Here is a 225,620-nt window from a genome sequence, read left to right on the forward strand (position 1 = left end):
CCGAACCCGAACCCGAACCCGAACCCGAACCCGAACCCGAACCCGAACCCGAACCCGAACCCGAACCCGAACCCGAAGCCCGTCCGAGGATCTATGCCGATCCCTCTTATGAAGAGGATCACGAGCCTTATACGCGCTCGGTCTATCAGCCGGATGTTGATCTATCCTTCGGTGAAACCATCGGGCAAAGTTCCAATGTTCTCGAGCGATACCGGCTAGATAAATTCGGTTTCTGGTGGCTGCTGGGCCTGCTGTTTCTGATCGCCATGTGCACCGGTGACGACGACGAGCCACCGCGCTCCGAGACGGCCGTTTCGCAAACCTCCTATCCCACCGATTTCATGGAGGGTCCGCCGACGGCCAACGGTAGGGTGGTCGACACCCGCCGTCTGGACCCAATTGTCGCAGATCTGTTTGGCGATGATGTAGACTATGCCGAAATTGTCGAAAGCGATGCCGAATTCGCGGAGGTCTTTGCTTTCCATGTGGCCGATGAGGGCTATGACCCGGCCAAAGCGCGCGCCTATCTGCGCGACGAAATGATGCGGGTGCGCTCGGTGGTGTCGACCAGCGATCTGCTAGCGGCAAGCAGGGTCTATCTCGCCTGGCTCAAGGCTGCGCAAGCCGAAGGCGGCGACTATTGCCGCGACATCTACACCAAGGCTTTCCTGAAAGAGGGTTTCTCTCCTGGGCCCGAAATCCTCGCAAGCGAACGTGAACTTGCGAAACTTTATCTGGACCGGCGGAACTACCTCAAACCGGTGGAAGTGGTGGCAAGTGTCGAGCTTCAGGAAAGCGTCATCGGGCGGACCCAGGCATTGACTGGCCTGACCCGCGAAGAAATCGGCGCCGCGCTCGCCGATGACCGCTCTCCTGAGCGCTGTGCAGTTACGATCGGTCTTGTCGAAGCCCTGATGGAGGATGGCGGCGAGAATGCGTACCGGGGATTGGCAGCCCTTTGACGAGCACGATAGTTCGAGTGGAACCCGCGAGAACGCGAAGCGCTGAGGACATGTGAGCGCAGCAAGCATCCCTCCCGAAATCTTAGACTGGTTCGCAGGTCGTAGCTGGCGCATCCGAACTCACCAGGAGGCGATGCTGGCCGCGAGCGATGCAGGGCGTCATGCCCTGCTGGTGGCCGATACCGGCGCCGGCAAGACGCTCGCGGGCTTCCTGACGACGCTGGCGGCCTTCACGCCTTCGCGCAGCGGGTGCGAACCGCCGGAAGGACTCCACACGCTCTATGTCTCGCCCCTCAAGGCGCTGGCTCATGACGTGCAGCGCAACCTCCTTACGCCGGTCGAGGAGATGGGCCTGCCGATCACGGTGGAGACCCGGAGCGGCGATACTCCCTCGGACCGCAAGAAGCGCCAGCGGACGCGTCCTCCAAATGTCCTGCTGACCACGCCCGAGAGCCTGTCGCTGCTGCTGTCCTATCCGGACAGTTTCGAGATGTTCAGGGGCCTCAAGCGCACTGTTATTGATGAGGTACACGCCTTCGCCACGGGCAAACGAGGCGACCTGCTGGCGCTCGCGCTCACCCGTCTGCAGGCCATTTCTCCGGACATGCAGCGCGCTGCCCTTTCGGCGACGGTTGCCGGGCCGGAGGTCTTTCGCGAGTGGCTCGCGCCGTGGGGCGACATCGACAGCGTTGAGCTGGTCGAAGGCGAGCAGGGGGCGCCCGCCGAGGTCGAAATCCTGCTCCCCGACGAAGAGCGCGTGCCCTGGGGCGGACATGCGGCGACATGGGCGATCCCGCAGCTCTACCAAGAGATCCGGCGCAACAAGACGACGCTTGTGTTCACCAACACGCGCTTCCTTGCCGAGTACATCTTCCAGCACCTTTGGGATGTGAACGAGGAGAACCTGCCGATCGGCATCCACCACGGCTCGCTCTCGAAGGAGGCGCGGCGCAAGGTGGAGGGCGCGATGGCGCGGGGGGAGTTACGCGCGCTCGTTGCCACGGCCAGTCTCGATCTTGGCGTCGACTGGGGCGATATCGACCTCGTGGTGCAGATGGGCGCCCCCAAGGGGTCTTCGCGGCTCTTGCAGCGCATAGGGCGCGCCAATCACCGGCTCGACCAGCCTTCGCGTGCCTTGCTTGTCCCCGGCAACCGCTTCGAATTTCTCGAGGCGACAGCGGCGAAGGAAGCCGTCGACGAGGGCAAGCGCGACGGTGAGGATTTCCGTGCCGGCGGGCTCGACGTCCTGGCGCAACACGTCATGGCCTGTGCCTGCGCCTCGCCGTTTCAGGAAGAGGAGCTGATTCGCGAAGTGCGCTCCAGCCTAGCCTATGCCTGGGTCGACGAGCAGGTCTGGGAGCGCGTGCTCACTTTCGTCGCGACGGGTGGCTACGCGCTCCAGGCCTATGACAAGTTCAAGCGCATCGTGCGCGACAGGCAGGGCGTCTGGCGGCTGACCCATCCCGAGCAGGCAGCGCGCCACCGCCTGAACGCAGGTATCATAATCGACAGCGAGATGCTTGAGGTGCGGTTCAATTCCGGGCGCGGACGCGGCGGACGCAGCCTCGGAAAGATCGAGGAGCGTTTCGCCGCGCAGCTCAGCCCGGGGGACACATTCGCCTTCGCGGGGATGAGCCTCGAGGTGGTCAAGCTCCAAGACATGGAAGTGCTGGTGAAGGCCGCGACTTCCAATGCCATGATCCCGAGCTATGGCGGCGCGCGCATGCCGCTCACCACCCATCTGGCCGAGCGGGTGCGGACCATGTTGGTCGACCGGGCGGGCTGGGCGCGTTTTCCCGACGATGTGCGCGAATGGCTGGAAGTGCAGGACTGGCGCAGCCAGATGCCCGGGCCGGGGCAGCTGCTGGTCGAAAGCTTCCCGCACGCCAAGCGTCATTACTCGGTCTACTATACTTTCGAGGGCTGGAACGCGAACCAGAGCCTGGGGATGCTGATCACGCGGCGGATGGAGGATCGCGGGCTGATGCCGGGCGGTTTCGTCGCCAACGACTACAGCCTTGCCGTGTGGGGTCTGAAACCGGTGAAAGATCCTGCGCCGCTGCTCTCACCCGACATCCTGCAGGACGAGTTCATCGAGTGGGTGCAGAACTCGCACTTGCTTCGCAGGGCGTTTCGCGAGGTTGCCGTGATCGGGGGACTGGTCGAGCGCCAGCATCCAGGCAAGCGCAAGACCGGCAAGCAAGTCACCTTTTCGACCGACCTGATCTACGACGTGCTGCGGAAGTACGAGCCCGACCACGTCCTTCTGGAGGCGGCCTGGGCCGATGCGCGGGCGCGGATGACCGATGTCGGTAGGCTCGGCGACCTGCTCGATCGATCGGCCGAACAGCTGGTGCATGTGGAGCTCGACCGGGTCAGCCCGCTTGCCGTCCCGGTGATGGTCATGATCGGCCGCGAGGCGACGCCGCAAGGGTCGGTGGACGACGAGCTGCTACTGGAAGCGGAAAGCCTCGCTGGCGCTGCCATGCGAGTCGATGACTTGCCACTTACGGACGAGTAGAGGGCATGGAATGCGGTGAGGGGAGCGGGGCGCAATCTTCCCGCGACGGAGGGGCAAGCTCTGCGAAGCTATCGGGATCTTCGTAGCGCCGGTATCGCTCGATCTCCGAGAAGCGGAAGCAGCGATCGATAGCCCCATGCTTTCGAACAAGGTCGAGAACCTGAATGGCTCGGGCATAGGATGCGTCGGCTTCTGGCGCGAACAGCAGGGGGGCGTTCTCGCCACCAAGCTTGGGCCGTTCGAGTATCCGGCCCAGCTCCTCATCACTGACCTGCGCGCCGTTCCACAGTATTGCGCCATCGGCGGTCACGATCAGGCGATTGACGGGAGGGCTGAGCGGACCGGGGCCGTCATCTGGATAAGGTGCGGGCAGGTCGACCGTCAGCGCGTTCGGCGCAATGCCATAGCTCGACGCGACAAGTGCCCCGGCTATGGCAAAGACCCCGGCGAGCGGCACGAAGCTGATCCAGCGTAGCGGCTCACCGTGATCGTATGGCTCTATCCGGCGACGCCAGCGCCGGGAACGCGACTCAATCGGCACCGAATTCGCGGTATTTGTGATTGCCGACGAAGGCAAAGTTCTCGATCCCCGCATCCTTGATGAGGGCGATGGTCCTTGCGGATGTCTGGTACGATGCCAATGCGTCGGGCTCGAAGCGCACCACTGGTTGGGTTTCGAGCTTGGCGGTCGAGGCGAGTTGGTTGAGCAATTCCTGGCGGTCCATCTCCGCACCGTTCCAGTAGAGTCGATCGCTGCGGTCGATATGGACCACATTGATATCGAGGATATCCTCTTCGCCCTCGCCATTGGGGAGCGGGATGAGCAGGGCGTGAGTGGCGATCGGGATGACCATGATGAACATGATCAGGAGGACAAGCAGGACATCGATGAACGGTGTAACGTTCATATCGCTGAAATAGCTTTGCGGGGACGGCGAACGGCGCGCGGCAATGGGCATGGCACTCTCCTCTCGATTAATGTAATAACATCACAAATAGAGGAAGAAGGCAAGGGCCTCGTCCTGGCCCATAGATGGCCAGTGCCTTCGCGACCGCAGTGGTTCCGGCAACAAAAAAGGGGCGGATCGCTCCGCCCCTTCCTCGGTGTTTCTCTTTCGAAACGCTTACTGCATGCCGGCCTTGCCGAAGGTGCGGTAGCGTTCGTTGCCGACGAAGCCGAACTTCGTCACGCCGCTGGCCTTGATGACCTGAAGCACGCGGGCCGAAAGGTCGTAGCTGGCGAGCGCTTCGGGCTCGAACTGCAGTTCGGGCTCGGGATCGATCGTCATCGATTGCTGCAGCAGGTTAACGAGATCGCCCATCTGGATCTCCTCGCCGTTCCAAAGCATCCGATCGTCCTGGGTGAGGATGAGCTTGTTCTTGTCGGGCTCGACCGTCACCGGGGGCGGATTGGGGTTGGGTTGCGGCAGGTCGATGTCGACCGAGTGCGTCGCGACCGGAATGGTGATGATGAACATGATGAGGAGAACGAGCAGGACGTCGATCAACGGCGTCATGTTCATTTCCATCATCGGAGAGCCATCGTCGCTACCGCCTGACATTGCCATGGTGGGTTACTCCTGAAAAACTTGCCTGAACCGAAGGTCTTCCGACCTATCAGCCGTTCGGATCGACCGGGTTCGAAATGAAGCCGACGGTGGGATAGCCTGCCGCCTGCACGTTGTAGATCGCGCCTGCGACACACGACCACGGCGCATTCACGTCGCCGCGAATGTGGACCTGCGGGATCTTGTCCGGGTCTTCCATGATCGCTTCGGGACCACCGGCACGCTGCACGATGTTGTCGAGGCGTTCGAAAGCCTGGTCGTAGAGCTCTTCCGAGGTCACTGCAGTGATGTTGTTGAAGTAGACGCGGCAGTCACCGTTGCGCGAGGCGCCTTCGAAGCCAGCCTGGCCAGCGCTGCGCCCTGCATCGTCGGTAGTGCTGACGGTCAGCAGCAGGTTCTCGACCTTGTCTTTCGACTCGACCGATTCGAGCACCGGGATTTCCAGTTTCTCGATGGTCTGGATCGCGACCGGGACCGCGATGAGGAAGATGATCAGGAGCACCAGCATCACGTCCACGAGCGGCGTGGTGTTGATGTCCGACATCGGCGTCTCTGCGCCGCCTCCCATCTGGATCGCCATATCTTACATCCTATCCGTACAAATATTCACACGATTGCGCTTGGAGCGTGCAGGCGCGGGAAGCCGGGGGCGTCCCGCGCCTTGCAGATCAGCGCTTGGTCGTGGTGGTGGTGGTCGCACCGGCTGCCGGAGTTGCCGGACGTGCCGATGCTGCCTTGCCGGCGGTCTGCGTCGACGTTGCCGTCATCACGGCCGGCTTGATGGCGCCGTTCGAGTTGATGTTGGCGAGCAGATCGGTCGAGAAGCCGGTCATCATGTCGGCGATGCGACGGTTGCGGCTCTGCAGCCAGTTGTAGGCGAACACGGCCGGAACGGCGACGAGCAGACCGATAGCGGTCATGATCAGTGCCTCACCAACCGGGCCTGCGACCTTGTCGATCGAAGCCGAGCCGGCCATGCCGATATTGATCAGGGCGCGGTAGATACCGATCACGGTGCCGAGCAGGCCGACGAAGGGAGCGGTTGCACCCACGGTCGCGAGGAACGGCAGGCCGCCTGCGAGCTTGGCGTTGATGGCATGCTCAGAGCGAGCCAGCGTGCCGTGCAGCCAGTCATGCGCTTCGAGATTGTTCTGCATCTTCTCGTGCTTCGATTCGGCTTCGACCGCATCGTCGACGAGCTGACGCCATGCGCTGTTCTTTTCCAGCTTGGTCGCCCCTTCCTTGAGCGTGTTGGCCTTCCAGAAGCTGGTGCGGACAGCCTTGTACTGGTTCATCACCTTCTGCTGTTCGAACAGCTTGGTGAACAGGATGTAGAACGAGCCCACCGACATGATGACCATAACGCCGAGGATGAACCAGGCGACGAAGCCGCCCTGTTCCATGGCTTCCATGAAGCCGAACGATGCCTGCGGAGCAGCGGAAAGAAGTGAGAAAGTCATAGCGAGTTATCCTCTTGAAAATTTGATCTTTTTGCCTGCCGATGTCCCTAGTCGGGCAGGACGTACCGGATCGATTGGCTGAGTGTGTCAGGAATCGGGTCGCCGGCCGCATTGAGCGCGGGATTGTAGCGAGCATACCGCTGCATACCCCGGCAGGCGGCCTGATCGAGGGCCGACGAGCCTGAGCTTCCGGTAACAGCACACCCTTCGACGCGTCCGTTGGCGCCAACGGTGATGCGCATGGTAACCGTGCCCTGCTCCTCGCGACGAAGTGCGCTTGAGGGGTAGTCGCCCTGGATACGAGCGGCCCAGCGGTTGAGGTTATCTGCGGACGCCGAACGAGCGCGCGACGGCGGCGGCGGCGGTGCCGGAGGTGCGGGCGGCGGGATCGTCAACGCGGGCGGAGCCGGCGGCGGGATCGTTGGCGTCGTCCTCAGCGGCGGCGGCGCAGGCGCGATATTGATCGGCGGTGCGGGCGCGACCGGCGGCGGCGGGGCCGTGTCCGGCACGTCTTCGGGCGGCGGCGGGGGTTCGTCTTCCGGCTCCGGCGGGGGCGGCTCTTCCACGTCGATCGTCGTTACGCGCTCAACCACCTTCTGCACCGCATTGTATGCGAGACCGGTGATCAGAGCGTAACCGAGGGCAATGTGGATGAGGGCAACGATGATGATCGCAATAATGCGATTCCCACTCATCTGTTGGTCAGCATAAGCCATTCGGTTGCATCACTCCATCGTGTCTGCCCGATTCGCACCGGGCCATTTTCGACGCCGCTTGGGGGATGGGGCCATTGTCCTCGTCCCCGGCGCCGTATTCCATTTCACACCTTCGCGAACCCGATCAGGAACATCGGCGTAAACCCCGGCTTGTTCCTGAAAATATCGCCAAAGGCAACACTCAGGCAATATTGTATCATTAACCGAGTTCTGGTGCACCCCTTAGCGGTGCTGGCCTTGGGGGGCAAACGCTTTATCGGTTAAGCACCGATTCACCGATACGTGGACAGGGAACGTATCAAGCCGTCCTGTGGTTTCCACGTGGATGCCAAGCGACGGAAATTGTGAGAGGTTTAACCCGCATAAATGCCGAAACGACCGATACTTGCCGGCTTCGCCGCAATCCTCCTCACCACTCCGCTTGCCGCGCAGGACGCGCCGGCGAATGCGCTCACCTATGCGGATATCGTCGGGCTTGCGGATGCGGCGCCGCTCGTCGTTCGGGCCGAGGTGCGCAAGCAGGTAGCGGTCGCGCCCGAACGCGCCCCGGGCCTCGCGCCCGGCCACGTCCGGCTCTTCATCGAAGCTCGTACAAAGGCACTGATCGCGGGCAACGTCCCCCTGGGTGAGAACCTGAGATATCTTGTCGACGTACCGCTCGGCGCGAACGGCAAGGCGCCGAAGCTGAAGAAGCGCGAGTTCGTCCTTTTCGCCCGCAGCGTCCCGGGCCGCCCGGGCGAGATCCAGCTGGTCGGAGAAGGCGCACAGCAACCGTGGAGTGCGGACTTCGAGTCGCGCTTGCGCCCGGTGTTGTCCTCGCTGGTCGCCGCCGATGCTCCGCCGCGCGTGACTCGGGTGGCCGATGCGCTGGCAGTGGAGGGCACGCTGGCCGGAGAATCGGAGACGCAGCTCTTCCTAGATACAGAAAACGATGGCCCGGTCTCGATTACCGTCGTCCGCCGACCCAACCAGACACCGCGCTGGGGCGTTTCCTGGACTGAGATCGTCGACCAGTCGGCACGCCCTCCGCAAGCAGGGACACTTGGTTGGTATCGCCTCGCCTGCTCGCTTCCCGCCGACCTTCCGGGATCCGCCAATCTCTCGCGCGATTCGCGCAGCAGGGCCCTGGCGTCCCGCGACTATGCCTATGTGATCGAGCAGCTTGGGCCGTGCGAGCGAACGCTCTGACCGGTCCACGCTCAGCTTGAGCAGCGACAAGACAAACTGGTTCACGCCCGCACCTGCCTTGCGCTAGGCGATGGCCCATGGAGCCATTTCGCCACACATTTCGCGTGCGCTACGCAGAGGTCGACCCGCAGAGCGTGGTCTTCAACTCGCGCTATCTGGAATATGCCGACATCCTCGTAACCGAGCATTTTCGCGAGGCGCGTACCCGGGGGATGCCCGACGACGTGGAATTCCATGTGCGCAAGGCGGAGGTCGATTACCTCGCACCCATCAGGCTCGACGAACTCATCGAGGGGCGCCTCACGGTCGAGTCGATCGGCTCCTCCAGCATGAAAACGCTCATCACCCTCCATGGCGCTTGCGATGGCGAGCTGCGGGCGGAGATCCGCCTGCTGACGGTGCATGTGGACCTGCCCGAAGGGCGCCCCACACCGGTGCCGGATGACGTCCGTCAGGCTTTCGGTTTCCCCGCGCGGGAGGCGATCGATGGCTGAACCGCTGCGCATCGCACTTGCCGGCCTTGGGACTGTTGGCGTCGGCGTGATCCGACTCGTCGAAACCAATCGCGACATGATTGCAGCGCGTGCCGGGCGGCCGATCGAGATCGTCGCGGTCACTGCGCGCGAGAGGGGCCGGGATCGCGGCGTCGACCTTTCCTCTTACGCCTGGGTGGACGACATGCAGGCCATGGCGGGTCGCGCCGATGTCGATGTCGTGGTCGAATTGGTGGGCGGCTCTGATGGGCCCGCCCTCACGCTGGCCCGCAGCGCGCTCGATGCCGGAAAGGGGCTGGTCACTGCCAACAAGGCCATGGTCGCCCATCATGGGCTCGAGCTGGCCGAGATTGCGGCCATGCGGAACGCGCCCTTCGCCTTCGAGGCAGCGGTTGCGGGCGGCATCCCTGTCCTGAAGGGCTTGCGCGAAGGGACCGCAGCCAACGCGCTCGACAGAATCTACGGCATCCTCAACGGCACCTGCAATTACGTGCTGTCGGAAATGGAACAGACCGGCGCCGATTTCGAGGAGATGCTTCGTGCAGCGCAGGAGAAGGGCTATGCCGAAGCCGACCCGGCGTTCGATATCGAGGGTGTGGATGCGGCGCACAAGCTCGCCATCCTGGCCGCAATCGGTTTCGGAACGCGAATCGATTTCGATGCGGTCCGCACCGAAGGCATCACCCAGGTCCGGGCAAGCGACATCGCCCAAGCCGATGCGCTGGGCTATGTCATTCGCCTCGTCGGCATCGCTTCCCTTGCGGGCGAGGGCGAGGAGCGGCGCCTGCTCCAGCGCGTGAGGCCTTGCCTCGTCCCCTTCCGCCATCCGCTGGCCGCCGTAACGGGCCCGACCAACGCGGTGGTTGCCGAAGGTGATTTCTCCGGCCGCCTCCTGTTCCAGGGTGCGGGAGCAGGCGACAAACCGACTGCCAGCGCTGTCGTCGCCGACCTCATCGACATTGCCCGCGGCCAGAGCGGTGCGCCGTTCTCGGTGCCGACCACCTCTCTAGTGCCATGCGAACCAGCCGATCCGGGCGATCGCATCGGGCGCGACTATATCCGCTTTACAGTTGCTGACCGGCCCGGCGTGCTTGCCGAGATCACCGCTGCCATGCGCGATGCGGGTGTCTCGATCGAAAGCCTGATCCAGCGCGGCCGGAATGCCGAAGGCGGCGATGTGCAAGTGGCAATGGTGACTCACGAGGGGCCCGAACGCTGCGTGACCAAGGCGCTCGAACTGCTTGATGGCTCGCCTAGCCTGACGGCTCCTCCGCTGGTGATGCCGATACTGAAGGACTGACTTCGCTCTCCGCCAATGGCGGCGGAAGGCCGAGGTCTTCTTCGCTGATTTCGAGCGGGTCGGTTTCTCCAAGCGGAGCGAGTCCTCGGGCGATCCGATCCGCGTCCGAGCCTTTTGGCGCCTCGGGCAGCGCCTCGACGTCGATGATCAGGGCGGGCGGTGGCGGGCAGGGCGGGATGAAGCAGCCCTTGATCGACATGGTCACGCCAACGGCGGGGATCGTGTTCGGGAGGTTCACTTCCAGCGGCATGGGCCCCTTCGTGCGCTTGGCATGCCGGTTCTTCGCCGTATCGTCATCGTAGAGACGGTGCTCGTCGCCAGACGACCGGCGGCAAACCACAATCTCTCCGGTGATCGTGGCGGCGTCCTGATCCTGCGAGCAATTCTCCAGTTCCGGCTCGCTTTCCGGCACCTCCACCAGCAAGTCGATCCTCTCCGGCGGCTCACCGGTCTGCGCCCCGAGTGAATCTTGCGCGTGGATGGGCATGGCAATGAACAGTGCGGCCAGACTTGGGACGATTGTCAGTCCGCGTCTCGACAATGACATGCTCCCTGTCTATCCGCCCGCCGCATAGGTATTCACGGCTCGCCTTGCGGCGGCCCAACTCTGGCTTCAGGGACTGAACTGCGCATGAACTCGCCCACCGACAATCCGCTCGATCGTGTCCTCGTCCTCGAAATGGTCCGCGTGACCGAGGCGGCCGCCGTTGCCGCCTCCAAGCTGATCGGTCGCGGCGACGAGAAGGCGGCCGACGCGGCTGCGGTGGAGGCCATGCGCAAGGCCTTCGACACGCTGGACATCGACGGAACGGTAGTAATCGGCGAGGGAGAACGCGACGAGGCGCCAATGCTCTTCATCGGCGAGAAAGTCGGCGGTGCGATCGGCAAGGGCCCGAAGATCGACATCGCGCTCGACCCGCTCGAAGGCACCACCATCACCGCCAAGGCTGGCCCCAACTCGCTGGCCGTCCTCGCCGCAAGCGCCGAAGGCTGCCTGCTCAACGCCCCCGATGTCTATATGGACAAGCTCGCGGTTGGTCCGGGTTATCCGGAAGGCATTATCGATCTCGCCAGGACCCCGACAGAAAACGTCACTGCCGTTGCCGAGGCCAAGGGGGTGAAGCCTTCGGATATCATCGTCTGTGTGCTCGACCGTCCGCGCCATGCCGAGCTGATTGCGGAACTGCGCAGCATCGGCTGCGGAGTGGTCCTGATCGGCGATGGCGATGTGGCAGGTGTGATCGCGGTTACCGACGAGGACACGACCATCGACATGTACATGGGCCAGGGCGGTGCACCCGAAGGCGTGCTGGCAGCCGCCGCGCTCCGCTGTGTAGGGGGGCAATTCAACGGTCGCCTCGTGTTCCGCAACGATGACGAGAAGGCCCGCGCGCGAAAGTGGGGTATTGAGGACCTCGACCGGATATACACGCGCGACGACCTGGTGAAGGGCGATTGCATCTTCGCTGCGACCGGCGTGACCAGCGGCTCGCTTCTCGAAGGCGTCAAATATCGCCGTGGGGGCAAGATGACGACCGAGAGTGTGGTCATGCGCGCATCGAGCGGAACCGTCCGCTGGATCAGGGGCGAGCATAAAATCTGACCAAAGGCGCGCAAAAGGGCCGAAAACGGCCTCACGCCATGTTGCAATCCGATGACGCTCGGCTAGGCGGTTTGCACAGCCGTTCACGGGGATTCGTTACATGAAAATCATGGCCGCCAACTCGAACCTGCCGCTCGCCCGAGCGATTGCAGGCTATCTCGAAATGCCGCTGGTAGATGCGCAGGTGCGCCGCTTTGCCGACGAGGAAATTTTCGTCGAGATCCACGAGAATGTGCGCGGCGAGGATGTCTTCGTGGTCCAGTCGACCAGCTATCCGGCGAACGACAACCTCATGGAACTGCTGATCTGCATCGATGCGCTGCGACGTGCATCGGCTCGCCGTATTACCGCGGTGGTTCCCTATTTCGGCTATGCCCGACAGGACCGGAAACCGGGCCCGCGCACGCCGATCTCGGCAAAACTCGTCGCCAACCTCATCACCGAGGCAGGCGCTGACCGCGTGCTCGCGGTCGACCTCCATGCTGGCCAGATCCAGGGTTTCTTCGACATCCCGACCGACAACCTCTTTGCCGCACCGGTGATGGCTGCCGACATCCAGGCGCGTTACGGTGATGAAGACCTCATGGTCGTCTCGCCCGACGTCGGCGGCGTGGTCCGCGCCCGCGCGCTTGCGAAGCGGCTCGACAATGCTCCGCTGGCAATCGTCGACAAGCGGCGCGACCGCCCAGGCGAGAGCGAGGTCATGAACATCATCGGCGATGTAAAGGGCCGCCACTGCATCATGATCGACGATATCATCGATTCGGGTGGCACGCTTTGCAATGCGGCCCAGTCGCTGCTCGATGAAGGTGCTGCCTCGGTGGCTGCCTATATCACGCACGGCGTACTATCGGGCGGAGCCGTGGCCCGGGTCGACGGATCGGCGCTCAAGGAGCTGGTGATCACCGATTCGATCAAGCCGACCGATGCGGCTAAGGATTCGGGCAAGATCCGCATTCTCACGATCGCCCCGCTCATCGGCGAGGCAGTGCGGCGGATCGCCGATGAGAGCAGCGTCTCGAGCCTATTCGACTAGGCCTGGTCCGGCTCCGCGTCCGGATCCCGCCACGGCCTTGGATCGTCGCCGGAAAGGTGCTCGATCGCTTCCAGACGGCGTGACTGGCGTATCTCCATCGTAATCCGCAGGAGCGGGTGCTCACCGGTCTTCAGCCGGCCCGGTGTCGTATCGAACAATTGCCGCATCTCGCGGGTGACATGCGACTGGTCGAAATAGCGCAGGCGGATTTCCGGCTCTTCATCCTCGCTCGCCACGCCAAGCAGGGCGGCGGCCATATCGAGCGCCCGCGCGCGGCGCATTGCAAAGCGTGGCGATACGCCTAGGTCGCGCCCGATGATCCGCTCGAGCGTGCGCCGGGTGGTGTCCTGCGCTTTGGCGAACTGGTCCAGAGAGGCGCCGGGGTCGGTCAGGTAGAGTCGTTCGAATTCACATAGAAGTTCATCGGGCGGGGACAGGTCGGCATTCTTCACCTCTCGGAGAAGCTGCTGTTCGACCGCCTCCAGCCAAGCCGTGATATCGTCCTGTGGAGCAAATGCCTCAGCTGGAACGGGCTTCTTGGTGAAGCAATCGAACGGCAGGATCCGATCGTTCGTCGCTTCAACTTCCGGCAGGCCGAGTTCCAGTGTCGCACCCGGGGTGAAGTTGATCGATACCACCCGGAAGGAGCCATGCACCTTGAGCCGCATGAGCCGGGTGCAGGGTCCGAAATAGAGCGCCAGCCCTTCTTCGCCGGGCGCGAACTCCTGCTCGCCATCAGCAGTTTGTGCAGTCCAGTTGGCGCCGTAGATGATGCGCATGGTGGGCTGTTCACAAAAGGAACCACACGAAATCGAAGCGCCTTCGGGAAGGTTCACGGAGGTGACCCCTATCCTGCCGATCCACGGCTTGAGGTCGTCGCAAGGTGCGCGGTTGAAAGCGAGCGGCAATCCGTCTGCGGTCTGGCCGGTATTGGAGACGAGCGGGAGCGAAGGCGTGCGCGCGCCCTTCTTCTGAGACTTGTTGTCCAGAGCCCTGTCTATATCCTTTCCCCTTCAGAGCGACCCGAAGGGCGAGGGACTTCAATAATTGCCGCGGCGTCTTGACCCGCGTCGCTCGAATGTCAAATGCGCAGTATGGCTTCCCGTTCCGATCTCGACCTCGCCCACCGTCTCGCCGATGCCGCCGGTGAGGTGATCCGCCCCTTGTTCCGCGGCAGCTGGAGCGAGGAACAAAAGGCAGATCGAACCTTCGTCACCGAAGCCGACCGCGCGGCCGAAGCTGCGATGCGCGCGATCATCGAATCCGAACGACCCGATGACGGGATCGTCGGCGAGGAATATGGCGTGCGCAATGAATCAGCGGGCCGCCAATGGGTGCTCGATCCGATCGACGGAACGACCAGCTTCATCGCCGGGCGCCCGATCTTCGGTACCTTGATCGCACTCGTCCAGGACGGCTTCCCAGTGCTCGGCATCATCGACCAGCCCATTGCGCGCGAACGCTGGGCGGGACGCATGGGAGAGGGGACCACATTCAACGGCAAGCCGGTGACTACTGCTCGGTGCCGCGAATTGTCGGGCGCCGTCCTGGCCACTACCACCCCGCACCAGTTTTCCGATCACGAGGCCGATCACTTCATGGGCCTCGCCAAGAGCGTGGCGGAGCGCAAGATCATCTATGGCGGCGATTGCTACAATTACGGGCTGGTAGCCAGCGGGCATGTCGATCTCGTTTGCGAGGCGGGCCTCAAGCTCCATGACTTCGCGGCACTCGCTCCCATCGTAGAAGGTGCCGGCGGGATGATGTGCGACTGGCGCGGCGAACCACTGCATGCGGAAAGCGATGGGACCGCCCTTGCCATTGGTGATCCCGCAAGGCTCGAGGACGTGCTCGAAGCAATGGGACTGGCCTGACAGGGAAATTTCCCGCGCGCGCAGGGTCCGCAAAAGTGCGATTCATTTACCAGTTGCGAAGAGTTGCGCGGCTAAGGCCGCATCGACGGCTTCGCAGGCCGTAAAATTTTGCAAAGGGCTAAACCAGGACATGAAGAAGACCGCAATCGCACTCGCCATGGCGAGCATTTCCCTGCCTTCGATGGCAGCGGCACAGGACGACTACGTCAACTATGAGGAAGCGCCGGAGAAATCGGCAGCGCACAAGGCAGGATTCCGCGTCGAGGGTCGCGCGTTCTACGAGAACATCACCGATCCGGAAGAAGACATCGGTATCATCTACGAATTCGGCAATGGCGTGGGCGCTGGGGTGGAATTCGGTGCCGATTTCGCGGTCAGCGACACTGTCGTGCTCGGACCCTACGTGACCTATGATTTCTCCTCGATGGAAAATTGTGAGGACGGCGCCTGCCTGTCGACCCCGACCTATTGGGCCGTCGGCCTGCATGCCGGCATCGTCACCGGCAGCAAGGGCATGGTCTTCGCCAAGCTCGGCTACGGCGAACAGGAAGTGACCCTTGAGGGCACCTTCGATGATCCGGTCGATGGACCGATCCTTCTCGACGAGAGCGAGTCGGGCGGCGGATACAACTTCGCCCTCGGCTACGAGCACGGCTTCGGCGGCCCGCTCTACGGCCGTGTCGAGGTGGGCGTTAGCGAAAGCTACGACATCTACGGTTTCGACCTGCAGCGCGGTTTCTTCGGCCTCGGGCTGGGCGCACGCTTCTAAGTCGGAACGGCACTGATTACATGCAGGGGGCGGGGTCATTGTATTCCCGCCCCTTTTTTCATGGCAAAGCGCGAGCGATCCTTTACCAGCACGGCCATGGTCAAAGACAAACCGCTTGCTGGAAAGATTGCGCTCGTCACCGGGGCTGCGCGCGGGCTGGGTTTCGAAATCGCCTATCGCCTCGCGGAGCATGGCGCCCGCGTCTGGCTCAATGGGAGAGACCAGAGGGCGCTGGATGAAGCGGCGGAGCAGATCGGCGAGCGTGGGCGCACTCTCTCATTCGATATCGCTGATGACGAAGCGACCTCCGAAGCCTTCGAGGCGATCGGTGAGGATGGCCTCGATATTCTGGTCAATAATGTGGGCCAGCGAGACCGGCGCAGCTTCGATAAGCTGGCGCGCGAAGACATGGCTCGCCTGCTCGACATCAATCTCGTCGCTCCCTTCGACTTGGCACGAAGGGCCGCTCCCCTGATGCGTGCGCGCGGATACGGTCGCATCATCAACATTACCTCGATCGCATCGGAGATCGCTCGCGGGGACGCGGCATACACGGCAAGCAAGGCGGCGCTCGATGGAGTGACGCGGTCGCTCGCGGCGGAATTGGGGCCTTACGGTATCACGGTGAATGCAGTCGCTCCCGGGTTCGTCCTGACCGAGGCGAACGAGGAGTGGTTCACGAAAGGCGATGACATCCCCACGCACCTTGCCCGACGGACATCGCTTGGCCGCTGGGCCGAGCCGCACGAGATCGCCGGACCGGCTGCCTTCCTCGCATCGGAGGCGGCATCCTATGTCACCGGGCACACGCTGATCGTCGACGGTGGCTACGTGACCCATTTCTGAGCGGCCCCTTTGGGCTTGCATTGCGCCGGGAAATCGCTATCTGCGCGGCCTTCACCGACACGTGATTCATCTGCCGGTCTGGCCGAAAGGGCTGCCAGGGCTGGTTGGACGTGTCTCTGACCCGATATCCGAGTAGGAGATGAAAATGCCCAAGCTGAAGACCAAGAGTGGTGTGAAGAAACGCTTCAAGATCACCGCCACCGGCAAGGTCAAGCATGGTGTCGCCGGCAAGCGCCACCGCCTGATCAGCCACAATGCGAAGTACATCCGCCAGAACCGCGGTACCACTGTCCTGTCGGAAGCCGACACCAAGACGGTGAAGAAGTGGGCGCCTTACGGCCTCGACTGATCGCGAACTAAGGAGATACTGATATGCCTCGCATCAAACGCGGCGTTACCACGCGCCAGAAGCACAAGCGGCTCCTAGACCAGGCCAAGGGCTATCGCGGTCGCCGCAAGAACACTATCCGCGTCGCGCGCCAGGCCGTCGAAAAGGCCGGCCAGTACGCATACCGCGACCGCAAGGTTAAGAAGCGTAACTTCCGCGCCCTGTGGATCCAGCGCATCAACGCTGCGGTTCGCGCGGAAGGCCTGACCTACTCGCAGTTCATGCACGGCACCAAGCTTGCCGGCATCGAGCTCGACCGCAAGGTGATGGCCGATCTCGCCATGAACGAAGGCGCTGCCTTCAAGGCGATCATCGACCAGGCGAAGAAGGCACTTCCCGCCTAATCCGGTTCTAACGGATCGAAATTCCAACGGGCGCTTTCCTGACGGAGAGCGCCCGTTTCTCGTTGGGCGACGTGGAGCGCCGGTCCAAAATGCGCTAAAAGGGCGGGCATGACCGGGGGAGTGGTTCAAGAAGGCTCGGAGCATGTGAATGTGCGCTTTTTCGCGCCACCCGATGACCTCGCGCCCTGCTTTACGACATTCTACAAGATGGAAGTGACCTTGCCGGAGGGCGAAACGGTCACCGATTACCTACAGCCCGAATGGGCCAATCTCCGCTTCTTTCCGACCAATCCGCCGCGTGTCGAGATGCACGACGGACAGGAACTGGTCGGTGCGCGCTTCCAAGCTACCGGACCAAGCTCGCACCCGCTCAAGTTCGAGCTCGGCGCATGCCGGATGTGGGGTATAGGCTTGCTGCCACTGGGCTGGGCGCGTTTCGTCGGAGTGCCTGCCGACCAGCACGTCAACATGATCTACAATGGGGAGACGACCGATGTCTTCGCGCGCTTCGCACCGCTTTGCGAGCATCTGTGTGTCTCGCGCGCGTCCGACGAGGACGAGTTCGCGCACATCGTCGAATTCTTCCAGACGCTCACCCCGCCGCCACGCGATCAGGCGCGCATTCTCGAGGTCCATGAAGCCATGGTCGACCCCTATCTCGTCGAGGTCTCGGCCCTCGCAGACCGCGTCGGCCTGACCAAGCGCACGCTCGAACGGGTCTGCAGCCGTCATTTCGGATTCCCGCCCCGCCTCCTGCTGCGCCGCCAGCGCATGATGCGTAGCCTTGCGGCTTTCATGCTTTCCGACGGGGGAAGCTGGACCGAGGTGATCGACCGCCATTATCACGACCAGGCGCATTTCGTGCACGAGTTCCATACCTTCATGGGCATGAGCCCCACGCAATATGCGCAAATGCCGCATCCGATCCTTTCAGCATTCATGGCGGAACGCCAGCGGGTGTGGGGTTCGCCGGTCCAGACGCTCGACACGCCGCGCCAGAACGGCGAAAGCGGGGTTTAGCATTGCCGCCTTTGCCGCTAGAGGCTGCGCGCAAGGACGAATCCCGGAAAGACACATGACCGACCTGCAGACATTGCAATCAGGTGCGCTCGCGCGCATCGAAGAAGCCAGCGACGCCGACGCGCTCGAGGCGCTGCGTATCGAATTCCTTGGCAAGCAGGGCTCGATCTCCGCGCTGATGAAGACGCTGGGCAAGATGAGCCCGGAAGAGCGGCAGGAACAGGCCCCGAAGATCCAGGGCGCTCGCACGGCGGTTGCTGATGCGCTTGCTGCCCGCAAGGAAGCCTTCGAGGCGGAAGAGCTGGAGCGCAAGCTCGCCACCGAACGGCTCGACCTCACCCTGCCTGCGCCCGAAGCGCCCAAGGGCAGCGTCCACCCTGTCAGCCAGGTGATGGACGAGCTGGCGGAAATCTTTGCCGACCTCGGCTTCTCGGTCGCAACCGGTCCCGAAATCGAGGACGACTGGCACAATTTCACCGCGCTCAACATGGCCGAAACGCATCCTGCGCGCGCCATGCATGACACCTTCTATTTCCCCGACGTGGATGCCGAGGGTCGCCGCATGCTGCTGCGCACGCATACCTCGCCAGTGCAGATCCGGAGCATGGTCGAACAGGGCGCGCCGATCCGCATTATCGCGCCGGGCCGCGTTTACCGCTCCGATAGCGACGCGACGCACACGCCGATGTTCCACCAGGTGGAAGGCCTCGTCATCGACAAGGACATCAACCTCGGCCACCTCAAGTGGACCCTGGAGACCTTCCTCAAGGCATTCTTCGAGCGCGACGACATCGTGCTGCGCCTGCGCCCCTCCTACTTCCCCTTCACCGAGCCTTCGGTAGAAGTCGATGTGGGCTGGCAAGACGTGAATGGCCGCCGCGTGCTCGGCGGTGATGGAGATGCGCCGGGCCATGGCTGGATGGAATTGCTTGGGTCAGGCATGGTCAACGCCCGCGTAATTGAATTCGCCGGGCTCGACCCCGAGGAATGGCAGGGTTTCGCATTCGGCGTGGGCGTCGACCGCCTCGCCATGCTCAAATACGGGATGGATGATTTGCGCGCCTTCTTCGACGGCGACCAGCGCTGGCTGGATCACTACGGCTTCTCGCCCTTCGACCAGCCGACACTCTCCGCAGGTGTGGGAGCAGGCGCATGAAGTTCTCGCTCGAATGGCTGAAGTACTTCCTCGAAACCGACGCGAGCGTTTCGAACATCGCGGCTGCGCTCAATCGCATCGGCCATGAGGTCGAGGGTATTGAGGATCCGGCCGACAGACTCGAAGGCTTCCGCGTCGCCAAGGTGCTGACCGCGGCCAAGCACCCCGACGCCGACAAGCTGCAGGTGCTCACCGTCGACACGGGTGAAGGCGATCCGCTGCAGGTGGTCTGCGGCGCGCCCAATGCGCGTGCGGGCATGAAGGGCGTGCTGGGCCTGCCAGGTGCAGTGGTCCCGGCGAACGGCATGGAACTGCGAAGGAGCGCGATCCGCGGCGTCGAATCGAACGGCATGATGTGCTCGGTGCGCGAGCTCGAATTGGGCGAGGAGCACGATGGCATCATCGAGCTGCCCGAGGATGCGCCGGTTGGCCAGACCTTTGCGGAGTATCACGATGCCTCGCCCGTCTTTGACGTAGCGATCACGCCGAACCGCCCCGATTGCATGGGCGTACAGGGCATCGCGCGCGATCTCGCGGCGGCGGGCCTTGGCACTTTCAAGCCGGTCGAAGCCTCGGCCGTCGCGGCTTCGGGTGATTGCCCGGTCGAAATCCGCACCGATGATCCGGAAGGCTGTCCGGCCTTCTACGGCCGCGTCATTCGCGGTGTCGACAACACCAAGCCGTCGCCCGGATGGATGCAGCGCCGCCTTATCGCGGCTGGCCAGCGCCCGATCTCGGCACTGGTCGATGCGACCAACTACCTCATGCTCGCCTTCGGGCGTCCGGCGCATGTCTACGACCTCGCGAAGCTGTCGGGCGCGGTGGTCGCTCGCCGTGCACAGAATGGCGAAACGGTCGAAGCGCTCAACGAGAAGACCTACACGCTCGACGACACCATGACCGTGATCGCCGACGATAATGGCGTCCACGACATTGCCGGCATCATGGGTGGCGAACATTCGGGCGCGACCGAGACCACGACCGACGTCCTGCTCGAGATCGCCTATTTCGATCCCGAGCGCATCGGCGTGACAGGCCGCAAGCTGGGCCTCGCCTCGGATGCGCGCACACGGTTCGAGCGCGGGGTCGACCCGGCCTACCTCGACGATGGCCTCGCGATCCTCACCAGCCTGATCACCAAGACTTGTGGCGGTGAGCCGACCGAAGTGGTGCGCGCTGGCATGCCGCCGGCCGAAGCGAAGACGGTCAAGTTCGACCCCGACCTGACCGAGCGCCTTGGCGGCATTGCCGTCTCGCATGACGAACAGCGCGCCATCCTGACCTCGCTCGATTTCACTGTCGGCGATGACTGGACGGTCACCTGCCCGCCGCGCCGTCACGACATCGAAGGCCCGGCCGACCTCGTCGAGGAAGTGGTCCGCATCCACGGCATCGACAAGGTGACCAGCACCCCGTTGCCGCGCCGCCCCGGCGTCGCGCTGCCGACGGCAACCCCGCTCCAGCAGGCCGAGCGCAAGCTGCGCCGTGCTGCTGCCGCGCGCGGCCTCAACGAGGCGATTACCTGGTCCTTCCTTCCCACTGGCGAGGCCGAGCACTTTGCCGATGGTGCGCAGCTCTGGGTGCTCGACAACCCGATCAGCGAAGACATGAAGGCGATGCGCCCGTCGCTCATCCCCGGCCTGCTTTCGGCTGCCAAGCGCAACGCCGATCGCGGTGCGAACGGTGCGCGCCTGTTCGAGATCGGCCGCCGCTATTTCCGCGGCAAAGATGGCGCGAGCGACGAGAAACCGACGCTCGGCGTGGTGCTCTCGGGCGAGAAGGCCTCGCGCGGCTGGGCCAGCGGCAAGGCGGCAAAGTTCGACGCCTATGAAGCCAAGGCTGAGGCCGTGGCGCTGCTCGAAGCGGCTGGTGCTCCGGTTGGAAACCTGATGGTCATGGGTGAGGCTGGCGACCAGTTCCACCCCGGCCAGTCCGCCACGCTGCGCCTCGGCCCCAAGAACGTGCTCGCCCGCTTTGGCGCGATCCACCCGAACACGCTGAAGGCTTTCGACATCGACGGGCCGGTGATGGCTGTCGAGATCTTCCTCGATGCGATCCCTGAGAAGAAGGGTGGCAGCGGTTTCGCGCGCTCGACGTACTCTCCGCCCGCATTGCAGGCGATCACCCGCGACTTCGCCTTCCTCGTCCCTGCAGGCCTTGCGGCAGGCGACCTCGTGAGGGCCGTGCGTAGCGCGGACAAGAAGGCCATTGTCGATGCGCGCGTCTTTGACGTCTTCGCCGGACAGGGCGTGCCCGAAGGCAAAAAATCGGTCGCGGTCGAAGTGGTGCTTCAGCCGGGCGACAAGAGCTTCACCGATGACGAGATTAAGGCGATTTCCGACAACATCGTGAAGAATGCAGCCAAGCAAGGTGCGGAGCTGCGCGGATGAAGACCGCTTTCGTCACCGGAGCCACCGCAGGGATCGGCGAAGCCACCGTCCGCACGTTTGTCGCAAGCGGATGGCGCTGCGTGGCGACCGGTCGGCGCCAGGAACGGCTCGACGCGCTGGTAGATGAGCTCGGGGCAGACAAGGTCCATTCCGCCTGTTTCGACGTGCGCGATACCGTTGCAATGCATGCCGCGATTGCTGCCTTGCCCGAGGACTTCGCAGGGATAGACCTGCTGGTGAACAATGCCGGTCTCGCGCAGGGTCTCTCGCCCGCGCAGGAGGCCAATCTCGACGACTGGCAGACCATGATCGACACCAATGTGACGGCCATGGTGGTGCTGACCCGAAAACTCCTGCCCGTTCTGATCGAGCGCAAGGGCGCGATCATCGCGATCGGCTCCGTTGCGGGCAGCTACGTCTATCCGGGCGGCAACGTCTACGCAGGTTCGAAGGCCTTCGCGAACCACTTCACGCTCGCCCTGCGCGCCGACCTCCACGGCACCGGCGTGCGCGTGACCAGCATCGAGCCGGGCATGGTGGAAACCGAATTCACTGTTGTGCGCACGGGCAGCCAGCAGGCTTCGGACGACCTCTATCGCGGCGCCGATCCGATGACCGGGCGGGACATTGCTGATACGATTCTGTGGATCGCCGAACTGCCGCCGCATCTCAACATCAACCGCATAGAGCTGATGCCGGTGAGCCAGGACTTCGCTGGCTTCCGCGTCGCGCGCTCCTAAGAGAACCATGACTTCAGACCGCCGTACCTTCGCGATTATCTCGCATCCCGACGCGGGTAAGACCACGCTGACCGAAAAGCTGCTGCTGACCGGTGGCGCCATCCATCTTGCGGGCGAGGTCAAGGCGCGCGGGGCAGCACGGCGTGCGCGATCGGACTGGATGAAGATCGAGCAGCAGCGCGGGATCTCGGTGACCAGCTCGGTCATGACCTTCGAGCGCGACGGCATCACCTTCAACCTGCTCGACACGCCGGGGCACGAGGACTTCTCCGAAGATACCTATCGCACGCTCACTGCGGTCGATTCCGCCATCATGGTGATCGACGCGGCCAAGGGCATCGAGCCGCAGACGCGCAAGCTGTTCGAGGTCTGCCGCCTGCGCAGCGTGCCGATCATCACCTTCGTCAACAAGGTCGACCGTGAGGGTCGCCCGGTGTTCGAACTGCTCGACGAGATTGCCGACATGCTGGCGCTCGACGTCAGCCCGCAGATGTACCCCGTGGGCATGGGTGGCGAATTTCAGGGCATCCTCAATTTCGAGAGCGGCGATGTGGTCGTGCCCGAAGGTCCGTCGAAGGAATTCAAGGGCAAGCGCATCGCAGATTTCGACTTGCCCGATGACATCGCCGAGAATGTCGAGCTGGCGCAGATCGGCTATCCGGAGTTCGATCTCGAGGCCTATCGCAATGGCGATCTGACACCGGTCTATTTCGGTTCGGCGCTCAAGAACTTCGGCGTGGTCGAGCTGATCGAGGCGATCGCGAAATACGCGCCGCCGCCACGACCGCAGCCTGCCGGTGAAGACCAGATCAGCCCGGATCGCGACGAGGTCACCGGCTTCATCTTCAAGGTGCAGGCGAATATGGACCCGAACCACCGCGACCGCATCGCCTTCATGCGGCAGGTCTCGGGTACCTTCAAACGCGGCATGAAGCTGACGCCCAGCGGCCTCGGCAAGCCGGTCGCGATCCATTCGCCGATCCTGTTCTTTGCGCAGGACCGAGAAGTGGCCGACACCGCCGAACCGGGCGATATCATCGGTATCCCCAACCACGGCACATTGCGGGTCGGCGATACGCTGAGCGAGAAGAACCAGGTCCGCTTCACCGGCCTGCCGAACTTCGCGCCCGAAATCCTGCGCCGCGTCGCGCTGGTCGATCCGACCAAGACCAAGCAGCTCAGGAAAGCACTCGACGATCTTTCCGAGGAAGGCGTGATCCAGGTCTTCTATCCCGAGATCGGCGGCCAGTGGATCATCGGCGTGGTCGGCCAGCTGCAGCTCGACGTCCTGATTTCGCGTCTCTCGGCCGAATACAAGGTCGAAGCGAAACTTGAAGCCTCGCCTTTCGCCACCGCCCGCTGGATCAAAGGCGACGACAAGGCGCTGGCCGAATTCGAGAAGTTCAACCTCTCAAACCTCGCCAAGGACCGCGACGGCGATCTCGTGTTCATGGCCAAGAGCCCCTGGGACGTGAACTACCAGGAAGAGAAGAACCCCGACCTCACCTTCTCGGCGACGAAAGAAAGGTGAGGTTGAAACTCGTGCGGTGGCGATGCAAAGGCTGACCGCATGACGCTTACCGGCCCGAACTCCCAGACCTTCATCTCGCAGCGCCTCAGGCTCAATTATCTCGACTGGGGCAATCGTGGAAAGCCGCCGCTTGTGCTGGTCCACGGCGGCCGCGACCATGCGCGCAGCTGGGACTGGGTAGCAGAAGAACTGCGCGAGGATTGGCACGTGGTGGCAATGGACCATCGCGGCCATGGCGATTCCGACTGGGTTTCGGACGGCAACTACCAAGTCAACGACATGGTCTATGATCTCGCCCAGCTGGTCCATCAGTTGGGTGTAGGTCCCGTCACGATTGTGAGCCATTCGATGGGTGGCAACGTCTCGCTTCGCTACGCTGGGACCTTCCCCGAGATGGTCAAGAAGATCGTCGCCATCGAAGGCCTCGGCCCCAGCCCCAAGCGGCAGGCCGAGATGCGCGAGAAGAGCTATCCCGAGCGGCTCAACGAATGGATCGGCAAGAAGCGCGCTGCCTCTGGTCGAACCCCGCGTAAATATGAAAGCATCGAAGCTGCCTTCGCCCGCATGATCGAGGAGAACAGCTATCTCACCGAGGAACAGGCACGTCATCTTACGATCCACGGTGTGAACCGCAACGAGGATGGCACCTACAGCTGGAAGTTCGATCCGCATCTCAACGTCTGGGCGGTCGAGGATATCGCCGACGAATTCCTCCACCAGACCTGGGCCGCGATTACGGCACCCACGCTGCTGCTCTATGGCGCCGACAGCTGGGCATCGAACCCGGAAGGCGATGGAAGGCTCGATCATTTCTCCAACGCGAAAGTGATCGAGTTCGAAAACGCGGGCCACTGGCTGCACCACGACCAGTTCGACCGCTTCATGAAGACAATCAGGGACTTTCTCTAGATGGCTGAATTCTTCGACGCGCTGAATGACAAGCATATCGCCATGATCGGCAAACAGCCGGTCTTCTTTGTCGCAACAGCCGCCGAAGATGCGCGCATCAACTTGAGCCCGAAAGGCTACGATGCATTCCGGGTGTTGGGCCCAAGGCGGGTCGCCTATCTCGATCTCGCCGGATCGGGCAACGAGACACACGCCCACTTGTCGCGAGATGGGCGGATTACGGTCATGTTCTGCAATTTCGACCGGCCGGCGCTAATCCTTCGCATCTATGGTACGGGCCGTGCAGTCCTGCCGCAGGATCAGGAATGGGAGGGCCTGTCCGCCCATTTCGAACTGCTGCCGGGCACGCGCCAGATCTTCGTCATTGACGTCGAAAGCGTGCAGACCAGCTGCGGCTGGGGCGTTCCCTTCATGGACTATCGTGACGAACGCGCGACACTGCAAAAAGCGCATGCGCAAAGCGAGCCCGACGAATGGCTGGCAAAGCAGCAAGGGCGGGACAGCAGCATCGACGGCATCCCGGTGCGCACGACGGACCGGTATATCGCCGGCAAGTGACAATGCGTGCAACGACCTTGCCTCGAGCTCGTTGAGCGAACGTGCAGCTCACTTTTGCCAGCTACAACATCCACAAGGCTGTCGGGCTCGACCGCAAGCGCGACCACGACCGCATCCTTACCGTGCTGCATGAGATCGATGCGGATGTCATAGCCCTGCAGGAAGCGGATCGCCGGATCGGTGTACGCGAAACCTGCATCCCACGCGCGGAGATCGACGACACCCACTGGCGCTTGGTGGAGGTGGCGCGGCGCCCGCGCAGCATTGGCTGGCACGGAAATGCCCTGCTCGTAAGGCGCGGTTTCGAAGTTCACGAGGGCGAGGCTCTCGACCTGCCGACGCTGGAGCCGCGCGGTGCTGCATGCGGCGAGATTTCAGTCGAGGGGCAGCGTATCCGTATCATCGGGACGCATCTCGACCTGTCGGGGCTGAGGCGCCGTGACCAGATCCGCTCGCTAGTCGACTTCGTGGAAGATTGCTCTCGCAACCTGCCCACCGTCATCATGGGCGATTTCAACCAGTGGGGCCGCGCAACCGGGGCTATGCGCGAGTTTTCCGACCGCTGGACAGTGGTGACGCCCGGCAAGAGCTATCCCTCGCGCCAGCCGGTCGCCACCCTCGATCGGATCGTCGCGAGCAGACACTGGAGCTGCGTCGAGGCCGAAGTTCACCACACGGGGCTTTCGGCAGTAGCATCCGATCACTTGCCGGTAGTAGCGAAGCTCGCGCTGCACAAATAGTGGGCATATGCCCAATCTGTAAGCAATCGTGAGCGCGAGCATTATCGAGAATCCCTGAATCTCCGGCGTTCCCCCGTTTGGCACGCCCCTTGCTGCATGTGCGAAGGCCGGTGCTTGGACCGGTTTGTCAAACGAAGGGGTGAAAGCGTGAAATTCATCATCGCCGTCATCAAGCCATTCAAGCTCGACGAGGTCCGCGAAGCCCTCGGCGGTATCGGAGTGGCCGGGATGACCGTTACCGAAGTCAAGGGCTTCGGCCGCCAGAAGGGCCAGACCGAGATTTATCGCGGGGCCGAGTATTCGACCAACATGCTGCCGAAGGTGAAGCTGGAGATCGCGGTCGGCGACGATCTCGCCCCTCAAGTGGTCGAGACGATCCAGCAAACTGCGAGCACCGAAGCGATCGGCGACGGCAAGATCTTCGTATTCGACCTCGCCAGCGCCACCCGCATCCGCACCGGCGAAACCGGCGATACCGCGCTGTGACGCGGCAAGGAGTGACACAGATGACCATGCGTAACCTCATGCGCGTCGCCGCCACCGGTGCCGCTGCATTCTTCACCGCTACCGGCGCGCTTGCGCAGGAAGCTGCGGAAGCGGCCGCGGCCCTTCCCAACCCCGGCAACAACGCCTGGATGATGACCGCGACGATCCTCGTCCTGCTCATGATCATCCCGGGCCTGACGCTGTTCTATGGCGGCCTGACCCGTTCGAAGAACATGCTCTCCACCATGACCCAGATCGGCGCGACAGCAGCGCTGGCCATGATCATCTGGGTGATGTGGGGCTACAGTCTCGCATTCGGCGACACGACTTATGACGGCCTGCTGGGCAAGTTCATCAGTGGTGGCAGCTACTTTCTCTCCGGCACCGATGCGAGCAGCACGGCGGCGACCTTCACCGATGAAGTCATCAGCAAGTATGTTTTCATCAGCTTCCAGATGACATTCGCCGCGATCACCGCCGCACTCATCCTGGGTGCGACGGCAGAGCGGATGAAGTTCAGCGCGGTCATGGCCTTCGTGCCGATCTGGCTGACCATCGTCTATTTTCCGATCGCACACATGGTCTGGGCCGGCGGCGGCCTTCTGTTCGAAGACGGCGCGCTCGACTTTGCCGGCGGCACCGTTGTGCACATCAACGCCGGTGTCTCGGGCCTGGTCCTTGCATATCTCCTCGGCAAGCGTCGTGGCTGGCCGCAGGAACCGATGATGCCGCACTCGATGACGCTAACGATGGTCGGCACGGGCCTGCTGTGGGTTGGCTGGTTCGGCTTCAACGCCGGTTCGGCTCTCGAAGCCGACGGTTCGGCTGGTCTTGCCATGATCAACACCTTCGTTGCCACTGCAGCCGGTGCGTTGACCTGGATGGTCATCGAGAAGCTTGCAGGTCACAAGGGTTCGGCGCTTGGCTTCTGTTCGGGCGTCATCGCCGGCCTCGTCGCTGTCACCCCGGCGGCTGGCAACTCGGGGCCGTTCGGCGCGATCCTGCTCGGCATCCTCTCGGCGGCCGTCTGCTACTTCTTCGTCGCCAAGGTGAAGGCCAAGTTCGGCTATGACGACAGCCTCGATGCTTTCGGCATTCACGGCATCGGCGGCATCGTCGGCGCAATCGGGACGGCCGTTGTCTACCAGCCGTGGATCGGCGGCCCGGGCGACGGTTCGACCGCGTTAGGCACCCAGCTCGGCATCCAGGTCTTCAGCGTCGTCGTGACGATCCTGTGGGCGGCCATCGGTACGCTGGTTGCAGGCTATCTCGTCAAACTGACCATCGGTCTGCGCGTCAGCGAAGAAGCCGAAGTCGACGGGCTCGACATCTCCGAACACGGGGAGCGCGCCTACAACTAGACATCAAGCTCGGCGGGGCCGCCCTCTCTCCTCTCTCTCCTCGGGCGGCCCCGCCCACCCATGTTCCTCCTGCGAACATAGCCTCATGATGGGCCGGGACTCGGAAGAGTTCCGGCCCCTTTTTCGATGAGGTGAGCCATAAACGAGTCACAATTCGCGCACCGACATTGCAAATATTACATTTCGGTAATATCGAATCCTATCGCGCGCGCCCAAGATCGCGCGACACAGGGAGGACATCATGAGAAATTGGAAGCCAGCGAAAGCGCTTGTTCGGGCTAGTTATTTGTCGGGCGCCGCCGCAGTGGCAATCGCCGCGCCCGTTCACGCCCAGGACCAGGAAACGCGGATCGAGACCGATGCCGAGGCCGTGGCCGAGGCTGATGCGCCCTCCGATACGATCATCGTTACCGGTACTCGCCAGACTGACCGCTCAGCCGCGGATACCGTCGCACCGGTCGACGTCGTTTCCACGGCCGAACTGAACAACACGGCAGATAATGATATCGGCAACGTGCTGCGCGTGTCGGTTCCGTCGTTCAACGTCAGCACCCAGCCGATTTCCGATGCGGCAACCCTCGTTCGCCCGGTCAACTTGCGCGGCCTTTCGCCGGACAACACGCTTGTCCTGGTAAACGGCAAGCGTATGCACCGCGCCGCTGTCATCGCCTTCCTGGGCGGCGGCATCAACGATGGCTCGCAGGGTCCCGATATTTCGGTCATCCCTTCGATCGCGATCAAGCAGCTCGAAGTGCTCCGCGACGGTGCATCGTCGCAATATGGTTCGGACGCCATTGCCGGCGTGCTCAACTTCATCCTCAAGGATGCGCCCGATGGCGGAACGGTTTCCGCGCAATGGGGTGAAACCTACGAGGGCGACGGCGATCAATACTCGATTGCCGGCAACATCGGCATCCCGCTGGGCAATGCCGGCTTCGTCAATTTGTCGGCCGAATATGGCGAGACCGATGCAACCTCACGCTCGGTCCAGCGTGACGATGCCGCTGCACTGATCGCCGCGGGCAATACCGCCGTTGCCGACCCGGCCCAGATCTGGGGCCAGCCCAATGTGAATGACGACATCAAGTTCTTCGCCAACATGGGTGTCGACTTCACGGATGCGATCGAATGGTACGCTTTCGGCAACTATGCAGAACGCAATGTCGATGGCGGGTTCTTCTTCCGTAATCCGACCAACCGCGGCGGCGTCTATGCCGGTCCCTTCGTAGACCCGGCAACCGGCCAGCCGCTCGATGAGGACATGGGCGGCGTGCCCTCGGTCCTCGTCGGCGACCTTTCGCTCGGCGATACGGGCGATTGCCCGGCGGGTATCCCGCTCACCGCAGGCGGCGGGCTGATCCCCGATCCGACAATCCTCGCCCAGGTGGCGGGCGATTCGAACTGCTTCAGCTTCGTGGAGCTGTTCCCGGGCGGCTTCACCCCGCGCTTTGGCGGCGATGTCGAAGACTATTCGATCGCAACGGGTATTCGCGGCCAGTTGTTCGGCGGACTCGATTTCGACCTCAGCTATCGCCATGGCCGGAACAAGACCTCGTTCACGATCCGCAACACGGTCAACGCATCGCTCGGCCCCAATACGCCGACCCAATTCAGCCCAGGCGGCTATGCGCAAACCGAGAACGTCGTGAACTTCGACGTCGGCTATGAGCTGCCTATCGGCGGCGGCAGCGTCTATGTTGCGGCGGGTGCCGAATACCGTGATGAGGAGTTCACGATCACGGCCGGAGATCCCGCCTCGTTCGAGCTCGGGCCGCTTGCCCAGCCGAGCGTTGCCTATCCCACCGGCCAAGGCTTCTCGACCAGCTCGAATGGCTTCCCGGGCTTTGCCACCAATTCGGCAGGATCGAGCAAGGAAGACAACAAGGCGGTCTACCTCGATATCGAGGCTGACCTGATCGATGCGCTGACCCTGCAGGGCGCGGTTCGTTACGAAGACACCAAGAGCTTCGGCGATGTCGTCACCTGGAAACTCGGCGGCCTCTATAAGCTGTCGGATGCATGGCGCCTGCGCGGCACCTATTCGACCGGCTTCCGTGTCCCGACCGCAGGTCAGGCAAACGTGATCAACGTCACCACGCAGTTCTCCAACGGCGAACTGCAGGACGAAGGCACCTTCCCGCTCAACAGTGCGGCCGGTGTGATCGCGGCGGACTATGTCGAGAACAGCCTCGGCCTCGACCGACCGCAGCTCGGCCCCGAGGAATCGGACAGCTTCACGCTCGGTGTTGCTGGCGATTTCGGAGATGTCACCGTCACGCTCGATTACTTCAACATCAAGTTGAACGATCGTATCTCGCGCTCGTCGGCCATCAATTTCCCGGCAGCGCTGTGTTACCTCGCCAGTGTCGATGGTGTAGCCACTTCCTGTCCGGTGGACTTCAACGCGGATGATGCGGTTCTGCCTTCACCGGCAGAGCTGCTCACCCAGCTGGATGCAGCGGGATCGCTCGATCGCGGTGAATTCACCGGTTTCGAAGATCTCACGGCATTCAGCTATTTCAACAATGACTTCGATACCCGTACGCAGGGTCTCGACTTCGTTGTGAACGCGCGGATCTATCCGATCGAAGGCGGCAACACGCGCGCGACCCTGGCGATCAACTACACCGATACCGAAGTGACCGATGTGGGCGCGACGATCTCGGCAGTGCGCCAGCGCCAGCTGGAGGAAGGGCTGCCCAAATGGAAGGGCTTCTTCAACCTGACGCACGAACAGGACCGCTTCCGCGGCATGTTCCGCGCCAACTACTTCGGTAGCTACTACGAGGCGCACCTCGAGGATGAGACCCTCCCGATCGATGCGGGTGCGGAGCTGACCTTCGATGTCGAACTCGGCTACGAAGTAATCGACGGTCTCGAGATTGCGGTCGGCGCGCAGAACGTGTTCGACAACTATCCCGAGGAGAACCCCTATTCGGGTATCGTCGGCGCTCAGTATGGCGAACGTTCACCCTTCGGTTTCAACGGCGGCAGCTACTACCTGCGTGCCCGCTTCCAGTGGTAAGCTGGCGAAACCTTGGGTAAGTGAAAGGGGCGGCCTGCGGGTCGCCCCTTTTGCTTCGGGAGGCCGAGTTGCTGTCGATACGCTTGGCGAGGAAAGAGGACGAGGCGGCGATCTCCGAATTGATGGCGCTGGCCATCGAACGGCTGCAGCGCGGCTATCTCACTTCGGAACAGATCGAGGCTTCCAAGGCAGGGATGGGGCTCGATGCACTTCTGATCGAGGACGGCACCTATTTCTGCGTCGAGGATGGCGGGGAATTGGCCGGATGCGGCGGCTGGTCGCGGCGCGCAACGCTTTATGGCGGCAATCACTCGGCGGGCCGTGATCCACGATTGCTCGATCCGGCGACCGAGAGGGCCCGCATCCGCGCGATGTACACGCACCCGGATCACGTCCGCAAAGGCGTGGGTCGCCTGATCCTCGACAGCGCCGAAGATGCCGCGCGCCAAGAGGGCTTTCGCGAGCTGGAAATGGCCGCCACCATGGCGGGCAAGGCATTCTACGAGCGGTGCGGCTACGCGGTCGAAAGCGAGTGGGAAGACACGAACGGCGCCGTCCCCGTGCCGCTCGCGACCATGACGAAGACGCTCTAGCCCGCGAGCGCGGCCTTCACGAAATCGGCGCAGCGTTCCCCAATCATGATGCTCGGCGCATTGGTATTGCCCGACACGAGCCGCGGCATGATGCTGGCGTCCGCAATCCAGAGCCCTTCGATCCCGCGCGCCTTGAGTGTCGGATCGACCACGTCGCTCTCGTCCGGCCCCATGCGGCACGTGCCGACCGGATGGTAGACGGTGTCCGCGCGGTTGCGGATCAGTTCGTCGAGCTGGTCGTCGTCCTCGATGTCGATCGGGTAACGGTCCTTCGGCTCATAGGCCTGCAGGGCAGGCGAGGCGGCGATACGGTGCGAGAGGCGCACGCCTTCGCGCAGCGTCGCGAGATCGCGTTCATCAGCGAGGAAGTTCGGATCGATCACCGGCGCATCGCCAGCATTCTTGCTGCCGAGCCGGACGGTCCCGCGGCTTTCCGGCCGGAGCACGCAGGCATGCAGCGAGAATCCGTGGCCCTTCACCTTGGTGCGGCCATGGTCCTCGAGCATGGCGGGCACGAAATGCCATTGCACGTCGGGCGCGGGAGCATCGGGCATGACGGTCCAGAAACCGCCTGCCTCGGCATAGGGCGAGGTCCACGGCCCGGTCCGGTGACGGCGGTGTTCGACGAGCCCCTTGGCCATGCGGATCGTGCCCTTGATACTGTCGCCGAGCAGATCCTTGTTCGGGCTCTCCCAGCTCGACACATAGTCGAGATGGTCCTGAAGGTCGGATCCGACTGCTTCCTTGTCGAGCACCACGTCGATGCCGTGCTCGCTGAGATGTCCGCCCGGACCGATGCCGGAGAGCATGAGGATCTGCGGCGAGTTGAACGCACCTGCACTCAGCACCACGCCCCCACGGGCCTTCACCGTGCGCGATCGCTTGCCGACAGTGTAGGTCACGCCGGTGACACGGCCATCCTCGATCTCGAGCTTCTGCACCGTAACCCCGATCCGGACATCGAGGTTCTTCGAACTGCGGAGCGGTTCGACGTAGGCTCGCGCGGCCGACCATCGCTCACCATTCTTCTGGGTCACCTGGTAAAGGCCGAAACCTTCCTGCTTCTCACCGTTGAAATCGGTATTGCGCGGAAGCTGCAACTGGCTGGCCGCCTCGACGAAGGCGAGGCTGCCCGGATTGGCGAACTTCTGATCGGAGACGAACAGCGGCCCATCCTGCCCGTGATAGGCATTCTCCCCGCGCTCATTGCTTTCGGCCCGTTTGAAATAGGGAAGGACATCGTCATAGGCCCAGCCAGTACAGCCGAGCGCAGCCCAATTGTCATAGTCCCAGCGGTGCCCACGGATATAGACCATGGCGTTGATTGCCGAAGAACCGCCGAGGCCTTTGCCCCGCGGCTGGTAGCCGATGCGCCCGTTGAGGCCCTCTTGCGGCACGGTCTCGAAGCGGTAGTTGATCTTGTCGGTGCTGAAAGCGAGCATCCCCGGGATGGTCACACGGAAGCCGTCGTTCCGTCCGCCTGCCTCGAGCAGGCACACGCTCTTGCCCGCCTCGGCCAGCCGACCGGCAACCGCACTGCCGCCACTGCCGCCGCCGACAACTACTACATCGAATTCGTCCATGGGTTCTCCTCTCGATTCGAGAGGTTAGGCAGCCTCGGCCTCGCCCGCAATCGGGTTTTCCGATGAAACCTGTTTTCCTTCCCGCGCGAGCCACGCCTCGCGGATCTGGTCGCTGGTCTGGCGGCTGCCGTCATGCGTCCAGCCGGGTTCACGCAAGAGGTAGGATAGCTTGTGCTTCCACGGCGCGCGCCACATGTCCTGCGCGATGCCGATCCATTCGTGGAACACCGCCCAGAGCAGGTTGAAGCTCCCGAGTTGCTTTACAATGCCGTAGCGGATTTTCTCGTCCCTGGTTTCCGGCTCAAAAGTGCCGAACATCTTGTCCCAGACGATGAAAACCCCGGCATAGTTGCGGTCGAGATAGCGCGGGTTCGTGGCGTGATGGACGCGGTGGTGGCTCGGCGTGTTCATCACGGCCTCGAACCATCGCGGCATCTTGTCGATCGCCTCGGTATGGATCCAGAACTGGTAGATCAGGTTGAAGCCGCCGCAAATCGCGATCATCACCGGGTGAAAGCCAAGGAGCACCAGAGGGAGCGCAAAGGCAAAGCCAAGCGTGAGGTAACCGGTCCATGTCTGGCGGAGGGCGGTGGACAGGTTGTAGTGCTGGCTGGAATGGTGGTTCACATGACTCGCCCAGAACCAGCGCACCCGGTGGCCGAAGCGGTGGACCCAGTAATATTTGAGATCGTCCAGCACGAAACAAAGCGCCCAGGCCCACCAGGCCCAGCCGATTTCGAACAGCCGGTACTCCCACAGGAACAGGTAAAGCGCGAAGAACAGTCCGCCGAACAAGAGGCCCGACACCGTACTGCCTAGCCCGAAGGCGAGGCTGGTGAGCGTGTCCTTCGGCTCATAGGCGCTCGGGTTGCGACGCCAGGCCCAGATCATCTCAATCAGGACGAGCGCGACGAAACCCGGGACGGCATACTCTGTGGGTGAGAAATCGGGCATGGCTAGGTCCTATCCTATAGCCTCGATCCGCTGAACCCAAGCTTGCGGGTCGGGGATGCGCAAGCTTGCGGAGCCGTAACGCCGTTCTGCCGTGTCGACCACGATGGCACCGTCCACAATCCTTGCCTTGGCTTCGGGCGACAGGATTCGTCCAGCAAAGTGGGTCCCGTGGGGCCGCAAGAGAAGCACCCTGTTCGCAGCATCACAAAGGAGCGCTCCCCGACCATCTCCATCGAGCGCGATCGCCGAAGCGACAAAGCCATCGACCGCCTCCTGTGCAGCTTCGCGCGCTTGCTGCTCGCTCGACAGGCTGGGAGTTGGGCCCAGCTTCAAGCCACGTGCCAGTGCCGCCAGCAGCAGAATGGCGACCAGCGAACCTAGGAACTGGAGAAGTTCGGGAGAGACTTGCATGACAATTCCCGATTGGCACGACCCGCGCTTTGCGGCAAGCAAGGGGCAGTCCGGGGAGAGAATACGTGAAGCCAACCATCCTGCTCGCCAGCGCCGCCGCGCTCATCTGTGCGCCTGTCTCTGCCCAGAGTGCCGATCCATTGGAAGAGGTTGCCGCCCAGGAAGAGCGAACCGGGCGCGTTGCGCAGCAATTGTGGGACTGGGCCGAACTCGGCTACCTCGAAACCCGATCGAGCGCCCTGCTGCAGGAAGAGCTGGAGGGTGAGGGTTTCACGATCGAGGCAGGCATCGCCGATATCCCGACCGCTTTCATGGCCGAGTGGGGCGAAGGCGGTCCGATCATCGCGATTCTTGCAGAGTATGACGCGCTGCCTGGCATCAGCCAGACCTCTGCGCCGGTGCGGGAACATTCGGAAGTTGGCGCCGGGCATGCTTGCGGGCACAACCTCTTCGGGGCCGGGTCGCTGACAGCGGCGATTGCGGTCAAGCGCTGGCTTGAAAAGACCGGCACACCCGGGCGCATCCGCCTCTATGGCACGCCGGCCGAGGAAGGCGGCTCAGGGAAGGTCTACATGACCCGCGCCGGGCTCTTCGACGAGGTCGATATCGCCATCCACTGGCATGCGGATGATGAGAACAGTGCGGCGGCCCGGACCAGCCTCGCCAACCGATCGGCCAAGTTCCGTTTTCGCGGCGTGTCAGCACATGCCGCCGGAGCTCCCGATCGCGGGCGCAGCGCGCTCGACGGGGTCGAGGCGATGAACATGATGGTCAACATGATGCGCGAACACACGACCATGGACACGCGCATCCACTACGTCATCACCGAGGGTGGCGCGGCGCCGAATGTGATCCCCGATTTTGCCGAAGTCTTCTATTACGTGCGGCATTCGGATGCCGACGAAGTGCGCGCCCTGTGGACCCGGCTGGAGGCGACCGCGAAGGGGGCAGCCATGGGGACCGGCACCGAGGTCGATTGGGAGATCATCCACGGCAACAACCCGCTTCTCGTCAACGAAACCCTGGCGCGGGTGATGGACCGGAAGCTGCGCAGCCTTGGCGGGATCAGCTACACCGACGAGGAACGCGCATGGGCCGAACGGATTTCGGAGAGCTTTGGAGAGAACGCCGTCCCGCTTTCCGGAGCAGGTGAAGTCCAGCCCTATGAGAAATCACTCGGCTATGGCTCGACCGACGTCGGCGATGTGTCCTGGGCCACGCCGACAGTTGGCGTGCGAACCGCGACCTGGGTGCCCGGAACCAGCGCGCATAGCTGGCAGGCCGTTGCGGCCAGCGGTCATTCGATCGGGCACAAGGGTGCTCAGCATGCAGCCAAGGCGATGACGCTCGTGGCCGTGGAGCTGTTCACCAATCCCGGCCTTCGCGAAGCGGCGAGGGCGGAATTCGATGCTGCCCGTGGCGACGACTATGAATACGTCTCGCTGCTGGGCGATCGCGATCCGCCGCTCGACTATCGCAAGTAATCAGCCGCGCGATTGGGCGGCAAGTGCTTCCAACGTCGGCATGATAGGGCTGATGTCGTAGCCAGCGCCGAGAGCGCAGGCGGCGATATCCCGCGGATCCTTGCCCGCACTTGCGCTGGCCAGTGACCACAGGAATGTCGAGCGCGTACCCGAGCGGCAATAGGCCAGCACCTTGCCTTTCGCCTGCTCCAGCGCTTCGGCCATGGCCGCTACCTGCGGCTGGCTGAAGCCGGCCGAGGTCACGGGGATCGCGACGTAATCCATCCCTGCAGCGCGCGCCGCGGCCTCGATCTCCGCCCCCTGCGGCTGAGCGGAGTCCTCGCCGTCGGGACGATTGTTGATGATGAGCGTGACGCCCTCCGCCCGCGCAGCTTCGATATCGTCAGCCGTCAGCTGAGGACTGGCGAGCATGTCGTCGGACAGTTTGCGAAAGTCGCTCACGAAATTTCTCCTTTGGCTGCCACAGCAAAGTGCCGGGCTGTTGTTCGCCACGCGTTGCCCAAGCGCATAGCGCCTTGCAAGCGAAACCCCGTCTCCAGCCATGCGAAAATGTCACATTTGTGCGCGAGAAGAATAGCCAAGGTTAAATCATTCGCATGATGCGATCTTTCGCGCTATGCACCCGAGTGATGCGGGAGGTTTTCATTCGGAAATCGTATTGGCCCGCTCGCGCCGGCACGCCTTGCGGCCCTCGTGTCGGCATCATGACTACTGGGCCGGACGACAAGGTATTTTACGACTTATGGGTTACGACAAAGGGCGGCGCCGCGGACGGGACAAGCGGGATAATATCGGCGAAGATTTCGATCCTTTCGGTGGATCCCCGGGTGGTTTCGATCAGGGCGGTGGCTTTGGTGGCGGAGATCGCGGCGGATTCGGCGGTGGCGACCGTGGCGGCTTTGGCGGCGGTGGCAACCGCGGCGGCGGCTTCGGTGGCGGCGGGAATCGCGGTGGCGGTTTCGGCGGTGGACCGCGCGGTGGCGGCGGCGGCGGTGGCAACCGCATGCCCGCACAGGTCGTCGGTACCGGCAAGGGTACGGTGAAGTTCTTCAATTCGCAGAAGGGCTTCGGCTTCATCCAGCAGGAAACCGGTGGCGAAGACATTTTCGTCCACATCAGCGCGGTTGAGCGCGCCGGTCTCGAAGGTCTTGCCGAGGGGCAGGAACTCGAATTCAACCTCGTCGATCGTGGCGGCAAGGTATCCGCCCAGGATCTGCAGATCGTCGGCGATGTGATCGAAGTCGAAGCGAAGAGCGCGGCTCCGCGCCGCGAACTCACTGGCGAGAAGGCGACCGGAACGGTCAAGTTCTTCAATTCGATGAAGGGCTTCGGGTTCCTGACGCGCGACGACGGCCAGCCGGATGCATTCGTGCACATCAGTGCGGTCGAACGTTCGGGCCTGTCGCAGATCAACGAAGGCGAACGTTACGAGTTCGACCTCGAGGTTGACCGACGCGGCAAGTATTCCGCGGTCAACCTGGTGCCCGCCGAATAAGGCACCGACCCCATCCACGCTTCCGGTTTGACGCCGGGGGCGGGAAGGAATAGATCGCTGGCAAACACGCAGATGGCGGCTCCCGTTCCGGGGCCGCCATTTGTCTTTCGAATCCCCGAGGAGAGAGTTCCAAGATGTCGATCAGCCCGCTGATGCCCGTATACCCCCGCTGCGGCGTGCGCCCCGTGAAGGGCGAACATTGCCACCTGATCGACGAGGACGGCACACGCTATCTCGACTTCGCCAGCGGCATTGCGGTGAACCTGCTGGGGCATAGCCACAAGGGCCTGATCGGTGCGATCCAGAAGCAGGCCGAAACGCTGATGCATGTCTCCAATCTCTACGGCAGCCCGCAGGGAGAGGAACTGGCGCAGCGCCTCGTCGACAAGACCTTTGCCGATACCGTGTTCTTCACCAATTCGGGAGCCGAGGCGGTCGAATGCGCGATCAAGACCGCACGCGCCTATCACCAGCACGAGGACGGCGATTCGAACCGGACCGAGCTGATCACTTTCACCAACGCCTTCCACGGCCGGACGATGGCGACGATCAGCGCCTCGAATCAGGAGAAGATGCACAAGGGTTTCTACCCGATGCTCGCCGGGTTCCAGTATGCGGAGTTCGACAATCTCGACAGCGCCAAGGCGCTGCTCAGCGACAAGACCGCCGGCTTCCTCGTCGAGCCGATCCAGGGTGAAGGCGGCATCCGTCCGGCCTCGGACGCGTTCATCCAGGGCCTCAAGGCGCTTTGCGAAGAACACGACCTCATGCTGGTGTTCGATGAAGTCCAGTGCGGCGTCGCGCGTACCGGCAAACTCTACGCCTACGAGCACTATGGTGTGGAGCCGGATATCATGGCCAGCGCCAAAGGCCTTGGTGGCGGCTTCCCGGTCGGTGCCTGCCTGGCTACAGAGAAGGCCGCGCGCGGCATGGGTTTCGGTACGCATGGATCGACCTATGGCGGCAACCCGCTGGCCATGGCCGCTGGCGTTGCGGTGATGGACGCCGTTGCGAACGACGAATTCCTTGCCGAAGTTACCGAGAAGGGCGAGCGCCTGCGCAGTCGCCTCGAACAGTTCATCGGCAACTATCCCGACCTGTTCGATTTCGTCCGCGGAAAAGGTCTGATGCTAGGCCTGCGTATGAAGGTCGAAAGCCGACCCTTCTTCGTTCACCTGCGTGACAACCACCAGTTGCTGACTGTGGCAGCGGGCGACCAGACACTGCGTGTCCTCCCTCCGCTTGTGGCGGACGATGCGGAGTTCGACGAATTCATGGAGAAGCTTTCCGCCGGCGCGGCAAGCTTCGATCCCGGCGCCTGAGGAGTAGGGCGGTGAAGCATTTCCTCGACCTCTCGGATGCGGGCGGGGATGCGATCGCCGCCATGCTGGCCGACGCGCAGGACCGCAAGGCCGCGCGTGCAGGCTGGCCCAAGGGCAAGCCCGATGCCGACGAACCGCTCGCGGGGCACGTGCTCGGGATGATCTTCGAGAAGAATTCGACCCGCACCAGGGTCAGTTTCGATGTTGGCATGCGCCAGCTTGGCGGCACGACGCTCATCCTCGATTCCGGAACGAGCCAGCTCGGCCGCGGGGAGAGCATCGCCGATACCGCGCGTGTGCTCAGCCGCATGGTCGATGCGATCATGATCCGCACTGACGATCATGCCAAAGCCGAGGAGCTTGCCCGTCATGCCAGCGTGCCGGTCATCAACGGCCTGACCGATCGTTCGCATCCGTGCCAGATCGTCGCCGACTTGCTGACGATGGTGGAGCACGGAAAGGCGTTGCCAGGGCTTGAGGTCGCCTGGTTGGGCGACGGCAACAACGTGCTGCACTCGATCCTCGAAGCGGCAGGCATATTCAAGTTCAACGTCCGCGTGGGCGTACCGAAGGGATATGAACCGGATAGCGAATTCGTCGAAATGGCGCGCCGCGGTGGGGCAAGTGTGACCGTCACTGACGACGCGAGGGAGGCAGCGAACGGTGCCGATATCGTCGTGACCGACACCTGGGTTTCAATGGGCCAGAACCATGCGCACAACAAGATCGCGGCCATGGCTCCATATCAGGTAAGCAAGAAGGTCATGGAACTTGCCAAGCCCGATGCGAGATTCCTCCATTGCCTGCCCGCCCATGTCGGCGATGAAGTGACCGAGGAAGTCTTCGAAGGTCCGCAATCGGTCGTGTTCGACGAGGCGGAAAACCGGATCCACGCGCAGAAGTCGATCCTGCTGTGGTGCTTCGGGAAACTGGGCGGCTGACGCGCATCCCTGTTCAAACCGGTCGCGCCATCCCATATGCGCCGGCATGACGAAGACCACCGAAACATATTCCGGCCGAACGCTCGGCTTCACGATCCCGTCGCGAAGCGCCCGCGGGCGCATTGTGCGGCTCGATTCCTCGCTCGACGAGATTCTCGCGGCGCATGATTACCCCGCGCCGATTACGCATCTCCTGGCGGAAGCGCTCGTACTCGTCACCCTCATGGGATCCCTGCTCAAGAACGATGGCTCGCAAGTCACCATGCAGGCGCAGACCGAGGCAGGGGCAGTGAACCTGCTTGTCTGCGACTACAAGGACGGAGAGCTTCGCGGCTATGTCGACTTCGACGAGGCGCGGCTGGCGGAACTTGGCGCCAATCCCTCGCTCTTCGCCTTGTTCGGAAAGGGCTATCTCGCGATCACTTTCGATGTCGCGAAGGGCAGGGGGCGTTACCAAGGGATCGTCCCGCTTGAGGGAGAGACGCTGGCCCAGGCCTGCGAGACCTATTTCTTCCAGTCCGAGCAGGTCCCGACGCTGATCCGGACCGCGGTGCGTGCCGATGGTGGGAAGTGTCTCGCCGCGGGCATGCTGATCCAGCACCTCCCCGATGGTGAAGAGGGGCGAGAGCGTCTGCACGCGCGCCTGGATCATCCGGAGTGGGAGCATGTCGCCATCCTGGCCGGCACGGTGAAACACGAGGAGTTGCTCGCGGAAGACCTCTCACTCGAAGCGATCGTCTGGCGCCTGTTCCACGAAGAGGATGAGGTGCGCGTCGAAGGCGGCGCTCCCGTTTCGCGAGGCTGTCGCTGCACCGTGGAGCATTATCACGAAGTGCTGTCGAAATTTCCCGAAGCGGATCGTGTCGAAATGAGAAATGACGACGGGATCATCGTCGTCGATTGCGCATTCTGTTCGCGCAAGTTCATGGTGGATGCGTAGGGCATTTCTGCGAAGGTCGGGCGCTAATTGCAATTCGTCTCTGTTTCAGAACGGTTCATCGCCGATTCTTTACCATGCTCGGAAAGCGGGTGTGGCCCGTTTTGTGATAAAGGTTGAATGATGAAACGCATGTCGAATCGAAAAGCCCTGGGCATCGCCGCGCTTGCCGCGATTGTTCCTGCTGCCGTTTTCGGCGGCCCAGCCCTTGCGCAATCGTCGCTTGCCATGCTCGATACGCTCGAGCGGGGAGGCTGGGAGATCCGTTTCCGCGATGGCGCGGCCCCGCGGAAAATCTGCGTGCGGAGCGGTCGCGAACTCATTCAGCTGCGGCATAGCGAGTCCGGCTGCAATCGCTTTGTCGTAGAAGACGGCAATAGCGAGGTGACGGTCCAGTACACGTGCCGCGGCAATGGCTATGGCCGGACGAATATCCGCAAGGAAGGCTCCAACCTCGTCCAGATCGACAGCCAGGGTATCGTGGATGGTCGTCCCTTCCAGTTCTCCGCGGAAGCCCGCCACACTGGTAGCTGCCGATAGCCTTGCCGATTGCCCCCGCAGCGCCTAGCTGCGCGGCATGAATGCGAATTCCCCCGACAAACCCGGCCCCGCCGTTGTCCTGCTTTCCGGCGGGCTCGATTCGATGGTCACTGCAGCGCTGGCGAAAGAGCGCGGGCACGAGGTCCATGCGCTCACTATCGATTACGGCCAGCGACATGTGCGCGAATTGCAGTCTGCGCGAGCCATCGCCGAGAAGCTGGGTGCGGTACGCCATGTCGAACTGCCACTCGACCTGAGGCGTTTCGGAGGTTCGGCCCTCACTGCGGATATCGACGTGCCGAAAAGCGGGGTCGGAAACGACATCCCGGTCACCTATGTGCCAGCGCGCAATCTCGTCTTCCTCGCATTGACAACAGCCTTTGCCGAGACCTCGGGTTCCCGCGATATCTTTATCGGAGTGAATGCGCTCGACTACTCCGGCTATCCCGACTGCCGGCCCGAATTTATCGCAAGTTTCGCCGAAACGGCGCGGTTGGGCACAAAGCAGGGCGTGGAGGGCGTCCCCTTTGCGATCCATGCTCCCCTCCAGCACATGAGCAAGGCGGACATTGCGCGCGAAGCGCATCGGCTCGGCCTTGATCCCGCGTGGAGCTGGTCGTGCTACGACCCGACGCCCGAAGGTCTTGCATGCGGCGCCTGCGATTCTTGCCGCCTTCGCCGAAAAGGGTTTGAAGAAGCGGGTCTTGTCGATACCACGGCCTACGCGAAGGACGCACCAGCCCTGACGGAGTAGAGATTTGACCCAGCCAACGCCCGCAGAAACCAGTGAAGCAGTCGCGGGACAGGTTGACGGGAAGGTCCCGGCCTACAGCTGGTATGCCTTAGGCGTCCTGGTCATCGTCTACGTCCTGAACTTCGTCGATCGCAACATCATCTCGATCCTCGCGGAAGACATCAAGGCCGACCTCGGGCTGCGCGACGACCAGATCGGCTTCCTGTACGGGACGGCTTTTGGCGTTTTCTACGCGCTGTTCGGCATCCCGCTCGGCAAGCTTGCTGACAGCTGGCACCGCGTCCGGCTGATGACGATCGGTCTTGCGGTCTGGTCTGCCTTCACCGCCCTCTCTGGATTTGCGAAGAACTTCGCCGCTCTCAGCGTCGCGAGAATCGGCGTCGGGGTCGGCGAGGCCACCGCAAGCCCGAGTGCCTATTCGCTGATCTCCGACTGGTTTCCCAAGAAGATGCGGGCCACCGCGCTCGCGATTTACTCGTCGGGATTGTATATCGGCGGCGGTATCTCGCTCCTCATCGGCGGTGCGATCGTCGAGAACTGGAACGAGGCATTCCCGACCGATGCCCCGCTCGGCCTCGCTGGCTGGCAGGCAGCCTTCATCATAGTGGGCCTTCCCGGCCTGCTTCTCGCACTGCTGGTCTTCACTCTGCGCGAGCCGGTCCGCGGGCAAAGCGAAGGGATCGTCACGCCGCCGTCGAAGGACCCCTTTCGCGGCTTCTTCAAGGAATTGGTGGCGGTAATTCCGCCTTTCACCCTGTTTGGCGCAGCACAGGCCGGACCAAGAGGGATCCTTGTCAATCTTGCAGGTGCGGTGGTGATCGGGGGCATCGCCTATTTCATGGCTACGGTAACCGGGAATGCGCAACAATGGGGTGCGGTGGGGATCGGCTACTATGCGATCTTCTCCTGGGCATCGACACTCAAGCGGCGAGACGAGCCGACCTTCAGCCTGATCTGGGGCACGCCGGCATTCCTCACGACTATCCTGGGATATGGCATGGTCGCCTTCATGTCTTACGCTGCCTCCTTCTGGGCGGCGCCCTATGCGATCCGAATTCTCGAGGAGGCGCCCTCGACGGCCGGGTGGTGGATCGGAGGCCCCGGAGCTGTTGCCGGCTTCCTCGGCGTGATCCTGGGGGGCAGAATGGCGGACTATCTGCGTGAGCGCATGCCGACCGGCAGGCTCATCGTGGTGGCTTTCGGCCTGACGGCGGCCGCGCCTTTCCTCTATGTCATGTTCACGACGCTCAATCCGACCGTCTTCTACTTCGCGGCATTCATGCAATCGCTGTTCGGAAGTTCGGCGCTTGGGGCGGCCGCGGCGACGACGCAGGATCTGGTCCTTCCGCGAATGCGCGGCACCGCGACGGCGACCTTCTTCCTCGCCACGACACTCGTTGGCCTCGCCCTCGGACCGTATATGGCAGGACAGGTGTCGACCATGACGGGCAGCCTGTCGACCGGCGGGCTGAGCTTGCTGATCGCGGTTCCGATCGGCCTGGTCATGCTCTTCATCGCCTATCGGACCGTCCCGCAGGCAGAGCAAACCTTGCTGGAGCGCGCACGGGCTGCAGGTGAGGACGTCTAGGGCAGAGACCTAGCGAAGCGGGCGGAGTACACCGCAGGCGATACGCGCTCCGGCGTCACCTGCTGGGTCGCTCCGATAGTCGTCGGCCTCGGCATGGATCACGACGGCTGTGCCGTCCTCGTCGAACAGGTTCGACCGCAATTCGGGTGTATCGTGCCCAAGATCGATTTCCGTACTGGCTGAGCGTGACGCCCCGACAATCAGATTGGGCAGGTCGCCAAGATGCTTGCCATCCGGATTCAGCGAACCGTGTTCCTTGCCGCCCGGATTGAGATGGCCACCCGCGCTCTTGAAGTCCGGTGCCGAACAGCGCCCGGTGGTATGCAGGTGGAACCCGTGCTCACCCGGTCCGAGACCGGTCACGGCAACGGCGAGGGAAATTTCCTGGCCATTGGTGAGGATCTGGGCCGTTCCGGCAGGCAGGCCGTTGGCATAGTCGAGCCGGGCCTCGGCCAGTCGATCGGTGGGTAGGCTGCCTATCGAGGCGCACCCCGCGAGTGCCAATGCCATGGTCGAAACGAGTAGAGGTGCGTGCATCAACTGAGTCCCTGTTGCGACGTTCTTTGAGGACCAACGAAAAAGGGGCCGGATTGCTCCGGCCCCTTCTCGTGTTTCAGCTCTTGCGAGCGATTACATGCCCGAACCCGGACCGTAGGTGACTTCCACACGACGGTTCTGCAGTTCGCGAACGCCGTCGGCGGTCGGCACGCGGAGCTGGCTTTCGCCGAAGGCTTCGCTGCTGATACGACCATCAGGAATACCGCGAGCGGTAAGATAGTCGCGGACCGATCCGTTACGACGCTGGGCGAGGCCCATGTTGTACTGCGTCGAACCCGAGGTGTCGGTGTGGCCAGCGAGCATGACCGAAGCCGTGCCGCAGTTGGCGTATGCCGAGACCGCGTTGTCCAGGATGGTAGCCGCTTCCGGAGTGATCTCCGACTCGTCCCAGTTGAAGAAGACGATGTACGGACCCTGCTGGCACACCGGTGCCGGCGGCGGAGGCGGCGGCGGGGGCGGCGGAGGCGGGGGCGGCGGCGGCGGGGGAGGCGGCGGCGGCGGGGGCGGCGGAGGCGGCGGAGCTGCACCGAAGTTCAGGCTCAGCGTGCCCATCAGCGAGTGGCTGCGAAGCTCGCCATCCCAACCCGTGCCATTGCCGTCGACGATGCTGACGTTCTCAGCATTGAACAGACGATAGCGCAGGCCGACGTCGATCGTGTCGGTCAGCGGCGCACGCACACCAGCAAGCAGCTGCCATGCGAAGTCGCTCGAGGAATCGTCGATCGTGACGTTGGGCGAACCGTTGATGAAGAGCTCACCGTCGATTGCCGTACGCGCAACGCCGACACCACCACCGACATAGCCCTGCAGGCCATCGTCCGGACCGAAGTCGAGGAGGCCGTTGAGCATGAACGAAAGCGAGTTGGTCGAGCCGTCGGCCGGAACTGCGATCAGGCCAGGCAGAACGACTTCGTCGTGGTTCGCTTCGCGATAGGCGACTTCAGCTTCGAGGCGGAAGCCACCGAAATCGTAACCGACAAAGCCACCGCCATCGAATCCTTCGTTGAATCCGATATCGACGATCGAGCCATCTGCAGCTTCGAGTTCAACGTCTTCGACCAGCATGGGGCCGAATTCGCCACCGATGTACCAAGAATCGTCCTTGGCCAAGGCTGGCGATGCAAGGGCCGTCGAGGCCATCGCCATTCCTATGACTAGATTTCGCATTATTTGTTTCCCCTTTTTGCGAATTGGAGCCACCGAGTGAAACATACCTATAACTGCCTCACCACGCTGGCAAGCGGGCAATCACCGGGAACTGTTGCAAGAATGTCGCTAATCCCGATGTAATTACGAGTTTTTCCGGATCCCATATCCGTCCTTCGATGTCCGCCCAACGCCAAAGCCGGGTGCCGGTTCCGCTAGTTCATGAAAAGATACCGAAATTCTTCAGTGCTGTGATGATTTCGCCGATCGCGGCGCGGGCCTCCGTGTCGACATTGGCACCCGCGTCGGGAGCCTGTGGAGCGAGGGTTCGCTGCCAGCTTCCATCGAAATACAGCAGGTTCCCGTCCGAGTTGACGCGCAGGATCATACCGATCGAGGGTGTAGCGAAGCTCCATTGCTCGCCGTCCCAACAAGCCAATTGGCCATCATGCCCGGAGAATGCACCGCTGCCTGCTGGTGCGACGAGGTAGCAATCTCCGGGATTTGCAGAGGCAGGTTCTGCGCTCCGTTCCTCGATAACAGCCGGGTGGAGCATCATGTCGATGCGCGCCAGTGCCTCGTTTACGGTGAATTCCTTTTGCGCTTGGCCGGTAAATAAATACGGCAGCCCGTGGCGCGGAGTATTACTCGTAAGAGTAGCAGGATCGCTCATCTCGATATCCTTTGGAGTCGCAAGAGGTAGGGTGATCAGGCAAGGGTGCCGACAACGCATGGTGCCGACTTTGCGAAGCTTCCCACCTGCCGGACCCAGATCGTCTCGCCGGGATGGTTTGCCTGAAGATCGGAAAGCTGCGCAGCATCCAGCACGAACCGGGGCTCGCCAACCGTCGCCATGAGGAACGGGGAATGCGTATCGCCGATACCGATTTCGTATGTTTCGGTTTCCTCGACCAAGGGCTGTTCGACCTCGTCCAGCCAGCCCCACTGGCCGCGCGCGCGTCGCCTCCAGCTGAGGCAGGCCGAGCCGTCCGGGTCCGGTAGCATGCGGCCATGTACGGGGGAGGGCGGGCGCAGGCTTGCTCCGGCGTTTGCAAGTTGCGCGATGACGGGGGCTTCGTCCCATAGTCCCAGCGCGGCGAAGGGGTTGCCCGACGCGGCGCGTGCGCTGTCGCCGAAAGGCACGAGACGGTGATCAAGCAGGGCTATCGGCGTCCCGGAAGCGTGACCGGCGAGGGCCTCGATTTCGGTCGCGGCACGTCCGCGCAGCAAACCGCCGAGCGTCCACACACCATCACCTTGAGGTTCGGCGCGGCAGAACTGGACCACCTCTCCGCCAACCAGCAACTTGTTCTCACCCTGCGCTATGCCCACGAGGTCGGTCGGTTGAAGGTCGGCACTTTGATCGACCAGTGTCACCGTCATGCTCGCCGCGTCCTCGAAACGGATTGCGCTCGATGGGGCGAGGGGTGCCGAGAGAGTGCCGATGACAGCGCGCTCCTGCGCCGACTGGCCGAGCGCCTCCATAGAGGTACCCCGCACGCTGTGGAATGCGCATCCGGGCCAAAGGCCTTCAGCAGCACCTGCAGCGAAATATGCGCGCCGTTCCGAGGCGCTGCCGATGCCGTCCCAAGGCGCTTCAAAAACCTGAAACACGGTCGATTGCGCGGGCCGGTCGCGAGGTGTCCATGCCGTACCTGGATCGGCCGCCGCTCCGGCGCTTGCTGGCGCACGATATCGCTGGAGTTCGAGTTCGACGCCGCGTTCCCGCCACTCCCACGCCGCGACGAGCCAGAGGCCCGTGACATCGGGCACGGTTACCAGCGAGCCGGCTCCGGGTCGCGGAGATAGCCGAGCACCTCCATCTCCAGATTGGCGTATCCTTCGAACAGCGCCGCGCGCCAATCCGCCGCGAAGGCCTCGCAGCTGCGGCGGGTGCGATAGGCATCGCGCGGGGCAATGCCGGCCTGCTTCGCCGAGCCGGTGACATTCGATGTCTCCGCCAGCGCATCGAGGAAGACGCGCTTCCACTGCCGGGGCGCGGGTTTGGCTTCGCTGTTGCGCACCCGCTCGTCCTGTGCCGCTTCGAAACTGGCCAATGCCTCCTTCCAGGCGGTGTCGAACGACGGGCTGTTCCTGCGCCGATTATAGGGTGCGCCGGCGGCTACCCCGGCGGCACGGGCGGCGGCCTGGACCTTGCCGTTCTCGCGCAGCTCGCGGAGGAAAGTGGGTTCCCATGCGTGGCGGGTCGCAGAACGTGATCGTGCCATGGCTGCCTCCCAATTGGCGAAGCATGGAACGACAAGGGGCGACCCGGACCATGATGGCCGGGCCGCCCCGCTCGCTGTCGAATCACACTATCGCGATGTTCCCTTTATGTACCCAAACAGTGTCACGATGTCAAGAAAAAAGAACCAAATAGGTTAGTCCTGGGGAGAAGCCTACGCGATTGCCAAGCTTCTCGCGCTCGCCTAACCCTTGGCGGCCTTTTCGGGACGCGAGGGACCTTCCCAAATGCTGATGAAACCGCTGCGCGGGCTCTACGACTGGACGATGGACAAGGCCGCGCATCCGCATGCGGTGTGGTGGCTGGCGTTCTTCTGCTTCGTGGAATCGTCCTTCTTCCCGATCCCCCCGCACCCGCTGCTCGGGCTGATGTGCCTGGCGGAACCGAAGAAGGCGGTGAAGTTTGCGACTGTCGCAACGCTGGCTTCGGTCGCAGGCGCGCTGCTCGGCTATGCGATCGGCTGGGGGCTCTACGACACGGTGGGCGTCTGGCTCATCTCCGCACTCGGCCTGACCGAGGCATTTCCGGTCGCCGCATGTCACCTGCGCGAATACGACTTCGAGGCGATCCTGATCGCGGGCGCGACGCCGGTGCCGTTCAAGCTGCTCACGATCACCGCCGGTTTCGTCGGCATGAACCTCGTCACCTTCGTGCTCTCCAGCCTGTTCGCCCGCGCACTGATTTTCATGACGGTGGGCATTCTCTTCCGCGTCTTCGGCGCGCCGATCAAGCGGGTGATCGACGAGTACCTCGGCACAGTGACGACGCTGTTCGTCGTGCTGGTGGTCGGCGGCGTGGTGGTGCTGACCCAGCTGGGCGGGAGCGAGGACGAGGATGGCGGACCTTGCTCGGCAGCCACGGTCGTGAACCCGGCCGCCGGCTGACCTAGCCCAGCGCGAACCGCGCGAGCCTGTCGCGGTCGGGGATCGCGATAGAGCCGTAGCCGCGCTTCACCAGTCGCCGCTTGTCGAGCTCGCGCAGGGCCGCGTTGGCGGTGGCGCGGGTGACGCCGAGGAGGTCGGCGAGCTCCTGCTGGGTGATGGTGACGCTCGCCGGGCCGCTGTCCTCCCCCGCCATGGTCGCGAGCAGGCCCGCCAGCCGCGCGGGATTGGTGCCGTGGCGCAGTCCGGCGAGGATCGAGAGCGTGTCCTGCAATTGCTCCGACAGCGCGCCGAGCAGCGCCCGGGTCGAAGCGGGGTAGTTGCCGAGCGCTTCGACGAAGGGCTTCGCGGCGATGAGCTTCAACCGGCTTTCGCCCCGCGAGACGGCATCGACGATGCGCGGCTTGCCCGAGAAGACTGCCAGCTCGCCATAGGAATCGCCGGGGCCCAGCAGCGCGACCGCGCGGAACTCGCCATCGGGCAGGAACTGGCCGACGCGGACCGCGCCTTCCTCGATCAGCCAGAACCCATCGGCTGCATCGCCGCGCTGCTGGATGATTTGTCCGTCGGCGAATGTCCGCTCGCGCGAGATCCGCAGCAGGTGCGCCTTCAGCCCGCTGTCCAGTGCCGAATACAGCATCGGGGTGACCAGCGAACGCCGAGTCGCGCTCAATTGTAAAGTTCTGGACATTCTTTCGCTTCGGTAAAGGCTAGGTGGGGATTCGACAAGTCAGTCAGGGAGACAGACCATGCCTTCGTCGACCATAGCCATCATCGCCATCTACCTCGGCTTTGCCGTGCTGGAGCTGTGGCGCTCGAACCTGTTCTCCAAGCAGGAACAGACCCGCGACGACGGAATCGTCGAGGCGGTCAGCATGGTCGTCCTGCTCGCCTTCACCCAGCCGATGGTGCTGTTCTCCGCCGCTGCGTTCGCCGGTCTCGTCGCGCCGCAATACGAAGGCGCGCTGTCGGGCCTCAACATTTTCGCCGCGATCGGCCTGTTCCTGATCCTCGACGACATGATGCAATATTGGTGGCACCGCGCGAGCCACACATTCCCCTGGCTCTACAATTTGCACCGGGCGCATCACAACGCGAAATACATGTCCGTGCGGCTCGTCTACCGCAACAACCTCTTCTACTATGCGATGATGCCGGGGATCTGGCTGTCTGGCGTGCTGATCTATCTCGGCCTCGGCTGGGTTTATGCAGGCTATATCGTCGTCAAGCTGCTGGTGATTACCGGCGCCCATTCGGACGTCGCCTGGGACAAGCCGCTCTATGCGATTAGGTGGCTCTCGCCAGTCATGTGGGTGGTCGAGCGCACCATTTCGACGCCTGCCACGCATCACGCACATCACGGTCGCCATGCCGATGACCCCGCGGTTCACTACAAGGGAAATTACGGAAACCTGCTGTTCTTCTGGGACGTGCTGTTCGGCACCGCGAAGATCACGCGTAGCTTCCCGACAAGTTACGGCGTCGAGAATCTCGCACCTGCGACCCTCGGCCAGCAACTGATGTGGCCCCTGTTCCCCGAGCAGCGCGATCTGGACCAACCGGTTGGAGAGGAGGCGGCCAACAGCGCCGCCTGACACGAAGCCGGCCGGGACTGGGAGAGGGCCCGGTCGGCTTCAAACCGGCCAAGACACTCGCGAGCAACGCCTTTACTTGGCTTTCACTTCGCCACCTCTATAAATGCGTCAGGGATTCGCATCAGGGGTCGAAATCATGAAATCCATCCTTTGTGGAGTGGGCCTTGCCGCCCTCTCGCTGTCACTCGCCACGCCCGCCTACGCTGGAGTGAGCGCCGATTTTGCCGGCTGCGACGGGCTCAAGAAGCCGAAGCGCTCCGACGACGGTATGCGCGGCGAAGCGACGATCTCCTCTTTCCGCCTTCGCAACCAGGATGTGCCGACGATGGTGATCGCGTCGTGCGACCGCGCTCTAGAGAGCGGCAAGCTGCGACCCGAGCAAACATTGCGCTTGGCCCACATCATGCGCGCCCGCGCTGCCGCGAAGCTCCAAACTGGCGACCTTGAAGGTTCGCTTGCCGATCTCGATGCGGCTGAAACGGCAGCCAGGGAGTATGAGGGCGACTTCTTCTACGAACGCTCGATGGGCGTCTCGATCGACCTGCTTCGAGCGATAGCTCTGAACGATCAGGGCAAGGGCACCGAAGCGGTCGCCATCGCCGAAGCCGCCGCCGCCCAGCGCCCTTTCGCGCTCGAAGTGCAGCGCATCGCATCCATGCTTCGTGCAGCAAACTCCCAGCAGCCCGGCGATACGACGATCTGGCGTCACCTCGGGCAGATCGATCCGGCAACGCGCAGCCTGTCCGCCCAACTGGGCAGCGGACCTGCGGACCTTTCAGCGCTGGCGGCTTCGGCTGGCGAACCCGCAGTCCATCTACCAGGTCCTCCGTCTATCGAGGCGATCATGAATAGCGGGGGCAATGCAACGCCGCTGCTCACCGAGTGGAACTCCGCCGTAAGCACGCCGATGACTACGGCCTATGCGCTGGCGGCGAACGGCGATAGCGATCGGGCAAGGGCCTGGATCGAGGCTACGCGGGTTGCCCTGACGCCTACCAAGACGGAAAAGGGCGACGACAAGAAGCAGTCGGACAGCCTGGTCAATCTCTTCACGACCATGACTCGCTCTACCATTTTCTTGCCGATGGAAAAGGTCGTTGAAGCGCGTATCGCGATCTCGGAAGGCCGCTTGGAAGACGCCCGGACGGTCGTATCCGACAAGGCATTCCGCGCCTCTCCGTTGACGGAGGAATTTTACAGCGCCTACGCGGCGGCGAATGAGGATGGAGCGGCCCCGGAACTGCCTCCGCTCGGCCCTGCCATCGAACGCAAGGGGCCCAAGCTCTCGGCGTTGGCCGACAATCTGCTCATCCGCCCGGAATCGGAGCGCAAGCTGATCGACTACAAGGAAGCGCGGCCCAATGTGCTCGGCGCACTGGTCGGCGGGGCGCTCAGTCTCGGGACCAGCCTGCTGGGCGGGATTCCCCGAACTTCCGGCTTCGACGAGGTCGAGAACGATGATGGCAGCATCAAGGTCGAATACAACGGCAACACCACTTCGGGGCCGGTCGTCCAGGAAATGACCCTGCTGCGCGCAGCCGAAGTGGCCCAGGCGGCAGGCAAGCCCTATTTCCACATCGAACGCCGCAACGACTACCAGCGTTACCTCACGCAGTTGATGTACGGCGTAGAACAGTCGCGCACGCTCACCGGTTACAAGACCGAGCTGACCATCCGCCTGCTCGACGATGCAGCCGATCAGCCCCAGGCACTCGAGGCGATCGCAGTCATCGACGCGCTGGGGCCGATCTATTACGGCGACTAGTTTTCCGGCGAGGCCTGTCGTTCGCGCGCGCGTTCGAAGGCCTCGCGGAACTCGCTTTCGCTGAGTGCGCCGACGATGCGGTAGGGGCCGATCAGGTAAGTCGGCGTACCCTGCACCGCGAGCCGCATAGCGAACCCGCGCGTCCGCGCGAGCTGGAAATCGGTGATGTCGTCGTCCCGAGCCTCCTCGATCCGCTGCCAGTCGCCGCCGGCCTCTTCGACGATCCGTCGCAATCCCGAGTCGCCGAGGGGAAACAGCGCGCGCATTAGACCGTCATGGACCTCGGCATATATTCCCTGCCGATCCGAAGCGATGGCCACGCGGGCCGCGCGTTCGGAGGCGTCGCCGAACACGGGCAGGTCCTGGTAGATGATGCGCACATCGCCATCCGCCCTTGCGGCAGCGTGAAGTTCCGGATGGGCCGCGCGGCAAGCAGGACACTGGTAGTCGCTGAACTCGACCACCACCACGCTGGCGTCGGCTGGGCCGAGGCTGGGGGAGGCCGTGTCGCCCAGGATGTCGTCGAGCTGCACCCGCCCGGTCAGATCGGTCCCTATCGGCGCACGCTGGGACAGCCACAAGCTGGCGGCGATACCGATCGCCACCATCACTGCGAGGCTGCGCCATCGTCGCACGACGCTTGCCCTAGATAATCCCGATTTCCTTGCCCGACTTCTCGAAGATCTCGAGAATCTGGCTGACCTCGCCTTCCGAATGCTCGGCGCAAAGCGAACAGCGCAGCAGCGTCATGTTGGCAGGCGTTGCCGGGGGCCGCGCAAGGTTCACGTAAAGGCCGTTGCGGATGAGGGCTTCCCACATGGCGGCACCGCGTTCGAGATCGGGCATGATCACTGCGATGATCGCGCTCTGAGGTTCCTCGGTACCAAGCTGGAAACCGAGATCGCGGAGGCCCTTGTGGAGGTTCTTCGAATTCTCCCACAAATGGGCGCGCTTGTTCGAACCGTGCATCAGCTTGCGGATGCTGGTCGCCGCGGTCGCCACCACGCTAGGCGGCAGCGAGGCGGTGAAGACATAGGGGCGGCACACGAGGCGCATGATCTCGAACTTGGGATGGTTCGAGACGCAGAACCCCCCGACCGTGCCGACGCTCTTGGAGAAAGTGCCGATGATGAAATCGACATCGTCGATGACGCCCGCATCCTCGACCACGCCGCGGCCGTGTTCGCCGATAAAGCCCATGGAGTGGGCTTCATCGACCAGCACCATCGCACCGTACTTCTTGGCGACGGCGACCATCTCCTTGAGCGGTGCGATGTCGCCCAGCATCGAATAGACGCCTTCGAGCACGACCAGCTTGCCGGCGCCTTCGGGAATACGCTTGAGGCGCTTTTCCATCGCCTCGATATCGTTGTGCTTGAACGGCACGACCTCGGCCTGGCCCATCGCGCAGCCGTCCCAGATGCTGGCGTGGCTGTCGATGTCGAGGACGATGTAGTCACCCTTGCCCGCGATGGTGGAGATGATCCCGAGATTGGCCTGGTAGCCGGTCGAGAAGACCATCGCGTGGTCCATGTCGTAGAATTCGCGCAGGGCCTCTTCGCATTCCTTATGGCCCTGGTAGGTGCCATTGAGAACGCGGCTGCCGGTGGTGCCCGAACCGAAATCGGCCAGCGCCTGCTTGCCCGCCTCGACCACGTCGGGGTCGAAGGTCATGCCCATGTAATTATACGTGCCGAGCAGGATGGTCTCGCGCCCGTTGCAGATCGCGCGGGTCGGCGAGAGGACCTTTTCCATCACCAGGTTGAACGGGTCTTCCTGCCCGCTCGCAAGCAGGCCTTCGCGCAATGCGATGATGTCGTCGAACTTGGAGAAGAGATCCTTGCCGTCGCCCTCGAGCGTTTCCGGCTGGTCCGGCTGGATGATGCCTTCGCTCATGCGTCGGCCTGCAGCTTGTGCACCGCGTCGACGAGCTGGCCGTAATTCTCGATCTCGGCCTGCTGGTTCATCGAAATGATGATGTCGAACTCGTCCTCGATCTCGGCGACGAAGTCCATCACCGTCAGGCTGTCGAATTCGAGATCGTTCTGGAAGGTGGTCTCTTCCTTGATGTCCACGCCCTTCTTGTTGAAGGGTTCTGCGAGTTCGCGGATCTTCGCGTCTACCTCGGCACGGTCCATGAATGGGTCCAATTCTTCAAAGCGGTGCGACCCGCGGGTTTGCGTGTCGTAACGAATGGGGCGGCAAAGCGGTTTCCGCGCGGCTTTGTCAAGGTTTCGCTGGTGTCGGCCTAGTCGGAAAGCAGCTTGCGCACGGCGGCCATGAAGGGTCCGATCGAGACCGGCTTGGCGAGATAATCCTCGGCCCCGGCTTCACGGATACGCTCTTCATCGCCCTTGCCGGCATAAGCGGTCACGGCGAGTACGGGCACGCTTTCCATCGCATTGTCGGCCTTCAGTTCGGCGATCAGGTCCACGCCGCTGACATTGGGCAACTGGATGTCCATGATCACGAGTTGCGGGTCCGACCGCTTGGCGGAGGCCAGAAAATTGTTACCATCGGAAACCGGGACGACCTCGTAACCGTTCGCCTTCAGCACGTCACAAAACAGCTTACGGTTAAGGTCGTTGTCCTCGACAACGAGGATTCTCTTTGCCACGGGGCCAGTCACTCCTGCGAATAGGACAGCAGGCCTAGAGCCAAGCGAAAGGGCTGACAATTCTTAGTCACGATAAATCGGCAGATGGAGAGGATCGCGCGCCCGAAGTGCTGGCGCTGGAAGCGCTCGGCTGGGCACTGACCGACGAGCGCCGTGCCGATCGTCTGCTGTCGCTGACCGGCCTGACGCCCGAGCGCCTGCGTCACGGTCTCGACGATCGTTCGGTCCAGGCCGCTGTGCTCGAGTTTCTCGCCGCGCATGAACCCGACCTCATTGCCGCCGCCGACGCACTCAATACCAGGCCCGAGGTGCTTGTCGCCGCCGCACAGGATTTGAACGCATGAGCCGTCCGTTGATAATCTCCGATTGCGACGAGGTGCTACTCTACATGGTCACGCCGTTCAAGGAATGGCTGGCCGAATCGCAGGGTGTCGAATTCCGCATGGTCGGTAACGACTTTTCCCAGGCCCTGCGGTGGCAGGAGAGCGGGGAGATTCTCGCACCGGAGGACATCTGGAAGAAGCTGGGCCTGTTCTTCGACACCGAGATGTACCGCCAGAACCCCATCCCCGGCGCGATCGAAGGGATCAACACGCTGGCCGAAGAGGCCGACGTGGTGATCCTCACCAACCTGGTCGACAAGCGCCAGCAGATGCGGACCGAGCAGCTTGCCGGACATGGTCTCAATGCGAGGGTCTTTACCAACCAGGGTCCCAAGGGGCCCGCGCTGCAGAATATCCTCGCCGAATACAATCCGTCGAAGGCCATCTTTATCGACGATCTCGCGCAGCATCACCGTTCGGCGCGTGAGACCATTGAAGAAATCACGACTCTCCACCTGTGCGGCGAACCCATGCTCGCTCCGCATATCGATTGCGCCCATACGTCGGGCCATGCCGATGCGCGGATCGACGACTGGAGCGAGGCGCTGCCATGGTTGAGGAATCAACTGGAAAAGGAAAAAGCATGAGCGTTCACGACCGACTTCGCGAGATGGGAGTCCAGCTCCCGCACGCCGCGGCACCCGTCGCCAGCTACCAGCCCGTGATCGTCGACGGCCATACGGCCTATGTTTCGGGCCAGCTCCCGTTTGTCGACGGCGAGCTCGTTACCGGCAAGCTTGGCAAGGACGTGTCGCTCGAGCGCGGACAGGAAGCTGCGCGCGCCTGCGGCCTGATGATCCTTGCGCAGCTGGAAGCGGCGGGGCTGCTCGAACGCGTCGCGCACTTTGTGAAGCTGGGCGGCTTCGTTGCCTCGACACCCGATTTCACCGACCAGCCCAAGGTCGTCAACGGAGCCTCCGACCTGATGTTCGAAGTGTTCGGAGAGCCCGGCAAACATGCCCGCAGCGCGGTCGGCGTGCCGGTTCTCCCGCTCGACGCGGCGGTCGAGGTCGACGCGATTGTTGCTCTCAAGGCTTGATCGCATCTTCGTGCCGGCGCCCGACCCCGCGCGGGTCGGCTGGCTGCGCGATTGGGAATACGCCCATCGCGGGCTGCATTCCGAAGGTGTCCCGGAAAACTCGCTGGCCGGTTTCGCGCTTGCCGTCGAACGGGGCATGGGCATCGAATGCGACATCCAGCGCAGCCGCGATGGCTGCGCCATGCTCATGCACGATTGGGAGCTCGACCGGCTGACTTCGGTCAGCGGCCCCACAGATGCGCATTCGGCAGAAGAGCTCGCGCAGATCGCCTTCCTCGACAGCGAGCACAAGCTCGCACGGCTCGACGACCTGCTGCCCCTGGTGGAAGGCAAGGTGCCGCTCCTGATCGAGATCAAGTCGCGGCGTGGCTATGACGTCGCGCGAAGTTGCCGGGCCGTGGCAAACGCCCTGGAAGGCTATTCGGGCCGATTTGCCGTCATGAGTTTCGATCCGCGCGTCTCGGCATGGTTCGCGAAGCATGCCCCGAAAATCGTGCACGGGCTGGTGATGCGCGAGGACGAGCACGGCACGACCCAAAAACCGTGGCAGCGGCACGTCGCGTTTTGGGCGGCGCGGCCCGAATTCATCGCATATCACGTGGCTGCCTTGCCAAGCGCCATGGTATCCGCCCTGCGTGAGCGGGGCATGCCGGTCCTCACCTGGACCGTGAACTCGCCCGAGACCCGGAAGCACGCGGCGAGCCATGCCGACGCCCTCATCGCCGAAGGAGCAGGGCTGGCGTGAGCGAGACGGGGATTGCCGCGCGCATTGCCGGGTCGGTCGCAGCGATCGACGCGGCGGCATGGAACGCGCTTGCCGGCGAAAATCCCTTCATGCGCCACGAATTCCTGACGGCGCTCGAGGATTCTGGCAGCGTGGGCCCCGGAACCGGATGGCAAAGCGTTCCGATAATCATCTCCAGCGACAGCGGCCCGCCGCTGGCCGCCATGCCCGCCTATGCGAAGGGTCATAGCCAGGGCGAATATGTCTTCGACCATGCCTGGGCCGATGCGTATGAGCGCGCCGGAGGGCAGTATTACCCGAAGCTCCAAATCGCTGCGCCGTTTACACCGGCGACCGGGCCGCGCCTGTTGCTATCCGACGCATCGCTCGCCGCTCCACTTCTCGCAGCGGCGGAGCAGTTGTGCCTGCAGAACGGTTTTTCCTCGGCCCACGCGACGTTCATCGAGCCGGAGCAAGTGCCGCTGTTCGAGGATGCGGGCTGGTTGCCGCGCAAGGACATCCAGTTCCACTGGCTCAACCATGGGTTCGCGCGATTCGAGGACTTTCTTGCGACCCTTACCTCTCGCAAGCGCAAGGACCTGCGCAAGGAGCGGGCGATAGCGCAGGAGGGGCTGGAGATCGTCCGCCTCTCAGGCAACGATATCAAACCTCGTCACTGGGATGCTTTCTGGCATTTCTACCAGGACACGGGGCTAAGGAAGTGGGGCCATCCCTACCTCACGCGCGAAGCCTTCGATCTCTTCGGCGAACGGATGGGCGACAGGATTGTCCTGGTCCTGGCGCTGGAGGAGGACGAGGCGATTGCGGGCGCTCTCAATTTCATCGGGGGAGATGCGCTCTATGGCCGCTACTGGGGGTGCACCAAGCAGGTGCGCTTCCTGCATTTCGAGCTGTGCTACTACCAGGCGATCGATATCGCCATCGAGCGCGGCCTAGCTCGGGTGGAGGCGGGTGCGCAGGGCGGGCACAAGCTGGCCCGCGGCTATGAACCGGTCGAGACCACCTCGGCACACTGGTTCGCCGATCCGGGTTTCCGAACGGCGGTGGCGGAGTTCCTCGAGCGAGAGCGCGAAGGCGTGGCCGCCGATCGCAATTATCTCGAGCGACGAACGCCCTTCAGGAGACCGGGTTAGGTCAGGCAACCTTGCGCTGACCATCAAGCAGCCATTCGCGGGCGCGGCGCTGTGCTTCAGCGATTTCGCGAGCGGTCATCTCTTCAGACACGTCGGCGCGGCACCAAGCGGCTTCTTCATGACCCTTCGAGGCAGCAATGTTGAACCATTTGTGCGCCTCGATCATGTCGACGCTGCAGCCGTGGCTACCGGTAGAGAATGCAACCCCGAGATCGTAGAGTGCGTCAAGACTGCCCTTGGCATAGGCAGCGAGATATTCTGCGACCGTCGCCTGGCCTTCTTCGCTCTGTTCGATGCGGCCTGCGCCGCCTTCGATGGACGTGAGTACCATGTCCCAAACTCCCCCAATTTTCGGCCGGCCCCCTGCCGGACAAACCAAGGTTTCGAGGCTTATGGTCAATAAATGGTTAACGCCTGCCTCAACTATTTGCGCGGGTGGGGCGTGCGGTAGGCTGAGCTTAATCAGTCACAGGCTATGGGCAAATCGGGAAAGCCGCTTGTGTGCACCCCATGGCGTGCCTATAGGCCGCGCCATCGGAGCGTCGCAGGTACCGGAAAAATCCGGACTGGCGGGAATGGCGGCGTTCTCGCGGAAGAGAGTTGCGAAGAAGGGTACCAGGCTCAAATGGCCACGGCTTCTAATGTTTCGGAAAAGCTCGCCAAGGCGAAAGCCGCTGTCGATCCGGACTATGTCCCCACAGATGACGAAGAATACATGGGCGAGCGGCAGCAGGATTATTTCCGCATGTTGCTGCTCGATTGGAAGAAATCGATCCATGATGCGGCCGGCCAGACGCTGCAATCCTTGCAGGACGGTCCGATACGCGAACCCGACCTGAACGATCGGGCCTCTTCGGAAACCGATTGGGGCATCGAACTTCGTACACGCGATCGTCAGCGCAAGCTCATCTCCAAGATCGATGCCGCGCTCAGGCGACTCGACCAAGGCGAGTATGGCTGGTGCGAGAAAACCGGCGATCCCATCGGTCTCAGGCGCCTGATTGCCCGGCCGGTCGCCACCATGACCGTCGAGGCGCAGGAAGCGCACGAGCGGCGCGAGAAAATCTCGCGCGACGATTGATCTGGTCGGCAAACCTTAGCGAATTAAGGTTTTCGATAAACCAATTGTTATGAATGTCGGTCTAGGCCGATCCGACGGGTTCACGCGCCACCGGGATGGCACAGGCTACAGGGCAAAGGTCGAGTTTATGGTCGATACGCGCAGCATCAAGCGCGACAGTCTTTTCCTCATGGCCCAGGTGCGTCTGTACGGAAGGGCGGCGAGCGACAAGGTCAAGGTCCGCAATCTTTCCAACACCGGCATCATGGTCGAGGGCGAGCTGCTTGCCGAAGTTGGCCAGCGTGTGATCGTCACCCTGCGCAATGTGGGCGAGGTCGGTGGCACCGTTGCCTGGACCCAGAGCGCACGTGTCGGGATTGCATTCGACGAACCGATCGAAGCAGCTCACGCCCGCAAGCACATGCTCGAATCGCAATCGGAAGCACCGCGATATGCTCGCCCGGCGGTGCATGCGCCTTACGCCGACAACTATCGCAAGCGTTCGATCTGACCTGACATAGGCACTTGTGCTTGCCTGAGGACGCGGCGCTGCTACGTCCTCACAACATGCGCCACGCCCTTTCCCTGGTCCTTGCTGGCACCATCCTGACCGGATGCGGCGCGTCTGCAGACGATGGCGTGGTGGATATTGCCTATATCGGTACCGCCGCCTCGCTGTTTTCCTCCGATGCAGAATTGACGCCCGGCGCCCAGATGATGCGCTCGGCGCAACGCCAGGGGCTGGTCCGGTTCAATGCGCGTGGTGAAGTCGTTCCGGGCATCGCCGAACGCTGGATCGTGACCGATGATGGCAAGAGTTACATATTCCGGATTACCGAGTTCGACCTGCCCGATGGCGAGCGGCTGACCGCGCGCGCGGTTCGCGATGCGCTCGTCGACGCCGTCGAGAGGCTCGAGGGAACCAGCCTCGGTCTCGACTTGCAGAAGATACAGGACATCCGCGCGATGACCGGCCGCGTCATCGAGATACGCTTGCGCAGCCCCATGCCGGGATTTCTCCAGCTTGTCGCCCAGCCCGAGCTCGGCATCGCTCTTCGCGAAGCCGATCCCGGCCCGATGGTGGCCGTGCTGGAGGAGGGCACGGCAATCCTCCGGGCGATCCCGCCCGAAAGCCGCGGCCTCGCCCAGCAGGAAGACTGGGAGGATTTGACCAGCGAGATCCGGGTCAGCGCTCTGGCCCCGCGTGATGCAGCCCGTGCTTTTGCGCAAGGGGAAGTCGATCTGGTGCTCGGCGGCCGGATGGAGACCCTGCCGTTGGCCATCACCGGTGCGCTTTCGCGTGGCACCGTGCGGCTCGATGCGCCGCTTGGGCTGTTCGGCCTCGACGTGGTGAGACCACGCGATTTCCTTGCCCTTCCGGCCAATCGCGAGGCACTGGCCATGGCGATCGACAGGCCCGCGCTCGTCCAGCAGCTCAATCTGGCTGGCTGGAGCGGTTCGACCCGGATCGTGGCCGACGGCCTGCCGGGTGACGACGACACGGTGGGCGAGCGTTGGGAGAACAGCACGATCGAACAGCGCCAGGCACGGGCGGCCCAGCGCGTGCGCCAGTGGCAACAGCTTAGCGGCGAGCCGGTCTCGATCAGCATATCGCTACCACAGGGCCCTGGCGCGGACATCATCTTCGACGCTCTGTCGGGCGATTTTGCCGCCATCGGGATCACCGCCCGGCGGGCGACTAGCCGTGAGGAAGCCGATCTTGTGCTGCGCGACAAGGTGGCGCGGTTTGCAGGGGCGCGCTGGTTCCTGAACCAGTTCAACTGCGAGATTTCCGCTCCGGTGTGCAGCGAGGACGCCGATTATCTCGTGCAGCTTTCGCTTGATGCAGCCAATCCTGTCGAAGAGGCATCCTATCTATCGGAGGCCGAGCAGGCACTTACGGCGACCAATCTCTATATTCCGCTCGGCTCGCCGATCCGCTGGTCGCAGGTGCGCGCGGGGGTCGATGGTTTCTCGGAAAACGGCTGGGCATTCCATCCCTTGTTCCCGCTCACACGCGCCCCCATCTAGCTGTCATGGAAGACAATCGTCTCACTCCGATCGAACCCGACGGTCCGCGAGCCGAGGGGTTTGGTGCACAACCGGGCGCAGGCCCGCTGCGCTTCGATTTCCCCACCGGCAATGATCCCCAGTCGATCCGCCGCCGGGTCGAAGCGATGGAGATGATCCTCGAGCGCAGCATGGTGGTCCCCGGAACGAACTACCGCATCGGCCTCGACACGATCGTAGGTCTGGTGCCGGTTCTCGGCGATATCATCACGGCGGCGATGGGCAGCTACATCGTGTGGGAAGCGCGCAATCTCGGCCTGCCGAAGTGGAAGCTGTGGCACATGATGGGCCGGGTCGGGTTCGATACTGCGGTCGGCGCTGTTCCCCTCGTCGGCGATGCTTTCGACCTGCTCTATCGCTCGAACTCCAAGAACCTGCGCACGATCAAAAAGCATCTCGACAAGCACCATCCCGCGACCCGGGTGATCGACCAGTAGTTTCAAACGTCACCAAGGCGCGCTAGGGCTCTCGCCCATGGCATCCGACGTAACCTATTCGAGCTATCTCGACCTCGAACGTATCCTCGCCGCGCAGCACCCTGCCAGCGATGCGCATGACGAGATGCTCTTCATCATCGTCCACCAGGCAAGTGAGCTGTGGCTCAAGCTATGCCTCCATGAACTGACCGAAGCGCGCGAGTGCATCCGTGCCGACCGGCTGCGCCCCTCGTTCAAGATGCTCGCCCGCGTGGCGCGCGCCCAGGGCCAGCTGATCCAGAGCTGGGATGTTCTGAGCACGATGACGCCGCACGACTACTCGACCATCCGCCCGCATCTGGGCGGATCGAGCGGGTTCCAGAGCGCGCAATACCGGATGATGGAATTCCTCCTCGGCGGACGCAATCCGGACATGATCACCATGCATGAGGCGACGCCCGAGGTAGCGGCGGGCCTGCGCGCAGAACTGACGCGCAAGAGCATCTATGCCGAGGCGGTGGCGCTGCTGGCGCGGCGCGGGTTCGACATACCGGCCGAGGTGCTCGATCGCGACGAGGCGAGCGCGTGGGAGCATTCGCCCGCTGTCGAGGCGGCTTGGGCGCAGATCTATCGCGACCCGAAGGAATATTGGGATCTCTACGAGCTGGCGGAGAAGCTGGTCGATCTCGAGTACCATTTCCAGCGCTGGCGTTTCGGCCATCTAAAAACGGTCGAGCGGATCATCGGCTTCAAGAAGGGAACCGGCGGTACGCCGGGCGTCCCCTATCTTGCGGGCGTGCTCAAAGCGGCCTTCTTCCCCGAACTCCTCAGCGTGAGGACCGCGCTGTGAGCTCGTGGAAGAGCAGTCGCCGTATCTGGGACATCAGCCAGGTGCTTCGTCCCGGCTTGCCGGTGTGGCCCGGCGATACCGCGTTCGCTTTCGAGCGGACCTGGCGGATGGACGAAGGTTCGCCGGTCAATGTGGGCAAGATGACCATGAGCACGCACTCGGGCACACATGCCGATGCGCCGCTGCACTATGCCGAGGATGGGCTCGATGCGGCGAGCATGGAGCTCGATCCCTATATCGGGACCTGTCTCGTGGTGGATGCGCGCGGTGTTACGGGCGAGGTGGACGTCGCCGACCTGCCGCATATCGAAAGCGTCGACCGCGTGCTCTTCCGCACCTGGGATGCCTTCCCGCATGACGCGTGGCGGAGCGACTGGCTGCCGATTGCTGCCGAGACCGTCGAATGGCTGGCGCTGCACGGTGTGAAGCTGATCGGCACCGACGCGCCCAGCGTAGATCCGCAGGAATCGAAGACGATGGACGCGCATCACGCGGTGCTGAAGCACGACATGCGCATTCTCGAAGGTCTGGTGCTCGATGACGTGGAAGAGGGTCGCTACGAACTGATCGCCCTCCCGCTCAAGGTCGGCGGGGGCGATGCAGGGCTGTGCCGCGCCATCCTGCGCGAGCTGCCCGATGCTTGACCGGGCAAGAGTGCTCGATGCGGGCGATCCGCTGGCGGAATACCGCGAGCGCTTTCTCGTGCCCGAGGGGGTGATCTATCTCGACGGCAATTCGCTCGGGTGCCTGCCCAGCGCCACGCCTGCGCGGCTGGAGGAGGTCGTGCGCGGCGAATGGGGTCAGGACCTGATCCGCAGCTGGAACACCGCCGGCTGGATCGACCTGCCCGCCAGGATCGGCGCCAAGATCGCCCCGCTGATCGGCGCGCAGCCGCACGAGGTGATTGCCTGCGACAGCGTCTCGGTGAACCTCTTCAAGCTGATCTCGGCGGGGCTGGCGATGCGTCCCGGCCGGAAGGTGGTGCTGAGCGAACCGGGTAACTTCCCGACAGACATCTACATGATCGAGGGGCTGGAGACCCAGGGCCTTGCCGAGCGGCGACTGGCCCCGCGCGACCGGCTCATGGAAGCGCTGGGCGACGATGTTGCGCTGCTGCTCCTCACCCATGCGCATTACAAGACAGGCGAACTCTTCGACATGGCAGAGCTGACCCGCGCGGCGCATGATGCGGGCGCGCTGGTATTGTGGGACTTGTCGCATTCGGGCGGCGCGCTACCCGTCGATCTCGGCGCTTGCGAGGCGGATTTCGCGGTCGGCTGCGGCTACAAATACCTCAACGGTGGCCCCGGCGCGCCGGCCTATGCCTTCGTGGCCGAGCGGCGCATCGCGGCCACGCAGCAACCCCTGTCCGGCTGGATGGGCCACGCCAGACCCTTCGCCTTCAGCGACGATTACGCGCCCGCACCGGGCATCGAACGCCTGCTCTGCGGTACGCCCGGCATCCTGGGCCTTGCTGCGCTGGAGGTGGGCGTAGACCTCATCGCCGAAATCGGCGTCGAGCGGCTCTATGCCAAGTCGCAGAAGCTGTCCGAATTCTTCCGCCAGTGCCTTGCCGAGCGCGGCATCGACCTCGAGCTCGTTAGTCCGACCGGTCCGGCACAACGCGGCAGCCAGCTCTCCTTCCGCCATCCCGAAGCCTACGCAATCTGCCAGGCCCTGATCGCCCGCGGCGTCATCGGCGACTTCCGCGACCCCGACATCCTCCGCTTCGGCTTCGCGCCGGCCTATTTGTGCTTCGAAGACATGGCTGAGGCTACGCGGCACATGGCCGAAGTGCTGACGAGCGGCGAATGGCGGCGCGAGGAATTCCGCAAGCGAGCCGCGGTTACCTAGGTCTGCTGATGGGTGGAATGCAGACTTTCGACTACTTAGGCTGATGCGATGAAGACTCACAAGAGTACTGAGCGCGGGGATGCGCTTCTTGCTCGCCTTCGGCGGCTAGCACCGGACTTGCGCGAAGAAGAAGCACGCGGAGAGTTTTTAGCAGTGGCTTCTTATCTCTCCGACGATGGTAGTCGTATACTCAGCTTTTGTGTCGATGGACTGCTGATCGACCCAGACCGTGAAGCCCGGTTCATTCCCTTCTCAGAAATCGAAGCCACAAGCTATCATGGGACCGAAGAGCTCAAGCAGGAAAAGTCCGGTCAAATGTCGAAAGAAGTAACTCTGACACTTAAGGATGGATCGTTGCTCCCAATACCACTCGCGACGCGTTCCGACCGTTTCTCTGAACGCCTTAGGATCGGCAACTTGATTGAACAACGGGTTCGATTGGCTGACGCTGATGAAAAGTAAGCGGCGATTGTCCGCAATCGGGTCGGAAGCCGCCATTCGGAAACTTCTGTCCTACACCGCTCCATTAATGCCAGCACCGCGCCATGCCGACTGGACAATCCTTCGCGACCCCGCTCCGAGACACGGGAGTTTGCTATTGTGTCGGTTTCTTGTTTCAGGACTGTGTTCCAAGCGTTCCAAAATTCAGCTTTGGATGCGCCAAACTGAACGGATCACTCCTCCAGCTCGATGTCCCAATAGAGCCAGTCCCGCCATGTCTCGTGGAGGTAGTTCGGCGGGAACATCTTGCCGTGCTGTTGCAGCTGCCAGTGCGTCGGGCGGATCGGCTCGGAATAAAGCTGCATGCCCGCCTGCTTGGGCGTGCGGCCGCCCTTCTTCATGTTGCAGGGCGCGCAGGCTGTGGCGATGTTCTCCCAGGTCGTTTTGCCGCCCAACCGGCGCGGGACGACGTGGTCGAAAGTGAGGTTATCCATGCTGCCGCAGAACTGGCAGGCGAAGCGGTCGCGCAGGAACAGGTTGAAGCGGGTGAAGGCGGGGAACTCGCTCGGCTTCACATACTGCTTCAGCGCGATCACGCTGGGGATCTTCATGTCGAGATTGGGCGAATGGACCTCGCGGTCATAGGTCGCGATCACGTCCACCCGGTCGAGGAAGATCGCCTTGATCGCGGTCTGCCAGGGCCACAGGCTCAGCGGGTAATAGGACAGCGGCGTGTAATCCGCATTGAGAACCAGCGAGGGGCAGGACTGGAGATTGCGGGTCGGATCCTCCGCCGCGGAGCGGAACCTTGCGGCTCTTTCAAGCAGTTCGGCCCTGAACACGTTGCGTCCCTCCCGATCTCTGTGCCGATACATCCATTTGCAGGATTCCGCGTCAAGACTGTTACACACTGCCTTTCCACAGGCTTATGCCGTGCATATCCACAAGCTGCGCGTTAGGAGGCTGTCATGGTGGTTACCCGCTTCGCCCCAAGCCCCAACGGCTCGCTGCACCTCGGCCATGCCTATTCGGCGATTGTCGCGCATGATATCGCGAAGGAGCGGGGAGGGCGGTTCCTGTTGCGCGTCGAGGACATCGACGGCAGCCGGTCGCTGCCCGAAAAGGCCGAGGAATTTCGAGAGGACCTCGCCTGGCTCGGACTGGAGTGGGAGGAGGTCCCGCAGCAATCGACCCGCCTTGAGGCCTATGAAGAGGTCGCGCGCGACCTGCTGCACCGGGGGCTGCTCTATCCCTGCAGCTGTACGCGCAGTGAGATCCAGGCGCTCAAGCCGCGGATTGGGCCCGATGGGGCGATCTATCCGGGGACATGCAAGGGGCGCTCGCTCGTGATGGACAAGCCGATCGCCCTGCGGCTCGACGCCGACCGGGCCATGGCCGAAGTTGGCGAGCTGTTCTGGGAAGACGAGACGAACGGTACCCAGATCGCCGATCCGCGTGTCTTCGGCGATGTCGTGCTGGTGAGGAAGGATGCGCCCGCCAGCTATCATCTCGCTGCAACGCTCGACGATGCCGCGGACGGCGTAACCCTGGTCACGCGCGGACAGGACCTCTTCGCGATGACGCATGTCCACCGCGTGTTGCAGGAGCTGCTGCACCTGCCGGTGCCAACCTGGCACCACCATCCGATCCTCATCGGGGACGATGGCGAGAAGCTCGCCAAGCGGCGCAATTCGCCCAGTCTCGCCAATCGTCGCAAGGCCGGGGAAGACGGGCGCGAACTTGCCGGGCAATTGCGGGCCGGTCGATTCCCGGCTGGAATTACGCTCGCAAGTGCCTAGATAGACGCCATGAACACATTCTTCGTCATTATCCTGCTCGCTGCCATGGTCATGGTGGTCGTCTCGCTCGTTCGCGGAGTGGTAGCTTTCCTGAAAAGCACCAAGGTCGATCTCGAGAGCGGCCAACAGGTCGACGCGACCGAGATGCAGCTCAAGCAGAACCGCGCCATGATGGCGCGCGTCAAATGGCAGGCGCTGGCGATTGTCGTGATTGCCGTCCTGCTGGCCGTCGCCAACTGACGGCGCGACCTTGGTCAAGCTCACCAAGATCTACACCCGCACCGGCGATGACGGGACGACGGGTCTCGTAGACAAATCACGCCTGCCCAAGCACGCTGCGCGGATGGAAGCGATCGGCGCGGTCGACGAGGCCAATTCCGCGCTCGGCCATGCTGCCGTTGCGCTGGCGGGAAGCGATCACGCCCAGGCGCTATTCCGCATCCAGAACGATCTGTTCGATCTTGGGGCTGATCTGGCCACGCCCGCTGCCGAGGGCGAGGATTTTACGCCCTCGGAAATGGTCTTGCGGATCGTGTCCGCGCAGGTCGAATGGCTCGAGCAGGCCATCGACGCGCTCAACGCCGATCTCGAACCACTCACCAGCTTCATTCTGCCCGGCGGGGGCGAAGAAGCAGCGCGGCTGCATATCGCCCGTGCCGCTGCCCGACGTGCCGAACGCGCCATGACCGCCATGGCAGGAGCCGAGCCGACCAATCCCCAGGCGCTGGCCTATATCAACCGCCTCTCCGACTACCTTTTCGTGCTGGCGCGCGTGGCCAATGATGGCGGGGCGGGCGACGTGAAGTGGATTCCGGGCCAAAACCGCTAACTGGCCGCTAGCCAAGCCCTCTCGCGCTCGCTAAGCCCTCGCGCTTTGCTGCAGGTGCGAAGGAATTTTCGATGAGCAAGACGATCGCCATTATCGGTGCGGGCCAGATGGGCTCCGGCATCGCCCAGACGATCGCACAGCACGGCATGGATGTGCTGCTGGCCGATGTGAGCCTCGAAGTGGCCGAGAAATCGGTCGCCGGTATCGACAAGGCCTTCGGCAAGCTCGTCGGACGCGGCAAGATCGAGATCGCCGAGGCCGAGGCCGCAATGAAGCGCATCACGCCGGTCGGCGACTACGATCGCATGGACGAGGCAGGCTTCATCATCGAGGCTGCGACCGAGCGGGAGGAGATCAAGAAGGCGATCTTCGAGAAGGCCGGTCAGAAGCTGGCCGCCGATGCGATCATGGCGTCGAACACCAGCTCGATCCCGATCACGCGCATGGCGAATTACTCGCCCGACCCGGCGCGCTTCATCGGCCTGCACTTCTTCAATCCGGTACCCGTGATGGGCCTGATCGAGGTCATCCCCGGTCTCGCCACTGCCGCGGAGACGACCGAGCGGACCAAAGCCTTCGCCGAGGCGCTGGGCAAGGAAGTGGTGCTGAGCCAGGACGAGCCGGGCTTCGTCGTCAACCGCATCCTGCTTCCGATGATCAACGAGGCGATCTTCGTGCTGGGCCAGTCGACCGCCGGGATCGAGGATATCGACAAGGGCTGCCGTCTCGGCCTCAACCACCCGATGGGCCCGCTGCAGCTGGCTGATTTCGTAGGTCTGGACACCTGTCTCGACATCCTGATGGTGCTCTACAAGACCACGCGTGACACCAAGTACCGGCCCGCGCCGCTGCTCGTTAAATATGTTGAGGCTGGCTGGATGGGTCGCAAGACCGGGCGCGGCTTCTACGACTATTCGGGCGAGGCGCCTGTTCCCACCCGCTAGGAACCCTGCGGGGCCGCCGCCCGTTGGTTATGCAAAGGAGAATTTGCATGACCGACCGCAAGCCAGAGAGCCAGGAAATGCGCCAGTCGGGCCTCGCGCCCGAAACGCATAATGACGAGCAGGACGACCATCGCAGCCAGGCGCAGGAAGTGGCGCAGCAGGCGGAGCAGCTGACCTCGGAGACCCGCTCGCCAACCGAAAGCGGGAAGGGACCTAACCAGTCCGGATTGATGGGCGATTCCACCCAGGATACCATCGACCACATGCGCGACATGGAAAGCTCGGGCCGGATCGACATGGACGCCTATCGCGGCGAGCCCAACCACGACGACAATGTCGACAAGTATGGCAAGGGCCACAACCCAGACGGGCTACGCGGCGACGGCAGCTGATTGCCAGCTTGCAGAGCTATGATCCGGTGGTGACTGCACCGGTCCTTGCTTTGCAGTGACTAGAAAATTTCCGGATCGTCCTCGTCGTCGAGGTCGATTGTGGGCTCCGCGTCGCTGATGAAGAAGTCGTCCTCCTCGGGGGAGGGATCGAAAGGTTCGTCCGCGGTTCCGACGGCAGAAGAGTACCATTCATCCAGCGACGGGGCCTCATCCATGGCGGCGATCGCTTCTTCCTCAGTCTGCGGCTCGGCATCGGAGGGCTGCGAAGTGCGCGTTTGCGTGAACTCTGCCTGATGTTCGGCGGCGAAATCCAGCGATGCGTCGCGCATCTGGGCATCGCGGCTGAACAGCGTCGACATGGCGAAAAGCATTCCGCCGGACATGACAAAGAGCCCGGCAAGGATCAGCAGGGTGGTGCGCATCTTCATGCGCCCTGGCCTACGCACTATTGGTTAAGATTGGCTTTTTTCGCTTTCCGCCCTCAGTGCGTAGAGCTGATCCAGCGCCTCGCGGGGTGACAGCGAGTCGAGGTCGAGCGCCATGAGCGCCTCGCGCAGGCTGTCGGTCCTTTCATCGGCTGCCTGAGCACTGACGGCGAAGAGCGGCAAATCGCCCAGGCCCGCTGCCAAACCACCTGTCTCTGCGCGGCCCTTCTCCAGCTTGTCGAGCACAGCCTTAGCGCGCTTGATGACCGGCGAGGGCACACCGGCGAGCTTTGCGACCGATAGGCCATAACTACGGTCCGCGGCTCCTTTCGCCAGTTCGTGCAACAACACGAGATCGCCCTTCCATTCGCGTGCGCGGACATGGTGGAGGCTGAGCGCATCGCAGGTCTCCGCCAGGCGCGAGAGCTCGTGATAATGCGTTGCGAACAGGCAGCGGCACTTGAGTTGCTCGTGCACCGCCTCGACAACGGCCCAGGCCAGCGCCATGCCGTCATAGGTCGAGGTGCCGCGTCCGACTTCGTCGAGGATGACAAAGCTGCGATCAGTTGCCTGGCTCAGGATGGCAGCGGTTTCGACCATTTCGACCATGAAGGTCGAGCGCCCTCGAGCGAGGTTATCCGAGGCGCCGACACGACTGAAGAGGCGGTCTGCAATGCCGATGCGCGCAGACGTCGCAGGCACGAAGCTGCCCGCCTGCGCCAGCAACATGATCAGCGCGTTCTGCCGCAGGAAGGTCGATTTACCGCCCATGTTCGGTCCACCGATCAGCCACAGGCGGTCATCGCGGCCGAGCGCGCAGTCGTTGGCCACGAAGCGTTCGCCAGTCTTCGCGAGTGCCTGTTCGACAACCGGGTGGCGGCCCCCTGTCACCTCAAGGCACGGCTCGTCGAGTATTTCAGGGCGGACCCAGTCGGCTTCGGCGGCGCGTTCCGCCAGTGCCGCGCTGACATCGATCCGGGCGAGGGCGGCGGCAGTCGCAGCGATTGCCTCGCGCGTCGCCACGACCTCGCCCACCAGCTCTTCGAAATGCGCTTCCTCGGCCGCGAGCGCATGCGCGCCCGCCTCGGCGATGCGGCTGGCCTCCTCGTGCAGCCCGACCGAGTTGAACCGCACGGCGCCCGCCATGGTCTGGCGATGGGTGAAGCCGCTGTCGGCTGCCATCAGCTTGTCGCCGTGCTTTGCGGGCACCTCGATGAAGTAACCCAGCACCTTGTTGTGCTTGATCTTGAGCGAGGCGGTGTCCGTTTCCTCGCGATATCTCGCCTCGAGCGCGGCGATGGCCTTGCGGGCATTCCCGCTCGTTTCGCGCAGTGCGTCGAGCGCGTGGTCATAGCCGCTGGCAATGAATCCGCCCTGGCTGCGTTCGGTCGGCGGGGAGGGGACGAGCGCGCGGGCGAGGTGATCGACCAGAGCGGCATGACCGCCCAGCGCATCGGTGGTGCGGGTGAGCAGCGGCGGCAAATCCGCGCTGGCAGAGAGCATGTCGCGCACTCGGCGTGCCTCGGAAAGGCCGTCACGGATCTGGCCGAGGTCGCGCGGGCTGCCGCGTCCGGCGACAATCCGCCCGAGCGCGCGACCGATATCGGGAGCCTGGCGCATCACCGCGCGGATATCTGCTCGCAGCAGCGGGTCGGCGTGGAAATGCTGCACGCTCGCAAGCCGCATCTCGATAGCGGCGATGTCGGCCAGCGGCGCGGCAAGGTCCTCAGCTAGCTGACGGGCACCGGCGCCGGTCGCGCAGCGATCGACACAGGCGACGAGGCTTCCCTCGCGCCCACCATTCTGCGCGGCAAGTATCTCGAGGCTGCTACGCGTCGCGGCATCCATCGCGAGGTGCTCGCCGCTACCGCGCCCCACCGGGGGGAGCAGGAAAGGCAGCTGCCCGCGCCCGGCATGGTCGAGATAGGCGATCAAGCCCGCCGCCGCCGCCAGCATGGGGCGCGAGAAATCGCCAAGCCCGTCGAGGGTCGCAAGGCCGTGCAGCTGTTTCAGCCTTGCTTCGCCATCATCGCTGCGGAAATCGTGGCGGGGGCGAGGGATGATTTCGCCTGCCGGATCGTCCCAATCGTCGGGAGCGACCACTTCGCTCGCACCGAGCCGGGCCAGCACCGCGTCGAGGCGGTCGGAGGCGCAGTCCTCGAGTTCCATCCGTCCGGTCGAGATATCGCAGGCCGCGATGCCCACCCGGTCGCGCACAGGAGCGATCGCTACCAGCAGGTTCGCACGGCGCGGTTCGAGCAGCGCTTCCTCGGTAAGCGTACCGGCGGTGACGAAGCGCACGATATCGCGCGCGACAAGCGCCTTCGAAACGGGCGAGCCCTCGCGCTTCGCGCGTTCTTTTGCCTCATCGGGCGTTTCGGTCTGCTCGGCAATTGCGACCCGGCAGCCGCCCTTGATCAGCCGGGCTAGGTAGCCTTCCGCAGAGTGCACCGGCACGCCGCACATCGGCACGGGCTCGCCGTCATGCTCGCCGCGCGTCGTCAGCGCGATGTCCAGAACGCCCGAGGCGACCTTTGCATCGTCGAAGAAGAGTTCGAAGAAATCCCCCATCCGGTAGAACAGCAGCGCATCACCTGCCTCTCGCTTCAGGGCGAGATATTGCTGCATCATCGGAGTGGGTTGACCGGCCATCACTTTGCCGTAGCGGCCAGCCTGCCGATTCGGGAGTCGGGCCACGTGGCCTTTCCCCTATGACTTCTCGCAAAATCCTCTTAGGGGCATCCCCAAGGAGCTATGAGGACCCAGATGGCCGAAGAAAAGCAGAGCGGTTTCAACGCGCGCGAGGCGCTGTTCTACCACGAAACGATCCGCCCCGGTAAGATCGAGATCATTGCCTCCAAGCCCATGGCGACGCAGCGCGACCTTGCGCTGGCCTATTCACCCGGTGTCGCCGCTCCGGTGGAAGCGATTGCCCAAAATCCGCAGGATGCCGCGCGCTACACCGCTCGATCGAACCTTGTCGCGGTGATCTCCAACGGCACCGCCATCCTTGGACTCGGCAATCTGGGTGCGCTGGCTTCCAAGCCGGTGATGGAAGGCAAGGCGGTGCTGTTCAAGCGTTTCGCCGATGTCGATTCGATCGACCTCGAACTCGATACGGAAGATCCCGAAGCCTTCATCAATGCGGTCGCGCTGATGGAGCCAAGCTTCGGAGGCATCAACCTGGAAGACATCGCCGCGCCCGAGTGCTTCATCATCGAGCAGGCGCTGCGCGAGAAGATGAATATCCCGGTCATGCATGACGACCAGCATGGCACGGCGATCATATCGGCGGCGGGCTTGATCAACGCTTGTCATCTAACGGGCCGCAAGCTCGAAGATGTGAGGATGGTGGTGAATGGTGCCGGTGCCTCGGCACTCGCCTGTACCGCACTGATCAAGGCGATGGGCGTGCGGCACGAGAACGTCATCGTCTGCGACCGTGCCGGCCCCATCTATCCAGGCCGCGAAAATGTCGACCAGTGGAAGAGCGCCCATGCAGTGGAAACGCCGCATCGCAGCCTCGAGGAAGCGCTTGAGGGCGCCGATGTCTTCCTCGGCCTGTCGGCGGCAGGTGCGCTCAAGCCGGAATGGGTCGAGAAGATGGCTGACAGGCCGATCATCTTCGCCATGGCCAACCCAACGCCCGAGATCATGCCGGACGAGGCGAAGGCCGTGCGCCCCGATGCGATCATCGCGACCGGGCGCAGCGATTTCCCGAACCAGGTCAACAACGTCCTCGGCTTTCCATTCATCTTCCGGGGCGCGCTCGACGTGCAGGCCACCGCGATCAACGAGGAAATGAAGATCGCCGCGGCCAAGGCCATCGCCGAACTCGCGCGCGAACGCGTGCCCGAGGAAGTGGCGGCGGCCTATGGCGTCACCCACCAGTTCGGCGAGGAATATATCATCCCCGCACCCTTCGATCCGCGCCTGATGGAAGTCGTATCATCCGCGGTCGCCAAGGCTGCCATGGATACGGGCGTAGCTCAGGCACAGATCGAGGATTTCGACGCCTATCGCCACGAACTGAAAGCCCGGCTCAACCCGACCACCGGTGCGCTCACCAACATCTACGAAATGGCGCGCAACAATCCGAAGCGGATGGTTTTTGCAGAGGCCGAGGAAGACGTGGCATTGCGCGCTGCGATCCAGTTCCGCGACTATGGCTATGGCGAGCCGATCCTTGTCGGCCGCACCGAGAAAGTGCGTGAAAAGCTGGTCGAACTGGCGGTGGACGATCCGGACGACTGGATCATCGAGAATTCGGCCGTGTCGGACAAGGTCCCCGCGATGGTCGACTATCTCTACAAACGCCTCCAGCGCCGCGGCTATACCGAGCGAGACGTGGGCCGCATGGTGAACCAGGAGCGCAACGTCTTCGCCGCCCTGCTGGTGGCGCTCGGCCATGGCGACGGCATGGTTTCGGGGCTGACCCGCACTTTCGCGCAGACAGCGCGCGAAGTGGCGCGGGTCATCGATCCCAAGCCGGGCGCAACGCAGTTCGGCATCCACATGATGATCGGCAAGAACCAGACGACATTCCTCGCCGACACCACGATCAACGAACGCCCGAGCGCAGCGCAACTGGCGCATATTGCCAAGGAAACCGCCACGGTGGCGCGCCGCATGGGGCACGAGCCGCGGGTCGCCTTCATGTCTTATTCGACCTTCGGCAACCCTTCCGGCCAATGGCTGGCGAACATCCGCGATGCAGTGGCGCTGCTCGATGCCGACGACACGGTCGATTTCGAGTATGAAGGCGAGATGGCGCCCGATGCCGCGCTTAACCGAAAGGTGATGGACCTCTATCCCTTCAGCCGCCTGTCGGGGCCCGCCAACGTGCTTGTCATGCCCGGGCTGCAATCGGCCAATCTCTCGGCCAAGCTGCTGCGCGAGCTGGGCGGGGAGACCACCATCGGCCCGATGATGATCGGCAGCGAGAAGCCGGTGCAGATCGCACCAATGACTTCGATCGCCCCCGATGTGCTGACGCTTGCGGTGCTGGCGAGTGCCGGGGTGCTGGGCTGAGGAAGGCTGCTTTATGGCGATAGACTGCCAGCGGCATCGCTTCGCGATCCCCGATGAAGTGCACTATCTGAACTGCGCCTACATGTCGCCGCTCGCCACCAGCGTGAGCGATGCGATGGTCGCGGGGGCAATGCTCAAGGCGCAGCCCTGGACCTACAAGCCTGCGGATTTCTTCTCGGTGGTCGAGGAGTTCCGCGAGAAAGCGGCGCGGCTTGCCGGGGTTTCCTCCGATACCATCGCTGTCGTTTCCTCGGCGAGCTATGGCCTTGCTGTTGCCGCCGCAAACCTGCCGATGGAGCGGGGCCAGACGGTCGTCACGCTGGGCGACCAGTTTCCATCCAATGTCTATGTCTGGCAGGAGAAGGCCGCGCGCTGCGGAGGCAGGGTTATCGCGGTCGAGCGTCCTTCGCAGAGCTGCTGGACCGACGCGGTCCTCGAGGCCATCGGACCGGAGACTGCGGTAGTGGCCGTACCCCACAACCACTGGGCGGACGGGCGCATGGTTGATCTCGTCGCGGTGGGCAAAAATGCGCGTGCCAACGGCGCAGCGCTGGTGCTTGACCTCACTCAATCGCTCGGCGCCATGCCGCTCGACTTCGCCACGGTGCGGCCCGATTTCGCGGTTGCCGCCTGCTACAAATGGCTGATGGGTCCGTACGGGATCGGAATGCTCTACGTTGATCCGGCACACCATGGCGGCGTTCCGATAGAGCATAACTGGATCAACCGTGCAGGTTCGGAAGATTTTGCACGGCTTGTCGATTATCGCAGCGATTTCCAACCCGGCGGGCGCCGGTTCGACATGGGCGAGAAGTCGAATGCTCCCCTGCTCATGGGTGCAGGTGCGGGTCTCGATTTCCTGATGGAGTTCGGTGTCGAGGCCATTGCCGAAGAACTCGGCGCGAGGACCGGGCATCTTGCAGCACAGGCGCACGAACTGGGGCTCACTTCCGCACCGATCGGCACGCGCGCGCCGCATTTCCTGGCGCTCGGCTTCCCTGATGGCGTTCCGGCTGGCCTGACCGAGACACTGGCCGAACGGCAGGTGCATGTCTCGCTCAGGGGGACATCGCTGCGCGTGACGCCGCATCTCTATAACACTCCCGCGGATAGCGAGGCCCTGATCGCGACCCTGCGCGATTGCCTCGCCTGAACGGCGCGGGCGCACGGGTCGTCGCGACCGGTCCGCCCATTCACGATTTGGCAAGCGGCCCCGACCGTAGCCCTCTTTCCACGTGCATGGGATCGCACTGGAAAGGACAGAAAATGAAGAAGTTTCTCGTTACAGCTGCGCTTGGCGCAGGCATGCTCGCAACCCCGGCCCTGGCACAGGACGCGCCCGGCGGCTTTCATGTCGGCGCGATTGCCGGCTTTGAAGGGGTCGATGTGGAAACGGCAGGGCCCGGTGTGACGCTCGATAGCGATGCGGCGGTCTACGGCGTTACGGCCGGCTATGACCTTTCGCTGGGGAGCGCCTTTGTCGGGATCGAGGGTGAGATCTCGACCAGCGACAATTCGGCCCAGTTCCCGAGCGGTGCGGGAGCTGCCTACGACGGGCTGGACACCAGCGGCCAGTACTACATCGGCGCGCGTGCCGGTTTCGCGCTGACGCCCGGCATCGCGGCCTACGGCAAGGTCGGCTACACTTCGCTCGATACCAGCGCCTTCACTTCTGCCGGTTCGCTCGACGAACTCGAAGAGAACAGTGGCGGTTTTCGTTTCGGCGGAGGCTTGCAGATCGGCCTTCCCGGTCCGCTAGAGGCGCGTCTCGAATACCGCCGCTCGCGCTACGACGATTCCGCCTCGGGCGACTTCGGTGAAGTGACGACCGACCAGTTCGTTGCAGGTCTGGGCCTGCGCTTCTAGCCGGGCCTGAACTTCAGAACGGCAGGGCCTTGCCGGTATAATCGACATAGGCGTAGCCCGGCTGCGCTTTCTCGACCACATCGGCGAGGCCCCTTGCGCTTTCAGCGACCGTGATGTGCGCATTGGGTCCGCCCATGTCGGTCTGCACCCAGCCAGGGTGGAGCGAGAGGACCGCGAGATCGCGCCCTGCTGCATCCTGCTCGGCGATGCCCTTGGCGAGCATGTTCTGCGCGGTCTTGCTGGTGCGGTAGAGTTCGTATCCGCCCGAACTGTCCTCGATCGAACCCATCAGCGAGCTCATGAAGGACAGCGATCCGCCGTCCTTGATCTGCGGGAGTAGCTTCTTTCCGAGATGCACCGGGCCGAAGGCATTGGTCATCATGACCTCGGCGACCTCTTCGGCTGTCGCCTGCTCGCTCGACTGGTGCTTCGCGCCGGTAATTCCTGCGTTGACGATGACCGCGTCGAATTCGCCCTCGACATCGAAGGTGGATGGATCGGTGACGTCGAGCGTCTGCACGCTCACGCCTTCGAGCGCGTGAAGCTCGTCGCTCTTGGAGCGCTCGGTGCCTGTCACCTCCCAGCCGCGCTCCTTGAATTCCTTCGCAAGACCGAGACCGATGCCGCGCGATGCGCCGACGATAAGGACGTGATTGCTCATTTTCCTGTCTCCTAGGCCGGGTGGACCAGCGTCTTGAGGTTCATGAATTCATGGAGGCCGAACTCGGCGAGTTCGCGGCCATGGCCCGATCGCTTGATGCCCCCGAAAGGCGCTTCGATCTTGGAGCCATTGACCGCGTTGAATGTGGTCATCCCCGCTTCGATAGCATTGGCGAAGTGTTCCTTCTCGTCTTCGTCATTGGTCCAGACCGCCGAACCGAGACCATAAGGGATTGCGTTGGCGATGGTGGTCGCTTCTTCGATATCCTTCGCCTTGTAGAGCTGGCCGACGGGACCGAAGATTTCGTCCGTTCCGGTCTCGCTGGCGAGGGGGACATCGGTGAGGAGGCCGGCGGTCATCCAGGCCCCGGGCCGGTCGAGTTTCTCCGCGCCGAACAGCAAGGTGCAGCCCTCGTCCTTCGCCTTGTCGACCTGCTCCAGCACCGTGTCGCGCTGCCCCTCGCTCGAAAGCGGGCCGAGCTCGGTGTCGTCATCCATCGGGTCGCCCAGCTTCACACCCTTCAGCGCAGCAATGAAACGCTCGGCGAAATCGTCGTAGATGTCGGCATGGACGATGGTGCGTTTGCCGCAGATGCAGGACTGACCGTTGTTCTGGATTCGGGCAGTCACGGCGTCCTTCACCGCCTGATCCATGTCGGCCGAGGGCATGATTATGAAAGGGTCTGTCCCGCCCAGCTCGAGCACGACCTTCTTCAAGTTCTTGCCCGCGCGTTCGGCCACTGCGCTCCCCGCACCCTCGCTCCCGGTAAGCGTGGCTGCGACGATGCGCGGGTCGTCGATCACCTTGCCGATCGGATCGGAGGAGACGCACAGGTTCTGGAAGAGCCCTTCGGGTCCGCCCGCCTCAAGCACCAGCTCTTCCATCCGCGCGGCGACGCCCTGTACGATGCTCGCGTGCTTCAGCACACCGACATTGCCGGCAAGTATCGTCGGCGCGAGGAAGCGGATCACCTGCCAATAGGGGAAGTTCCACGGCATGACCGCGAGCACCGGGCCTTGTGGCAGCCATCGCGCCTCTGCGCGCCCGCCGTCAGACAGGTCCCAGAATTTCGATTCGAGCATCGGCGGCCCGTGCTCGGCATAATAGTGCAGCAGGCTGGCACATTTCTCGACCTCGGCACGCGCCTGCGTGATCGGCTTACCCATTTCGGTGACGGCGAGGCGGGCGAGCTCCTCGTTGTTGCTTTCATAGAGATCGCCGAGCTTCGTGAGGAGCTGCGTGCGCCGGTCGAGTGGGGTCTGCCGCCAGTCGCGATAGGCGCGCGTCGCGGTCTCCAGCTTGCGATCGATGCCGTTTGCATCGAGCGTTTCATAGGTGGCGATGGTCTCGCCGGTCGCGGGGTTGGTCGTGGTGATCAAGAGGTGCTCCGTCAGGGTTCACCCCATCAATGGCCACATCTTGCCAGCGTTCCGCGTTTCACTTCCGCCGGAAGCGGAAATACCAGACTTCGTGGCCGTAGGTGTTGCGCGCCTTATGTTCGTAGCGCGTCTCGCACCAGCCCGAGGGGCGCTCTTCCCAGCTGTGCCGGTCCTCGACCACCCATTCGAACACGTCGGTGAAGCGGCGCATGACCATGAGCGCATGGCGCAGGTAGACGGGGTGGTCGGTGCCAAAGCGGAATTCGCCGCCGGGCTTCAGCTTGTCGGCGAACATGCGTACCGGCCCGTCGTTCATCATGCGGCGCTTGGCATGCTTGTTCTTGGGCCAGGGGTCGGGGTGCAGCAGGTAGAGCATGGTCAACGCGCCATCGGGTACGCGGGCGAGGGCATCGAGCGCGTCGCCATGATGGATACGGACATTGGCGAGACTGCCGTCGCGCACATGCATGAGCGCCTGCGCCACGCCATTGAGGAAAGGCTCTGCGCCGATGAAGCCATGATCGGGCAGCAGGTCGGCACGATAGGCCATGTGCTCGCCGCCGCCGAAACCGATTTCGAAATGGAGCGGACGGTCGAAGCCAAACAGCGCCTCCGACGTCACCGGCCCTTCCGTGGGTACGGCAATTTGCGGCAGGAGCTTGTCGACGAGCTCTTGCTGCCCGCTGCGCAGGGGTTTGCCCTGGCTGCGACCGTAGAGCCGGTTGAGCGTGGTCGGATCGCCTTCCTTGAATGCTGACATGGCGCGCCCGCTAGGCGAAAAAGGGCGCTGCTGTCCAGCGTCCAGCCGCCGCGCCCAATCAGGCTGCGCGGGCGAGGGCCGGATTTGCGAGGTAGAGGGCGATGGTGTCGAGGAGATCGGATAGGTCGCGCGGCGCGATCGGCTTCTGCAGCAGGTGATTGGGTCGAACGTAATCGATCCGCGCGGCGAGGCGCGAGCTATCCCAGCCGGTGATGAGGATGGTCCTGACATCGGGGCATTGCTTCTGCGTGGCGGCGAGCAATTCGATGCCGTCGCGTTTCCCGTCCAGTGCATAGTCGAGCAGCAACACCTCGGGCGGATCCTCCCCCAGGCGGAGCAGCGCGTCGGCGACGTTCAGCGACTGCCAGATCACGTCATATCCCGCTGCTTGGGAAATCTCCCTCAGCAGGAAGGTGAGTATCTCGTCATCCTCGACGATGGCGATACGTGGCTGTCCACGGTCAGATGACATGGTATTCGGCATGGGCGACCCCCCGGAAGCTATGCCAACTGCTTAAGTGATCGAAGCTGCGGGCGCGCCTCCGGATGAATACCTAGGCGGGAACCAATATCGTCTTGGCACTCAACGATTTGGCTGCAACCCCAATTTGTCAGTGTGGCCGCCCAACGGACGGTTCCGAAGGTGCGGAGGCTGCCGCTTCGGCAATCGAGTGTTCGGGCTGGGCAAAGGCGTGCTCAATGACTTCCTGCAGGACATGCGGGGCGACCGGCTTGCGCAGGATACGATCGGGCTGGGCTTCTCCCATCCGCGATGCGATATCGTTGATATCCCAGGCGGTGACCATGACGATGAAGACCGGGATGTCGCGGTCCCTGATCTCGGTGATCAGCTCCAGACCGTCGTGATCGCCCTCGAGCGCGAAGTCGAGCAGGAGGAAGTCAGGCTTCTCGCGCTCGACCAGTGCGAGCGCGCCATCGGCATCGCTTTCGCAGCCGACCACTTCGAAACCGCAGGATTTGCAGGATTCGTCGAGCATGAAGGCAAGGACGCTATCGTCCTCGACTATGGCAATGCGAGGTGTCCGCTCTTCATTCATGAACCTTTCCTTCCGCCCTGATGGAAAAAACGGTCCCCTGCTTCGCCCGTTGGCGATCGCAAGCGATGCGACAGCTACTAGACGAAACCCTGAATAACAGAGTGGTTCCCGGCGATCCATTGGCCCGGAAATGTTTTCCACTTATGATTCAAAAGGATGGTTGATTGTCTGCCAAGAAAAACGCCCGGAAGCCGAAGCTACCGGGCGTCTCGCTGTCCGTCCAAGAGGAAACTTGTACTTAGGCGGCTTCCGCCTCTTCGCCCGGATCGCGCAGCACGTAACCACGGCCCCAGACGGTTTCGATGTAGTTTTCGCCGCCGCAAGCATGGCTCAATTTCTTGCGCAGCTTGCAGATGAAGACGTCGATAATCTTGAGTTCGGGTTCGTCCATGCCGCCATAGAGGTGGTTGAGGAACATTTCCTTGGTCAGCGTGGTGCCCTTGCGGAGACTGAGCAGTTCCAGCATCGCATATTCCTTGCCGGTGAGGTGGACGCGGGCGCCGTCGACTTCGACGGTTTTCGCATCGAGGTTCACGGCCAGCTTGCCGGTGCGGATGATCGACTGGCTGTGGCCCTTCGAGCGGCGCACCACGGCGTGGATGCGGGCGATCAGTTCTTCGCGGTGGAACGGCTTGGTGACGTAATCGTCTGCGCCGAAGCCGAAGCTGCGGATCTTGCTGTCCATCTCGGCAACACCCGAGAGGATAAGAACCGGCGTCTGCACCTTGGCGACGCGCAGTTTCTTGAGCACGTCATAGCCGTGCATGTCAGGCAGGTTCAGGTCGAGCAGGATGATGTCGTAATCATACAGCTTGCCCAGATCCAAGCCCTCCTCGCCGAGGTCGGTCGAGTAGACGTTGAAGCCTTCGGTGGTGAGCATGAGCTCGATCGCTTTCGCGGTTGTCGGCTCGTCTTCGATCAGCAGTACACGCATTGGGTCGTCCCCCTAGCCCTGGTATCCGAAATGCCTTTCCCCCCTGAGGAAAGGTGTTGTCCCTTGTTAACCACTAGGGGTGTGAACGGAAAAGGTTAATTTCCTGTAAACCCGAGGACTAAAGAGATGCGGAGCGCGCAGTGAGTCTTCGCTGCAACAGTTACGAGGCGGGGACAGGATTGGCGGGCGGGGCGTCAGTCGATCAGTGCAGCGAGTGGTCCTGCAGGGTGTGGCTGCGACGGCTGTTTCCGATCGTGTCATCGGTCAATCCATACTGCTGCGACCAGCTGTCGAGAGGCCATGCCTCGTTCTGCGGGAGAACGGTTACGCTGCGCTCCCGGTTCAGCATGTCCATAAACTGGGAGGTGGTCATGCTGCTGCCATGCACGGCGAGGTAGTGATCGATCTCGCCAACGATACCCCGCGATCGCTGTTCGCTAAGCCAGCGATGAAAATGCCGGACCGGATATCCGCCTCCCTGCCGAGGTCCGTCGCCGCCGTATCCGATCCAGATGTCGGCCTGGAAAATAGCGCGAGCCGAAGGGACATAAGCGACGATCATGTTCTCCGTATGGGGCGCGGCGGCGTAGACGAGCGCCCGATAGGCCGTACCTCCGCTGTCGAGTGTCACGACCGGGCTGTCGAGGAATTCGAAACGTGCTTCGGATTGAGGCCCGATCCCGTCGACCGATCTCTGAAGCAACTGGCGGAGCTCGCCTTCCTTGTCGCGGGTGGTGAGAATGGTGGCGCCGACCTGCGTGTAATATTTGATCGCAATCGCGTGGTCGTCGTGATGATGCGTCGGAACGATGTAGCGAAGCGGCTCGCCATTCATATGCGGCTTCATGGCCTCATGGGTCTCGCGCGCATAGCTGGGCATCCCCCCGGCTTCGGTCGCGACCCAGTATGCACCCGTGTCGACATAGAGAATGCGAGTGTCGCCATTGCCGGCTAGCCAGACGCCGTCTGCGATCCTGCGCGTCTGGATATCCCATCCCGATCCATCATAGCCGCTCGTGTCGGAGGCGAGGGCGAAACCTGCGGGCACAGCCAAGTACTCGGGCCGCTCCGGCCCGCCAAAGGTGAGGGCTGCAAGCTGGTAGTCCCCGCTCGCAAGGCCGCTGCGAAAGTAGCGCGCCCTGCGATTGACCGGAATTCCGTCGCGCTCGAAATACTGGTCGTATATGCGCAGCGTGTCGTCCTCGACGCCCATCATGCTTGAGACGCCATTCCGCGCAACGGCATGAATGAGGCGCGTTTCCTTGTCGATGTAGATCGTCGCCGAAGCTGCGGGCATGACAAGAGTGTCGTACTCGACACCGTGAAGGACTGCGGCTTGCCCGCGCGAAATTTCGCTGTCGGGGTTCTCGACCAGATGGAGAACCCAGGCCCAGGCCTGACGCATGCGCAGGGCGTTGAAAGCACTTGCGTAGCCATGCATCTCGGCCATACCGCCGGGCGTGTAGGTCCGCTCGATAGTATTGAGGGTGACCGCACCATCGCGACCATAGATGAGCCGGCTACCCATAGTCAGCCCGCCGGCCCAGGCGCTTATCCGGTCCTCGACGCCGATTTCCTGCGCTAGGTCCAGGTAAAGAAAAGTCCGTGTCGGAATGCGATCGTATGGCGGCTCGGTGTGCCGGCTCTGGAAGCGGGCATGAAAATATCCCACCCAGTCGATCTCGACCCGCTCGATATCGCGAAGCCTCTGTTCGCCCCCATAAGCTGTCGCCAATTCGGCAATGATCGCGACGCTCTGGTTTTCTTGGGCGCAGGCTTGCCCCGGGGAAACAAAGGCGACGAACAGGGCGACGATCATCGGAATTTTCATGGGCAATGCTCCGGCACAAGGTGTTGCCCGCCCGCTGTCGTTTGCCTCCGGTCGAAAATCTTGAACGATCTGAACATTAGCGTTTGACCGGTTGGCGACCGCAGATCAGCCTTGCCGACATGGCCGAGGATATATGCCCGAACTGCCAGTCCGACCGGTTCTTCGGCGAGGTGGCGCTCGCGCGCGAAATCGATGGCTATCGCATGGCGGAGGTCCATCACGCGCAGGCGCGCAAGATCCCGCGGCATGCCCATGGATCAGCCTTTGTCAGCATTCTTCTGACAGGCCGGTACCAGTCACGATTTGGTACCACTGAAATGGAATTTGATCCGGGATGCCCGGTCTTTCACGAAGAGGGCTTCGACCATGAGGACGCCATTGGCGCGGGCGGCGCGCGCTTTTTCTGTCTCGAGATCGATGCGGCGGAACTCGCCTCGCTCGAGGACGAGTGCTCCGGGCGGCCAGCTTCGACCACGCTCGACAAGCAGGCGGCCACAAACCTGCTCAGGCTCTTCCTATCGGCTCGGAAACAGGCCGATGACCTTACGATCGCAAGTCTCGCCGGAGAATTCCTGTCATCCTTGGGTGATGATGGGTCGTCCCCACCTGACAACTCCCCATGGGTTGCGCGTGTGCGCGAGAGGCTGTGCGACCAGCCCGGTGCCAGGGCCAGCCTGACGGAGCTCGCCGCGATCGCCGGAGTCCACCCGTGCCACCTCACCCGCAGTTTCCGGCAGCAATTCGGATGTAGCGTCGGGGACTATGCCAAGGCGCACAGGTTGGGAGTGGCGTGGTCATCGCTGGCGCGAGGGAAGATGGGTATCGCGGAGCTTGCCTATCATCTCGGATATGCCGACCAGTCCCATTTGACCCGCGAGTTTCGCGCGTATTTCGGCGAACCGCCAGGGCGCGTACGGCGGATACTAGAGTCAGCCAGCGCCGCAGCGCACTAGACGGACAAAGCTTCAGCCAAGCGATTGCAGCTTCTTTGCCCTGCGTCTCTGGGCGCTCGAGCCGATGCCGATCGCCTCGCGGTATTTCGCCACCGTGCGGCGGGCGAGATCGAAGCCTTCCTCGTTGAGCATGTCGGCGAGCTTCTGGTCGGAAAGGACCTTCTTGGGATCCTCCGCATCGCACAGTGCCTTGATCCGCGCCTTGATCGCTTCGCTGCTTGCACCCTCGCCATCAGCGGCGGCAACGCCGCTCGAGAAGAAGTACTTCATCTCGAAGGTGCCGCGCGGGCAGGAGAGATACTTGTTGCTGGTCACGCGGCTGACGGTGGATTCGTGCATCTCGATCCGCTCGGCCACCTCGCGGAGCGTCAGCGGGCGCATGGCCGAAACACCCTCTCGGAAAAATCCTTCCTGCAGGGTCACGATCTCGCTCGCGGTCTTGAGGATTGTCTTCTGCCGCTGGTCGAGCGCACGGATCAGCCAGTCGGCCTCGCCCAACTGCTCGTTGAGCCAGGCGCGCGAAGCCTTGTCGCGCGCGCCCGCTTCCAGTTCGACGTAATATTCGCGGTTCACCACGAGGCGCGGCAGGCTGGACTCGTTGATCCGGATCGACCATCCGCCATCGCCTGACGGAGTGACGATAACGTCGGGCACGACGGCCGCCTCGCTTTCACCGCCATAACGGCAACCGGGCTTGGGATCGTAGCTGCGCAGTTCGGCGAGCATGTCGGCAAAGTCTTCGTCATCGACGTCGCAGAGCCGCTTGAGGCGCGCGATGTCGCCACTCGCCAGCAGGTCGAGATTGTCGATCAGCCTGGCCATGCAGGGGTCGTAGCGATCGGCCTCCTTCGCTTGCAGCGCGAGACATTCCGACAGGCTGCGCGCGCCCACGCCGGTGGGTTCGAGCGACTGCACCAGGTCAAGCGCCCGTTCGACCTCCGCCAGCGGGGCGCCAAGCTCGCCTGCCAGGATGCGCAGCTCGGTATGCAGATAACCTGCTTCGTCGAGCTCATGCACGATGCGGCCGGCGATCAGCGCCTCGCGCGGATCGTGGGCGAGGGCGCCGATCTGCCCGGACAGGTGTTCGCCCAGGGCAGGTTCGTCGGAGGACCGGTTCTCAAGGTCAGGCAGGTCTTCCGAACCGAGGCCGCCGCTTCCCGCCTGCGCCCAGTCTCCCCGGTCGCCGGGCGAGGCTTCGGGATCGCGAGCATATTCGGCGATATCCAGCGCCGCATCGCCATCGAAATCGGGCGTGGCTTCATGCTCGGCTGGGGCGACTTCCGGAGCGTCCTCGCCTGCCTCGCGCCGCATCTCTCCCACTTCCAGGAGCGGGTTGCTCTCCAGTGCCTCGGCGACGAAGCTCTCGATCTCGAGATTGGACAGCGCCAGCAGCTTGATCGCCTGCTGGAGCTGCGGCGTCATCACCAGCGATTGTGTTTGCCGTAGGTCTAGCCTCGGACCGAGCGCCATTGATCTAACTCCGGGCGCGCGCCGTCATCACAGCGTGAAATTCTCGCCGAGGTAGAGCCGCTTCACGTTCTCGTCGGCCACCAGCGCTTCGGGAGTGCCGGCGAAGAGCACCTGTCCGCCGTAGATGATGCAGGCGCGGTCGACGATCTCGAGCGTTTCACGCACGTTGTGATCGGTGATCAGCACGCCGATCCCGCGGGTCTTCAAATCCTTCACGAGGTCGCGAATGTCGCTGATCGAGAGCGGGTCGATGCCGGCGAAGGGTTCGTCGAGCAGCATTATGGAGGGTTTTGCCGCGAGAGCGCGGGCGATCTCGGCACGGCGTCGCTCACCACCCGACAGCGCCATGGCCGGGCTCTCACGCAGCCGGGTGAGTCCGAATTCGTCGAGCAGTCTGTCCAGTTCAGCGGCACGCGTGTCGTCGTCGGGCTCGACCATTTCGAGCACGCAATTGATGTTCTGTTCGACGGTCATCCCGCGAAAGATGCTGGTTTCCTGGGGCAGGTAGCCCAGGCCCAGGATCGCACGGCGATACATGGGCAGCTTGGTCACGTCCTCGCCGTCCATCAAGATGCGGCCGGCATCGGGGCGCACAAGACCCATGATCGAATAGAAACAGGTCGTCTTGCCCGCACCATTGGGGCCGAGCAGCCCGAGCACCTCGCCCTTGCCGACAGTGAGCGAAATATCGGTCAGAACCTGCCGCTTGTCGTAGCTCTTGGCGATCGAAATAACTTCGAGCCCGCCCTGCGGGATCGGCGGGGCGGCATCATGAACCGCCTGGTTGTCGGCGCTGAGGAGGTCGTCGGCCATGGGCTGCGCCATAGCATGCGATGCCGCGAGGAAAACCCCCGAGGGGTGTCATATTCGTCGAATTGGCAAGATTCGTGCATGAACGGGACGGGCCATGCGTTTCGCCGAGTGCGTCTTGCTATTGCGGGACAATTTTGAAACTATGCGTTCTGGAGAGTGTGTCTGGGGAGACATCTGATGGGCAAGGCAATCGAAGAGAGCCGCGAAGCAAGCGCAACCGGGAGCGCGCACGCGCGTGACTGGCGCAAGGCGATGAGCGACAATGTGGCGCTGGCGCTGATCGTCTATACCGGCCTGCAGATCTTCGTGACTGTCCATGCCCTCAAGGAGGGCACTTCTTCGACGCTTCCCTATTTTGCCCTGGTCGTGCTTGTCGCAGCGATCATTCCCGCCTGCCGCTGGTTCGAGAAGCGGTGGAAAGACCTCTCCGATGGCGAAGCGGCCGATGAAAGCCTGAAGACTGCGTTTCGTCGGGACCAGATGTTGCTGTGGCTCATCGCGATCGGGTTGCCCTTCCTGTTGACGGGTGTGTTCAAGGCGATGCTCGCAACCAGCGCCTGACCCTTGCGCCGGGCGCGCGCACTCCCTAGCCGGACCCATCACCGGCCCTGCGGAGTATCTCTAAGAGAATGATCGATAGTAAAACCGCGCTGGCGCGTTGCCAGGACCTTGTTGCGCTCGCCCAGTCGATGGGGGCCGATGCGGCGGATGCCGTGGCGCGCGCCAACTCTTCCGAAGCGGTCAGCATGCGCCTGGGGCAACTCGAGGAAGTCGAGCGGTCCGAAAGCGAGGAGATCGGCCTGCGGGTGTTCGTGGGCAAGCGTTCCGCATCGATCCACACCAGCGATTTCGGCGAAGATGGCTTGCGCGCACTTGCGCAGCGTGCGGTCGAGATGGCGGGCCATGCGCCCGAGGACAAGCACGCCGGCCTCGCGCCTGCCGAAGAGCAGTTTGCAGGCGAGCTGCCCGACCTCGAACTGGACGATAGCACGCATCCCGATCCGGCCGCGCTACGAGAAGCCGCGCTGGCTACCGAAGAGGCTGCCCGGGCTGTCGAGGGCGTCACGAACAGCAATGGCGGTACTGCCAGCGCAAGCCGTGCAGTCATGGCACTGGCGACATCGACCGGCTTCGCGCGCGGCTACTCGGGCAGCGGATTCTCGCTTTCGGCGAGCGTCCTTGCTGGCGAGGGCAGCTCGATGCAGACCGACTATGCCTCGCGCAGCGCGCGGTTTCGGGCCGATTTGCCGACGCCCGAGGAAGTGGGGGCAGAGGCCGGGCGCCGCGCCGTCGCGAAGGTCGATCCCGGCAGCTTGCCGAGCTCCAAGATGCCAATCGTCTTCGAACCGCGCGTCGGCAACGGGCTGGTCGGCCACCTGCTGGGCGCGATGTCGGGCCCGGCGATCGCACGCAAGGCCAGCTTCTTGCTGGGCCGTGAGGAAGAAGATCTGTTCGACCCGGCAATCCGGATCGTCGAGCAACCACTCCGCAAACGCGGCCAGCGCTCGCGCCCATTCGATGGCGAAGGCGTGGCCTGCACCGACCGAATGCTGGTCGAGAACGGCCGGATCACCGGCTGGCTCACCAATGTCTCTTCCGCCGACCAGCTCGGGCTGGGACTTACCGGCCACGCATCGCGCGGCAGCGGCGGCTCTCCCGGCGTAAGCGCAAGCAATGTCCATCTCGAACCCGGCGAGATCACGCCCGAGCAGCTGATGGCTGACATTACCGACGGGCTCTACGTAACCGGGCTGTTCGGGCAGGGGGTCAATTCGGTCACAGGCGATTACAGCCGCGGGGCGACCGGCTTCCGCATCCGCAACGGCGAAATTGCCGAGCCGGTTGCCGAGATTACGATTGCAGGTAATCTCCTCGAGATGTTCCGCGCGCTGACCCCTGCCAACGATCTGGAGATGTACCGGGCCATCAACGTCCCGACCTTGCGCATCGACGGCATGACGGTGGCGGGCGAATGAAGCGCTTGCTCGCCGCGCTCGCCCTGTGTGCGGCGGTTCCGGCGGTTGCGTTTCTGCCCAATGTTCCCGAGGCAGAGGCTCCGGCCGAGCCGGAGGCCCCCGTCCAGACCATCGATGATACGCAGGATGCAGGGGCGGACGAGAGGATCGCCGAGCGCATATCGGGAATCTTCGCGGAATTGCCTGCCTTCGAAAGTGTCGGTGTCGAGGTCAGCGAAGGTGTCGTCACGCTGTCGGGCCAGGTTCCCCGTCAGGAAGACATCGCCCGGGCAGAAGCCATTGCCACGCGTGTCTCGGGCGTGGTCACCGTCGAGAACGGTCTCGAGCGCGATGTATCGATCTCAGCAGAGGGGACAGGGCTAGCCTCGCTTGCCGAACGCTGGGACGGGCTCGTGGAGATGCTCCCGCTCATCGGCCTTGCGCTGCTGGTCTGGGGCGGGATCACCTTGGTCGGATACCTGATCGCGGGGCTGGGCGCGCTGTGGCATCGCCTTGCACCGAACAGCTTCCTCGCCGAATTGATCGCCAGCGCGATCCGCTTCATCTTCATCATCGGCGGGCTGGTGGTTGCGCTCGACCTCCTGGGGGCGGGTGCGTTGCTCGGTGCCGTCCTGGGCGGTGCGGGTGTTATCGGCCTCGCCCTTGGTTTCGCCCTGCGCGAGACGATCGAAAACTATCTCGCCTCGCTCATGCTGTCGCTGCGTCAGCCCTTTCGCGCCAACGACTGGGTGAAGATCGACGATCTCGAAGGCCGGGTAATCAGGCTGACCAGCAGGGCGACGGTCCTCATGACGCTCGATGGCAACCACTTGCGCATCCCCAACGGGCAGGTGTTCCGCGCCGTTATCACGAACTTCACCCGCAACCCGCAGCGCCGCTTCCAGTTCGATCTCGGGGTCGATGCCGATGACGATGCCCGCGCCGCGCGGCAGCTGGGGCGCGATACGCTCGCCGGCCTCGAATTCGTGCTCGATGATCCAGCGCCCGAAGCGCGGGTCATGGAAGTGGGCGATTCCAATGTCGTCATCCGCTTCCTCGCCTGGATCGACCAGCGCGAGACCGACTGGTGGAAGGCGCAGAGCCAGGCGATACCGGCGGTGAAGGAAGCGCTCGAGGAAGCGGGCTTCGGCCTGCCCGAACCGATCTATCGCCTGCGTTTCGACCCGCGCAGCGCCAGCATCCCGTTCCAGCAGGCTACAGACGCCGGCAAGGGCTCCGAAGCCGGCACACCCGCAAGGAAGATGGTACAGCAGATCACGGTCACTGAAACCGAGGAGGATGTCCGCCCGGTCAACGAGATTGCGGACATGGTCGACAAGGAGCGCCGGGAAAGCGGCGCCGAACAGGACAAGGATCTGCTCGACAGCTCGCGCCCGGTCGAGTGAGCGCGCTCCTGCCAAAAAGGGGGCGCCGCGTAGCGCCCCTTCGTCCTTACTTGTCCTTGTTTGTCTCGTAGCGCTCGATGCATTCGAGCACGATGCGCTTGGCATCCTCGGCATCGCCCCAGTTGCCGATGCGCACCCACTTCTCGGCTTCGAGGTCCTTGTAGTGGGTGAAGAAGTGCTCAATCTGCTGGAAAATGATCGAGGGCAGGTCCTTCGTCTGACCGACGTCGGAGTAATAGGGAAAGGTCGTGTCGACCGGTACGCAGATCAGCTTCTCGTCGCCGCCATGCTCGTCTTCGAGGTTGAGCACGCCGATCGGGCGCGCACGCACCACGCAGCCCGGGATGAAGGGCGAGCGCGAGATAACCAGTGCGTCGAGCGGGTCGCCATCGTCCGACAGCGTGTGCGGCACGAAGCCATAGTTCGCGGGATAACGCATCGGCGTGTGCAGGATGCGGTCGACGAAAAGCGCGCCGCTTTCCTTGTCGAACTCGTATTTCACCGGTTCGCCGCCGGTAGGAACTTCGATGATGACATTGAGGCTTTCGGGCGGATTGTCGCCCACGGGGATCATGTCGATACGCATTGCGGCTCTCTAGCTAGCTAAAAACTGTGTTGCCCCTCTCCCCAGAAAGACTTCGCGGCGCGCCCTAGCGCCTTGCGAAGGATTGCGGAAGGGGGACTATAGTCCTAATCGCGCACGCCATGTCGAAAACGCCCCAAGCCATCCGCGGCACCCAAGATATCTTCGGACCCGACGCCGAGGCTTTTGCCTTCGTGGTCGAAACCTTCGAGCGCGTGCGCAAGCTCTACCGCTTCCGCCGGGTCGAAATGCCGGTCTTCGAGAAGACCGAGGTCTTCGCCCGTTCGATCGGCGAGACGACCGATATCGTCTCGAAGGAAATGTATAGCTTCGAGGATCGCGGCGGCGAATCGCTGACGCTGCGACCCGAGTTCACGGCCGGGATCGCGCGTGCCTATCTCTCCAATGGCTGGCAGCAGCACGCACCGGTCAAGCTGGCGACGCATGGCCCGCTGTTCCGCTACGAGCGCCCGCAGAAGGGCCGCTATCGCCAGTTCCACCAGATCGACGCCGAGATTATCGGCGCAGGCGAACCGCAGGCCGATGTCGAACTGCTCGCGATGGCCGACCAGATCATCCGCGAACTCGGCATCGATGGCGTGACACTGCACCTCAATACGCTGGGCGATGGCGACAGCCGCGAAGCCTGGCGCGCAGCACTGGTCGAGCACTTCCGCGCGGTGAAGGACGAACTCTCCGAGGATTCGCAGGAGCGGCTCGAAAAGAACCCGCTGCGCATCCTCGATAGCAAGGATCGCCGCGACCAGCGCTTCGTCGCCGATGCGCCAAAGATCGACCAGTTCCTTTCCGACGATGCGCGTGCATTCTTCGATGCCGTTACTAGCGGCCTCGATGCCGCAGGCGTGAAGTGGACTCGCGCCGAAAGCCTCGTACGCGGTCTCGACTATTATCGCCACACGGCCTTCGAATTCATCCCTGACGAGGGCAGCGAGGCGGCAGGCAAGCTCGGCAGCCAGAGCACGATCCTCGGCGGCGGTCGCTACGACGGCTTGATGGAAAGCCTCGGCGGCGCGCCGACACCGGCGGTCGGCTGGGCTGCCGGGATCGAGCGGCTGGCGATGTTGGTGGGGGAGAAACGCTGGCCGAGCATCGATGATTTCCCGATTGCAGTAGTGCCGATCGGAGCAAGCGCCGAAGAGACAGCACAATACATTTCGTCGAGACTTCGGCGTGGAGGCTTCTCGGTTGAAATGGCCTTCAGGGGCAACGTCAAGAAGCGCATGCAAAAGGCGAACTCCGCCAATGCAATGATCGCACTGATCTTTGGTGACTCAGAACTCGATCAGGGCATCGTCAAGATGAAAGACCTGGAATCCGGCGTGGAAACAGAGATTTTGCTCCCCAACATCCCGGACGACATCGTTGGGTATTTGGTAGAGAAAGTGGAAGCAAAGAAGGCCGCCTCCCTTTGACAAAAGTCCCTGCCGAACGCCTTGATCAGATCGCCCATCGCTTCGCCGAGCTCGAGGCGCGGATGGCGTCTGGGCAGCTTGAGGGCGACGCTTTTGTCCAGGCGAGCCGAGACTATGCCGAGCTGGAACCCGTCGCCAAGGTCGCAGCCGAGGTGAAGGCGGCGCGCGAGGAGATTGCGAGCCTCGAAGAGATGCTCGCCGATCCGGAAATGAAGGCCATGGCGGAGGAGGAGCTGGCCACCTTGCGCGAGCGCCTGCCCGAGGCCGAACGCCAGCTCGCCATCGCCATGCTCCCGCGTGACAGCGCCGACAACAAGCCCGCCATGCTCGAAATTCGCGCCGGCACGGGCGGGGACGAGGCGGCGCTGTTCGCGGGCGACCTTTTCCGCATGTACGAACGCTATGCCGCAGAGCAGGGCTGGAAGGTCGAACCAGTGAGCATGAACGCCAGCGAGGTTGGCGGCTTCAAGGAAATCGTCGCCAACGTCACCGGCAGCGGGGTCTTTGCCAAGCTCAAGTTCGAAAGCGGCGTCCACCGCGTTCAGCGCGTGCCCGAAACCGAGAGCGGCGGACGCATCCATACCTCTGCGGCAACGGTTGCGGTGCTGCCGGAGCCGGACGAGGTCGACATCCAGATCGATCCGACCGACCTCAAGATCGACACCTATCGCGCCAGCGGTGCGGGTGGCCAGCACGTCAACACTACCGACAGCGCGATCCGCATCACGCATATTCCGACAGGGACGGTCGTGACCTGCCAGGACGGCCGCAGCCAGCACAAGAACAAGGAAAAGGCGATGCAGGTGCTGCGCACGCGCCTTTACGATGCGGAGCGGGAGGCAACCCAGGGGGCGGAGGCCGAAGCACGCAAGGCAATGGTCGGCAGCGGCGATCGCTCCGAACGCATCCGCACCTATAACTACCCGCAAGGCCGCGTGACCGATCACCGCATCGGCCTCACTCTGCAGAAGCTGCCGCAGATCATCGCAGGGCCCGGCCTTGGCGAACTGGTCGATGCACTGATCGCCGAGGACGAGGCCAAGCGCCTCGCGGCAATGAGCGAGTGACGGTCGCAGAAGCGATCAGGGCGGCCGCGGAACGGCTCCTGAAAACGAGCGAAACCGCGCGGCTCGATGCCGAACTGCTGATGGCGCATGCGCTGGGAACGGAGCGATCCGCCATGCTGCTGCGCTCAATGCGCGATCCGGTACCCGGCAACTTCGATGCGCTGGTTGAACGGAGACTGGGCTATGAGCCTGTTGCGCATATCCTCGGGCACCAGGAATTCTTCGGAAGACAGTTCAAGGTTACTTCCGATACGCTGATCCCTCGCGGTGACAGTGAAGTCCTGGTCGAGACGGCGCTGGAACTGAAGGGTGAGGCCACGCGCGTGCTCGATCTGGGAACGGGAACGGGGGCACTGCTTCTCAGCGTGATTGCGGAAACGAGGGCGTCGGGCGTCGGGACCGACAAGTCTTCTGCGGCACTGGCTGTAGCGCATGACAATGCGGACCTGCTCGGCATCGAGGATCGCGTTCGCTTCCACCTGCTCGACTGGTGCAAGGATGGCTGGACGCAGGACCTTGGCCGCTTCGACCTGATCCTGTGCAATCCGCCCTATGTCGAGGACAAGGCAGAACTCGAGCCCGATGTGCGCGATCATGAGCCGTCTATGGCTCTGTTCGCTGGTCCTGAAGGGCTCGACGATTACCGGATTATCATTCCGCAATTGCGCAATCTCATGACCGACGACGGCGTGACGATTCTCGAAATCGGACATCAACAAACCGATAGCGTAAGCGAAATTGCGCGCATGGCGGGCTTCACGGTTGCCCTGCGCAAGGACCTCGCAAATCGCCCGCGCGCCCTCATTCTGACATAAAGGGGTTGGCAAAGCCGATTCGAGGCTTTAACTCTGGCCACAGGCCAGTGGTGTGCGGATGTCCGTCCCGCCGGCTCCCAAGCTCCGACATGGCAGTTACGGTGTGAGGCTAAGCCCCTCGCATACCATGCACAGACCGGGGCGCGCATGCTGCGAGAGGGCGCTGCATGTTTAATGGATTACGTGGCCAGAGGCGGACCGAGGGTTCGCGCCGCGCCATCAAAAGGACGATTATTCCTTGAACAACAATCGCAATAACCGTCGTCGCGGTCGTAACAACAACCGCAACCAGGGCGGCGGCAATTCGGCAAACCGGATCGACAGCCGGGCACGTGGCAACGCGCCCCAGTTGCTCGACAAGTACAAGAAGCTCGCGCAGGACGCCCAGCACAATGGCGACCGCGTGCAGGCCGAATACTACCTCCAGTTCGCCGATCACTATTTCCGCGTGATTGCCGACAACAAGGCCCGCCAGGAAGAAGCCAAGGCCAAGCGGCAGGACGATCGCGGCAGCCAGTCGGACGATGACGATTCGGACGATGACGGCGACGATAACCGCAAGAACCGCCGCAGCCGTGGTCGTCGCGACGACGATCAGGGCCAGCAGGACGGTCGTGGCCGCAAGTCCCGTCGCGGTTCGAATGACGACGAGGGCAACGAATACGAGCCCGAAGAGAATCCTTTCACTCGCAATGCCGACGAGGACGAGGCGCCCAAGAAGCGCCGCGCTCCGCGCAAGGCCAAGAAGGGTGAAGAGGGTACCCCCGGCAACGAGGGCGAGATCGACGTGTCGGCCTTGCCCCCGGCGATCGGTGCCGACGAGGCCAAGCCCGCTCCGCGTCGCCGTACGCGCAAGCCGGCAGATGGCGAGGATGTGAGCGCGGTCGGCTGATCGCGCTCCACCTTTTCGCTTTTCCTTGCCAATGCCGCGCCCTGCCTTAACAGGCGGAGCGATGGATCGTATCCCCGCATTCCTGATGCGCCACCCACGCTGGAGCGCGCTGCTCCTCGGCCTGGCTTCCGCGACCGGCTTCCAGCCGCTGCATATCTGGCCGCTCGCCCTTGCCGCTGTCGCCGCACTGGTCTGGCTGCTGTACCGACAGGAAAACCGCAAAGCCGCTTTCCTCGTCGGATGGCTGTTCGGCGTCGCGCATTTCACGCTCACCAACAATTGGATCGCCACGGCCTTCACCTACCAGGCCGAGATGCCTGCATTCTACGGCTGGGCTGCAGTCCCGCTGCTCTCGCTCTATCTCGCAGTCTGGCCGGGTCTCGCCGCCCTCGCCGCGTGGATGCTTGCGCGAGAAAAGGGACTGCCCGCTTTTTCGCTCGCCTTCGGCGCGCTGTGGATCGGTGCCGAATGGCTGCGTAGCTGGGTTTTCAGCGGCTATGCATGGGGCCCGTTTTCGATGGCCCTGCTCGGCGATTGGGAGAGGCCTGGTGTGGCCGCGATCCTCCCGGCGATGGGAAGCTATGCTCTATCCGGAATCGCCGTGGCATTCGCGGGCCTGCTTGCCGCAGGGATCGCCGCGCGCCGCTGGGTTGCCGTTTGCGGAGCTCTTGCGCTTGTCACCGCCGGAATGCTGATCCCTGTAGGTGAGGGTGAAGAGGGTTTCCTGCCGGTCACGCTCGTGCAGCCAAATTTCAAGCAGGAGAACCTCGACAACCCGCAGATGTTCGAGAGCCAGTTCCAGCGCATTTCTGCGCTGAGCAAGCCGCAGCAGCCGCTGAGCCGCCGGCTGGTGCTCTGGCCCGAAAGCGGCATTCCCGATTACCTGCGCGAAGGCTATCCGCAGCGTTACTACAACCAGTTGACTGCCGGCGGCGATCCGGGATTTGCGCGGTACCGTATCGGTCAGGCCATCAGCGAGGGGAGCCTGCTGCTGACCGGCGCGGTCGATCTGGAACTTGCCGATGTTGCCGGTCGGGTGCGGGCGGTGGGGGCCTATAACGCGATCACTCCGATCGATGCGGAGGGCAATCTTGGGCCGCGCTATGCCAAGGCACACCTGGTGCCCTACGGGGAGTATCTGCCGATGCGGTCGCTGCTGGAGCCGCTGGGACTCTCCCGCCTGGTGTCGGGCACCATCGATTTCCTCCCCGGCCCGGGCCCGCAGACCATCGACCTTGGTGATCACGGCCGGTCCGGGATGCAGATCTGCTACGAGATCGTGTTCTCCGGGGAGGTGGTCGAGCCGGGCGATCGTCCCGACTATATCTTTAATCCATCGAACGATGGCTGGTTCGGCGAATGGGGCCCGCCGCAGCACCTTGCGCAGGCCCGACTGCGGGCGATCGAGGAAGGCCTGCCGGTCCTGCGTGCAACAACCACCGGGATCAGCGCGATCGTGGATGCGCGCGGCGTAGTGCGCGATCATATCGGCCGAGGGCGGGCAGACCGGATCGATACCCTTGTCCCTCCTGCCCATTCGCCGACCCTCTTCGCGCGTTTCGGGCACTGGCTTACGCTTGGCTGGGCAATAGTTCTTCTGGCCGCATCGCTGGTTGCAAGTCGACGCAGGCGGAGCTAGGACAGCCGCCACACTTAAAGCTATCTTTATATCTTTCTATTGGGGTCTTCATGCGCAGCAACTACCTGTTCACTTCCGAAAGCGTTTCGGAAGGCCATCCCGACAAGGTTTCCGACCAGATCAGCGACGCTATCGTCGACCTCATGCTGGCGAAGGACCCCGAATCGCGCGTCGCCTGCGAAACCATGACGACGACGCAGCGCGTGATCCTGTCGGGCGAAATCCGCTGCGCCCCGATGTATGACAAGAACAATCCCGACTGGGCAGACAATGGCGGCTGGGCACCCGGCGCGAAGGACGAGATTGAAAAAGCCGTGCGCCGTACCGTGCGCGAGATCGGCTACGAACAGGAAGGTTTCCACTGGGAAACGCTGACCTTCGAGAACCACCTCCACGGCCAGTCCTCGGAAATCGCGCAGGGCGTCGATGCCAGCGGCAACAAGGACGAGGGCGCCGGCGACCAGGGCATCATGTTCGGCTTTGCCTGCGATGAAACGCCCGACCTCATGCCCGCCACGCTGGATTACTCGCACAAGATTCTCGAACGCCTTGCCGCGGACCGCAAGAGCGGCGCGGCACCCTTCCTCGAGCCTGACGCCAAGAGCCAGCTGTCGCTGCGCTATGAGAACGGCAAGCCGGTGGCCTGCACCGCGATCGTCGTCTCGACCCAGCACGGCAAGGGCTATCACGAGGGCGAGAAAGAGGCCGAGCTCAAGGCCTATGTGAAGAAGGTGGTCACCGAAATCCTGCCCCAGGGCTGGGTCTCGGACGAAACCGAGTGGCACATCAACCCGACCGGCGCATTCGAGATCGGCGGACCGGACGGTGACGCGGGCCTGACCGGACGCAAGATCATCGTCGACACCTACGGCGGTGCCGCCCCGCATGGCGGCGGTGCCTTCAGTGGCAAGGATCCGACCAAGGTTGACCGTTCTGCGGCCTATATCACCCGCTACCTTGCGAAAAATATCGTGGCAGCCGGCCTCGCCAAGCGCTGCACGATCCAGCTCTCCTACGCGATCGGCGTTTCCAAACCGCTCTCGCTCTATGTCGATACTCACGGGACCTGCGCCGACGGCGTAACCGACGAGGCGCTGGAGAATGCGATCGGCAGCATCGAGAAACTCGGCGGCCTGACCCCGCGCGGTATCCGCACGCATCTAGGGCTCAACAAGCCGATCTACCGCAAGAGCGCCGCCTATGGCCATTTCGGCCGTACGGCAGATGGCGATTTCTTCCCCTGGGAGCGCACCGACCTGGTGGATGACCTCAAGGCAGCAATTTCCTGATCGAGCCGAAGAGCTTGCGCTTTCGCCTGTCCCGCGGATAACCCTCTCTCATTATTGGGAGGGTCAAATGATTTTGAGATTTGCGAAGCTTGCCTTGTCCGCTTGCTCTGCCCTGTGCCTGTCGGCGACAGTCGCAGCGCAGGAGAGACTCGAATTGCCGGAGGGCGAAGGCTGGACGCATGAACATAGTGGCATAGTCGTCCCTTTCACGCTTGCCGGCGTCGACAGAACGCACGCCACGGCGTACAGCCCCGACGCGCTCAACACCGGGCTCAGCTTCGACGGGGGTGGCGAGATGCTGAGCGTCTATGTCTATCGCAAAACCAGCGGCAATGTTCCGATCTGGTTCGAGCAGGCACGTTACGGGATCGAGAGTCGCGATATCTATGCGGGCGCACATCCGGCCGGCCTGACCTACTCAATGACATTGCCGGGTCGATCGGAGCCGAGCGGACTGCAAGCAATCTACACGATGCCCGAAGAGGCTTCATTCAAGTCCACCGGGCTCGCCCTGTTCTCACTCGGCAACTGGTACATCAAGTTGCGCGCGACGTCGGAGAAGCACGATGCTGCGGCGCTGGAGGCATGGATGCGGCAGGCGCTGACCGAGCTGGTCCTTCCCGAGGAGCTTGGGGCCGCGAGCGCGGTCCGTGCTATCCAGGACTGCTCAGAGCCGCTGGAGTTCAGGAAGAAAGCCAAGGATGCGCCGAATGATGGTGCGGCCAATCTTCTGAGCGGCATGCTTGGACAAATGGTCCTGAAGGACGTCGATGAGGGTGAGCCGGTAAAGGAACCCGAGGTGGCGACGGAATGGTGCCGGGATTCCGATCTCGGCAACAACAATCGCGTCTATCGCCCGGTCGATTCTAGGGATCGCTATCTGATCGCAGCAGGAGACAGCGGGGTCGGAATATCCGTCGGGCTCGATGAAGCGGCGCAGCTACTAGCAGGCCCAGGAAAGAGGGCAAAACCCCGTTACAGTGTGACGATGCATCACGACAATCGCAACGTGAGTTACGTGGCGCAGGATCGCCTGCCGTCCCCGCAACGGGTGGCGGAACTGATCCAGGGCAAGCGTGTGACCATTTCGGTTTCAACCTGGGGCGAAGGCAGCACGATCGAGATGAGCCCCGGAGCGCTCGATTAGAGGCAACAGAAAGGCGGCCGACTCCGACCGCCTTTCGGTTGCAGGATCGCAGCTTAGTCCAAGATACCGCGTTGCGGTTCGGGCTTCAGCTGGTTCCCGAAGCTGTCCTCGCGCAGCCACTCGCCGACCTTGCGGCCGAACTTGGCGACGGCATTCATGTTGAAGAAGTGCATGAAGCCGAGCGCCACTACGACGAGGCCGATCTTGGTCGAGAGAAACTCCAGCGTCTCGGCTATTCCTTCGGGCGGCGTACCGAAGCGCAGCGTCAGCAGAATCCATCCCAGGTTGACGAGGTAGAAGCCGACAACGAGCAGGTGGTTGGTCGAATTGGCGAGGGCATCGTCATGCCCGAAGCACTCCTTCAGGAAGACTATGCCGTTCTTCGACAAGGTACGGGCGACCCACACTGTCAGCCCGATGCTGATGACGAGATAGATAATATAGGCAGGAACTAGATACATGATGTCCTCCATTCAGTCTTCGGGTTGGTGGTTGTGAATGGGGTCGCTCTGGCGGCTGATAGCCAGCGCTTCACGCCAGCCGCCCCAGCGCCAGGCAGAGGCACCTCCGGCGAGGCCACCAGGGCCAGCGAAGAGTAGCTCTTCGAAGCCCGGGCTAGACGACCGGCCGAACAGGATCATCATCGCTGCGAAGCCTGAGAAGGCACCAATGGCCGCGTACAAGAACTGATGTTCTTCTTCGACGACGGAGAGAATGAATGTGGCCGGGAGACCAATCACGACCATCCCGGCCAGCGTAAACAAACCGACAATAACGCCCAGAAAGACTATGCCGCTGAGCAGGCCGGGAGCGGTGCTGGGAAGAGTAATCAGAATGATCGCAACCGTTAAGCTCAAGGTCCCGGCAAGCGTCCCCCAGCCAAGCGCAGCCGCGAAGTGCAAAACTCCCGGACTACCTTGGTAAACTGAAATTTCTGAAATTACAGAAACACCATCTTGCGGTTGTTCGTTCATCGCTTGGGTCTCCTTCATATCAGCTTGGTGTCTAGGCTTTGCTGCCCGGAAGCAGACGCGCCACGCGGCCGCCCAGCTTCATCAGCGTGACGAGCGTCGATTTGGGAAGACGGCGCACGTCGGCGTACCAATTCGCAAGGTTGCCGATGAAATCATGCATTCGACCGACCCGCTCGCGAACGTGGGCGGGCACGTCATCGCGCTTGTCGAGGCTTTCCGCCAGCTCGCCCAAGAGTTGGATCGTCGGATCGATCTCGCGGCGCTTGCGCTCGGCCGTGATCTTCATGAGCATGTCCCACAGATCGGTATCGGCGATGAAATGATCGCGCCGATCCCCTTCCATATGGACGCGGCGCACGATCTGGTAGGATTGCAGCTCCTTGAGCCCGTTTGAGACATTGGAGCGGGCGAGGCCGAGTTTCTCGCAAATATCCTCGGCATGGCGAGGCTTGTCGGAGAGATAGAGCAGGGCATGGATCTGCGCGACCGAGCGGTTCACGCCCCATTCGCTGCCCATTTCACCCCAGTGGAGGATGAAGGCGCGCGCTTCTGGAATCTCCATGATGTCGGCCACGACTCGGCCTCCCTTTCTCTATTTCTGTAATTACAGAAATTCGGGACGACGTCAACGAGTAGACGAATTGCGGCTTCAGTCTGTCTGGTGCTGGCCCATCGCCGGAGAGGGATCGTCCAGCGCCAGTTCGGCATCCGAGAAGGTGAAAGGACTGCGTACCCCCGGCATTCCTTCGGGGGTGATCTTCATACCGCGGGCAATGGTCTGGGGGTCGGCGAAGACTTCGTCGATGGCATTGATCGGGCCGGCAGGAATGGCCGCCTTTGCGCAAGCTTCCAGCAATTCGTCCCGGCTCCACCTCGCGGTGGCTTCCGCGATGAGGGCATCGACTTCGGCCCGATGCTCGACCCGGCCTGCGTTGGTCGCGTAGCGTTCGTCCTCGAGCAGGTCTGCCCGATCGAGCACCGAGAGGAGCTTGCGGAACAATGCGTCGTTGGCTGGTGCCAGCACGACCTGACCATCTCGGGTCGGGAAGACGCCATAGGCGCTCACCTGTGCATGGGCGTTCCCCATGCGAGGGGGGTTTTGACCGGTGGCAAGATAGCTCATCGCCTGATTCGCCAGCAGGCCGACCGAACAATCGAGCAGGCTCATGTCGATCCACTGGCCCTTGCCGGTGCGGTGCCGCATCAGCAGCGCGGCCTGTACCGCATTGGCTGCCCACAGCCCGCAGGACAGATCGCTGATGGAGACGCCCATCTTCATCGGATCGCCTTGGGGTTCTCCGGTCAGCGCCATGAAACCGCTCATCGCCTGGATGACGAAATCATATCCCGGTTCGTCGCGACGGGGGCCATCCTGGCCAAAGCCGGTGATCGAACAATAGACGAGCGCCGGGTTGGCCTTTGCCAAGGTCCTGTAGTCCAGCGCGAACTTGGCGAGACCACCGGGTTTGAAATTCTCGAGCACGACATCCGCGCTGCCGGCCAGTCCTGCAATCCGATCGAGATCGGCAGCATCACGAAAGTCCGCAACGATCCCGCGCTTCCCGCGATTGCAGGCGTGATAGTAGGCGCTGGTCTTCTCGCCACCGTGCTCGACCCAGGGCGGACCCCAGATGCGCGTGTTGTCGCCTTCGGGACCTTCGACCTTGATCACATCCGCGCCGAGATCGGCAAGGATCTGGCCGGCCCAGGGGCCTGCCAGCACCCGTGCAAGCTCGAGCACTTTCAGCCCTGCGAGCGGGGCGTTTTCCTTGCGCGGTTTGTCGAGCCACATGGCCATCGTCTCAGCCGAGCGCGACCTCGTAATGCGCCGTTGTCTTGGCTGCGATTTCGTCTGCCGTGATGCCCGGAGCCAGTTCGATCAGCCGGAATGGGCTGTCGTGATCGGGGCGGTGGAACACGCCGAGATTGGTGATGATCATGTCGACCACGTTCTGCCCCGTCAGCGGCAATGTGCAGGAGGGGATGAACTTGGGGTCGCCCGCCTTGCTGTTGTGATCCATTACGACGATGATCTTCTTCACGCCGGCGACGAGGTCCATCGCGCCGCCCATACCCTTGATCATCTTGCCCGGGATCATCCAGTTGGCGATGTCGCCGTTCTCGGCCACTTCCATCGCGCCCAGCACGGTGAGGTCGATATGGCCGCCGCGGATCATGGCGAAGCTTTGCGAACTGTCGAAATAGGCGCTGTGGGGCAGTTCGCTGATGGTCTGCTTGCCGGCATTGATCAGGTCGGCGTCGACTTCGTCCTCATAAGGAAAGGGACCGATGCCGAGCATGCCGTTCTCGCTCTGCAGCGTGACATGCATGCCTTCGGGAATGTGGTTGGCGACCAGCGTCGGGATGCCGATGCCGAGATTGACGTAATAGCCGTCTTCCAGCTCCTTGGCAGCGCGGGCGGCCATCTGGTTGCGGTCCCAGCCGGTGCGTGCTTGCGTATCGGACATATCAGTTGCCTTCATTCATGATTGCGGGCGCGTCGGCGGGTGCGGTCTCGGGGCTCCAGCGAGTGCCTTCGGGGAAGACCTGCTCCATCGTGCCCTTCAGTGAATAGCCGTAAACGGGGTTGGGCAGGACGAACCAGCCATTACCCCATAGCTGCGCGAGATCACCCCGTGCAGCGAGTTGGCGACGTTCGAGCGGAGCGCGCGTATCGTCGTTGAAAATGTCGGCGAAGTCGCCGAGATTGTCGCCAGCGAGCGCAACCACACAGTATCGCTCTGCGATCATGGCGCGGCGGCCGTCCTTGTCGCCGCTATTCACGCCGTCATCGCCGCGCAGAAACAGCGTGTCGCGATGGATCGCCTCCCCAAGTCCGGCGGCGGCAATCGCCCGTGCAGCGCCCTCGGGGCTGAATTCGCGGTTGGTATTGAACACGGGAGTGATCCCCGCTTCGCGCAGGCGGCGAATGCCGGTCACGGCGCCGGGGACAGGACGGACATAGCTTGCGCCGGTCTTCTCCCATTTTTCCCAGGTCGCCTTGGAGAAGCTGGCACCCGTGGTGGTGACCCAATACTCATAACCCTGGTTGAGGATGACCGTCTCGTCGACATCGAAGACGACGGCGAGCGGTTTCCAGCTGTCGCCGCGCGCGCAGCTTTGCGCGGGGGCGACTTCACCACCGATGCCCATCGGGATCGATTGCGGCACGCGGCGTTCGCGGCTGCGCGCAATCGCGTAGTCGGCAATTCCACGCCATGCCTGAATCGATGCCCCGGCGGCCTCGCCTGAGCCGTAGAGCCACTGCATGCTCGCGGGCGCATCCTCAGCGAGTCCGCTGGCGGTAGGTGCTTCGGGTGTGGGCGTGGTTGCGCAGCCTGCCAGGGCGAACGCTGCGAACAAGGTCGTCGCGATCCGCATCAGGCGGTCTCCCGTTCGCGCGTGGTCACGAACTCGATCTTCTTGTCATAGGGCGCGCCCACGATCATGCGCTGGACGTAGACGCCAGGCAGGTGGATGCAGTCGGGATCGAGACTGCCGGTGGGGACGATCTCTTCCACCTCGACCACGCAGATCTTGCCGCAGGTTGCGGCGGGCTGGTTGAAATTGCGTGCGGTCTTGCGGAACACGAGGTTGCCCGTCTCGTCCGCCTTCCACGCCTTGACGATGGCGAGGTCGGCGAAGATGCCGCGCTCGAGGATGTAATCTTCCCCGTCGAAGGTCTTCACTTCCTTGCCCTCGGCCACCTGCGTGCCGACGCCGGTCTTGGTGTAGAAGCCGGGGATGCCCGCACCGCCTGCGCGCATACGTTCGGCCAGGGTGCCCTGCGGGCAGAATTCGACTTCGAGCTCACCCGAGAGGAACTGCCGCTCGAACTCCTTGTTTTCGCCGACATAGGAAGAGATCATCTTCTTCACCTGCTGCGTACGCAGCAGCATGCCGATGCCTTCATTGTCGATCCCGGCATTGTTGCTGGCGAAGGTCAGGCCCTTCACACCGCTTTCGCGGATAGCCTCGAGCAGTCGCTCGGGAATGCCGCACAGGCCAAACCCTCCGCTGGCAATCAGCATGTCATCCTTGAGAATTCCGTCGAGGGCGGAAGCGGCGTCGGGAAAGAGCTTGTTCATCGGACCTCCGTTACAAGCGTGGCTGCTAGCGCCGAGTTTGTGATAAGTCACCCCCGGAACAAGGAGATGAGCGATGCGTGCGCTTTCGATACTGGTCCTTCTGCCCCTGCTTTCGGCCTGCGAACCGCCGCCCACGCCCGAGCCCGAACCCAGGGTCACTGCGGACCCGGTAGTCATCAAGTCGGAGACAGAGCGGCAGACCATGTTGGCTGGCTCTGCGTCGCGGGGCGATTTCAAGGTCAATTTCGGTGAACCCTTTATCGGCTTCGAGAACCGCGGCGAGCGCATGTCGATCCGTCAGAACTACGAAGGGCCGAGCTACCGCGTGATCGATGTGAAGGGCAGCCCGGGTGAGAATGCGGTGATCTTCCGCGCGCAGGAAGGCGCGATCCCAGGTGGCGAACCCTTTGTCCTGACAATCGAGCGCATGGACTGCGTCGACCAGTTTACCGGCGACAGGACGCTGTTCACGGCCTGGCTGGGCACGGCATCGAACCCCAAGGAGACGAAGGGTTGCGCTGCACGCGCGAGATGACCCGCCAAGGCAGATACGATAAATCAGTAGGTTATTTGCGGTGGTTGCGCCTGGCGCAACAAACCTTGTTTATTTCGCACTTGCACAAAATCGCTCGCGCCAGCATATCTCTACCTGCCTTTCAGGCATCCTCTCCCAAGACTTTTCCAGCCCGGTTGGTTCGCCAGCCGGGCTTTTTTCTTGTCCGTAAACCTGCGGAGGAAGGGACCCCCCAGACCTCTCGCTCATTGCATGTTTGTAACCCGTCCCCATCTGCGGAGACGTAAGACAATAATTGCGAGGGAGCTTAGCCCATATGGCCGATGCTGAAGCCGGGACGACTGTGGAAGAGAAGACGGTAAGACTGCAGGTCGCGGCAGCACGGCAGGAAGAAAGCGGGCAGGGCATCGTCAGGATGCCGCGCTCGGCGTTCCAGGCACTCGGGATTACCGAAGGTGATCCGGTGGAAATTACCGGTAAGCGTGCCACCGTCGCCATCGCCATGTCCGCCTATGACGAGGACCAGTCGATCGAGGTGATCCGCCTTGATGGCCTCCAACGCGGAAATGCCGAAGTCGGTTCTGGCGAGCATGTCGTGGTCAAGGCGGCGGAATCGCGCCCTGCGACACGCGTTGTATTCGCGCCTGCCAATCGCGAGATGCGACTGCAGGGTCCCGCGCAGGCACTGAAGCGCAACTTTGCCGGCAAGCCGCTCACTGCTGGCGACCTCGTCGCCACAACGGGCCAGCAGCCGGTCCAGAACATGCCGCCCGAAGTGCGCCGCATGTTCAATGCGCCCGCCTATGCGCTGACCCAGATCCGCCTTTCGGTCGTATCGACCACGCCCAAGGGTATCGTCCATATCGACGAGGATACCGAGGTCGAACTACGCGCCGAATTCGAACCGCCGCGCGATGCCCGCGCGGTCGTCAACTACGACGATGTTGGCGGTATCGAGGATACGATCCAGCAATTGCGCGAGATGGTCGAACTGCCGCTGCGCTATCCCGAGCTGTTCACCCGCCTTGGTGTCGATCCGCCCAAGGGGGTGCTGCTCCATGGACCGCCGGGGACGGGCAAGACCCGCCTCGCCCAAGCGGTCGCGAATGAGAGCGATGCCAATTTCTTCACGATCAACGGCCCCGAGATCATGGGCTCGGGATACGGCGAAAGCGAAAAGGCGCTTCGCCAGGTCTTCGAGGAGGCCGGGAAGTCTTCGCCCGCCATCATCTTCATTGACGAGATCGATTCGATAGCTCCCAAGCGCGACCGTGTTCCGGGCGAGGCAGAGAAGCGCCTCGTTGCGCAGCTTCTCACGCTGATGGACGGGCTGGAAGCGCGCTCGAACCTCGTGGTCATCGCGGCAACCAACCGTCCCGATGCGATCGACGAGGCGCTGCGCCGCCCGGGCCGGTTCGACCGCGAGATCGTGATTGGCGTCCCCGACGAGAAGGGCCGCCGCGAAATCCTCGGCATTCATACGCGCGGCATGCCTTTGGGCGACAAGGTCGACCTTACCGAGCTCGCCAAGGCGACTTATGGTTTTGTCGGCGCGGACATCGCAGCGCTGACCCGCGAGGCGGCGATCGATGCGGTGCGCCGGATCATGCCCAAGATTGACCTCGACGAGCGCACCATCCCGCCCGAAGTGCTCGACGAGCTTTACGTCGGCCGCGAGGATTTCCTCTCCGCGCTCAAGCGCATCCAGCCTTCCGCCATGCGCGAGGTGATGGTGCAGGTGCCCAATGTCGGCTGGTCCGATATCGGCGGTGTCGCCGATGCGATCGACAAGCTCAAGGAAGGCATCGAGCTCCCGATGAAGAACCCCGATGCCTTCCACCGGCTCGGGATAAGGCCGGCCAAGGGCTTCTTGCTCTATGGCCCGCCTGGAACCGGCAAGACGCTACTCGCCAAGGCCGTTGCGAAAGAGGCGGAGGCGAACTTCATATCGATGAAGAGCTCCGACCTCCTGTCCAAGTGGTATGGCGAAAGCGAGCAGCAGATCGCGCGAATGTTCAAGCGCGCCCGTGCCGTCGCACCTTGCGTGGTCTTCATCGACGAGATCGACAGCCTGGTACCAGCGCGCGGCAGCGGGCAGGGCGAGCCGCAGGTAACCGGCCGCGTCGTCAACACCATCCTCGCCGAAATGGACGGGCTGGAAGAACTCCAGTCGGTCGTGGTCATCGGTGCGACCAACCGGCCGACACTGGTCGATCCCGCACTACTACGCCCGGGCCGGTTCGACGAACTGGTCTATGTCGGCACGCCCGACAAGGCTGGTCGCGAGCAGATCCTTGGCATCCACACCGCGAACATGCCGCTTGCGGACGATGTGAGCCTCGCCGGCATTGCGGAGAAAACCGATCGCTTCACCGGGGCCGATCTGGAGGATGTGGTCCGCCGTGCAGGCCTCAATGCGCTCAAGCGCGCCGGAGGCGACGTGCAGCAGGTCACCGATGCCGACTTCGTCGAAGCGCTCAAGGACAGCCGCGCTACCGTCACGAGCAAGATGGAAGCCGAGTACAAGAAGATGCGAGGCGAGCTGAAGAAACGTGCTGCCGAAGTGCAGCCGATCGGCTTCATCCATGAAGGCATGCTGGAGCCGACGCGCGACAGCAAGCACGGCGGGGAAAAGGCCTAGCCGCCCATCGCTCTCTGGTTCGCCGCCTCGACCTCGAGCCGGTGGCGGATCAGGGCGCCGGGCTGGTTTTCCTTGAGCCAGGCCAGCATGTGTTCGCGCACGGCGCAGCGCAGCGTCCACAGATCACCGATCGTGTCCGCACTCATGGACAGCCGCAGCTCGATACTTTCGGGATAGGCCTCGGTCATCAGCAGTGCGAGGTTGCGTCCGTCCCACAGCGGGTGCCGTTTGACGAAGCGCTCGAACTCGGTGCGGATCGGCTCGACCTCGGCCACCGGATCGAGATGGAGCATGACCGGTCCGGTCAGTTTCTCGCTCACGCGCGACCAGTTCTCGAAGCTCTGGTCGAGGAAGCGGCTGGTGGGAACGACAAGCACGCGTTCGTCCCAGGTGCGCACCGTTACGAAGCTCATGCGGATTTCCTCGACGCGACCCGCCTGCCCGTCGACCTTGACCAGATCGCCGATCCTGAGTGGCTGTGTCAGCGCCATCTGGAGCCCCGCGATCAGTGACTTCAATGCTGGCTGTGCCGCCGCGCCAACGGCCAGTGCTGCAAGGCCGGCCGATGCCAGCATGGTCGTACCGATGTCGCGTACGCCCGGGATGTTGAACATGATCAGCGAGATGGTGACGATGATGATCGCCACGCGCACGGTCCGCGAAAGAATGGCGATGCGCGTCCGGTATCCGCGATTTGCGACTTCATCGCCCGTTGCTTCCAGCTGGCGTTCGTAGCCGATGGCGACGCCCTTCACGAAGCCGAAGGCGACCCAGCCGATCACCGCGGGGGTGATGAAATTGGCAAAGATATCCCAGCCATTGCCGACCAGCGCATCGTTTTCGGCGGCGATGTTGATCGCAAAGGCGATCATCGCAAAGCGCATGGGCTTGCGGATCTTCTCGACGATCACGTCGTCCATCAGGCTGGATGAACTGCGCGTAATCTTGCGCAGCACCATGAAGATCACCCAGTGCACCAGGAAAGCGGCAAGCATTGCGGCGCCCAGTGCAATAAGGGTGTGGATCACGCCTTCCTGCGAGATCGGCCAGTTTTCGGGATGGTAGCGGTCCAGCATTGCGCGCAGGCTTATGAGCCAGCCGTCTCGGTTGCAAGGCTGGCGGAAGCTTCGGTGTGGGGCAGGGTGATCGTGACGACCAGCCCATCCGCTGTGAAATCGCGTGTGACGCTGCCGCCGAACTGGCGGGCCGCGCTGTCCATCAGCATGCTGCCGAATCCTTTACGTTCGGGCGTCTCGCCATTGCCCGCGCCTGCCTCGTGCCAGGTCAGGACGACGGAATCGCCCTCCTGCGTCCACGAAACCTCGATCTCGCCGCCGTTGGACCATGCCCCGTATTTGACCGCGTTGGTGGTCAACTCATGCAGCACGAGACCGAGAGGGGTGATCCGTTTCGCAGGGAGCAGGATCTCAGGGCCGGAAATCGAGGCCGTCTGCGTCTGCGAACGATAAGGCGCAAGAGTGGTCTCTATCAGCGCCTCGAGCGAGGCAAGCTCGCGGTCGAGCTCGCCCTGGCTCACTTCATGGGCGACGAGCAGCGCGCGAATACGCTGGGCGATTGCTTCCGTTACCGGCTTGGCTTCGGGCTTGTCGCGCGCGCTCATCTGCACGATCGCGAGCACGACGGCGAAGAGGTTCTTGACCCGGTGATTGAGCTCGCGGGCGAGCAGGTCGGCCCGGTCGCGCGCCTCGCTGATGGCGAATGCCTGCGCGGCTTCGGCTTCGGCCCGGGCAGCGCGACCGACAAGCCTCGAGCCGAGGACGATCGCAATCAGGAGCAGGGCGATGAGCGCGCCAAGCAGCGGGAAGACCCGTCCTTCGATGCGCGCCGTCTCGCTTTGTTGGTCGGACAGGATCTGGCGTTCGATCTGCTCCATCTCTCCGATTGCGCGGCGCAGGCGTTCCATCGTCTCCTGTCCTTCATCGGACAGGACAGCCCGGCGCGCATCGAGCAGCCGTCCGTCTTCGAGCAGGATGACCGAAGCCTCCATCTCGTCGAACTTGGCGCGGGAGAGGGCGTCGATCTCGTCGAGCAGCTCTTCCTGACGACTGGTTGCCTGATCCGACAGCAGCTCGCGCAGGCGGTCGAGCGCCGGCTCGATCTGCTCGCTGCCCTGCTGGTAGGAGCGCAGGTATCGCCGGTCGAGCGTGATGAGGTATCCGCGCTGGCCGGTTTCACCGTTGAGCGCAGCGGTATGCACCTGCTGCAATTCGTTCAGCACGTCGCTGGTCAGGGCTGCCTGCTCGCGTTCTTCGCGTTCGGCCTCGACGGTCTGGTAAACGAGGTAGATCAATCCCAGCATGGCGCCGCCGATGACCAGCAACAGGGCGGCATTGGGCCAGCGCATGGGCAATCGAAGGCGGTCGGACAGCGGCATGTCAGTGCGCCGCGCCCCAGCTCTTGCCAGTGCCGATCTCGACCCCAAGCGGGACTGAAAGCTCGACCGCAGGTTTTGCTGCGTCGGCCATGACCTGCTCGATGACCGCCGAAGCCGCCTCGACATCGCCCTCGGGCAACTCGAAAACAAGCTCGTCGTGCACCTGCAGCAGCATGCGCACGTGGCTGAGCCCCGCCTCTGCCAGCGCAGGGTTCATGCGCACCATGGCGCGCTTGATGATGTCCGCGCTAGTGCCCTGGATGGGGGCGTTGATCGCGGCGCGCTCGCTACCCTGCCGCTCGGCCTGGTTCTTCGAATTGATCCGCGGGAACCACGTCTTGCGGCCGAACAGCGTCTCCGAATAGCCCTTTTCGCGTACGCTCTCGAGCGTGTGGAGAATGTACTTCTGGATGCCCGGGAAACGCTGGAAATAGGTGTCGATCATGGCCTGCGCCTCGTCGGGCTCGACCTTCAACCGACCCGCGAGTCCCCAGCGCGAAATGCCATATAGGATGGCGAAGTTGATCGTCTTGGCGCGCGCGCGGGTGTCGCGGGTGACTTCACCGAACATTTCGGTCGCGGTACGCGCATGGATGTCCTCGCCGTTCTCGAAGGCTTCCTTCAGCGGCCCAACATCGGCCATGTGCGCCGCGAGCCGCAGCTCGATCTGCGAATAGTCGGCGGCAAGCAGGACATTGCCGTCCTCTGCCACGAAGGCATCGCGGATCTGACGGCCGATTTCGGTGCGGATAGGGATATTCTGCAGGTTCGGATCGGTTGAAGAGAGGCGGCCCGTCTGCGCGCCGACGAGGCTGTAGCTCGTGTGGACACGCCCCGTTTCCGGATTGATCGCTTCCTGCAATGCGTCGGTATAGGTCGATTTCAATTTCGCCAGGTGGCGCCATTCGAGCACCTTGTCGGCGATCTCGGCGCCTTCGCCCGACAGCCGCTCGAGCACAGACTGGTCGGTCGAGTACTGGCCGCTCTTGCCCTTCTTGCCGCCCTTGTAGCCAAGCTTGTCGAACAGGATCTCGCCCAGTTGCTTGGGGCTGCCGACGGCAAATTCCTGCCCGGCGAGTTCGTGGATCTCGCCCTCCAGCCTGCCTGTCGTGTTGGCGAACTCTTCCGACAGCTTGGCGAGCCGCGCACGGTCGACCTTGATGCCGTGACGCTCCATTCCGGCGACGACCGGGACCAGCGGACGATCGACACGCTCGTAGATTTTCGTGCCGCCCTCCACGGGAAGCCGGCGCTTCAACATCGCGTGAAGCCGCCAGGTCACATCGGCGTCCTCGGCGGCATATTCGGTTGCCTTGTCGAGCGGGACTTCGGCAAAGGGGATGGCTTTCTTGCCTGTGCCGCACAGTTCCTTGAAGCTGATGCAGCTGTGGCCGAGGTGGCGCTCGGCAAGCTCGTCCATGCCGTGTCCGCCCCCGATTCCGGCCTCGCTGCGCCCGGCATCGAGCGCGAAGCTGATGATCATCGTATCGTCTATCGGACCGACCGCGATTCCTTCGCGCGCCAGCACGTTGAGATCGTATTTCCCATTCTGGAAGACCTTGAGGATCGCCTCGTCCTCGAGGATCGGCTTGAGCGCAGCGACTGCCGCAGCCTTGTCGATCTGTTCGGGTTTTTCGGCGAACATGTCGCTGCCGCCATGGCCGAGAGGAATGTAGCAGGCATCGTTGGGCCCCAGCGCAAGGCTCACCCCGACCAGCCGCGCGCGGATCGCGTCGAGGCTGTCGGTCTCCGTATCGACCGCGACCAATCGCGCTGCCTTGGCGCGCTCGATCCACGCCTCAAGCTGGCCCATCGATTGGACGCATTCATATGTGCTGCGATCGATCTCCGGCAGCTCTGGCAGCGGCTGGGTGTTTCCATCGCTGCTTGCTTCGGCACTTTCGGTTTCCTGCTTGGCCGGGTTGAGGTCGGTGGCACGGTTGGGGCTGCCTGTCCCGGCATCAAGCCGCCGCAGCAGGCTGGTGAAGCCATGTTTTTCGAGGAAGGCGGCCAGCGGTTCGCTCGGCACGCCGTCGAGCTTCATGTCCTCGAGCTCGATCGGGAGCGGGCAGTCTTCCTTGAGCGTCACGAGCACGCGGCTGAGTTCCGCATCCTCGCGATGTTCGATCAGCCGCTCCTTGAGCTTGCTCTTCTTCATGTCCTCGGCCGAATCGAGCGCGGCGGTCAGGTCGCCGTGCTCGGCGATCAGCTTGCTCGCGGTCTTGGGGCCGACGCCGAAAATGCCGGGGATGTTGTCGACCGAATCGCCCATCAGCGCGAGCACATCGCCGACCTTCTCCGGCGGGACACCGAATTTCTCCTCCACCTCAGGGATATAGATGCGCGCGCTCTTCATCGTGTCGAGCATGTCGATCCGCGCGCCATTCTCCTCGCCGACGAGCTGCATCAGGTCCTTGTCGGAGGACACGATCGTCACGTCCCAGCCCTCGCGCTGCGCGGCGCGTGCGTATGAGGCGATCATGTCGTCCGCCTCGACGTCGGGCTCTTCGACGAGCGGCAGGCTGAAGGCACGGGTGGCATCGCGGATCAGCGGGAATTGCGGGACGAGGTCTTCCGGTGGAGGCGGGCGATTGGCCTTGTACTGGTCGTAGATCTCGTTGCGAAACGACTTGCTCGATTTGTCGAGCACCACCGCGAGGTGAGTCGGGCCGTCCGCCTTGTCGAGATCGTCGGCCAGCTTCCACAGCATGGTGGTGTAGCCGTAAACCGCTCCTACTGGCGTTCCTTCGGGGTCCGTCAGAGGCGGCAGCCGGTGGTATGCCCTGAAGATATAGGCGGACCCGTCGACGAGGTAGAGGTGCTTCTTATCGGCCATTGCGCAAGGCGTTAGCAGCGAGTCGCAGCCTTGGGGAGCGTTTTGGCGCGGAAAAATGTTGGCCGAAAAATGGCGGAAATACGGCAGATTGAGGCCAGATGATGGCAAAATGTGGCGAATTCGCTTGCTACGCCACAATCCGGCCTTTATTTAGACACTGTAAGGCCCGATTTGACGGACCTTGCGCGGGAGGGCCCTCAGGGTTTCCAACCGCACCACATACTCGCTGTTTAAGGAATTATTCTTATGCGTAAGATCGCTCTTGTCGCTGCCGCTTCGGCCGCTGCCCTCTCGCTCGCTGCTTGCTCGGAAGCTACCGAAGAAGCTGCAGAAGAAACCGTTGATTCGGCTGCTGCTGACACCGAAGCAAACATGGAAGCTGCTGGCGAATCGATGGAAGCTGCTGGTGACGAAGTCGCTGAAGAAGCTGCTGAAGCTGCTGGCGAAGTCGAAGCTGAAGCTGAAGAAGCTGCTGCTGAGTAATTCAGCGCGCTTCAGACCGCTTACGGTTTGAACAGGAAAGGGCAGTGCCGCGAGGCGCTGCCCTTTTCCTTTGTGCGATATCAGTTGTGCGGATCAGCCGCCATATTCGGCGTCCGCCCAGACTCGGCGATCCTCATCGGAATTGGAAAAACCGCGATAGAGCGCCTCGGTAATCGTCGAGATGCGCGCATCGCGCATCCGGCGCGCCTCCAGTTTGAGGCCCCGATTACCGTTCTCCGAAGCCATCGAGGTGCTCTGCCCCGTAACATAGATGGCGACTGCGATCGGGCGACCGTCGGCCGTATGGAAGATGCCGATATCGCTGGCCGTGCGGCTCAGCGTTCCGGTCTTGTTGGCGAGCTGTGCGCTCATCGGGAGCGCAGAACGCATGCGCTTCTTGCCGGTGGTTGTCGCGCGCATGGCATCCATGATGACCTGTCGCGAGGAAGCACTCAGCCACTTGCCTTGGTAGATGCCCGCCAGAAGCTGACCCATGGCTCGCGGGGTCGCGCTGTCGCGGGTGTCGACGCTCGATGCCGGATCGATACGTCCATCCTCGCGAATGAGGGTGGCAATGTCCCGGGTCAGTTCGAAATCCTTGATACCGGCTGTTCTGCGCATCCAGGCGTTGACTACCTGCGGCCCACCGACAGCGTTCAGCATCGCATCCGTGCAGGAATTGCAGCTCTTGCTGATCATCAGGTCGATATGTTCTTGCGCCGTGAGATAGGCACCGCCGCGGCGCGGCAGTCGCCACTCGCTGGTGAGCGTCCATTTCCCCGCATCGACGCCCGCCAGGTACACGGCGGCAATGGCAACCTTGCTGGTGCTGGCCATCGGGAAGCGCTGGTCGGCGAGAACATCGATCTCCTGTCCGCTGGACAGGTCGATGGCATAGACGCCTATGCGTCCGCGCGAACCGTCGGCGAGGCGCGCGATGTGCTGTTCCAGCCCGGAATCGTAGACCGCGTCGAACCGCTCGGGCGTCCGTGCCTCGGTGCCCAGTACGCTGTCGAATTGATCGGCGACCTCGCTACCGAGGACCGAGTCGAATTCGGCGCTGTAATCGGTACTTTGCGCATACGACGTAGCCGGAGCCGCAAGAGCGAGCGCTCCTGCAGCCAGTCCAATTCCAATTCTCATGATCCGCATGGTCATCCTGATACCAGATTCATGGTTGTCGGAACATTAACGCAAGAGAAGAATCATGCGCAAGAATCGTCGCGACAAAAAGTGTCGTGATTGCGACGTCCCATTGTGGCGCAATGAAATTTCGTGAGCCGGTCAGGCGGCCGCGATGACCTTTTCGATCCGCTCGGTCGGTTCGCCTGTCACCGTCTTGTCGATCTCACCGATCAGGCGTTTCTCGAGTTCGGAATGATAATGGCGGCGCATCTCGCCAAGCGTCTTCGGATCGGCGATAACGAGGACATCGGTGAGCTCGCCTGATATCGCTTTCGCATTGAGCCATTCGGCGGCGGCGGCACCATGCGCCAGCTCATTCAGGTCGGTCGCTCCGGTACGCTGGCCGATATCGTCCTGGTGCCTGACCCCGGCGCTGAAATTGGATGCGGTCAGGTCGGGCTTTTGCGCGCCTTCGAGGCGCGGCTCGAAGGGCTGACCCTTGTTCTGCATGACGGTGAAATTCTCGCCATCGACGATTGCGACATGGGCCTTGTGCGGCAGCTTCATGGGTCGTGACTCCTTGGATTTCTGTGCTTCACCGGATCAACGAACGAGGCGCGCGAGAGGTCCGACCTTGTGAGGGCGTCTGGCTTGGGCCACACACTCCGCATGGGAGAGAATGACGGTGCGAGCCAATTGATCGAGGGACTGACGCGGGCGCTTGCACGCGCGGGGCTCGGTGCACCCGACAAGCTCGAGCGGTTGACGGGCGGCGCCACGATGGAGAGCTGGCGTTTCTCGGCTGGCGGCGAGGACTATGTGCTGCGCCGCGCGCCCAGCCTCGCCATGATCGAAGAGCGCCCCTTCGGCCATGACACCGAGGCGGCAATCATCCGCGAGGCCCACGCCGCTGGCGTCGCCGCGCCCGAGGTTGTGGTGGAGTTGCAGGACAGCGACCAGATCGGGAGCGGCTTTGTCATGCGGGCCTTGCCGGGTACACCGGACCCGCGTGAGATCCTTGCGATGGAAGAGCCGGACAGGCTGCTCGCCGAGGCAGCCGCCAACCTCGCGCGCATCCATGCAATTCCTGCGGCCGACCTGCCCCAGGATGTGCCCGTCCTCGATTATGCGGAAGGTATCGCGAAGCTGTGCGAGCAATTCGAGGAGGCCGGCGGCGACCGTCCGATCATCGCGCTGGGCCTGCGCTGGCTGATGGACAATGTGCCAGAGCCGATCGAGCCGGTACTTAACCACGGCGATTTCCGCATGGGCAATTTGCTGGCGCAGGATGGCTGGCTGACCGGGGTGCTCGACTGGGAGCTTGCCCATTTTGGCGACTATCACGAAGATCTGGCGTTCGGCTGCATGCCCGTGTGGCGGTTCGGAGCCTATGACCGCCCGGCGCTGGGGCTGGGCTCGCTCGAAGACTATTTCTCGGCCTATGAGGCGAACGGCGGGCGGACGGTCGATCCAGCGCGTTTCCGCTTCTGGACGATCTATCGCACTGTCTGGTGGGCGCTCGGCTGCCTAAAGAATGCACGCATGTGGCGCAGCGGCGAAGACCGGATGCTGGAGCGCGTGGTGATCTCGCGGCGAACGAGCGAGCAGGAGGTGGACCTGCTACTGCTGCTTGAAGAGGACGCGCCTGCAGAGGAGCTAAAACGCCAAGTTATTGCTTACGAAAATTTCACTCCGCCGGAAGGGGAAGCCGCCATTTCGGAAATCGCTGAGGCTATTTCCGATTGGTTGGACACCATCAAACACAAGATGGAGGGACATGACCGCTTCCAACTAGCGGTTGCTCGCAATGCCTTGGGGATGATCTCACGCGAGGATCGAAGCCTCTCCACCCTTGCTCTCCAACATTGGGACTGGTGCAAGGCTATTCTCGCGGGGGATGTAGGTTTGGAGACTCCTGAATTCTTGGCCATGGCCAGAGCATGGGCACTTCTCAAGCTTGAGGCAGACGTTCCCAAATACCCCTCGCTCGAAGTGGCGCGGCGCAAATGGTTGGGAGAGCATTGATGGACTTCACCATCCCGCAGGATCTCGAAGATTACTACGCCGAACTCGTCCGTTTCATAGAGGCCGAGATCGAACCGCTGGTCGCCAAGGACGACAATATCCGTTTCTTCGACCACCGCCGCGAGAATTCACGGACCGATTGGGAGCGGGGCGGCCTTCCCAACCACGAGTGGGAAGACCTGCTGCGCCAGGCGCGCAAGGTTGCGGACCAAGCGGGCCACTGGCGCTTCTCCGCGCCAAAGAAATACGGCGGAAAGGATGGCTCGAACCTCTGGATGGCGGTCATCCGCGACCGTTTCGCCCAGCGGGGTCTTGGTCTCCACAACGACCTGCAGAACGAGCATTCGATCGTCGGCAACTTCCCTTTCGTCGCGATGTTCGAACAATGGGGTGCCGAGGAACAGAAGCAGGAGTTCATCCTCGGCGGTTTTGAAGGAACGCGCCGTGTCGCCTTCGGCCTGACCGAGCCGGACCACGGCTCCGATGCAACCCATATGGAAACGACTGCTGTTCGCAAGACACGCGACGGAGTGGATGGCTGGCTTATCAACGGCGAGAAGATGTGGATCACCGGCATGCATGTCGCAACCCATTGCGCGATGTTCTGCCGCACCTCGGGCGAGGCGGGCGACGCGCGCGGGATCACTTGCCTACTCGTGCCCAATCCCACCGATGGGCTGGAGATCGAGGAATGGATGTGGACCTTCAACATGCCCACCGACCATCCGCGCCTTTCCGTTCAGGACGTTTGGGTGCCCGAGAGCGCAATCCTCGGCCGCGAGGGATACGGCCTCGCGCTGGCGCAAAGCTTCGTCCACCAGAACCGCATCCGCCAAGCCGCAAGCTCGCTCGGTGCGGCGCAGTACTGCGTGGAAGAAAGCGTCAAATACGCTCGCGAGCGCAAGCCTTTCGGCGAGGAGCTCGCGCGCAACCAGGCGATCCAGTTCCCACTCGTCGAGCTAGCAACGCAATGCGAGATGCTGCGCCTGCTGATCTACAAGACCGCCTGGGAAATGGACAATATGCCGCATGAAGAGATCGAGAAGACGATCTCCGACAAGGTCTCCATGTGCAACTACTGGGCAAACCGGCTGGTGTGCGAGGCTGCCGACCGCGCGATGCAGGTGCATGGCGGCATCGGCTATTCGCGCCACAAGTCTTTCGAGCACATCTATCGCCATCACCGCCGCTACCGGATCACCGAGGGCGCCGAGGAGATTCAGATGCGCAAGGTCGGAGCCTACCTCTTCGGCTATCTCGGCCCGCGCAAGGGCAAGTTCGCTTCTGGCTAGAACCAGGCACGGATGCCCAACAGCAGTTTGACGCCGTCCGGGTCCTCACCGGCGGCCTTTGCGATGTCTGCCGTCTCGCCCAGCTTGGCCTCGTATTCCACGCCGACATAGGGCGCGAATTCGCGGGCGATCTCGTAGCGCAGCCGCAGGCCGGGCTCGATCTTGGTAAGGCCTGCGCCGATCGCGCGCTCTGGAATGTCCTGGGCGGAAAGCTCCAGTTCGACACGCGGCTGGAGGATCAGGCGCTGTGTGATCTTCTGGTCGTACTCGCCCTCGATCCGTGCCGTGATGTCGCCGCGATCGGAAAGGAATAGCGCACCGTCGACATGCCACATGTAGGGCGCGAGACCTTGGACGCCGAGCACGAGGTGGCTGCGCGTTTCGGGCTCCAGATCGAGACGGACGCCCGCCTGCAGGTCGAAGAATGGGCCGATCGCATGGCCCCAGAGCGCCTGCACTTCTGCGTCTTCGATGGAGCCGCCGAACGCGCCTTCGCCCTCCGACTTGAGCACGAATTTGTCGATGTCGCCTCCGTACCAGCCCTGCAAATCCCAGAGATAGCCGTCCTCGCCATCGGCGATACGTGCTTCAAGGCGCTCGACCATCAGCGTGCCGAACGTCATGTCGCCATGCGTGGCGTGATTGGCGGCGCGCGCCTCGGCCATCGCGTCTGCGCCGAAAATCGCGTCGGCGGCATGTTGCGGGCCTTCGTAGGCTTCGGGCGGTGGCGGACCCTTGGGCACTTCGCCGACCTGGTGGGCGCTGTGATCCATCGAGGGCACTTCGTGCTGCATGCTGCCGTGCTGATCGTGCTCGGCATGATCGGTCATGTCGTGCCCGGCATGCTCGTCCTCGCCTGAAGGCTCCTCCGGCATCTGGTGCGCGGAATGGTCGGGCATCGCATGGCCAGCATTCTCGTCCCCTTCGTTCGGGGCTTCGGGTTCCTGATGCTGGGAATGATCCATGCCCGCATGGCCCGCATGCTCTTGCGCGGCGGCGGGCAGGGCGGCCAGCATCAGCGGTGCAGCGAGTAGGAAACGCACGCTCACGCTTCCTCTTCCGGTGCGGGGAAGGGCCGCACCGTTACGGTCTGCATCATCCCGGCGTGCATGTGATAGAGCAGGTGGCAATGGAAGGCCCAGTCGCCAGGCTCGTTGGCCGTAAGGTCGAACGTTGCCGTGCTGCCCGGCTGGACCACGACGGTGTGCTTCAACGGCTGGTTCATCATCCCCGCGCCGTTGACCAGCTCGAAGAAGTGGCCGTGCAGGTGGATCGGGTGCGCCATCATCGTGTCGTTGACCAGCTTCACGCGCACGCGCTCATCATAGGCGAAGCGGATCGGATCGTCGGTGACGGCGGAGAACTTCTTGCCGTCGAAGCTCCACATGTAGCGTTCCATATTGCCGGTGAGGTGGATTTCGAGGCTCCGCGTCGGCATGCGATGCGGGTTCATCCGTGCGGCCTTGAGGTCGGTGTAGCGCAGCACGCGGTGATCGACCGTGTCGAGGCCGAGCCCTGGGAAATCCATCCGGTCCATCGGCATGGGCGCGACCATGTCGAGACCCGGCCCGACTTTCACGTCCGCAGGAAGCTTGGAAGTGTCGCGCATCGAATGGTCCATCGAGCCATGGTCCATTCCCGCCATCGATCCGCCCGTGCCGTGATCCATGCCGCCATGGCTGCCTCCCATCGCTCCCATGCCCATGTCGGCCATGGTGAGCGTAACCGGTTCGCGCAGTGGCGGCGGGGTTGCGCGATGACCCTTGTGCGAGGTGAGCGAGGCCACGCCCATGCCGCTGCGGTCCATCGCCTCGGCCACCAGCGCATGGCTGCCTGCGGGCGGCGCGACGATCACGTCGTAGGTTTCCGCTGTGCCGATCTGGAATTCGTCGACCTCGACCGGCGAGACCTCCTGCCCGTCTGCCGCGATTACCGTCATCGGTACGCCGGGGATCCGGACGTTGAAGAACGTCATTGCCGAGCCGTTGATCACGCGCAGGCGTACGCGCTCGCCCGGGACAAAGAGATACTCGAGCCCATCCATCGGGCCATGCCCATTGATCAGGAAGGTATAGGTCGAGCCGGTCACGTCCGAGATGTCGCGCGGGTTCATGCGCATGCCGCCCCACATCAGGCGCTCGCTGGCAGGCATGTCACCTTCGGTCGCGGTCTGCATCTGGTTGTTGAAGTAATGCTCGCCGACCTTCAGCAGCCGCGCAATTTCGTGCGGATGGCGCGGGGTGAACTCGCTGAGCAGTACGACATAGTCGCGGTCGTATCGCGGATCGGGCTGAGCGCTCTCGATGATGATCGGGCCGTAGTGCCCCGCCTGCTCCTGAAGGCCCGAATGCGAGTGCCACCAATAGGTGCCGTTCTGGCGGATCGGGAATTCGTAGGTGAAGGTCTCACCAGGTTTGATGCCGGGGAAGCTGACGCCTGGAACACCGTCGAACTGGAAGGGCAGCAACAAGCCGTGCCAGTGAATGGAAGTATCTTCCTCCAGGTGGTTGGTCACCTCGATGCGGACGTTCTGGCCTTCCTTTAGGCGCAGCAGCGGCCCGGGCACGCTGCCGTTCACCGCAATGGCATGGCCGCTACGACCGCCGACACCGAAGTGATGCCCGCGCACATCCAGCGCGATGCGTTCGCCGGAGACCTCGCCGAACCCCTGACTGGCGTGGGTCAAAGACTGGCCGCGCGCCCAGGCCGGCATGGTCATTGCGCTAGCCGCGGCGAGGCCAGCAGTGCTGCGGATAAGGGAGCGACGGGAGATCAGTGGGGATGCGCGCATCGTGGAATGTCTTGCTCTTGCCTCTTCGCGGGTCGAGCGGCTATATATACCCCCATAGGGTATTTGGAAGGGCCGATTTAGCCATGAACGAACAATCCGCTGCAAAGGTCCGCCGCCTCAATCGTATTGCAGGGCAGGTGAACGGGATCGCCCGGATGATCGAGGACGATCGATACTGCATGGACATCCTCCACCAGATGCAGGCAGTGAAGTCCGCGCTGGCCAAGGTGGAAAGCCAGGTGCTCAAGGATCATGCTGCTTGCTGTGTGGCCGAAGCGATCCGAAGCGGCGATGCCGACGAGCAGAAACAGAAATTTGAAGAACTCGTCGATCTGTTCGAGAAGCGTCGCTGACGCTAATCGAGATCGCAGGTTCTTCACCTGCATAACAGACAGAAGAAAGGCCCGGCAGGATTGCTCCCGCCGGGCCTTTCTTTTGTTTGGCCGATAGTCTGGTCGGTAAGGCTTAGAAGCCCATGCCGCCCATACCGCCCATGCCGCCCATGTCGGGCATTGCCGGGGCAGCCGACTTGTCTTCGGGCTTGTCGACGATCGCCGCTTCCGTGGTGATCAGCAGGCCAGCGACCGAAGCTGCGTCCTGCAGTGCGGTGCGGACAACCTTGGTCGGGTCGATGACGCCGGCAGCCACGAGGTTTTCGTAGGTGTCGGTTGCGGCATTGAAGCCGAGCGTGTCGTCGTTGGCGTCGGTCAGCTTGCCGGCAACAACCGCACCATCATGGCCGGCATTGGCCGCGATCTGGCGAACCGGTGCCTGCAGCGCACGACGGACGATGTCGATGCCGCGGGTCTGGTCGTCGTTTTCGCCTTCGAGGCCGTCGAGCGACTTGGTGGCGTAGAGCAGGGCGGTACCGCCGCCGGGGACGATACCTTCTTCAACGGCTGCGCGGGTTGCGTGCAGCGCGTCGTCGACGCGGTCCTTGCGCTCCTTCACTTCGACTTCGGTCGCACCGCCGACCTTGATCACGGCAACGCCGCCAGCGAGCTTTGCAAGACGTTCCTGCAGCTTTTCGCGGTCATAGTCGCTCGAGGTGTTGTCGATCTGCGTGCGGATTTCACCGACGCGGGCCTTGATGTCGTCTTCGCTGCCGGCACCGTCGACGATGGTCGTGTTGTCCTTGTCGATGGTGACGCGCTTGGCTTCACCGAGCATACCCAGCGTGACGTTCTCGAGCTTGATGCCGAGGTCTTCGCTGATCATTTCGCCCTGCGTCAGGATCGCGATGTCCTGCAGCATGGCCTTGCGACGATCGCCGAAGCCCGGAGCCTTGACCGCTGCAACCTTGAGGCCGCCGCGCAGCTTGTTGACCACGAGGGTCGCCAGCGCTTCGCCTTCAATGTCTTCCGCGATGATCAGGAGAGGACGGCCCGACTGGACAGCCGCTTCGAGCACCGGAAGCATCGCCTGAAGGTTCGACAGCTTCTTCTCGTGGATCAGGATGTACGGGTTCTCGAGTTCGACCGTCATCTTTTCCGGGTTGGTGATGAAGTAGGGCGAAAGGTAGCCGCGATCGAACTGCATGCCTTCGACGGTTTCGAGCTCGAATTCGAGACCCTTGCTCTCGTCGACGGTGATCACGCCTTCCTTGCCGACCTTTTCCATGGCTTCAGCGATCTTCTCGCCGACTTCACGGTCGCCATTGGCCGAGATGATGCCGACCTGCGCGATTTCTTCGCTGCCCGACACTTCCTTCGAACGGGTGGCGAGGTTCTCGACGACCTTGGTGACTGCGAGGTCGATGCCGCGCTTGAGGTCCATCGGGTTCATTCCGGCGGCGACCGACTTCATGCCTTCGGTCACAATCGACTGGGCAAGTACGGTGGCAGTGGTGGTGCCGTCACCGGCGGCGTCATTCGCCTTCGATGCGACTTCCTTGATCATCTGCGCGCCCATGTTCTCGAACTTGTCCTTGAGTTCGATTTCCTTGGCGACTGAAACGCCGTCCTTGGTGATGCGGGGTGCGCCGAAGCTCTTGTCGATCACGACATTGCGGCCCTTGGGACCGAGGGTGACCTTGACGGCATTGGCGAGGGTGTCGACGCCGCGCAGAATGCCTTCGCGCGCGTCGCGGCCGAACTTTACGTCCTTGGCTGCCATTGGTGTTTCTCCTGGAATTCGTGTCTAGAGTTGGGAAGCAATGCGGATCGGGCTCAGCCCATGATCCCCATGATGTCGCTTTCCTTCATGATCAGCAGGTCTTCGCCGTCGAGCTTGATCTCGGTACCGGACCACTTGCCGAAAAGGATGCGGTCGCCGGGCTTCACGTCGAGAGCGACGAATGCACCGTCTTCACGGGTGCCCGGGCCGACGGCGACGACTTCGCCTTCGCTCGGCTTTTCCTTGGCGCTGTCGGGAATGATGATCCCGCCGGCGGTCTTTTCTTCTGCTTCGATGCGACGCACGAGCACACGGTCGTGCAGCGGACGAAATGCCATGATGATGACCTTTCTACTGAGTATGGATCTGTCGTTGGCACTCTCGGGCTGAGAGTGCCAGTGGCGCGCATTTGGGAGCGCGGCAGTGCAGAGTCAACGGGTGCGGAGCGAAAAAATTCCGCGCTGTTCGCCGAGACGTGCGTGTCCCTAGTCGACCCGTGCCGGGCGGTGGGTCAGCCCCAGATTTTCGCGCTTCGCCCAGCGCCACGTCAGCAGGATCGCAGCCACGATCAGCCCCGTTGCGAGGCCGATCCAGATACCCACGCCCTCCAGGCCGGTATAGAAGCCGAGATAGACCGCGATCCCTATGCCCGGGACCCAATAGGAAAAAGCAGCGATCCACATTGGAACCCGAGTGTCCTGCAGTCCGCGCAAGGCTCCTGCCGCGACGGCCTGCATCCCGTCGAAGAGCTGGAACGCGGCGGCGATCACGATGTATTTGAGCGCGAAACCGACCAACACCGCGTTCTTCGGGTCCCATGGATCGATATAGATCGCCAGCAGCGGCTTCGGGATCAGGATCATCGCGAGCGCGGTCATCACCATGAAGCCGGTACCGATGGCGATCCCGGTCCAGCCGGCCCTCTTCATTCCCTCCACATCGCGTGCGCCGTAGAAATAGCCGACGCGAATGGTGGCGGCCTGCCCCACGCCGAAGGGGACCTGGAAGGCTAGCGCGGCGATCTGCAGCGCGACAGTGTGCGCGGCCAGCTGGCTCGCGCCGATCTTGCCCATCAGGAATGCGGCCGCACCGAAAATTCCGGCCTCCGCGGTGATCGTGAGCGCGATGGGCGTGCCGATCCGCGTGATATGCCAGAAACGCTGCCAATCCGGCGACCACCACCGACCGAAGATCCGGTAGCGGTGCAGGCGCGGATCGAGCCTGATTGCGACCACGTAGGCCGCCATCGTCACCAAGGTGGTGATTATCGTCGCCACCGCCGCTCCGCGCAGGCCCAGCTCGGGTGCACCGAAATTTCCGAAGATGAAGGCATAATTGGCCAGCGCATTCACGAAGATCCCGCCAGCCGTGATGGCCGTTGCGAAGATGGGCCGGTCGAGTGTCGAGACAAAACTGCGCAAGACATTGTTGATGAGGAACGGCACCATCGAGAACACGAGGATCGTATTGTATTCGATCGCCATGCCGATGATGGCGGCTTCCTGACCGGTAACACGCATGAGCGGGCCCAGGAGCAGGCAGATGCCCATCCCGGCGATACCTGAGAATACTGCCAGCCATATGGCCATGCGAACCGATCGGCGCACTGCTCTCAGTGCGGGCGCTCGCTCCCCGAGTTCGGCCGCAACCACCGGAGCGACCGCCCCCGTTAGGCCCGACAGCGCCCACATGACGAGGCCGAAAAGCGCGATGGCAAGCGCCGAAGCAGCCAATTGCTGCTCACCCAGTCGCGCGATGAAGATCACGTCGATCGCATAGGTGAGCATCTGCAACAGGTTCGCCGCGGCCAGCGGCCAGCTCAGCCGCAAGGTGGCGGCAAATTCGCCGCGCCAGCCATCGCTGCCGCCGGGCAGGGGCGTTGGTTGCATGGTGGTCGTCATCGTCTTCCGCTCCCCGACAGGAATCGGAAGAGCCGACCCGCTTAGGCGGATCGGCTGCAGACCTCAATTCTCGGAATGTCTTTCCGGTGGCGCCGGATCAGCGACTAGCTGTTGGCGATCTTCACCTTGCCTGTGGCGCGGCTCGTCGCCTGGCGATCGCCCTTGCGGCGGTTATGACGACGGCGGCTGTAGCCGAAATAGGCGTAGCCCTTGAATTCGTTCGGATAGAGCGAGCGGCCGGATAGCAATTCGAATGCGGCGCAGATCATCCGGCGGCAGGCCCGGCGCAGTAGGTCGATGGTCGAAAGGATATCGACCACGAGCAGGATCGGCAGGACCGTGAAGAGGATCAGGTTCTTGCGAATATGGCGCGACGAATGCGCGCGCGGTGCGAAACGCACAATCAGTGCGCTGGCCACGAAAGTCGCGATTACATAGGCGGTGATCGCAAGAATTGCGCTTTGCATCGAAGGTCCCCGTTTCCTGCCCAATTCTCTTGGGCCGACCACGTAGTAACCCGTAGAAGTAAACGGTATCCTACCGAAATCCGCCGCAAGCGGGAGTTTGGACCTGAGAGAGTGGTTAATTTCAGGTGACCGATTGACTGCAGCGCCAACGGTGAAAACAGCAGCCCGTCCGGATTTCTCCGCAGTTTCAGGCACCTCCCTTTTCATGCGGTCAATTTCGGCTAGGATGGCCATCGGGTCGACTGCAAGGATGATTGCACGCCATGGGTGTGGAAGAAAAAACTGATCTTGGCCCACGCCAGCCCCGGCTTGTGCTCAAACTGAACACCGGTGTCGGCCAGTCGGGAAAATCTTTCGACGCCGAGATTCTCAATATTTCGCGCAAGGGCATGCTGGTGAAGACCGGCGCCAGCCTTTCGCTGGACGATCCGATCGAGGTCGTCCTGCCGCGTAGCGGCAAGGTCGGCGCGCGGGTCGTCTGGTCGACCGATGACCTTTATGGATGCAGTTTCCTCGAGCCAATTGACGAGGAAGACATCAAGGCCGCCAACCAGGTCGCCACCTCTCCGCGGATCCCCGGCCGACCGCTCGGCGTCGATGACGAGACACTGGGGTCGCGGATCAAGCGACTGCGGGTATCACGAGGGTTTACCATGCAGGGTCTCGCCGACCGTGTCGGGGTCAGCAAGCCGACCTTGTGGAAATGGGAAGGCGACCAGGTCCGCCCGCGCCACGAGACAATGCAGCGCCTTGCTGCCGAACTCGATGTCAGCGAACTCGAGCTGGCCTATGGTGCCCCGGGGCTTGGCGAAGCCGCGGCGCTCGCGGAGGAACAGGCGATAACCGGAAGCTCGCTTGCCGAGATCGTGCGCGCAAGCCGCAAGCGTATCGCGCAGGCGGCCGGGGTTTCCGAATCGGATGTCGAGATAGTGATTAATTGGGACAGTGAATAAATCTCCCGCGTAAATCAGTGCCTTTTGGCTTATGACTTGGCTTCTCGGGCGTCACGATGGTAAACGCCCATGCAACGGGGCCTTCAGCTTTCCGCAAGTCTCCCAAACTAGAACACGCCGCGAGCCTTGCGGAACGACTGGAGCTATCCAAATGCGGAGATTTTTCGCGACACTATCGATTGTCGCTGCAGCTTTTGGACTTTCTTCGCCTGCCCAGGCGCAGGAGATTTTCACCGGACTCTATGTGCACGGCGTCGATACGCCGCTCAGCCTCGACATAGGCGAAGACGGAATGGATGTGCAGGCCGGCTATCGGTTCGCGCCGATCGATGCGGTCGGCGGAATGGAGCCATACATCATCGCTTCGGCCAATATGGAAGGTGACACCAGCTTTGCCGGCGCGGGCGTGAGCTGGAAGCTCGAGATGGACGATTTCTACCTGCGTCCCGGCATCGGCCTCGTCGTCCACGATGGCCCCACGGAACGGCGTGATCCCGACACGCAAATCCGCAACGATCTGGGCAGCCGTGTCCTTTTCCAGCCCGAGATCGCGCTCGGCTTCAACGTATCGGAGCGCGTTTCGATCGAAGCGAGCTGGATTCACATCAGCAACGCCAATGTCTTCGATCGCGGACAGAACCCTGGGATCGACATGATGGGGCTCCGGATCAACCTCAGAATGTGAGGCTGCGGCGAGATCATTCTCGCGCCAGTTCGAACTCCTGGAGAAACGAAAAGGGCGGCACCTTTTGGTACCGCCCTTCGCGTGATCTCGCGGAACGAGATCGAAGCGTAAGCGAATGGCTTACTTGAGCTCGACGGTACCGCCGGCTGCTTCGATCTTGCCCTTGATTTCTTCGGCTTCAGCCTTGTTGACGCCTTCCTTGAGCGCCTTGGGTGCGCCTTCGACAAGAGCCTTGGCTTCGGTGAGGCCGAGACCGGTGATGGCACGGACTTCCTTGATGACCTGGATCTTCTTGCCACCGTCGCCGGTGAGGACGACGTCGAATTCGTCCTTTTCTTCAGCAGCGGCACCTGCGTCACCGCCGCCGGCCGGGCCAGCAACAGCAACAGCAGCAGCGGCGCTCACGCCCCACTCTTCTTCAAGTGCCTTGGCAAGCTCAGCGGCTTCCATGACGGTCAGCTTCGACAGTTCTTCAACAAGCTTGGCGATATCAGCCATGATGTTTCACTCCAATAAATAGGCCGGGGTGCCCATCCGGGTCTGCCCCGATGAATATGTGTTCGTGCGTCGAACCAGCTCTTACGCGGCTTCCTTGGCGGCATATGCGCCGAAGACACGTGCGAGCTTGGCTGCGGGTGCGTTGACGACCTGGGCAACCTTGGTTGCCGGTGCGTTGACGAGACCCACGATCTTGCCGCGAAGTTCGTCGAGGCTCGGCATCGAGGCGAGTGCCTTGACCCCAGCTTCATCGAGCTTCTGCGCGCCCATCGAACCGCCGACGATTTCGAGCTTGTCGGTCGTCTTGGCGAATTCCACCACAGCCTTTGCGGCTGCAACCGGATCCTCGGAATAACCAAGGGCGGTCGGACCGGACAGGTACTCGTCGAGACCTGCGTAGTCGGTGTCCTTCAGGGCGAGCTTGGCGAGACGGTTCTTCGCAACCTTGTAGGACGCACCGGCTTCACGCATCTTCGTGCGCAGTTCGGTCGACTGAGCAACCGAAAGGCCCAGGTTGCGGGTCACGACGACCACGCCAGCCTGGTTGAAGACTTCGCTGAGCTGGGCGACCGAATCGGCTTTCTGCGAACGATCCATGCCATACTCCTTCACTATGACCCCGCCGGATGGCTCCGCCGGGATCGGCTACGTTTGTCCGTGCCGAAACAACGACACGGGCGAGTCCGTTGATGGGGGAAGGAGTGCGCCAAATGGCGCGAAACGGCGGGCGCCAAGGCCTGCCGGAAATTCTCTTTTCCCCGTCTAGGCTGGAAATTAAGACCGGCAAATCCCGGTCACCAACTGTCTCGGACGGATTGCCGCTTCCGGATCGCTCCGGGAACGGACGGGCGCGCATTTAGCGGGCAGGGCGACAGAGTCAAGCGAATTGCCGCGGTTGGGGGCCGGTCAATTCCCTTTTTCTGAGCCTCTGCGAACGACAAGCTCTCCGGCCGCCTGGGCCATGCCGCCATTGTCATGCGCTACTCCGGGCACGGTGCGCAGCGTCCAGTTGAATGCCCAGTCCTGCCTGCGCGCCATCTCCCGACCGAATTCAAAGAAGAACTTGCCTCGCGCCAGGCGATGTTCGCCTTGGAGCATCGCTCCCTCGGATCGATTGAGGCTCTCGTGCCGAGGGTCCGCATCCTCTTCGCCCAGAAGGACGACCACATCGCTCGCCAAGGCGGATTGCAGGTCATCTGGCACAAGGTCGAGTCCGTTCAAGCCGTAGGGATAGGGGAAGGCAAATGTCGGCAGGGTATACCAGCCGGCATTGGCAAGAATGTAGCGCAGCACCCTCGGATTGCGCTGGGTCAGCAAGAAGCGGTGGACGAATTGCGAACCCGCCGAATGCCCGTAGAGCGTATAGCCCTCCTGCTTCCCACCGATCCTGGCCACGACGTTGTCGAACAGCGGTTCGATCGCGGCGAAGCTCCATTCGGACCTTTCGCGCAGATCGGTCCGGCCTCGCTTCACGACATGGCCGAGATTATATTCGTGCGATCCGCGGAACGACCCGCGGCCGAACTCCGGTACGATCACAATGAAGCCGCGTTCCTGCGCGATGGCCTGCCATTGGGCGAGGTATCGATCAGCATCGCGGTTCATGCCGTGCATCACCACCAGTATCGGCGCTTCCTCCGCGGCAACCGCGGTGGGAATGAATGCGTGTACCTTGAGTGCGGGACCACGCCAGCCATCGAAGCGGAATTCATGCGCCCCCTCGGGAAGCCTTTCGGCAGGTTCGGTCTTCTCGCTTCCAGCCTGCTGTGCAGCGAGAGGTGCCGCCGGAAGACATAGCAGCGCCGCCAAGAGCATCTGCGCGACGGCGGGAAAACGAGTCGTCATGTGCCGCTTATGCCGCGCAAGTGCACGGATGACGAGAGCACAAGGTGCGCCCCGCAGCCCTAGATCGGCCGAGTTCGGGACAATTGCGCTTCAGCTTTCCCGCGAGACACAATAGAAGTAGGCGTCATGCTGTCGAAAGTGGATCCGAGGGGCGCAAAGCCCGATCACCGGTCCGGCTCCTACGAAGCCTGGCAGCTGGGCCCCTCCGGATGCGGCATCGTCGATCTCGCTTGGCACACATATATCGGACATGATCGACCCGAGGTTCACCGGCTGCTGCCGCATTCGGAACCCTCGCTCGTCATCCGGAGGCGCTTCAGCAGAAACGGGGAGACCAGCAATCTCCGGTTCGAGATCACGCAGATCAGCCCCGATGGCGGCACCTACAGTCCCGAACCGGGTGAGGAGATGTTCGGCCTGAGGCTGTGTCCGGAAGTGCTGGAGCCGCAGCTCGGTATTCGCGCTGCGGATATGAATGGGCAGGACCTGGAATTGCCAACAAGGCTGGCGCTTGCCATCGAACCGGCGAGACGGCTTGCCGGTCGAGAGCATTTTTCGGAGGCGTGGCGCGCGATGCTAGCAGCGATCAAGCCCTTGGCATCGACAGGGTCGACCGACCGCCTGGGTCGTGCGGCTGCGTTGTCGAGAGCATCGGGCGGCAGGATCACACCGGCCGAACTCGCACGGTTGGTCGATCTTAGCCCGAGGCACTTGCGCCGGGGGTTTTCAGAGCGCTTCGGCCTTTCCCCGCGTGGCTGGGCGAGGCGCTTGCGCATCACAGCCGCCATGCTCGAAGCCGAGCGCTCCGACCGTCCCGATTGGGCGGGGATTGCGGCAGGACATCGCTTCTCCGACCAGGCTCACATGATCCGCGAATGCCGCGCGATCCTCGGGCGGAGCCCCTCGAAGATCCATGCCGAGCGCAGGCCCATGGCCGTTTCTTTCAATATCTCCGACTGAACGACGTCGATCCTGTCCGCCTTGAAATCGGCAGGAGATTGGAATGTATCGGGCAATACTGGCGCTGTTAGCGCTCGCGCTACCGGCCACGGCGACGGCGCAGGATGAGCGAGCTCTCGATTGGGCAGGGCAGAGAGTAGACCTCGCGCAAGGCGGGGCCAATGCGACCATCGAGACGATCGACGGCGTCGAGGCCCTCGTGCTCACGCGCGGATTGGCGATGCTGGAGGGCGTCGAGTTTTCCGAAGGGGTCATCGAGTTCGACCTCGCCTTCGACGAGGCCTTCGGTTTTGGAGGGCCTGTATGGCATGTCGCCGAGGACGGACGGCAGGAATATTTCTACATCCGCCAGCACAAGTCGGGGCAGCCCGATGCGGGGCAGTATACCCCGATGCGCAATGGCCTGACTTCCTGGCAGATATTCACCGACCGCGATGCCCTCGCACCGCTCGGCTTCACCTATGAAGGCTGGAACCACTTCAAGATGGTCGTCGTGGGTGACCGGGCGGATATCTATTTCAATGGCAGCCGCATGCCAGCCCTGCATATTCCCGATCTGGCGTCCGATAGCGGTGCGGGCCGCCTGGGATTCAGGGCGTCGGGGCCGCAGGCGAGGATTGCTTTCGCGAACCTCTCGATCCGCGAGCTTGGCCCGCACGACGTGATCGTCGGTACTCCTTCGGGCGAACGTGAGGCGCCAGGGGGAGCGATAACCCGCTGGTCGGTCAGCGACCCGTTCCCCGAAGCACTGGTTCAGGACCAGCCGGTCCTTCCTGGCCTTCCGGTCAGCCTGCCCGGTGCTGCAACTCTCGAGGTCGAAACCAGCGGTATCGCCGATATATCGCGGGTGGCTGCGCTAGGAGATGAGGCAGACACGGTCATCGTCTCGACCCGTATCCGGTCCGATCGCGCCAGGCAGGTGCGCTTGAAGTTCGGCTACTCGGATCGCGTCCGGCTCTTCCTCAACGGCCGCTTGGTGTTCGAAGGCGAGGCGGGTTGGCGCAGCAGGGATCACTTCTTCCTTGGTACGATCGGTTTTCACGATACCGTGGTGCTACCGCTTCAGGAGGGTGAGAACCTGCTTCAGGCTGCGGTCTCCGAAACCTTCGGCGGCTGGGGTTTTGCGGGTGCGATTGCCGAGAGGGACGGCATTATCATCCTGCCATAGCCCGAAAATGAAAGGGCCGCCCCGACCGGAGTCGGGACGGCCCTTGTGTTGCGATGCCGAGCGAGCTGTCAGTCCGTTTCGTAAGCCAGCAGGTCGCCCGGCTGGCAGTCGAGTTCGCGGCAGATCGCTTCGAGGGTCGAGAAGCGGATGGCCTTGGCCTTGCCGGTCTTCAGGATCGACAGATTGGCCAGGGTTAGGCCGACGCGTTCGGCAAGCTCGGTCAGCGTCATGCGGCGGGCGTGGAGGATATCGTCGAGCTTGACCATGATCCGGGTTCCTTCTTCAGCTGGCATCACACGGTCCCCTCGAGATCAGCGCGCATCGCCGCTCCATGGCGGAACACGCGAGCGAGGATGAACAGGACAAGGGCGACGAAGATGCCGGTCAGCGAGAACTCGATGTCCAGAGTGTAGAGGTCTTCTTTGACCTGCTTCGCGATGAATGTGGCGATCGCCCCGGCCGGAATCTTGATGCATTCGATGATCACCACGATCCAGGCCATCCGGCGCAGGCGATCGGCATTTTCTGCGATGAAGGGGTCCCCATCGCCAACCGAGTTGATCATCTGCTTGAGCGCCCTGAGGAAGACGAATGCGAGGCCCACGGTGGCAGCTATGAGGAGTATCACAAGGGCGAGAAACACTGCGACAGTGCCGACACTGATGACGGCGTCGGGCAACATCTCGTCTGCGATATGGCTCTGGCTAAGCAAGACAACGGGGGCGAGGACGATCAGGCCGATGAAGAGCGCTCCAAGCAGGACCTGGAAGATGGTCGTCAAAATCCGGGCCGCCTTGAGCAGGCCGTCGTTGGGCAAGGTCTCGGTCATTTCAAACTCCAGTCGTCCGGTCTCAGGCGAGGGTCGGCGCTTCGATCACTGCCACCGGCGGCGTGGGGACCGTGGTGATCAGCTGCATCGAGAAAATGGTGATCGTGATGGCTGCAACGGCAGCGGCGAGATGGTTGTGCAAACGGGTCATTTATCGAACTCCTTGATCTTCAATATCGATAATCAATAATCCGAGTCGGCCATATTGTCAATCGATAATATCGAGTTTCGATATGTATGGTGTCGTTTTGCGATAACCTCCCCGAGGCGCGGGGTCGATAAGTGGCGGAATTGTCGTGCGAAGCGGATACCTCTATAGATGGCCGGGGGAGGGGTGCAGGCCATGGTCTTTCGCGCATTGTTCGTTCGGCTCACGCTGTTCTACCTGGTGGTGACAGGCGCGGTGATGGGTGTTGTCGCGCTCGCCCCTTCGCTTGCCCATTTCCTGCCGCTGGGTGGCGCTCAGACGCTGCTCAGCCAGACGGCGACGGATCCATTCGGCGGGGTCGAGATCGGTGCCGAGAAGGTCGGCAATCTGAGCAGTTCGATCCTGTGGCTCTTCGTGGCCGTGGGCGGGGCAATGCTCACGACCATCCCGGTCACCTGGACCTACATGGCCAGCCGCAGCCGGTCCGAATACGATCAGGCGCTGGTGGAAACGATGATCGTGTTGCCGATTGCAGTCACGGCGATCGTGGTCATGGTTCACAACTCGCTCGCTTTGGCATTCTCGCTCGCGGGCATTGTGGGTGGGGTTCGGTTCCGCAATACGCTCAAGAGCTCGGGCGATGCGATCTATATCCTTCTCGCGATCGGCATCGGGCTGGCCGCGGGGATAGGCGCGCTCGAGATCGCGCTCGTGATGACGGTCATGTTCAACTACGCCTTCGCTACCCTGTGGCTGGTGGATTACGGCGCCAAGGACGGGACACACCGGTATCTGCGCTCGCCTGAAGCTGCCCAGGATGCGGAGGAACACGACCAGTCCGGCGAGGGTGGTGATCTGGACTGACAAGGCAGCCTAACGGCAATCGTTGAGCAGCTCCTTGCGCAGCGTTTCCTCGTCCGCGATATCGTCGAAGAAGCTTTCGAGATAACGCGTCATCGCGGATCGGTTCCTGCCGTCGACATGCGACGTGGCTGAAATCTTATTTTCCAGGGCACCGCGTAGGGTACGAAAGCGTTCGGCCTCGGCCGGGACATGATCGTTGAACGCGCAAAAGCCGCGATAAAGGCGTGTCGTGACAGAGCGTATTCCGAGCTGTTCGTTGGGCACGGCATAGCTGGCATCGACAAAGCCGGAATTGTCGAAATCGTAGGGCACCGGCGTCAGCCCGCTGCGAGAGGCGGACTCGTCGCCGACAAGGCGCGAGTTGTGGCAGCAATCTCCTCCACTCGGACCGAAGATCATCGACCAGTCGGTATTGCCGATGAGGTACTGGAAGAGTGCGTACCGCGCCGCATCCGTCTGATCGAGCCTGCCGAGCGCTATGTTGCCCGTGTCGACCTCCTTGCGCCCGAGGCGCCGAGCGGCATCATCGACATCCTCGATGAAGAAGCCGAGGCGCTGGGTGACCCGCTTGCCGTCATCCAGATAGTTCACCCGGACCAGGCGGACCCGCAAGCTTTCCGGAGTGAGAATGTTGTACAGCCGATAGGCAACGTATTCGCGCAGCAGCGTCTGCTCCCCGGAGCTGCTGTCGCGACAATGGGTGACCAGCTTTATCCGCCCCTGCTTGTGAAACAGGGATGTTTCGCCGGGCTTCTCCGGAAACGCGACCCGCAGGGGTGGGAACTGGCAATTCTCGCGCAAGCGGCGGGACTTACCCCGGGCGGAAAGCTCGATTGCGTGCGTTTCGCCGGCGGCCTGCAGCTGGGCGGGGTGGACATCGGTCGAGCTTTCTGCGCGCCGCGCAATTCGTTTGATCGGTCCCGAGATCGTGATCTCGAGAGTCGCATCGGCGGCGAACAGGGGAGTAACTTCGCCTGTGTCCTCCTGCGCCGCCAAGGGGGTGGCGCCAATCGCTAGTGCGAAGACGAGTGTCGGGAGCGGCTTATTCATGGCGTTTCTTCATGCGCCGCCTGGCCGATGGCGCGCGTGGTCCAGGTACCGTCGCTGCCCCTTTCATGCGCGGCGAGTACGTCACCTTCGATGACGAGAAAGCTCGCCGGCCCGCCGTAGTGGGCTGAGATGCCCGTATCGACGCGGATCAACCGTCCGGCGAGGTCGCTTGCGATCCCCTCGCGCGAAGGTGTGTGGGCGACTACCAGCCTCTTCGCATCGTATCGCGCGAGTATCGCAGCGATCTCCTCTTCACGGGAAGGACGGGGCGCAGGTTCAGCGCCTTCGGGAACGTTGCCCGCAGCATCTTTCTCGCTGCGGGCAACGTTCCCGCGATACCAGAGGGGCCCGAGCGGGTCTTCGAGGGCACTGCGATCCACTTCATCGCCCGGCTGGAGCGAGGCGGTAACACTCGCATTCAATGCGTCGATGCCCTGGCGCGTTCGTTCCTCGCTCAAGCCACCATGAGCGAACAGTGTGTTTCCGACCATTACCACCGCAGGCAGGCTTGCCGCCCATAGGCCAAGCTCGCCTCCCGGCCGCCAGGCGCGCCGGTGCTCGAGCATTCCCAGCGGGGTTTCGGCGAACCACTGCTCCTTCGCATCCTCGGGGGACAGGGGCGGGTCAAGCCCGCTGTAATAGGTTTCGAGGGCCTCGCGATTGGCTTTCCAGACCGCTTCGCGCCGAGACTTCGAGCGCTTGTCACTGAAGGCTGCGTACTCTCCCGGGTGCACGTATCGCAGATCGCCGATGACGTTCATCGCCTCGTGATTGCCCAGCAATACGATCACCGCGCCGCCGTCTTTGGCAGCCTCGACTTGCAGTGCCTGCAGATGCTGGATGATCCTGAGCGAATCCGGCCCCCGGTCGGTAACGTCTCCCAGCTGCACCAGCGTGGTATCGCCGCCCGACCAATCGCCATGCTTGTCGATAAGACCGGCCTGGCGGGCAATGGCCTCCCACGCGTCGAAATCACCATGCAGGTCACCGACCGCGACGATACGTGTGGCAGGCTCTTCGGAGACCTGCGCGAGGGCCGGAAAGGCAGCCCAAGCGGCTAGGGCGGTCAGCCAGAGCAACAGTCGATGCATGCTCTCTCCTCTCCAACGAGGCGAGCACGGTAGCACAATTTGGCGTCAGTGTGGCGCCATTTCAGCCGGTTGCCACCCGTCCCGCCAACTCGGGAGAGACCGGATCGGCTATTTCGGTGGGACAGTCGCCATCAGCCCAAGCGGCCTTCCGTCATTGTCTTCCACGAAGCCCATCCACTCCTCGCTGCCGTCCTCATGCGTATGGATCCGGTGTGGTGCGGAGATAACCTTGGCCCCTCTCTCCTCCATGCCCGAGCAAGCCGCGTGCACATCGTCGACGCGGAAATAGATGAGGGATTCAGCTCCGGCATCGCCTTCGCTGAGCATGAGCCGGGTTCCATTGCAGGCGAAGAATGCCATGTTGCCTGCGTCGAACAACGGTTCGAGCCCAAGCACATCGCGATACCATCTTCGTGCTGCATCGATATCGCTGACCGTGCGTGCGATTTGTCCGATAGCACCGATGCCGTTTTCGCTATTCATTTCGCGCATTCCCTCCAGTGCGCTACCCCGCTCGATGCCGTTCCAGAGTTTCAGCTCGCTACGGCTATCCATCCCGAGCTTGCCGAGAATGTTCGAGACATGGAACTTGACTGCGTCCAGGCCGACCCCTTGCCGGGCGGCGATCTGCGGGTTGGTCAGGCCGTGGCGCACGCCTTCCGCAACCCGCCATTCGGCGGGCGTGAGGACGTCCGGATGGGCCGGTCGACCGCGTTCCTTGCTACTGCTCATGCGACGAGTGTAGCGCCTCGTGCGGCGAATTTCCCTACCCGGCATTTTGCGGGTTTGACTTCGCGCAGACGCTTTCCTACATGCCCCTCGACCGCACGCTTCGAGCGAGTCTGATTCATGCGCGGGGATCGGACACAGGATGGAAGCGGCGTTTCCATATCGCGACGCTTTTCATGAGCTGCAGCTGCCGCCGCTATTGGTGTGCATTCGCTGCGGCCTTTTTGCGTCTCGCGATCTGGTTCTCACGCGCATGAGACATTTGATTTCCGGTCCCGACCGCGCGGGGCCAGATGCACACGAGAAGAGGTAACTACCCCTTATGGCTACCAAGGCGAAGGCACCCCGGAACACTGCTTCGGGTACCGCAAAGCGGCGTATCCGCAAGATCTTCGGCGACATCCACGAAGTCGTCGACATGCCCAACCTGATCGAAGTCCAGCGCGAGAGCTATGAACAGTTCCTGCGTTCCGACAAGGCCACCGGCCATGTCTCGGGCCTCGAGAAGACGCTGCGCTCGGTCTTCCCGCTGCGCGACTTCGCCGGTACCGCCGAACTCGACTTCGTTCACTACGAACTCGAACCGCCCAAGTACGACATCGTCGAATGCCGCCAGCGCGGCATCACCTATGCGGCCCCGATGAAGGTCACGCTGCGTCTGATCGTCTTCGAAGTCGACCAGGAAACCGAGACCCGCTCCGTGCTCGATATCAAGGAGCAGGACGTCTACATGGGCGACATGCCGCTGATGACGGACAACGGTACCTTCATCATCAACGGTACCGAGCGCGTTATCGTCTCGCAGATGCACCGTTCGCCGGGTGTGCTGTTCGACCATGACCGCGGCAAGACGCACAGCTCGGGCAAGCTCCTTTTCGCTGCCCGCATCATTCCGTATCGCGGCAGCTGGCTCGACTTCGAGTTCGACGCCAAGGACATCGTCAACGTGCGTATCGACCGCAAGCGCAAGCTGCCGGTCACCGCGCTGCTTTATGCTCTGGGCCTCGACAGCGAAGACATCCTTTCGCACTTCTACAACAAGGTCACTTGGAAGCGCGCCACCGGCAAGAAGGGCGAAGGCTGGAACATCCCCTTCGTTCCCGAGCAATGGCGCGGCCAGAAGCCGGCTTTCGCGCTGGTTGATGCCAAGACCGGCGAGGAAGTCTTCCCCGCCGGCCAGAAGATCTCGCCCCGCGCTGCAAACAAGGCGGCGAAGGATGGTCTTGAAACGCTACTGCTGCCGACCGAGGAAGTCTTCGGCCGCTATGCCAGCGAAGACCTGATCGACGAGAAAACCGGCCGCATCTACATCGAAGCCGGTGACGAAGTTTCGGCCGAGAACCTCGAAGTGCTCGACGCTGCCGGCGTCGACAGCCTCGAGCTCCTCGACATCGACCATGTCACGACCGGCCCCTGGATCCGCAACACGATGAAGGTCGACAAGGCCGAGAACCGTGACGAGGGCCTGGAGGCGATCTACAAGGTCATGCGCCCCGGCGAACCGCCGACCAAGGAAACCGCAGAAGCCCTGTTCGAAGGCCTGTTCTTCGACGGCGAACGCTATGACCTTTCGGCTGTTGGCCGCGTAAAGCTCAACATGCGTCTCGACCTCGACGCCGAAGACACGGTGACCACGCTGCGCAAGGAAGACATCCTCGCCGTGGTCAAGGAACTGGTCGACCTCAAGGACGGCAAGGGCGAAGTCGACGACATCGACAACCTCGGCAACCGCCGTGTCCGCTCGGTCGGCGAACTGCTCGAAAACCAGTACCGCGTCGGCCTGCTGCGCATGGAGCGCGCCGTTAAGGAGCGCATGAGCTCGGTCGACGTGTCGACCGTGATGCCGAACGACCTCATTAACGCGAAGCCCGCCGTGGCTGCCGTGCGCGAGTTCTTCGGTTCTTCGCAGCTCTCGCAGTTCATGGACCAGACCAACCCGCTCTCGGAAGTCACCCACAAGCGCCGCGTTTCGGCACTTGGCCCGGGCGGCCTTACCCGTGAGCGCGCAGGCTTCGAAGTCCGCGACGTTCACCCGACGCACTATGGCCGTATCTGCCCGATTGAAACGCCGGAAGGCCCGAACATCGGTCTGATCAACTCGCTCTCGACCTTCGCCCGCGTAAACAAGTACGGCTTCATCGAAACGCCGTATCGGAAGGTGAAGGACAACAAGGTGACCGACGAGGTTATCTACCTCTCGGCGATGGAAGAGCAGAAGCACACCGTGGCACAGGCCTCGGCTGATCTGGACGACAAGGGCGGCTTCGTGGAGGAGCTGGTCTCGGCGCGCCAGAACGGAGACAACCTGATGGCTCCGCGCGAAACCATCACGCTGATGGACGTTTCGCCCAAGCAGCTCGTCTCGGTCGCAGCATCACTCATTCCGTTCCTGGAAAACGATGACGCCAACCGCGCACTGATGGGCTCGAACATGCAGCGCCAGGCCGTGCCGCTCGTCAAGGCAGAAGCGCCTTGGGTCGGCACCGGCATGGAAGAAACCGTTGCCCGTGATTCCGGCGCAGCCATCACCGCCAAGCGCGGCGGCGTGGTCGACCAGGTCGACGCAACGCGTATCGTTATCCGCGCCATCGGAGATGTCGAACCCGGCCAGTCGGGCGTCGACATCTACACGCTGCAGAAGTTCCAGCGTTCGAACCAGGACACCTGCATCAACCAGCGTCCGCTGGTGAAGGTCGGTGAAACGGTCGAGCCGGGCGACGTTATCGCCGACGGTCCCTCGACCGACCTCGGCGAACTGGCCCTGGGCCGTAACACGCTCGTCGCCTTTATGCCCTGGAACGGCTACAACTACGAGGACTCGATCCTCATCTCCGAGCGCATCGTGAAGGACGACGTCTTCACCTCGATCCACATCGAGGAATTCGAAGTCATGGCTCGCGATACGAAGCTCGGCCCTGAAGACATCACCCGCGACATCCCCAACGTCGGCGAGGAGGCCCTGCGCAACCTCGACGAAGCGGGCATCGTCTACATCGGCGCCGAAGTGCACCCGGGCGATATCCTGGCCGGCAAGATCACGCCTAAGGGCGAAAGCCCGATGACGCCGGAAGAAAAGCTCCTGCGCGCCATCTTCGGTGAAAAGGCCAGCGACGTGCGCGACACCTCGCTCCGTTTGCCGCCGGGCGTTGCCGGGACGGTCGTGGAAGTCCGCGTCTTCAACCGTCACGGTATCGAGATCGATGACCGTACGCGTGCGATCCAGAACGAGGAAATCGAGCGTCTCCGCAAGGACGCTGCCGACGAACGCGCGATCCTCAACCGTGCAACCTACAACCGCCTGCGCGACATGCTCGAAGGCCAGACGGCCTCGGCTGCTCCGAAGGGCGTCAAGAAGGGCACCAAGATCGACGAAAGCGTTCTCGAAAGCGTCGACAAGCACGAATGGTTCAAGTTCGCAGTTGCGGACGACAATCGCCAGGCGCAGCTCGAAGCGGTCAAGTCGCAGTATGACGAGAGCGTGAAGGTCATCGACGACAAGTTCGAAGACCGGAAGGAAAAGCTCGAGCGTGGTGACGAACTCGCACCGGGCGTGCTCAAGATGGTCAAGGTCTTCGTTGCCGTGAAGCGCAAGCTTCAGCCGGGCGACAAGATGGCCGGCCGTCACGGTAACAAGGGTGTCATCAGCCGCATCCTGCCGGTCGAGGACATGCCGTTCCTCGCCGACGGTACGCCGGTAGACATCGTTCTCAACCCGCTGGGCGTGCCGTCGCGAATGAACGTCGGGCAGATCTTCGAAACGCACCTCGGTATGGCGGCCCGCAATTTGGGCATGCAGATCGGCGAGCAGCTCGAAGAGTGGAAGAAGGCCAACCCGAACGCTTCGGAAGACTACGCCAAGGCGAAGCCGCCCGAAGCGGTGATCGAGCGTCTGAACGACGTCTACGGCGATCGCTACAAGGACGATCTCAAGGCGCGTTCGACCGAAGAGATCGTCGAACTGGCCAGCAACCTTCGCTACGGCGTTCCGATGGGTACCCCGGTGTTCGACGGCGCGCGCGAAGGCGACGTGACCGTGGAGCTGGAGCGTGCGGGTCTTGATGCCGACGGCCAGTCGGTTCTCTTCGACGGCCGCACCGGTGAAGCCTTCGACCGCAAGGTGACAGTGGGCATCATCTACATGCTCAAGCTGCACCACCTGGTCGACGACAAGATCCACGCCCGTTCGATCGGCCCCTACAGCCTCGTCACCCAGCAGCCGCTGGGCGGTAAGGCGCAGTTCGGCGGCCAGCGCTTCGGTGAGATGGAGGTCTGGGCACTCCAGGCCTACGGTGCAGCCTATACGCTGCAGGAAATCCTCACCGTGAAGTCGGACGACGTGATCGGCCGTACCAAGGTCTACGAAGCCATCGTCAAGGGTGACGACACCTTCGAGGCTGGCATTCCGGAGAGCTTCAACGTTCTCGTCAAGGAAATGCGCAGCCTGGGTCTCAATGTCGAACTCAAGTCGCTCAGCGACGACGAAGACGACGACGGCCTCGCGATCGCGGCGGAATAGGGGAGCGCAAGCTCCCCACCGCTCTCCGCCCATTAGAATTACCCCTTAGGGAATTAAGTCATGAACGAACTGACCAAATTCACCAACCAGCTCGCGAAGCCCGAAACCTTCGACGAGATCCAGATCGGTATCGCGAGCCCCGAGCGTATTCGCTCGTGGTCCTTCGGCGAAATCAAGAAGCCGGAAACGATCAACTATCGTACGTTCAAGCCCGAGCGTGACGGCCTGTTCTGTGCGCGCATCTTCGGTCCGGTGAAGGACTACGAATGCCTGTGCGGCAAGTACAAGCGCATGAAGTACAAGGGCGTCGTCTGCGAAAAGTGCGGCGTCGAAGTCACCGTGACCAAGGTCCGCCGTGAGCGCATGGGGCACATCGAGCTCGCCGCTCCGGTCGCGCACATCTGGTTCCTGAAGTCGCTGCCTTCGCGCATCGGCCTGCTGCTCGACATGCAGCTCAAGCAGCTTGAGCGCGTGCTCTACTTCGAAAGCTACATCGTCACCGAGCCGGGCCTCACCGCGCTTGAGAAGAACCAGCTTCTCACCGAAGACGAAATGCTCGAAGCGCAGGACGAGTATGGCGAAGATGCCTTCTCGGCCGACATCGGCGCATCGGCGGTCAAGACCATGCTCATGGATCTCGACCTCGAGCAGGAAAAGGAAGACCTGCTGGAAGAGCTCGCGACCACCAAGTCGAAGCTCAAGCCTGCCAAGATCATCAAGCGTCTGAAGGTCGTTGAGAGCTTCATCGAATCGGGCAACCGTCCCGAGTGGATGATCCTCGAAGTCGTGCCGGTCATTCCGCCCGAACTGCGCCCGCTCGTGCCGCTGGACGGTGGCCGTTTCGCAACCTCAGACCTCAACGACCTTTATCGTCGTGTGATCAACCGTAACAACCGTTTGAAGCGCCTCATGGAGCTGCGCGCGCCGGACATCATCGTCCGCAACGAAAAGCGCATGCTGCAGGAAGCCGTCGATGCACTGTTCGACAACGGCCGCCGTGGCCGCGTGATCACCGGTGCCAACAAGCGTCCGCTCAAGTCGCTGTCCGACATGCTCAAGGGCAAACAGGGCCGCTTCCGTCAGAACCTGCTCGGTAAGCGCGTCGACTATTCGGGCCGTTCGGTCATCGTGACCGGTCCCGAACTCAAGCTGCACCAGTGCGGCCTGCCGAAGAAGATGGCGCTCGAACTGTTCAAGCCGTTCATCTACGCCCGCCTCGATGCCAAGGGCCTCTCCATGACGCTCAAGCAGGCGAAGAAGTGGGTCGAGAAAGAGCGCAAGGAAGTCTGGGACATCCTCGACGAAGTCATTCGCGAGCACCCGGTTCTCCTGAACCGCGCACCGACGCTTCACCGTCTTGGCATCCAGGCCTTCGAGCCTGTGCTGATCGAAGGCAAGGCGATCCAGCTTCACCCGCTGGTCTGCGCCGCCTTCAACGCCGACTTCGACGGTGACCAGATGGCCGTTCACGTCCCGCTGAGCCTCGAGGCACAGCTGGAAGCACGCGTGCTGATGATGTCGACCAACAACATCCTCTCGCCCGCCAACGGCAAGCCGATCATCGTTCCTTCGCAGGACATGGTCCTCGGCCTCTATTACCTGTCGATGGAGCGTCAGGAAAAGACGCCCGAATATGTCGATGGCGACAAGAAGGGCGAGAAGCACGAGCGTCTGCCGATGTTCGCCGACATGGCCGAAGTTCACCAGGCTCTCGAAGTGAAGTCGGTTACGCTGCACTCGAAGATCATGGCGCGCGTTCCGCAGGCCGACGAGAACGGCAAGGTCGAAATGAAGCGTTTCGTCACCACGCCGGGCCGTATGCTCATCGGCGAATGCCTGCCGAAGAACCACAAGGTTCCTTTCGACATCGTCAACCGCCTGCTGACGAAGAAGGACATCGCCGACGTGATCGACGAGGTCTACCGTCACACCGGCCAGAAGGATACGGTGCTGTTTGCCGACGCCATCATGGTGCTGGGCTTCCGCCACGCGTTCAAGGCGGGCATCTCCTTCGGCAAGGATGACATGATCATCCCCGACAGCAAGGTGAAGATGGTCGAAGACACCAAGGCGCTGGTTGCCGATTACGAGCAGCAGTACCAGGACGGTCTCATCACCCAGCAGGAAAAGTACAACAAGGTCATCGACGCGTGGAGCCAGTGTGGCGACCGCGTAGCCGACGCCATGATGGAAGAGATCAAGTCGCAGCCGATCGACAAGGACGGCAAGGAAGCGCAGATCAACTCGATCTACATGATGTCGCACTCCGGTGCGCGTGGTAGCCCGGCGCAGATGAAGCAGTTGGCCGGTATGCGCGGCCTCATGGCCAAGCCTTCGGGCGAGATCATCGAGAACCCGATTATCTCGAACTTCAAGGAAGGCCTGAACGTCCTTGAATACTTCAACTCGACTCACGGTGCTCGTAAGGGTCTCGCGGATACCGCGTTGAAGACGGCGAACTCGGGTTACCTGACCCGCCGCCTGGTCGACGTGTCGCAGGACTGCGTCATCGTCGAAGAGGACTGCAAGACCGACAATGCGCTCGAAATGCGCGCCATCGTCCAGGGCGGTAGCGTTATCGCCTCGCTCGGCGAGCGCATCCTCGGCCGTACGGTTGCCGAAGACATCGTCAACGCCTCGACCGACGAAGTGATCGTCAAGGCCGGCACGCTCGTCGACGAGCCGATGGTCAAGGTCATCGAAGAAGCGGAAACGCAGGTCGCCAAGATCCGCAGCCCGCTGGTCTGCGAAGCCAAGCAGGGCGTTTGCGCCACCTGCTACGGCCGTGACCTTGCTCGCGGTACGCCGGTCAACATCGGTGAAGCTGTCGGCGTTATCGCCGCACAGTCGATCGGTGAGCCGGGCACGCAGCTGACCATGCGTACCTTCCACATCGGCGGTGCCGCACAGCTCAACGAGACTTCGCATCTCGAAGCCGTGTCGGACGGCAAGGTCGTCTATCGCGACATGCCCACCATTACCGACAAGAAGGGTCGTATCCTGTCGCTCGCCCGCAACGGCGAACTGGCGGTCATCGACTCCGAAGGTCGCGAACGCGAGATCCACAAGGTGCCTTACGGTACCGTGCTGATGCACAAGGATGGCGGCAAGGTGAAGGAAGGCGATCGTCTGGCAGAGTGGGATCCGTTCTCGCTGCCGATCATCACCGAACAGTCGGGCGTGGTCCGGTTCCAGGACCTCGTTGACGGTACCTCGATGGAAGAGCGCGTCGACGATGCCACCGGCATTGCCCAGCGTGTCGTTACCGAGATCCGCACCAGTGGTCGCGCGAAGAAGGAAGATCTGCGTCCGCGGCTTACCCTCTTCAACGATGCCGGCGACGATACGGAAGCCGCGCGCTACATGCTGGCGCCGGGTACCGCGCTGTCGGTCGAAGACGGTGCCGAAGTGCAGGCCGGTGACATCCTCGCCCGTGCATCGCGTGAAGCCGCAAAGACCCGCGACATCACCGGCGGTCTGCCGCGTGTTGCCGAACTGTTCGAGGCTCGCGTGCCGAAGGACAATGCGATCATCGCCAAGATTTCGGGCAAGATCGAATTCGTCCGCGAATACAAGGCCAAGCGCAAGATTGCGATCGTTCCCGAGGAAGGTGATGCAGTCGAATACCTGATCCCGAAGACCAAGATCATCGACGTTCAGGAAGGCGACTTCGTCAAGAAGGGCGACACGCTGATCTCGGGCTCGCCGAACCCGCACGACATCCTCGATGTCCTCGGGATCGAGGCGCTGGCCGAGTATCTCGTGAACGAAATCCAGGAAGTCTACCGACTGCAGGGTGTGAAGATCAACGACAAGCACATCGAGGTGATCGTTCGCCAGATGCTGCAGAAGGTCGAGATCACCGATGGTGGTGACACCGTGCTGCTGCCGGGCGAACAGGTCGACCTGGAAGAACTGAACGAGACCAATGCGAAGCTCGCGAAGAACAAGGCGCCTGCCGTTGGCACGCCGATCCTTCTCGGCATCACCAAGGCCTCGCTCCAGACGCGTTCGTTCATCTCGGCTGCCTCGTTCCAGGAAACCACCCGCGTGCTCACCCAGGCTTCGGTCGAGGGCAAGAAGGACACGCTGGTCGGTCTCAAGGAAAACGTCATCGTGGGCCGTCTCATCCCCGCCGGTACCGGCGCGGGCATGAACCGCATGCGCGTGACCGCCTCCAGCCGCGACGCCGCCTTGCGCGCACAGTGGAAGAAGGCGCAGGAAGCGATCATCGCGGCCAATACCGCAGAAGAAGAGCACGAGGCGGAACTCGCCCAGGGCCCGGAAGCTGCTATCGGCGACGATCCGCTGGCAGCGGTGGAAGGGGAAACCCACGGCACCGATGCCGATGCGGGCGACTACCTCAACGAAGAGGCGAAAGACGGCGAATAAGCCGACGGCCTATCGCATCCGATAGAGGGACCCGCCGGGCGAGAGCCTGGCGGGTTTCTTTTTGCGCAACATGGGGCACGCTGTTTGTCCCGTTTTGGGACATTAACCTTTCGATTAGCGGGTTTGGCCCGTTTCGCGGTTCCCCGCCTTGCATCGCAGTTAACTTAGGATTAACCTCCGTCCCAAACCAGCGCATACCATAAGACCGCTGGCATTCGACTCGGTTCGCAAATCAGGAGGGGTGCCGCCTCGCGGCACCGGGAAGCTGCGAATTATCGGCACTGTCCGGACCTTCTGATTTCATGAATGGGTGCGGGGGACACCCCGCTCCGTGTCTGTCCGGGGCTGCCTCAGGGGCGGACAGGCTGGGAAGCAGAGCATGAATTCGAGACCTGCCTCGGCGGGTCACTGCAAGGGGAGTTACTATGAGAAAACTTACGATCGCCGCAGCCTTGGTCGGTGCATCCATCGCCGCCTCGGCCAGCGCACACACCACCTCGCTCGGCTATGTCCCGGGTACCAACCCGGGCGAAGTCACCTTCTGGACTGGATCCTACGATCACCTTCAGGTCCCCGTGAATGAGGGTGTTTTCACGCTCATCGGCGTTACCGATCCCGGCTTCATCCAAGTGGTCAACGCCAATCTCGCGGGGCCTCAGGTCATTGCGCCGACCAACGTCATGCCCTCGGGTCTCATCGACGGAGTGAATAACTTCCATTGGGATACCAGCGGGTCTTTCGATGTTGGCAATTATGGTCTCTCGGCCAACAACAATGCGAGCTATGCGCCCGACTGGTGGCAGGGCATCACCTTCACCGGTCTTGCGGCGGGTGATTACATCTTCACCTGCGGCCAGACTTGCGGTGCCACCGTCCAATGGGAAACCTGGGGTCAGGAGGGCAATATTCCGATCACCCTCACCGGCCGTGATGTCGGCGGATCGGTTCCCGAGCCGTCCACCTGGGCCATGCTCCTGCTCGGCTTCCTCGGTATCGGCCTGACGCTGCGCCGCAACCAGGCAGCCGTCACCCGGGCAAAAGCGACCAAGGTCCGCTACGTCTAATTACCGACAGCCCTGCCCCGGCCCGACCAAGGCAACGAGGCAATGTGACAGGTTCGAAGGCCTCGTCGGAGCGATCCGGCGGGGCCTTTCGCTTGCGACCTGCATGCATCTGAAAACGGCCGCAACCTCGCCTTCCGCTTGACCGCATCCATCCGACGTTGCACGATTGGCGCTTGGCCGGAGGCTGTGGGGGTCGTCCGGCCGTGGGTAGCAGGGGAAAATCGTGTCGCGTCTTGAGACCGTGACCGTAGTTGAGCCGGACAAGGACGACGCTTTGGGCGACGACCCGCTGCAGCACCTGCTCCTCTATCGCCGCATCAAATCGCTGAGTTCCGGGGCGACGACGTCGCTCCTGCCGGCCTTTGCCTCGATATTCGCCTTGCTCTGGACCTTCTGGTTCGATGCGCCGCGACTGGTCATCCTCGTCTGGGCGCTCGCCCAGATCGCGCAGCTCTGCACATTCGTCTGGCTCGACAGGCAAGTCGATCTCGAGACGGCAACATCAGAGCAAATGCGCGTCCAATGGCGACGGATCCTGATCCTACAGGCCATCGGCAGCACGATCTGGTTCGTCGTGTTTCCTTACCTCGCCCTTTTCGCAGAGGGCTTGCAGATCGCTGTCCTCGCTGTGATCGGTACGGCAGTGCTCAGCGGAACCTTGCTGGTCCACCGCACTGCCCCGGAAGCGGCCATGTTCCACACGCTGACGATGGCGCCCTCGCTCGTCGTCTCCGCCTTCCTGATCGGATCCTGGGCTGCCTGGCCGACGATCCTGCTCTTCGGCGCCTTCGCCCTGGCGCTCGTTATCGAGGCGCGCACGCAGGAGATCGAATTCGTTGAGGCAGGCAAGGCGGAGATCGAGCGCCGCGAGAGCACGAGTACCGTGCGAATGCTGCTCAACGATTACGAGGAACAGTCGTCGGACTGCCTTTGGACGGTTGGTCCTCGCGGCAATATCCGCGACGTCAGCGAGCGCATGGCGAGAGCCCTGAAAAGCGATCCCGATGGTCTCGAAGGCACGCCATTCCTCGACGTATTCCTGCCCGGAGAAGAGCGCGATACGTTGGCTGCAAGGCTGATCGAACGCACACCCTTTCGCGATCTTCTGGTTCGCCTGAGGATCGAAGGGGACCTGCAGTACTGGCGCCTCTCGGCCCGGCCACGCGAAGACGGGCGAATGAGCGGCGTTGCGCGTGACGTGACGGCCGACCGCCTGATCGAAGAACGCGTCGCATTCATGGCGCATTATGACAACCTCACGGGCCTTGCGAACCGCTACCTCTTCAACGAGCGGCTGCGGTCTTTCACCGGCGAGAGCGCCTCGAAGGGGGCGAGCATTGCCCTGTTCTATCTCGACCTCGACGACTTCAAGGCGATCAATGACACGCGCGGCCATCTCGTCGGCGACCGCCTGCTGCGGGAGGTCGGTACGCGCCTCGAACAGGAAGTGCGCAGCGAAGACTTGGTCGCGCGTCTTGGCGGTGACGAATTTGCAGTGTTGATCGAAACGCGCGCTGGCGACGGCCTCCTCATCGAACGCGCCCACCGCTTCCTCTCGGTCGTCCGAGCCCCTTACGAAATCGAAGGGCAATCCTATCGCGTCTCGACGAGTGTCGGCGTTGCGCGCTGCACCGACGGCGATTGCGATGCAGAAGAGCTGATGCGCCGGGCCGATCTCGCGCTCTATGCGGCCAAGGAAAAGGGGCGCGACAATCTTGCGCTGTTCGAACCTGCGCTCGATCGTGCCGCGCGCGAGAGGCGGGAGATCGAGAGGGACCTCGGCGATGCCGTCGCACGCGGGCAGATGCGCATGCATTACCAGTCGATCGTCGATCTCGACACGGGCGCGACAACCGGCTTCGAGGCACTGCTGCGCTGGTACCACCCGCAGCGCGGTATCATCGGCCCGGCAGACTTCCTTCCCGTCGCGGAGGAGACGGGCATGATCCAGCAGCTGGGCGAATGGGTCATCCGCCAGTCACTCGCCGATGCGGCCGCCATGCCTGGCAACTTCCGCATCGCGATCAATCTCTCGCCCACCCAGGTCAAGAACCCGAACCTGGTCGCGACCGTCGCCCAGGCAATCCACGCGACCAATATCGCGCCCGAACGCGTCGAGCTCGAGATTACCGAGCACGTATTGATGGACCAGGGCGAGGCAGGACATTCCACGCTGCTGCGCTTGCGCGAACTGGGTGTGCGCGTTGCGCTCGATGATTTCGGGACCGGCTATTCCTCGCTCGGATACTTGCGACGGTTCCCATTCGACCGGATCAAGATCGATCGCAGCTTTGTGACCGATGTCATCAAGGACATGGGCAGCCAAGCGATCATCTCGAGCATCACCAGGCTCGCCGACGCGCTCGGCATGGATACGACGGCCGAGGGAATCGAAAGCCAGGCGCAGCTTGACCTGCTGCGCAAGCTCGGCGTGCAGGAGGCGCAGGGTTTCCTGATCGCCAAGCCGGTTCCGCCCGAAGAGATCGGCTCCGAGGGCGTGGAGCGATCGAACGTTGCCCCCGATCCTGAACTTGGTGATGAATTCCTGACGTATCGCAAGAAGCGTGAAGCGGAGACTGTGCGTCGCAATGACCAGAACGTCGCGTGAATCGCGGGGCAGTTCCGGGGTCATGGCCCTTCGACTTTCGCAAAATGCCTGCAGAGTAACCCTGTTCTCGCAATAGGCCCGCGCGCCTGCTATCGGCGCGCTCCATGACCACGATTACGCGTTTCGCCCCGTCACCTACGGGGCGCCTCCATGTCGGCAATATTCGCACGGCGCTGCACAACTGGCTGCTGGCACGGAAGGCTGGCGGTCGCTTCCTGCTGCGAATCGACGATACCGACGCTGAACGCAGCCGGGACGAATTCGTCGAGGCGATCCGCGAGGATCTCGCCTGGCTGGGGCTCTCGCCCGACGCGGAAGAGCGCCAGTCGCAGCGGATGGACAAGTACGAGGCGGCCTTCGACGCTCTGAAGGCGGTAGGGCGGGTCTATCCCGCCTATGAGACCGCGCAGGAACTGGAGCTCAAGCGCAAGATCCAGTTGAGTCGAGGCCTGCCTCCGATCTACGACCGCGCGTCGCTCAGGCTGACAGCGGATGAGCGCGCAGCGAAGGAAGCGGAGGGTGTTGCCCCTCACTGGCGTTTCAAACTCGATCACGAGGAGCCGATCCGCTGGGAAGACGGCGTTCGCAGGATGCAGAAGTTCGACCCGGCGCAGCTTTCCGATCCTGTCATACGCCGCGCCGACGGTAGCTGGCTCTACATGCTACCAAGCGCGGTCGACGATCTCGATATGGGCGTAACCGACGTGCTTCGCGGAGAGGACCACGTTTCGAATACTGCCGTTCAAATTCAGATGTTTACCGCGCTGATTGCTGCGCAATATCCGGCGCAGCATATTCCGCGCTTTGCGCATGAGGCGCTTCTCGTCGGGAAGGAAGGCAAACTCTCGAAGCGGCTAGGATCGCTGGGCTGCGATGCTTTCCGCGAGCGCGGGATCGAGCCCGAAGCGCTGATCGCGCTGCTGGCGCGGCTCGGCACTTCGCAACCGGTCGAGCCGATCGCGGATCGGACGCATCTTGTAGAAACCTTCGACTTGTCGACCTTCGGACGCGCGCCTGCGAAATTCGACGATACCGAGCTGGAAAGGCTCAATGCCGCGATTGTCCACTCGATGGACTTTGCGAAGGTAGCCGACCGTCTGCCCAAAGGGATGGACGAGGCGGGCTGGCACGCCGTGCGGCCGAACCTGTCGCATGTCGGTGAGGTGGAAGACTGGTGGAAGCTGGTCACCGGCCCGATCGAACAGCCGGAGTTCTCCGATGAGGATCGCGCCTATCTTGCGCAGGCCGGGGAGGCTCTCGAGTGGGGTGAAGATCCCTGGCACGCGCTCACCGGAAAGCTGAAGGAAACGACCGGTCGCAAGGGCAAGGCTTTGTTCCTACCACTGCGCCAGGCGCTCACCGGGATGGACCACGGCCCCGACATGGCAGAACTGCTGCCGCTGATCGGCGAGAAGGAAGCTCGCGCCCGTCTGGAACGGGCAGGCACACCCCCGCGTTCATAGGCAAGGGCCGACACAGTAAGGGGACAATTCAATAATGGCAGGCGAAGCGCTGGTCCCCGGCACGCGATGGCTGGCCGCCGCTTCGCCCACGAGCGGAATGAAGGACGCGATCGCCGGTCTCGTGCTGTCGATCCTGCTCGTTCCGCAGGCCATGGCCTATGCGCAGCTGGCCGGTCTTCCGCCGCAGATGGGTCTCTTTGCTGCACTGACCCCACCGCTGCTCTACCTGTTCTTCGGCACGAGCCCATTCGTCTCCGTTGGCCCTGTCGCGCTCGTATCGCTGGTGATCGGGGAGGCGGTCGGCGGAGGATCGTTAGCCCCGCAGACAGGCGCGGCGGTTATCGCGATCGAGGCGGGAATCCTGTTGCTCCTGCTCGGGGGTTTTGGATTGGGGCGTCTCGTCAATTTCATCAGCGAACCGGTCCTGCTCGGCTTCACTGCCGCAGCAGCGGTGCTCATCGCCGCCAGCCAGTTGCCGACATTGCTCGGAATCGATGTCGCGCGCGCCGGAAACTTGCCCGAAGCGGTGTCCGCCTTGTGGCAGGGCATGGAGGGCTTGCAGCCAACGACCGCCCTGATCGGCGCTGCAGCGCTCGCTGCGCTGCTCATTGCCAATCGCTATGCTGCACCGCTGCTCTGGAAGATCGGGGTACGCCCCCCCTTCCGCCTCGCGCTGGCCAAGTCTCTTCCGCTGTTGGTGATCGTGGTTGCGGCAATTGCAGCTATGTCAGTCCCCGCAGATGTGCCGACGGTCGATGCGATCAGGGGGGGGCTGCCGTCTCCATTCATCGATTTCCCGCCACTCGCGACTTGGATATCGCTGCTGCCCAGTGCCCTGGCAGTTGCCATCATCATCTTCGTAACTGCTACCGCAGTGGCAAAGGCGCTTGCCGGAGAAGACCGCAGCGATCTCGACACGAGCCGCGAGGCCGTTGCGCTTGGCGCCGGCAATGTCGCCGCAGCCTTGAGCGGAGGCTATGCAGTCGGGGCCAGCCTCAGTCGTTCGGCGCTCGTGCGCGACAGTGGCGGGCGAACGCCGCTCGCCTCGGTGGTCGCCTCGCTGGCAATCATCGCGGTGCTATTCCTGCTTGCTCCGCTGCTAGTCTACCTGCCCGAGACGGCCTTGGCCGCGCTGGTCATCAGCGCAGTCTTCGGTCTCGTGAACCTACGCGAAATCGGAGCAGTGTGGAGCCACGACAGGGTCGAGGCGGCGATCATCCTTGCCGCCTTTCTCGCCACCCTCGCATTCGGGGTCCGGCTGGGCCTTGCGATCGGTGCGCTGCTCGGCCTTGCGCATTATCTCTGGTTCACCTCCGTCCCGCGCGTCACCCGCATCGGCACTGACGATGGCGGCGTGAGCTACCGCTCGGTCGAGCGCGACGATGTCGAATTGACCACGCTGCCCTGCCTGATCGTCCGGATCGATCGCTCGATCTATTTTGCCAACGCGGCCTATTGCGAGGAGCAGATCTTCAGGCAGCTATCGCGTCACGACAAGGTGACGAGCCTGGTGCTCGACATGAGCGCGGTCAACGATATCGACGCGAGCGGGGTGGCAATGCTGCGCAGGGTCGTGCAGCGGCTGAAATCCATGGGCATCGCCTTGCATTTCGCCGCCCAGCACCAGCCCATCGCCGATAGCCTGGCCGGACTGGACAGCGAGGTCTGCCAGATTCACCGTACCGTGGGTCATGCCGTCGAGCGCTGCGGCGTCCACGTCGAGCGCGAGATCGCGCCGACCTGAAGCAGGCTCTTGCTAGCCTGCGTGCTTCTTCAACTCGTCGCCGCTTATGGTGACGACATGCATGAGATTGGTCGAACCGGGCGTACCGAAGGGGACACCGGCGAGCGCGACCAGCTTGCTGCCGGCCTTGCCGAAGCCGTGGCGCAGCGCCATGCGCTTGCCCTTGGCAATCATCTCTTCGAAGCTGCCGATGTCCTTGGTGGCCACGGCATGCGCGCCCCATAGCAGCGCAAGACGGCGCGCGGTGGTCATACTGGGGGTCAATACCAGCATCGGAACGCTCGGCCGCTCGCGAGCCACGCGGCGCGCGGTCGAACCGCTGCCGGTGAACACGGTGATGGCTTCAATCGCGACCGTGTCGGCCACGGTCATGCAGGCATGGGCCAGCGCATCGGCAGTCGTGCTGTCGGGCGGCGTGTCGAGGAACCGTACACGCTCGAGATAGGCCTCGTCGCCTTCCACCTGCCGCGCAATGCGATGCATGATGGTGACTGCCTCTTCGGGCCACTCGCCGGCCGCAGTCTCGGCCGACAACATCACCGCATCGGCTCCGTCATAGACCGCATTGGCGACGTCCGACACTTCGGCACGGGTCGGGGCAGGGCTCTCGATCATGCTCTCGAGCATCTGGGTCGCAACGATCACCGGCTTGCCGGCAGTACGCGCCATATTGACGATGCGTTTCTGCAGCGGCGGCACTTCCTGCGGTTCGAGCTCGACGCCCAGATCGCCGCGCGCGACCATGATACCGTCGGACATCTCGATGATCTCGTCGAGGCGGCGCACCGCCATGGGCTTCTCGATCTTGGCGCACAGCGCGCCCTTGCCGCCCATCAGCCTGCGCGCTTCGGCAAGGTCTTCGGGGCGCTGGACGAAGGAGAGGCCAATCCAGTCCACCCCCTGGCTCATCGCGAAGGCGAGGTCCTTGCGGTCCTTGTCGGTCAGCGCGGGGATGGGGACCTCGGCATCGGGCACGTTGACGCCCTTGCGGTCGGAGATGACCCCGCCGACTTCGGCCGAGCACTGGATTTCGTTCTCGTCCGCGCGGATCACCTTGAGGCGGATCTTGCCGTCGTTGATCAGCAGGCGCTGGCCCTTCTCGAGCAGGCCGAAGAGTTCGGGATGCGGCAGTTCGACGCGCGATTCGTCGCCCGGCTCGGGGTTGCGGTCGAGCGTGAAATGGCCCGAGTGCCGGATGACCGCCTTGCCATCCTTGAACTTGCCCACGCGCAGCTTGGGGCCTTGGAGGTCGGCGAGGATCGCGATCGGGCGGTGGAATTCCTTTTCAAGCCCGCGAATGGCCTTGATCGTCTGTTCGTGATCGGCATGTTCGCCGTGGCTCATGTTGACGCGAAAGGCGTCGACACCGGCCCTGAACAGGCGCGCGAGCATCTTGGGCGACCGGCTGGCCGGGCCCACCGTGGCGAGGATCTTGACCTTGCGGCCTCTCGGGTCGAGCTTTTGCATGGACAACGCCTATGGCAGAGCCGTGCGGCAACTCAAGGACAACTATGTGATGGATACGAATACAGACCGGCTCGAAGAACTGGACGATGCCGTAGCGGCACAGGCGTTTCGGCGACTGGTCCGGCATCTGCAGCACCGGCACGATGCGCAGAATATCGACCTGATGGGGCTGGCGGGATTCTGCCGCAACTGCCTCGCCGACTGGATCAGGGATGCCGGCTTCGAGGGCGACAAGTCGGCGGCGCGCGAGGTGATCCACGGCATGCCGCAGGACGAGTGGAAGGCGACTCGCCAGTCCCCCGCCACCGAAGAGCAACTGGCGCGCATGGAGGCCAGTATCGCGAAAAATCGCGTGGACTAGCGAGTCGCTGCCTTCACCCCGAGGGGCGCTCTGGCTATCGAGCCGTCAACCGATTCTCATTTCATTGGAGCAATACACCCATGGCTGAAGCCACCGACGACCGCCTGCGCCTGCTGATCGAGCGCATCGAACGCCTCGAAGAAGAAAAGAAGGGCATCGCCGACGACATCCGCGACGTTTACGCCGAGGCCAAGGCCGTGGGTTACGACACCAAGATCATGCGCCAGATCATCAAGCTGCGTAAGATGAAGCCCGATGAGCGGAGCGAGCAGGAAACCATCCTCGACACCTACAAGGCCGCGCTTGGCATGGGTTGATTTCCTCCGCGCGCGTCCTATCTGAGTAATACACTAAAATTCAGCGGAGGACTTCCCCATGCCCGGACCCTGGAAAGATGCGCGCGGCATCATCGTCACCACTACTCCCACGATCGAGGGGCGGCCGATCCAGGACTATCTGGGCATCGTGACAGGCGAGGTGATCGTGGGCGCAAACCTGTTCCGCGACCTCTTCGCCAATATCCGCGACATCGTGGGTGGCCGCTCGGGCAGCTACGAACGCATCCTTGCCGATGCACGCCAGCAGGCCATCGAGGAACTGCAGGCCGAATGCGCCACTCGCGGCGGCAATGCCGTGGTCGCCATCGACCTCGATTACGAGGTGATTGGCGACACCGGATCGATGCTGATGGTTTCGGCCAGCGGGACCGCGGTCAAGATCTAACCGCGTACGAGGCCCAGCGCTTCGTAGGTCTTCGCCAGCGTAGGAACCGCGATCTCGCGCGCCTGCGAAGCGCCGCGAGCGAGGATGGCATCCAAGGCCTCGCGGTCTTCCAGCAGCTCGATGAAGCGAGCTGAAATCGGACGCAGGGTTTCTACCAGCAGTTCACCCAGCACGGGCTTGAACTTGCCGAAGCCTTCGCCGCCGAAATCCTTCAGGACACCCTCGACATTGCCATCGGTCAGCGCGGCGTAGATGGTCACGAGGTTGAGCGCTTCGGGGCGATCCTCCAGACCCTTCTCTTCACTCGGCAAGGGCTCTGGGTCGGTCTTCGCTTTCTTGACCTTCTTCATCACCTCATCCGCATCGTCGGAGAGGTTGATGCGGCTCATGTCGCTGGGATCCGACTTGCTCATCTTGGCCGCGCCATTGCGCAGGCTCATGATGCGCGCGGCCTGCGGTGGCACGATCGGATCGGGCAGGGTGAAGACCGGCGCGTCCTCGGAAGCGAAGTCGTTGTTGAATTTCTGCGCAATGTCACGCGCCAGTTCGAGGTGCTGCTTCTGGTCTTCGCCCACGGGCACATGCGTCGCCTGGTACAGCAGCACGTCGGCGGCCTGCAGCACCGGATAGGTGAACAGCGCGACCGACTGGCCTTCGCGATTCTTGCCCGCCTTGTCCTTCCACTGGGTCATGCGGTTGAGCCAGCCCATCCGCGCGGTACCGCCAAGGAGCCATTGAAGTTCGGCATGCTGGGGGACCTGCGCCTGGTTGAACAGGACCGAGCGCGAGGGATCGATGCCGCAGGCGACCAGCGCAGCGGCCATCTCCAGCGTGCCCTTCTTCAACTCCGCAGGATCATGCGGCATCGAGATGGCGTGGAGATCGGCGAGGAAGAACAGGCACTGCTCGCCGTCGCCCATGCCATCCTGCATGCGCACCCAGTTGCGGATCGCCCCCAGGTAATTGCCGAGGTGGAGATTGCCGGTGGGCTGGATGCCGGAAACAACGCGCATGACTAGTTACGGAGCTTTCTTCTTGGTGAGGGCAGCGATACGCTGCCTGTCGATGGCGCCGACTGCGAACGCCACCCCGAAATAGACCACGGCCGAACAGGAAACGAGCACGAGGACAGCGCCCAGTCGCTCGAACAGTCCGGCCGAGTACCAGCCGGTTAGCAAATCGCGCGCGAACCACAAGGCACCGCCCATGGCAGCGGCCGCGATGAGCTGGCGCGCGACGCGGCCAAGGAGCGCCAACGGCACGGTGTAGTACCCGCGCCTAACCAGCACGGCGTAGAGGTAGCCGACATTGATCCACGCCCCGATCACGCTGGCCGCTGCAATGCCTGGCACGCCGTAGCCGAGTGGCTCGATCGTGATACCAGGGAGCGAGAGCCCGATATTCCAGACACAGCTCACGACGAAAACGAACAGCGAGATGAAGGCTGCGACGACCGGGGTCTTGGTGTCCGACCGGGCGTAGAAATTGGGTACCAGCACTTTCACCAGCACATATGCCGGCAGGCCGAGGACCAGCACGGCGAGGACTGCGCCCGCCGCATTCGCGTCCTCCATGGTAAAGCGTCCGCCCTGGAAGAGCATGGTGATGAAAGGGGTGGCGCAGATAGCCAGCGCTACTGCCGCCGGGATGGTGAGCAGCATGGAGAGCTCGATGGCGTCCGACTGGATGCGGTCCGCGCCTTCCTTGTTGTTGCCGCCGACGAACTTGGAGAGCGTCGGCAGGATTGCTGTCGACAGCGCGATCCCGATGATGCCGAGCGGCAGCTGGTTGAGCCGGTCGGCATAGTTCATGTGGCTGACCGAGCCGGTCGCCAGCTGGTTGAGGAAGTAGAGCTGGACCAGCGTGTTGATCTGGTAGGCGCCACCGCCGATCGCAGCGGGAAGGGCAATGATCGACAGGCGCTTCACCTCGGGCGTGATCCGCGGCCACAGGACGCGGGGCCGGAAGCCTTCCACCCGGGTCCAGGTGTAGAGCCACAGGAGCTGCAACAGGCCCGCTACAGGTACGGCCCAGGCAATGACAAAGCCGACCTGCTCGACACTCCAGCCAAACTGGCTTGCGGCGTAGTCTCCTCCGAGCAAGGCTGTGATCAGCACGAGGTTGAGGATGATCGGGAAGCTGGCCCCCGGCGCGAACCTGCTGACCGAGTTGAGCATGCCGGTGAACAGCGTCACCAGGCTGACCAGCAGGATGTAAGGGAACATGATCCGCGCAAAGGCGACGGCAATGTCGAACTCGGCCGGGTCGATCGGCTTGTCGGCCAGCAGCCAGATCACGGCCGGCATGGCCAGCATCATCACTGCGCACAGCAGGATGAGGATGGGCAGGAATATGCTCAGCACATCGTCGGAGAAACTGCGGGCGCTTTCCAGCCCGGTTTCAGCGTCTTTGGCACCATGAAGGCGCTTGGAAAACATCGGCACGAAGGCGGCCGAGAAGGCGCCTTCCGCAAAAAGCCGGCGGAAGACGTTGGGAATAATGAAAGCCTGGAACCACGCGTCGGTCACCGCATTGGCGCCGAGCACGCGGCTGAAGATCATTTCGCGCGCCATGCCGGCGACGCGGCTCACCATGGTGAGCGATCCGATCGTCCCGACATGTTTGAGCAGGCTCATCGCCTATCGGGTCGCTTTTGCGTCAGGCGTTGCCGGTCGGCGCGGGGGCGCCTTCGCCCTGCTGCGCCGCACGGGCCTGGAGCTGCTGCTGGTAGAGAGCGCCGAAGTCCATCGGATCGAGCAGCAGCGGCGGGAAGCCCGCATCGCGCACGGCATCCGAAATGATCGCGCGGGCGAAGGGGAAGAGCAGGCGCGGCGTTTCCGCGAACAGGAAGGCGTGCGTCGCATCCTCGGGCACATTACGGATTCCGACGAGGCCGGCATAGGCCAGCTCGACGAGGTAGAGATTGCCCTGGCTGCCATCGGCGCGAGCGGTGACCTTCAACTCGACTTCATGGACGTCGTCGGCGACCTTCTCGGCTGCGATGTTGACCTGCACGTCGACCCGCGGCTGCTCGTTCCACTGGTAGCTCTTGGGCGCATTCGGGTTTTCGACCGAAAGGTCCTTGATGTACTGGTTGAGCAGGCCAACCGTCGGGCGATTGTCTGCGCCATTCGCGCCGGCTGCGGGATCCATGTTGAGGTCGGTCAGAACGTCGTTTTCGTCGGCCATCGGGCTATCACTTCTTTCGTAGGTCGATTCGCTGGTCCCGGGCCAAGACATGCCGCCCGGAATGGTTCGGCGCGCGCCTAGCACCCCCGGCCACACGTAGCAATGTGCGAGGGGGCACGGTATTCCGGCGTATTCACCGTTCGACACATCCCAATCGGTTCATTGCCCGTTTGTAATTCGTACCTATCTAGGGCAGTGAAGATGGAACTGCCTCGCCATTCGGTGCGTAGGCAGGACGAAACATATGAATGGACCAATCCTTGTGATTACCGAGATCGTCATCCTCGCAGCCATTGCCGCATTCTTGGGGCTACGGCTCTATTCCGTGCTTGGCGAACGCTCGGAGCATGAAGAAGAGCCTGCGCGCCATCGCTTCGATGCGCCCGACAACCAGGTCACGTCGGCTGCCGACCGTCAGGTTGCGCCGGTGCGTGAGCCCGTGCGCCTGCGCAACGTGGACAACGTCTCGTCTGCCAATGAATCGGCCATCCGCGCCATTGCCAGTGCCGATCCGCGGTTCGACCTTCTGGCGTTCCTCGAAGGCGCCAAGGCAGCTTATGGCATGATCCTCGAAGCTTTCTGGCAGGGCGACAAGGAAACGCTACGCGACCTCACCGACGATGATGTCTATGCCGGTTTCTCCGCCGCCATCGACGCGCGCGAGGAAGCGGGGCAGACGCTCGACAATCGCCTGATCCGGATCGAGGACGCCACCGTCCACGCTGCAGAGCTCGACAAGAAGACCGCGCGCATTTCAGTCCTGTTTGTATCGGACATCGCCTCGGTAACGCGTGACAAGGATGGCAATGTCATCGCCGGTTCGCTCGACGATGCCGTCGAAAGCCGCGACATCTGGACCTTCATGCGCAATGTCGATGCGATGGATCCGAACTGGGTGCTCGACGAAACCGACCAGGGCTGACGCCCGGAAACTACGCCGGAGGAAACATGCACCGTTTCGCCGGGCTGATAGCAGCCTTCAGCCTCGCGGGATGTGCCTCTATTCCCGAACCACGCCCGCCGCAGGACGCGGGCGTGGTCGAACAACCCGAACCAATCCCCGCCGACAATGCGCTCGCGGCTGGTCTGACACCCGGCCCCGCGATCGAGACGATGCCCTTCGCCTCGTTCGATGCGACACCCGCGCTCGCTGCCTTTCGCCGATCCTGCGCCAAGATACTCTTTCGCGACGATTCCAGCGGACTGACCCGCCGTGTCGACTGGCAGGCACCCTGCGGTGCTGCAGAAAACTGGACTGGCGACCCCGCGGACTTCTTCCGCACCCAGTTCGAGACCGCCGTCGTTGGTGACGGCAGTGCCTTTGCGACCGGCTATTACGAACCAGAGATCCTCGGCAGCCGCACCCGCCAGCCGGGCTACGACGTTCCCGTTTATGCAATGCCCGACGATCTTGAGCGGGCCTGGACTGCCAGCACCCCAGAGAGCGAGCGGACCGGCAGGCCCCCTCTCGGTCGCTACAACGAGGCAGGCGAGTTCGTGCAATATTACGAGCGCGCCGAGATCAAGGCTGGCGCGCTTGCAGGCAAGGTCCCGGTGATCGCCTGGGCTGCCGACCCTGTCGAGTTTTTCTTCCTCCAGATCCAGGGCAGCGGCCTGCTGCGTCTCCCCGATGGCGAGGTCATGCGTATCGGCTATGCCGGTCAGAATGGACGCGAGTATGTCGCCATTGGCCGGCCCATGCGCGAGCAGGGGATGATCGGCGACGGCACGCCCTATCCCACATCGATGCAGGGTATCATCTCCTGGCTCCGCGACCATCCGGAAGAGGCCGATGCGATCCTCGATCTCAACAAGAGCTGGATATTCTTCCGCGAGCTGGACACCGAGGGTCCGCTGGGTTCGCTCGAAGTACCGGTCTTTCGCCAAGACAGCGTGGCGGTGGATCCCAAGTTCGTGCCCTATGGCGCACCGGTCTGGCTCCATATGGAGGCCGATGTCGCCGACGGGCTGTGGATCGCTCAGGATACGGGCGGGGCGATCAAGGGCGCAAACCGCTTCGATACCTTCTGGGGCAATGGCGCGGATGCGCGCGAGATTGCCGGGCAGATGAGCAGCCGCGGCAAGGCCTACCTCCTGCTCCCCAAGGGCACGCTCGCCCGCCTGAAGCCATGAGCGCGCCGCGCGGCCTGTCGGCGGAAGAAGCCGAAGCCTGGGAAAAGGTCGCCGCAACGGTGAAGCCCATGCACACGCAGCCGAAGGCAGTCCGAGCCATTGAGAAGCCCGAACCGATCATGCCCAAGAAGGTGGCGGTAAAGGCGCATACCCCGCGCCCCATCGCGAGACCTTCGGCGCGTCCCGGCACAAGCGCGCAAAACAATCTCGACGGTCAATGGGACAGGAAATTGAAGTCCGGCGCCGTCCAGCCCGACTTCACGCTCGACCTCCACGGACACAATCTCGATGAAGCCTACAATCGCCTGATCAGCGGGGTGGCGCAGGCGCGGGCCATGGGCGCGCGTACGATCCTGCTGGTGACCGGCAAGCCGCGCCCGGTCGACCCTGCGGACAGGGGTAGCAAGCGCGGTGCTATCCGCGCCAAGGTGCTGGACTGGCTCGCGGCCTCGAGCCACCATTCCGCCATCGCTGCCGTGCGACGCGCGCATCTCCGCCACGGCGGCGACGGTGCGCTTTACATCGTGCTCAGGCGCGAGCGGTAATGAGCTTGCGGGTGCCCATGAGAAGGGCGCCGAAGGCCATGAAAACGAGGCCGAGCCCGGCGACGTTGAGCAGCAGCTGCGGCCAGCCCAATGCTGGCAGGTCGAGGAAAAAGTACGGATAGAAATCGGTCGCGGCACCGACGATCAGCGCGAAACCGGTGTAGAGGACGGGGACCGCGATGACGACCGGCAGCGAGCGCCAGCCACTTGCCTTCGCGCCTGAGAATGCAAGCCACCAGAAGACAGTGGCGAGCGGCACAACCGTGTGGTGCATCTGGTTTGTATACCAGTCCCAGCCGACCGGATGATGGTCAGCCGAGAGCAGCAGGTGGTAGACGATCCCTACCATCGCCAACGCCGTTGCCAGCGCAAAGGCGATCCGGGAATCGAGCTTGCCGTGTAGCGCCACCCAGCCGAGCAGCAGCGCCGCAGCCAGATTGCTCCAGATGGTGAAGTACCTCAGCATCAGGGCGAGATTGACGAGCGGGTTGTCCCCCTCGTTGATGACGGTCTGCGCGGCGATGGCGCAAAAGGCCGCGATGGAGATAGCGCCCGCGACCTGGCGCGATGTCTTGGAGTGCGTGACGATCATGACCGCCTCCTAGCGGCGCGGCGTCGTGGAGCATAGCCACCAAAAAAGCCCCCGGCGTTTCCACCGAGGGCTTCTTGCGACCCTAGGGGGCCTGGACTCCCTAGCCGTGATACTTTGCGTAGGTCAGGTCGAAGCGGTCCGCGTCCATGACCTTGGTCCAGGCCTTGACGAAGTCGCGCACGAACTTCTCTTCATTGCCGTTCTCGGCATAGACTTCGGCAACTGCACGCAGGCGTGAGTTGGAGCCGAAGACGAGGTCGGTGCGCGTCGCGCGCCACAGTTCCTTGCCGGTCTTGCGGCAGGTACCGACGAACTCCTCGTCGCCGCTCTCGTCGACAACTTCCCAGATCACGCCCATGCCGAGCAGGTTCCTGAAGAAGCTGTTGTCGAGCTTGCCCGGGGTCTCGGTAAGCACGCCCATCTTGTGTCCGTGGGTGGTGTGCTTGGTCACTGCGCCCATGGCGCGCAGCCCGCCGACCAGTGCTGTCATCTCGGGGATGGAGAGGCCGAGCAGATGCGCCCGGTCGATCAGCATGTCCTCGGTCTTCACCGAAGCCTTGGTCTTAAGGTAGTTGCGGAACCCGTCGGCGAAGGGCTCCAGCGGCTCGAAGCTCTCGGCGTCGAACTGATCGCGGGTGGCATCGCCGCGGCCTGTGGTGACAGGCACGGAAATGTCGAATCCGGCATCCTTCGCTGCCTTCTCGACCGCTGCCGATCCGGCGATGACGATCGCGTCGGCCATGGAGATCGATCCGCGAAGCCCGTCGAGCGTGTCGAGGACCTTGCCGAGTTCTTCGGGGTCGTTGACCTTCCAGTTCCTGATCTCGTCGAAGCGGATATGCGCGCCATTGGCGCCGCCGCGATGGTCCGAATTGCGATAGGTCGAGGCAGAGGCCCAGGCCGCCTTGACGAGCGCCGCGACAGAGAGACCGCTGTCGAGCACCTTCGACTTGAAGGCGGAGACATCGCTATCCGAAGCCTGCGTCCCAGTGGGCACGGGGTCCTGCCAGATCAGGTCTTCGCTCGGCACTTCGGGGCCGAGGTAACGGACCTTGGGGCCCATGTCGCGGTGGCACAGCTTGAACCATGCGCGGGCGAAGGCATCGTCGAGCGCCGCCTGATCGTCGCGGAAACGTTCGGAAATCTTGCGATATTCCGGGTCGCGCTTCAGCGCCATGTCGGCGGTGGTCATCATGGTAGGGACCTTCTTGGACGGGTCGCGCGCATCGGGCGCCATGTCCTCGGGGTCCGGATTGACCGGCTGCCACTGGTTCGCGCCGGCGGGCGACTGGACCAGCTCGTAGTCATACTTGAACAGCAGGCGGAAATAGTCGCCGCCCCACTGCGTCGGGTTCGGGGTCCATGCGCCTTCGATGCCGGAGGTGGTGATGTGGCCCTTGCCGATCTCGTCCGCGTCAGTGAGCCAGCCGAAGCCCATGCGGTGCAGGGTTTCACCTTCGGGAGCAGAGCCGAATGTGTCCGATGGCTTGGCGCCATGAGCCTTGCCAAAAGCGTGGCCGCCCGCGGTCAGCGCGACGGTTTCCTCGTCGTTCATCGCCATGCGGGCGAAGGTCTCGCGCATGTCGCGCGCCATGCCTTCCGCGTCGTGCGGATTGCCGCCCGGGCCTTCGGGATTGACGTAGATGAGACCCATCTGGATCGCGGCGAGCGGATTCTCGAGCGCGCGGCCCTCGTCGGGATGAATGCGGGTTTCCGCGCCCGTATCGACCCACTTTTCTTCGGTGCCCCAATAGACGGTTTCGGGGTCGAACACGTCCTTGCGGCCGCCGCCGAAGCCGAAGACCGGGCCGCCCATCGATTCAATGGCGACATTGCCGGTGAGGATGAAGAGGTCGGCCCAGCTGATGTGCTTGCCGTATTTCTGCTTGATCGGCCACAGCAGGCGGCGCGCCTTGTCGAGATTGCCGTTATCGGGCCAGCTATTGAGCGGGGCAAAACGCTGCTGGCCGCTGCCGCCGCCACCACGCCCGTCACCGGTGCGATAGGTGCCTGCCGCGTGCCAGGCCATGCGGATGAAGAAGGGACCGTAATGGCCATAGTCTGCCGGCCACCATTCCTGGCTGTCCGTCATCAGGTCGGTGAGGTCCTGCTTCAGCGCTTTGTAATCGAGCGCATTGAAGGCTTCGCAATAGTCGAAATCCTCATCCATCGGATCGGCCGCGCGACCGCCTTCGGTCAGGATTTCGAGGTCGAGCTGGTCGGGCCACCAGTCGCGATTGCGGCGTCCGAACAGATCGCGCGTTCCGCTATCTCCGTGGAAGGGGCAACCGCTGATATCTCCGGTCTTGGCGTCCATTTCTGTGCTCTCCTATCAAAAAAGACTCGGTCTCCCGTCCGAGATTGAGAGCACATTGGACCGTGCGCTGTGATGCGTCCAATCGATTAAACGGTTCAAATTGATTGGCTGAGGCGATTTTAAGGCGGGCTGTGGTCCACATAGGTAAAGCGCCGCCATCCTTATGGAATGACGGCGCTTTCCGAAATGATCTGGGTCAAATTCAGGCGGCCTGCGCGATATCCTCGCCAGGCTCGGTGCGGATGAGATAGTCGAATGCCGACAGGCCCGCTTTCGAGCCTTCGCCCATCGCAACGACGATCTGCTTGTAGGGCACTTCGGTCACGTCGCCCGCGCCGAAAATCCCAGGCAGGTTCGTGCGTCCTTCTTCGTCGGTGACGATTTCGCCGAACCTGGAGAGTTCGAGGCCGCAGTCCTGAAGCCACTCGGTATTGGGAACGAGGCCGATCTGGACGAAGACGCCCTCCAGATTGATCCGGCGCTCTTCCCCGCTCTTGCGATCCTTGAGCACCAGCCCGTCGACCTTGCCGTCCTTTCCGGTGATCTCGGTCGTCTGGCCGCCGGTGACGATCTCGACATTGGCCAGGCTGCGAAGCTTCTTCTGAAGCACCTCGTCGGCGCGCAGCTTGTCGTCATATTCGATCAGTGTGACATGGCCGACGATCTTGGCGAGGTCGATCGCGGCCTCGACGCCGGAGTTGCCGCCGCCGATCACCGCGATGCGCTTGCCCTTGAACAGCGGACCGTCGCAGTGCGGGCAATAGGCCACGCCCTTGTTGCGGTGTTCGGCTTCGCCGGGAACCCCGAGATTGCGCCAGCGCGCGCCAGTCGCGAGGATGATGCTGCGCGCCTTCAGTGAAGCGCCATTGCCAAGCTCGACAGTGTGCAGCCCGCCTTCGTCCTTGGAAGGAACGAGTTTCACGGCCTTGGCGAGGTTCATCAGGTCGATGTCGTATTCGCCGACATGGCGCTCGAGTTCGCCAGCCAGCTTCGGGCCTTCGGTATAGGACGTGCCAGGCAGGTTCTCGATCCCGAGCGTGTCGTGCAGCTGCCCGCCGAAGCGCTCTGCCGCGATGCCGGTGCGAAAGCCCTTACGCGCGGTGTAGATTGCCGAGGCGGCGCCAGCGGGGCCGCCGCCGACGATCAGCACTTCGAAAGGCTCCTTGGCAGCCAGCTTTTCGGCAGCCTTGGCGTCGGCGCCTGTGTCGATCTTGGCGAGGATCTCGGCCAGCTCCATCTTGCCGTTGTAAAAGGGCTCGCCATTGAGGAAGGTGGCGGGCACGGCCATGACTTCGCGTGCATCGACCTCGTCCTGATAGGTGCCGCCCTCGATCAGCGTCGCAGTGATACGCGAGTTTTCCAGCGCCATCAGCGTCAGCGCCTGCACCACGTCGGGGCAGTTGTGGCAGCTGAGCGAGAAATACATCTCGAAGTTGAAATCGCCTTCGAGGCCGCGGACCTGTTCGAGAAGGTCGGCATCGACCTTGGGCGGATGGCCGCCAGCCCACAGCAGGGCGAGGACCAGCGAAGTGAACTCGTGCCCCATCGGCAGGCCCGCGAAGCGGACCCACTTCTCCGCATCGTTCGCACGGCGGATCACGAAGCTCGGCTTGCGATCGTCCGTTCCGTCGAAACTCGCGCTCACGAGGTCGTGAAGCGCGGCGATCTCTTCTAGCAGCTCGCGCGTCTGGCGCGATTTTGCGTCATCGCCGAGCGAGGCGACCAGTTCGACCGGCTCGCGCAGATTGGCGAGAAAGGTCTTCAGCTGCTGGATAAGGTTCGCATCGAGCATGGGCGGACTCCCGGCGTCGTTTGCCGTTGGATTTCAGAATTCTGGAGAATGAAAAGGCCCGGGGCGGGGGGGGAGAAAATTGCCCCGGGCCTTCCAGCGACCCGAGATGAGAGGACTCGGGTTTTTGAGGTGGGCGCCACTAGGGATGCCCACCTGAACTTATGCTGTCGGCTTAGATCTTGCCGACAAGGTCGAGCGACGGTGCAAGAGTCTCGCTGCCTTCTTCCCAGGCGGCCGGGCAGACCTGACCGGGGTTGTTGCGCACGTACTGGGCGGCGCGGATCTTGCGGACCAGTTCATTGGCATTGCGGCCGACGCCTTCGCAGGTCTGCTCGACCAGCTGGATCACGCCGTCCGGATCGACGACAAAGGTCGCGCGGTCGGCAAGGCCAACGCCTTCACGCAGCACATCGAAGTTGCGTGCAAGGACGTGGTTCTGGTCGCCGAGGAACGGGAAGTTCAGCTTGCCGATCTTCTCCGACGTGTCGTGCCAAGCCTTGTGGCTGAAGTGCGTGTCGGTCGAAACGCCATAGACTTCGACGTCGAGCTTCTGGAGCATCTCGTAGTGTTCGCCGAGGTCTTCGAGTTCGGTCGGGCAGACGAATGTGAAGTCGGCCGGATAGAAGAAGAAGACGGCCCACTTGCCCTTCACGTCTTCGTCGGTGACGTCGAAAAAGTCCTTGCCGGCCTGGAAGGCGGTGGCGGTGAACGGCTTGATGGTGCTTCCGATGATACCCATGGTTTTCTCCGTTATTCGGGTTTGAAACTGATTGGTGCCAGATAGGCGCTGCTGCGATGCACAAAAGCGATTTTGTGCGATTGCGAACATCGGAATTTTCAATCAATAGCGTGGAACTTTCGAAAAGCTGCCGGAAGCGGCACTCTGCCGTTCCGGCTTCTCCGACGGGGCGGCCAGAATCCGCAGAATTTCGCGGTTTCAGGGTATTATGCTACCCACACTTTCGCGGGTTGCTTGCCGGATCGGCGAGTCGGAGCATACCGCCCGCACTGCCGATCCCAAGTGGGAGTGGTATCATGAAAAAATGGCTTGCTGGAACAGCGATTTGCGCAGCTGCGCTGATCGGAGGCAGCGCGGTAGCGCAAAGCTTCACCTATGACATCGTGTGGGAGCCGGTCGAGTCGATTGGAGGCATGACAGGACCCGGCGGACCGCAATATGGCGGCGGGGTAGTCAGCGGCAAATACACGACGACATTCGAGGATGGGACCGTCCTGGACGGAGATGTCCGCTGCGTTGGGATGGGACAGCCGGATGGTGGGATCTTCAGGATCCACCTCACCTGTTCGTTCTCCGATGGCGAGGCATCGGGCACGTCGGTTTATGGCTGCAACTTCCTCGGCGAGCCCGGCCCGGATACGCCGCTGGGCTGCGTCGGAGGGATCGAAGGGAGGACCGGAGACTTCGCGGGACGCCGCGGTTCGCTGACGATGGAATGGTACACCGACGAAAACGCGCGTGGTACCGGCCAGTGGTACGGTCAGTAGGAAGTCTCTGAATACGAACGGCCCGGTTGTGCCGGGCGCCAAGGAGAAAGCCCCGCGGATGCCGCGGGGCTTTTTCGTTTGCAGGCTACATTATCCGCACTGCGCCCGGTGCAGCATCATGTGATCCGCCAGCACCAGCGCCATCATCGCTTCGACTACGGGCGTGCCGCGGATGCCGACGCAGGGGTCGTGGCGCCCCTTGGTGCGAACTTCGGTAGCCTTGCCCTCTCGGTCGACGCTGGCGACCGGCGTCAGGATCGAGCTGGTCGGCTTGAAGGCCACGCGGCAGACCACCGGCTGGCCGGTCGAGATGCCGCCCGCGATGCCACCTGCGTGGTTGGCGGCAAACTCGGGGCCGTTTTCGCCGGGTGACATGGCATCGGCGTTTTGTTCGCCCGTCAGGCGCGCGGCGTCGAAACCGTCGCCGATTTCCACGCCCTTCACCGCATTGATGCTCATCATTCCGGCAGCGAGATCGCCGTCTAGCTTGGCATAGACCGGTGCGCCCCATCCGGCGGGGACGCCTTCGGCCACGCATTCGACGACCGCACCGAGCGACGAGCCTGCCTTGCGAGCTTCGTCGACCAGTGCCTCCCAGCGCTTGGCCGCCTCGGCATCGGGACACCAGAAGGGATTGCGGGCGATTTCCTCGCGGTCGAAATTGGCGGGATCGATGCGGTCGCCGCCGATTTCGGCGACATAGGCGAGGATGCTGACATCGCCGATAATCTTGCGCGCCACCGCGCCCGCCGCCACACGCATCGCCGTTTCCCGCGCGCTCGAACGCCCGCCGCCCCGATAATCGCGAAAGCCGTATTTGGCGTCATAGGCATAGTCCGCATGGCCGGGCCGATAGGTGTTCGCGATTTCCGAATAGTCCTTAGACCGCTGGTCCTTGTTCTCGATCAGTAGGCTGAGCGAGGTGCCGGTCGTCTTGCCTTCGAACACGCCTGACAGGATGCGGACCTCGTCCGGTTCCTTGCGCTGGGTGGTGAACTTGTTCTGCCCGGGCTTACGAGCATCGAGAAACGGCTGGATGTCGGCTTCGCTTAGCGCGATTCCCGGGGGACACCCATCGAGGACCGCGCCGATGGCAGGGCCATGGCTTTCGCCCCAGGTGGTAAACCGCAGCATGCGTCCGAATGTGTTCCAGCTCATGCCTGTGTCTTAGCGCATCGCGTGTCGCTGTCGAGCAGAGCGACGAGCAAGAATTTCCTACGGCGCATGAAGACGGCATGCTGGGGCAATGACCAGACGCCCGTTTTCCCCTCCAGCGATTCCTTCTCCAGGACCGTGTTCCATGTGTTCCAGCCTGACGGGGCGGCCGGGGTGGTTCACAACTTCGTTCCAACACTGGCCAAGCGCGCGGTGTTGGGGCAGGAACAAAAGGCGCTCATGCAGCGGAGCGTAGCGCGGAAAGAGACCTATGATTGCGAAGCTGAAGGGCCTGCTCGACGAAACCGGTTCGGATTGGGCGGTGATCGACGTCTCGGGCGTCGGCTATCTCGTCCATTGCTCTGCACGGACACTCAGCCAGCTGGGCGAGAAAGGCGAGGCCTGCACCGTGTACACCGATTTGCAGGTGAGCGAGAACGATATGCGGCTGCTCGGTTTCGCCGAAGCTGCCGAGCGCGACTGGTTCCGCCTGCTAACGCAGGTGCAGGGCGTGGGGAGCAAGGTGGGCCTTGCGATCCTCTCGGCGCTGTCGACCGGAGAGGTGCAGCAGGCGTGTTCGCAGGGCGATGCTGCGACGATCGCTCGCGCGCAGGGCGTGGGGCCGAAGCTGGCCGGACGCATCGTCAATGAACTTAAGGACAAGGCGGGTGCGCTTCCCGGCGGCGGCGCGGCTGGGGCGGCAGTCGCCGTGACCCCCGCGGGCGGCGCAAGCGCCGATGCGGTCAGCGCACTCGAGAACCTCGGTTTCAAGCCTGCCGTGGCGGCTCGCGCCGTGGCGGCGGCACAGGGCGAACTGGGCGAAGGTGCGAGCGAGGGCGACCTCATCCGCGTCGCCCTGAAGAGGGCGGCGGGATGAAGCTCGGCGCGCTCCTCCAGCCCGATGTGCCCGCGAGCCTCGCGGACTGGACCTATGCGGGCCTGCGCGTGCTGACGGGCGCCTTCCTCGTCTACGGGACCTGGGACAACATAACGAGCCAGGAGCGGATGCTGGAATTCGTCCAGTTCATGTCCGCCTTCGGGTTCCCGCGCCCAGACCTGCTCGCGCCGTTCTCCGTCTGGGTCCAGTTCATCTGCGGGGGCCTGCTAGTTCTCGGGCTTCTGACGCGATGGGCAGGGTTGCTGGTCTGCATCAACTTCGTGGTCGCGGTGGTGATGGTGCATTGGTCCGAGGATTTTCGCGGGTGGTGGCCGGCCATCATACTGGTGTTTCTGGGCGCCCATTTCTTTGTGGTCGGCTCGGGTCGTTTCGGGCTCGACCGGCTGGCATGGCGAAGGGAAAGCCACGGGGAGTAATGATGATGACACTCAGGATAGCCTTGATGAGCGTGGCGGCTGCACTTCTGGCCAGCGCTGCCACCGCGCAGGACATGAGCGCGTTCGAGACCGGCCCGGTGTTCGAGGGCTTTGGCCCCCACGCGGCGATCACAGGTGTCGAGACATTCGCGCCCGACACCGAATTGTCTCATAGCTTCGATGTCGCAGACCCCGCCAAGGACGGTGCGCGCAATCGCGGGTTCGAAAGCGCGGCGCGGTTCATTAACATGCATGTCGCAAACGGCGTGGCGGAAGAGAACATCCACACTGCCGTCGTGGTGCATGGCAAGGCGGTGCTTGACCTGCTCTCGGCCAAGGGTTGGGAAGCGCATGAGCGCGAGAGCGAGAACGGCAGCGCCGCAATGGTCCGCGCCATGCTCGACCACGGCGTGCGCTTCATAGTCTGCGGCCAGAGCGCCACCGCGCAGGGTGTCAGCGCCGACCAGTTGATTGAAGGCGTCGAGATCGACCTCTCCGCCATGACCGCCCACGCCAAGCTCCAGCAGCGCGGCTACACGGTGAACCCGTTTTGAGGGCGCGAACTCTCCATCCCGTCATCCTGAACTCGTTTCAGGATCAATCTTTCCGCCTGGACGGAGCGAGCGGCTCGAATCCCAGCCCCACCCCCATGTCATCCCAGTGCGGATTGGCCTGCTCGATCAGGTTGATCTTCCATTGACGATGCCAGTTCTTCAGCTGCTTCTCGCGCAGGATGGCCTGTTCCATGTCTCCGAACGTCTCGTAGCGGACAAGGCGATGGACCTGGTACCTAGTCACAAAGCCACCCGTAACCCCTTCGCGATGCTGCCAAAGGCGCTTCGCCAGGTCGGACGTAACTCCGATGTAGAGCGTCCCGCGGGGTTGGCTCGCAAGGATGTAGACGCAGGGTTGGCGCTCGATCAGCATGCGCCGGTGATTGCCGCGAGATGGATGCTGAAACAAGTTCAGCATGACGGTATGGGTGTCGAGTGACCGAACCCGTCCCTCTCCACTCGCCTGACCGCCAGCCGGAAGACCCCGATGCGGCGCTGCGGCCCAAATCGCTCGCCGAGTTCGTCGGGCAGAAGGCGGCGCGCGAAAATTTGCGCGTGTTTATCGAGGCGGCCAAGAACCGCGGTGAGGCGATGGACCATGTCTTGTTCTTCGGCCCTCCGGGCCTCGGCAAGACCACGCTGGCGCAGATCGTCTCGAAAGAACTGGGCGTCGGTTTCCGCGCCACCTCCGGCCCCGTGATCGCCAAGGCGGGCGACCTTGCCGCGCTGCTCACCAATCTCGAGCCTAATGACGTTCTCTTCATCGACGAGATCCACCGGCTCAATCCGGTGGTCGAGGAAGTGCTTTATCCTGCAATGGAAGACCGTGCGCTCGACATCATCATCGGCGAAGGGCCGTCTGCGCGCAGCGTGCGGATCGATTTGCCGCCCTTCACGCTGGTCGGTGCCACGACGAGGCAGGGATTGCTGACCACGCCCCTGCGCGACCGGTTCGGCATTCCGGTGCGGCTCAACTTCTACACCGAGGACGAGTTGCTCAAGGTCGTCACCCGCGGGGCGGGGCTGCTCGGCATGGGCATCGACGAGGGCGGCGCGCGCGAGATCGCCCGCCGTTCGCGCGGCACTCCGCGTGTCGCAGGCCGGTTGATGCGCCGCGTGCGCGATTTCGCCAGCGTGCTCGGTGAGGCTGTTGTGACCACCACGGTCGCGGACGAAGCGCTGACCCGGCTGGAAGTGGACAGCCTCGGCCTCGATGCGATGGACCGCCGCTATCTCACCATGATCGCCACCACCTACAAGGGTGGCCCCGTGGGCGTGGAAACGCTCGCAGCAGGCCTCTCCGAACCGCGCGACACGGTGGAGGAGGTGATCGAGCCTTACCTGATCCAGCTTGGCCTGATCGCCCGCACGGCGCGCGGGCGCATGCTCAACGACGGGGGGTGGCAGCACCTCGGGATGCGCCCGCCGCAGACGCCACAGGGCGGGTTGTTCGAGGACGGCAAATAGGCAGACCGAAAGTCGATTTGCCAATCCGGGCGGATCGTGAGAGATTGAAAGACAGGACTACCGGGTCGCATCCTGCGGGGGAGGATGCAGATGCCTTACAAATACGGACATTTCTGGGTCGGCTTTGTCGTGCTGGTGACGGTGGCTGGGTTCTGGCCGAGTTATTTCCTGCTTTTCGCCACTCCCATACCCTTCGCTTTTCATGTCCATGCTTTCACATCGATGGCCTGGTTGCTCTTCCTCATCGCGCAGAGCCTCACGATCCACAATCGGCAGAACGCCTGGCACAAGGTGATGGGGCGCGCGAGCTTCGTGCTTTTTCCGCTGCTGATCGTCGGGTTCGTGTCGATCATCAACCTGTCGGCGAGCCGCTATGCTGCCGAAGAGAACCCCTTCATCATGCAGTTGGGCCCCTCTTTCGGGATCGGGATGACCACAGCGATCGCGGCCTATCTCTACCTATTCTATCAGGCACTCAGGCACCGGCGGAACGTGAAACTGCACGCCGGATATATGCTCGCGACGCCTGCGATCCTGTTTGAATCGCCATTCAGCCGTGCGATCGACCTCTATTTCCCCTGGATGGATTTCTTGAACAGCGAGGGGCCGCGCGATGTGCTCGACGTGATCGTGATAAGCGACGGACTTGTCCTGCTCTTTGCAGCTGCGCTCTACCTGCGCGACAAGAAGCATGGGGCGCCCTGGCTGGCCGTGATGTTCTTTGTGGCGGCGCAGATGCTGCTGATGTGGACTGCGGAATACATCCCGGGCATGAGCGCGGCCTTCGCTCTCTACGCTCAGATCCCGCCCGCCCTGGCCCTCGCTCTGGGTGCGCTTGCTGGCGCGGCCGCGGCATGGTTCGGCTGGCAGCATGGCATGCGTCCGCAGGGTAGGCAGGCGGCTGCTCAAGCCGCCTGACCGGGAGCGGCGCTCAACGCGGGCTGCGCGTCCAGTCTTCCATTCGGTACCACTGGGTGATGACGTATTTCTGCCCCGCTTCCACCGGCAGGCCCGCGTGCCGGGTCTTGCGGTTGGAGCGGCCGTTGCGGTCCATATTGTTCCAGGCGATCAGCAGCCCCGGCTCGGGCTGGACTTGCAGGTCGAGCTCGGAAAAGTCGGTCGCCCCGCCAACCTCGACCGAATTGAGATAAACCATCGCCGACCAGGTCCGCTGTCCGCCACGACGGCGCTCGGTTTGCCAATGGTCTCTCTCGAGCCGGAAGAAGTCGCAGTGGTGGCGGTATTCCTGACCGACATCGTAGCGCTGGCCCTGTACCGTCTCCGCCTGTCTCCGTTCGAGGCCAAGCACCGCGTCGAGCTTGGCACCCAGAGCGGCCACTTCGGGTTCGCCTGCATTGAAGAAGTGCGTCTGGCTGGTGCGCGCGCCTGTACCGGTCTTGTCGCTGAACAGCGGAGAAGGGCGCAAATTGCTCTCAATCAGATCGATCAGCCGCGTGCATTCGGCTGGTCGCAAGAAGCCCGGCATCAGGAACAGCTCTGCCTTGTCGCCGCCGCGTTCCTCTACTCCGGGAGTGGCGCGCAGCTTTGCAGCGACTTCGTCACCAATAGCGGCGAGGCGCGCTGGATCGGCCTTCTCGTCGACAGGCTGGGGGCGGAGGCGGCGGCGCAACCAGTCGAGCATCGCCGCCTCTTTCCCGGATTACGCCGCAGCGAGCTTGCGCAGGACGTAGTGGAGGATGCCGCCGTTGCGGTAATACTCCATTTCGTTCGCGGTATCGATGCGGCAGAGCGCGGTGAAGCTGAAAGTCTCGCCGTTTTCACGCGTGACTTCGACTTCAATGTCCTGGCCCGGCGTCAGGTCGGCAAGGCCCTTGATCGTGAAGCTGTCGCTGGCGGTCAGGCCCAGGCTCTGGCGGGTGTCGCCATCCTTGAACTGGACCGGCAGCACGCCCATTCCGACGAGGTTCGAGCGGTGAATACGCTCGAAGCTTTCGACGATCACGGTGCGCACGCCAAGAAGGATCGTGCCCTTGGCCGCCCAGTCGCGGCTCGAACCCGTACCGTATTCCTTGCCTGCGATGACGACCAGCGGCGTGCCGTCGGCCTTGTGCTTCATCGCCGCGTCGTAGATCGGCATCTGTTCGCCATTGTAGACGGTTTCGCCGCCTTCGACGCCCGGGACCATCTCGTTCTTGATGCGTATATTGGCGAAGGTGCCGCGCATCATGACTTCGTGGTTGCCGCGGCGCGAACCGTAGGAGTTGAAGTCCTGCCTCGAGACCTGGTGGCTCTTCAAATATTCACCGGCCGGGCTGTCTTCCTTGATCGAGCCGGCGGGCGAAATGTGGTCCGTCGTGGTCGAATCGCCGAGGATGGCGAGCGGCTTTGCGCCCTCGATATCGGTCAGCGGCGCCGGCTCCATGCCCATGCCCTCGAAATAGGGCGGGCTGGCGACATAGGTGCTGGTCGGATTCCAGCGATAGGTATCCGAGGCCTCGACCTTGATTGCCTGCCAGTGCTCGTCGCCCTTGTAGACGTCGGCGTAGCGGGTGGTGAACATCTCGCGGTCGATGTTGGCGGCGCGGTGCTCGCGCACTTCTTCATTGCTCGGCCAGACATCGGCCAGCATCACGTTGTTGCCGTCCTGGTCCTGGCCCAGCGGCGTTTCAGTAATGTCGGTCGTGACCGTGCCGAGGATTGAATAGGCGACCACGAGCGGCGGCGAGGCGAGGAAGTTGGCGCGCACATCGGGCGACACGCGGCCTTCGAAGTTGCGGTTACCCGACAGGACCGAGGCGGCGACGATGTCGTTGCCGTTGATGGCCTTGCTGATCGGCGGGGCAAGCGGGCCCGAGTTGCCGATGCAGGTGGTGCAGCCATAGCCGACGAGGTCGAAGCCCATGGCGTCGAGATCGTCCTGCAGGCCCGACTTTTCGAGATAGTCGGTGACGACCTGCGATCCCGGTGCGAGGCTGGTCTTCACCCACGGCTTGGGCTGCAAGCCCTTCTCGCGCGCCTTCTTGGCGACTAGACCGGCGGCGATCAGCACGTCGGGATTCGAAGTGTTGGTGCAGCTGGTAATGGCAGCGATGACCACGTCGCCATCACCGATATCATGGTCCTTGCCATCGACATCGACGCGGACCGGTGCGTCCTTCTTGTAGAGCGACTTGAGGTCGGAGTTGAACAGCTCGTCCACCTCGGGAAGCGCAACGCGGTCCTGCGGGCGCTTCGGGCCGGCAAGGCTGGGCACGACCTTCGAGATGTCGAGCTCGAGGGTCTTGGTAAAGACCGGCTCGTTCTCGGGCGTGAACCACATGCCCTGTTCTTTCGAATAGGCTTCGACCAGCGCGATGGTGTCATCGTCGCGGCCGGTGAGGCGCATGTATTCAAGCGTCTTGTCGTCGATGCCGAAGAAACCGCAGGTCGCGCCGTATTCGGGGGCCATGTTGGCGATCGTCGCACGGTCGGCGAGCGTGAGGTTGGCAACGCCTTCGCCGTAGAACTCGACGAAGCGGCCAACCACACCGACTTCGCGCAGCATCTGCACGCAGGTTAGCACGAGGTCGGTGGCGGTGACGCCTTCGGCCATCGCACCGGTCAGCTTGAAGCCGACGACTTCGGGGATCAGCATCGATACCGGCTGGCCGAGCATGGCGGCTTCAGCTTCGATCCCGCCGACACCCCAGCCCAGCACGCCAAGGCCGTTGATCATCGTGGTGTGGCTGTCGGTGCCGACGCAGGTGTCGGGATAGGCGACCAGCTTGCCGTCTTCACCTTCGGAAGACCACACGCCCTTGCCGAGGTATTCGAGGTTCACCTGGTGGCAGATGCCGGTGCCCGGAGGCACGGCGGTGAAGTTCTTGAAGCTCTTCGAACCCCACTTGAGGAAGTCGTAACGCTCCGCATTGCGGGCGTATTCGAGTTCGACGTTCTTCTCGAACGCCTTGGGGTGGCCGAATTCGTCGACCATGACCGAGTGGTCGATCACGAGGTTCACCGGAACCTGCGGGTTGATCTTGGCCGTATCGCCGCCGAGCTTCGAGATTGCATCGCGCATGGCGGCAAGGTCGACTACGCAGGGCACGCCGGTGAAGTCCTGCAGCAGCACGCGCGCCGGGCGGTACTGGATTTCCTTGCCGGTGGCCGGGTTCTTCTGCCAGTCGGCAATCGCCTGCACATCATCGGTCGAGACGGTGAAGCCGCCGTCTTCGAAGCGCAGCATGTTTTCCAGCAGGACCTTCAGACTGAAGGGAAGCTTGGACACGTCGCCGATTTTCGCTTCGGCTTTCTTGAACGAGTAATAGGCGTAATCCTTGCCGTTCACGGTAAGGGTAGAGCGTGTTCCGAGCGTGTCCTGGCCGACCTGGGTCATGCGGGCTTTCGTCCTTTCTGTCTGGAGCCGTCACTTGGCCAATGGGCAAGGCGGCGGAATGTGCCGCGCACCTGCGCCGAACGGGCCCAAAAATCAAGGCCTACCGCCTTGGACAAAGGTCTCATCGGGAACCCGGGCCCGGCTTCAGCGGTTATTAAGGCAAAATCTGGGCATATGCGCAGCACGGCCACAAACTACCGATAGCGCGCGGCCCACATGAGGAGTTGATTATGAGTGCCCTGCTGGACGCGACCGACAAGTCGCGCCGTACCCTCCGTGTCGCCGTTATTGCCGCTGCGCTGGGCGTGGCGGGATGTTTTACGGCCGCTTTCTCATTCGCCGGCGAAACTGCCCAGGCCGAAGAAACCGCTCCCGCAATTGCGAGTGTCCAGCGCTAGAGCGCGCTTTGCTCGGGTCGCTTCCGGCGTGTTGCGATCCAGCACCCTACCACGATGAGCGCCGCACCGGCGACCGTGGCAATGCTCACCCCCTCTCCAAAATAGAGCCAGCCGAAGAGCGAGGCCCAGAGGAAGCCGGTATATTCGATCGGTACAAGCTTCTGCGCTTCGGCCCGTGCATAGCCCCAAGTCAGGAACAGCGCGGCTCCAACGGCAAGCATCGCGCCTGCGCCCAGTTCCAGCCAGACTACTCCGCTTGGCCAGACCAGCAGGAACGGTGCGCCTGCCAGCAGCGTGAGGCATGCGATCCCGTTCTGGAACGTGCTGACCTCGGTCGGGCTGGCTACGAGTGCCTGTTGCCGCTGGAGGACGAGGTTCCACGCATAGAGAAGTGCCGAAAGCCCGACCAGCGCCAGACCGATGCCCGCCTCGTGAGTGAGCGCCTCGCGGCCGATACGCCCCGCCACGATGATGATTACACCGCCGAGCCCGAGGAAAGAGGCGATGATGGCTCGAGGCTTGATTTTCTCGCCAAGAAGCAATGCGGCGAGGAACAGGGCGACCAGCGGTGCGATGAAACTGATTGCGATCGCTTCGGCGAGGGGCAGGCGGACCAGCGCGGCGAAGAAAGTCCAGCCCATGAAGGCGACGACCACGCCCCGGATGAGGTGGATACGCAGCACCGAGCGCTTGGGCATTTGCCCACCGCCCAGCTTCCAGATCGGGGCAATGAGGGCGAAACCCATCGCGCAGCGCAGCAGGTAGGCGCTGTATGCGCCAATCGCGATGCTGGCGCTCTTCATCACCGCATCCATGGCCGAGAACAGCGCGATGCCGACCATCGTTGCCAGGATCGGTCTGAAGGAATGGTCGCCCGCGCTCATGGCTGCGGGCATAGGCGGCTGGAGCGGGCGCGTCACCTCGGTTCAGCGGTGGGTAAGCCGGATTGTTCGAAAACGCGTGTCGATTGTATAGGAATATCGCCGCATTCCGGGGTAAGGGCCCGGAACGGCGTCATTGGTGGGCCTCGATGAAGAAACTGCACATTACAACCGCTACTGCAATTTCGGCGCTGCTCTTCGCAGCTTCGGCAGGCGCACAGGATGCGCCCGAGAATATCCTGCCGGAGTCCGCAAGCGAGGCCTCACCTGCTCCTGCGCAGCCCGCGAAGGGCCAGTCGGTGGCCGAAGCCTTCGGCGACATCCAGATGCAGTCGGGCGAGGTGGTGCAGGAAGTGCCTTCGCTTGAGGGCGAATGGACGATCGCGCAGGCGGAACTGCTGCTCGCCTTCATTCCGGAGATGGCAGCAGAGGGCCTGAACCCCTCCGATTACCGCGCCGACGAACTGGCCGCCGCGATCTCCGCAGGCGAAGGAGAAGCGCTCAATACGCTCGCCAGCGAGATCTTCGTCTGGCTGGTCGAGGACCTCCGCGATGGCCGCACGCCGATGGATTCGCGCCGCCAGTGGTTCGTGGTCGATCCCGATGCCGACCGCATGCCGACGTGGAAACTGCTCGAGGGTGCGCTGTCGAGTGGTGATATCTCCGGCACGCTCACCGCGCTCCATCCGGTCCACCCTGATTACGCTGCGCTGAAGGCCGAGCTTGCGACGGCGACCGATCCGGCGCGCATCAAGCTGATCCGCGCGAATATGGACCGCTGGCGCTGGCTGCCGAAGGATCTCGGCAAGCAGTATCTCGTCACCAACGTCCCCGAATACATGCTCCGCCTGACGGTGCGTGGCCGGATTATCGACACCTATCGCGTAGTGGTCGGGAAGCCCGGTCGCACGGCGACACCGCAGCTGGCTGAAATGGTCGAGGCGGTGATCTACAACCCGACCTGGACGGTGCCTCAATCGATCGTGGTCGGTGAAGGGCTCGGCAACAAGGTGCTCAACAACCCGCAATGGGCAGCCTCACAGGGCTACAAGGCGACCAAGGGCGCCGGCGGCTGGATCGGTGTCGTGCAGCAGCCCGGGCCGACCAACTCGCTCGGACTGATGAAGCTCGACATGCCCAACGAGCATGCGATCTTCCTCCACGACACGCCGAGCCGCCACCTGTTCAACAATGCCATGCGCGCCCTGAGCCACGGCTGCATCCGCGTCGAAGGGGCACGCGAGCTCGCCATGACAATGTCGATGCTGGGCAATGCCCAGACCAAGTCGGATATCCCGGCAATCCAGGAAGAGGTGAGCGAGATCACCCTGAGCGGCGAATACACCCGCTACGAGATGAAGAAGCAGTGGCCGGTCTACATCACCTACTTCACGATGGCATCCGACGTGGACGGCAAGATGACCACCTTCAAGGACATCTACGACCGCGACAAGCCGGTGCTCGCAGCGCTCGACGCCCCCCGCGTCTCCGACCGAGCCCGCGAAACCAGCGAGGAAGCCGTCGAGATCATCGACGACATGCAGACCAGCTGACGGTTACGTGAGCGCGATCTAGAATACGCCCGGATTGGTCCGCTCGAACGTCCCGCCGTTGGGATTGAGCAGCAATTCGGTCTGCGCGATCGGCGGACGTTCCCGGCGGCCGTCTTCGGTCAGGCCAAGGCTCTCCGAATAAAGCAGGCGTCCCCCGCTGAGATGTAGCAGGACCTTACCGAACTGCTCGGGGCCCAGCACGAAGCATCCGTTGGAGCGGCCAAGCTTGCCCCAGCGCTCGATATGTTCGGGCCGGGCATAGTCTGCCTTGTGCATCACGATGGCGCGCGGCATCGCGAGGTCGTTGGTCGGATCGAGCCCGTCGAGCCGGATCGACGTGCCATAGCGGCCGGTATACCAGCTCCGGGTCAGGAAGGCGCCGCGGCAGGTCGCCTCGCTACCCTCGATATTCGAATAGCGCTTGAGCCAGCCATCGTGTTCGCTGTCCGAACCCGTGCCGTGGGTCACGTGGAAGCTCTCGACCCTCTGGTTGTCGAGATCCACGAAATGGAACCGCTTGGCCGAGGAATGGAGGCCGAAATCGGCGATCCCGACGATATCCTTCTTCCAGATGACGTCACCTGTGCGGGCGAGCTGCTCGCGCGCGATGGCGAAGAGCTGCGCATCGCGGCCGGCCGTTGGATTGACCTGCGCGAAAACGCGGCCCGCCAGCGTCGTGGCGGCACCGGCAGCCAGAGTGCCCTTCAGAAGATCGCGGCGCTTCATGATCCTATCCTATAGCATCCACATGGCTATCGAAAGCTGAACGGTCGAAATTCGCATTGGTTCGCGCGCATGTGAGCATCGAGCGGGCATGCCGTGCGCCGATTGCGGCGGGGTCGCTGCCGTAGCCACCGCCGAGTGCGCTTGCGACCGGAATTCCGCGCTTGCGAACCTGCCCGATCACGAATGCATCGCGGCGATCGAGACCGTGGTCGGTGAGTGCGAGCCGGCCGAGGCGGTCTTCACCATGGGCATCGACGCCCGCCTGATAGAGCACGAGATCAGGAGCGAAGGAATCGAGCAAGGCCGGCAGGTGCCGGTCGAGCGCTTCCAGATAGCCATCATCATCCACCCCATCCGCCAGCGGCACGTCGAGGCTCGAGCGGGCTTTGCGGACGGGGAAATTCTTTTCGGCGTGGAGCGAGAGGGTGAAGATGTCGTCGCGCCCGGCAGTCAGGCTGGCAGTCCCGTCACCCTGATGGACGTCGAGATCGACGATCAACACGCGGCTTGCATCGCGCTCCGCGATCAAGCGGTTGGCCGCCACGGCAAGATCGTTGAACACGCAGTAGCCTGCGCCCGTGTCAAAGAGAGCGTGGTGGCTCCCGGCAGCCGAGTTCGCGGCATAGCCATGTTGCATGGCAAGTTGCGCTGCGAGCCAGGTGCCGCCGTTGGTGTGCTGGACGCGCTGGGAGATATGCGGCGTGACCGGGAAGCCGATACGCCGCTCTTTTTCACGCGGGACGCTCGCCGTGAAGACCTGCTCGACATAATCGGGACAATGCACCGCCTCCAGCCAGCGGCGTGGCATGGGTGGGGGCGCGTGCTCGGTCAGCGGGTAGGCACTCTCACGCAAAGCGACCATCACGGTCTGGTATTTGTCGAAGCGGAACGTCCCCCTTGTGGGGGCGGGCGCCATATAGTCTGCGTGATGGACGACGTGGAGAATGGCGTTACCCGCGCTTTGCCTCGGCCTGCGCCACGAGTTTCTGCAGGTTCGGGATCGCTGCCATGGTCGCTGCGGGCATCGCGGCTGCGATGGCCAGCCGCTCCGGCGCATTTTCCTTGAGCCAGCGCACGGTCGGCGCGCCCGGATCGAGCCGCGATTGCGACAGGAATGCAGCGACCTTCGGATTGCTCGCCCAGAGGAAGCGGTTCATCCCCGTTCCCAGCAGAGTACCTGCGTAGCCATCGATATCGTCGACGAAGCTGACCGGCTTGCACAGCGCGTTCTTTTCCTCGTCGGTGTCGAAATTGGCTTCGACGAAGGCAGTCACGGCAGCATTGAGGGTGACGAGCGGGACATGCAGCAATTGCAGCCTGATCGTGCCGTTCTCCCATTGCGGAGAAACCGGCTTGGGCGTGACGGCGGAGGCGGTGCAGTCGATGAAGAGCGTGTTTCCGGGCACGGCCTCTTCGCCTTCGACAAAGATCATCCTGCCCGGTTCGATCCGCTCGACGCGTCCCTTGCGCACGACATTCGTGATTGTCCGCAGCCGATCGACTTCGCCTTGCGAGATCGTCGCATAGTGGAACATCTCCGGCTCCACATCGCGGTCGATCCGCAGCATGGCCCCGTCGTTTTCCAGCTGGTGGAAGAGGCCGGACACGGTTTCGGCATTTGCCGCGGCCTTCATCAGATTGATCTGGCCGCTGACGGTGCTCTCGAAGAACTGTTCGCCCGGTTGGGTGATCTTCCGGTTGATCAACCAACTTTCACGTGGCTTCACCCAGGTGATGCGATCCGGCGCGATCCCCGCTTCCAGAAGCCACACGCCGGCATCCATCGCAGTCTTGCCCGCGCCGAGGATGACGAAGTGCTCCGGAATACTCTCCGGGTTCCGCCATAGCTCGGGCAGCTTGCCCGGAACCTCGACCCGCACTCCATCCGCCACTTCGAACTTGCGCGTGTGAGTGGTGGGGACCGACGTGGCGAAATAGGTCGTATCGACCAGCTTTCGCTTCACTGAAACCTCTGTCTCTTCCCCCGACAGCACGTTGCGAAAGCGATTGTCGCCGACATACTCGCAATTCGGAAAATAGCGGACGCGCCCGGTCGGCAGCAGGTGGTCGCGCATGACCGATTGGAAATAGGCGACCACTTCTGGTCCGCTTGCCTGCTCGAAGAAGCCCTTGTTAGGACCGCTCTCATCGATCCGGTCGGTGCCGAGTGGCACACCCTCGACGCCGTAAAGCGCGCTCGGCTGGTGCAGCGCGACAAAGGAATAGGCATCGTTCCAGTGTCCGCCCGGCGAAGAATGCTTGTCAACCATGACCACATCGCAGTCCGGGTCTTGTGCCAGCAGCGTGTCGACAAAGGACAGGGCGGTCGCACCTGCGCCAATGACCAGATAGTCGGTTTCGAGGGTCATCGGCGTGTCTCCCGTGGATCAGCTGGCGAGGCGAACCAGCTCGTCGTAGATTTCGTCCTCGCTGCGGCTGGCGGCATTGCGCCAGCTGGTCGCAGTATCGGCGTTCAACAGCGTCCCGAAAGGCGTCAGTACCAGAAGGTTTGGCGTTCCGGGAAGCTCTTCGAGACCTAAGCGTTGCGCAATATCGAGATTATGTCCGTCGCCCGTCTGCGGCATGCCGACATTGACGAAGACCAGCTCGTATTCGGCCTCGACCAGCTGCTGGAAACGCGGCGTTTCGAGCCAGCCGGCCAGCGCGCGGCTATCGTGACACCAGTTTGCGCCCATGATCAGGAGGACGTGCTTGCCGCTGGACATGGCCCGCCCGAGCGCCGCGTCGACATCGGCCGAGGCATCGCGCGAGGCGTCGAACGACCGCGCTTCGGGATGGTCGGCGACAGGCGCGTCGGAAACTGTGGCGCATCCGGCAAGGGCTAGCGACGCGGCGAGCGCGAACAGGACTGGCTTCATTCTGCCGCCTCGGCATGCGGATCGAAGGCCACCGCATCACCTGCCTCGATGGCAGCGGCCTTTTCCTCGACCAGCTTCACGATGTGATCGAGCATGTCCTCACTCTCGATATGGTGATCCTTGACGCCCGAGAGATAGACCATGTGCTTGCCGCTGCCGCCACCGGTCAGGCCGATATCGGTCTCGCGGGCTTCGCCGGGGCCATTGACCACGCAGCCGAGCACCGAAAGGCTCATCGGGGTTTTTATGTGTTCGAGCCGCTTTTCGAGCGTTTCGACCGTCCGTATCACGTCGAAGCCCTGGCGCGAGCAGCTGGGGCAGGAAACCACCCGCACGCCGCGCGTCCTGAGGCCGAGTGCCTTGAGCATCTCGAAGCCGACCTTCACCTCCTGCTCGGGCTCTGCCGACAGCGAGACGCGGATCGTGTCGCCGATGCCGGCCCACAGCAGGCTGCCGATGCCGATGGAGCTCTTCACCGTGCCGCCGATCAACCCGCCTGCCTCGGTAATGCCGAGGTGCAGCGGGCAGTCCACCGCCTCTGCCAACCCGTGATAGGCGGCGACGGCGAGGAACACGTCGCTGGCTTTCACCGCGACCTTGTATTCGTGGAAATCGTGGTCCTGCAGCAGCTTGATATGGTCGAGCGCGCTTTCGATCAGCGCTTCGGGGCAGGGCTCGCCGTACTTTTCGAGAAGGTCTTTTTCGAGGCTGCCGGCGTTGACGCCAATGCGGATCGCACAGCCGTTGGCCTTGGCGGCGCGGACGACTTCGGCGACGCGGTCGGACGATCCGATATTGCCGGGGTTGATGCGCAGGCAGGCCGCGCCCTTGTCGGCGGCTTCGAGCGCGCGCTTGTAGTGGAAGTGGATGTCCGCAACGATCGGGACATTGGCCGCGCGCGTGATCTTGTCGAACTGTGCCGTCGATTCCTCGGTCGGGCAGGACACGCGGATGATGTCCGCACCCACATCCTCGCAGCGGCGGATCTGGTCGATCGTCGCGCCCACGTCCTCTGTCGGCGTGTTGGTCATGGTCTGGACCGTGATCGGCGCATCGCCCCCGACTGGGACATTGCCGACCATGATCTGGCGGGACTGGCGGCGCTCGATGGTGCGCCAGGGACGGATCGAAGACATGGCGCGCGATATAGTGGGCTAAAGATGAAGGGGCAATGACAGGCGTCCCGGTTTGCGGCATGCAGCGCAGATGGCCGAGCCGACCGACGATACCGAGACCGAATCCCCGCTCCTTTTCGGGCGGGTCCTCGACGGGCAAGGCGGCGCGCGGCCGATCGGCTGGGAAGAAGCGCAGGGTTGGCGGCCGGCCGATCCGGGCGAGGTCCTGTGGCTGCATCTGTGTCGTAGCCGACCGGGCGTGCAAGCATGGCTCGAAAGTGAACTCCACGTCCCCGAGCCGACCGCCGAGCTGCTGACCAGCGACCAGAACCGTCCGCGCGCCTTTGCCGAGGGCGAGACGCTGGTGGGCACGCTGCGCGGCATCAATTTCAATCCGGGCGCGGAGCCCGAGGACATGATCTCGATGCAGCTGTGGTGCGACGGACGCCGCCTCATCACCTTGCGCCGCCATCCGCTGCAGACTCCGCGTGAGGTAGTGGCCCTGCTCGACCGCGTGAATGGTCCGCCCGATGCCGGGGCCACGATAACGCTGCTTGCAGAGCTGATGATTGCGCGGATGAGCCAGTCGATCATCGACATGAACTACGTGCTCGACGAACTCGAGCATGCCGACCCGGAGGACAAGGCCGACGAGATGCTGCGACGCATCTCCACCATCCGCCGCAACTGTCTCGGCCTCAAGCGGCACATGGCGCCGCAGCACGAGGCGCTCGAGCAGATCAGCCGCGATGCGCCCTATTGGTTCGAGGAACACGACCGTCGCGAGATCGCCGAAAGCATCGCGCGCCTGCGCCGCTATCTCGACGATATCGATATCAGCAAGGAAAGCGCGCTGGTGCTGCAGGACGAACTGCGCGCCCGCAGCCTCGCATCGAGCGAGCACGCGACCTACATGCTCACCATCGTGGCGGGCATCTTTCTGCCGCTGGGCTTCCTCACCGGCCTGCTCGGCATCAATGTGGGCGGCGTGCCCGGCATGGACGACCCCGACGCCTTCTGGGCCGTGGTCGCCCTGTGCCTGTTCCTGTTCGTCGCGCTGATCGTGGTGTTCAGGCGACTTCGCTGGCTCTAGCCGTCAGCTTTCGCTGCGCTGCGAGGGGATGAACTCCTCGCGCACGGCCTTGGCGATCAGTTCGAGCGGGATGATGCCCTGGCTCAGCAGGAAGTCGTTGAACGCCTTCTCGCTGAAATCGTCACCCAGCGCGACTTCTGCCTCGATGCGCAGGTCCACCAGCTTGCGATAGCCGTAGTAATAGGCGCCCGCCTGGCCGGGAAGGTTGAACTGGTAGCGATCGAGTTCCTGCTTCGCCATCGGCTTGGAAAGAAGCACGTCTTCCAACAGGACCTTCTCGGCTTCTTCGCGGCTGATCATGCCGAGATTGAGCATCGGGTCGAGGAAAGCACGTGCAGCGCGCAGCAGGCGGAACTGCTGGGCCACAAACTGGCCCTCGATCGGCTCGTGCGGGAGCATTTCGGCCTCGGCATAGAGCGCCCAGCCTTCGACGTTCACGCTGTTGAAGGCGTAAAGGAGGCGCGCGAGGCTGACGCCTTGCTCGACCAGCGCGGCGAACTGCATCTCATGGCCCGGGCGGGCCTCGTGCGCACTCAGCGTCCAGCTGGCGGCGGCGTGGTTGAAGTCGTCGTAGACCTCGCCTTCGCCCGCGCTCGGATTGCCGACCGTGAGCACGAAAGTGCCCTGTTCGCCCGTGTTACCGATAAGACGGGGCGGGCGCATGTGCGGCGCCGGTTGCGCAGCGCTTTCCGCTTCCGAGGCGAGCCGCATGGACAGCTCGTATTCGGGGATCGATACGATCTCGAGCTCGCGCGCCTTTTCTTCGAGCTGGGCATTCACTCCGCGGTAGTACGCCTCGATCTCGTCGTTCGGGATGGTCTGCGCCTTCAGAGCGCGCATCACGCCCTGGTAGCTGGTATCCTCCCAGCCGTTCTTCGCCGCGATCTGCGGAGCGAGCGCCTCCATCTGCGCGCGGATTTCATAGAAACCGCGCCGCGCTTCCTTCATTGTTTCGCGCGGGTCGGCATCGATCCCCCAGGCCTTGAGGCTGAAAGCGTAGAGATCTTCGGGCAGGCGCGGATCGTCGCGCGAGACCGGGAGGATGACCTCTTCTGTCCAGTTCCTGTAGTCGGCGAACTGCGCGTCCATCGCGTCGAGCGCCTCGTCCGCTCCCTCAATCCCGTATTTGTCGAACAGCTGGCGGATGCCCGCGGCGTAGGTCTCGATCTTGGGGAGGGATTCGCGGACTTCGACCACATAGGGTCCCATCTTGCCTTCGCCCCGGCTCGCCTCGAAGCGGTGCTTGGCGAGTTCGGTCATCGGCTCGGTATCGGGCCAAGTGCCGGTGAAGCGTTGCAGGAGTTCGAGCGCTTTGGGGCGTCGGTGCTCGGCGGTCTGGTCGGAGAGGAGGATGCCGATCGACTGGAAGAGGTTCTGCGGAACCTCAGTGAACTCGAGCGAATACTTCCGGTTCAGCTCGATCCCGAGAATGCTCTGGTCGAGCGAATCGATGAGGATCTGGAGGTCCTGCTGGACGTAGGGATTCGTTTCGCTCTCCATGGCCGCTGCGAATTCCGCCCGCAGCGCACGAGCGCCCGCGAGGTATCGATCGTCACGATCGAGCGCCATGTCGGAAACGAGCCCGTCATACTGCTCGTAGCCCGAAGCCGAGGCATTGATCGGAAAGAAACCGGCCTGGAAGGTGGCTAGCTTCTGCGTGTAGGTGTTGCTCGTCTCGACCCAGCCGGGGCTCGACGGAGCCTCGGCATCCTGCGCCAAAACAGGGGTAGCGGGCAGGGCGCTGGCTGCGGCGAGCGCAATGGCAGCTGCGAAAGTCTTCATCATGGAATCTCCCTCTATGGAGCGAGGGAGTGGCGGGCGAAGGACCTTTTTACAAGCCTCCGCCCGACAAAAGCGATTTACCAGCGGACCAGCGACGGGACCGCCAGGCGGCCGAGCAGGGCAGACAATGCGACCGGCGCCGCGTGCCAGATGGCGAGGTGGTCGATGCTGTCGATCGGGCAGGCAAGGCCATAGGCGAATGTGCCGATGGCCCCGGCTGCCACACCCGTGAGCGCGCCTGCGGCATTGAGCGAAACCGGCGCGCCCCGGCGCAGCCACAGGACCAGCGCGGCCGCCGTGATCAACCCGAACGCGCTCCCTGCAAGGAAGCATTCGAAGCCGTAAATGTCCTGCGATGCGGCAGAGAACAGCCCGCTGCCGCCGAGGACGAACAGCGCCGAGACCGGCAGCAGCACCAACATGGCGGCGGACCATCGCGCGCCTTCGTGCGTATTGCCGACGCGCGGGCTCGCCATACGCAGCACCGCAAGCGCGCTGGCTGCACCGACCAGCGCGAACATGCCATTGGCAAGGAAGAACAGGCCCGAAGCACGGCCCGCCATGATGCCGCGCCACAAGCCGTCGATTATTTCGACCAGCACGACGGTGGCAATCGCGGACATGGCAACGAGCGCAATGCCCTGCCACAGGCGGATGGGCTGGACGGGAGCAAGATCGCTCGCGAGTTCGTCGATCAGGGGATTGGGGACCCGGTTCATCTATTCGGCCTTTTCTACGAGCGCGGACAGTTTCTTCAGTCCGCGATGGATATTCACTTTGACCAGGCTTTCGCTCTGGCCGGTCTTGGTCGAGGCTTCGGCGATTGTCAGCCCCTCGATCTTTACGAGTTCGATGACTTCCGCCTGCTTGTCGGGCAGGTGGACGAAAAGCCTCTCGAGGCTCATGCGCGCCATCACCGCCTCTTCTTCGCTGTCCTCGTGCGCATCGTGATCGCCCAGCTCGTCTTCCGCCGAACGGTAGACCTTGCGCAGGTGATCAACCCAGCGATAGCGCGCGATGGCGGCGAGCCAGGGATAGAAGGCGCGGGAAGGATCCCAGGTGGCGCGCTTGGTGTGCACGGCCATCATCACCTCCTGCACGAGGTCGTCTAGCTGGGAAGGCGCCACGCGCTTGCGGTAGTAGCGCTCGAGCCAAAGCTGGATCTCGGCGAGCAGGGCGCGGTACATGCCCGCATCGCCTTTCTGCGAAGCGGCCATCATGCTGGCCATCGTGGCTTCATCTGCGATCATGGCGGCCTCTCCCCTTGTCCAGGCCTATCACTGCGTGCGCCGCGATGCGAGCAGCGCGTCGAGCGAGAACAGCCCGCCGCCGCGCGAGACGAGAATAGCAGCCATCGCGACCCACAAGATGTGCGTGGCCCACCAGGCGTCAGGGTAAACGAAGAACTGGATCACCAGCGTCATTATTAGCAGCGACAGCGCTGCAAAGCGGGTGAACAGGCCTGCCACCAGCAAGATGGGGAAGGCATGTTCGGCATAGGTGGCGAGCGGTACGGCGAGGTCCACCGGGAGGGGGAGGCCGGTGTATTCGTGTTCGAACAGGAAGTAGGTCGTATCGCTGATCGTCAGCGAGGTGCCTTCTTCCACCTTGGTCCGTCCCGATCGCCAGAAGATCCCCGCCAGCGCCACGCGAGTGACGAGCAGTGCAAGGCTTTCGGGCAGGCGGGAGGAAATCCATGCCGTCAGCCGTTCGTAGAGGGATAGTACGGTTTGCATTGCGTCGGTCTCGCTTGATGCTGGCGGAGAGGGGGCGCTCGAAGGATCAGCGCTTGATGGGGGTCAGCGAACCCTTGCCCTTGGGCGTTTCGATGGTTTCGCAGGTGCCCTTCTTCACGAGCTTCCAGGCATCGCCCTGGTAGTCGCGAGTGGAGGTCCCGGCGCAGCTCGTGCCCGGTCCAGCGGCGCAGTCATTCTTGCCAGCCTTGGCGACGCCGTAACATTTTTCCATCGGCGCGCGCTGGGCGGAAGCCGGGGTGCTGACGAGCGTGGCGGCGACACCGGCGGTAAGGGCGAGGCCGGCAAGGCGGGCAATCGATTGGCTATTCATGGCATGTCTCTTCCGTGTGAGTTGTTCGGTTATGTCCGGAGAGAATGTCGCCGGAACTGGCTTGTCATTCGGGGAAGATCGGCATGCGGTTACGCGCCGCGAAAATTTTTCTGCGCTGTAACCGGTGGGCGAGACGGCGCGAATGTCCCCTCGTGCACACCCGCACGACACATACATAAGGGATTTGATGCCATGAACACCGCCACCCGCAAGACCGCTGCCACCGCAGCCGCCGCAGCGGCCTTCGCACTTTCCTCGCTGTCGGCATTTGCTGCCGAACCGCCCGCAGGCAGCAGTGGAACCGCGATCAACGCCGAAGACACCGTGCACTGCTACGGCGTCCACAGCTGCAAGGGCCAGGCCGACTGCGCCACCAGCGAAAATGCCTGCAAGGGCCAGAACGAATGCAAGGGCCACGGCTTCAAGGCCATGAAGGCCGGTGAATGCCTCGCCAAGGGCGGCACGATCGGAGACCTGGGCTAAACCCGGGCTTCGATGGCGGCCCGGCGTTCTCGGGATTGACCCCCCCTAGTACCCGTCTCGCGCCGGGCCGCCTCCATTCCCGATCAACGACAAGGAAACCCGATGCACTCGATCGACCCCTTCCACGGCTTCGGTCTCGGCCTGCGCCGGACGCATTATGCCGATTTCCTCGAAGGTGAAGTGCCGGTCGATTTCGTCGAGGTGATCTCCGAGAACTACATGGTCGAAGGTGGCAAGCCGCTGCGCATCCTCGAAGAGGTGCGCGCGAAACACCCGGTTATCCTCCACGGCGTTTCGATGTCCGTCGGATCGGCCCACGGGCTTGACCACGACTATTTTGCGCGGCTGCGAAAGCTGGCCGAGCGTATCGAACCGCTCTGGGTTTCAGACCATCTGTGCTGGACCCGTACCAGCGCCCATAACAGCCACGACCTACTGCCGTTGCCGCTGACGCGTGAGGCGCTCGATGTCGTGTGCGACAATATCGACCACGCCCAGGAAGCACTCGGACGCGCCATGTTGTTCGAAAACCCGTCGAGCTATCTCACCTTCCCCGAGGACGAGATGAGCGAGTGGGAATTCCTCTCCGCCATGGCGCGACGGACCGGCTGCTACCTCCTGCTCGACGTCAACAACGTCTATGTCAGCGCGCAGAATCACGGTTTCTCGGCGCAGGACTACCTCGACGGCCTGCCCATGGACCGCGTGCGCCAGATCCACCTCGCTGGTCATACGCCCGCGACCGAGGATCGCCCGATTACGATCGATACGCACGACCGCGAGGTCTGCGACGTAGTCTGGGCGCTCTACGCCTCTGCAATCGCCCGCACCGGGCCGGTCGCCACCATGATCGAACGCGACGATGGCATCCCGCCTCTCGCCGAACTTATTGCCGAGCTCGACCGCGCGCGAACGCTAGCCGCGGCGGATGGAGCGATCGCAGCATGAGCGATCTAGCCGCCCGCCAGGCCGCCTTCATGGAGAGCCTGCTCGACGAAGAGCGAGCGCTGCCCGGCGATTGGGGTGCGCGCCATGCGGCCGGGATCGAGATCTATCGCAACAACTACCGTTCTGCGTTGGTCGAGGCCTTGCGCTCGAACTTCGAGCGGACCGAGAGGCTGGTCGGCGAAGATAGCTTCGCCCGCGCAGCCGCACATCACGTGATCACGCATCCGCCCTCGAGCTGGACCCTCGATCTTGCCGGCGAGGGCTTTGCGCAGACCTGCGGCGAGCTCTTTGCAAACGATCCCGAAGTGGCTGACCTGGCGTGGCTCGAATGGGCGATGCACCTTGCCTTCGTCGCGCGCAATGCAGAGCCGCTGTCGACCGAGAGCTTCTTGGAAGCTGCCGGGACTTTCGGCGAGGATGACTGGGTTTCGCTGCGCCTCGAATTCCTGCCCGGCCTGCAGGTGAGGCCCACGCGCCATGACCTGAAGCTCTTGTGGTCCTCGCTTGGCGAGGATGCCGGCGAAGTCGAGATTGCTTGCCACACCGACAAGGCGGCGACCATCGTCTGGCGCGAAGGCGAGCGCCCCGTCTTTATCTCGGTCGACGCGGCAGAAGGCCGCGCGCTCGAAGCTATGATGGCTGGCGCAACCTATGGCGAAGCGTGCGACCGGCTTGTTGAGGAGGCCGGTCCGCAGGCCGTCGAGCTGGCCGGCACCATGCTCCGTCGCTGGCTGTCCGAAGGAATGGTCGAGCGGATCGCCTAGAAGGCGAATTGCTGGCCGACCATTTCCTCGCTCATCGCCCACAGGCGGTCGGCATTGTCCTTGTCCACCGCATAGCTGCGTACACCGCCGCCGGTATCCTCATTGTCTTCGCTGGCGACGTGGCAGTCCTCGCAATAGAGCCCACCTGCGCCTTCCAGCTGGTCCGTCGTGGCAACCCAGCAGGTCGTGGCCGCGCCTTGCGGGATCGTCTTGAACGGCTGGGGCTCTTCGCCGCGTTCCTCGGCGGCCTTGCGGATGCGCGCGACGAGGTTCGCCATGTCCTCTTCGCTCATATGGCGACCGAGATTGGTGTGGATGCCGCCCGGATGGAGCGCGTAGGCGTGGATACCGCGTCCGGCGAGGCGATCTTCAAGCCCGACGGCGAACAGGACGTTGGCCGTCTTCGACTGACCGTAGCTCGTCCATTTCTCGTATTCGCGGTTCTCGAAATTGGGATCGTCGAAGTCGACCGGGGCGATGTGATGTCCGCGGCTCGAGAGGTTGACGATGCGCGGGCGCTCACCTTTCTCGACCAGCGGCATGAGCAGGTTCGTCAGCAGGAAATGGCCGATGTGATTGGTGCCGAACTGCATCTCGAACCCGTCGGCGGTCTTGGCCTCGTCGCAGGCCATCACCCCGGCATTGTTGATGAGCAGGTCGATCTTGTCGAAGCGCTCGTTCGCCTCGCTGGCCGCCTTGCGCACGCTGTCGAGCGAGGCGAGGTCGCACACCAGCGTATCGATTTTCGCACCGGTCTGCTCGGCAAGCGCATCGGCTGCGGCCGATAGCTTGGTTGCATCGCGGCCCGAGAGGATGACATGCGCGCCTTTGGCCGCCATGGCCCGCGCCGTTTCCTGTCCGAGGCCTGAGTAGCCGCCGGTGATCAGCGCGGTCCTGCCGCTCAGGTCCTTGTCGGCCAGAACCTCGTCGGCAGTGCTCGAAAATCCGAATGCGTCCATGTGTCGCCTCTCCTTGTTCGCGAGCGGCGTAGCACAAAGAATTGGGGGCGCGGAAATTTATCCCGCGCCCCCTGCATGACCCACGCTCCCGAAGGGTCGGTTGTTATCCGGTTACGCGCCCGGCGGCAGCGGATCGTCGCTCGTCGGTGCGGCAGCCTTGCGGCGTTTCGGAGTGGGCGCCGTGCCACCTCCGCCGAGGTCGCTGTCCATCTGTTCAAGCTTGCGCGCCGCCCAGTCGCGGCCGCCGAGGCCGAAGGCAAGCGCGCCTGCCACGGCCACGCCGCCGATCAGGATCGTCAGCGCATTGGCGGGGATCATCCCGCCGATGCCGGTGAACTGCAGGCCCATGAAGACGAACAGGATGATCGTCGCCCAGCGCACGATGGTGCCCGCCGTCGAACTCCCCGCATCGCCCGAGATGAGGCGGGCGAGGAGGTTTGCGATCAGGAAGCCGAAGGCAATCACCACCGCGCCGAAGATCACTCTTCCGCCCAACTCGAGCAGCTGGTCGAGGATCGCGGTCAGTTCGGGAAATCCGAGGATCCGCGTCGCGGCGATGGCAAAGAACAGGATGATCGCCACCTGTGCAATGCGGGCGATGATCCCGCTCGCCGTGGTCCCTTCTGCCACAAGGCCGCTTTCCGACAGCGCCCGGTCGACGCCGAGACCCGGCAGGATCTCCTTGGCGATCTGCACCACGAACTTGCTGATGAGATAGCCGATGCCGAGCAGCACAGCCGCCGCGATAATGTTCGGGATGGCCGCGAAGATCATCCGCAGCATGTCGGATGCCGGTTCGCTGATCGACTGGATTTCCAGCTGTTCAAGCGCAGCGATGGCGACCGGTATCGCGATCAGCACATAGGCGATGGTGCCGATGGTCTTGCTGATCGCGGTGTTGCCGGTGACATTGTCGACCCCGCCGCGATTGGCCCATTTGTCGAAATCGACAGCCTGCAGCGTGGTCACGACCAAATCGCGCACGATCCGCGCCACCATCATGCCGATGAAGAAGATCAGGCCGGCCCACAGGAGGTTCGGCAGGAAGTCGACGACATTCTCGAGCAGGCTGTTGATCGGTCCTGCGACCCCACCCAGCTCGAGGATGTTGAGAATGATCAAGAGGCCGAACAGCCAGATCAGAAGGCTGACGATCTTGCCGAGCGATTCCCCGAGCGAAACACCGCTGCCGGTCCCGCGCTTGAAGAAGTCGACCGTGTCTACGAGTTTGGCAAAAGCCCATTTCGCGGCCCTTGCCGCCAGCCATGTCGCGATCAGGGCGATGACTGCGTAAAGCAGCTTTTCACCCAGATCGAGCGCGACTTGCTCGTCGAAGCGATACCTATCGAAAATCATGAAACCTCTCCCCTTTCGGTTTCCGTAGCGTCGGGGCTAACACCGATGGCGAATTTATCCAAAAGCGCCTGTGGGATTGAGTGGATAACTTTTGGTGCTATCCCGGCGTAATGAGAGGATTTTTCACCCCGCTCGCTGCCGTTTTCGCGCTTGTGATCACGGCCATGTCGTCTCCCGCCATCGCGCAAAAAGCCGAGGGCCAATGGTCGTTGGCGATCCATGGCGGGGCGGGCACAATCGCCCGCGACAAGATGACGCCGGAAGAGGATGCGGCTTATCGTGCCGCGCTTCAGCAGGCGCTCGATGCCGGGGCCAAGGTGCTGGCCGAAGGTGGCGAGGCGCTCGACGCGGTCGAGGCGGTGATCCTGATCCTCGAAGACGATCCGCGTTTCAACGCCGGACGCGGGGCGGTGTTCACATGGGAAGGCGGACACGAACTCGACGCCTCGATCATGGACGGGCGCGATCGCGACGCGGGCGCCGTCGCGGGTGTGACGGGCATTCGCAACCCGATCCTGCTGGCGCGCAAGGTCATGACCGACAGTCCGCATGTGATGCTGGCGGGCGAGGGCGCGGAGGTTTTTGCGAGCGAACACGGGCTGGAGCGCGTGCCGAACGAATGGTTCGATACCGAATTCCGCCGCGAGGCGCTGGAACGGATGAAGTCGAGGTCTCTATCATCGCTCGATGTCGACACGAAGTTCGGCACGGTCGGCGCGGTCGCGCTCGACACCCATGGCAACCTTGCCGCGGGCACTTCGACCGGGGGGATGACCGGCAAGCGCTGGAACCGCATCGGCGACAGCCCTGTGATCGGCGCAGGCACCTATGCCGACAACCGCTCCTGCGCGGTCTCGGCGACGGGCTGGGGCGAGTATTTCATCCGCGTCGGTGTGGCGCATGAGATATGTGCGCGGCTGCGCTTCCTCGAGACGATGAACTGGCTCAGCATGAGCAGCACACCGGTGGGTGCCGAAGAAAGAACTTACATGGTTCAGCTCGTAGCAGACGAGGTAATGCGCGACGTCGCATCTCTCGGCGGAGACGGCGGGATCATCCTCGTCACGCCCGAGGGCCATGCGCTCTACAGCTTCAACACCGCCGGCATGTATCGCGGCCGCGCGACCAGCGAGGGCGTCAACGAGGTAGCTATCTACGGCGATGAATAGGGCGATTCGCCCTGCGCCCTGTTAATGTTCTCATGCAAGAAAGATTCCATATTTCAGCACCTTGCTGGCTCGCTTTGACTCGCCCCGAGAGCAGGCGCAGTGTCGCGCCAGCGTTGGGGGACTGCTAAAAAACCGCAACGGGCCGCTCTATGGCCCTCACGCCATCAATGGGTCGCAGAACCCAGTGAGTGAGGAATCATATCTATGAAACGCCTTTTGAAAACCGCCCTTTGCGCGTCCGTGCTGGCAATGGCCGCGCCGCAAGCCGCCTTTGCCCAGGATGAGTACCCGCTGAAAGGTGCCGAATGGATCGAAGTGACATCGATCGACATCCACGACGGTGCGGGTCTCAAATATGCGAACCACCTGGCCAGTGTGTGGCGCAAGAACATGGATTTCGCAGTCGAGCAGGGGTGGATCGAAAGCTACGAGATCTGGAGCAATACCCATGCCCGGCAGGGCGAGCCCGACCTCTGGCTGGTCACCCGCTTCGACCAGTTCGCGACAAACGAGGAATATGAGGATCGCGGGCGCAAGTATCGCGCGATGATGGAAAGCACTATCGAGCAATCGCAGGAAGCATCGGCCAACCGCGCCGAATACCGCACGCTGATGAGCGATGTGCTGATCAAGCGGCTCGTCTGGCGCGACTAGGCGGAGGAAACGGGTCGGACATTCGCGTCCGGCCCGCATTCCCGATCCACCGCACTGCATCGCTGCACCGGCCGGCAAGAGCGGACTTTCATTTTGCGGGCAGTTCCAGCACAAGCCCGATCCATGACCATGGACGGTGATAATTCTCAGCCCCAGGCGATTGCGGATGTACTGATAGTCGGAGGCGGTTCGGCCGGGTGGATGGCCGCCACCATGCTGGCTACCGCGCTCGGTCCCAAGACGAAGGTCACGCTGGTAGAAAGCTCCGCCATCGGCACCGTGGGTGTGGGCGAGGCCACGATTCCGCCGATCAAGAAGTTCAACCGCTTCTGCGGGATCGACGAGCGCGCCTTCCTCGCTGCCACGAATGGCACGATGAAGATCGGCATCGAGTTCGAGAACTGGGGCGGGCGCGGCGAGAAATACCTGCACGCCTTCGGCAATGTCGGGCGCGAGCTCGACGGGCTAGTCAGGTTGCATCACTGGTGGCGCATGGGACAATCGGCGGGGCTCGCCGATTATCCCGCCTGGGAAGACCTTTACCTCGCACGCCCGGCAGCAAACGCAATGCGCTTCGGCCTGCCGGGCCAGCCGACCGGCAATCCCGGCGACCGGCTGGTCCATGCCTACCACTTCGATGCGCAGCTCTACGCGCAGTTCCTCCGCAAGATTTCAGAGCAGCGTGGCGTCGCCCATGTCGAGGGCAAGATCGCCTCGGTAGGCCGCGATGGCGAGAGCGGTCATGTGACCCATGTCGTGCTCGACGACGGGCGCGAACTGGCTGCGGACTTCTTCGTCGATTGCACCGGCTTTCGCAGCCTCCTGCTCGGCGAGGCGATGGAGGAGCCGTTCGAAGACTGGTCGCGCTGGCTGGCTTCGGACAGGGCGCTAGCCGTGCCGAGCGCGCCAGACGAGCGCGGCATCATCCCGATCACCCGTTCGATCGCGCACAATGTCGGTTGGCAATGGCGCATCCCGCTGCAGAACCGGATCGGCAATGGGCATGTTTATTCGAGTGCGTTCTCGACCGATGAAGCGGCGGAAGAACGGCTGCTTTCCGGTCTCGACACGCCAGCCAGGGACACGCCGCGCCTGATCTGCTTCACCACCGGGCGGCGCAAGAATGCGTGGTCGGGCAATGTTGTGGCGATCGGCCTGTCGGCGGGTTTCCTCGAGCCGCTTGAATCGACCAGCCTCCACCTGGTGCAGACCGGGCTGGAACGATTGGTCGACTTCTTCCCCTCGCGCCGGATCGAACCGGCTTTGCGGGATCGCTACAACGTGCTGGTCGAGCAGGAATGGACGCAGATCCGCGACTTCATCATCGCGCACTACAAGGTGAACCAGCGCGGCGATTCCGAGTTCTGGCGCCACTGTGCGTCGATGGACGTACCCGATACGCTTACCGAGCTACTCGAGCTGTGGGAGCATCAAGGCAGGCTGACGATAGACGGCGGCCACCTGTTCCAGCTGGGATCGTGGTCGCAGGTGCTGATCGGCCAGAACCTGTTGCCCAAAGCGGTCCATTCGCTGACCAACCGAACCAGCGCGGAGGCCGCCGCACGCGATATACGCCAGATTGCGGCCAGTCTCCGCGCCCGGGCGGAAGGCCTGCCGCTGCACAAGGACTTCCTCGAAAGCTATTGCGCCGGGTTCTAGCGGGATGCGCTAGCCGCGTTTCCTCGCCTGCGCATAGCTTCCGAGCAGGCGCACTTCGTTAGTCTGGAATTCCAGTTCCTCGAGCGCGGCGTCGACGCGCGGGTCTCCCGGCGCGCCTTCTATATCGGCGAAGAACATGGTCGCGGCGAAACTCGCACCCTTCTGGTAGCTTTCCAGCTTGGTCATGTTGACGCCGTTCGTGGCAAAGCAGCCGAGCGCCTTGTAGAGTGCTGCGGGCACGTTCTTCACCTCGAAGATCATGGTCGTCATCGCGGTCTCTGCCTCGATCGACGCGGGATCACGAGGTTCCTTCGCCAGCACCACGAAGCGCGTGGTGTTGTCATGAGCGTCCTCGACCGCTTCCTCTATGATCTGGAGGCCGTAGAGTTCCGCAGCCATCGGCGGGGCGAGGGCGCAGAACTTCGGATCCTGCATCTCCGCCACATAGGCCGCCGCGCCTGCCGTGTCGGCATGAGCGAGCGCGACGATACCGCGTTCCTGCAGGTAATGGCGCGACTGGCCCAGCGCTTGCGGGTGACTGTAGGCCGCTTCGAACGGTCCTGGTCCGGTAGCCATCAGCGCGTGGGTGATCGGCATGAAATGTTCGGCCACGATCGACAACCCGCTTTCGGGCAGCAGGAAGTGGATGTCCGAGACCCGTCCGTGCTGGCTGTTCTCGATCGGGATCATCGCGCAACCCGCGCGCCCGCTATCCACCGCGTCGAGCGCGTCCTCGAAACCGAGATAGGGCAGGGGAAGGCATTCGGGGTCGAACTGCATTGCCGCCTGGTGCGAATTCGAGCCGGGCGCACCGCCGAATGCGATGGCGCGCGCAGGATCGGACGCGGCGGCTTGCCGCATCGTGTCGACCATGTCGACGGCGGGCTGGGCGAAAGTACGCATGGGGGCCGTGTGTTAGCGGCCATTTTGCCGCCTGCAAGCTCTATTGCCACCTGTGCACTTGCGCGAGCGGGCGCGCGGCACTAGAGCGGCGCCCAACCAACAGATCACACGGATTCACGCAGGCAATCACGCAATGGACGACCGTTTCAACACCATTTCCGGCTGGGTTCTCTTCTCGGGCATCGTCGCGCTCGGCGCCTCGATCGCTTCGGGCATGTATTTCCATGCCGACAGCTACGATTATCCCGAAGGTCTCGAGCCGGGTTACTTCGTCGAAGGTGAGACCGAAGGTCCAGTCGCTTCTGGCCCGAGCCTCGCCGAAGTTCTGCAAACCGCCGATGCCGCCGCCGGCGAGCGTGTATTCGCCAAGTGCACCGCCTGCCACACAATCGATCAGGGTGGCGCCAACGGCATCGGTCCCAATCTCTACGGCATCATGGGCAAGGCCATCGGCGGTGGCGCTGCCGGTTTCGCCTATTCCTCGGCTCTTTCGGAAAAAGGCGGTGAATGGAGTTGGGAAAACATGGACGCGTGGCTGGAAAGCCCGCGCGGCTTTGCCAATGGTACCAAGATGAGTTTCGCCGGCCTGTCGAAGATCGAAGACCGTGCCAATGTCATGGAATTCATGGCAACCTACGGCGGCGCACCGGCCAAGCCGGAATACGTGCCAGCCGCTGAAGAAGGGGCCGATCCTGCCGTAGCAGGCGAAGAGCCGAGCGAAGCCGAAGCCGCCGGTGCGATGGGCGCGGACGAGCCGGTCGCTGCGGCCAACGCCGCAGGCGACAACGAAGGCGCGACCAAGATCGACTGATCCCCGGTCTCCCAAGTCAAAGAAAAACCCCGCCAGCGAGCGGGGTTTTTTGTGCCCGCTATCTCAGCCCTTGAACCCCTGGGCGATAACGTACCACTCGCTCGATCCCTTGCGGCTCGCAGGCGGCTTGGCGTGCTTGACCGTCTTGAAATGCTTCTTGAGCAGGTCGAGCAGGTCCTTGTCGGTCCCGCCGGCCAGCACCTTGGCAAGGAAGGTCCCGCCTTTCTCGAGGTTCTCGACCGCGAACCAGGCACCGGCCTCGACCAGGCCCATGGTGCGAAGATGGTCGGTCTGCTTGTGGCCGACGGTGTTGGCGGCCATGTCGCTCATCACGAGGTCGGCCTTGCCGCCCAGCGCCTCCTCGAGAACGCGCGGGGCATCGTCGTCCATGAAATCCATCTGGAAGATCTCGACACCCTCGATGGGCTCGACTTCCAAGAGGTCGATGCCGACGACCTGCGCCTTGGGCACGACCTTGCGCGCCACCTGCGCCCAGCCGCCCGGCGCGATGCCGAGATCGACGATACGTTTCGAACCTTTCAGGATGCCGAACTTCTCGTCCATTTCGATCAGCTTGTAAGCCGCGCGGCTGCGGTAGCCGTCGGCCTTGGCCTGTTTGACATAGGGATCGTTGAGCTGGCGCTGCAGCCAGCGGGTGGAGGATTCACTCCGCTTCCGCGCAGTGCGAACCCGCGTGTCCTTGTCCTTGCCCGAACGGCTCATACGTCCTGCTCCCGCATGCGTTGGAGTGCCGCGCGGCTGCGCTCGCCCGTGGCATCGGCGGCCATCAGGCTGCGCAATATGCCCTCGCGAATGCCGCGGTCGGCCACGCCCAATTGCTCGGATGGCCAGATATCGAGAATGCTCTCGAGGATCGCGCACCCTGCCACCACAAGGTTCGCGCGGTCGTCGCCAATGCAAGGCAGCTGGCGCCGATCGTCGCCGCTCATATGCGAGAGCTTGTAGGAAATGTCGCGCATCGCCTGCGAGGGCAGGATCAGCCCGTCGACCGCCTGCCGGTCGTATTGCGGCAGTTCGAGGTGGAGACTGGCCAGCGTGGTCACCGTCCCGCTGGTGCCCAGCAGGCGGATCGGATGCTCACCCTCCGCAAAGTCGCGGATACGCTGGGCGAAGGGGCGGAAGCTGTCGAGCACGGTCTTGCGCATGCGGCGGTAGCGGTCCAGCCGCAGCTCCTCGCTGTCGTCCGACCCGGTGATCGTGTCGGTCAGCGAAACCACGCCCCAAGGCACGCTCATCCAGTCGAGGATGCGCGGCACTGCGCCGCTCGGTTCGACCAGCACCAGCTCGGTGGATCCGCCGCCGATATCGAAGATCACCGCGGGGCCCTCTCCATCCTCGAGCAGGATGTGGCAGCCCAGCACGGCGAGCCGCGCCTCTTCCTGCGCGGATATGATGTCGAGCACGATGCCGGTTTCCTTGCGCACGCGCTCGATGAACTTCGGGCCATTGGCGGCACGGCGACAGGCTTCGGTCGCGACCGAACGGGCGAGGTGGACATGACGGCGGCGCAGCTTCTCCGCACAGACATGGAGCGCGGCGAGCGTGCGCTCCATCGCCTCGTCAGAGAGGCGGCCGCTTGCCGCGAGGCCTTCACCAAGCCGCACCACGCGGCTGAAGGCATCGATCACTGTGAAATTCTCGCCCGAAGGCCGCGCGATCAGGAGGCGGCAATTATTGGTGCCGAGATCGAGCGCGGCATAGGCCTGCTTGCGTCCGCGCGAGAATTGCGGGGTGGAAGCGGAAATCTGTTCTTCGAATGGATTGTCACCGCGCGGCTTGGCCTTGCGGCTGGCGCCCCCCTGTTTCTTGGGGCGCTTGTCGGGCCGGGAGGGACGCTTGTAGCGGAAATCGGCTACCTTGCCGGACGTGCCGCCCCTGTTCTTTCCGTGCCCCCGTTTGATGTCCGGCGGATTGCGTTCCGCCATGGGGAATTCTTTCTGTTCCTCTTGCGCAAAACCACCCTGCGCAAGGACCTGACTGTGACGCTAGCGCGACAGGGCGGAAGGGGCAAGCTCGGGCTTGACCTCGCGCGCGCACGAAACTAGATGCGCGGCCTCTCTCCGGCCCGCGGTTGATTCTCCCGCAAGCGCCGGACGGCTGATGCCCCGTCGTCTAATGGTAAGACTACGGACTCTGACTCCGTCAATTGAGGTTCGAATCCTCACGGGGCATCCACTGCTTTACCTTTGACAGGACAACCTGCCCGCTGGGACAGAAGTGGGCTGCAGGGGTTCCCTACCAGCCCAACGGGAAAGCTTCTCCGCGTTCCACTCTCCTGATTTCTCCAAACTTGCTGCAGTTCGACATTCGGTGGCGCCATAGGTGCCGCAACTGGCAGAGAAAACTGCAGGTCGGATGGATAATGGGGAATTGGACGGACCGCAGATATGCGAGGACGTTTCTGCCGCCAATCGTAGTCGACGAGCATCGCGTGCTCTCGCGAACTCGGCAAATACCATCGCGATAGTCCGCTGGACCTGTTGAGAAACGGGCCTCGCTTTCGGCGACGGATGCAGAGCAGCGAATCGGGTCTTCGCGCGCTTTGCGCCCTTAACATTCCCACGTCATCTTGCAGGTGCAATTCGCCGTACTCTGATCCGTCAAGACAATCGTAACCATTGAGACCCCGGCGGACAGCCAATCGTATCGGATCCGACCACGCCGCGATGGTTAATATGCCATTGATTTCCGTTACGAAATTAACCCTTTCCGTGAACCAATCCGAACCACCTCTTCCGGTAGAAGCCTGCAGCCAGGGACGCGATCTGAATGCCAATGGGGTGGGAAGACGATATGGCCTACAAACTGATGCATGGCTCTGCTGCTATTGCGATCGCTACAGTTATGTGTGTGCCTGCCGCCGCGCAGGAAGCCCACGGCTCTGCCGAAAACGTCGGCGCCGCTCAGACTTCGGCGGAAACGCAATCGGAAGACGAGACCCGCGTCACTGTGCGCTCGACGCCGCTCGATCCGCTTTATGGCAAGATCGACCCCTTCTACGGCAAGATCGACGCTTTCTGGGACGACATTTCGCCCTTCTATGGCAAGATCGACCCTTTCTACGGCAAGATTGACCCCTTCTACGGGAAGATCGATCCCTTCTGGGACGACATCAGCCCCTTCTACGGCGACATCAGCGCGTTCTGGGGAAGGATCGACGCATTCTGGGGTAACATCGACGCCTTCGACGCTGGCCGCATGGCCGCGCTCGGCGATTTCTGGTCGCAGACCGCAGTCCAGTTCGGCGCAACCGATACAGCCTGGGCTGCATTGGCCCAGGATAGCGGCAATGTAGCCCTCCAACAGGCGCTTGCGGCGCAGCTCGACCAGCTGGTCGCGCAATCGGAAGCGCATTGGGGCGAATTGGTAGCACAGCAGACCGGGCAGGATTTCCAGTCGATCTTCGTCGATGCGATCTTTGCACGTCACGGGATTGATCCGAGTGATCCGGCTTCGCTGGCGGCACTTTCCGCCAACCAGCGGTCCGCCTTCTTCGTCGATTGGCATGACAGCTTGATGGGATATTCCGGGATCGACCACGTCGATCACTGGATGGGCGGCATCAACTGGACCCCGTCGATCACGCAGATCCAGGGGGCTGGTCACCAGACAACCATCGGCATCCTCGATTCCGCCGTCACCGGCTCGGACGACCTTGCCGACAATGTGGTTTCATCCACCGGCAGCACTGCCTTCGTCAGCGGGCACGGCGCCGGTGTCGCCAGTCTTCTGGTTGGCGCGCATGACGGCGTCGGCGTCATGGGTATCGCCCCCAATGCACGGGTCGTTGCTCACAATCCGTTCGACGAGACAGAAACGGCATCCTGGGAGGACGTCCGCGAGGGCATCATCGCGCTGAATGTCGGCGGTGCCAGCATCATCAACCTCTCTCTTGGTGAGCCCGGGACGCCGCTTTCGGCAGAATGGCGCGGCATCTTCAACGACAGCCGCGTGTTCCCGCACTCAAACACATCGGTTTACGTCCTTGCCGCCGGCAACGACGGCGTGGCGCAAACGAACGACGTCGAATGGGCAGGGGCCTTCTCAACCTCCTTCATCCTTGTCGGATCGGTGTCGCCCGACGGATCGATTTCGGGCTTCTCCAATACTCCGGGCAATGCTTGCCTGCTCAACAACGGGGTTTGCTCGAACAGCTCCGATCTTGGTCAAGGCGGCCTTCTGATGAACCGGTTCATCGTCGCTCCGGGCGAAATGCTGCTCGTGGACGATGGCCATGGCGGCTATGTCCGGCGCAGCGGCACCTCGTTCTCCGCACCGCTCGTGTCCGGCGCGATCGCGCTCCTGCACGATCGTTGGCCGTGGCTCGCCAACAACCCCGAAGCCAGCGTCGAAATCATCCTGCGTTCGGCACGGGACCTCGGCGCGCCGGGAGTGGACGAGGTATACGGCGTCGGGATGCTCGACGTGCTCGCCTCGCAATCGCCGCTCGACTTCAACGACACATACTTCCGCATGTACCAGCGGTATGGCAGCTACTTCTACCGGAGCGATGTAAGCGCGTCTTACCTGCTCTCGGGCGGAGTGCCTTCATGGTGGGAAACCAGCGATGTCTTCTTCACCATGTATGAAGACGTGGGCACCACCTATCGCGATTTTGCCGTGCCGATGTCGACTTACACCACCGGCAAGCGCACGAATGCGCTGGGCGGTGGATACAAGCGCCTGCAGGACTTCGTGTCCGACCGCTTTGCGCGCTGGATCCGCTCCGGCGGAAGCGACTCGCAAGGTGATGGCGTGGCGGGCATTAGCCAGATTGCGTTTGGTGCCGACCACCGCGCGGGCAACTGGTCGCTGCAGTATTCTGCGATCATGCCGCGCCTCAACGAGGAAGGCGTGGTTGAATCGGTTCATTCCGGCGCGAAGCTGACCGATCCTGCTGGCCGTTTTGCGCTGACGCTCGGCCACGGCCAGGGCGCCATGGCACTGGCAGGTGAACGCTTCGGCATCGTGAGCGATTTCGACCGCGACGAAGGCGGCGTAAACCCCATTCTCGGATTCGCTTCCGGCGAGGTCTTTACCGCGGTGAGCTTTGCCCCTTCGGAGGGGACCAGGCTGCGCATCGGCTATTCGGAAAACAGCCGTGGCTGGGAAGATATCCCGGCGATCAACCCGGTCGATCGTTACCTTCAGGGCGAGTTCGGCGACCAACGGGCGAATGCGCTCACGATGGACCTCGAACAGAAGGTCAGCGACAGTCTTTCGCTCAACGTCCAGTACACGCATCTGGATGAGGCCAACGCCCTTCTCGGTGTCCAGACAGACAACGATATGCTGCTTGGAGAAGGCGCTCGTACCGAAGCGCTGACACTGTCGGGCACGATCGGGCTGGGCGCGAAACTGCGCCTCGATCTTTCGGCAACGGTCGGCAAGACCGAACTTGCCGAAGGCCAGTTCCTCGCCAATGCCAGCGATATTCTGAGCACTGCGGGTCAGCTTTCATTGACGGGCACGGGGGTGTTCGAAAGCCGCGACAGTCTGCGCCTGACACTGGGGCAGCCGCTCCAGATCGAGGATGGGTCGCTGGCGATCTACAGCCTCGAAGTGGTCGATCGCGAAACCGGGGAAACCGGGATCAGGGCCCAGGAGATCGGCATTGCGACCAAGCGCCGCATCATGGGCGAGCTCGTCTATGCCGCCCCACTTGGCGATGCTGCCGAACTGGGCGTGTTTGGACGATATGTGAGCGAAGGCAGTGCAAGCCCGGAAGACGGCGTCATGCTCGGCATCAATCTGGGCAAGCGGTTCTAACGCGAAGACAGCCGGTCACGGCAGCGCTGCTGGGGAGCGCTGCCGCAAAACAACAAGAGAATTTGGGGGTTCGACATGGCCAAGGGACTGCAAAAGGCGATACTTGCGAGTGCTCTCGCGATCGCTCTACCGACAGCCGTCACAGCAGCGGATACCGCCGGTGTCCAGGACTACGAAGCCAAGCTTACGGCCGCGAAATCGGCAATGATGGGCGATACTGCAGAAGCACTTCGTCTTGCGCAGGAAGTCCGCGGCAGCGCGCAGCAGGACACCACCGAGGCGCACCGTATCCGCCTTGTAGCCCGCTGGCTCGAAGGTGAGGCGCTGATCCGTCTGAACCGCGCCGATGAGGCACAGGAAATTATCGAAGCGGCATTGAGCGAGGCTGGCGAATCTTTCGAAAACGACATCCTCTACGCGGACCTTCTGCGCTCCAAGGCATCGCACAAGGCCCATAGCGGCGAATATGGCGAAGCGCTGTCGGCATTCTTCGAAGCGCACGACCGCTACAAGAGCCTTGGCGAGACGCGGAGCCAGGCGATCGTGCTCCAGAATATCGGATCGCTCTATCTCGACGCACGCGATTACGAGCGCGTCATGCGCTACTATCGCCTGGCCAATGAAACGCATGCCGACGACCTCGCCCTCTCGCTTTCGGCTCACAACAACGTCGGCAACGCGCTCAAGGAATTGGAGCGCTACGAAGAAGCCGAGAGCGAGTTCGAGCGCGCTTTGGAACAGGCAGTGAAAATGGGCTCGCCCATGCTGCAGGCGCGTATCCTGACCAATATCGCATCGACCCAGTTGCTGATGGGCGATGCGATCAGGGCCCGCGCGACCATCGACAAGGGTATCGCGCTTGCACAAGACACCGCGCCCGACTGGCTGCCATTCATGCACGGTGTGCGCAGCCAGATCTTTCTTGAGCAGGGCAAGTTCGGCCAGGCTCGCACCGACATCAAGCGTACGTTCGCCGGACAGGACCTGGAACAGAGCTCGCCCTATTTTCGCGATTTCCACCAGGCTGCCTACAAGATCCATTCGAAGTCCGGCGAGCACGCACTAGCGCTTCGTCACCTTGCGGCGTTCCACCGGATCGACGGACAGGCTCGCGATCTTTCTGCGCAAGCAAACAGCGCCCTGCTTGCAGCCCGGTTCGACTCCGAAAGCCGTGAACTTCGCATCTCGAAGCTTTCGGCGGAGAAGCAGGCCAGCGAAGCACGACTTGCATCCTCGGAAAACCAGGTGTGGGCCCTCACAGCCGGTATCGGCTTCGTGATCTGCGCCCTTCTCGCGCTTCTCCTTAACCTGCGCGTTCTGAGCCGCAGCAAGAAGGCGATCAGCAACGCAAACGACAAGCTGACCTATGTCATCCAGCACGATGGCCTGACCGGCCTCTATTCGCGCGATCATTTCCATGCCTTGCTCGAAGAGGAGGTGAGCTCCGCGAACCAGGATGAGCAAAGCGGCGTGCTGATGCTGATCGACCTCGATCGCTTCAAGCAGGTGAATGATACCTATGGCCATGCTGCAGGCGACCGCGTGCTTGTAAACACCGCCCTGCGCTTCCGCGAGGCAGCTGGCCAGGATGCTGTCATTGGCCGACTTGGTGGCGATGAGTTCGCGCTGTTCATGCCGCACCCATATGCTGTCGAAGACGCATGGGATGTCGCACGGGCCATAATCGAGCGCATCGCGATCCCGTTCAGCCACGAAAGTCACGAAGTCCTCGTCGGTGCCTCCGTCGGCATCGCCAGCATCGGCGGCGAGGATCGTTCGATGAGCTCGATCATAACCAATGCCGATCTCGCTCTTTATGAAGCGAAGCGCCGGGGTCGCGGCATGTTCGTGAATTACAAGCCATCGATGCGTTCGAAGCTTGAAGAGCGTACTTCGATCGAGAACGATCTCGCCAAGGCGCTTGAGAAGAACGAATTGTCGATCGCGTACCAGCCGATCGTCGATGGGCCGTCGGGCGATGTCCGCTGCTACGAAGCGCTGATGCGCTGGAACCATCCGGAGCGCGGCGAAGTATCGCCCGATCTCTTCGTCCCCGTGGCCGAAGATGCCCTGCTGATCGACACGCTCGGCGCCTGGCTACTGAAAACCGCCTGCCGTGACGCAATGAGCTGGAAGGAGGACGTGAAGCTGACAGTCAACGTGTCGGCAGTCCAGCTTTCGAACCGGTCATTCCTCTCGACGGTCATCGAAGCCTTGGCGTCGAGCGGCCTTCAGCCCAACCGCCTTATCCTCGAGCTTACCGAAAGCGTCGTCCTCGAAATGGACGAACATGTCGAACGCCTGATCAAGAGCCTGCACGACCTGGGCGTGTCCTTCGCCCTCGATGACTTCGGCCGTGGCTATTCCTCGCTGAACTACATCGAGAAGATGCAGTTCTCGATGATCAAGATCGATCGCGACTTCGTGCAGGCAGCTGCCGCGGGTTCCGCCAAAAGCCAGGCAGTGGTGTCGGCCATCGTGTCGCTGGCGCATTCGCTCGGTATAGATGTGACGGCCGAGGGGATCGAAGGCGTTGAACAAGCCGACGCCATGCGCGGTCTGGGATGCTCATGGTTCCAGGGGTTCCACTTCGGTCGCCCCGAACCGCTGCACATGGAAACGATTGAAGCCGGTCCGATGTCGGGCGCGCGCGCGAAGATCGCGATCGGGCAGGCGTGATCCCTGGTCATAAGGGTGTCGGCAACACCGGCATTCGCCTCCGGCTGGCTGGGTGAAGGCTAGACAGGCAAGAGCAAGAGCTCCCGCTCGGGTCGCCGGTGATGCAAGGGAGGTTGCCCGGACCGCGATCGAGGCGGCGTTCACATCATGAGCGCTCCGGGCGGCAGTTTCCCTCGATGATCGGCCAAGAAACAAAAGCGCAATCCGTCCCGTCGGAAGTGCCTGGATGCGTGTTGCCGATCAGAAGAAAATCCTCGACAGAATCGCCAGAATTCCTAGGAATTACTAGGGGACATTTGGGAAACGGGTCGCATGGCACAAATCAACGGCACTTCGGGCAACGATAATCTTCAGGACACGGCGGAAAACGACGTCGTTCTTGCGGGCGCGGGCAATGACGGTTTTTCAAGTTCGCAAGGTAATGACGTTGCCTATGGCGAAGGGGGCAATGACACTCTCAATTCCTACGCCGGAAACGACCAGATGTTCGGTGGCGGCGGTGTCGATACTCTCTACGCCCTGCGCTATTCATACGACCCTGTAAGCACCGTCCTGCTGAATGGCGGCGGGGACGACGATTTTCTCGAAGCCAACATCAGCAATGGATCGACCGTCACGCTGTTGGGCGGATCGGGGAACGACTCTTTCTTCGCCTCGGGCTGGGAAGGAACCTACATTGCCGATGGCGGTGACGGCGACGACGAGTTTTGGATCGCTCTCGACGGGCTGGTCTATACTTTGACGATGGGTGCGGGATCGGACCTCGTCCGGATTTCGGGGCCCGGCGGGTATGATCTGGCCGACCTGATCACCATCACCGATTTCGCGACCGGCGCTGGGGGCGATGCGGTCGAGCTGCGTGATTTCCTCGAAATGACTTTGGGTTCGTCGGAAGCCAATCCCTTCGTCAATGGCACCCTGCGCCTGACGCAGAGCGGCGCCCATACATTGCTCGAGATTGACCAGTTCGGCGACGACAACTGGGTCACTTTCATCAACTTCGAGAATACGCAAGTCGGCGACTTTACCTATCACAATCTCGGATACACGCCCGACGGATCGCCCATTCCCGGCGAAACCTGGGTCGGGACCGAAGGTGACGATGTCCGCCAGGGTACCGACTATAACGACGACCTCAGCGGCTTGGGCGGAAACGACATCATCGGCGGCGGACTTGGCGATGATCTGATCCTCGGCGGTGCCGGGAACGACACGCTCTATGGCGAGCAGGGTGACGACGTCATCTATGGCGAAGGCGGCGATGACACCATCGATGTCGGCTCGGGCAACAACACCGCTTATGGCGGGGGCGGTAACGACGCGCTCACGGTGGAGCATGGCATCAACGACTGGCTGACCACCGCAACGCGTCTTGAAGGCGGCGACGGTGACGATACGCTGACGGCAAAGATCAACGGCTCCTCCACCGCGGAACTAATCGGCGGGGCCGGAGAAGATCACTTCATCGTCGATGGCGAATCCGGATCCGTAACCGTCGACGGCGGCGCAGACGACGATTTGGTCGAAGTCCGGGTGGAAGGCGCTTCGACGACCGTGACGCTCGGCGGCGGCGTGGATACGCTGCGCCTGACGGGTCCGGTTTTCGGGAATTTCCAGGGGGTCATAGTCACGGACTTTGTTGCCGGCGATGCGGGCGACATCATCGACTTCTCGCCGCTCTACAGCGAGCTGAGCTACAATTGGGACGGGATCAGCAATCCGTTCCGAGGCGGTTACCTGCGACTGGTGCAGGTCGGCAACGATACTCGGCTCCAATACAGCCAGGGCGGTGCAGCCAATCCCGACATGTATTTCGATCTTGTCATTTTCCAGAATACGCAGGTCGGCGACTTCACAACCTATAACTTCGGCTTCCCGCCCGACGGCAGCTATCCGCCGGGCGTCAGCTGGACCGGCACTAATGGTCCCGATGTCTTCGACGGGACTGCCGGAAGCGATGTCGTGACCGCGCTGGGTGGTGACGACACGATCCGCACCTTCGATGGCGATGACGTCATCTATGCCGGTGGCGGCAATGACATCATCACTTCGGGCGATGGCGCGGATACGGTCTATGGCGGTGGCGGCGACGACACGATCGACGACTATGGCAATGGCGTCGGCGATGACTTCGTCGACGGCGGCGAAGGCAACGATACGATCACCATCATCCACGGGATCAAGGCCGGACTCGACGAGGAGCTGACCGTCTATCTCGGCGGCGGCAACGATACGCTCTACATCTACCAGTCGCAGTCGGACTGGAACTTCGTCTACGCAGGCGATGGCAATGATTACATCTGGTATACGGGCGCTGCCGGGAGCGTCTCCATGGATGGCGGCACCGGGGACGACACGTTCGAAATCCTGCTCTGGGGCCCCAGCTACGAGATCACGCTCGGCAGCGGCCAGGATCTCGTGAATATCGGCTACCAGATCAACCAGAACTTCCTTGCCGACAATCTGGTGATCACCGATTTCGTGGTCGGCAATGCGGGCGACAGGCTGCTGTTCGGAGACATCCTGCCGAATTTCGGCGGCTTCCTCTGGAACCCATTCTACGACCAGCGCGTCCGCCTCGTGCAGGATGGCGACAATGCCCTCCTGCAGATCGACCGCTATGGCGGCGGCAACCACATCACCATTGCCGTGCTTCAGGGCGTCGACATCGGCGAGTTCACCGGCAACTACAATCTCGGCTGGGACCCTGGCACGCAGAGCTTTTACGGGACTACCGGCGTCGACAATCTCGCCGGCCTGTGGGGCAACAACTCCATGTTCGGCTACGAGGGCGACGACATCCTCGACGGGCGGGCAGGTGACGACACGCTCGATGGCGGGATCGGCAACGACAATCTGCTCGGCGCCAAGGGCAACGACACGCTTCTCGGCGGTGAAGGCGACGACCTGCTCGATGGCGGGCGCGGCGACGACACGCTGTTCGGCGGCGCAGGCAACGACAAGCTCGTCAGTTGGAGAGGCCTCAATACCTTCCATGGCGGCGATGGTGACGACCTGATTGTCGGCGGCGAGGACAAGGACGTCGCCTATGGCGGAGCGGGCGTGGACACCCTTCGCGGCCATACCGGTGACGACGAACTCCATGGCGGCGACGACAACGATATCCTCGCCGGCAGCTGGGGCAACGACTTCCTCTATGGCGACGCGGGCAATGACTATGTCACCGGCCAGGGCGGCAACGACGTAATCTATGGCGGCCTCGGCAATGACAAGCTGCTTGGCGAAGACGGTGCCGACACGATCGTCGGCGATGCCGGGGGCGACGATATCGACGGTGGTGGCGGCAATGACTGGCTCCAGGGCAGCGACGGGCACGACACCATCACGGGTGGAACCGGCTTCGACCTGCTGTTTGGCGGCAATGGGGATGATGATCTCGACGGCGGCTATGGCGACGACGAATTGCGCGGCGATGCCGGCTTCGACGTCCTGAGCGGCGGATTCGGGAACGACCAGCTATGGGGCGGCGACGATGCCGACGACCTCTATGGCGATGACGGGAACGACATCCTGCGCGGCGAGGGCGGCGACGACCTCATTTTCGGCGGCCTTGGCCTCGACCAGATCTATGGCGGGGACGGCGACGACGATATCGAAGGGGAGGATGGCGACGATTTCATCGACGGCGGCAATGGCTCCGATCTCATCCTCGGCGGCGCGGGCTACGACGCGATCCTGGCCGGCGCGGGCGATGACACCGTTTATGGCGGCGCCGATCTCGACGACATCTTCGGCAATGACGGAAACGACTTCCTTTATGGCGAAGGCGGGGAGGACCTGCTGTCGGGCGGTGAGGGCAACGATCGCCTCGAGGGCGGCGATGCCGACGACGTGCTGATCGGTGGTAGCGGCAATGATATCCTGATCGGCGGCGCGGGCGTCGATGTGCTGACCGGCGGTCTGGGCAGTGACACGCTGACGGGCGGTGCCGGGATCGACGTGTTCGTGTTCGATACTTCCCCCGGCGTGGGCAATGCCGACACGATCACCGATTTCAATGCGGCCGAGGACGGGATTGTTCTCGAGCTGTCCATATTCACCGGGATCGACGGCGAGGGCGTCCTGTTCGACAGCGAGTTCCACACGGGCTCTGCGGCAGCTGACGCGGCTGACCGGATCATCTACAACAGCGCGACCGGCGAGATCTTCTACGATAGCGACGGAACCGGCGCGAGTGCGCAGGTGCTTGTCGCAACTGTCACGCCGGGCACGAACCTGTCGGCCGCCAATTTCGAGGCGTATTTCCTCCAGAATGCGGCGCAGAATCCCGGTGGCGACAGCTTGGGCCAGTTGCAGGCCGGTGATCTCCACACGATAGGTGCCGATATCTTCATCGCCTGATTGGCCGATATTTACTGTCAAATGACAATGCGCGCGTGGCTATTTTGCAGCACCGGGCGAGTTTTCGTCACCGCTTCACTTAGGGTATCGACAAGTGATGCGGGGCTATTAGAGATAATTCGGTAATTTTTTAGGGGTCGCATATCATGCCAATCATCAACGGTACTTCGGGTGACGACAATCCGGATGACACGCCAGGTGACGATACCGTCTACCTCATGGCGGGCGACGATTTTTTCACCAGCAATTCGGGGAACGACACCGTCTATGGCGGGGGAGGGGCGGATTATCTTTCGTCCTACGCAGGCGGAAACACCCAGCTCTTCGGCGATGACGGCAACGACACCCTGAATGTCGAGCGTGTCTACTATCATCCCGATGTCACAATCCTCGCCGACGGCGGCGATGGAGATGACCATATCAACGTCAATCTCACAAATCGCTCCGTGGTCACTGCACTTGGCGGTGCGGGCAACGATACGTTCAATTTCGACGGCGGGGGTAGTGGCGCCAACCAGCTGTTCGCCGACGGAGGAACCGGTAACGACAGATTCAATCTCGAACTCGAAGGTCAGCATTACCAGCTGACCCTTGGCCTCGGTCAGGACACGGTTTTCCTGACCAACGGCTATGGTTCAAGCGTCTTCGAGAACAAGGTTACGATTCTCGATCTCGAGCTTGGCGCCACAGGCGATCGGATCGATTTCAATACGGTCCTTGCGCAGGTGAGCGGATGGAACGGTTTCGATAACCCCTTCGTCGAGGGTTATGTCAGGCTGCTCCAGTCGGGCAATGACGCATTCCTGCAGGTCGATAGCAACCTCGATGACAATTGGGTCACGATGGTCATCCTTAGAGATGTCGATTCGAGCAGCCTCACCTACCACAACCTGGGCTGGACGCTGGACGGGTCGGGAGTTCCCGGTGAGACATGGAATGGCACGGAGAACGCAGACTACTATCAGGCAGGTGATTTCGACGATACGCTAAGCGGGCTTGGCGGCGATGACACACTGTTCGGCGGTGTCGGCGACGACAACATCCTTGGTGGAGCCGGCAACGATCAGCTCGATGGCGGCGAAGGCGACGACACGATCTACGGTGAAGGCGGTAACGACCTCATCGAGACGCAGATCGGCAATGACCTCGCTTACGGCGGTGGCGGCAACGATACGCTGATCATGGATCATGGCTTCTATATGGAGCAGGATTTCGACTCCACGCTCGACGGTGGGGATGGTGACGATACGCTGGTCGCCGAGTTCAACGGAACCAGCACGGTCACAATGCTGGGTGGTGAAGGGGCCGACACGATCTCGCTCAGCACCAGCAGCGCGGGCACGGCGATCATCGACGCTGGCGCCGGGAATGATGATGTCACCTTGAATCTGCTGGGCTCGCGAACCGTGACGCTGGGCCTCGGGAGCGATGTGCTGCACATCGCGGAGGGGGAACCCAGCGCCTATTTTTCGACACCCGTTCTCGTCACCGATTTCGACACTTCGGCCGGGGGTGACACGCTCGACCTGTCAGAGCTCTGGGACATTATCCGCGCGGCAGGCGACAAGCCCGAAAACCCCTTCCGGGGCGGGTACATGCGGCTGGTCCAGGATGGGGCCGATACGCACCTCCAGTACAGCCCGGACGGTGCGGCCACGCCCAATGCCTATTTCACCTTCCTCATTTTCCAGAACACCGACATCGGTGACTTCAACTACGACAATCTCGGCCACAATCCCGACGGCAGCGAACCGCTGGGAGAGGACTGGACCGGGACCGCAGGCAACGACAGCTACCAGGGCACCTTCGGCACCGACACGATCAATGCGCTGGGCGGTAACGACACGATCTACGGACTCGGCTCGAGCGATACGATCTACGGTGGCGACGGCGACGACTGGATCGACGGCGGAGAGGGCGCCGATCTTCTCTATGGCGGCGCTGGCAACGACTACATCCGCGATTACAGCAATGGCTACGGGGATGACTTCGTCGATGCAGGCGATGGCAACGACACCGTCCATATCCAGCACTACATTTCCGGCCCCGACGAAAACCTGTTTGTCAACCTGGGTGCCGGCAACGACACCCTGACCGTCGATTCATGGACGCCGCGTTCCTTCGTCTATGCGGGCGGAGGTGACGACAGCATTCTCTTCAGCGGGCGCGAAGGCTTCGCCGATATCTATGCCGGCGGCGGCAATGACGACATCCGTGTCATCCTATGGGGCGGCAGCTATCGCCTTACGCTCGGTGCGGGCCAGGACCTGATCACGATCTCCAATCAGCTCGAGTTCGACGCGATCGCCGATAACCTCGTGGTGACCGATTTCCAGGTCGGCATCATGGGCGACCGGATCGATTTCTCGGAATTCCTGTCCAACACATACATCGGTCTGGCCGCCTGGAACCCGTTCTACGACCAGCGCGTGCGGCTGGTGCAGGACGGGGCGGACGCAGTTCTAAAGATCAACTGGGGTCTTTCGGAAGACTACATCACGATCGCCGTGTTCGAGAATGTCGACATCGGCACGATCTCGGGCCGCTACAATTTCGGCGCGGACCCCGGCACCCTGACCTTCACCGGAACTGCTGCAGCCGACAATCTGGTGGGCCTGTGGGGCAACAACACCATGACCGGGGCGGAGGGCGACGACACGCTCGACGGCCGCGGCGGTGACGACACACTCGACGGCGGGATCGGCAACGACAATTTGCTCGGCGCCAAGGGCAACGACATCCTCAAGGGCGGCGACGGCGACGATTTGCTCGACGGCGGACGCGACGACGACATGCTGTTCGGCGGCGCCGGCAATGACAAGCTCGTCAGCTGGAAGGGCTTCAACACCTTCGACGGCGGCGAGGGTGACGATCTCATCGTCGGCGGTGAGGACAAGGACATCGCTTATGGCGGCGCGGGCAACGATACGCTGCGCGGCCACACTGGCGACGACGAACTCCACGGCGGTGACGACAACGACGTCCTCGCCGGCAGCTGGGGCAACGACAACCTCTATGGCGATGACGGCAACGACTATCTCGCCGGCCAGGGCGGCAACGACACGCTCTACGGCGGGCTTGGTCACGACAAGCTGCTAGGCGGCGACAGTGTCGATACGATCTACGGCGAATCCGGCGGTGACGATATCGACGGCGGCGGCGGCGACGATGTCCTGTTCGGCGGAGATGGGCACGACACCATTCAGGGCGGTACTGGCTTCGACACGGTCGTCGGCGGCTTCGGTGACGACATCCTCTCGGGCGGTTTCGGCTTCGACAGACTGTTCGGGGATGAAGGTGCCGACACGATCAATGGCGGTGGCGGTGACGACGTCATCTACGGCGGTCTCGGGGCGGATATCCTGACCGGCGGCAGCGAGTTTGACGACTTCGTATTCGACACTGCGCTCGGTGGCGGCAATGTCGACACGATCACCGATTTCAGTGTCGTCCAGGACGAGATCATTCTCGATCGGAATATCTTCACCGGGATCGGGTCCTCGGGCACGCTCGATGCCGCGGCCTTCCATGCGGGGACCGCTGCAGCCGATGCGAGCGACCGCATCATCTACAACAGCGCGACGGGCGAGATCTTCTACGACAGCGACGGTACGGGCGCCGCGGCGCAAGTGCTCTTCGCCACGGTCACGGCCGGCACGAACCTGACCGCCGCCAATTTCGAGGCTTACTTCCTGCAGGGCCAGGCGGCAGTGCCGGGCGACACTCTGGCGAGCCTGCCACAGGCCGATGACCTGCACGCGCTGGGTAGCGGCCTCTTCGTTCTCTGACGCCCGGTTGAAACGAAAAGAGGGGCGGAGCTTCGGGTGAAGCTCCGCCCCTTGGTTCGGCAGCCGGGACGCTGCGCTGCCGGGAGTCGGGTCAGCGGCCGGACGGTGCCTGGACCTCGCTGGCGGTTTCCACCGTGGTGCCATTCTGGCTCATCTTGCCGCGGGCATTTTCGGGAGCCAGCAATTCATCGGCGGTGGCCACGGTGGTGCCGTTCTGGACCAGTCGGGCTTCCTTGGGTTCCGGAGCCAGCACCTCGTCGGCGGTCGCAACCGTCGTACCGTTCTGGACCAGCCGTCCCTCATTCGTTTCCGGCGCCAGTACTTCGTCGGCCGTCGCGACGGTAGTTCCGTTCTGCGAGAGCCCGGCGCGGGCCGGCGGCTGGCTGCCGTCGATCACGCGGACATGCCCTCCGCTGCCGGATGCTTCAGCTGCCTCCCCCTTCTCGACCTTCCAGCTGGGCTCGACCCCGCCTTCCTCGCCACCTTGAGAGCTGGCTCGGGCCGCCTGGACCGCGGGCAGCAAGAGGGCTGCTTCGCCTTCTTTTTCGGGTGCCTTGATGTCGTCTGCCGTCGGGACGGTGGTGCCGGGCTCCTGGCGGAAGCCGCCATTGCCCCGCGGCGCATGGGTCCCGGCGCCGGTTACGATATCGGCCCGACCATCATCGGACGCGGAACGGGCTCCTCTGCGGCTGCGCTGCTGCGATTCGCCGGGTACGCCTTCCATGTGAATGAAGGGACGGGCCGCGGTCTCCGATCCCTGTCCGCGGCTGCGCTGTGCCGCACCCGAGCGAGCGCTACGTGCCGGGCGTGCTGCAGTCCGTTCGCGCGCCGCCGGACGCGCAGTCGCACCCTTGCGCTTGCCACTGCGTGCCGGAGCGGCTGCCCGGTCGCTCTGGGCGCGGGCGGTCGGGTTTCCGTCTTCCGCCGCATCGGCAGGTGCCGGGGCTACCAGCATCAGGGCCGGAACGGTGAGGGCGAGGATGCCTGCCACCGAGAGGCGGCCGGCGGCGTGTTTTCCAAAGGCTTTCGTCATTTTCAGTCTCCCTGAGTCGTATTTGACGAATCGCCCTATAGGTCTTATTAGAGCAGGGGTCTAGAGCAAAAATCTAGACACGAAATCTAGAGTGACATTTGGCGAGAGTGGTGCGAAGTGAAATCCCATGGTTCAATCACGCAGTGAGGAGACGAAGACGCGGGTGCTCGACGCCGCCGCGGAGCTGATCGTCGAGATGGGTCACACCAATGTGACGCTGAGGGATATCTGCCAGCGGTCGGGGATCTCGAACGGAAGCGTCTTCCATCATTTCGGATCAAAGGAGGGGGTCGTGCGCGAACTCTTCCTGATCGAGCGCCGCCGCTATCTGGGCGCGATCGCCGAAGCGATTACCGGTTACGAGGGCGACCCCTGCGATGCCTTTGCGCAAGGTACGCGCGAGGCCATGCGTTTCCAGCTCGCCGATGTGGAACGCTTCATGCACCTCATCGCCGATTTCAACGACAGCGAATGGCTGCGCGAGAACCGCGAGCTGTGGCTCGGCACCGCGCTCGATATCCAGCAGCCGGTCGTAGAATGGGCGATGCCGCATTTCGCCAGCGGTGCGTTGCCGATGATGCCGCCGGCGGTTTTCCAGGCGATGTCGCTCGGCCCGGCCGAATTCCTGATGCGCTCGCAAAGGCAGGGGCGGATCGAGGATGCCTCGGCATTCATCGACACGATCGCTGCCGGGGTCGCCGCCAGCCTCAAGCACCTGCGGGACCAGCAGGCGGCGGAGAAGGCAAAGGCGGACAGCGCCTAGGCATCCGCCGCGCTGGCATCCACGTCTCTCTGGAGTGCGAAGCTTGCCAATCGGCTGGCTGCACGTCACTTCTTCGCCGATGGGAAAGCTCGTACCCAGTCGCACCGCGATCCTCGTTTCGCTCGGCATCACGATTGCCGCAGTGGTCCTCCTCCTCGCGATGGACCGCCCGCCGATCTGCGAATGCGGCTATGTGAAGCTGTGGCACGGCCTGATCAATGATGCGGGCAACAGCCAGCATATCTCGGACTGGTACACACCAAGCCACATCATCCACGGCATGATCTTCTATGCGCTGGGCTGGTGGATCTTCATCAAGCGCGGTTGGGGCGGGGCGGAGGCCGCGAAGAAATGGGGCCTGCCATTGGCAGTGTTCCTCGAGGCTGCATGGGAGGTGCTCGAGAATACTCCCATGGTCATCGACCGCTTCCGCTCGGTCACGGCCAACTTCGGCTATTCGGGAGATAGCGTGCTCAACTCCTTCGCCGATATCGGCTGGATGAGCTTCGGCTTCTGGCTTGCGCTGCGCCTGCCGGTGAAGTGGACCGTGGCGCTGGCGATTATCGGGGAGGTGGTTGCCGGGATCGTCGTGCGTGACGGGCTGACGCTTAACGTCATCATGCTGCTCTTTCCGATCGACGCCATTGCCGAATGGCAGGCCGCGAGCACGCACGGCTGACGCGACTGTGCTGGACTCGGCCTCGCCACAGTCCTAGAGAATTTCCATCCCCGGGGAGCCATGAGGCTGAGAGGGCGGTTGAAGTCCGCCGACCCGTCGAACCTGAACCGATTAGCATCGGCGGAGGGAGTGGAGCGGCGCGACAATACCGCTCTTCCTCCGCCTTATGGAGAGAGCACTCGCATGGCCGACATCAACAGCAAATTCGACATCGGCGTCACCACCGGTCCCATTCGCGGCAGTCGCAAGGTCCATGTCGGCGCCAAGTCCGGTAGCGGTATCCAGGTCGCCATGCGCGAGATCGACCTCGAGGGCGGCGAACCCAGCGTGCGCGTCTACGACACCTCAGGCCCCTACACCGATCCCGATGCGCAGATCGATATCCGCAAGGGCCTCGAACAGAAGCGGCGCGAATGGATCCTCGCGCGCGGCGATGTCGAGGAATACGATGCGCGCGAAGTGAAGCCGGAAGACAATGGCCAGCTTGGTCCGGATCGTTCGGGCGGCGTCCCGGCCTTCCCCAATGTCGCGAAGAAGGTGCTGCGCGCCAAGCCCGGCATGAACGTCAGCCAGATGCACTATGCCCGCCGCGGCATCATCACGCCCGAGATGGAATATGTCGCCGAGCGCGAGAACCTGGGCCGCGAAATGCTGCGCGATCAGGCCGCCCGCCTCACCGCGCGCAACGATGGCCAGCCCTGGGGCGCCGAGCTGCCCGATTACGTCACCCCCGAATTCGTCCGTGACGAGGTCGCCCGTGGCCGCGCGATCATCCCGAACAACATCAACCACCCCGAGACCGAGCCGATGGCGATCGGGCGTAACTTCCTCGTCAAGATCAACGCCAATATCGGCAATTCCGCCGTGGCCTCCGACGTGGCGAGCGAGGTCGACAAGATGGTCTGGTCGATCCGCTGGGGTGCGGACACGGTCATGGACTTGTCGACGGGGCGCAATATCCACGACACGCGCGAATGGATCATCCGCAACTCGCCCGTCCCCATCGGCACCGTGCCGATCTACCAGGCGCTGGAGAAAGTCGGCGGCATTGCCGAGGACCTGACCTGGGAAATCTTCCGCGACACGCTGATCGAACAAGCCGAGCAGGGCGTCGACTATTTCACCATCCACGCCGGCGTCCGCCTGCCCTATGTCCCGATGACCGCCAAGCGCGTCACGGGCATCGTGTCGCGCGGCGGCTCGATCATGGCGAAATGGTGCCTCGCACATCACAAGGAGAGCTTCCTCTACGAGCGCTTCGACGAGATCACCGAGATCATGAAGGCCTATGACATCGCCTATTCGCTGGGCGACGGCCTGCGCCCCGGCTCCATCGCCGACGCAAACGACGAAGCCCAGTTCGCCGAGCTCTACACGCTGGGCGAGCTTACCAAGCGCGCCTGGGAGCAGGACGTGCAGGTGATGATCGAAGGCCCCGGCCACGTGCCGATGCACAAGATCAAGGAGAACATGGACAAGCAGCTGGAGGCTTGCGGCGAAGCGCCCTTCTACACATTGGGCCCCCTCGTCACCGACATCGCGCCGGGTTACGACCACATCACCAGCGGCATCGGCGCGGCGCAGATCGGCTGGTACGGCACCGCCATGCTCTGCTACGTCACGCCCAAGGAACACCTCGGCCTGCCCGACCGCGACGATGTGAAGGTGGGCGTGGTGACCTACAAGCTCGCCGCCCACGCCGCCGACCTTGCCAAGGGCCACCCGGCCGCCAAGGTCCGCGACGACGCCTTGAGCAAGGCCCGCTTCGAATTCCGCTGGCGCGACCAGTTCAACCTCAGCCTCGACCCCGACACGGCCGAGCAATATCACGACCAGACCCTCCCCGCAGAAGGCGCCAAGACCGCCCACTTCTGCTCCATGTGCGGCCCGAAATTCTGCTCGATGAAGATCACGCAGGAAGTGCGCGACTTCGCGGCGAAGCAGAACTCGGACAGCTATCTGGCGACCGAGAACATCAAGCGCGAGACCTCAGCGGAAGAGGCCGAGGAAGCGCAGAAGGGCATGGAGGAGATGAGCGAGGTTTACCGGGAGAAGGGCGAGAAGCTGTATTTGCCGGAGGGGTGAGTGACGTCGCTCAGACTATCCATTTTGCTGGTTTTTAGGTTGGAGCATTAGTCATGGAGTCAGGCAAGGCATCGCTTGCAGACCTTTTCGAGAACGAGCTTTTTTATGAGATTCCCAGTTTCCAACGACCGTTCTCGTGGGACAAAGACAACTTTCAAGAGTTGGTAGACGATCTCTGGGATACGGAGTTCGATACTGAGTATTTTCTAGGCAGCATAGTCTACTATGCCGAAGATCAGACGCGAATGGTTGTGGACGGACAGCAACGTCTGACGTCACTGATGATCCTGCTGGCATGCATCCGGGACCTGATTGAGAACCAGAAAATCAAGGACGACATCCAGAGAATGATCGTCCAGCCAGAGGATACCGTCCGGCAGATTGACGAACGAGAACGACTGTTTGTCAAAGATCGCGACATGTTCAAATTGATGGTGACCGACAATGGCGGAACCAATGAGAGATATGATGCGCGAGACTACGACGAGCCAAGCAACCGGTATGTGATAGCTCGCAGCATATTCCGCTCATCCCTGGAGGGACGGAGCCAAGAAGACCTAGTAGATTTTCTCCGCTTCGTCTCCACGAAGTGTATTGTGATCTATCTCGAAGCAGACTCCTTTGATGAAGCATTTCGCTTGTTTGAGGTTGTGAATGACCGAGGCAAATCTCTTCGCCGAATTGACTTGCTGAAATCTCATAATCTTAATCCCTCGGTCGTGCCTAGCAAGAAAAAGCGCGCACTCTTAGCTAATCAGTGGGAGCAAGACGAAGCAAGTATAAAAGAGAAAGAATTTGAATCTCTCTTCAACATGATCCGTCTGATTCACACGAAGTCAAAACCTGCTGAAGACCTTTATTCGGAGTTTAAAAATAGGATCTTTGATCGTGGGAGGATGGAGGAGGGCGAAGGTTTCTTCGAGGAAATAACTCGATACGTCGATATCTATAAGCAGATATTCCAAGACTACGATTATCTGGACGGCCATGACTGTGAACGTCATTTTATGGCTCTAATGTCCATAATGGATGATCAGCTTCGTACTTTTGAGTGGCGCGCCTGTGTTCTCGCTTTCGCAAAAAAATTTGGCAGGGAGGATCTCTACGCGTTTTGTCTCGCGATTGAGAAAATCACGCTACTTCATTCCGTGGAGGGTGTTCGAAAAGACGAACGGTATGCTGATTTCACCGCAATCTTGACACGTATCGAAAGCGCCAAGGATGGCGCAGAATGTGCAGCATCAATTCAGATTGACACCTCAAAAATTGAAGAAAAGTTGGCGGAGGATGACCTCTACAAAAAACCTCACGAAAAATACGTTTTACTTCGCCTTGAATTAGCGGTCGCCGAAATGGACCAAATGCGTCAATTCACCGCTCGGACCGCTGAGCACGTTTTTCCTCAGAATCCGGAGGACGATAGCGAATGGGCGCAAATGGCTAACGAAGAAGAACGGAAAGAGTTCGTCAACAAATTGGGAAATCTGATTCTTCTCAGTAAGGGCAAAAATTCATCCGCTAGCAACCGCGACTTCCAAGAAAAGAAGCAAACATACCTAGCTCCAAGGGTAAGCGATTTTCCACGCAGTAGCCAAGTGCTCGGTTATGAAGCTTGGAACCGAGCAATAATCGAAGAGAGAACGAAGGAGGCCGCTTCGCTCGTTCTTCGGGACCCCGGTCAATAGCCGGGTGCTCGGCAGGTAGTGGAGTTTCAGGGACAGTATGTTCAATTTCTAACCCGCCGGAACGAGCTTCTCCACCAGCGCCCTGAGCTCGCTCGGTGTCGTATGTCCGGCGACGATCTCGTGATAGCCGATGCCCGCCTTGCGCAGCGCTTCCTTCTTTACCGCATCGCGCGCGGCGGCGCTGGTGCCTGTGTGGTGACCTGAGCCCTGATATTCGAGCGCGTGCAAGACCTGGCAGTTCTCGTCCATCAGCGCGAAATCGACGCGCTTTGAATTGACTGCGAGGAAGGCGTCCTTGTCGGGGCTGGCGAGGAACTCGCCAAGGCTCACCTGCGCCATCACCTGCCAGCGGGAATTGCGCGCGATCACAGCCGAGTCGAGCGCTTCGAACACTTTCGCCTCCGACTTGTTGAGCAGCGAGCGCGAGGTGAAGCTGGATCGGCTCACAAGCTTCAGCTGCTCGGCAGCGAGGTCAGCGCCGATGGCCTGCTCACGTTCCGCTTTCTCGACTACGCGCAGCGTCGGACCCTTCTTGCCGGACTTGCCCGCATTGCGCCCGCGCCAATAGGCCTTGCGCTTTTCGGCATCGGACTTGGCGATCACGCGCTCGAGCCCGATCCCGATCATTGCACCGAGAAACAGTACGATCAGCAGCGCCACGGGGCGGTCGAGGAGGAAGTTTATCGTTTCCATTTCCGCACCTTAGTCCAGTGCCAGTTTGGAAAACGTAAAACGCTTTGCCTGGAATCTGCGCCGAATTCAGAGGTTCACCACCGCCAGTTCTTCACGAGCGCCTTTGCTACGGCCTTCCGCCTGAATTGCCCCATCTGATCACCGCGATGCCGGCGACCGCCAACAGCACCAGCCACAGCTTCGGATTGACCGTCCAGAAGTTCACGAACAGCGCGGCATGCATCGCGGTATAGGCGGCTAGCCAGCCAAGGCCCCAACTCCGGCGCAAGAGGGCGCCGATCGCGCCGATCGAGACGACCAGTCCCATCGCCCCGATATAGCCGAAATAGGCGGGCACCGAGAAGCCGACGAGGTTGACCTCGGCCGACCCGATGAAGGCGCGTGTGTCGGCCAGCGCCTCGACCGCTTCTCCGCCGAAACTCCACCAGCCTGCCGCTTGTCCGATCATCAGCCCGCTGACACCGATACGGATGAGCCCGGAGGCGAGGAAAACAAGGGCGACAAGTATTGCCAGAAACCGTTTCGTCATGGTGTATTGCTTACACAATACACAGGTCTCGTCAACGCCCGTGTGTGGGAACATCAGTTGCCTATCCTCACCAGCACCCGCTCCTGAACGCTGCCGCCAATCTTGACGCCCACCGCATTTGGCCGAACACTCCGCGCCCATGACCCGGACCGAAACCAATCGCGCTCTCATCACCAAGGCTTTCGAAGGCTTGCGCCATGGTGATCCCTCGCATTTCCTCCCGCTGTTCGGCGAGGATATCGAGTGGCGGGTGATGGGTTCGTCCGCCTGGTCCAAGCATGTGAAGGGTCTTGCCAATGTCGAGCGGGATCTCGTCGGGCCGCTGTTTGCCCGTTTCGCGGGGCCCTATCTCAACATTCCCGAGCTGATCCTTGCCGATGGCGACCATGTCGTCGTGCTGGCGAAGGGCGACGCCGAGACTGTCGAAGGCCAGCGCTACGACAATGACTATTGCTTCGTCTTCCGGCTGGAGGGCGGCAGGATCGTCGAAGTACGCGAATACATGGACACGATCCTCGCCGACAAGGCGCTCGGTACCGGCTAGCCGTATTCGCGAGCGGGCCGGGCAAGGCGCGCCTTTTCGTCGGCAGGTTTCAACAAATGATGTCGCCCGATAGGGACTGTTGAAATAGTCACGCGCCCAATCAACCAAATCTTGAGTTCTCTTCGTCTTATTGTCAGTCGGGGATCGATTTTTTCTTAGGAGTATTCGGGTCGTGAAAAATTTGGGCGGGATTGCCGCTGCGCTGCTTTGCAGCGTGGCTTTGTCGGCATGTGGCGGGGGCGATTCCCCGAGTACGGGTGGGGGCGGTACGCCGACCCCGTCGCCAACTTCCTCGCCGAGCCCCACGCCGTCGCCTTCACCTTCGCCGACGAGCTACACCAAGTTCCACGACATCGCCGTGCCGGTCGCTTTCGAAACCGCGTGTTTTACGGCGGACCCCTTCGAGGCGGGCAGCATGCCGACGCTGTTCGGCCCGCAGGGGTTCGGACAAGCCAGCGCCCTGTCCTATGACGGCAGCGACCTGTCGGTGGCGATCAAGGGCGTGAACGGGGTGACGCAAAGCTGGACCGGCGACCAGCGCGCCAACCTCACCACCGGCTGGGGGCCGGACGAGGACCAGTATCACTGGAGTAAGCCGCACCCCACGTCCTCCGACCGGGAGAGGCTTACGATGTTTGTTCCCTATTACGGGGCTGTCGGCGGCTTCCAGCTCAACCGCTACTCGCGCGCAATCACCGCAAAGATCAGGGGCGCTGGCACGATCCTGTCGCAGACATGGTGCGCAGGCGGCGTGCAGACCGCGGCGGGCGACTTCCCGAGCGGGACGAAAACCTACCCAGACACCGACGTCAGCTGGGGCGACATGTGGGCGCGCGATGGGTCCGGCCAGCCGGAGCTCGACCGGTTCTGGCTTACCGACTTCAGCAATTTCGCGCTCGAGGCGGATTTCGCGACGAATACGGTCAATCTCGACATCACCTTCGCCAAGGCTTCGGGCGAGACTTTCGGCCCCTACACCGGCACCGGCACGATCGGCAGCAAGGGCGAGATCAGCGCGGACCTCGCCACCGCAGACGGCACGCTGATGATCCGCGGCAGCTTCTTCGGCCCGGGCGCCAGCGAATATGTCGTCATCTACGGGCTCGCCGAGGATACCAATGGCGACGGCGAGAACGACCTCGTCTTCATCGGACCCGTGGGGGCGCGCGAATAGGTTCGGGCGAGGCCGGGCCACGGGGCGAACTCCGCTCCTGCGCCCGGCCGTTGGTCTGCCGCAAATCGACGCTGGCAGAGCATCGGCTTGACCCGCGGCCTGCGCGGCGCTTGCACTCCCCGCATCCAGCATGGGGGAGTCAGACATGATCGCAATCGCTTCGAAATACCCGGCGCTCGCCGCGGCCGTCCTGGCCCTGGCCGCGCCCGCCGCCGCGCAGGACGCGCCTCAGCGCCGCTATGCCGAGGCGAGCGCGCAGACTGCCACCGTCGCGGACGCCTATTTCGCGGCCTATATCGCCAACGACTGGGACGCGCTCGAACCCCTGCTCGCCGAGGACGCCAGCTTCCACGATCCGACTTCCGAGCGCATCTTCGGCGGCGCCCCGGTCGAGGGCAAGGAGGCGCTGATGGCGTTCTTCCGCTCGGCCTATGCCTCGATCGTCGAGGCCGAGTTCACGACCGAGCGCAGCCTCCACGCGGGCGATGTCGCGGTCTACGAAGGCACGCTTTCCTGGACTGCGGTGATCGGCGGAGAGCTGACGGTTTCCAGCACCATGCCCGTTGTTACCATCCTCGAGCAGGAGGGCGGCAAGATCGTATCCCACCGCGACTATGCCGATTACGCGCCGTTCCTCGCCGCGCTCGCCGAGGCCCGCTCGGCCCGCGCCATGGACCATGCCGACCATGCAGCCCATTCCGCAGAGGAGACGAAGTGATGCGCGCGACCCTGATCCTTGCCGCCGCGCTCGCCCATGCCATCCCTGTCAGCGCACAGGACGCCCCCGCACCCTCCTATGCCGAGGCCAGCGCCGCCACCGCGCCCGTGGCCGAGGCCTATGTCACCGCCTACACCACGCGCGACTGGGACACGCTCGAGGCGCATCTGGCTGAGGATGCGAGCTTCGAGGATCCCACCGCCACGCTGGTCTTCGGCGGCATACGCTCGGATGGCCGCGCCGCCATGATGGAACGCTTCCGCGTCGGCTATGCGAGCCTCACGCATATGGAGTTCGAGCGCTCCCGCACGATCGTCGCCGGCGACGTCGCGGTCTACGAAGGCGCGCTCGCCTGGGGCCTCGACCTCGGCAACGGCACGCTGGTCGAGAGCGTCACCCCCATGGTGATCGTGGTGACGGTGAAGGACGGCAAGGTCGTCACCCACCGCGACTATGTCGACTACGCGCCGTTCCTTAAGGCGGTGCGGGAGGCCCGGGCCGGGGGGTGATTGCGTCGGGGTAAGGCTACGCTTCCTCGTGGGCGGAACTTGCGTGCCGGAGATCGCAGCCGATAAGGCCGGAGGAAGGCGCAAGGGCGCGGCGACGTGCAAACCGCAAATGAGCGAAGCGCATCGCGAGAAGGGTATCTGCTGGAGGGGGTGATAATGGTCTTTGGTTTCGGCAAGAAGTGCGCTCCAAGTGCTGCCGATCAATTGGCATCGGGAAAATGGAAGTGCGCCAGTTGTGACGAATGGCACAACTGGCCCTTCGATCTTGCCGCTTTCGCACCCGATCCGTGGCCGCACGAGGTGGCTTACGAACAGAACAGCGATTTGCGCTTCGATGGCGATTTCCTGTCCGAGGATTTCTGTATCCTTGGCGGCAAACACTTCATGGTGCGTGCGATCTTGCCCGTGCCGGTGATCGGAGTTCCCGGCGATTTCGCCTTCGGTTGTTGGAGCACGCTGAGCAAGACGAACTTCGAGAAGTATATCGACGGCTTCGATGCGGGCGAATACGCGGACGCGCCCCAATGGACGGGTTGGTTGATGAACCGGATTGCCGAATTCGTGCCGGGGCCGGAACCGCTAGGTGTGATCGTCCAGCCCCAACCCGGACGACAGCGTCCGATCATCTGGGTGCAGGACGAAGACCATCCTCTCGCAATAGCACAGTCCGAGGGCATTACCGCCGAGAGGGTGCTGGAGGTTTTCGCCCACTACGGCCACGCACCAGCCGAAAATGGCGCTTGAAGTGGGTAGCTAACCCGTCGGAAGCAGCATCTGCATCAGCATCCTCAATTCTTTCAGCGCGTTGAGGCCGGCGATGATCTCGTGATATCCATGCTGGCCTCGCGTTCATTTTTCCTATCGCTTCGCTGCTTAAGGTCGGGCTTTCTTCTTCACCGCAGCGCGCGGCGGCTAGCGATTGCATCCTCAGTCGCCGCCAGCTAAGTGGCGCCTCTCACTTTCAAGCGATGAAGCGTGCCGCGTCTGGCACGTGTGCGCTCGTGCGCACGTAGCAGAGAGTGTTCCCATGTCGGATTTCAAATTTGTTCGCGTCAATTGCGACTATTGCGCCGAGGGCGTGTGGTCAGAAGACGGTGGTTCGATGTCAATTGACAGCTTGCCGATCTCGCGAAAGCTCAAATCATCGATACTCAAGTGGCAATGCGAATTCGAAACGGTCCCGTACTGGCTCGAGGAACGATATATCGAAAGCGACTGGTACAAGCTTCGCCAGCTCAACATCGCCCGGCGGCTCAAATACGAGCTACCCGATTATGTCGTTGTCGCCGGGATGCGCCTGATCAATGACGATCTGACTGTCGGCGAGGATGTGCCCTATGGCGGAGACAACTTCCAAGACTGGAAAGACGGATACCTGCTCCGGGAAACGGTCGGGACGGGCTGAGCGGCGCGCCGCTCGCATTCCTCACCCCAACTTCACCAACACCCGGTCCAGCGCCTGCAGGAAGTTCGACCGGTCCGCCTTGCTGAACGGTGGCGGGCCGCCTCCCTTTCCGTCCATCCCCGCGCGCAGGTCTTCCATGATGGCGCGGGTGGCGATGGCGCTGCCGATGCTGGCGGCGTCGAAGCTCTTGCCGTCGTGGCGCAGCACGGTCGCTCCGGCCTTGAGGCAGCGTTCAGCCAGCAGGATGTCGGCGGTGATCACCACGCTGCTCGGGGTGGCATTCTCCGCGATCCAGTCGTCTGCAGCGTCGAAGCCGTCCGAGACAACCACGCGCTTGACCCGATCGCTCACCGGCACGCGGAAGGGGCTGTTGCTTACGACGCGGACATGGGCCTTGTGGCGGCTCGCCACGCGGTAGACCTCCTCCTTTACCGGGCAGGCATCGGCATCGACGAGAATGGTGACGGGACCGCTCATGCAGCAATCGTTAGGCGTTTCGGCGCTCCCGTGCTACCGCGCCAGCGCTGACGTCGAAATTTGCGACGGATGTCGAGATTTGAAGACCGCCGCTTGCCCTTTGGGGCCCCGGCGTAAACCAGGCGACGATTTCCTTTCTTCGGACGACTTTTTGCACGACCGCTCCGCATGTCGCGGCGCGGCAATACAACGCGTTCTCGAAAGGAACCACACATGTCAAAGACTGGCACCGTAAAATTCTTCAACTCCGACAAGGGTTATGGCTTCATCCAGCCCGACGATGGTTCGGCCGACAGCTTCGTCCACATCAGCGCCGTCCAGGCTGCTGGCATGACGACGCTCGATAAGGAGCAGCGCCTCAACTACGAAGTAGAACAGGGCCGCAACGGCAAGGAAAGTGCCGTGAACCTCTCGTCGGCCGACTGACGCCAACCACCAGGTCGTGCACCGTGGCTGGCGACCCCCGGCCACGGTGTGCGGCACCCCTTTCCTCCTGCCAGGAGCATGCCGATGGCTCAGTCCTACGAATTCTATACCGCCCGCGCCGACGAGGCTCGTAAGGCTGCCGATGCGGCAACGCTCGACAATGTTCGCAACCGCGAGCTGCGCGCCGCGAAATCGTGGCTGGACCTTGCCGAACACGCGCGCGGCGTGGCCGAAGCCCGGGAAAAGGTCGAGCGGGAAAAACGCGAGGCGCGCGAGGCCGAGGCGCAGGACGCGTAAGGCTCTCCTAAATGCTCGCCGCGTTAGAAAGCGAGCGCACCTGAATCTCTCCCTTGCCGCCCTCCATAATTCGATTACAACCGTGATCGAAAGGGAGGGCTCATGCCTAATATCACCGGTCTTCTCAAGGTGGCGGCGCTTGCATCGCTGCTATCGGCGATTACCACAGCCGTCCTGATTTACGGTCCAGATCCCGCACCTTCCGATGGGCTGGCGGGGCAGGCCGCGCAATCGGGGGACGCGCTGGCACTTTACAAGCCGTGGGTGCTATTCTTCCATCCGCAGTTCGCCTTCGTCGCCTCGCTCGGTGCGGCGGCAGTGCT

Annotated in this window: 218 protein-coding genes, 1 tRNA gene and 1 riboswitch (1 of these 220 running past the window's edge); of the genes, 124 read left to right on the forward strand and 95 right to left on the reverse strand. The window is 62.8% G+C overall.

Annotated features, from left to right (window positions below; all coding sequences use genetic code 11):
* Both K3146_RS11885 and K3146_RS11890 read left to right on the forward strand, forming a co-directional pair.
* Window positions 1-962 (forward strand): hypothetical protein (locus tag K3146_RS11885; RefSeq protein WP_221546534.1); only part of this gene is annotated, 962 nt, incomplete at its 5' end.
* Window positions 963-1,014: 52 nt separating this feature from the next.
* A complete protein-coding gene (locus K3146_RS11890; protein WP_221546535.1) occupies window positions 1,015-3,483 on the forward strand; it encodes a ligase-associated DNA damage response DEXH box helicase in 2,469 nt (822 codons plus the stop codon).
* Here K3146_RS11890 and K3146_RS11895 read toward each other — a convergent pair.
* The 6 genes from K3146_RS11895 to K3146_RS11920 all read right to left on the reverse strand — a co-directional run bounded on the left by K3146_RS11895 (window position 3,470) and on the right by K3146_RS11920 (window position 7,227).
* On the reverse strand, window positions 3,470-4,024 hold the full coding sequence (locus tag K3146_RS11895) for an ExbD/TolR family protein (RefSeq protein WP_221546536.1): 555 nt from the start codon (window positions 4,022-4,024) through the stop codon (window positions 3,470-3,472). The genes K3146_RS11890 and K3146_RS11895 overlap by 14 nt on opposite strands.
* Complete coding sequence (locus K3146_RS11900; protein WP_247711267.1) at window positions 4,014-4,442, reverse strand: ExbD/TolR family protein; 429 nt, start codon at window positions 4,440-4,442, stop codon at window positions 4,014-4,016. Before K3146_RS11900 ends, K3146_RS11895 begins: the two co-directional genes overlap by 11 nt.
* A gap of 165 nt (window positions 4,443-4,607) precedes the next feature.
* Window positions 4,608-5,051 (reverse strand): ExbD/TolR family protein, encoded by a 444-nt coding sequence (locus tag K3146_RS11905; RefSeq protein WP_221546537.1) that lies wholly within the window; start codon window positions 5,049-5,051, stop codon window positions 4,608-4,610.
* 49 nt (window positions 5,052-5,100) lie between these two features.
* Window positions 5,101-5,631 (reverse strand): ExbD/TolR family protein, encoded by a 531-nt coding sequence (locus tag K3146_RS11910; protein ID WP_221546538.1) that lies wholly within the window; start codon window positions 5,629-5,631, stop codon window positions 5,101-5,103.
* A gap of 88 nt (window positions 5,632-5,719) precedes the next feature.
* The gene (locus K3146_RS11915; protein ID WP_221546539.1) at window positions 5,720-6,511 is read right to left on the reverse strand and encodes a MotA/TolQ/ExbB proton channel family protein; all 792 of its coding nucleotides are present in this window, start codon (window positions 6,509-6,511) and stop codon (window positions 5,720-5,722) included.
* A 47-nt stretch (window positions 6,512-6,558) separates the two neighbouring features.
* Complete coding sequence (locus tag K3146_RS11920; RefSeq protein WP_221546540.1) at window positions 6,559-7,227, reverse strand: energy transducer TonB; 669 nt, start codon at window positions 7,225-7,227, stop codon at window positions 6,559-6,561.
* A 366-nt stretch (window positions 7,228-7,593) separates the two neighbouring features.
* Here K3146_RS11920 and K3146_RS11925 point away from each other — a divergent pair, with 366 nt between their 5' ends.
* From K3146_RS11925 to K3146_RS11935, 3 genes are all read left to right on the forward strand, one after another.
* Complete coding sequence (locus K3146_RS11925) at window positions 7,594-8,415, forward strand: hypothetical protein (RefSeq protein WP_221546541.1); 822 nt, start codon at window positions 7,594-7,596, stop codon at window positions 8,413-8,415.
* Window positions 8,416-8,492: 77 nt separating this feature from the next.
* Window positions 8,493-8,909, forward strand: coding sequence for an acyl-CoA thioesterase (locus K3146_RS11930; protein WP_221546542.1), 417 nt, complete (start codon window positions 8,493-8,495; stop codon window positions 8,907-8,909).
* Window positions 8,902-10,209, forward strand: coding sequence for a homoserine dehydrogenase (locus K3146_RS11935; protein WP_221546543.1), 1,308 nt, complete (start codon window positions 8,902-8,904; stop codon window positions 10,207-10,209). The genes K3146_RS11930 and K3146_RS11935 overlap by 8 nt, the downstream gene beginning before the upstream one ends.
* Here the strand turns inward: K3146_RS11935 and K3146_RS11940 are convergent.
* A complete protein-coding gene (locus K3146_RS11940) occupies window positions 10,163-10,756 on the reverse strand; it encodes a hypothetical protein (protein ID WP_221546544.1) in 594 nt (197 codons plus the stop codon). The genes K3146_RS11935 and K3146_RS11940 overlap by 47 nt on opposite strands.
* Window positions 10,757-10,840: 84 nt before the next feature.
* On the opposite strand from K3146_RS11940, the gene glpX reads away from it, so the two are divergent.
* Together glpX and K3146_RS11950 are read left to right on the forward strand one after the other, a co-directional pair.
* On the forward strand, window positions 10,841-11,812 hold the full coding sequence (gene glpX, locus K3146_RS11945; protein WP_221546545.1) for a class II fructose-bisphosphatase: 972 nt from the start codon (window positions 10,841-10,843) through the stop codon (window positions 11,810-11,812).
* Window positions 11,813-11,912: 100 nt separating this feature from the next.
* Window positions 11,913-12,848, forward strand: a complete 936-nt coding sequence (locus K3146_RS11950; protein ID WP_221546546.1) for a ribose-phosphate pyrophosphokinase — start codon at window positions 11,913-11,915, stop codon at window positions 12,846-12,848.
* On the opposite strand, the gene K3146_RS11955 is transcribed toward K3146_RS11950, so the two are convergent.
* Complete coding sequence (locus K3146_RS11955; RefSeq protein WP_221546547.1) at window positions 12,845-13,627, reverse strand: helix-turn-helix domain-containing protein; 783 nt, start codon at window positions 13,625-13,627, stop codon at window positions 12,845-12,847. The genes K3146_RS11950 and K3146_RS11955 overlap by 4 nt on opposite strands.
* Before the next feature lie 315 nt (window positions 13,628-13,942).
* Here K3146_RS11955 and hisN point away from each other — a divergent pair, with 315 nt between their 5' ends.
* The 17 genes from hisN to K3146_RS12040 all read left to right on the forward strand — a co-directional run bounded on the left by hisN (window position 13,943) and on the right by K3146_RS12040 (window position 31,578).
* Window positions 13,943-14,722 (forward strand): histidinol-phosphatase, encoded by a 780-nt coding sequence (gene hisN, locus K3146_RS11960; protein ID WP_221546548.1) that lies wholly within the window; start codon window positions 13,943-13,945, stop codon window positions 14,720-14,722.
* A 130-nt stretch (window positions 14,723-14,852) separates the two neighbouring features.
* Window positions 14,853-15,491 carry an outer membrane beta-barrel protein gene (locus K3146_RS11965; RefSeq protein ID WP_221546549.1) on the forward strand — a complete coding sequence of 213 codons (639 nt, stop codon included), beginning with the start codon at window positions 14,853-14,855 and terminating at the stop codon, window positions 15,489-15,491.
* Between the two features lie 96 nt (window positions 15,492-15,587).
* Window positions 15,588-16,337, forward strand: coding sequence for an SDR family oxidoreductase (locus K3146_RS11970; RefSeq protein WP_221546550.1), 750 nt, complete (start codon window positions 15,588-15,590; stop codon window positions 16,335-16,337).
* A 145-nt stretch (window positions 16,338-16,482) separates the two neighbouring features.
* On the forward strand, window positions 16,483-16,686 hold the full coding sequence (gene rpmI, locus K3146_RS11975) for a 50S ribosomal protein L35 (protein ID WP_086438021.1): 204 nt from the start codon (window positions 16,483-16,485) through the stop codon (window positions 16,684-16,686).
* A gap of 23 nt (window positions 16,687-16,709) precedes the next feature.
* Window positions 16,710-17,069 carry a 50S ribosomal protein L20 gene (rplT, locus tag K3146_RS11980; protein WP_006834668.1) on the forward strand — a complete coding sequence of 120 codons (360 nt, stop codon included), beginning with the start codon at window positions 16,710-16,712 and terminating at the stop codon, window positions 17,067-17,069.
* A 108-nt stretch (window positions 17,070-17,177) separates the two neighbouring features.
* Entirely contained in the window at window positions 17,178-18,089 is a 912-nt protein-coding gene (locus K3146_RS11985) for a helix-turn-helix domain-containing protein (protein WP_221546551.1), read from the forward strand.
* A 55-nt stretch (window positions 18,090-18,144) separates the two neighbouring features.
* Window positions 18,145-19,245: a phenylalanine--tRNA ligase subunit alpha gene (gene pheS / locus K3146_RS11990; RefSeq protein WP_221546552.1), complete on the forward strand. Its 1,101-nt coding sequence runs from the start codon at window positions 18,145-18,147 to the stop codon at window positions 19,243-19,245.
* Window positions 19,242-21,635: a phenylalanine--tRNA ligase subunit beta gene (gene pheT / locus K3146_RS11995; protein ID WP_221546553.1), complete on the forward strand. Its 2,394-nt coding sequence runs from the start codon at window positions 19,242-19,244 to the stop codon at window positions 21,633-21,635. The genes pheS and pheT overlap by 4 nt, the downstream gene beginning before the upstream one ends.
* Window positions 21,632-22,375, forward strand: coding sequence for an SDR family NAD(P)-dependent oxidoreductase (locus K3146_RS12000; RefSeq protein WP_221546554.1), 744 nt, complete (start codon window positions 21,632-21,634; stop codon window positions 22,373-22,375). The genes pheT and K3146_RS12000 overlap by 4 nt, the downstream gene beginning before the upstream one ends.
* Before the next feature lie 7 nt (window positions 22,376-22,382).
* A complete protein-coding gene (locus tag K3146_RS12005) occupies window positions 22,383-23,906 on the forward strand; it encodes a peptide chain release factor 3 (protein WP_221546555.1) in 1,524 nt (507 codons plus the stop codon).
* Between the two features lie 39 nt (window positions 23,907-23,945).
* The gene (locus K3146_RS12010) at window positions 23,946-24,815 is read left to right on the forward strand and encodes an alpha/beta fold hydrolase (protein WP_221546556.1); all 870 of its coding nucleotides are present in this window, start codon (window positions 23,946-23,948) and stop codon (window positions 24,813-24,815) included.
* A complete protein-coding gene (locus tag K3146_RS12015) occupies window positions 24,816-25,373 on the forward strand; it encodes a pyridoxamine 5'-phosphate oxidase family protein (RefSeq protein WP_221546557.1) in 558 nt (185 codons plus the stop codon).
* Between the two features lie 41 nt (window positions 25,374-25,414).
* The gene (locus K3146_RS12020) at window positions 25,415-26,113 is read left to right on the forward strand and encodes an endonuclease/exonuclease/phosphatase family protein (RefSeq protein WP_221546558.1); all 699 of its coding nucleotides are present in this window, start codon (window positions 25,415-25,417) and stop codon (window positions 26,111-26,113) included.
* 147 nt (window positions 26,114-26,260) lie between these two features.
* On the forward strand, window positions 26,261-26,599 hold the full coding sequence (locus K3146_RS12025) for a P-II family nitrogen regulator (protein ID WP_040964334.1): 339 nt from the start codon (window positions 26,261-26,263) through the stop codon (window positions 26,597-26,599).
* 20 nt (window positions 26,600-26,619) lie between these two features.
* Window positions 26,620-27,960, forward strand: a complete 1,341-nt coding sequence (locus tag K3146_RS12030) for an ammonium transporter (RefSeq protein ID WP_221546559.1) — start codon at window positions 26,620-26,622, stop codon at window positions 27,958-27,960.
* 304 nt (window positions 27,961-28,264) lie between these two features.
* The gene (locus K3146_RS12035) at window positions 28,265-30,985 is read left to right on the forward strand and encodes a TonB-dependent receptor plug domain-containing protein (protein WP_221546560.1); all 2,721 of its coding nucleotides are present in this window, start codon (window positions 28,265-28,267) and stop codon (window positions 30,983-30,985) included.
* Window positions 30,986-31,107: 122 nt separating this feature from the next.
* Window positions 31,108-31,578 (forward strand): GNAT family N-acetyltransferase, encoded by a 471-nt coding sequence (locus K3146_RS12040; protein WP_221546814.1) that lies wholly within the window; start codon window positions 31,108-31,110, stop codon window positions 31,576-31,578.
* On the opposite strand, the gene K3146_RS12045 is transcribed toward K3146_RS12040, so the two are convergent.
* Genes K3146_RS12045 through K3146_RS12055 form a run of 3 tightly spaced genes read right to left on the reverse strand, consistent with a single transcriptional unit; the run spans window position 31,575 to window position 34,526 of the window.
* The gene (locus K3146_RS12045) at window positions 31,575-33,161 is read right to left on the reverse strand and encodes a GMC family oxidoreductase (RefSeq protein WP_221546561.1); all 1,587 of its coding nucleotides are present in this window, start codon (window positions 33,159-33,161) and stop codon (window positions 31,575-31,577) included. The genes K3146_RS12040 and K3146_RS12045 overlap by 4 nt on opposite strands.
* A gap of 24 nt (window positions 33,162-33,185) precedes the next feature.
* Entirely contained in the window at window positions 33,186-34,115 is a 930-nt protein-coding gene (locus K3146_RS12050) for a sterol desaturase family protein (protein WP_221546562.1), read from the reverse strand.
* 9 nt (window positions 34,116-34,124) lie between these two features.
* Window positions 34,125-34,526 (reverse strand): hypothetical protein, encoded by a 402-nt coding sequence (locus K3146_RS12055; protein ID WP_221546563.1) that lies wholly within the window; start codon window positions 34,524-34,526, stop codon window positions 34,125-34,127.
* 65 nt (window positions 34,527-34,591) lie between these two features.
* Here K3146_RS12055 and K3146_RS12060 point away from each other — a divergent pair, with 65 nt between their 5' ends.
* Entirely contained in the window at window positions 34,592-36,010 is a 1,419-nt protein-coding gene (locus K3146_RS12060) for an amidohydrolase (protein ID WP_221546564.1), read from the forward strand.
* On the opposite strand, the gene K3146_RS12065 is transcribed toward K3146_RS12060, so the two are convergent.
* The gene (locus K3146_RS12065; RefSeq protein WP_345724348.1) at window positions 36,011-36,451 is read right to left on the reverse strand and encodes a protein tyrosine phosphatase family protein; all 441 of its coding nucleotides are present in this window, start codon (window positions 36,449-36,451) and stop codon (window positions 36,011-36,013) included.
* A 301-nt stretch (window positions 36,452-36,752) separates the two neighbouring features.
* Here K3146_RS12065 and K3146_RS13580 point away from each other — a divergent pair, with 301 nt between their 5' ends.
* The 7 genes from K3146_RS13580 to K3146_RS12100 all read left to right on the forward strand — a co-directional run bounded on the left by K3146_RS13580 (window position 36,753) and on the right by K3146_RS12100 (window position 43,587).
* On the forward strand, window positions 36,753-37,505 hold the full coding sequence (locus K3146_RS13580) for a cold-shock protein (RefSeq protein WP_221546566.1): 753 nt from the start codon (window positions 36,753-36,755) through the stop codon (window positions 37,503-37,505).
* Window positions 37,506-37,639: 134 nt separating this feature from the next.
* Window positions 37,640-38,827, forward strand: coding sequence for an aspartate aminotransferase family protein (locus K3146_RS12075; RefSeq protein ID WP_221546567.1), 1,188 nt, complete (start codon window positions 37,640-37,642; stop codon window positions 38,825-38,827).
* 11 nt (window positions 38,828-38,838) lie between these two features.
* On the forward strand, window positions 38,839-39,768 hold the full coding sequence (argF, locus tag K3146_RS12080; protein ID WP_221546568.1) for an ornithine carbamoyltransferase: 930 nt from the start codon (window positions 38,839-38,841) through the stop codon (window positions 39,766-39,768).
* A 46-nt stretch (window positions 39,769-39,814) separates the two neighbouring features.
* Window positions 39,815-40,708 carry an Hsp33 family molecular chaperone HslO gene (hslO, locus tag K3146_RS12085; RefSeq protein ID WP_221546569.1) on the forward strand — a complete coding sequence of 298 codons (894 nt, stop codon included), beginning with the start codon at window positions 39,815-39,817 and terminating at the stop codon, window positions 40,706-40,708.
* A 129-nt stretch (window positions 40,709-40,837) separates the two neighbouring features.
* Window positions 40,838-41,245 (forward strand): hypothetical protein, encoded by a 408-nt coding sequence (locus tag K3146_RS12090; RefSeq protein WP_247711270.1) that lies wholly within the window; start codon window positions 40,838-40,840, stop codon window positions 41,243-41,245.
* Window positions 41,246-41,282: 37 nt separating this feature from the next.
* Window positions 41,283-41,999 carry a 7-cyano-7-deazaguanine synthase QueC gene (queC, locus tag K3146_RS12095; RefSeq protein ID WP_221546571.1) on the forward strand — a complete coding sequence of 239 codons (717 nt, stop codon included), beginning with the start codon at window positions 41,283-41,285 and terminating at the stop codon, window positions 41,997-41,999.
* Between the two features lie 4 nt (window positions 42,000-42,003).
* A complete protein-coding gene (locus tag K3146_RS12100) occupies window positions 42,004-43,587 on the forward strand; it encodes a spinster family MFS transporter (RefSeq protein ID WP_221546572.1) in 1,584 nt (527 codons plus the stop codon).
* Window positions 43,588-43,596: 9 nt separating this feature from the next.
* Here the strand turns inward: K3146_RS12100 and K3146_RS12105 are convergent, their stop codons facing one another.
* The 5 genes from K3146_RS12105 to K3146_RS12125 all read right to left on the reverse strand — a co-directional run bounded on the left by K3146_RS12105 (window position 43,597) and on the right by K3146_RS12125 (window position 47,519).
* Window positions 43,597-44,124 carry a superoxide dismutase family protein gene (locus tag K3146_RS12105; RefSeq protein WP_221546573.1) on the reverse strand — a complete coding sequence of 176 codons (528 nt, stop codon included), beginning with the start codon at window positions 44,122-44,124 and terminating at the stop codon, window positions 43,597-43,599.
* 93 nt (window positions 44,125-44,217) lie between these two features.
* Complete coding sequence (locus tag K3146_RS12110) at window positions 44,218-45,312, reverse strand: OmpA family protein (RefSeq protein WP_221546574.1); 1,095 nt, start codon at window positions 45,310-45,312, stop codon at window positions 44,218-44,220.
* Window positions 45,313-45,511: 199 nt separating this feature from the next.
* Window positions 45,512-45,964, reverse strand: a complete 453-nt coding sequence (locus K3146_RS12115; protein ID WP_221546575.1) for a DUF2793 domain-containing protein — start codon at window positions 45,962-45,964, stop codon at window positions 45,512-45,514.
* A 35-nt stretch (window positions 45,965-45,999) separates the two neighbouring features.
* Window positions 46,000-47,064: a GTA baseplate fiber-binding domain-containing protein gene (locus tag K3146_RS12120; RefSeq protein ID WP_221546576.1), complete on the reverse strand. Its 1,065-nt coding sequence runs from the start codon at window positions 47,062-47,064 to the stop codon at window positions 46,000-46,002.
* Between the two features lie 2 nt (window positions 47,065-47,066).
* Window positions 47,067-47,519 carry a hypothetical protein gene (locus K3146_RS12125; protein ID WP_221546577.1) on the reverse strand — a complete coding sequence of 151 codons (453 nt, stop codon included), beginning with the start codon at window positions 47,517-47,519 and terminating at the stop codon, window positions 47,067-47,069.
* Between the two features lie 244 nt (window positions 47,520-47,763).
* On the opposite strand from K3146_RS12125, the gene K3146_RS12130 reads away from it, so the two are divergent.
* Window positions 47,764-48,420 (forward strand): YqaA family protein, encoded by a 657-nt coding sequence (locus tag K3146_RS12130; RefSeq protein ID WP_221546578.1) that lies wholly within the window; start codon window positions 47,764-47,766, stop codon window positions 48,418-48,420.
* Window position 48,421: 1 nt separating this feature from the next.
* On the opposite strand, the gene K3146_RS12135 is transcribed toward K3146_RS12130, so the two are convergent.
* Window positions 48,422-49,090 carry a Crp/Fnr family transcriptional regulator gene (locus K3146_RS12135; RefSeq protein WP_221546579.1) on the reverse strand — a complete coding sequence of 223 codons (669 nt, stop codon included), beginning with the start codon at window positions 49,088-49,090 and terminating at the stop codon, window positions 48,422-48,424.
* A 76-nt stretch (window positions 49,091-49,166) separates the two neighbouring features.
* Between K3146_RS12135 and K3146_RS12140 the strand changes: the two genes are divergently transcribed.
* The gene (locus K3146_RS12140) at window positions 49,167-50,012 is read left to right on the forward strand and encodes a sterol desaturase family protein (protein WP_221546580.1); all 846 of its coding nucleotides are present in this window, start codon (window positions 49,167-49,169) and stop codon (window positions 50,010-50,012) included.
* Window positions 50,013-50,148: 136 nt separating this feature from the next.
* Window positions 50,149-51,777 carry a hypothetical protein gene (locus K3146_RS12145; RefSeq protein ID WP_221546581.1) on the forward strand — a complete coding sequence of 543 codons (1,629 nt, stop codon included), beginning with the start codon at window positions 50,149-50,151 and terminating at the stop codon, window positions 51,775-51,777.
* Here K3146_RS12145 and K3146_RS12150 read toward each other — a convergent pair.
* From K3146_RS12150 to K3146_RS12165, 4 genes are all read right to left on the reverse strand, one after another.
* Complete coding sequence (locus K3146_RS12150; RefSeq protein ID WP_221546582.1) at window positions 51,774-52,412, reverse strand: DsbA family protein; 639 nt, start codon at window positions 52,410-52,412, stop codon at window positions 51,774-51,776. The two genes, K3146_RS12145 and K3146_RS12150, sit on opposite strands and share 4 nt — an antisense overlap.
* Before the next feature lie 10 nt (window positions 52,413-52,422).
* Complete coding sequence (spt, locus tag K3146_RS12155) at window positions 52,423-53,673, reverse strand: serine palmitoyltransferase (protein WP_221546583.1); 1,251 nt, start codon at window positions 53,671-53,673, stop codon at window positions 52,423-52,425.
* The gene (locus K3146_RS12160; RefSeq protein WP_221546584.1) at window positions 53,670-53,915 is read right to left on the reverse strand and encodes an acyl carrier protein; all 246 of its coding nucleotides are present in this window, start codon (window positions 53,913-53,915) and stop codon (window positions 53,670-53,672) included. Before K3146_RS12160 ends, spt begins: the two co-directional genes overlap by 4 nt.
* A 110-nt stretch (window positions 53,916-54,025) precedes the next feature.
* A complete protein-coding gene (locus tag K3146_RS12165) occupies window positions 54,026-54,394 on the reverse strand; it encodes a response regulator (RefSeq protein WP_221546585.1) in 369 nt (122 codons plus the stop codon).
* A gap of 107 nt (window positions 54,395-54,501) precedes the next feature.
* On the opposite strand from K3146_RS12165, the gene K3146_RS12170 reads away from it, so the two are divergent.
* The 5 genes from K3146_RS12170 to K3146_RS12190 are packed head-to-tail and all read left to right on the forward strand — an operon-like array spanning window position 54,502 to window position 57,694.
* Window positions 54,502-54,738: a DUF3572 family protein gene (locus K3146_RS12170; RefSeq protein ID WP_345724357.1), complete on the forward strand. Its 237-nt coding sequence runs from the start codon at window positions 54,502-54,504 to the stop codon at window positions 54,736-54,738.
* On the forward strand, window positions 54,735-55,364 hold the full coding sequence (locus tag K3146_RS12175; protein WP_221546586.1) for an HAD family hydrolase: 630 nt from the start codon (window positions 54,735-54,737) through the stop codon (window positions 55,362-55,364). The genes K3146_RS12170 and K3146_RS12175 overlap by 4 nt, the downstream gene beginning before the upstream one ends.
* The gene (locus K3146_RS12180) at window positions 55,361-55,816 is read left to right on the forward strand and encodes a RidA family protein (RefSeq protein WP_221546587.1); all 456 of its coding nucleotides are present in this window, start codon (window positions 55,361-55,363) and stop codon (window positions 55,814-55,816) included. Before K3146_RS12175 ends, K3146_RS12180 begins: the two co-directional genes overlap by 4 nt.
* Window positions 55,817-55,826: 10 nt before the next feature.
* Window positions 55,827-56,561 carry a glycerophosphodiester phosphodiesterase family protein gene (locus tag K3146_RS12185; RefSeq protein ID WP_345724359.1) on the forward strand — a complete coding sequence of 245 codons (735 nt, stop codon included), beginning with the start codon at window positions 55,827-55,829 and terminating at the stop codon, window positions 56,559-56,561.
* Complete coding sequence (locus K3146_RS12190) at window positions 56,558-57,694, forward strand: GNAT family N-acetyltransferase (RefSeq protein ID WP_221546589.1); 1,137 nt, start codon at window positions 56,558-56,560, stop codon at window positions 57,692-57,694. Before K3146_RS12185 ends, K3146_RS12190 begins: the two co-directional genes overlap by 4 nt.
* Before the next feature lies 1 nt (window position 57,695).
* On the opposite strand, the gene K3146_RS12195 is transcribed toward K3146_RS12190, so the two are convergent.
* Window positions 57,696-58,025, reverse strand: coding sequence for an SEL1-like repeat protein (locus K3146_RS12195; protein ID WP_221546590.1), 330 nt, complete (start codon window positions 58,023-58,025; stop codon window positions 57,696-57,698).
* A 294-nt stretch (window positions 58,026-58,319) separates the two neighbouring features.
* On the opposite strand from K3146_RS12195, the gene dksA reads away from it, so the two are divergent.
* The 8 genes from dksA (at window position 58,320) to K3146_RS12235 (ending at window position 64,406) form a co-directional block, all read left to right on the forward strand.
* Window positions 58,320-58,775 carry an RNA polymerase-binding protein DksA gene (dksA, locus tag K3146_RS12200; protein ID WP_221546591.1) on the forward strand — a complete coding sequence of 152 codons (456 nt, stop codon included), beginning with the start codon at window positions 58,320-58,322 and terminating at the stop codon, window positions 58,773-58,775.
* A gap of 127 nt (window positions 58,776-58,902) precedes the next feature.
* Entirely contained in the window at window positions 58,903-59,265 is a 363-nt protein-coding gene (locus K3146_RS12205; RefSeq protein WP_221546592.1) for a PilZ domain-containing protein, read from the forward strand.
* 20 nt (window positions 59,266-59,285) lie between these two features.
* Window positions 59,286-60,785 carry an ABC transporter substrate-binding protein gene (locus tag K3146_RS12210; RefSeq protein ID WP_247711273.1) on the forward strand — a complete coding sequence of 500 codons (1,500 nt, stop codon included), beginning with the start codon at window positions 59,286-59,288 and terminating at the stop codon, window positions 60,783-60,785.
* Window positions 60,786-60,790: 5 nt separating this feature from the next.
* Window positions 60,791-61,261 (forward strand): DUF4112 domain-containing protein, encoded by a 471-nt coding sequence (locus tag K3146_RS12215; RefSeq protein WP_221546593.1) that lies wholly within the window; start codon window positions 60,791-60,793, stop codon window positions 61,259-61,261.
* Window positions 61,262-61,298: 37 nt separating this feature from the next.
* Complete coding sequence (locus K3146_RS12220) at window positions 61,299-62,090, forward strand: tryptophan 2,3-dioxygenase (protein ID WP_221546594.1); 792 nt, start codon at window positions 61,299-61,301, stop codon at window positions 62,088-62,090.
* Window positions 62,087-62,734, forward strand: coding sequence for an arylformamidase (kynB, locus tag K3146_RS12225; protein WP_221546595.1), 648 nt, complete (start codon window positions 62,087-62,089; stop codon window positions 62,732-62,734). Before K3146_RS12220 ends, kynB begins: the two co-directional genes overlap by 4 nt.
* Entirely contained in the window at window positions 62,727-63,944 is a 1,218-nt protein-coding gene (kynU, locus tag K3146_RS12230; protein ID WP_221546596.1) for a kynureninase, read from the forward strand. Before kynB ends, kynU begins: the two co-directional genes overlap by 8 nt.
* Window positions 63,945-63,992: 48 nt before the next feature.
* Window positions 63,993-64,406: a hypothetical protein gene (locus K3146_RS12235; RefSeq protein WP_221546597.1), complete on the forward strand. Its 414-nt coding sequence runs from the start codon at window positions 63,993-63,995 to the stop codon at window positions 64,404-64,406.
* 212 nt (window positions 64,407-64,618) lie between these two features.
* Here K3146_RS12235 and K3146_RS12240 read toward each other — a convergent pair whose 3' ends face one another.
* Entirely contained in the window at window positions 64,619-65,227 is a 609-nt protein-coding gene (locus K3146_RS12240; protein WP_221546598.1) for an HNH endonuclease, read from the reverse strand.
* A 126-nt stretch (window positions 65,228-65,353) separates the two neighbouring features.
* On the opposite strand from K3146_RS12240, the gene gluQRS reads away from it, so the two are divergent.
* The 5 genes from gluQRS to K3146_RS12265 all read left to right on the forward strand — a co-directional run bounded on the left by gluQRS (window position 65,354) and on the right by K3146_RS12265 (window position 68,349).
* Window positions 65,354-66,184 (forward strand): tRNA glutamyl-Q(34) synthetase GluQRS, encoded by an 831-nt coding sequence (gene gluQRS, locus K3146_RS12245; RefSeq protein WP_221546599.1) that lies wholly within the window; start codon window positions 65,354-65,356, stop codon window positions 66,182-66,184.
* Window positions 66,185-66,193: 9 nt separating this feature from the next.
* Complete coding sequence (locus K3146_RS12250; protein WP_221546600.1) at window positions 66,194-66,424, forward strand: HIG1 domain-containing protein; 231 nt, start codon at window positions 66,194-66,196, stop codon at window positions 66,422-66,424.
* Window positions 66,425-66,434: 10 nt separating this feature from the next.
* The gene (locus tag K3146_RS12255) at window positions 66,435-67,013 is read left to right on the forward strand and encodes a cob(I)yrinic acid a,c-diamide adenosyltransferase (RefSeq protein WP_221546601.1); all 579 of its coding nucleotides are present in this window, start codon (window positions 66,435-66,437) and stop codon (window positions 67,011-67,013) included.
* A gap of 71 nt (window positions 67,014-67,084) precedes the next feature.
* Window positions 67,085-67,957 carry a 3-hydroxyacyl-CoA dehydrogenase NAD-binding domain-containing protein gene (locus K3146_RS12260; RefSeq protein ID WP_221546602.1) on the forward strand — a complete coding sequence of 291 codons (873 nt, stop codon included), beginning with the start codon at window positions 67,085-67,087 and terminating at the stop codon, window positions 67,955-67,957.
* Between the two features lie 47 nt (window positions 67,958-68,004).
* A complete protein-coding gene (locus K3146_RS12265; protein ID WP_221546603.1) occupies window positions 68,005-68,349 on the forward strand; it encodes a hypothetical protein in 345 nt (114 codons plus the stop codon).
* Between the two features lie 59 nt (window positions 68,350-68,408).
* Here K3146_RS12265 and K3146_RS12270 read toward each other — a convergent pair whose 3' ends face one another.
* Both K3146_RS12270 and mutS read right to left on the reverse strand, forming a co-directional pair.
* On the reverse strand, window positions 68,409-68,777 hold the full coding sequence (locus tag K3146_RS12270) for a hypothetical protein (protein ID WP_221546604.1): 369 nt from the start codon (window positions 68,775-68,777) through the stop codon (window positions 68,409-68,411).
* A 24-nt stretch (window positions 68,778-68,801) separates the two neighbouring features.
* Window positions 68,802-71,426 carry a DNA mismatch repair protein MutS gene (gene mutS / locus K3146_RS12275; RefSeq protein ID WP_221546817.1) on the reverse strand — a complete coding sequence of 875 codons (2,625 nt, stop codon included), beginning with the start codon at window positions 71,424-71,426 and terminating at the stop codon, window positions 68,802-68,804.
* A gap of 114 nt (window positions 71,427-71,540) precedes the next feature.
* Between mutS and K3146_RS12280 the strand changes: the two genes are divergently transcribed.
* The 3 genes from K3146_RS12280 (at window position 71,541) to K3146_RS12290 (ending at window position 75,671) form a co-directional block, all read left to right on the forward strand.
* The gene (locus tag K3146_RS12280) at window positions 71,541-73,805 is read left to right on the forward strand and encodes an NADP-dependent malic enzyme (protein WP_221546605.1); all 2,265 of its coding nucleotides are present in this window, start codon (window positions 71,541-71,543) and stop codon (window positions 73,803-73,805) included.
* Window positions 73,806-73,818: 13 nt separating this feature from the next.
* Window positions 73,819-74,958 carry an aminotransferase class V-fold PLP-dependent enzyme gene (locus tag K3146_RS12285; RefSeq protein WP_221546606.1) on the forward strand — a complete coding sequence of 380 codons (1,140 nt, stop codon included), beginning with the start codon at window positions 73,819-73,821 and terminating at the stop codon, window positions 74,956-74,958.
* Window positions 74,959-75,071: 113 nt separating this feature from the next.
* Window positions 75,072-75,671: an outer membrane protein gene (locus tag K3146_RS12290; RefSeq protein ID WP_221546607.1), complete on the forward strand. Its 600-nt coding sequence runs from the start codon at window positions 75,072-75,074 to the stop codon at window positions 75,669-75,671.
* A gap of 13 nt (window positions 75,672-75,684) precedes the next feature.
* On the opposite strand, the gene K3146_RS12295 is transcribed toward K3146_RS12290, so the two are convergent.
* The 7 genes from K3146_RS12295 to K3146_RS12325 all read right to left on the reverse strand — a co-directional run bounded on the left by K3146_RS12295 (window position 75,685) and on the right by K3146_RS12325 (window position 82,294).
* On the reverse strand, window positions 75,685-76,332 hold the full coding sequence (locus K3146_RS12295; protein WP_221546608.1) for an SDR family NAD(P)-dependent oxidoreductase: 648 nt from the start codon (window positions 76,330-76,332) through the stop codon (window positions 75,685-75,687).
* A gap of 11 nt (window positions 76,333-76,343) precedes the next feature.
* Entirely contained in the window at window positions 76,344-77,711 is a 1,368-nt protein-coding gene (locus tag K3146_RS12300; RefSeq protein WP_221546609.1) for an NAD-dependent succinate-semialdehyde dehydrogenase, read from the reverse strand.
* A 58-nt stretch (window positions 77,712-77,769) separates the two neighbouring features.
* Window positions 77,770-78,471: a tRNA (guanine(46)-N(7))-methyltransferase TrmB gene (trmB, locus tag K3146_RS12305; RefSeq protein ID WP_221546610.1), complete on the reverse strand. Its 702-nt coding sequence runs from the start codon at window positions 78,469-78,471 to the stop codon at window positions 77,770-77,772.
* A 58-nt stretch (window positions 78,472-78,529) separates the two neighbouring features.
* Window positions 78,530-78,955, reverse strand: coding sequence for a response regulator (locus K3146_RS12310; RefSeq protein WP_221546611.1), 426 nt, complete (start codon window positions 78,953-78,955; stop codon window positions 78,530-78,532).
* Window positions 78,956-79,082: 127 nt separating this feature from the next.
* Window positions 79,083-79,529 carry a response regulator gene (locus tag K3146_RS12315; protein WP_221546612.1) on the reverse strand — a complete coding sequence of 149 codons (447 nt, stop codon included), beginning with the start codon at window positions 79,527-79,529 and terminating at the stop codon, window positions 79,083-79,085.
* 238 nt (window positions 79,530-79,767) lie between these two features.
* Window positions 79,768-80,463, reverse strand: a complete 696-nt coding sequence (ctrA, locus tag K3146_RS12320) for a response regulator transcription factor CtrA (RefSeq protein WP_221546613.1) — start codon at window positions 80,461-80,463, stop codon at window positions 79,768-79,770.
* 202 nt (window positions 80,464-80,665) lie between these two features.
* Window positions 80,666-82,294, reverse strand: a complete 1,629-nt coding sequence (locus K3146_RS12325) for an MBL fold metallo-hydrolase (RefSeq protein WP_221546614.1) — start codon at window positions 82,292-82,294, stop codon at window positions 80,666-80,668.
* An 83-nt stretch (window positions 82,295-82,377) separates the two neighbouring features.
* On the opposite strand from K3146_RS12325, the gene K3146_RS12330 reads away from it, so the two are divergent.
* Complete coding sequence (locus K3146_RS12330; protein WP_221546615.1) at window positions 82,378-83,247, forward strand: helix-turn-helix domain-containing protein; 870 nt, start codon at window positions 82,378-82,380, stop codon at window positions 83,245-83,247.
* Window positions 83,248-83,259: 12 nt separating this feature from the next.
* Here K3146_RS12330 and rpoN read toward each other — a convergent pair whose 3' ends face one another.
* Both rpoN and lptB read right to left on the reverse strand, forming a co-directional pair.
* The gene (rpoN, locus tag K3146_RS12335; RefSeq protein ID WP_221546616.1) at window positions 83,260-84,717 is read right to left on the reverse strand and encodes an RNA polymerase factor sigma-54; all 1,458 of its coding nucleotides are present in this window, start codon (window positions 84,715-84,717) and stop codon (window positions 83,260-83,262) included.
* Between the two features lie 27 nt (window positions 84,718-84,744).
* Window positions 84,745-85,530 (reverse strand): LPS export ABC transporter ATP-binding protein, encoded by a 786-nt coding sequence (lptB, locus tag K3146_RS12340; RefSeq protein WP_221546617.1) that lies wholly within the window; start codon window positions 85,528-85,530, stop codon window positions 84,745-84,747.
* Window positions 85,531-85,707: 177 nt separating this feature from the next.
* Here lptB and K3146_RS12345 point away from each other — a divergent pair, with 177 nt between their 5' ends.
* The 3 genes from K3146_RS12345 to K3146_RS12355 all read left to right on the forward strand — a co-directional run bounded on the left by K3146_RS12345 (window position 85,708) and on the right by K3146_RS12355 (window position 88,891).
* Window positions 85,708-86,091 carry a hypothetical protein gene (locus K3146_RS12345; protein ID WP_221546618.1) on the forward strand — a complete coding sequence of 128 codons (384 nt, stop codon included), beginning with the start codon at window positions 85,708-85,710 and terminating at the stop codon, window positions 86,089-86,091.
* Between the two features lie 68 nt (window positions 86,092-86,159).
* Window positions 86,160-87,506: a TldD/PmbA family protein gene (locus K3146_RS12350; RefSeq protein ID WP_221546619.1), complete on the forward strand. Its 1,347-nt coding sequence runs from the start codon at window positions 86,160-86,162 to the stop codon at window positions 87,504-87,506.
* Window positions 87,503-88,891 carry a mechanosensitive ion channel domain-containing protein gene (locus tag K3146_RS12355; RefSeq protein WP_221546620.1) on the forward strand — a complete coding sequence of 463 codons (1,389 nt, stop codon included), beginning with the start codon at window positions 87,503-87,505 and terminating at the stop codon, window positions 88,889-88,891. Before K3146_RS12350 ends, K3146_RS12355 begins: the two co-directional genes overlap by 4 nt.
* A gap of 46 nt (window positions 88,892-88,937) precedes the next feature.
* Here the strand turns inward: K3146_RS12355 and ppa are convergent, their stop codons facing one another.
* Window positions 88,938-89,477: an inorganic diphosphatase gene (ppa, locus tag K3146_RS12360; RefSeq protein ID WP_221546621.1), complete on the reverse strand. Its 540-nt coding sequence runs from the start codon at window positions 89,475-89,477 to the stop codon at window positions 88,938-88,940.
* A gap of 119 nt (window positions 89,478-89,596) precedes the next feature.
* Here ppa and hisS point away from each other — a divergent pair, with 119 nt between their 5' ends.
* From hisS to K3146_RS12395, 7 genes are all read left to right on the forward strand, one after another.
* Window positions 89,597-90,907: a histidine--tRNA ligase gene (gene hisS / locus K3146_RS12365; protein WP_221546622.1), complete on the forward strand. Its 1,311-nt coding sequence runs from the start codon at window positions 89,597-89,599 to the stop codon at window positions 90,905-90,907.
* A complete protein-coding gene (gene prfA / locus K3146_RS12370; protein ID WP_221546623.1) occupies window positions 90,904-91,974 on the forward strand; it encodes a peptide chain release factor 1 in 1,071 nt (356 codons plus the stop codon). Before hisS ends, prfA begins: the two co-directional genes overlap by 4 nt.
* Window positions 91,971-92,789, forward strand: a complete 819-nt coding sequence (gene prmC / locus K3146_RS12375) for a peptide chain release factor N(5)-glutamine methyltransferase (protein WP_221546624.1) — start codon at window positions 91,971-91,973, stop codon at window positions 92,787-92,789. The genes prfA and prmC overlap by 4 nt, the downstream gene beginning before the upstream one ends.
* Window positions 92,790-93,027: 238 nt before the next feature.
* The gene (locus K3146_RS12380) at window positions 93,028-93,681 is read left to right on the forward strand and encodes a DUF4167 domain-containing protein (RefSeq protein WP_221546625.1); all 654 of its coding nucleotides are present in this window, start codon (window positions 93,028-93,030) and stop codon (window positions 93,679-93,681) included.
* Window positions 93,682-93,742: 61 nt separating this feature from the next.
* On the forward strand, window positions 93,743-95,320 hold the full coding sequence (lnt, locus tag K3146_RS12385) for an apolipoprotein N-acyltransferase (RefSeq protein WP_221546626.1): 1,578 nt from the start codon (window positions 93,743-93,745) through the stop codon (window positions 95,318-95,320).
* A gap of 50 nt (window positions 95,321-95,370) precedes the next feature.
* Window positions 95,371-96,609, forward strand: coding sequence for a methionine adenosyltransferase (gene metK, locus K3146_RS12390; RefSeq protein ID WP_221546627.1), 1,239 nt, complete (start codon window positions 95,371-95,373; stop codon window positions 96,607-96,609).
* A gap of 67 nt (window positions 96,610-96,676) precedes the next feature.
* A complete protein-coding gene (locus K3146_RS12395; RefSeq protein WP_221546628.1) occupies window positions 96,677-97,756 on the forward strand; it encodes a hypothetical protein in 1,080 nt (359 codons plus the stop codon).
* Between the two features lie 53 nt (window positions 97,757-97,809).
* Here K3146_RS12395 and K3146_RS12400 read toward each other — a convergent pair whose 3' ends face one another.
* The 7 genes from K3146_RS12400 to K3146_RS12430 all read right to left on the reverse strand — a co-directional run bounded on the left by K3146_RS12400 (window position 97,810) and on the right by K3146_RS12430 (window position 102,818).
* Window positions 97,810-98,217, reverse strand: a complete 408-nt coding sequence (locus tag K3146_RS12400) for a hypothetical protein (RefSeq protein ID WP_221546629.1) — start codon at window positions 98,215-98,217, stop codon at window positions 97,810-97,812.
* 12 nt (window positions 98,218-98,229) lie between these two features.
* Window positions 98,230-98,730: a hypothetical protein gene (locus K3146_RS12405; RefSeq protein WP_221546630.1), complete on the reverse strand. Its 501-nt coding sequence runs from the start codon at window positions 98,728-98,730 to the stop codon at window positions 98,230-98,232.
* A gap of 31 nt (window positions 98,731-98,761) precedes the next feature.
* Complete coding sequence (locus K3146_RS12410; RefSeq protein WP_345724378.1) at window positions 98,762-99,304, reverse strand: GbsR/MarR family transcriptional regulator; 543 nt, start codon at window positions 99,302-99,304, stop codon at window positions 98,762-98,764.
* Window positions 99,305-99,379: 75 nt separating this feature from the next.
* Window positions 99,380-100,522, reverse strand: coding sequence for a CaiB/BaiF CoA transferase family protein (locus K3146_RS12415; RefSeq protein ID WP_221546819.1), 1,143 nt, complete (start codon window positions 100,520-100,522; stop codon window positions 99,380-99,382).
* 10 nt (window positions 100,523-100,532) lie between these two features.
* Entirely contained in the window at window positions 100,533-101,198 is a 666-nt protein-coding gene (locus tag K3146_RS12420) for a CoA transferase subunit B (RefSeq protein ID WP_221546631.1), read from the reverse strand.
* Window position 101,199: 1 nt separating this feature from the next.
* Window positions 101,200-102,111: a 5'-nucleotidase, lipoprotein e(P4) family gene (locus K3146_RS12425; RefSeq protein ID WP_221546632.1), complete on the reverse strand. Its 912-nt coding sequence runs from the start codon at window positions 102,109-102,111 to the stop codon at window positions 101,200-101,202.
* Window positions 102,111-102,818, reverse strand: a complete 708-nt coding sequence (locus tag K3146_RS12430) for a CoA transferase subunit A (protein WP_221546633.1) — start codon at window positions 102,816-102,818, stop codon at window positions 102,111-102,113. Before K3146_RS12430 ends, K3146_RS12425 begins: the two co-directional genes overlap by 1 nt.
* 73 nt (window positions 102,819-102,891) lie before the next feature.
* Here K3146_RS12430 and K3146_RS12435 point away from each other — a divergent pair, with 73 nt between their 5' ends.
* Together K3146_RS12435 and K3146_RS12440 are read left to right on the forward strand one after the other, a co-directional pair.
* The gene (locus K3146_RS12435; protein ID WP_221546634.1) at window positions 102,892-103,353 is read left to right on the forward strand and encodes a hypothetical protein; all 462 of its coding nucleotides are present in this window, start codon (window positions 102,892-102,894) and stop codon (window positions 103,351-103,353) included.
* A gap of 295 nt (window positions 103,354-103,648) precedes the next feature.
* Window positions 103,649-105,973, forward strand: a complete 2,325-nt coding sequence (locus tag K3146_RS12440) for a CDC48 family AAA ATPase (RefSeq protein WP_221546635.1) — start codon at window positions 103,649-103,651, stop codon at window positions 105,971-105,973.
* On the opposite strand, the gene K3146_RS12445 is transcribed toward K3146_RS12440, so the two are convergent.
* From K3146_RS12445 to polA, 3 genes are read right to left on the reverse strand one after another with little or no spacing between them, the layout of a single operon-like run.
* Window positions 105,970-107,049 (reverse strand): mechanosensitive ion channel family protein, encoded by a 1,080-nt coding sequence (locus tag K3146_RS12445; protein ID WP_221546636.1) that lies wholly within the window; start codon window positions 107,047-107,049, stop codon window positions 105,970-105,972. The genes K3146_RS12440 and K3146_RS12445 overlap by 4 nt on opposite strands.
* Before the next feature lie 11 nt (window positions 107,050-107,060).
* Window positions 107,061-108,368, reverse strand: a complete 1,308-nt coding sequence (locus K3146_RS12450; RefSeq protein WP_221546637.1) for a sensor histidine kinase — start codon at window positions 108,366-108,368, stop codon at window positions 107,061-107,063.
* Window position 108,369: 1 nt separating this feature from the next.
* Window positions 108,370-111,204 carry a DNA polymerase I gene (gene polA / locus K3146_RS12455; RefSeq protein WP_221546638.1) on the reverse strand — a complete coding sequence of 945 codons (2,835 nt, stop codon included), beginning with the start codon at window positions 111,202-111,204 and terminating at the stop codon, window positions 108,370-108,372.
* Window positions 111,205-111,450: 246 nt separating this feature from the next.
* On the opposite strand from polA, the gene K3146_RS12460 reads away from it, so the two are divergent.
* Window positions 111,451-111,687 (forward strand): hypothetical protein, encoded by a 237-nt coding sequence (locus K3146_RS12460; protein ID WP_221546639.1) that lies wholly within the window; start codon window positions 111,451-111,453, stop codon window positions 111,685-111,687.
* Window positions 111,688-111,780: 93 nt separating this feature from the next.
* Here the strand turns inward: K3146_RS12460 and K3146_RS12465 are convergent, their stop codons facing one another.
* Together K3146_RS12465 and K3146_RS12470 are read right to left on the reverse strand one after the other, a co-directional pair.
* Window positions 111,781-112,839 carry a serine hydrolase gene (locus K3146_RS12465; protein ID WP_221546640.1) on the reverse strand — a complete coding sequence of 353 codons (1,059 nt, stop codon included), beginning with the start codon at window positions 112,837-112,839 and terminating at the stop codon, window positions 111,781-111,783.
* A gap of 132 nt (window positions 112,840-112,971) precedes the next feature.
* Complete coding sequence (locus K3146_RS12470) at window positions 112,972-113,379, reverse strand: host attachment protein (RefSeq protein ID WP_221546641.1); 408 nt, start codon at window positions 113,377-113,379, stop codon at window positions 112,972-112,974.
* Between the two features lie 84 nt (window positions 113,380-113,463).
* Here K3146_RS12470 and K3146_RS12475 point away from each other — a divergent pair, with 84 nt between their 5' ends.
* Window positions 113,464-114,837: a phosphotransferase gene (locus K3146_RS12475; protein ID WP_247711274.1), complete on the forward strand. Its 1,374-nt coding sequence runs from the start codon at window positions 113,464-113,466 to the stop codon at window positions 114,835-114,837.
* Window positions 114,837-116,129: an acyl-CoA dehydrogenase family protein gene (locus tag K3146_RS12480; RefSeq protein ID WP_221546642.1), complete on the forward strand. Its 1,293-nt coding sequence runs from the start codon at window positions 114,837-114,839 to the stop codon at window positions 116,127-116,129. The genes K3146_RS12475 and K3146_RS12480 overlap by 1 nt, the downstream gene beginning before the upstream one ends.
* Here K3146_RS12480 and K3146_RS12485 read toward each other — a convergent pair.
* Window positions 116,126-117,178 (reverse strand): copper resistance protein B, encoded by a 1,053-nt coding sequence (locus tag K3146_RS12485; protein WP_345724387.1) that lies wholly within the window; start codon window positions 117,176-117,178, stop codon window positions 116,126-116,128. The two genes, K3146_RS12480 and K3146_RS12485, sit on opposite strands and share 4 nt — an antisense overlap.
* Window positions 117,175-118,920 carry a copper resistance system multicopper oxidase gene (locus K3146_RS12490; protein ID WP_221546643.1) on the reverse strand — a complete coding sequence of 582 codons (1,746 nt, stop codon included), beginning with the start codon at window positions 118,918-118,920 and terminating at the stop codon, window positions 117,175-117,177. Before K3146_RS12490 ends, K3146_RS12485 begins: the two co-directional genes overlap by 4 nt.
* 83 nt (window positions 118,921-119,003) lie before the next feature.
* Here K3146_RS12490 and K3146_RS12495 point away from each other — a divergent pair, with 83 nt between their 5' ends.
* Window positions 119,004-119,273, forward strand: coding sequence for a metal-sensitive transcriptional regulator (locus K3146_RS12495; RefSeq protein ID WP_221546644.1), 270 nt, complete (start codon window positions 119,004-119,006; stop codon window positions 119,271-119,273).
* A gap of 112 nt (window positions 119,274-119,385) precedes the next feature.
* Here the strand turns inward: K3146_RS12495 and groL are convergent, their stop codons facing one another.
* The 4 genes from groL to K3146_RS12515 all read right to left on the reverse strand — a co-directional run bounded on the left by groL (window position 119,386) and on the right by K3146_RS12515 (window position 123,403).
* Window positions 119,386-121,035, reverse strand: a complete 1,650-nt coding sequence (gene groL / locus K3146_RS12500; protein WP_221546645.1) for a chaperonin GroEL — start codon at window positions 121,033-121,035, stop codon at window positions 119,386-119,388.
* Window positions 121,036-121,088: 53 nt separating this feature from the next.
* Complete coding sequence (locus tag K3146_RS12505; protein ID WP_100260289.1) at window positions 121,089-121,373, reverse strand: co-chaperone GroES; 285 nt, start codon at window positions 121,371-121,373, stop codon at window positions 121,089-121,091.
* Window positions 121,374-121,520: 147 nt separating this feature from the next.
* The gene (locus K3146_RS12510) at window positions 121,521-122,936 is read right to left on the reverse strand and encodes an MATE family efflux transporter (RefSeq protein WP_221546646.1); all 1,416 of its coding nucleotides are present in this window, start codon (window positions 122,934-122,936) and stop codon (window positions 121,521-121,523) included.
* Between the two features lie 104 nt (window positions 122,937-123,040).
* Window positions 123,041-123,403: a hypothetical protein gene (locus tag K3146_RS12515; protein WP_221546647.1), complete on the reverse strand. Its 363-nt coding sequence runs from the start codon at window positions 123,401-123,403 to the stop codon at window positions 123,041-123,043.
* Window positions 123,404-123,666: 263 nt separating this feature from the next.
* On the opposite strand from K3146_RS12515, the gene K3146_RS12520 reads away from it, so the two are divergent.
* Window positions 123,667-124,356, forward strand: coding sequence for a PilZ domain-containing protein (locus tag K3146_RS12520; RefSeq protein ID WP_221546648.1), 690 nt, complete (start codon window positions 123,667-123,669; stop codon window positions 124,354-124,356).
* A 151-nt stretch (window positions 124,357-124,507) separates the two neighbouring features.
* Window positions 124,508-125,041 carry an acyloxyacyl hydrolase gene (locus K3146_RS12525; protein WP_221546649.1) on the forward strand — a complete coding sequence of 178 codons (534 nt, stop codon included), beginning with the start codon at window positions 124,508-124,510 and terminating at the stop codon, window positions 125,039-125,041.
* 120 nt (window positions 125,042-125,161) lie between these two features.
* Here the strand turns inward: K3146_RS12525 and rplL are convergent, their stop codons facing one another.
* The 3 genes from rplL to K3146_RS12540 all read right to left on the reverse strand — a co-directional run bounded on the left by rplL (window position 125,162) and on the right by K3146_RS12540 (window position 127,384).
* On the reverse strand, window positions 125,162-125,539 hold the full coding sequence (gene rplL / locus K3146_RS12530) for a 50S ribosomal protein L7/L12 (protein ID WP_090477479.1): 378 nt from the start codon (window positions 125,537-125,539) through the stop codon (window positions 125,162-125,164).
* Window positions 125,540-125,620: 81 nt separating this feature from the next.
* Entirely contained in the window at window positions 125,621-126,136 is a 516-nt protein-coding gene (rplJ, locus tag K3146_RS12535; protein ID WP_221546650.1) for a 50S ribosomal protein L10, read from the reverse strand.
* A gap of 309 nt (window positions 126,137-126,445) precedes the next feature.
* Window positions 126,446-127,384, reverse strand: coding sequence for an alpha/beta fold hydrolase (locus K3146_RS12540; protein ID WP_221546651.1), 939 nt, complete (start codon window positions 127,382-127,384; stop codon window positions 126,446-126,448).
* A gap of 126 nt (window positions 127,385-127,510) precedes the next feature.
* Between K3146_RS12540 and K3146_RS12545 the strand changes: the two genes are divergently transcribed.
* Both K3146_RS12545 and K3146_RS12550 read left to right on the forward strand, forming a co-directional pair.
* Entirely contained in the window at window positions 127,511-128,344 is an 834-nt protein-coding gene (locus tag K3146_RS12545) for a helix-turn-helix domain-containing protein (protein WP_221546652.1), read from the forward strand.
* A gap of 43 nt (window positions 128,345-128,387) precedes the next feature.
* On the forward strand, window positions 128,388-129,512 hold the full coding sequence (locus K3146_RS12550; RefSeq protein ID WP_221546653.1) for a hypothetical protein: 1,125 nt from the start codon (window positions 128,388-128,390) through the stop codon (window positions 129,510-129,512).
* Between the two features lie 68 nt (window positions 129,513-129,580).
* Here K3146_RS12550 and K3146_RS12555 read toward each other — a convergent pair whose 3' ends face one another.
* The 3 genes from K3146_RS12555 to K3146_RS13585 are packed head-to-tail and all read right to left on the reverse strand — an operon-like array spanning window position 129,581 to window position 130,492.
* A complete protein-coding gene (locus tag K3146_RS12555) occupies window positions 129,581-129,805 on the reverse strand; it encodes a helix-turn-helix domain-containing protein (protein WP_221546654.1) in 225 nt (74 codons plus the stop codon).
* Complete coding sequence (locus K3146_RS12560) at window positions 129,805-130,341, reverse strand: DUF2975 domain-containing protein (protein ID WP_221546655.1); 537 nt, start codon at window positions 130,339-130,341, stop codon at window positions 129,805-129,807. Before K3146_RS12560 ends, K3146_RS12555 begins: the two co-directional genes overlap by 1 nt.
* A gap of 22 nt (window positions 130,342-130,363) precedes the next feature.
* Entirely contained in the window at window positions 130,364-130,492 is a 129-nt protein-coding gene (locus K3146_RS13585; protein WP_282098502.1) for a hypothetical protein, read from the reverse strand.
* A 168-nt stretch (window positions 130,493-130,660) separates the two neighbouring features.
* On the opposite strand from K3146_RS13585, the gene K3146_RS12565 reads away from it, so the two are divergent.
* Window positions 130,661-131,353, forward strand: coding sequence for a DUF4956 domain-containing protein (locus K3146_RS12565; RefSeq protein ID WP_221546656.1), 693 nt, complete (start codon window positions 130,661-130,663; stop codon window positions 131,351-131,353).
* A gap of 9 nt (window positions 131,354-131,362) precedes the next feature.
* On the opposite strand, the gene K3146_RS12570 is transcribed toward K3146_RS12565, so the two are convergent.
* From K3146_RS12570 to K3146_RS12580, 3 genes are all read right to left on the reverse strand, one after another.
* Window positions 131,363-132,403: a hypothetical protein gene (locus tag K3146_RS12570; RefSeq protein WP_221546657.1), complete on the reverse strand. Its 1,041-nt coding sequence runs from the start codon at window positions 132,401-132,403 to the stop codon at window positions 131,363-131,365.
* Window positions 132,400-133,494: a metallophosphoesterase gene (locus tag K3146_RS12575; protein ID WP_221546658.1), complete on the reverse strand. Its 1,095-nt coding sequence runs from the start codon at window positions 133,492-133,494 to the stop codon at window positions 132,400-132,402. The genes K3146_RS12570 and K3146_RS12575 overlap by 4 nt, the downstream gene beginning before the upstream one ends.
* Window positions 133,495-133,602: 108 nt before the next feature.
* Complete coding sequence (locus K3146_RS12580) at window positions 133,603-134,226, reverse strand: VOC family protein (protein WP_221546659.1); 624 nt, start codon at window positions 134,224-134,226, stop codon at window positions 133,603-133,605.
* A gap of 319 nt (window positions 134,227-134,545) precedes the next feature.
* On the opposite strand from K3146_RS12580, the gene rpoB reads away from it, so the two are divergent.
* From rpoB to K3146_RS12610, 6 genes are all read left to right on the forward strand, one after another.
* Window positions 134,546-138,739: a DNA-directed RNA polymerase subunit beta gene (gene rpoB, locus K3146_RS12585; RefSeq protein WP_221546660.1), complete on the forward strand. Its 4,194-nt coding sequence runs from the start codon at window positions 134,546-134,548 to the stop codon at window positions 138,737-138,739.
* Between the two features lie 60 nt (window positions 138,740-138,799).
* On the forward strand, window positions 138,800-143,131 hold the full coding sequence (rpoC, locus tag K3146_RS12590; RefSeq protein ID WP_221546661.1) for a DNA-directed RNA polymerase subunit beta': 4,332 nt from the start codon (window positions 138,800-138,802) through the stop codon (window positions 143,129-143,131).
* 425 nt (window positions 143,132-143,556) lie between these two features.
* Window positions 143,557-144,195, forward strand: coding sequence for a PEPxxWA-CTERM sorting domain-containing protein (locus K3146_RS12595; protein ID WP_221546662.1), 639 nt, complete (start codon window positions 143,557-143,559; stop codon window positions 144,193-144,195).
* Window positions 144,196-144,418: 223 nt separating this feature from the next.
* Window positions 144,419-146,803: a putative bifunctional diguanylate cyclase/phosphodiesterase gene (locus tag K3146_RS12600; protein WP_221546663.1), complete on the forward strand. Its 2,385-nt coding sequence runs from the start codon at window positions 144,419-144,421 to the stop codon at window positions 146,801-146,803.
* Between the two features lie 104 nt (window positions 146,804-146,907).
* Window positions 146,908-148,266: a glutamate--tRNA ligase gene (gene gltX, locus K3146_RS12605; RefSeq protein ID WP_221546664.1), complete on the forward strand. Its 1,359-nt coding sequence runs from the start codon at window positions 146,908-146,910 to the stop codon at window positions 148,264-148,266.
* Window positions 148,267-148,300: 34 nt separating this feature from the next.
* Complete coding sequence (locus K3146_RS12610; protein ID WP_221546665.1) at window positions 148,301-150,010, forward strand: SulP family inorganic anion transporter; 1,710 nt, start codon at window positions 148,301-148,303, stop codon at window positions 150,008-150,010.
* Window positions 150,011-150,022: 12 nt separating this feature from the next.
* Here K3146_RS12610 and pyk read toward each other — a convergent pair whose 3' ends face one another.
* Window positions 150,023-151,477, reverse strand: a complete 1,455-nt coding sequence (gene pyk, locus K3146_RS12615) for a pyruvate kinase (RefSeq protein ID WP_221546666.1) — start codon at window positions 151,475-151,477, stop codon at window positions 150,023-150,025.
* 49 nt (window positions 151,478-151,526) lie between these two features.
* On the opposite strand from pyk, the gene K3146_RS12620 reads away from it, so the two are divergent.
* The 3 genes from K3146_RS12620 (at window position 151,527) to K3146_RS12630 (ending at window position 152,561) form a co-directional block, all read left to right on the forward strand.
* Window positions 151,527-151,838: a DUF1244 domain-containing protein gene (locus K3146_RS12620; RefSeq protein ID WP_221546822.1), complete on the forward strand. Its 312-nt coding sequence runs from the start codon at window positions 151,527-151,529 to the stop codon at window positions 151,836-151,838.
* Window positions 151,839-151,918: 80 nt separating this feature from the next.
* Window positions 151,919-152,155: a DUF2312 domain-containing protein gene (locus K3146_RS12625; protein WP_006833088.1), complete on the forward strand. Its 237-nt coding sequence runs from the start codon at window positions 151,919-151,921 to the stop codon at window positions 152,153-152,155.
* 88 nt (window positions 152,156-152,243) lie between these two features.
* Window positions 152,244-152,561 (forward strand): heavy metal-binding domain-containing protein, encoded by a 318-nt coding sequence (locus K3146_RS12630; RefSeq protein ID WP_221546823.1) that lies wholly within the window; start codon window positions 152,244-152,246, stop codon window positions 152,559-152,561.
* Here K3146_RS12630 and trpS read toward each other — a convergent pair.
* The 3 genes from trpS to secB are packed head-to-tail and all read right to left on the reverse strand — an operon-like array spanning window position 152,558 to window position 155,750.
* The gene (gene trpS / locus K3146_RS12635; RefSeq protein ID WP_221546667.1) at window positions 152,558-153,574 is read right to left on the reverse strand and encodes a tryptophan--tRNA ligase; all 1,017 of its coding nucleotides are present in this window, start codon (window positions 153,572-153,574) and stop codon (window positions 152,558-152,560) included. The two genes, K3146_RS12630 and trpS, sit on opposite strands and share 4 nt — an antisense overlap.
* Before the next feature lie 6 nt (window positions 153,575-153,580).
* Window positions 153,581-155,197: a murein biosynthesis integral membrane protein MurJ gene (murJ, locus tag K3146_RS12640; RefSeq protein ID WP_221546668.1), complete on the reverse strand. Its 1,617-nt coding sequence runs from the start codon at window positions 155,195-155,197 to the stop codon at window positions 153,581-153,583.
* Window positions 155,198-155,219: 22 nt separating this feature from the next.
* Window positions 155,220-155,750, reverse strand: coding sequence for a protein-export chaperone SecB (gene secB, locus K3146_RS12645; RefSeq protein ID WP_221546669.1), 531 nt, complete (start codon window positions 155,748-155,750; stop codon window positions 155,220-155,222).
* A gap of 262 nt (window positions 155,751-156,012) precedes the next feature.
* Between secB and K3146_RS12650 the strand changes: the two genes are divergently transcribed.
* Genes K3146_RS12650 through K3146_RS12660 form a run of 3 tightly spaced genes read left to right on the forward strand, consistent with a single transcriptional unit; the run spans window position 156,013 to window position 158,428 of the window.
* Window positions 156,013-156,672: a Tim44/TimA family putative adaptor protein gene (locus K3146_RS12650; RefSeq protein WP_221546824.1), complete on the forward strand. Its 660-nt coding sequence runs from the start codon at window positions 156,013-156,015 to the stop codon at window positions 156,670-156,672.
* Between the two features lie 26 nt (window positions 156,673-156,698).
* Window positions 156,699-157,883 carry a murein transglycosylase A gene (mltA, locus tag K3146_RS12655; RefSeq protein WP_221546670.1) on the forward strand — a complete coding sequence of 395 codons (1,185 nt, stop codon included), beginning with the start codon at window positions 156,699-156,701 and terminating at the stop codon, window positions 157,881-157,883.
* A complete protein-coding gene (locus K3146_RS12660) occupies window positions 157,880-158,428 on the forward strand; it encodes a Smr/MutS family protein (RefSeq protein WP_221546671.1) in 549 nt (182 codons plus the stop codon). Before mltA ends, K3146_RS12660 begins: the two co-directional genes overlap by 4 nt.
* On the opposite strand, the gene K3146_RS12665 is transcribed toward K3146_RS12660, so the two are convergent.
* The 4 genes from K3146_RS12665 to ahpC form a co-directional block, all read right to left on the reverse strand.
* Window positions 158,412-159,020, reverse strand: coding sequence for a Pr6Pr family membrane protein (locus tag K3146_RS12665; RefSeq protein ID WP_221546672.1), 609 nt, complete (start codon window positions 159,018-159,020; stop codon window positions 158,412-158,414). The two genes, K3146_RS12660 and K3146_RS12665, sit on opposite strands and share 17 nt — an antisense overlap.
* 100 nt (window positions 159,021-159,120) lie before the next feature.
* Window positions 159,121-161,337, reverse strand: a complete 2,217-nt coding sequence (katG, locus tag K3146_RS12670) for a catalase/peroxidase HPI (protein WP_221546673.1) — start codon at window positions 161,335-161,337, stop codon at window positions 159,121-159,123.
* Between the two features lie 202 nt (window positions 161,338-161,539).
* Entirely contained in the window at window positions 161,540-163,129 is a 1,590-nt protein-coding gene (ahpF, locus tag K3146_RS12675) for an alkyl hydroperoxide reductase subunit F (RefSeq protein WP_221546674.1), read from the reverse strand.
* 172 nt (window positions 163,130-163,301) lie between these two features.
* A complete protein-coding gene (gene ahpC / locus K3146_RS12680) occupies window positions 163,302-163,868 on the reverse strand; it encodes an alkyl hydroperoxide reductase subunit C (protein ID WP_221546675.1) in 567 nt (188 codons plus the stop codon).
* 296 nt (window positions 163,869-164,164) lie between these two features.
* Here ahpC and K3146_RS12685 point away from each other — a divergent pair, with 296 nt between their 5' ends.
* Window positions 164,165-164,635 (forward strand): hypothetical protein, encoded by a 471-nt coding sequence (locus tag K3146_RS12685; protein WP_221546676.1) that lies wholly within the window; start codon window positions 164,165-164,167, stop codon window positions 164,633-164,635.
* Between the two features lie 90 nt (window positions 164,636-164,725).
* Here K3146_RS12685 and aroC read toward each other — a convergent pair whose 3' ends face one another.
* Entirely contained in the window at window positions 164,726-165,793 is a 1,068-nt protein-coding gene (gene aroC, locus K3146_RS12690) for a chorismate synthase (protein WP_221546677.1), read from the reverse strand.
* A 268-nt stretch (window positions 165,794-166,061) separates the two neighbouring features.
* Between aroC and ruvA the strand changes: the two genes are divergently transcribed.
* From ruvA to K3146_RS12705, 3 genes are read left to right on the forward strand one after another with little or no spacing between them, the layout of a single operon-like run.
* Window positions 166,062-166,667 carry a Holliday junction branch migration protein RuvA gene (gene ruvA / locus K3146_RS12695; RefSeq protein ID WP_221546678.1) on the forward strand — a complete coding sequence of 202 codons (606 nt, stop codon included), beginning with the start codon at window positions 166,062-166,064 and terminating at the stop codon, window positions 166,665-166,667.
* Window positions 166,664-167,104 (forward strand): DoxX family protein, encoded by a 441-nt coding sequence (locus K3146_RS12700; protein ID WP_221546679.1) that lies wholly within the window; start codon window positions 166,664-166,666, stop codon window positions 167,102-167,104. The genes ruvA and K3146_RS12700 overlap by 4 nt, the downstream gene beginning before the upstream one ends.
* A 5-nt stretch (window positions 167,105-167,109) precedes the next feature.
* Complete coding sequence (locus K3146_RS12705) at window positions 167,110-167,658, forward strand: DsrE family protein (RefSeq protein ID WP_247711278.1); 549 nt, start codon at window positions 167,110-167,112, stop codon at window positions 167,656-167,658.
* Window positions 167,659-167,701: 43 nt separating this feature from the next.
* Here the strand turns inward: K3146_RS12705 and K3146_RS12710 are convergent, their stop codons facing one another.
* Entirely contained in the window at window positions 167,702-168,076 is a 375-nt protein-coding gene (locus K3146_RS12710) for a GIY-YIG nuclease family protein (RefSeq protein ID WP_247711279.1), read from the reverse strand.
* A 17-nt stretch (window positions 168,077-168,093) separates the two neighbouring features.
* Between K3146_RS12710 and ruvB the strand changes: the two genes are divergently transcribed.
* Together ruvB and K3146_RS12720 are read left to right on the forward strand one after the other, a co-directional pair.
* A complete protein-coding gene (gene ruvB / locus K3146_RS12715) occupies window positions 168,094-169,125 on the forward strand; it encodes a Holliday junction branch migration DNA helicase RuvB (RefSeq protein WP_221546680.1) in 1,032 nt (343 codons plus the stop codon).
* Between the two features lie 90 nt (window positions 169,126-169,215).
* Window positions 169,216-170,043, forward strand: a complete 828-nt coding sequence (locus K3146_RS12720) for a hypothetical protein (RefSeq protein ID WP_221546681.1) — start codon at window positions 169,216-169,218, stop codon at window positions 170,041-170,043.
* 13 nt (window positions 170,044-170,056) lie between these two features.
* On the opposite strand, the gene K3146_RS12725 is transcribed toward K3146_RS12720, so the two are convergent.
* Window positions 170,057-170,767 carry a prolyl hydroxylase family protein gene (locus K3146_RS12725; RefSeq protein ID WP_221546682.1) on the reverse strand — a complete coding sequence of 237 codons (711 nt, stop codon included), beginning with the start codon at window positions 170,765-170,767 and terminating at the stop codon, window positions 170,057-170,059.
* A gap of 18 nt (window positions 170,768-170,785) precedes the next feature.
* Window positions 170,786-173,461: an aconitate hydratase AcnA gene (gene acnA / locus K3146_RS12730; protein ID WP_221546683.1), complete on the reverse strand. Its 2,676-nt coding sequence runs from the start codon at window positions 173,459-173,461 to the stop codon at window positions 170,786-170,788.
* A gap of 230 nt (window positions 173,462-173,691) precedes the next feature.
* Here acnA and K3146_RS12735 point away from each other — a divergent pair, with 230 nt between their 5' ends.
* Window positions 173,692-173,859 (forward strand): hypothetical protein, encoded by a 168-nt coding sequence (locus K3146_RS12735; RefSeq protein WP_221546684.1) that lies wholly within the window; start codon window positions 173,692-173,694, stop codon window positions 173,857-173,859.
* Here K3146_RS12735 and K3146_RS12740 read toward each other — a convergent pair.
* Complete coding sequence (locus K3146_RS12740) at window positions 173,856-174,743, reverse strand: DMT family transporter (protein ID WP_221546685.1); 888 nt, start codon at window positions 174,741-174,743, stop codon at window positions 173,856-173,858. The two genes, K3146_RS12735 and K3146_RS12740, sit on opposite strands and share 4 nt — an antisense overlap.
* A 146-nt stretch (window positions 174,744-174,889) precedes the next feature.
* Between K3146_RS12740 and K3146_RS12745 the strand changes: the two genes are divergently transcribed.
* On the forward strand, window positions 174,890-176,293 hold the full coding sequence (locus tag K3146_RS12745; RefSeq protein WP_221546686.1) for a L,D-transpeptidase family protein: 1,404 nt from the start codon (window positions 174,890-174,892) through the stop codon (window positions 176,291-176,293).
* Between the two features lie 18 nt (window positions 176,294-176,311).
* On the opposite strand, the gene K3146_RS12750 is transcribed toward K3146_RS12745, so the two are convergent.
* Genes K3146_RS12750 through ispG form a run of 5 tightly spaced genes read right to left on the reverse strand, consistent with a single transcriptional unit; the run spans window position 176,312 to window position 181,034 of the window.
* Window positions 176,312-177,019, reverse strand: coding sequence for a murein L,D-transpeptidase catalytic domain-containing protein (locus tag K3146_RS12750; protein ID WP_221546687.1), 708 nt, complete (start codon window positions 177,017-177,019; stop codon window positions 176,312-176,314).
* 4 nt (window positions 177,020-177,023) lie between these two features.
* Window positions 177,024-177,935, reverse strand: coding sequence for a histone deacetylase family protein (locus K3146_RS12755; protein ID WP_221546688.1), 912 nt, complete (start codon window positions 177,933-177,935; stop codon window positions 177,024-177,026).
* A 34-nt stretch (window positions 177,936-177,969) separates the two neighbouring features.
* Window positions 177,970-179,388: an NAD(P)/FAD-dependent oxidoreductase gene (locus K3146_RS12760; RefSeq protein WP_221546689.1), complete on the reverse strand. Its 1,419-nt coding sequence runs from the start codon at window positions 179,386-179,388 to the stop codon at window positions 177,970-177,972.
* A gap of 18 nt (window positions 179,389-179,406) precedes the next feature.
* Window positions 179,407-179,898: a thioredoxin family protein gene (locus tag K3146_RS12765; RefSeq protein ID WP_221546690.1), complete on the reverse strand. Its 492-nt coding sequence runs from the start codon at window positions 179,896-179,898 to the stop codon at window positions 179,407-179,409.
* The gene (ispG, locus tag K3146_RS12770) at window positions 179,895-181,034 is read right to left on the reverse strand and encodes a flavodoxin-dependent (E)-4-hydroxy-3-methylbut-2-enyl-diphosphate synthase (RefSeq protein ID WP_221546692.1); all 1,140 of its coding nucleotides are present in this window, start codon (window positions 181,032-181,034) and stop codon (window positions 179,895-179,897) included. The genes K3146_RS12765 and ispG overlap by 4 nt, the downstream gene beginning before the upstream one ends.
* A gap of 70 nt (window positions 181,035-181,104) precedes the next feature.
* Between ispG and K3146_RS12775 the strand changes: the two genes are divergently transcribed.
* Complete coding sequence (locus tag K3146_RS12775) at window positions 181,105-182,106, forward strand: zinc transporter ZntB (protein ID WP_221546694.1); 1,002 nt, start codon at window positions 181,105-181,107, stop codon at window positions 182,104-182,106.
* Between the two features lie 3 nt (window positions 182,107-182,109).
* Here K3146_RS12775 and K3146_RS12780 read toward each other — a convergent pair whose 3' ends face one another.
* The 5 genes from K3146_RS12780 to K3146_RS12800 all read right to left on the reverse strand — a co-directional run bounded on the left by K3146_RS12780 (window position 182,110) and on the right by K3146_RS12800 (window position 185,955).
* Window positions 182,110-183,891, reverse strand: a complete 1,782-nt coding sequence (locus K3146_RS12780; protein WP_247711280.1) for a DUF885 domain-containing protein — start codon at window positions 183,889-183,891, stop codon at window positions 182,110-182,112.
* Window positions 183,892-183,965: 74 nt separating this feature from the next.
* A complete protein-coding gene (locus K3146_RS12785; RefSeq protein ID WP_221546695.1) occupies window positions 183,966-184,607 on the reverse strand; it encodes a DUF1109 domain-containing protein in 642 nt (213 codons plus the stop codon).
* Window positions 184,608-185,138: a sigma-70 family RNA polymerase sigma factor gene (locus K3146_RS12790; protein WP_221546697.1), complete on the reverse strand. Its 531-nt coding sequence runs from the start codon at window positions 185,136-185,138 to the stop codon at window positions 184,608-184,610.
* A gap of 27 nt (window positions 185,139-185,165) precedes the next feature.
* Window positions 185,166-185,624 carry a DoxX family protein gene (locus K3146_RS12795; protein ID WP_221546698.1) on the reverse strand — a complete coding sequence of 153 codons (459 nt, stop codon included), beginning with the start codon at window positions 185,622-185,624 and terminating at the stop codon, window positions 185,166-185,168.
* 46 nt (window positions 185,625-185,670) lie between these two features.
* On the reverse strand, window positions 185,671-185,955 hold the full coding sequence (locus K3146_RS12800; RefSeq protein WP_221546699.1) for a BufA1 family periplasmic bufferin-type metallophore: 285 nt from the start codon (window positions 185,953-185,955) through the stop codon (window positions 185,671-185,673).
* Between the two features lie 192 nt (window positions 185,956-186,147).
* On the opposite strand from K3146_RS12800, the gene bufA2 reads away from it, so the two are divergent.
* From bufA2 to K3146_RS12815, 3 genes are all read left to right on the forward strand, one after another.
* Window positions 186,148-186,438 carry a BufA2 family periplasmic bufferin-type metallophore gene (gene bufA2, locus K3146_RS12805; RefSeq protein ID WP_221546700.1) on the forward strand — a complete coding sequence of 97 codons (291 nt, stop codon included), beginning with the start codon at window positions 186,148-186,150 and terminating at the stop codon, window positions 186,436-186,438.
* Window positions 186,439-186,540: 102 nt separating this feature from the next.
* On the forward strand, window positions 186,541-187,386 hold the full coding sequence (bufB, locus tag K3146_RS12810) for an MNIO family bufferin maturase (protein WP_221546701.1): 846 nt from the start codon (window positions 186,541-186,543) through the stop codon (window positions 187,384-187,386).
* Window positions 187,383-188,150: an HvfC/BufC N-terminal domain-containing protein gene (locus tag K3146_RS12815; protein ID WP_221546702.1), complete on the forward strand. Its 768-nt coding sequence runs from the start codon at window positions 187,383-187,385 to the stop codon at window positions 188,148-188,150. The genes bufB and K3146_RS12815 overlap by 4 nt, the downstream gene beginning before the upstream one ends.
* Here K3146_RS12815 and K3146_RS12820 read toward each other — a convergent pair.
* Both K3146_RS12820 and K3146_RS12825 read right to left on the reverse strand, forming a co-directional pair.
* Window positions 188,147-189,109 carry an SDR family NAD(P)-dependent oxidoreductase gene (locus K3146_RS12820; RefSeq protein WP_221546703.1) on the reverse strand — a complete coding sequence of 321 codons (963 nt, stop codon included), beginning with the start codon at window positions 189,107-189,109 and terminating at the stop codon, window positions 188,147-188,149. The two genes, K3146_RS12815 and K3146_RS12820, sit on opposite strands and share 4 nt — an antisense overlap.
* 111 nt (window positions 189,110-189,220) lie before the next feature.
* Window positions 189,221-190,465, reverse strand: coding sequence for a mechanosensitive ion channel (locus K3146_RS12825; protein ID WP_221546704.1), 1,245 nt, complete (start codon window positions 190,463-190,465; stop codon window positions 189,221-189,223).
* Window positions 190,466-190,575: 110 nt separating this feature from the next.
* On the opposite strand from K3146_RS12825, the gene K3146_RS12830 reads away from it, so the two are divergent.
* From K3146_RS12830 to K3146_RS12840, 3 genes are all read left to right on the forward strand, one after another.
* On the forward strand, window positions 190,576-191,634 hold the full coding sequence (locus tag K3146_RS12830; protein ID WP_221546705.1) for an isoaspartyl peptidase/L-asparaginase family protein: 1,059 nt from the start codon (window positions 190,576-190,578) through the stop codon (window positions 191,632-191,634).
* 204 nt (window positions 191,635-191,838) lie between these two features.
* Complete coding sequence (locus K3146_RS12835) at window positions 191,839-192,288, forward strand: hypothetical protein (protein WP_221546706.1); 450 nt, start codon at window positions 191,839-191,841, stop codon at window positions 192,286-192,288.
* Between the two features lie 123 nt (window positions 192,289-192,411).
* Complete coding sequence (locus K3146_RS12840; RefSeq protein ID WP_221546707.1) at window positions 192,412-193,947, forward strand: tryptophan halogenase family protein; 1,536 nt, start codon at window positions 192,412-192,414, stop codon at window positions 193,945-193,947.
* 9 nt (window positions 193,948-193,956) lie between these two features.
* Here K3146_RS12840 and K3146_RS12845 read toward each other — a convergent pair whose 3' ends face one another.
* The gene (locus tag K3146_RS12845; RefSeq protein ID WP_221546708.1) at window positions 193,957-194,850 is read right to left on the reverse strand and encodes a prephenate dehydratase; all 894 of its coding nucleotides are present in this window, start codon (window positions 194,848-194,850) and stop codon (window positions 193,957-193,959) included.
* 133 nt (window positions 194,851-194,983) lie between these two features.
* Here K3146_RS12845 and K3146_RS12850 point away from each other — a divergent pair, with 133 nt between their 5' ends.
* Window positions 194,984-195,661 carry a c-type cytochrome gene (locus K3146_RS12850; protein ID WP_221546709.1) on the forward strand — a complete coding sequence of 226 codons (678 nt, stop codon included), beginning with the start codon at window positions 194,984-194,986 and terminating at the stop codon, window positions 195,659-195,661.
* A 63-nt stretch (window positions 195,662-195,724) separates the two neighbouring features.
* On the opposite strand, the gene K3146_RS12855 is transcribed toward K3146_RS12850, so the two are convergent.
* On the reverse strand, window positions 195,725-196,384 hold the full coding sequence (locus tag K3146_RS12855; RefSeq protein ID WP_221546710.1) for an RlmE family RNA methyltransferase: 660 nt from the start codon (window positions 196,382-196,384) through the stop codon (window positions 195,725-195,727).
* A complete protein-coding gene (locus tag K3146_RS12860) occupies window positions 196,381-197,607 on the reverse strand; it encodes a Ppx/GppA phosphatase family protein (protein WP_221546711.1) in 1,227 nt (408 codons plus the stop codon). Before K3146_RS12860 ends, K3146_RS12855 begins: the two co-directional genes overlap by 4 nt.
* Window positions 197,608-197,783: 176 nt before the next feature.
* Between K3146_RS12860 and K3146_RS12865 the strand changes: the two genes are divergently transcribed.
* From K3146_RS12865 to K3146_RS13590, 5 genes are all read left to right on the forward strand, one after another.
* Window positions 197,784-197,857: transfer RNA gene (locus tag K3146_RS12865), tRNA-Gln, on the forward strand.
* A 618-nt stretch (window positions 197,858-198,475) separates the two neighbouring features.
* Window positions 198,476-201,451 (forward strand): S8 family peptidase, encoded by a 2,976-nt coding sequence (locus K3146_RS12870; RefSeq protein WP_221546712.1) that lies wholly within the window; start codon window positions 198,476-198,478, stop codon window positions 201,449-201,451.
* A 75-nt stretch (window positions 201,452-201,526) separates the two neighbouring features.
* Window positions 201,527-204,130, forward strand: coding sequence for an EAL domain-containing protein (locus K3146_RS12875; RefSeq protein WP_221546713.1), 2,604 nt, complete (start codon window positions 201,527-201,529; stop codon window positions 204,128-204,130).
* A 312-nt stretch (window positions 204,131-204,442) separates the two neighbouring features.
* Window positions 204,443-208,492 (forward strand): calcium-binding protein, encoded by a 4,050-nt coding sequence (locus K3146_RS12880; protein WP_221546714.1) that lies wholly within the window; start codon window positions 204,443-204,445, stop codon window positions 208,490-208,492.
* 146 nt (window positions 208,493-208,638) lie between these two features.
* On the forward strand, window positions 208,639-212,280 hold the full coding sequence (locus K3146_RS13590) for a calcium-binding protein (RefSeq protein WP_221546715.1): 3,642 nt from the start codon (window positions 208,639-208,641) through the stop codon (window positions 212,278-212,280).
* 91 nt (window positions 212,281-212,371) lie between these two features.
* Here K3146_RS13590 and K3146_RS12890 read toward each other — a convergent pair whose 3' ends face one another.
* Window positions 212,372-213,313: a hypothetical protein gene (locus K3146_RS12890; RefSeq protein WP_221546716.1), complete on the reverse strand. Its 942-nt coding sequence runs from the start codon at window positions 213,311-213,313 to the stop codon at window positions 212,372-212,374.
* Between the two features lie 127 nt (window positions 213,314-213,440).
* Here K3146_RS12890 and K3146_RS12895 point away from each other — a divergent pair, with 127 nt between their 5' ends.
* The 4 genes from K3146_RS12895 (at window position 213,441) to K3146_RS12910 (ending at window position 218,525) form a co-directional block, all read left to right on the forward strand.
* Window positions 213,441-214,076: a TetR/AcrR family transcriptional regulator gene (locus K3146_RS12895; RefSeq protein ID WP_221546717.1), complete on the forward strand. Its 636-nt coding sequence runs from the start codon at window positions 213,441-213,443 to the stop codon at window positions 214,074-214,076.
* A gap of 79 nt (window positions 214,077-214,155) precedes the next feature.
* Entirely contained in the window at window positions 214,156-214,755 is a 600-nt protein-coding gene (locus K3146_RS12900) for a DUF2585 family protein (protein ID WP_221546828.1), read from the forward strand.
* Window positions 214,756-214,796: 41 nt separating this feature from the next.
* Window positions 214,797-214,902: riboswitch (TPP riboswitch) on the forward strand.
* A 36-nt stretch (window positions 214,903-214,938) separates the two neighbouring features.
* On the forward strand, window positions 214,939-216,840 hold the full coding sequence (thiC, locus tag K3146_RS12905; protein ID WP_221546718.1) for a phosphomethylpyrimidine synthase ThiC: 1,902 nt from the start codon (window positions 214,939-214,941) through the stop codon (window positions 216,838-216,840).
* Window positions 216,841-216,893: 53 nt separating this feature from the next.
* Window positions 216,894-218,525: a DUF262 domain-containing protein gene (locus K3146_RS12910; RefSeq protein WP_221546719.1), complete on the forward strand. Its 1,632-nt coding sequence runs from the start codon at window positions 216,894-216,896 to the stop codon at window positions 218,523-218,525.
* A gap of 48 nt (window positions 218,526-218,573) precedes the next feature.
* Here K3146_RS12910 and K3146_RS12915 read toward each other — a convergent pair whose 3' ends face one another.
* On the reverse strand, window positions 218,574-219,218 hold the full coding sequence (locus tag K3146_RS12915) for a DUF2726 domain-containing protein (RefSeq protein WP_221546720.1): 645 nt from the start codon (window positions 219,216-219,218) through the stop codon (window positions 218,574-218,576).
* 106 nt (window positions 219,219-219,324) lie between these two features.
* Window positions 219,325-219,747: a hypothetical protein gene (locus tag K3146_RS12920; protein WP_221546721.1), complete on the reverse strand. Its 423-nt coding sequence runs from the start codon at window positions 219,745-219,747 to the stop codon at window positions 219,325-219,327.
* A 139-nt stretch (window positions 219,748-219,886) separates the two neighbouring features.
* Between K3146_RS12920 and K3146_RS12925 the strand changes: the two genes are divergently transcribed.
* From K3146_RS12925 to K3146_RS12950, 6 genes are all read left to right on the forward strand, one after another.
* Entirely contained in the window at window positions 219,887-220,291 is a 405-nt protein-coding gene (locus K3146_RS12925) for a nuclear transport factor 2 family protein (RefSeq protein ID WP_221546722.1), read from the forward strand.
* A 172-nt stretch (window positions 220,292-220,463) separates the two neighbouring features.
* Window positions 220,464-221,465, forward strand: a complete 1,002-nt coding sequence (locus K3146_RS12930) for a hypothetical protein (RefSeq protein ID WP_221546723.1) — start codon at window positions 220,464-220,466, stop codon at window positions 221,463-221,465.
* A gap of 145 nt (window positions 221,466-221,610) precedes the next feature.
* Window positions 221,611-222,183 carry a nuclear transport factor 2 family protein gene (locus K3146_RS12935; RefSeq protein WP_221546724.1) on the forward strand — a complete coding sequence of 191 codons (573 nt, stop codon included), beginning with the start codon at window positions 221,611-221,613 and terminating at the stop codon, window positions 222,181-222,183.
* Window positions 222,183-222,692 carry a nuclear transport factor 2 family protein gene (locus K3146_RS12940; protein ID WP_221546725.1) on the forward strand — a complete coding sequence of 170 codons (510 nt, stop codon included), beginning with the start codon at window positions 222,183-222,185 and terminating at the stop codon, window positions 222,690-222,692. The genes K3146_RS12935 and K3146_RS12940 overlap by 1 nt, the downstream gene beginning before the upstream one ends.
* Before the next feature lie 156 nt (window positions 222,693-222,848).
* The gene (locus K3146_RS12945; RefSeq protein WP_221546726.1) at window positions 222,849-223,436 is read left to right on the forward strand and encodes a DUF2199 domain-containing protein; all 588 of its coding nucleotides are present in this window, start codon (window positions 222,849-222,851) and stop codon (window positions 223,434-223,436) included.
* Window positions 223,437-223,719: 283 nt separating this feature from the next.
* Window positions 223,720-224,097, forward strand: coding sequence for a hypothetical protein (locus K3146_RS12950; protein WP_221546727.1), 378 nt, complete (start codon window positions 223,720-223,722; stop codon window positions 224,095-224,097).
* A 21-nt stretch (window positions 224,098-224,118) separates the two neighbouring features.
* Here the strand turns inward: K3146_RS12950 and K3146_RS12955 are convergent, their stop codons facing one another.
* Window positions 224,119-224,574, reverse strand: coding sequence for a YaiI/YqxD family protein (locus K3146_RS12955; protein ID WP_221546728.1), 456 nt, complete (start codon window positions 224,572-224,574; stop codon window positions 224,119-224,121).
* 213 nt (window positions 224,575-224,787) lie between these two features.
* Here K3146_RS12955 and K3146_RS12960 point away from each other — a divergent pair, with 213 nt between their 5' ends.
* The 3 genes from K3146_RS12960 to K3146_RS12970 form a co-directional block, all read left to right on the forward strand.
* Window positions 224,788-225,000, forward strand: a complete 213-nt coding sequence (locus K3146_RS12960; protein ID WP_221546729.1) for a cold-shock protein — start codon at window positions 224,788-224,790, stop codon at window positions 224,998-225,000.
* A gap of 84 nt (window positions 225,001-225,084) precedes the next feature.
* A complete protein-coding gene (locus K3146_RS12965; RefSeq protein WP_221546730.1) occupies window positions 225,085-225,297 on the forward strand; it encodes a hypothetical protein in 213 nt (70 codons plus the stop codon).
* Between the two features lie 102 nt (window positions 225,298-225,399).
* Window positions 225,400-225,620: the 5' end (the start) of a hypothetical protein gene (locus K3146_RS12970; protein ID WP_221546731.1), read on the forward strand. 505 nt of this gene lie beyond the right edge of the window; 221 of the gene's 726 nt are visible here — the first part of the coding sequence; it begins with the start codon at window positions 225,400-225,402; the stop codon falls past the right edge of the window.

Origin of the sequence: Qipengyuania vesicularis (assembly GCF_019711415.1) — a bacterium.
Classification (GTDB): domain Bacteria; phylum Pseudomonadota; class Alphaproteobacteria; order Sphingomonadales; family Sphingomonadaceae; genus Qipengyuania; species Qipengyuania vesicularis.

Excerpts from the sequence above, each read along its gene's own strand:
- K3146_RS11900 (WP_247711267.1), bottom strand. The coding sequence starts at position 4,442 with ATGCCCATTGCCGCGCGCCGTTCGCCGTCCCCGCAAAGCTATTTCAGC.
- K3146_RS11905 (WP_221546537.1), bottom strand. The coding sequence starts at position 5,051 with ATGGCAATGTCAGGCGGTAGCGACGATGGCTCTCCGATGATGGAAATG.
- K3146_RS11910 (WP_221546538.1), bottom strand. The coding sequence starts at position 5,631 with ATGGCGATCCAGATGGGAGGCGGCGCAGAGACGCCGATGTCGGACATC.
- K3146_RS11915 (WP_221546539.1), bottom strand. The coding sequence starts at position 6,511 with ATGACTTTCTCACTTCTTTCCGCTGCTCCGCAGGCATCGTTCGGCTTC.
- K3146_RS11920 (WP_221546540.1), bottom strand. The coding sequence starts at position 7,227 with ATGGCTTATGCTGACCAACAGATGAGTGGGAATCGCATTATTGCGATC.
- K3146_RS11925 (WP_221546541.1), top strand. The coding sequence starts at position 7,594 with ATGCCGAAACGACCGATACTTGCCGGCTTCGCCGCAATCCTCCTCACC.
- K3146_RS11930 (WP_221546542.1), top strand. The coding sequence starts at position 8,493 with ATGGAGCCATTTCGCCACACATTTCGCGTGCGCTACGCAGAGGTCGAC.
- K3146_RS11935 (WP_221546543.1), top strand. The coding sequence starts at position 8,902 with ATGGCTGAACCGCTGCGCATCGCACTTGCCGGCCTTGGGACTGTTGGC.
- K3146_RS11940 (WP_221546544.1), bottom strand. The coding sequence starts at position 10,756 with ATGTCATTGTCGAGACGCGGACTGACAATCGTCCCAAGTCTGGCCGCA.
- glpX (WP_221546545.1), top strand. The coding sequence starts at position 10,841 with ATGAACTCGCCCACCGACAATCCGCTCGATCGTGTCCTCGTCCTCGAA.
- K3146_RS11950 (WP_221546546.1), top strand. The coding sequence starts at position 11,913 with ATGAAAATCATGGCCGCCAACTCGAACCTGCCGCTCGCCCGAGCGATT.
- K3146_RS11955 (WP_221546547.1), bottom strand. The coding sequence starts at position 13,627 with ATGCGCATCATCTACGGCGCCAACTGGACTGCACAAACTGCTGATGGC.
- hisN (WP_221546548.1), top strand. The coding sequence starts at position 13,943 with ATGGCTTCCCGTTCCGATCTCGACCTCGCCCACCGTCTCGCCGATGCC.
- K3146_RS11965 (WP_221546549.1), top strand. The coding sequence starts at position 14,853 with ATGAAGAAGACCGCAATCGCACTCGCCATGGCGAGCATTTCCCTGCCT.
- K3146_RS11970 (WP_221546550.1), top strand. The coding sequence starts at position 15,588 with ATGGTCAAAGACAAACCGCTTGCTGGAAAGATTGCGCTCGTCACCGGG.
- rpmI (WP_086438021.1), top strand. The coding sequence starts at position 16,483 with ATGCCCAAGCTGAAGACCAAGAGTGGTGTGAAGAAACGCTTCAAGATC.
- rplT (WP_006834668.1), top strand. The coding sequence starts at position 16,710 with ATGCCTCGCATCAAACGCGGCGTTACCACGCGCCAGAAGCACAAGCGG.
- K3146_RS11985 (WP_221546551.1), top strand. The coding sequence starts at position 17,178 with ATGACCGGGGGAGTGGTTCAAGAAGGCTCGGAGCATGTGAATGTGCGC.
- pheS (WP_221546552.1), top strand. The coding sequence starts at position 18,145 with ATGACCGACCTGCAGACATTGCAATCAGGTGCGCTCGCGCGCATCGAA.
- pheT (WP_221546553.1), top strand. The coding sequence starts at position 19,242 with ATGAAGTTCTCGCTCGAATGGCTGAAGTACTTCCTCGAAACCGACGCG.
- K3146_RS12000 (WP_221546554.1), top strand. The coding sequence starts at position 21,632 with ATGAAGACCGCTTTCGTCACCGGAGCCACCGCAGGGATCGGCGAAGCC.
- K3146_RS12005 (WP_221546555.1), top strand. The coding sequence starts at position 22,383 with ATGACTTCAGACCGCCGTACCTTCGCGATTATCTCGCATCCCGACGCG.
- K3146_RS12010 (WP_221546556.1), top strand. The coding sequence starts at position 23,946 with ATGACGCTTACCGGCCCGAACTCCCAGACCTTCATCTCGCAGCGCCTC.
- K3146_RS12015 (WP_221546557.1), top strand. The coding sequence starts at position 24,816 with ATGGCTGAATTCTTCGACGCGCTGAATGACAAGCATATCGCCATGATC.
- K3146_RS12030 (WP_221546559.1), top strand. The coding sequence starts at position 26,620 with ATGACCATGCGTAACCTCATGCGCGTCGCCGCCACCGGTGCCGCTGCA.
- K3146_RS12040 (WP_221546814.1), top strand. The coding sequence starts at position 31,108 with ATGGCGCTGGCCATCGAACGGCTGCAGCGCGGCTATCTCACTTCGGAA.
- K3146_RS12045 (WP_221546561.1), bottom strand. The coding sequence starts at position 33,161 with ATGGACGAATTCGATGTAGTAGTTGTCGGCGGCGGCAGTGGCGGCAGT.
- K3146_RS12050 (WP_221546562.1), bottom strand. The coding sequence starts at position 34,115 with ATGCCCGATTTCTCACCCACAGAGTATGCCGTCCCGGGTTTCGTCGCG.
- K3146_RS12055 (WP_221546563.1), bottom strand. The coding sequence starts at position 34,526 with ATGCAAGTCTCTCCCGAACTTCTCCAGTTCCTAGGTTCGCTGGTCGCC.
- K3146_RS13580 (WP_221546566.1), top strand. The coding sequence starts at position 36,753 with ATGGGTTACGACAAAGGGCGGCGCCGCGGACGGGACAAGCGGGATAAT.
- K3146_RS12075 (WP_221546567.1), top strand. The coding sequence starts at position 37,640 with ATGTCGATCAGCCCGCTGATGCCCGTATACCCCCGCTGCGGCGTGCGC.
- hslO (WP_221546569.1), top strand. The coding sequence starts at position 39,815 with ATGACGAAGACCACCGAAACATATTCCGGCCGAACGCTCGGCTTCACG.
- K3146_RS12090 (WP_247711270.1), top strand. The coding sequence starts at position 40,838 with ATGTCGAATCGAAAAGCCCTGGGCATCGCCGCGCTTGCCGCGATTGTT.
- queC (WP_221546571.1), top strand. The coding sequence starts at position 41,283 with ATGAATGCGAATTCCCCCGACAAACCCGGCCCCGCCGTTGTCCTGCTT.
- K3146_RS12105 (WP_221546573.1), bottom strand. The coding sequence starts at position 44,124 with ATGCACGCACCTCTACTCGTTTCGACCATGGCATTGGCACTCGCGGGG.
- K3146_RS12110 (WP_221546574.1), bottom strand. The coding sequence starts at position 45,312 with ATGCGAAATCTAGTCATAGGAATGGCGATGGCCTCGACGGCCCTTGCA.
- K3146_RS12115 (WP_221546575.1), bottom strand. The coding sequence starts at position 45,964 with ATGAGCGATCCTGCTACTCTTACGAGTAATACTCCGCGCCACGGGCTG.
- K3146_RS12125 (WP_221546577.1), bottom strand. The coding sequence starts at position 47,519 with ATGGCACGATCACGTTCTGCGACCCGCCACGCATGGGAACCCACTTTC.
- K3146_RS12130 (WP_221546578.1), top strand. The coding sequence starts at position 47,764 with ATGCTGATGAAACCGCTGCGCGGGCTCTACGACTGGACGATGGACAAG.
- K3146_RS12140 (WP_221546580.1), top strand. The coding sequence starts at position 49,167 with ATGCCTTCGTCGACCATAGCCATCATCGCCATCTACCTCGGCTTTGCC.
- K3146_RS12145 (WP_221546581.1), top strand. The coding sequence starts at position 50,149 with ATGAAATCCATCCTTTGTGGAGTGGGCCTTGCCGCCCTCTCGCTGTCA.
- spt (WP_221546583.1), bottom strand. The coding sequence starts at position 53,673 with ATGAGCGAAGGCATCATCCAGCCGGACCAGCCGGAAACGCTCGAGGGC.
- K3146_RS12160 (WP_221546584.1), bottom strand. The coding sequence starts at position 53,915 with ATGGACCGTGCCGAGGTAGACGCGAAGATCCGCGAACTCGCAGAACCC.
- K3146_RS12175 (WP_221546586.1), top strand. The coding sequence starts at position 54,735 with ATGAGCCGTCCGTTGATAATCTCCGATTGCGACGAGGTGCTACTCTAC.
- K3146_RS12180 (WP_221546587.1), top strand. The coding sequence starts at position 55,361 with ATGAGCGTTCACGACCGACTTCGCGAGATGGGAGTCCAGCTCCCGCAC.
- K3146_RS12195 (WP_221546590.1), bottom strand. The coding sequence starts at position 58,025 with ATGGTACTCACGTCCATCGAAGGCGGCGCAGGCCGCATCGAACAGAGC.
- dksA (WP_221546591.1), top strand. The coding sequence starts at position 58,320 with ATGGCCACGGCTTCTAATGTTTCGGAAAAGCTCGCCAAGGCGAAAGCC.
- K3146_RS12205 (WP_221546592.1), top strand. The coding sequence starts at position 58,903 with ATGGTCGATACGCGCAGCATCAAGCGCGACAGTCTTTTCCTCATGGCC.
- K3146_RS12215 (WP_221546593.1), top strand. The coding sequence starts at position 60,791 with ATGGAAGACAATCGTCTCACTCCGATCGAACCCGACGGTCCGCGAGCC.
- K3146_RS12220 (WP_221546594.1), top strand. The coding sequence starts at position 61,299 with ATGGCATCCGACGTAACCTATTCGAGCTATCTCGACCTCGAACGTATC.
- kynU (WP_221546596.1), top strand. The coding sequence starts at position 62,727 with ATGCTTGACCGGGCAAGAGTGCTCGATGCGGGCGATCCGCTGGCGGAA.
- K3146_RS12235 (WP_221546597.1), top strand. The coding sequence starts at position 63,993 with ATGAAGACTCACAAGAGTACTGAGCGCGGGGATGCGCTTCTTGCTCGC.
- gluQRS (WP_221546599.1), top strand. The coding sequence starts at position 65,354 with ATGGTGGTTACCCGCTTCGCCCCAAGCCCCAACGGCTCGCTGCACCTC.
- K3146_RS12250 (WP_221546600.1), top strand. The coding sequence starts at position 66,194 with ATGAACACATTCTTCGTCATTATCCTGCTCGCTGCCATGGTCATGGTG.
- K3146_RS12260 (WP_221546602.1), top strand. The coding sequence starts at position 67,085 with ATGAGCAAGACGATCGCCATTATCGGTGCGGGCCAGATGGGCTCCGGC.
- K3146_RS12265 (WP_221546603.1), top strand. The coding sequence starts at position 68,005 with ATGACCGACCGCAAGCCAGAGAGCCAGGAAATGCGCCAGTCGGGCCTC.
- K3146_RS12270 (WP_221546604.1), bottom strand. The coding sequence starts at position 68,777 with ATGAAGATGCGCACCACCCTGCTGATCCTTGCCGGGCTCTTTGTCATG.
- mutS (WP_221546817.1), bottom strand. The coding sequence starts at position 71,426 with ATGGCCGGTCAACCCACTCCGATGATGCAGCAATATCTCGCCCTGAAG.
- K3146_RS12280 (WP_221546605.1), top strand. The coding sequence starts at position 71,541 with ATGGCCGAAGAAAAGCAGAGCGGTTTCAACGCGCGCGAGGCGCTGTTC.
- K3146_RS12285 (WP_221546606.1), top strand. The coding sequence starts at position 73,819 with ATGGCGATAGACTGCCAGCGGCATCGCTTCGCGATCCCCGATGAAGTG.
- K3146_RS12290 (WP_221546607.1), top strand. The coding sequence starts at position 75,072 with ATGAAGAAGTTTCTCGTTACAGCTGCGCTTGGCGCAGGCATGCTCGCA.
- K3146_RS12295 (WP_221546608.1), bottom strand. The coding sequence starts at position 76,332 with ATGAGCAATCACGTCCTTATCGTCGGCGCATCGCGCGGCATCGGTCTC.
- trmB (WP_221546610.1), bottom strand. The coding sequence starts at position 78,471 with ATGTCAGCATTCAAGGAAGGCGATCCGACCACGCTCAACCGGCTCTAC.
- K3146_RS12310 (WP_221546611.1), bottom strand. The coding sequence starts at position 78,955 with ATGCCGAATACCATGTCATCTGACCGTGGACAGCCACGTATCGCCATC.
- K3146_RS12315 (WP_221546612.1), bottom strand. The coding sequence starts at position 79,529 with ATGAATGAAGAGCGGACACCTCGCATTGCCATAGTCGAGGACGATAGC.
- ctrA (WP_221546613.1), bottom strand. The coding sequence starts at position 80,463 with ATGCGTGTACTGCTGATCGAAGACGAGCCGACAACCGCGAAAGCGATC.
- K3146_RS12325 (WP_221546614.1), bottom strand. The coding sequence starts at position 82,294 with ATGAAAATTCCGATGATCGTCGCCCTGTTCGTCGCCTTTGTTTCCCCG.
- rpoN (WP_221546616.1), bottom strand. The coding sequence starts at position 84,717 with ATGGCGCTCGGTCCGAGGCTAGACCTACGGCAAACACAATCGCTGGTG.
- lptB (WP_221546617.1), bottom strand. The coding sequence starts at position 85,530 with ATGGCCGACGACCTCCTCAGCGCCGACAACCAGGCGGTTCATGATGCC.
- K3146_RS12345 (WP_221546618.1), top strand. The coding sequence starts at position 85,708 with ATGGGCAAGGCAATCGAAGAGAGCCGCGAAGCAAGCGCAACCGGGAGC.
- K3146_RS12350 (WP_221546619.1), top strand. The coding sequence starts at position 86,160 with ATGATCGATAGTAAAACCGCGCTGGCGCGTTGCCAGGACCTTGTTGCG.
- K3146_RS12355 (WP_221546620.1), top strand. The coding sequence starts at position 87,503 with ATGAAGCGCTTGCTCGCCGCGCTCGCCCTGTGTGCGGCGGTTCCGGCG.
- ppa (WP_221546621.1), bottom strand. The coding sequence starts at position 89,477 with ATGCGTATCGACATGATCCCCGTGGGCGACAATCCGCCCGAAAGCCTC.
- hisS (WP_221546622.1), top strand. The coding sequence starts at position 89,597 with ATGTCGAAAACGCCCCAAGCCATCCGCGGCACCCAAGATATCTTCGGA.
- lnt (WP_221546626.1), top strand. The coding sequence starts at position 93,743 with ATGGATCGTATCCCCGCATTCCTGATGCGCCACCCACGCTGGAGCGCG.
- metK (WP_221546627.1), top strand. The coding sequence starts at position 95,371 with ATGCGCAGCAACTACCTGTTCACTTCCGAAAGCGTTTCGGAAGGCCAT.
- K3146_RS12395 (WP_221546628.1), top strand. The coding sequence starts at position 96,677 with ATGATTTTGAGATTTGCGAAGCTTGCCTTGTCCGCTTGCTCTGCCCTG.
- K3146_RS12400 (WP_221546629.1), bottom strand. The coding sequence starts at position 98,217 with ATGTATCTAGTTCCTGCCTATATTATCTATCTCGTCATCAGCATCGGG.
- K3146_RS12405 (WP_221546630.1), bottom strand. The coding sequence starts at position 98,730 with ATGAACGAACAACCGCAAGATGGTGTTTCTGTAATTTCAGAAATTTCA.
- K3146_RS12415 (WP_221546819.1), bottom strand. The coding sequence starts at position 100,522 with ATGTGGCTCGACAAACCGCGCAAGGAAAACGCCCCGCTCGCAGGGCTG.
- K3146_RS12420 (WP_221546631.1), bottom strand. The coding sequence starts at position 101,198 with ATGTCCGATACGCAAGCACGCACCGGCTGGGACCGCAACCAGATGGCC.
- K3146_RS12425 (WP_221546632.1), bottom strand. The coding sequence starts at position 102,111 with ATGCGGATCGCGACGACCTTGTTCGCAGCGTTCGCCCTGGCAGGCTGC.
- K3146_RS12430 (WP_221546633.1), bottom strand. The coding sequence starts at position 102,818 with ATGAACAAGCTCTTTCCCGACGCCGCTTCCGCCCTCGACGGAATTCTC.
- K3146_RS12435 (WP_221546634.1), top strand. The coding sequence starts at position 102,892 with ATGCGTGCGCTTTCGATACTGGTCCTTCTGCCCCTGCTTTCGGCCTGC.
- K3146_RS12440 (WP_221546635.1), top strand. The coding sequence starts at position 103,649 with ATGGCCGATGCTGAAGCCGGGACGACTGTGGAAGAGAAGACGGTAAGA.
- K3146_RS12445 (WP_221546636.1), bottom strand. The coding sequence starts at position 107,049 with ATGCTGGACCGCTACCATCCCGAAAACTGGCCGATCTCGCAGGAAGGC.
- K3146_RS12450 (WP_221546637.1), bottom strand. The coding sequence starts at position 108,368 with ATGCCGCTGTCCGACCGCCTTCGATTGCCCATGCGCTGGCCCAATGCC.
- polA (WP_221546638.1), bottom strand. The coding sequence starts at position 111,204 with ATGGCCGATAAGAAGCACCTCTACCTCGTCGACGGGTCCGCCTATATC.
- K3146_RS12460 (WP_221546639.1), top strand. The coding sequence starts at position 111,451 with ATGCGTAAGATCGCTCTTGTCGCTGCCGCTTCGGCCGCTGCCCTCTCG.
- K3146_RS12465 (WP_221546640.1), bottom strand. The coding sequence starts at position 112,839 with ATGCGGATCATGAGAATTGGAATTGGACTGGCTGCAGGAGCGCTCGCT.
- K3146_RS12470 (WP_221546641.1), bottom strand. The coding sequence starts at position 113,379 with ATGAAGCTGCCGCACAAGGCCCATGTCGCAATCGTCGATGGCGAGAAT.
- K3146_RS12480 (WP_221546642.1), top strand. The coding sequence starts at position 114,837 with ATGGACTTCACCATCCCGCAGGATCTCGAAGATTACTACGCCGAACTC.
- K3146_RS12490 (WP_221546643.1), bottom strand. The coding sequence starts at position 118,920 with ATGCGCGCATCCCCACTGATCTCCCGTCGCTCCCTTATCCGCAGCACT.
- K3146_RS12495 (WP_221546644.1), top strand. The coding sequence starts at position 119,004 with ATGAACGAACAATCCGCTGCAAAGGTCCGCCGCCTCAATCGTATTGCA.
- groL (WP_221546645.1), bottom strand. The coding sequence starts at position 121,035 with ATGGCAGCCAAGGACGTAAAGTTCGGCCGCGACGCGCGCGAAGGCATT.
- K3146_RS12505 (WP_100260289.1), bottom strand. The coding sequence starts at position 121,373 with ATGGCATTTCGTCCGCTGCACGACCGTGTGCTCGTGCGTCGCATCGAA.
- K3146_RS12510 (WP_221546646.1), bottom strand. The coding sequence starts at position 122,936 with ATGACGACCACCATGCAACCAACGCCCCTGCCCGGCGGCAGCGATGGC.
- K3146_RS12515 (WP_221546647.1), bottom strand. The coding sequence starts at position 123,403 with ATGCAAAGCGCAATTCTTGCGATCACCGCCTATGTAATCGCGACTTTC.
- K3146_RS12520 (WP_221546648.1), top strand. The coding sequence starts at position 123,667 with ATGGGTGTGGAAGAAAAAACTGATCTTGGCCCACGCCAGCCCCGGCTT.
- K3146_RS12525 (WP_221546649.1), top strand. The coding sequence starts at position 124,508 with ATGCGGAGATTTTTCGCGACACTATCGATTGTCGCTGCAGCTTTTGGA.
- rplL (WP_090477479.1), bottom strand. The coding sequence starts at position 125,539 with ATGGCTGATATCGCCAAGCTTGTTGAAGAACTGTCGAAGCTGACCGTC.
- rplJ (WP_221546650.1), bottom strand. The coding sequence starts at position 126,136 with ATGGATCGTTCGCAGAAAGCCGATTCGGTCGCCCAGCTCAGCGAAGTC.
- K3146_RS12540 (WP_221546651.1), bottom strand. The coding sequence starts at position 127,384 with ATGACGACTCGTTTTCCCGCCGTCGCGCAGATGCTCTTGGCGGCGCTG.
- K3146_RS12545 (WP_221546652.1), top strand. The coding sequence starts at position 127,511 with ATGCTGTCGAAAGTGGATCCGAGGGGCGCAAAGCCCGATCACCGGTCC.
- K3146_RS12550 (WP_221546653.1), top strand. The coding sequence starts at position 128,388 with ATGTATCGGGCAATACTGGCGCTGTTAGCGCTCGCGCTACCGGCCACG.
- K3146_RS12555 (WP_221546654.1), bottom strand. The coding sequence starts at position 129,805 with ATGCCAGCTGAAGAAGGAACCCGGATCATGGTCAAGCTCGACGATATC.
- K3146_RS12560 (WP_221546655.1), bottom strand. The coding sequence starts at position 130,341 with ATGACCGAGACCTTGCCCAACGACGGCCTGCTCAAGGCGGCCCGGATT.
- K3146_RS13585 (WP_282098502.1), bottom strand. The coding sequence starts at position 130,492 with ATGACCCGTTTGCACAACCATCTCGCCGCTGCCGTTGCAGCCATCACG.
- K3146_RS12565 (WP_221546656.1), top strand. The coding sequence starts at position 130,661 with ATGGCCGGGGGAGGGGTGCAGGCCATGGTCTTTCGCGCATTGTTCGTT.
- K3146_RS12570 (WP_221546657.1), bottom strand. The coding sequence starts at position 132,403 with ATGAATAAGCCGCTCCCGACACTCGTCTTCGCACTAGCGATTGGCGCC.
- K3146_RS12575 (WP_221546658.1), bottom strand. The coding sequence starts at position 133,494 with ATGCATCGACTGTTGCTCTGGCTGACCGCCCTAGCCGCTTGGGCTGCC.
- K3146_RS12580 (WP_221546659.1), bottom strand. The coding sequence starts at position 134,226 with ATGAGCAGTAGCAAGGAACGCGGTCGACCGGCCCATCCGGACGTCCTC.
- rpoB (WP_221546660.1), top strand. The coding sequence starts at position 134,546 with ATGGCTACCAAGGCGAAGGCACCCCGGAACACTGCTTCGGGTACCGCA.
- rpoC (WP_221546661.1), top strand. The coding sequence starts at position 138,800 with ATGAACGAACTGACCAAATTCACCAACCAGCTCGCGAAGCCCGAAACC.
- K3146_RS12595 (WP_221546662.1), top strand. The coding sequence starts at position 143,557 with ATGAGAAAACTTACGATCGCCGCAGCCTTGGTCGGTGCATCCATCGCC.
- gltX (WP_221546664.1), top strand. The coding sequence starts at position 146,908 with ATGACCACGATTACGCGTTTCGCCCCGTCACCTACGGGGCGCCTCCAT.
- K3146_RS12610 (WP_221546665.1), top strand. The coding sequence starts at position 148,301 with ATGGCAGGCGAAGCGCTGGTCCCCGGCACGCGATGGCTGGCCGCCGCT.
- pyk (WP_221546666.1), bottom strand. The coding sequence starts at position 151,477 with ATGCAAAAGCTCGACCCGAGAGGCCGCAAGGTCAAGATCCTCGCCACG.
- K3146_RS12620 (WP_221546822.1), top strand. The coding sequence starts at position 151,527 with ATGGATACGAATACAGACCGGCTCGAAGAACTGGACGATGCCGTAGCG.
- K3146_RS12625 (WP_006833088.1), top strand. The coding sequence starts at position 151,919 with ATGGCTGAAGCCACCGACGACCGCCTGCGCCTGCTGATCGAGCGCATC.
- trpS (WP_221546667.1), bottom strand. The coding sequence starts at position 153,574 with ATGCGCGTTGTTTCCGGCATCCAGCCCACCGGCAATCTCCACCTCGGC.
- murJ (WP_221546668.1), bottom strand. The coding sequence starts at position 155,197 with ATGAGCCTGCTCAAACATGTCGGGACGATCGGATCGCTCACCATGGTG.
- secB (WP_221546669.1), bottom strand. The coding sequence starts at position 155,750 with ATGGCCGACGAAAACGACGTTCTGACCGACCTCAACATGGATCCCGCA.
- mltA (WP_221546670.1), top strand. The coding sequence starts at position 156,699 with ATGCACCGTTTCGCCGGGCTGATAGCAGCCTTCAGCCTCGCGGGATGT.
- K3146_RS12660 (WP_221546671.1), top strand. The coding sequence starts at position 157,880 with ATGAGCGCGCCGCGCGGCCTGTCGGCGGAAGAAGCCGAAGCCTGGGAA.
- K3146_RS12665 (WP_221546672.1), bottom strand. The coding sequence starts at position 159,020 with ATGATCGTCACGCACTCCAAGACATCGCGCCAGGTCGCGGGCGCTATC.
- katG (WP_221546673.1), bottom strand. The coding sequence starts at position 161,337 with ATGGACGCCAAGACCGGAGATATCAGCGGTTGCCCCTTCCACGGAGAT.
- ahpF (WP_221546674.1), bottom strand. The coding sequence starts at position 163,129 with ATGCTCGATGCGAACCTTATCCAGCAGCTGAAGACCTTTCTCGCCAAT.
- ahpC (WP_221546675.1), bottom strand. The coding sequence starts at position 163,868 with ATGGGTATCATCGGAAGCACCATCAAGCCGTTCACCGCCACCGCCTTC.
- K3146_RS12685 (WP_221546676.1), top strand. The coding sequence starts at position 164,165 with ATGAAAAAATGGCTTGCTGGAACAGCGATTTGCGCAGCTGCGCTGATC.
- aroC (WP_221546677.1), bottom strand. The coding sequence starts at position 165,793 with ATGAGCTGGAACACATTCGGACGCATGCTGCGGTTTACCACCTGGGGC.
- ruvA (WP_221546678.1), top strand. The coding sequence starts at position 166,062 with ATGATTGCGAAGCTGAAGGGCCTGCTCGACGAAACCGGTTCGGATTGG.
- K3146_RS12700 (WP_221546679.1), top strand. The coding sequence starts at position 166,664 with ATGAAGCTCGGCGCGCTCCTCCAGCCCGATGTGCCCGCGAGCCTCGCG.
- K3146_RS12705 (WP_247711278.1), top strand. The coding sequence starts at position 167,110 with ATGACACTCAGGATAGCCTTGATGAGCGTGGCGGCTGCACTTCTGGCC.
- K3146_RS12710 (WP_247711279.1), bottom strand. The coding sequence starts at position 168,076 with ATGCTGAACTTGTTTCAGCATCCATCTCGCGGCAATCACCGGCGCATG.
- K3146_RS12720 (WP_221546681.1), top strand. The coding sequence starts at position 169,216 with ATGCCTTACAAATACGGACATTTCTGGGTCGGCTTTGTCGTGCTGGTG.
- K3146_RS12725 (WP_221546682.1), bottom strand. The coding sequence starts at position 170,767 with ATGCTCGACTGGTTGCGCCGCCGCCTCCGCCCCCAGCCTGTCGACGAG.
- acnA (WP_221546683.1), bottom strand. The coding sequence starts at position 173,461 with ATGACCCAGGTCGGCCAGGACACGCTCGGAACACGCTCTACCCTTACC.
- K3146_RS12735 (WP_221546684.1), top strand. The coding sequence starts at position 173,692 with ATGAGTGCCCTGCTGGACGCGACCGACAAGTCGCGCCGTACCCTCCGT.
- K3146_RS12740 (WP_221546685.1), bottom strand. The coding sequence starts at position 174,743 with ATGAGCGCGGGCGACCATTCCTTCAGACCGATCCTGGCAACGATGGTC.
- K3146_RS12745 (WP_221546686.1), top strand. The coding sequence starts at position 174,890 with ATGAAGAAACTGCACATTACAACCGCTACTGCAATTTCGGCGCTGCTC.
- K3146_RS12750 (WP_221546687.1), bottom strand. The coding sequence starts at position 177,019 with ATGAAGCGCCGCGATCTTCTGAAGGGCACTCTGGCTGCCGGTGCCGCC.
- K3146_RS12755 (WP_221546688.1), bottom strand. The coding sequence starts at position 177,935 with ATGGCGCCCGCCCCCACAAGGGGGACGTTCCGCTTCGACAAATACCAG.
- K3146_RS12760 (WP_221546689.1), bottom strand. The coding sequence starts at position 179,388 with ATGACCCTCGAAACCGACTATCTGGTCATTGGCGCAGGTGCGACCGCC.
- K3146_RS12765 (WP_221546690.1), bottom strand. The coding sequence starts at position 179,898 with ATGAAGCCAGTCCTGTTCGCGCTCGCCGCGTCGCTAGCCCTTGCCGGA.
- ispG (WP_221546692.1), bottom strand. The coding sequence starts at position 181,034 with ATGTCTTCGATCCGTCCCTGGCGCACCATCGAGCGCCGCCAGTCCCGC.
- K3146_RS12775 (WP_221546694.1), top strand. The coding sequence starts at position 181,105 with ATGGCCGAGCCGACCGACGATACCGAGACCGAATCCCCGCTCCTTTTC.
- K3146_RS12780 (WP_247711280.1), bottom strand. The coding sequence starts at position 183,891 with ATGATGAAGACTTTCGCAGCTGCCATTGCGCTCGCCGCAGCCAGCGCC.
- K3146_RS12785 (WP_221546695.1), bottom strand. The coding sequence starts at position 184,607 with ATGAACCGGGTCCCCAATCCCCTGATCGACGAACTCGCGAGCGATCTT.
- K3146_RS12790 (WP_221546697.1), bottom strand. The coding sequence starts at position 185,138 with ATGATCGCAGATGAAGCCACGATGGCCAGCATGATGGCCGCTTCGCAG.
- K3146_RS12795 (WP_221546698.1), bottom strand. The coding sequence starts at position 185,624 with ATGCAAACCGTACTATCCCTCTACGAACGGCTGACGGCATGGATTTCC.
- K3146_RS12800 (WP_221546699.1), bottom strand. The coding sequence starts at position 185,955 with ATGAATAGCCAATCGATTGCCCGCCTTGCCGGCCTCGCCCTTACCGCC.
- bufA2 (WP_221546700.1), top strand. The coding sequence starts at position 186,148 with ATGAACACCGCCACCCGCAAGACCGCTGCCACCGCAGCCGCCGCAGCG.
- bufB (WP_221546701.1), top strand. The coding sequence starts at position 186,541 with ATGCACTCGATCGACCCCTTCCACGGCTTCGGTCTCGGCCTGCGCCGG.
- K3146_RS12815 (WP_221546702.1), top strand. The coding sequence starts at position 187,383 with ATGAGCGATCTAGCCGCCCGCCAGGCCGCCTTCATGGAGAGCCTGCTC.
- K3146_RS12820 (WP_221546703.1), bottom strand. The coding sequence starts at position 189,109 with ATGGACGCATTCGGATTTTCGAGCACTGCCGACGAGGTTCTGGCCGAC.
- K3146_RS12825 (WP_221546704.1), bottom strand. The coding sequence starts at position 190,465 with ATGATTTTCGATAGGTATCGCTTCGACGAGCAAGTCGCGCTCGATCTG.
- K3146_RS12830 (WP_221546705.1), top strand. The coding sequence starts at position 190,576 with ATGAGAGGATTTTTCACCCCGCTCGCTGCCGTTTTCGCGCTTGTGATC.
- K3146_RS12835 (WP_221546706.1), top strand. The coding sequence starts at position 191,839 with ATGAAACGCCTTTTGAAAACCGCCCTTTGCGCGTCCGTGCTGGCAATG.
- K3146_RS12840 (WP_221546707.1), top strand. The coding sequence starts at position 192,412 with ATGACCATGGACGGTGATAATTCTCAGCCCCAGGCGATTGCGGATGTA.
- K3146_RS12845 (WP_221546708.1), bottom strand. The coding sequence starts at position 194,850 with ATGCGTACTTTCGCCCAGCCCGCCGTCGACATGGTCGACACGATGCGG.
- K3146_RS12850 (WP_221546709.1), top strand. The coding sequence starts at position 194,984 with ATGGACGACCGTTTCAACACCATTTCCGGCTGGGTTCTCTTCTCGGGC.
- K3146_RS12855 (WP_221546710.1), bottom strand. The coding sequence starts at position 196,384 with ATGAGCCGTTCGGGCAAGGACAAGGACACGCGGGTTCGCACTGCGCGG.
- K3146_RS12860 (WP_221546711.1), bottom strand. The coding sequence starts at position 197,607 with ATGGCGGAACGCAATCCGCCGGACATCAAACGGGGGCACGGAAAGAAC.
- K3146_RS12870 (WP_221546712.1), top strand. The coding sequence starts at position 198,476 with ATGGCCTACAAACTGATGCATGGCTCTGCTGCTATTGCGATCGCTACA.
- K3146_RS12875 (WP_221546713.1), top strand. The coding sequence starts at position 201,527 with ATGGCCAAGGGACTGCAAAAGGCGATACTTGCGAGTGCTCTCGCGATC.
- K3146_RS12880 (WP_221546714.1), top strand. The coding sequence starts at position 204,443 with ATGGCACAAATCAACGGCACTTCGGGCAACGATAATCTTCAGGACACG.
- K3146_RS13590 (WP_221546715.1), top strand. The coding sequence starts at position 208,639 with ATGCCAATCATCAACGGTACTTCGGGTGACGACAATCCGGATGACACG.
- K3146_RS12890 (WP_221546716.1), bottom strand. The coding sequence starts at position 213,313 with ATGACGAAAGCCTTTGGAAAACACGCCGCCGGCCGCCTCTCGGTGGCA.
- K3146_RS12895 (WP_221546717.1), top strand. The coding sequence starts at position 213,441 with ATGGTTCAATCACGCAGTGAGGAGACGAAGACGCGGGTGCTCGACGCC.
- K3146_RS12900 (WP_221546828.1), top strand. The coding sequence starts at position 214,156 with ATGGGAAAGCTCGTACCCAGTCGCACCGCGATCCTCGTTTCGCTCGGC.
- thiC (WP_221546718.1), top strand. The coding sequence starts at position 214,939 with ATGGCCGACATCAACAGCAAATTCGACATCGGCGTCACCACCGGTCCC.
- K3146_RS12910 (WP_221546719.1), top strand. The coding sequence starts at position 216,894 with ATGGAGTCAGGCAAGGCATCGCTTGCAGACCTTTTCGAGAACGAGCTT.
- K3146_RS12915 (WP_221546720.1), bottom strand. The coding sequence starts at position 219,218 with ATGGAAACGATAAACTTCCTCCTCGACCGCCCCGTGGCGCTGCTGATC.
- K3146_RS12920 (WP_221546721.1), bottom strand. The coding sequence starts at position 219,747 with ATGACGAAACGGTTTCTGGCAATACTTGTCGCCCTTGTTTTCCTCGCC.
- K3146_RS12925 (WP_221546722.1), top strand. The coding sequence starts at position 219,887 with ATGACCCGGACCGAAACCAATCGCGCTCTCATCACCAAGGCTTTCGAA.
- K3146_RS12935 (WP_221546724.1), top strand. The coding sequence starts at position 221,611 with ATGATCGCAATCGCTTCGAAATACCCGGCGCTCGCCGCGGCCGTCCTG.
- K3146_RS12940 (WP_221546725.1), top strand. The coding sequence starts at position 222,183 with ATGCGCGCGACCCTGATCCTTGCCGCCGCGCTCGCCCATGCCATCCCT.
- K3146_RS12945 (WP_221546726.1), top strand. The coding sequence starts at position 222,849 with ATGGTCTTTGGTTTCGGCAAGAAGTGCGCTCCAAGTGCTGCCGATCAA.
- K3146_RS12950 (WP_221546727.1), top strand. The coding sequence starts at position 223,720 with ATGTCGGATTTCAAATTTGTTCGCGTCAATTGCGACTATTGCGCCGAG.
- K3146_RS12955 (WP_221546728.1), bottom strand. The coding sequence starts at position 224,574 with ATGAGCGGTCCCGTCACCATTCTCGTCGATGCCGATGCCTGCCCGGTA.
- K3146_RS12960 (WP_221546729.1), top strand. The coding sequence starts at position 224,788 with ATGTCAAAGACTGGCACCGTAAAATTCTTCAACTCCGACAAGGGTTAT.
- K3146_RS12965 (WP_221546730.1), top strand. The coding sequence starts at position 225,085 with ATGGCTCAGTCCTACGAATTCTATACCGCCCGCGCCGACGAGGCTCGT.